At 58.8% G+C, this 179,487-nt stretch carries 156 protein-coding genes and 8 pseudogenes; 94 read left to right on the forward strand and 70 right to left on the reverse strand.

Annotated features, from left to right (window positions below; all coding sequences use genetic code 11):
- Positions 1 to 187, reverse strand: a pseudogene (locus B5E41_RS20285) (hypothetical protein); the annotation flags it as partial.
- Positions 188 to 200: 13 nt separating this feature from the next.
- Here B5E41_RS20285 and B5E41_RS20290 point away from each other — a divergent pair.
- Complete coding sequence (locus B5E41_RS20290) at positions 201 to 473, forward strand: McrC family protein (protein ID WP_245303122.1); 273 nt, start codon at positions 201 to 203, stop codon at positions 471 to 473.
- A gap of 237 nt (positions 474 to 710) precedes the next feature.
- Positions 711 to 3,404 (forward strand): UvrD-helicase domain-containing protein, encoded by a 2,694-nt coding sequence (locus tag B5E41_RS20295; RefSeq protein ID WP_088395840.1) that lies wholly within the window; start codon positions 711 to 713, stop codon positions 3,402 to 3,404.
- 87 nt (positions 3,405 to 3,491) lie between these two features.
- Here the strand turns inward: B5E41_RS20295 and B5E41_RS20300 are convergent, their stop codons facing one another.
- Entirely contained in the window at positions 3,492 to 4,712 is a 1,221-nt protein-coding gene (locus tag B5E41_RS20300; protein ID WP_088395841.1) for a phospholipase D family protein, read from the reverse strand.
- A gap of 682 nt (positions 4,713 to 5,394) precedes the next feature.
- Between B5E41_RS20300 and B5E41_RS20305 the strand changes: the two genes are divergently transcribed.
- Positions 5,395 to 6,066: a transcriptional regulator gene (locus B5E41_RS20305; protein ID WP_088395842.1), complete on the forward strand. Its 672-nt coding sequence runs from the start codon at positions 5,395 to 5,397 to the stop codon at positions 6,064 to 6,066.
- A gap of 129 nt (positions 6,067 to 6,195) precedes the next feature.
- Positions 6,196 to 6,762, forward strand: a complete 567-nt coding sequence (locus tag B5E41_RS20310; protein WP_088395843.1) for a hypothetical protein — start codon at positions 6,196 to 6,198, stop codon at positions 6,760 to 6,762.
- Positions 6,763 to 7,091: 329 nt separating this feature from the next.
- On the opposite strand, the gene serA is transcribed toward B5E41_RS20310, so the two are convergent.
- Positions 7,092 to 8,330: a phosphoglycerate dehydrogenase gene (serA, locus tag B5E41_RS20315; RefSeq protein WP_064843696.1), complete on the reverse strand. Its 1,239-nt coding sequence runs from the start codon at positions 8,328 to 8,330 to the stop codon at positions 7,092 to 7,094.
- A gap of 390 nt (positions 8,331 to 8,720) precedes the next feature.
- On the opposite strand from serA, the gene B5E41_RS20320 reads away from it, so the two are divergent.
- Positions 8,721 to 9,554 carry an oxidoreductase gene (locus B5E41_RS20320; RefSeq protein ID WP_064843697.1) on the forward strand — a complete coding sequence of 278 codons (834 nt, stop codon included), beginning with the start codon at positions 8,721 to 8,723 and terminating at the stop codon, positions 9,552 to 9,554.
- 252 nt (positions 9,555 to 9,806) lie between these two features.
- On the opposite strand, the pseudogene B5E41_RS32790 reads toward B5E41_RS20320, so the two are convergent.
- From B5E41_RS32790 to B5E41_RS20370, 10 genes and pseudogenes are all read right to left on the reverse strand, one after another.
- Positions 9,807 to 9,887: pseudogene (locus B5E41_RS32790) on the reverse strand (hypothetical protein); the annotation flags it as partial.
- 3 nt (positions 9,888 to 9,890) lie between these two features.
- The gene (locus B5E41_RS20330) at positions 9,891 to 11,369 is read right to left on the reverse strand and encodes an aldehyde dehydrogenase (protein ID WP_064843698.1); all 1,479 of its coding nucleotides are present in this window, start codon (positions 11,367 to 11,369) and stop codon (positions 9,891 to 9,893) included.
- 14 nt (positions 11,370 to 11,383) lie between these two features.
- Positions 11,384 to 12,094: a haloacid dehalogenase type II gene (locus tag B5E41_RS20335; RefSeq protein WP_064843699.1), complete on the reverse strand. Its 711-nt coding sequence runs from the start codon at positions 12,092 to 12,094 to the stop codon at positions 11,384 to 11,386.
- The gene (locus B5E41_RS20340; protein WP_064843700.1) at positions 12,091 to 12,420 is read right to left on the reverse strand and encodes a putative quinol monooxygenase; all 330 of its coding nucleotides are present in this window, start codon (positions 12,418 to 12,420) and stop codon (positions 12,091 to 12,093) included. Before B5E41_RS20340 ends, B5E41_RS20335 begins: the two co-directional genes overlap by 4 nt.
- On the reverse strand, positions 12,417 to 13,532 hold the full coding sequence (locus tag B5E41_RS20345; protein ID WP_064843701.1) for an isocitrate/isopropylmalate dehydrogenase family protein: 1,116 nt from the start codon (positions 13,530 to 13,532) through the stop codon (positions 12,417 to 12,419). The genes B5E41_RS20340 and B5E41_RS20345 overlap by 4 nt, the downstream gene beginning before the upstream one ends.
- A gap of 12 nt (positions 13,533 to 13,544) precedes the next feature.
- Positions 13,545 to 14,255: a GntR family transcriptional regulator gene (locus B5E41_RS20350; RefSeq protein ID WP_040113969.1), complete on the reverse strand. Its 711-nt coding sequence runs from the start codon at positions 14,253 to 14,255 to the stop codon at positions 13,545 to 13,547.
- A gap of 28 nt (positions 14,256 to 14,283) precedes the next feature.
- Complete coding sequence (locus B5E41_RS20355) at positions 14,284 to 15,144, reverse strand: NAD-dependent epimerase/dehydratase family protein (protein ID WP_088395844.1); 861 nt, start codon at positions 15,142 to 15,144, stop codon at positions 14,284 to 14,286.
- A gap of 29 nt (positions 15,145 to 15,173) precedes the next feature.
- The gene (locus tag B5E41_RS20360; protein WP_040139991.1) at positions 15,174 to 16,151 is read right to left on the reverse strand and encodes an ABC transporter permease; all 978 of its coding nucleotides are present in this window, start codon (positions 16,149 to 16,151) and stop codon (positions 15,174 to 15,176) included.
- Positions 16,141 to 17,724 carry a sugar ABC transporter ATP-binding protein gene (locus B5E41_RS20365; RefSeq protein ID WP_064843704.1) on the reverse strand — a complete coding sequence of 528 codons (1,584 nt, stop codon included), beginning with the start codon at positions 17,722 to 17,724 and terminating at the stop codon, positions 16,141 to 16,143. The genes B5E41_RS20360 and B5E41_RS20365 overlap by 11 nt, the downstream gene beginning before the upstream one ends.
- Positions 17,725 to 17,779: 55 nt before the next feature.
- Positions 17,780 to 18,910, reverse strand: a complete 1,131-nt coding sequence (locus B5E41_RS20370) for a substrate-binding domain-containing protein (protein ID WP_064843705.1) — start codon at positions 18,908 to 18,910, stop codon at positions 17,780 to 17,782.
- A gap of 429 nt (positions 18,911 to 19,339) precedes the next feature.
- On the opposite strand from B5E41_RS20370, the gene tkt reads away from it, so the two are divergent.
- From tkt to derI, 5 genes are read left to right on the forward strand one after another with little or no spacing between them, the layout of a single operon-like run.
- Positions 19,340 to 21,361: a transketolase gene (gene tkt / locus B5E41_RS20375; protein WP_237359380.1), complete on the forward strand. Its 2,022-nt coding sequence runs from the start codon at positions 19,340 to 19,342 to the stop codon at positions 21,359 to 21,361.
- On the forward strand, positions 21,358 to 22,380 hold the full coding sequence (locus tag B5E41_RS20380) for a class 1 fructose-bisphosphatase (RefSeq protein WP_064843707.1): 1,023 nt from the start codon (positions 21,358 to 21,360) through the stop codon (positions 22,378 to 22,380). The genes tkt and B5E41_RS20380 overlap by 4 nt, the downstream gene beginning before the upstream one ends.
- Positions 22,381 to 22,386: 6 nt before the next feature.
- Complete coding sequence (fba, locus tag B5E41_RS20385) at positions 22,387 to 23,436, forward strand: class II fructose-bisphosphate aldolase (RefSeq protein WP_064843708.1); 1,050 nt, start codon at positions 22,387 to 22,389, stop codon at positions 23,434 to 23,436.
- Positions 23,437 to 23,478: 42 nt separating this feature from the next.
- Positions 23,479 to 24,249, forward strand: a complete 771-nt coding sequence (locus B5E41_RS20390) for a triose-phosphate isomerase (protein ID WP_064843709.1) — start codon at positions 23,479 to 23,481, stop codon at positions 24,247 to 24,249.
- Between the two features lie 12 nt (positions 24,250 to 24,261).
- On the forward strand, positions 24,262 to 24,717 hold the full coding sequence (gene derI / locus B5E41_RS20395; protein WP_040140203.1) for a D-erythrulose-4-phosphate isomerase: 456 nt from the start codon (positions 24,262 to 24,264) through the stop codon (positions 24,715 to 24,717).
- A gap of 216 nt (positions 24,718 to 24,933) precedes the next feature.
- Here derI and B5E41_RS20400 read toward each other — a convergent pair whose 3' ends face one another.
- Together B5E41_RS20400 and B5E41_RS20405 are read right to left on the reverse strand one after the other, a co-directional pair.
- On the reverse strand, positions 24,934 to 25,635 hold the full coding sequence (locus B5E41_RS20400; RefSeq protein ID WP_004129783.1) for a FadR/GntR family transcriptional regulator: 702 nt from the start codon (positions 25,633 to 25,635) through the stop codon (positions 24,934 to 24,936).
- A gap of 100 nt (positions 25,636 to 25,735) precedes the next feature.
- The gene (locus B5E41_RS20405; RefSeq protein ID WP_004129782.1) at positions 25,736 to 26,530 is read right to left on the reverse strand and encodes an SDR family NAD(P)-dependent oxidoreductase; all 795 of its coding nucleotides are present in this window, start codon (positions 26,528 to 26,530) and stop codon (positions 25,736 to 25,738) included.
- Between the two features lie 151 nt (positions 26,531 to 26,681).
- Between B5E41_RS20405 and B5E41_RS20410 the strand changes: the two genes are divergently transcribed.
- From B5E41_RS20410 to B5E41_RS20470, 13 genes are all read left to right on the forward strand, one after another.
- The gene (locus B5E41_RS20410) at positions 26,682 to 28,034 is read left to right on the forward strand and encodes a four-carbon acid sugar kinase family protein (RefSeq protein WP_064843710.1); all 1,353 of its coding nucleotides are present in this window, start codon (positions 26,682 to 26,684) and stop codon (positions 28,032 to 28,034) included.
- Positions 28,035 to 28,044: 10 nt separating this feature from the next.
- Positions 28,045 to 28,932, forward strand: a complete 888-nt coding sequence (locus B5E41_RS20415) for a beta-keto acid cleavage family enzyme (protein WP_028753509.1) — start codon at positions 28,045 to 28,047, stop codon at positions 28,930 to 28,932.
- A 70-nt stretch (positions 28,933 to 29,002) separates the two neighbouring features.
- On the forward strand, positions 29,003 to 30,535 hold the full coding sequence (locus tag B5E41_RS20420) for a sugar ABC transporter ATP-binding protein (RefSeq protein ID WP_040140011.1): 1,533 nt from the start codon (positions 29,003 to 29,005) through the stop codon (positions 30,533 to 30,535).
- Between the two features lie 38 nt (positions 30,536 to 30,573).
- Positions 30,574 to 31,536 (forward strand): ABC transporter permease, encoded by a 963-nt coding sequence (locus tag B5E41_RS20425; RefSeq protein ID WP_004129777.1) that lies wholly within the window; start codon positions 30,574 to 30,576, stop codon positions 31,534 to 31,536.
- Positions 31,537 to 31,631: 95 nt separating this feature from the next.
- Positions 31,632 to 32,630: a substrate-binding domain-containing protein gene (locus B5E41_RS20430; protein ID WP_004129775.1), complete on the forward strand. Its 999-nt coding sequence runs from the start codon at positions 31,632 to 31,634 to the stop codon at positions 32,628 to 32,630.
- A gap of 64 nt (positions 32,631 to 32,694) precedes the next feature.
- Complete coding sequence (locus B5E41_RS20435) at positions 32,695 to 33,729, forward strand: aldo/keto reductase (RefSeq protein WP_013984674.1); 1,035 nt, start codon at positions 32,695 to 32,697, stop codon at positions 33,727 to 33,729.
- 5 nt (positions 33,730 to 33,734) lie between these two features.
- Positions 33,735 to 35,018, forward strand: coding sequence for a 3-oxo-isoapionate-4-phosphate decarboxylase OiaX (gene oiaX / locus B5E41_RS20440; RefSeq protein WP_088395903.1), 1,284 nt, complete (start codon positions 33,735 to 33,737; stop codon positions 35,016 to 35,018).
- 3 nt (positions 35,019 to 35,021) lie between these two features.
- On the forward strand, positions 35,022 to 36,002 hold the full coding sequence (locus tag B5E41_RS20445; RefSeq protein ID WP_064843712.1) for an aldo/keto reductase: 981 nt from the start codon (positions 35,022 to 35,024) through the stop codon (positions 36,000 to 36,002).
- Positions 36,003 to 36,123: 121 nt separating this feature from the next.
- Entirely contained in the window at positions 36,124 to 37,080 is a 957-nt protein-coding gene (locus B5E41_RS20450; protein WP_088395845.1) for an L-threonylcarbamoyladenylate synthase, read from the forward strand.
- 258 nt (positions 37,081 to 37,338) lie between these two features.
- Positions 37,339 to 38,382 (forward strand): aldo/keto reductase, encoded by a 1,044-nt coding sequence (locus tag B5E41_RS20455; RefSeq protein ID WP_088395846.1) that lies wholly within the window; start codon positions 37,339 to 37,341, stop codon positions 38,380 to 38,382.
- Positions 38,379 to 38,882, forward strand: a complete 504-nt coding sequence (locus B5E41_RS20460) for a hypothetical protein (protein ID WP_237359381.1) — start codon at positions 38,379 to 38,381, stop codon at positions 38,880 to 38,882. Before B5E41_RS20455 ends, B5E41_RS20460 begins: the two co-directional genes overlap by 4 nt.
- Positions 38,854 to 39,720, forward strand: a complete 867-nt coding sequence (locus B5E41_RS20465; RefSeq protein WP_040140026.1) for an N-acyl homoserine lactonase family protein — start codon at positions 38,854 to 38,856, stop codon at positions 39,718 to 39,720. Before B5E41_RS20460 ends, B5E41_RS20465 begins: the two co-directional genes overlap by 29 nt.
- 471 nt (positions 39,721 to 40,191) lie before the next feature.
- Complete coding sequence (locus tag B5E41_RS20470; RefSeq protein ID WP_040140030.1) at positions 40,192 to 40,965, forward strand: DeoR/GlpR family DNA-binding transcription regulator; 774 nt, start codon at positions 40,192 to 40,194, stop codon at positions 40,963 to 40,965.
- Between the two features lie 114 nt (positions 40,966 to 41,079).
- Here the strand turns inward: B5E41_RS20470 and B5E41_RS20475 are convergent, their stop codons facing one another.
- Together B5E41_RS20475 and B5E41_RS20480 are read right to left on the reverse strand one after the other, a co-directional pair.
- A complete protein-coding gene (locus B5E41_RS20475) occupies positions 41,080 to 41,781 on the reverse strand; it encodes a RibD family protein (RefSeq protein WP_088395847.1) in 702 nt (233 codons plus the stop codon).
- Positions 41,782 to 41,810: 29 nt separating this feature from the next.
- Positions 41,811 to 42,662, reverse strand: a complete 852-nt coding sequence (locus B5E41_RS20480; protein WP_088395904.1) for an SDR family oxidoreductase — start codon at positions 42,660 to 42,662, stop codon at positions 41,811 to 41,813.
- A gap of 447 nt (positions 42,663 to 43,109) precedes the next feature.
- Here B5E41_RS20480 and B5E41_RS20485 point away from each other — a divergent pair, with 447 nt between their 5' ends.
- From B5E41_RS20485 to B5E41_RS20590, 22 genes are all read left to right on the forward strand, one after another.
- The gene (locus B5E41_RS20485) at positions 43,110 to 43,892 is read left to right on the forward strand and encodes an SDR family NAD(P)-dependent oxidoreductase (RefSeq protein ID WP_176439446.1); all 783 of its coding nucleotides are present in this window, start codon (positions 43,110 to 43,112) and stop codon (positions 43,890 to 43,892) included.
- Complete coding sequence (locus tag B5E41_RS20490; RefSeq protein WP_245303124.1) at positions 43,889 to 44,647, forward strand: SDR family oxidoreductase; 759 nt, start codon at positions 43,889 to 43,891, stop codon at positions 44,645 to 44,647. The genes B5E41_RS20485 and B5E41_RS20490 overlap by 4 nt, the downstream gene beginning before the upstream one ends.
- 349 nt (positions 44,648 to 44,996) lie before the next feature.
- Positions 44,997 to 45,902, forward strand: a complete 906-nt coding sequence (locus B5E41_RS20495; protein ID WP_004129742.1) for a LysR family transcriptional regulator — start codon at positions 44,997 to 44,999, stop codon at positions 45,900 to 45,902.
- A gap of 315 nt (positions 45,903 to 46,217) precedes the next feature.
- On the forward strand, positions 46,218 to 47,720 hold the full coding sequence (locus B5E41_RS20500; RefSeq protein ID WP_004129739.1) for an aminoacyl-histidine dipeptidase: 1,503 nt from the start codon (positions 46,218 to 46,220) through the stop codon (positions 47,718 to 47,720).
- 9 nt (positions 47,721 to 47,729) lie between these two features.
- Positions 47,730 to 48,197: a cupin domain-containing protein gene (locus B5E41_RS20505; protein ID WP_088395849.1), complete on the forward strand. Its 468-nt coding sequence runs from the start codon at positions 47,730 to 47,732 to the stop codon at positions 48,195 to 48,197.
- Complete coding sequence (locus B5E41_RS20510) at positions 48,197 to 48,601, forward strand: cupin domain-containing protein (protein WP_004129732.1); 405 nt, start codon at positions 48,197 to 48,199, stop codon at positions 48,599 to 48,601. The genes B5E41_RS20505 and B5E41_RS20510 overlap by 1 nt, the downstream gene beginning before the upstream one ends.
- Positions 48,602 to 48,813: 212 nt before the next feature.
- A complete protein-coding gene (locus tag B5E41_RS20515) occupies positions 48,814 to 49,764 on the forward strand; it encodes a sugar ABC transporter substrate-binding protein (protein ID WP_234705230.1) in 951 nt (316 codons plus the stop codon).
- Positions 49,765 to 49,823: 59 nt separating this feature from the next.
- Positions 49,824 to 51,359 carry a sugar ABC transporter ATP-binding protein gene (locus B5E41_RS20520; RefSeq protein ID WP_040140042.1) on the forward strand — a complete coding sequence of 512 codons (1,536 nt, stop codon included), beginning with the start codon at positions 49,824 to 49,826 and terminating at the stop codon, positions 51,357 to 51,359.
- Positions 51,352 to 52,326: an ABC transporter permease gene (locus B5E41_RS20525; RefSeq protein ID WP_040140044.1), complete on the forward strand. Its 975-nt coding sequence runs from the start codon at positions 51,352 to 51,354 to the stop codon at positions 52,324 to 52,326. Before B5E41_RS20520 ends, B5E41_RS20525 begins: the two co-directional genes overlap by 8 nt.
- Before the next feature lie 7 nt (positions 52,327 to 52,333).
- Positions 52,334 to 53,041: an L-ribulose-5-phosphate 4-epimerase AraD gene (gene araD / locus B5E41_RS20530; RefSeq protein ID WP_342588084.1), complete on the forward strand. Its 708-nt coding sequence runs from the start codon at positions 52,334 to 52,336 to the stop codon at positions 53,039 to 53,041.
- A gap of 7 nt (positions 53,042 to 53,048) precedes the next feature.
- Positions 53,049 to 54,665 (forward strand): ribulokinase, encoded by a 1,617-nt coding sequence (locus B5E41_RS20535; RefSeq protein ID WP_040140046.1) that lies wholly within the window; start codon positions 53,049 to 53,051, stop codon positions 54,663 to 54,665.
- A gap of 43 nt (positions 54,666 to 54,708) precedes the next feature.
- Positions 54,709 to 55,626 (forward strand): LysR substrate-binding domain-containing protein, encoded by a 918-nt coding sequence (locus B5E41_RS20540; protein ID WP_040140048.1) that lies wholly within the window; start codon positions 54,709 to 54,711, stop codon positions 55,624 to 55,626.
- Positions 55,627 to 56,049: 423 nt separating this feature from the next.
- Positions 56,050 to 56,733, forward strand: a complete 684-nt coding sequence (locus B5E41_RS20545) for a GntR family transcriptional regulator (protein WP_040140051.1) — start codon at positions 56,050 to 56,052, stop codon at positions 56,731 to 56,733.
- Between the two features lie 88 nt (positions 56,734 to 56,821).
- Entirely contained in the window at positions 56,822 to 57,709 is an 888-nt protein-coding gene (locus B5E41_RS20550) for an NAD(P)-dependent oxidoreductase (RefSeq protein ID WP_064843728.1), read from the forward strand.
- 91 nt (positions 57,710 to 57,800) lie between these two features.
- Positions 57,801 to 58,229: a carboxymuconolactone decarboxylase family protein gene (locus B5E41_RS20555; RefSeq protein WP_176439447.1), complete on the forward strand. Its 429-nt coding sequence runs from the start codon at positions 57,801 to 57,803 to the stop codon at positions 58,227 to 58,229.
- Positions 58,230 to 58,308: 79 nt separating this feature from the next.
- A complete protein-coding gene (locus tag B5E41_RS20560) occupies positions 58,309 to 58,692 on the forward strand; it encodes a hypothetical protein (protein WP_088395850.1) in 384 nt (127 codons plus the stop codon).
- Positions 58,689 to 59,585 carry an alpha/beta fold hydrolase gene (locus B5E41_RS20565; protein ID WP_064843734.1) on the forward strand — a complete coding sequence of 299 codons (897 nt, stop codon included), beginning with the start codon at positions 58,689 to 58,691 and terminating at the stop codon, positions 59,583 to 59,585. The genes B5E41_RS20560 and B5E41_RS20565 overlap by 4 nt, the downstream gene beginning before the upstream one ends.
- A gap of 25 nt (positions 59,586 to 59,610) precedes the next feature.
- Positions 59,611 to 60,777: an ABC transporter substrate-binding protein gene (locus B5E41_RS20570; protein ID WP_064843736.1), complete on the forward strand. Its 1,167-nt coding sequence runs from the start codon at positions 59,611 to 59,613 to the stop codon at positions 60,775 to 60,777.
- Between the two features lie 89 nt (positions 60,778 to 60,866).
- Positions 60,867 to 62,420, forward strand: a complete 1,554-nt coding sequence (locus tag B5E41_RS20575; protein ID WP_088395851.1) for a sugar ABC transporter ATP-binding protein — start codon at positions 60,867 to 60,869, stop codon at positions 62,418 to 62,420.
- Positions 62,417 to 63,391: an ABC transporter permease gene (locus B5E41_RS20580; protein ID WP_050577727.1), complete on the forward strand. Its 975-nt coding sequence runs from the start codon at positions 62,417 to 62,419 to the stop codon at positions 63,389 to 63,391. Before B5E41_RS20575 ends, B5E41_RS20580 begins: the two co-directional genes overlap by 4 nt.
- 11 nt (positions 63,392 to 63,402) lie before the next feature.
- A complete protein-coding gene (locus B5E41_RS20585; protein ID WP_013984697.1) occupies positions 63,403 to 64,422 on the forward strand; it encodes an ABC transporter permease in 1,020 nt (339 codons plus the stop codon).
- A 23-nt stretch (positions 64,423 to 64,445) separates the two neighbouring features.
- Positions 64,446 to 65,933: an NAD-dependent succinate-semialdehyde dehydrogenase gene (locus tag B5E41_RS20590; RefSeq protein WP_013984698.1), complete on the forward strand. Its 1,488-nt coding sequence runs from the start codon at positions 64,446 to 64,448 to the stop codon at positions 65,931 to 65,933.
- 739 nt (positions 65,934 to 66,672) lie between these two features.
- Here B5E41_RS20590 and B5E41_RS20600 read toward each other — a convergent pair.
- Positions 66,673 to 67,779: an NAD(P)-dependent alcohol dehydrogenase gene (locus tag B5E41_RS20600; RefSeq protein ID WP_040140064.1), complete on the reverse strand. Its 1,107-nt coding sequence runs from the start codon at positions 67,777 to 67,779 to the stop codon at positions 66,673 to 66,675.
- A gap of 666 nt (positions 67,780 to 68,445) precedes the next feature.
- Between B5E41_RS20600 and B5E41_RS20605 the strand changes: the two genes are divergently transcribed.
- The 11 genes from B5E41_RS20605 to B5E41_RS20655 all read left to right on the forward strand — a co-directional run bounded on the left by B5E41_RS20605 (position 68,446) and on the right by B5E41_RS20655 (position 81,299).
- Entirely contained in the window at positions 68,446 to 69,534 is a 1,089-nt protein-coding gene (locus B5E41_RS20605; protein ID WP_013984701.1) for a substrate-binding domain-containing protein, read from the forward strand.
- Positions 69,535 to 69,589: 55 nt separating this feature from the next.
- Positions 69,590 to 71,116 (forward strand): sugar ABC transporter ATP-binding protein, encoded by a 1,527-nt coding sequence (locus B5E41_RS20610; protein WP_170961474.1) that lies wholly within the window; start codon positions 69,590 to 69,592, stop codon positions 71,114 to 71,116.
- Positions 71,117 to 71,125: 9 nt separating this feature from the next.
- On the forward strand, positions 71,126 to 72,067 hold the full coding sequence (locus tag B5E41_RS20615; RefSeq protein ID WP_013984703.1) for an ABC transporter permease: 942 nt from the start codon (positions 71,126 to 71,128) through the stop codon (positions 72,065 to 72,067).
- A gap of 5 nt (positions 72,068 to 72,072) precedes the next feature.
- Positions 72,073 to 73,071, forward strand: a complete 999-nt coding sequence (locus tag B5E41_RS20620) for an ABC transporter permease (protein WP_013984704.1) — start codon at positions 72,073 to 72,075, stop codon at positions 73,069 to 73,071.
- 62 nt (positions 73,072 to 73,133) lie between these two features.
- The gene (locus tag B5E41_RS20625; RefSeq protein WP_088395852.1) at positions 73,134 to 74,285 is read left to right on the forward strand and encodes an NAD(P)-dependent alcohol dehydrogenase; all 1,152 of its coding nucleotides are present in this window, start codon (positions 73,134 to 73,136) and stop codon (positions 74,283 to 74,285) included.
- Complete coding sequence (locus B5E41_RS20630) at positions 74,245 to 74,556, forward strand: putative quinol monooxygenase (protein WP_013984706.1); 312 nt, start codon at positions 74,245 to 74,247, stop codon at positions 74,554 to 74,556. Before B5E41_RS20625 ends, B5E41_RS20630 begins: the two co-directional genes overlap by 41 nt.
- Positions 74,557 to 74,633: 77 nt before the next feature.
- Positions 74,634 to 75,896, forward strand: a complete 1,263-nt coding sequence (locus B5E41_RS20635) for an NAD(P)/FAD-dependent oxidoreductase (RefSeq protein ID WP_040140070.1) — start codon at positions 74,634 to 74,636, stop codon at positions 75,894 to 75,896.
- A 95-nt stretch (positions 75,897 to 75,991) separates the two neighbouring features.
- Positions 75,992 to 76,177, forward strand: a complete 186-nt coding sequence (locus tag B5E41_RS20640) for a hypothetical protein (protein WP_013984708.1) — start codon at positions 75,992 to 75,994, stop codon at positions 76,175 to 76,177.
- A gap of 376 nt (positions 76,178 to 76,553) precedes the next feature.
- Positions 76,554 to 77,210 carry an SDR family oxidoreductase gene (locus B5E41_RS20645; RefSeq protein WP_183621733.1) on the forward strand — a complete coding sequence of 219 codons (657 nt, stop codon included), beginning with the start codon at positions 76,554 to 76,556 and terminating at the stop codon, positions 77,208 to 77,210.
- A gap of 183 nt (positions 77,211 to 77,393) precedes the next feature.
- Positions 77,394 to 79,910: a methyl-accepting chemotaxis protein gene (locus B5E41_RS20650; RefSeq protein ID WP_088395853.1), complete on the forward strand. Its 2,517-nt coding sequence runs from the start codon at positions 77,394 to 77,396 to the stop codon at positions 79,908 to 79,910.
- A 270-nt stretch (positions 79,911 to 80,180) separates the two neighbouring features.
- Positions 80,181 to 81,299, forward strand: coding sequence for an ABC transporter substrate-binding protein (locus B5E41_RS20655; RefSeq protein WP_088395906.1), 1,119 nt, complete (start codon positions 80,181 to 80,183; stop codon positions 81,297 to 81,299).
- 329 nt (positions 81,300 to 81,628) lie between these two features.
- Here B5E41_RS20655 and B5E41_RS31810 read toward each other — a convergent pair whose 3' ends face one another.
- The 17 genes and pseudogenes from B5E41_RS31810 to B5E41_RS20735 all read right to left on the reverse strand — a co-directional run bounded on the left by B5E41_RS31810 (position 81,629) and on the right by B5E41_RS20735 (position 99,687).
- Positions 81,629 to 81,775, reverse strand: a complete 147-nt coding sequence (locus tag B5E41_RS31810; protein ID WP_176439444.1) for a hypothetical protein — start codon at positions 81,773 to 81,775, stop codon at positions 81,629 to 81,631.
- Positions 81,755 to 82,075: pseudogene (locus tag B5E41_RS20660) on the reverse strand (IS6 family transposase); the annotation flags it as partial. The pseudogene B5E41_RS20660 and the gene B5E41_RS31810, both read right to left, overlap by 21 nt.
- A 43-nt stretch (positions 82,076 to 82,118) precedes the next feature.
- The gene (locus B5E41_RS20665; RefSeq protein WP_088395907.1) at positions 82,119 to 84,833 is read right to left on the reverse strand and encodes a sensor domain-containing protein; all 2,715 of its coding nucleotides are present in this window, start codon (positions 84,831 to 84,833) and stop codon (positions 82,119 to 82,121) included.
- 175 nt (positions 84,834 to 85,008) lie between these two features.
- Entirely contained in the window at positions 85,009 to 87,276 is a 2,268-nt protein-coding gene (locus B5E41_RS20670; protein WP_088395854.1) for a methyl-accepting chemotaxis protein, read from the reverse strand.
- Positions 87,277 to 87,547: 271 nt separating this feature from the next.
- Complete coding sequence (locus tag B5E41_RS20675) at positions 87,548 to 88,579, reverse strand: AraC family transcriptional regulator (protein WP_176439448.1); 1,032 nt, start codon at positions 88,577 to 88,579, stop codon at positions 87,548 to 87,550.
- Positions 88,580 to 88,907: 328 nt separating this feature from the next.
- Positions 88,908 to 89,070, reverse strand: a pseudogene (locus tag B5E41_RS32685) (IS6 family transposase); the annotation flags it as partial.
- Positions 89,071 to 89,076: 6 nt separating this feature from the next.
- Entirely contained in the window at positions 89,077 to 89,880 is an 804-nt protein-coding gene (gene ribB, locus B5E41_RS20685; RefSeq protein ID WP_088395855.1) for a 3,4-dihydroxy-2-butanone-4-phosphate synthase, read from the reverse strand.
- A 15-nt stretch (positions 89,881 to 89,895) separates the two neighbouring features.
- The gene (locus B5E41_RS20690) at positions 89,896 to 90,405 is read right to left on the reverse strand and encodes an NADPH-dependent FMN reductase (RefSeq protein WP_040140080.1); all 510 of its coding nucleotides are present in this window, start codon (positions 90,403 to 90,405) and stop codon (positions 89,896 to 89,898) included.
- A 16-nt stretch (positions 90,406 to 90,421) separates the two neighbouring features.
- Entirely contained in the window at positions 90,422 to 91,438 is a 1,017-nt protein-coding gene (locus B5E41_RS20695; protein WP_088395856.1) for an ABC transporter permease, read from the reverse strand.
- Between the two features lie 12 nt (positions 91,439 to 91,450).
- Positions 91,451 to 92,419 carry an ABC transporter permease gene (locus B5E41_RS20700; protein WP_088395857.1) on the reverse strand — a complete coding sequence of 323 codons (969 nt, stop codon included), beginning with the start codon at positions 92,417 to 92,419 and terminating at the stop codon, positions 91,451 to 91,453.
- A complete protein-coding gene (locus B5E41_RS20705; protein ID WP_064843758.1) occupies positions 92,419 to 93,978 on the reverse strand; it encodes a sugar ABC transporter ATP-binding protein in 1,560 nt (519 codons plus the stop codon). Before B5E41_RS20705 ends, B5E41_RS20700 begins: the two co-directional genes overlap by 1 nt.
- Positions 93,979 to 94,515: 537 nt before the next feature.
- Positions 94,516 to 94,914: a GFA family protein gene (locus B5E41_RS20710; RefSeq protein WP_040140084.1), complete on the reverse strand. Its 399-nt coding sequence runs from the start codon at positions 94,912 to 94,914 to the stop codon at positions 94,516 to 94,518.
- A 2-nt stretch (positions 94,915 to 94,916) separates the two neighbouring features.
- A complete protein-coding gene (locus B5E41_RS20715; protein WP_088395858.1) occupies positions 94,917 to 96,128 on the reverse strand; it encodes an LL-diaminopimelate aminotransferase in 1,212 nt (403 codons plus the stop codon).
- A gap of 82 nt (positions 96,129 to 96,210) precedes the next feature.
- Positions 96,211 to 97,380 (reverse strand): ABC transporter substrate-binding protein, encoded by a 1,170-nt coding sequence (locus tag B5E41_RS20720; RefSeq protein WP_064843764.1) that lies wholly within the window; start codon positions 97,378 to 97,380, stop codon positions 96,211 to 96,213.
- A gap of 108 nt (positions 97,381 to 97,488) precedes the next feature.
- On the reverse strand, positions 97,489 to 98,631 hold the full coding sequence (locus tag B5E41_RS20725) for an LLM class flavin-dependent oxidoreductase (protein WP_088395859.1): 1,143 nt from the start codon (positions 98,629 to 98,631) through the stop codon (positions 97,489 to 97,491).
- A gap of 56 nt (positions 98,632 to 98,687) precedes the next feature.
- Complete coding sequence (locus B5E41_RS20730; RefSeq protein ID WP_007636445.1) at positions 98,688 to 99,107, reverse strand: carboxymuconolactone decarboxylase family protein; 420 nt, start codon at positions 99,105 to 99,107, stop codon at positions 98,688 to 98,690.
- A gap of 70 nt (positions 99,108 to 99,177) precedes the next feature.
- Entirely contained in the window at positions 99,178 to 99,687 is a 510-nt protein-coding gene (locus tag B5E41_RS20735; protein WP_064843768.1) for a flavin reductase family protein, read from the reverse strand.
- Positions 99,688 to 99,816: 129 nt separating this feature from the next.
- On the opposite strand from B5E41_RS20735, the gene B5E41_RS20740 reads away from it, so the two are divergent.
- Positions 99,817 to 100,584, forward strand: a complete 768-nt coding sequence (locus tag B5E41_RS20740; RefSeq protein ID WP_040114027.1) for an SDR family oxidoreductase — start codon at positions 99,817 to 99,819, stop codon at positions 100,582 to 100,584.
- Between the two features lie 373 nt (positions 100,585 to 100,957).
- Here B5E41_RS20740 and B5E41_RS20745 read toward each other — a convergent pair whose 3' ends face one another.
- The 6 genes from B5E41_RS20745 to B5E41_RS20770 all read right to left on the reverse strand — a co-directional run bounded on the left by B5E41_RS20745 (position 100,958) and on the right by B5E41_RS20770 (position 108,567).
- The gene (locus B5E41_RS20745) at positions 100,958 to 102,190 is read right to left on the reverse strand and encodes an alpha/beta fold hydrolase (protein ID WP_088395860.1); all 1,233 of its coding nucleotides are present in this window, start codon (positions 102,188 to 102,190) and stop codon (positions 100,958 to 100,960) included.
- Positions 102,191 to 102,299: 109 nt separating this feature from the next.
- Complete coding sequence (locus tag B5E41_RS20750) at positions 102,300 to 102,989, reverse strand: GntR family transcriptional regulator (RefSeq protein ID WP_007636440.1); 690 nt, start codon at positions 102,987 to 102,989, stop codon at positions 102,300 to 102,302.
- Between the two features lie 151 nt (positions 102,990 to 103,140).
- A complete protein-coding gene (locus tag B5E41_RS20755; protein WP_064843771.1) occupies positions 103,141 to 103,917 on the reverse strand; it encodes an N-acyl homoserine lactonase family protein in 777 nt (258 codons plus the stop codon).
- 21 nt (positions 103,918 to 103,938) lie between these two features.
- Positions 103,939 to 105,063, reverse strand: a complete 1,125-nt coding sequence (locus B5E41_RS20760; RefSeq protein WP_064843773.1) for a zinc-dependent alcohol dehydrogenase family protein — start codon at positions 105,061 to 105,063, stop codon at positions 103,939 to 103,941.
- 12 nt (positions 105,064 to 105,075) lie between these two features.
- The gene (locus B5E41_RS20765; RefSeq protein WP_040140103.1) at positions 105,076 to 105,969 is read right to left on the reverse strand and encodes an MBL fold metallo-hydrolase; all 894 of its coding nucleotides are present in this window, start codon (positions 105,967 to 105,969) and stop codon (positions 105,076 to 105,078) included.
- Positions 105,970 to 106,023: 54 nt separating this feature from the next.
- Positions 106,024 to 108,567: a methyl-accepting chemotaxis protein gene (locus tag B5E41_RS20770; protein WP_088395861.1), complete on the reverse strand. Its 2,544-nt coding sequence runs from the start codon at positions 108,565 to 108,567 to the stop codon at positions 106,024 to 106,026.
- Between the two features lie 460 nt (positions 108,568 to 109,027).
- On the opposite strand from B5E41_RS20770, the gene B5E41_RS20775 reads away from it, so the two are divergent.
- Positions 109,028 to 111,472 (forward strand): beta-glucosidase, encoded by a 2,445-nt coding sequence (locus tag B5E41_RS20775; RefSeq protein ID WP_088395909.1) that lies wholly within the window; start codon positions 109,028 to 109,030, stop codon positions 111,470 to 111,472.
- Positions 111,473 to 111,585: 113 nt separating this feature from the next.
- On the opposite strand, the gene B5E41_RS20780 is transcribed toward B5E41_RS20775, so the two are convergent.
- Positions 111,586 to 111,825 carry a hypothetical protein gene (locus B5E41_RS20780; RefSeq protein ID WP_088395862.1) on the reverse strand — a complete coding sequence of 80 codons (240 nt, stop codon included), beginning with the start codon at positions 111,823 to 111,825 and terminating at the stop codon, positions 111,586 to 111,588.
- 254 nt (positions 111,826 to 112,079) lie between these two features.
- On the opposite strand from B5E41_RS20780, the gene B5E41_RS20785 reads away from it, so the two are divergent.
- Positions 112,080 to 112,337 carry a hypothetical protein gene (locus tag B5E41_RS20785; protein WP_081284274.1) on the forward strand — a complete coding sequence of 86 codons (258 nt, stop codon included), beginning with the start codon at positions 112,080 to 112,082 and terminating at the stop codon, positions 112,335 to 112,337.
- A gap of 177 nt (positions 112,338 to 112,514) precedes the next feature.
- Here B5E41_RS20785 and B5E41_RS20790 read toward each other — a convergent pair whose 3' ends face one another.
- From B5E41_RS20790 to B5E41_RS20800, 3 genes are all read right to left on the reverse strand, one after another.
- Complete coding sequence (locus tag B5E41_RS20790) at positions 112,515 to 113,513, reverse strand: MBL fold metallo-hydrolase (RefSeq protein ID WP_088395910.1); 999 nt, start codon at positions 113,511 to 113,513, stop codon at positions 112,515 to 112,517.
- Between the two features lie 491 nt (positions 113,514 to 114,004).
- Complete coding sequence (locus tag B5E41_RS20795; RefSeq protein ID WP_088395863.1) at positions 114,005 to 115,870, reverse strand: TRAP transporter large permease; 1,866 nt, start codon at positions 115,868 to 115,870, stop codon at positions 114,005 to 114,007.
- Positions 115,871 to 115,879: 9 nt separating this feature from the next.
- Positions 115,880 to 116,896 (reverse strand): TRAP transporter substrate-binding protein, encoded by a 1,017-nt coding sequence (locus tag B5E41_RS20800; RefSeq protein ID WP_081284275.1) that lies wholly within the window; start codon positions 116,894 to 116,896, stop codon positions 115,880 to 115,882.
- A 394-nt stretch (positions 116,897 to 117,290) separates the two neighbouring features.
- Between B5E41_RS20800 and B5E41_RS20805 the strand changes: the two genes are divergently transcribed.
- Together B5E41_RS20805 and B5E41_RS20810 are read left to right on the forward strand one after the other, a co-directional pair.
- Positions 117,291 to 118,259, forward strand: a complete 969-nt coding sequence (locus B5E41_RS20805) for an NAD(P)-dependent oxidoreductase (protein WP_088395911.1) — start codon at positions 117,291 to 117,293, stop codon at positions 118,257 to 118,259.
- Entirely contained in the window at positions 118,256 to 119,104 is an 849-nt protein-coding gene (locus B5E41_RS20810; RefSeq protein ID WP_088395864.1) for an alpha/beta fold hydrolase, read from the forward strand. The genes B5E41_RS20805 and B5E41_RS20810 overlap by 4 nt, the downstream gene beginning before the upstream one ends.
- A gap of 71 nt (positions 119,105 to 119,175) precedes the next feature.
- On the opposite strand, the gene B5E41_RS20815 is transcribed toward B5E41_RS20810, so the two are convergent.
- A complete protein-coding gene (locus B5E41_RS20815) occupies positions 119,176 to 120,105 on the reverse strand; it encodes a LysR substrate-binding domain-containing protein (protein WP_088395865.1) in 930 nt (309 codons plus the stop codon).
- A gap of 227 nt (positions 120,106 to 120,332) precedes the next feature.
- Here B5E41_RS20815 and B5E41_RS20820 point away from each other — a divergent pair, with 227 nt between their 5' ends.
- The 20 genes from B5E41_RS20820 to B5E41_RS31825 all read left to right on the forward strand — a co-directional run bounded on the left by B5E41_RS20820 (position 120,333) and on the right by B5E41_RS31825 (position 142,189).
- Positions 120,333 to 121,184 carry a sugar phosphate isomerase/epimerase family protein gene (locus tag B5E41_RS20820; protein ID WP_088395866.1) on the forward strand — a complete coding sequence of 284 codons (852 nt, stop codon included), beginning with the start codon at positions 120,333 to 120,335 and terminating at the stop codon, positions 121,182 to 121,184.
- 21 nt (positions 121,185 to 121,205) lie between these two features.
- Positions 121,206 to 122,198 (forward strand): dihydroxyacetone kinase subunit DhaK, encoded by a 993-nt coding sequence (locus tag B5E41_RS20825; RefSeq protein WP_088395867.1) that lies wholly within the window; start codon positions 121,206 to 121,208, stop codon positions 122,196 to 122,198.
- A 10-nt stretch (positions 122,199 to 122,208) separates the two neighbouring features.
- Entirely contained in the window at positions 122,209 to 122,850 is a 642-nt protein-coding gene (dhaL, locus tag B5E41_RS20830) for a dihydroxyacetone kinase subunit DhaL (RefSeq protein WP_088395868.1), read from the forward strand.
- A 652-nt stretch (positions 122,851 to 123,502) separates the two neighbouring features.
- Complete coding sequence (locus B5E41_RS31815) at positions 123,503 to 123,679, forward strand: hypothetical protein (RefSeq protein WP_170961508.1); 177 nt, start codon at positions 123,503 to 123,505, stop codon at positions 123,677 to 123,679.
- A gap of 202 nt (positions 123,680 to 123,881) precedes the next feature.
- Positions 123,882 to 124,913 carry a DUF3991 and toprim domain-containing protein gene (locus B5E41_RS20835; RefSeq protein ID WP_088395869.1) on the forward strand — a complete coding sequence of 344 codons (1,032 nt, stop codon included), beginning with the start codon at positions 123,882 to 123,884 and terminating at the stop codon, positions 124,911 to 124,913.
- A 64-nt stretch (positions 124,914 to 124,977) separates the two neighbouring features.
- Positions 124,978 to 125,583 (forward strand): DUF1419 domain-containing protein, encoded by a 606-nt coding sequence (locus B5E41_RS20840; protein WP_088395912.1) that lies wholly within the window; start codon positions 124,978 to 124,980, stop codon positions 125,581 to 125,583.
- 147 nt (positions 125,584 to 125,730) lie between these two features.
- Positions 125,731 to 130,830: a helicase-related protein gene (locus B5E41_RS20845; RefSeq protein ID WP_088395913.1), complete on the forward strand. Its 5,100-nt coding sequence runs from the start codon at positions 125,731 to 125,733 to the stop codon at positions 130,828 to 130,830.
- A 582-nt stretch (positions 130,831 to 131,412) separates the two neighbouring features.
- A complete protein-coding gene (locus B5E41_RS20855) occupies positions 131,413 to 133,155 on the forward strand; it encodes a ParB/RepB/Spo0J family partition protein (protein WP_088395870.1) in 1,743 nt (580 codons plus the stop codon).
- 95 nt (positions 133,156 to 133,250) lie between these two features.
- Complete coding sequence (locus B5E41_RS20860; RefSeq protein WP_088395871.1) at positions 133,251 to 133,727, forward strand: hypothetical protein; 477 nt, start codon at positions 133,251 to 133,253, stop codon at positions 133,725 to 133,727.
- Entirely contained in the window at positions 133,724 to 134,608 is an 885-nt protein-coding gene (locus B5E41_RS20865; RefSeq protein ID WP_088395872.1) for a DUF7007 domain-containing protein, read from the forward strand. Before B5E41_RS20860 ends, B5E41_RS20865 begins: the two co-directional genes overlap by 4 nt.
- Positions 134,608 to 134,964: a hypothetical protein gene (locus B5E41_RS20870; RefSeq protein ID WP_176439452.1), complete on the forward strand. Its 357-nt coding sequence runs from the start codon at positions 134,608 to 134,610 to the stop codon at positions 134,962 to 134,964. Before B5E41_RS20865 ends, B5E41_RS20870 begins: the two co-directional genes overlap by 1 nt.
- The gene (locus tag B5E41_RS20875) at positions 134,961 to 135,368 is read left to right on the forward strand and encodes a hypothetical protein (protein ID WP_088395874.1); all 408 of its coding nucleotides are present in this window, start codon (positions 134,961 to 134,963) and stop codon (positions 135,366 to 135,368) included. Before B5E41_RS20870 ends, B5E41_RS20875 begins: the two co-directional genes overlap by 4 nt.
- A 366-nt stretch (positions 135,369 to 135,734) precedes the next feature.
- The gene (locus B5E41_RS20880) at positions 135,735 to 136,322 is read left to right on the forward strand and encodes a hypothetical protein (RefSeq protein WP_010055642.1); all 588 of its coding nucleotides are present in this window, start codon (positions 135,735 to 135,737) and stop codon (positions 136,320 to 136,322) included.
- Positions 136,323 to 136,622: 300 nt separating this feature from the next.
- The gene (locus tag B5E41_RS20885) at positions 136,623 to 137,546 is read left to right on the forward strand and encodes an ArdC family protein (protein WP_088395875.1); all 924 of its coding nucleotides are present in this window, start codon (positions 136,623 to 136,625) and stop codon (positions 137,544 to 137,546) included.
- Between the two features lie 666 nt (positions 137,547 to 138,212).
- Positions 138,213 to 138,521, forward strand: a complete 309-nt coding sequence (locus B5E41_RS20895; protein ID WP_088395876.1) for a DUF736 domain-containing protein — start codon at positions 138,213 to 138,215, stop codon at positions 138,519 to 138,521.
- A gap of 195 nt (positions 138,522 to 138,716) precedes the next feature.
- On the forward strand, positions 138,717 to 139,721 hold the full coding sequence (locus tag B5E41_RS20900) for a Fic family protein (RefSeq protein ID WP_245303128.1): 1,005 nt from the start codon (positions 138,717 to 138,719) through the stop codon (positions 139,719 to 139,721).
- Between the two features lie 349 nt (positions 139,722 to 140,070).
- Positions 140,071 to 140,379: a DUF736 domain-containing protein gene (locus B5E41_RS20910; RefSeq protein WP_004119799.1), complete on the forward strand. Its 309-nt coding sequence runs from the start codon at positions 140,071 to 140,073 to the stop codon at positions 140,377 to 140,379.
- A 322-nt stretch (positions 140,380 to 140,701) separates the two neighbouring features.
- On the forward strand, positions 140,702 to 140,866 hold the full coding sequence (locus B5E41_RS31820; protein WP_176439449.1) for a hypothetical protein: 165 nt from the start codon (positions 140,702 to 140,704) through the stop codon (positions 140,864 to 140,866).
- A 325-nt stretch (positions 140,867 to 141,191) separates the two neighbouring features.
- The gene (locus B5E41_RS20925) at positions 141,192 to 141,683 is read left to right on the forward strand and encodes a hypothetical protein (protein ID WP_088395879.1); all 492 of its coding nucleotides are present in this window, start codon (positions 141,192 to 141,194) and stop codon (positions 141,681 to 141,683) included.
- 332 nt (positions 141,684 to 142,015) lie between these two features.
- Positions 142,016 to 142,189 carry a hypothetical protein gene (locus B5E41_RS31825; RefSeq protein WP_169594788.1) on the forward strand — a complete coding sequence of 58 codons (174 nt, stop codon included), beginning with the start codon at positions 142,016 to 142,018 and terminating at the stop codon, positions 142,187 to 142,189.
- Between the two features lie 33 nt (positions 142,190 to 142,222).
- Here B5E41_RS31825 and B5E41_RS20930 read toward each other — a convergent pair whose 3' ends face one another.
- From B5E41_RS20930 to traC, 5 genes are all read right to left on the reverse strand, one after another.
- Positions 142,223 to 142,480: a WGR domain-containing protein gene (locus B5E41_RS20930; protein WP_088395880.1), complete on the reverse strand. Its 258-nt coding sequence runs from the start codon at positions 142,478 to 142,480 to the stop codon at positions 142,223 to 142,225.
- Positions 142,481 to 142,674: 194 nt separating this feature from the next.
- Positions 142,675 to 143,136, reverse strand: coding sequence for a thermonuclease family protein (locus tag B5E41_RS20935; protein WP_210259757.1), 462 nt, complete (start codon positions 143,134 to 143,136; stop codon positions 142,675 to 142,677).
- Between the two features lie 371 nt (positions 143,137 to 143,507).
- Positions 143,508 to 145,484 (reverse strand): Ti-type conjugative transfer system protein TraG, encoded by a 1,977-nt coding sequence (traG, locus tag B5E41_RS20940; RefSeq protein ID WP_088395882.1) that lies wholly within the window; start codon positions 145,482 to 145,484, stop codon positions 143,508 to 143,510.
- Entirely contained in the window at positions 145,477 to 145,692 is a 216-nt protein-coding gene (traD, locus tag B5E41_RS20945; RefSeq protein WP_176439450.1) for a type IV conjugative transfer system coupling protein TraD, read from the reverse strand. Before traD ends, traG begins: the two co-directional genes overlap by 8 nt.
- A 4-nt stretch (positions 145,693 to 145,696) precedes the next feature.
- Entirely contained in the window at positions 145,697 to 145,993 is a 297-nt protein-coding gene (gene traC, locus B5E41_RS20950) for a conjugal transfer protein TraC (protein WP_088395915.1), read from the reverse strand.
- Positions 145,994 to 146,233: 240 nt separating this feature from the next.
- Between traC and traA the strand changes: the two genes are divergently transcribed.
- Genes traA through B5E41_RS20970 form a run of 4 tightly spaced genes read left to right on the forward strand, consistent with a single transcriptional unit; the run spans position 146,234 to position 151,892 of the window.
- Positions 146,234 to 149,545 carry a Ti-type conjugative transfer relaxase TraA gene (traA, locus tag B5E41_RS20955; RefSeq protein WP_088395883.1) on the forward strand — a complete coding sequence of 1,104 codons (3,312 nt, stop codon included), beginning with the start codon at positions 146,234 to 146,236 and terminating at the stop codon, positions 149,543 to 149,545.
- Positions 149,542 to 150,108 carry a conjugative transfer signal peptidase TraF gene (gene traF, locus B5E41_RS20960; RefSeq protein WP_088395884.1) on the forward strand — a complete coding sequence of 189 codons (567 nt, stop codon included), beginning with the start codon at positions 149,542 to 149,544 and terminating at the stop codon, positions 150,106 to 150,108. Before traA ends, traF begins: the two co-directional genes overlap by 4 nt.
- Entirely contained in the window at positions 150,098 to 151,261 is a 1,164-nt protein-coding gene (locus tag B5E41_RS20965) for a conjugal transfer protein TraB (protein ID WP_088395885.1), read from the forward strand. The genes traF and B5E41_RS20965 overlap by 11 nt, the downstream gene beginning before the upstream one ends.
- A 16-nt stretch (positions 151,262 to 151,277) precedes the next feature.
- Positions 151,278 to 151,892, forward strand: coding sequence for a TraH family protein (locus B5E41_RS20970; RefSeq protein ID WP_088395886.1), 615 nt, complete (start codon positions 151,278 to 151,280; stop codon positions 151,890 to 151,892).
- A gap of 182 nt (positions 151,893 to 152,074) precedes the next feature.
- On the opposite strand, the pseudogene B5E41_RS32690 reads toward B5E41_RS20970, so the two are convergent.
- From B5E41_RS32690 to B5E41_RS20985, 3 genes and pseudogenes are all read right to left on the reverse strand, one after another.
- Positions 152,075 to 152,287 (reverse strand): annotated as a pseudogene (locus tag B5E41_RS32690) (DUF5615 family PIN-like protein); the annotation flags it as partial.
- Positions 152,284 to 152,916 carry a DUF433 domain-containing protein gene (locus B5E41_RS20980; RefSeq protein ID WP_088395887.1) on the reverse strand — a complete coding sequence of 211 codons (633 nt, stop codon included), beginning with the start codon at positions 152,914 to 152,916 and terminating at the stop codon, positions 152,284 to 152,286. The pseudogene B5E41_RS32690 and the gene B5E41_RS20980, both read right to left, overlap by 4 nt.
- A 101-nt stretch (positions 152,917 to 153,017) precedes the next feature.
- The gene (locus B5E41_RS20985) at positions 153,018 to 153,239 is read right to left on the reverse strand and encodes a helix-turn-helix domain-containing protein (protein WP_088395888.1); all 222 of its coding nucleotides are present in this window, start codon (positions 153,237 to 153,239) and stop codon (positions 153,018 to 153,020) included.
- A gap of 228 nt (positions 153,240 to 153,467) precedes the next feature.
- On the opposite strand from B5E41_RS20985, the gene B5E41_RS20990 reads away from it, so the two are divergent.
- Positions 153,468 to 153,788: a transcriptional repressor TraM gene (locus B5E41_RS20990; protein WP_088395889.1), complete on the forward strand. Its 321-nt coding sequence runs from the start codon at positions 153,468 to 153,470 to the stop codon at positions 153,786 to 153,788.
- Between the two features lie 3 nt (positions 153,789 to 153,791).
- Here B5E41_RS20990 and B5E41_RS20995 read toward each other — a convergent pair whose 3' ends face one another.
- The 14 genes and pseudogenes from B5E41_RS20995 to traI all read right to left on the reverse strand — a co-directional run bounded on the left by B5E41_RS20995 (position 153,792) and on the right by traI (position 165,637).
- The gene (locus tag B5E41_RS20995; protein ID WP_088395890.1) at positions 153,792 to 154,496 is read right to left on the reverse strand and encodes an autoinducer binding domain-containing protein; all 705 of its coding nucleotides are present in this window, start codon (positions 154,494 to 154,496) and stop codon (positions 153,792 to 153,794) included.
- A 79-nt stretch (positions 154,497 to 154,575) separates the two neighbouring features.
- Positions 154,576 to 155,268, reverse strand: coding sequence for a LuxR family transcriptional regulator (locus tag B5E41_RS21000; RefSeq protein WP_088395891.1), 693 nt, complete (start codon positions 155,266 to 155,268; stop codon positions 154,576 to 154,578).
- A gap of 218 nt (positions 155,269 to 155,486) precedes the next feature.
- Complete coding sequence (gene trbI / locus B5E41_RS21005) at positions 155,487 to 156,782, reverse strand: IncP-type conjugal transfer protein TrbI (protein WP_088395892.1); 1,296 nt, start codon at positions 156,780 to 156,782, stop codon at positions 155,487 to 155,489.
- Between the two features lie 11 nt (positions 156,783 to 156,793).
- A complete protein-coding gene (trbH, locus tag B5E41_RS21010) occupies positions 156,794 to 157,234 on the reverse strand; it encodes a conjugal transfer protein TrbH (protein ID WP_088395893.1) in 441 nt (146 codons plus the stop codon).
- A gap of 2 nt (positions 157,235 to 157,236) precedes the next feature.
- Complete coding sequence (gene trbG, locus B5E41_RS21015) at positions 157,237 to 158,049, reverse strand: P-type conjugative transfer protein TrbG (RefSeq protein ID WP_088395894.1); 813 nt, start codon at positions 158,047 to 158,049, stop codon at positions 157,237 to 157,239.
- Positions 158,050 to 158,066: 17 nt separating this feature from the next.
- Positions 158,067 to 158,729 carry a conjugal transfer protein TrbF gene (locus B5E41_RS21020; protein WP_088395895.1) on the reverse strand — a complete coding sequence of 221 codons (663 nt, stop codon included), beginning with the start codon at positions 158,727 to 158,729 and terminating at the stop codon, positions 158,067 to 158,069.
- A gap of 20 nt (positions 158,730 to 158,749) precedes the next feature.
- Positions 158,750 to 159,931 carry a P-type conjugative transfer protein TrbL gene (gene trbL, locus B5E41_RS21025; protein WP_088395896.1) on the reverse strand — a complete coding sequence of 394 codons (1,182 nt, stop codon included), beginning with the start codon at positions 159,929 to 159,931 and terminating at the stop codon, positions 158,750 to 158,752.
- Positions 159,925 to 160,125, reverse strand: coding sequence for an entry exclusion protein TrbK (trbK, locus tag B5E41_RS21030; RefSeq protein WP_081284279.1), 201 nt, complete (start codon positions 160,123 to 160,125; stop codon positions 159,925 to 159,927). Before trbK ends, trbL begins: the two co-directional genes overlap by 7 nt.
- Positions 160,122 to 160,925 carry a P-type conjugative transfer protein TrbJ gene (gene trbJ, locus B5E41_RS21035; RefSeq protein ID WP_064843797.1) on the reverse strand — a complete coding sequence of 268 codons (804 nt, stop codon included), beginning with the start codon at positions 160,923 to 160,925 and terminating at the stop codon, positions 160,122 to 160,124. Before trbJ ends, trbK begins: the two co-directional genes overlap by 4 nt.
- Positions 160,897 to 163,353 (reverse strand): conjugal transfer protein TrbE, encoded by a 2,457-nt coding sequence (locus tag B5E41_RS21040; RefSeq protein ID WP_088395897.1) that lies wholly within the window; start codon positions 163,351 to 163,353, stop codon positions 160,897 to 160,899. The genes trbJ and B5E41_RS21040 overlap by 29 nt, the downstream gene beginning before the upstream one ends.
- 10 nt (positions 163,354 to 163,363) lie before the next feature.
- Complete coding sequence (locus tag B5E41_RS21045; RefSeq protein WP_088395898.1) at positions 163,364 to 163,663, reverse strand: conjugal transfer protein TrbD; 300 nt, start codon at positions 163,661 to 163,663, stop codon at positions 163,364 to 163,366.
- The gene (locus B5E41_RS21050; RefSeq protein WP_064843801.1) at positions 163,656 to 164,036 is read right to left on the reverse strand and encodes a TrbC/VirB2 family protein; all 381 of its coding nucleotides are present in this window, start codon (positions 164,034 to 164,036) and stop codon (positions 163,656 to 163,658) included. The genes B5E41_RS21045 and B5E41_RS21050 overlap by 8 nt, the downstream gene beginning before the upstream one ends.
- Positions 164,026 to 165,003, reverse strand: a complete 978-nt coding sequence (trbB, locus tag B5E41_RS21055) for a P-type conjugative transfer ATPase TrbB (protein ID WP_064843803.1) — start codon at positions 165,001 to 165,003, stop codon at positions 164,026 to 164,028. Before trbB ends, B5E41_RS21050 begins: the two co-directional genes overlap by 11 nt.
- Before the next feature lie 10 nt (positions 165,004 to 165,013).
- Positions 165,014 to 165,637, reverse strand: a pseudogene (gene traI / locus B5E41_RS21060) (acyl-homoserine-lactone synthase).
- A 375-nt stretch (positions 165,638 to 166,012) separates the two neighbouring features.
- Here traI and repA point away from each other — a divergent pair.
- From repA to B5E41_RS21080, 4 genes and pseudogenes are all read left to right on the forward strand, one after another.
- Complete coding sequence (repA, locus tag B5E41_RS21065) at positions 166,013 to 167,236, forward strand: plasmid partitioning protein RepA (protein WP_088395899.1); 1,224 nt, start codon at positions 166,013 to 166,015, stop codon at positions 167,234 to 167,236.
- Positions 167,233 to 168,267, forward strand: a complete 1,035-nt coding sequence (gene repB, locus B5E41_RS21070; protein ID WP_088395900.1) for a plasmid partitioning protein RepB — start codon at positions 167,233 to 167,235, stop codon at positions 168,265 to 168,267. The genes repA and repB overlap by 4 nt, the downstream gene beginning before the upstream one ends.
- A gap of 189 nt (positions 168,268 to 168,456) precedes the next feature.
- Positions 168,457 to 169,671, forward strand: a complete 1,215-nt coding sequence (gene repC, locus B5E41_RS21075) for a plasmid replication protein RepC (RefSeq protein WP_088395901.1) — start codon at positions 168,457 to 168,459, stop codon at positions 169,669 to 169,671.
- A gap of 64 nt (positions 169,672 to 169,735) precedes the next feature.
- Positions 169,736 to 170,681: pseudogene (locus B5E41_RS21080) on the forward strand (IS481 family transposase).
- 350 nt (positions 170,682 to 171,031) lie between these two features.
- On the opposite strand, the gene B5E41_RS21085 reads toward B5E41_RS21080, so the two are convergent.
- Positions 171,032 to 173,029: a PDDEXK family nuclease gene (locus B5E41_RS21085; RefSeq protein WP_141098791.1), complete on the reverse strand. Its 1,998-nt coding sequence runs from the start codon at positions 173,027 to 173,029 to the stop codon at positions 171,032 to 171,034.
- Between the two features lie 394 nt (positions 173,030 to 173,423).
- Here B5E41_RS21085 and B5E41_RS21090 point away from each other — a divergent pair, with 394 nt between their 5' ends.
- Positions 173,424 to 175,280, forward strand: coding sequence for a PDDEXK family nuclease (locus B5E41_RS21090; RefSeq protein WP_064843629.1), 1,857 nt, complete (start codon positions 173,424 to 173,426; stop codon positions 175,278 to 175,280).
- Positions 175,281 to 175,465: 185 nt separating this feature from the next.
- Here B5E41_RS21090 and B5E41_RS21095 read toward each other — a convergent pair whose 3' ends face one another.
- On the reverse strand, positions 175,466 to 176,617 hold the full coding sequence (locus B5E41_RS21095; RefSeq protein ID WP_375166362.1) for a site-specific integrase: 1,152 nt from the start codon (positions 176,615 to 176,617) through the stop codon (positions 175,466 to 175,468).
- 204 nt (positions 176,618 to 176,821) lie between these two features.
- Between B5E41_RS21095 and B5E41_RS21100 the strand changes: the two are divergent.
- The 3 genes and pseudogenes from B5E41_RS21100 to B5E41_RS21110 all read left to right on the forward strand — a co-directional run.
- Positions 176,822 to 177,961: pseudogene (locus B5E41_RS21100) on the forward strand (RHE_PE00001 family protein).
- A gap of 27 nt (positions 177,962 to 177,988) precedes the next feature.
- Positions 177,989 to 179,131, forward strand: coding sequence for a hypothetical protein (locus B5E41_RS21105; protein ID WP_088395902.1), 1,143 nt, complete (start codon positions 177,989 to 177,991; stop codon positions 179,129 to 179,131).
- A 121-nt stretch (positions 179,132 to 179,252) separates the two neighbouring features.
- On the forward strand, positions 179,253 to 179,487 hold a 235-nt coding region (locus B5E41_RS21110), incomplete at its 3' end, for a transposase (protein WP_141098794.1).

A 179,487-nucleotide genomic window follows, 5' to 3' on the forward strand; every position in this document is an offset into this window, starting at 1 on the left:
CCACAGAGCACACCGTGACGCCGGGCTCGCAACTCTCCGCAATAATCTGCGCCTTCTGATCGTCGCTCCATTCGCGACGACGGCCATTGCCTGTGAAAACCTCAAACCGGCGTATCGGCTCATCCTTAGTTTTAAGCGTAAGTTCTGAAATCGACATATGTCCAAGCCCTCTTTCGAGGTTGAACATCAATGATCAAGCGATGATCCGGAAGGTGGGAGCAGGACAGCGCTTACAACGGCTCAGCAATGATCGCGACAAAAACTACGAGCTGAGCCAAGCTGATTTTTATCAGCTCTTTGCGTACGGGCAAAAATACCTCGGTGGTACTGGTGAAATGTACCTCGTCTACCCGGCGGTGTCGGATTTCCCCATGATGCGGGCGCCGTTCAAACTGTCAGATAATTTGCTGTTGCATGTTTTACCGTTCGACTTGGAGCGACGGCAGGCTCCGTACACATTCCTCGCAGGCTGAAGTTGGCATGTGCCGCCCCTCATTGCTCGCTAGCCGCAGGATCGGGCCGGCGCCCATTTCGTTGCCGCCCTCGCGATGATTTGGAACATCTCAATATGTTGATGCTACACGGTTCCGAGGATCGCTGTTCTGGGCATATCGGATGTGGCTCTAAGTAACTTGTTCTCTGGCCGGGCGCGTACATATCGCCCCAGTTTGCTTGCGAGATTGTTCTCTTCAAGAAACTGGAAGCTGACCTTGGACTCGGGGCGACCTGAAAGCGTCCGGCTGCGTCAGGATGGCGACGAAGAGTTCCGCTGCCTCGAGATCGTATCCGTTTCCACTAGCAAGGCTCTCCTCTGGCATGCCGTCGAGGTCCGCACACGCAACAGAACGGAAACCCTGTCAGGGCTAACGGGTGAATCTGCGGCACAACTAGTCGCAGACGTTCATGCATTCATCAACGCCTACCTCTTTGGCCTCATCGGCAACGAGAGAGAGCGCTTGCTCGATGTCGATGCCAAACTTCGAGAAATCACAGCAGGCAACCGGCAATATCTCGCGCAAGCCGATCTTGGACAGGCTATCACGAGCGTGCCCGGCAATGCCGCCGCGGCGCTCGCTCATCCGCTTCTCGATCCACAACTCATGCCGGTCGGGCTCAAGAAGTCTTTACCGGCTTCGTTCGCAATGCTGACCGACCCGAGCGTTCGCCACGCCTATAATGAAGCGTTCGTCAGGTCTGAGCTGCTTGAATTCCAGCATTTCTTCGACCATCTCGATGGGCGATCGCTATCCGATCAGCAACGCGAGGCTTGTATCCGGCTGGACGACAATAATCTGCTGGTTGCCTCCGCCGGTTCCGGCAAATCGGCGACCATGGTCGGCAAGGTAGCCTATGTGTTGGAAAAGAAGCTCTATCGACCAGACGAGATTCTGCTTCTCGCCTTCAATAAAAGCGCCGCCGATGAACTCAGGACCAGGATTGCGAGACAGCTCGGGGTCGAGGAAAGCGCGCTGGAGTGCCGCGTCACGACGTTTCACGCGCTTGGACGCGGTATAATAGAAGACGTGGAGGGACGCCCGCCCCAGCTTGCCAACTGGGTAGATCATCCTGGCGGCGAGACCAAGGTAATAGAAGAGATCATCCGAGGCCTTGTCGAGACAGATCTGGAGTTTGCCAGATTGTGGAGCGACCTGCTTGTGGTCCATCCCAAAGCAGACATGCCGGCCGCGGTTTTCGACGTCGAGATGGATTTTCGCCGCTACGTGTCGGATCGCATCAGGAAGGGCGCCGCTACGATAGGTTCGCTTTCCGGAGTGACCGTCAAATCGTTGCAGGAACAGAAGATCGCCAACTGGTTATGGCTGCACTCCGTCGCGTTCGAATACGAGCGGCAGATCAAGATCGAAAATGAGGACGGCACCTTTCGACACCTGCATCCCGATTTCTACTATCCGCTGACCGACACGGTGCATGAGCACTTTGCGCTCAACGCCGACGGCACCTCGCCCTTCGCAGATTATGTCCAACACGCCGACAGCAAACGGCAGGCGTATCGCCGGAAAGAGATCGATTTTTTCGAGACCACCTCGGCGCAGGCCAGCAGCGAGACGATGCTCAGCACTCTTGAAGCGGAACTGGCACGGCGCGCCATGCCCTTCGAGCGCAAGAGCTATAAAGAAATCACTAAGGCCCTCGAGCCGGTCGTGATCAAGCATTATCACAAGCTTATATCCACCTGCATCAAGCATATCCGCGCCAGTCATCTGACGCTCGAAATGCTGCTCGAGCGCGCCAAGACCCTGCACGACAAGGAGCGTGGCAAGCTCTATGCGCGCGTCGTGTGGACGATCACGCAAGGGTATTCCCGGAGACTCGAAGAATCCCAGCGGATCGATTTCGACTCGATGATCGCCGATGCTGTAAGTCTGGTCCGGACCGGCCGATATCAAAGCCCGTATTCTCTGATCCTTGTTGACGAGTTCCAGGACATTTCCGAGCCGCGGGCCAACCTTATCAAGGCGCTCAAGCAGCAGAAGGCGTTCAGCAAGGTGTTCGCGGTCGGAGACGACTGGCAGTCGATCTATCGCTTCGCTGGCTCTGACATCACGATCTTCATGCAGTTCGAGGCGAATTTCGGAGCCAGTTGGCAGGGGCGCCTTGAGCAGACCTATCGGTGCAACCAGCTCATTGCGGAGACGGCCGCGAAGTTCGTCCAACGGAATCCGGAACAGATCACGAAATCGGTGCATTCGATACGTGCTGCGGTACCTCGCTCGATACGGGTGATACCCATCGATGGCAAAGGTGGCAGGCCAGACTTCGGGTTGGCCTGTCATCGCATTCTCGAGCGGCTTGATGCGTTCTTGGAAGATATTGCGTCGCAATGGCGGAGTGCACCAGGCACCACGCTCAAGGTTTTGGTGCTGTGGCGATACAATCACGTTGACCCGTTTCAAGGAACCCTACCGTCCTTTGCAAACATCGAGGTTTCCGGCCAATCGTTTCATCGGGCGAAGGGACTCGAAGCAGACTATACGATCCTGCTTGATGTCAGCGAAGGCGATTACGGTGTGCCGAGCCGGGTCGAAGACGACGAACTTCTTAATCTGGTGATACCCCGCCCCGAAACGTTTGCCTACGCCGAAGAAAGGCGCCTGTTCTACGTTGCGCTGACACGCGCCAGCCGCGGCGTGTACATCGTCACCAACAGCCGCCAGCCGTCACGATACATCCGCGAACTTTGCGAGATCGCGGGCGCTGAGGTCCGCTTCGAGACGACCGAGGGGGCTGTTTTACGCCAGTGTCCTACCTGCCTAGTGGGCCAGATCATCGAAATCCGCAATCGTGACGGCGCGGTATTTTGTGGGTGCAATCAGTTTCCCGATTGCAGTCGGACTGAGCGAAGCCCTGTTCGACCGGTGTCGAGATTGCGAAGGAGGAGGTGAAGCGACTCACATCAACCCCACAGGTGACTTGGGGCGGGGTGGCCATCGATGTCCGGCATGGCCGTCAGGATGCTGAGGTAAGCGTGGTCAGGCATGTTCGTCGTAATAGATCGTGTCAAGCATGGCGACTCGATAATCCCACAACTCGCTATCATCCCCGTCTGGGCGCGGTGCGTTATACCAAGGCGATGACTGGATCGGCACAATGACTCGATCCCAGTAATTTTCCAACGCAAGTGTTGTCGGGGCGAAATTTAAGGCTTTCGCCAAATTGGCCTTGTTCTTCCCGTTCGCGCAAACGAACGTGTCCGGACGTTTCATGGCGAGAAGCCGCGTCGCGGTAGGGTATTCGCCGATGTGATGGGCTTTGGCATCCACAAACGCTTTGCGGAATCTGCGACAATATTCCGTGAAATCCTCCAGCATTACCGGGTCTTTCCGGGGGATGCAGTCCAAGGCCGCGCCAAGCTGGCGGTCTTGCTTCGCTATTAGACCGGCGAAGTCGCCGTTACCGCCCATCGAGCCGAACCAGCCCCAATCATGGCCCCCAAGGCCTACGGCTTCCTTCTCGGCGTTGCCGAGCGTGCCGGCGATCCCCTTACATTCTGTCACTGAAAGGTCAGAGAACCGGCCGGCACTTGCGAAAAGGCGCTGAATTTCGCGAAGTAGTCTCATGCGGCGCTTGAAATGATGGTGAGGGTCGAGTTTTGCGGTCCGCGCGAATTCGTCCCAACTCATCATGGCCAAGGACGAGATGAGCCCCTTCCCGCTCTTCTTGTCGTCGGGAAGGATTGGGTCGCGCTGGCCGCGCCGCTTTCGAGCGGCCTCGAATTGTCGACGATAGCTATCCGCAAGTATCTTGGTGACAGGCTGTTTCAGTGCATCATAGCCGGAAAGCTCACTCTGTATCTGGTCGAAAATCTCATTGTTGGCAGAGCCTTCGATGTGCAGGCAAGCCTCGTGATTCAGGCCGAGGCCGCCCTTCGTGAAATTGGCACTTCCGACGATGGCTTCAGCTTCACTTCCGGTTCGAAACAAATAGAGCTTGGGATGGAAGATCCGCTTGTCTGCTTTGGCGATGAAGGCATTCTTGGTGCCGATTAGCCGCTCAACAAGATCGGGTGAGGTCGCAAAGCCGTTTAAACCGAAGGTGACGGAGCGAAATTTCGCCTTGTTTTCCATCAATCGATCGGCCAGTTTCCCATTGTATCCCCAAGCTACTGCGATCTGGATTTCATCATGGTCGCCAATAAGGCGATTCAGCAGGGCTGGCATTGTTCCGGCGTTAAGCAGCGCGACCTTCATCATTCCCCCCAAAAGCTAAGCCGGCGTCAAGCGACGGCCCAAGTCCCACACTCAGAACCAAGGCCTTACATGTGAAGTCTTTGGATTTGATTGCCGCCCATCCGCTCAATCGACATCGCCTGGCAAAATAGCCTCTCAAGGGCGCCTACCTTGGCTGGTTCCGTTCTTTGAGGGCGACACGCAAGCCACCTTGGACCCGCCGAGGGAGCCAAATTTCGCCCTGAGGCACGCGTCCCCTCGCACGCTCGCTTGCTGGGTGGCCGCGAATGCGGCAAGCCAATGGGCGCGCAGACTTGAAGCTTCAGAATGGTGAGCCGAACCGTCGGAATCGGCTGCGGCTGGAGTCTGAGCGCAATTGGATGGAGTTGGGTGGGGTTCATCCCTTAAGGAAGTTCGGCATTGCAGCTGACACGAGCGTTGTGCTGTGTTTGTTTCCGATTTGTGCGTCTAGGATCGCATAATGGATCGTCGGGAACCTATGTATGTCTCGGACAAACTACAGGTCGCCGCTTCCTTTCAGTATGGACCGCCATCAGCCCCATTCGATTGGCCACATATTCTGCTCCCGAAATGGTGGGGTGGACCGGTTATGACGGTAGGTATAGACGCGTGGTCCGGTAGGCGCTATTCGTGATGTACCAACATATCAGCAAACCATCCCGTGGATTCTCCAAGGCCTCTTGTATTGAAAAAAGTGCAACGCAGTTTTGCCGTCGAGTACAAAACCGGCAGGCGAAAACTCGATAGGTCAAACTCGATCTGGGGCAACGTTGATTTGAAATCCGTCGCTCGCGACCTGGAGGAAGAGGCAATGCCGTTTCTGTCGGGTAGCTCTCAGAGTGGCAAATCCGACTGCGAAATGTCTTTACCAAAAGCAGATCAGGTCGAGCCGTTGTTGACAGCGCCTCTCGGGCCGTCGACAACTGCATCAGACACACAGGAGATAAGCATGGCCGACGAGACTGATACTGCAACCAGTGCCGATGTGCCGACCGTTGTCGAAACGCCTATTGCGCCGAAGAAACAGCGCAAACTCCGGGCCAAGAAAACCGCGGCACTTGAGACGCCGTCAGCTGACGCTGCGGCAGAGCCAGCAGTTGCTCTGGTCGCCGCCGGTGGTGTGAAAAGGAGAAGGCGCAAGGCAAAGGTGATCGAAGTTACGGCGAGCGCCAAACGCGCACCTGTGCGCCGCACTCCAAAGGCTGTGCAGACAGCGCCGGTCGCGCCGATGACGGCGATCGATGAGATGGCGGATCTCCTGCAGTTGGAAGAGGAAAATCAGCGACTGCGCAAGCTTCTGGCTGAAAAACTTCGCGCTGAAAATGCCGATCTGCGCAAACGGCTCAAGCTCGATTGACAAAAGCGGCTGGTCAATCGCCGGCCGCATTTCCATGCTTATCGAGAGATACAATTTGGCAACGGTGAATGCTGTTGCCGGAACTAAAACTCACTGCCTGCTTGCGGGATAAATCGCGAGGTCGGATAGATGGCGTCTCCCTGGAAATTTCTTGCCCGTCTGATCTCACCTGGACGCCAACAAAAAAGAGAAAGCGGCTCGAACGAGAAGGTTACGTCGGTGGCGTTGCCTATTTCCGGTCCGACTGAAGCGCCTGCCGAGGAGAGCGTGAATGGCGCTGATCGACCGGTTAGCGAGGAGCTACCTCGTCATGGTCAAGCCGCTGCAATTTCCGTAGAGCCGGTGCATTCGGATGAAGCCAAAAACGGTGCCCGCGATAGGGTCGAACGCGGTGCAGCAAAAATTGGGCAGGCCGCTAATCAGGCTTTATCCGGCGGTACTGGTATCGACGTCACCGCTGCACATGATGATACTACGCAGATCAGGCGAACTGTCAAAGTGGCACCGCGAAAGCAAAGACGTCGCAGCAAGGAAGCGGTAGCGGTTGCGAACGTTTCGCCCGTATCCCAGATCGCACACATTGCAGAGGAGATAAGGCTCGATGAAGAGATCAGGGTGCTCAGGGGGCAGCTGGCGAGAAAGCTAACGCTGCAAAACGCGCAGTTAAGAAAAATGCTGGAGCGATTTGAACGGTGAACGTGGGGCCGAGTTGATTTTGCTCTACGCATTTGAATGGGCGTTCGACCCTGGTCAACTTGCATAGTGGGCTAGATGCTGGGAGTGCATGTAAAGGCGACGATGACATGTGGCGCAACTTGCGATGTGTTGATGGCCGAAATCTCCGACGACAATCAACGAGTTTCAGCCAACGTGCCAGGGGACGCTGCTTACGGCCAGTTCTTCTTCGACCACCGGTCCGCCTCCAGAGATCGCGGACCAATGAATCGACAACGGACATAGCGCCAGCATAAGTCGCAAATTCGCAAACGTTTAGGCCAAAGCGAAATGACGCGCAATCCACCGGGTTAGTAAAGCAATCGAGCGCGTATCGTTCCCGGAATCTGGCGAATTTCATCAAGGATGTCACCCGCTCTCTGGCCAATGCTCTCGGCCTCAATCACCACATAACCCATCTCGCCGTAGGTCTGCAGGAATTCGCCGACGATATTTAGTCCGCGGGACGAAAAAATCATATTCAAACTGTTCAAGATGCCAGGGCGATTTTCATGAACATGGATGAAACGTGTGCCGTTCGGTCGCGGAGGCAGTTGAACCTGGGGAAAATTGACCGCGCCCAGCGTCGAACCGACGTCCGAATATTCGACGAGCTTCCTTGAGACTTCCCCTCCGATGCGCTCCTGCGCTTCTTCGGTTGAGCCGCCGATATGTGGCGTCAGAATTACATTGTCCAAACCCTGTAGCGGCGTCTTGAAAAGTTCTTTATTGGATGCCGGCTCTTTCGGGAACACGTCCACAGCCGCGCCTGCGAGATGCCCTTCTTTCAAAACCGTCGCAAGCGCCTCAAGATCGACCACGGTCCCGCGGGAATTGTTGATAAAAACGGCTCCCTTTTTCATTCGGCGCAGTTCAGCCTCAGTGATCATGTTTCGCGTTGAACTGGTCTCTGGAACATGCATCGTCACATAATCTGAGATTTCGAGCAGTGCCCCGAGCGTCGCCATCGATTCTGTATTGCCGTGGCGAAGCTTGTCCGAGGGATCGAAATAGCGCACGTTCATGCCCATACTTTCCGCAAGAACGCCAAGCTGCGAACCGATATTGCCATAGCCAACGATGCCCAGCGTTTTCCCGCGAACCTCACGACTGCCGACGGCAGATTTTTCCCATCCGCCTTCATGAGCCGAAGCCGAACGCGGGAAGATCCGCCTGGTCAGCATGATGATCTCACCGATCACAAGCTCGGCGACCGAGCGCGTATTTGAATAGGGAGCGTTGAACACGGGTATCCCGCGTCGGCGGGCCGCATCCAGATCGACCTGATTTGTCCCCACAGAAAAACAGCCGACGGCCATGAGCTTCTTAGCCGATCTGAAGATTTCCTCTGTCAGATATGTGCGTGAGCGAATTCCCACAATATGTGCTTCGGCTATATGACTTTTAAGATCCTTGTCATCCAGAGCCTTCGGCAGATGCGTGAGATTGACGTAGCCTGATGACGAAAAGTAGTCCACCGCGCTCTGACTGATCCCTTCAAGCAGAAGTACGGAAATCCGGTCGCGCGGAAGCGAAAGAGGTCGGGACATTGGATTGCTCTCGATTTTGGAATTCATTAAGAAGAGGCCACAAAAGCCCACAGACAGGGCAACAGGATTCAGTCAGATCCACGGACATTTGCACATAATAACCGACTCCGGCGGTAGAACATATGGCGCGCCAGCGGACAGTTCCGCATTGTCCAAAGATCTACATCATTTCCTATTGAAGCCGAACTGGTCATAGAGCCGTGCGACGACTGCCTTGTCTGCGGAATTGTCGCCGGCCAACGCACGCGTCGCGCGGCTTTTGTGGATTGCAGATGAGCTTAGCTCAACGCAGTGATGATGTCATGTGATCTCAACCAAATCGAAATCCAACCCATATCGCTGATGCGTCGCTGGTAGCGGCACCACCTCAGCAATGTGGAGTATTAGCAAATGAAAACATGGTTCATCACAGGTGCATCCCGCGGTTTCGGTCGCGCTGTCGCCGAGGAAGCCATTCGCCGCGGTGATAAAGTCGCCGCAACCGCTCGTTCCGTCGAAGCGCTTCAAGACCTTGTGGCACTTTCTCCCGAAGGCGTCGCGGCGATTCAACTCGACGTCACCAACCCCGAAGAGATCAAGCACAGCGTAGCCGCTGCCCAAGCACGCTTTGGCCACATCGACCTCCTCTTCAACAACGCTGGGATTGGCTATTTCGCTGCGGTCGAGGAAAGCCAGGAGGCGGAAATTCGACGAATGATGGAGATAAACGTTTTTGGTCTTGTCAACGTCACCAATGCGTTTCTTCCTGCCATGCGGGCGCGGCGCTCAGGTACCATCATAAACGTCTCGTCCGTCGGAGGCATCCGAGCTTTTCCGGCTGTCGGATGGTACTGCGCGTCCAAGTTCGCTGTGGAAGCTATTTCTGAATCGCTCTCGCAGGAATTGCAGCCGCTCGGTATTGACATCGTCCTCATCGAGCCCGGCCCGTTTGCGACGGATTGGGCTGGCAACTCAGCACATGAAGTACCACCGGACGGTGAAATCGCCGATTACGGCAATACGGCGGGTGGCCAGCGCGCGTCCTTCCGACAGAACGTCGGCAACGAGCCAGGGGATCCGGCAAAGGCGGCCGTGGCGATTGTCAATGTCGCTCATGACGAGGACAAGCCTCTGCGACTGCCGCTTGGCAATATCAGCTATGACGGCATTCTCAATAAACTCGAGCAGGTCCGTCAGGAGATCGCGAAGCGAGAAGCGGTCAGCCGCGCCGCGGATCGGGATTGACGTTGTTCGGGTGGCTTCTGCGATGACGCTATTGGTGCGTATCGCGGAAAAGGGAGACGTCCTTTCAGTTTCCGTATCAGAGCTTGGGGCCCGAGCGAGACTGGGAATCCAGTGACAATGTCTCGCAGCGTTCGCCGGCTTCAAAGCGTGCCGTAGCCCGGGCGAGCCCATTAGAGCCGAGCTCACGTCGGCGTCAATGTCCCGGTCGTCTTCAGGAACGCCGATCAGCACCGTCGTTTTGAGGCCGGCGCGCGCGAAGATGTTCGCGACGTCGGTCGCTCCCGTGAAATCGTCGGCCACGCAGCCGACCAGCAACTTTCCGGCGGCCACCACGGATCACCTCATGATGAAGGGGTTGGCGACGTCGTCAGCGGTCGAGATCATCACGCTCTTCGTCTGCATGTAGTTCTGGATCGACGCGATGCCATTCTCGCGACCGATGCCGGAGTGCTTGTAGCCTCCAAGAGGCGACATATAGCTGATGACGCGGTAAGTGTTGACCCAGACCGTGCCAGCCTGGATGGCGGCCGAAACTTTCAGGATACGACGCATGTCCTGGGTCCAGAAGCCCGCGGCCAGCCCGTAATTGGTGTCATTGGCAATATGCACGGCTTCCTCATCGCTGTCGAAGGGGATGACCGCCAGAACCGGGCCGAAGACCTCCTCCTGCGCGATGCGCATGTCGTTTCGGACCCCGGAGAAAATCGTAGGTTCGACGAACCAGCCCCTGGAGAGCTCGGCATTGTCCGGCCGCCCCCCACCGAGAACGCATTCGGCGCCCTCGCCTTTTGCGATGTCGATATAGCCGAGGATCTTCTCGAGTTGCGGCGGCGTCGTCACGGGGCCAACCTGCGTCGACGTCAATAGCGGATCGCCCATTCTCGCCGTTTTTGCGAGGTTGACGATCTTCTCGAGAAACTGGTCGTGGATCTTTCGCTGCACGAGCAACCGTGAGCCCGCGATACATGTCTGACCGGTGGCAGCGAAGATGCCGGAGATCACCCCGTTGACGGCATTGTCGATCTCCGCATCGTCGAAGACGATGTGCGGGCTCTTGCCGCCGAGTTCAAGCGTAACCTTCTTGAAGTTGCGCGCTGCAAGCTCGCCGATCTTGCGCCCGGTGCCTTCACTTCCCGTGAAAGCGATCTTGGCGACGTACTTGTGGGTCGTCAGCGTCTCGCCGACATCCGCGCCGAACCCTGTGACGACGTTGAAGACGCCCGCGGGAAAGCCAGCCTGTTCGACGAGCTTTGCGAACTCAAGGGTCGAAGCAGACGTGAACTCCGAGGGCTTTGCCACGAAGGTGTTCCCTGCGGCGAGTGCCGGTGCCAGCTTGTAGGCGAGCAGCAGGAGAGGGGAGTTCCACGGCGTAATCCCAACGCAGACGCCGAGCGGCTCATTACGAGTGAAGTTGAAGGTGTCCGCCTTATCGATCGGGATGACCGCTCCTTCGATCTTGTCCGCCAGCCCGCCGAAGTAGTAGTACCACTGCGGGATGTACTTGAGCTGAAACAGCATCTCGTTGATGAGCTTGCCGTTGTCCGTAACCTCGATCGTCGCGAGATGCTCCGCTTTCTCGGCGATCAGGTCGCCAAGACGCCGAAGAAGGTGTCCGCGGGCGCTCGCGGTGAGCTTCGGCCACGGACCGCTCGTGAAGGCGCGGTGCGCAGCCTCGACTGCTCGTTCCGCATCTTCCCTGCCGCCCTTCGGAATAGCGGCCCAGGTCTGCCCGTTGAAAGGGTTCTTCGTCTCGAACGTATCTCCATTGGCAGCGTCTTCCCACTTGCCGTCGATGAACATCTTGTATGTCTGCATTGTCTTTCTCTCTTCTAGCATCCGAGTTGTCGGGCGAGGTCTTCGAGATCGTCGGCGACGTAATCCCAGCGCTGCTCGGCTGTGAGGTCGGTCGTCTGACCCTCGCCGTATTCGGTGGGTCGTGCGATGAATGCGGTTTTAAGGCCAAGGCTGCGCGCGGCGGCAAGATCGTAGTTGTGGGCAGCGCACATCATGACGGCCCCGGGCTCCAGATAAAGGAGTTTGCAGACCCCGAGGTAGGTCTCCGGATCGGGCTTGTAGTGCTGGAAAAGCTCGCAGGAGAACACGTTGTCCCACGGCAAGTCGGCAAGCTTTGCCATGTTGACGAGAATCGCGACATTGGCGTTGGACAGCGGGCCGATGATAAACTTCGACTTCAGCCGGTGTAGCCCGCGCGATGCGTCGGGCCAGCCGTCCAGGCGATGCCAGACCTTGTTGACGTGCATCATCCGGTCGTGGTCTAGTTCGGCCAGCCCCATCTCTGCGAACACTGCCTTCAAGGCATCGAGGTGAAGTTCGTCCAGGTTCGTCCACGGCAACTCGCCGCTGCGCACCCGCGCTTTCTGGGGATTGTAACGGTCTCGCCAGCGGTCGACGAGGCCGGGCCAGTCGATCTCCACGCCTTCCGTCGCGCCCCAGCCGGTGAGATCGCGGATGATTGAACCCCGCCAGTCGACGACCGTGCCGAACGTGTCGAAGACAATGGCCTTGACGCTATTGGTCATCTAGCGCCCTCCTTCTTGTGGGACGAAACGCGCTCGAACGTTTCCACTCGCTTTTCGGCCACCCAGTCTCGAACCATCGCATCAAAGCTCAGGAAGTGCGGCGTCTTCAGGTGGAAGTCGAAATCGGCTTTTGAGCCGTAGACTTCATAGAGGTAGGTGCGCTCCGGCCGCTCAGGATCGCGGCAGACATCGAACACTTCGCAGTTTGGTTCGTCGCGCAGCGACGTCGCCGCATTCTCGATTATCGCCGCATGGAAATTATCGGCGAACTGGCTCCGAACGACGAACTCAACGACCACGACGAAGCCTGTGGATGCCGAACTCATGCGACCTCCTCGCGGACGGCACCCAGAGCGCCGATCACGCTGCGCGTCATCTCCGCGCAATTGGCGCTTCCGCCATACTCCATTGGAACCGCGATCTTTGTCGACAAGGTGTGCTCGACCGCCGCCTCGATCAGCCCGGCGGCGTCAGCAAGCCGCTGATCGCCGTGCTTTACCGCTAGCCAGTCGAGCATCATCGCTCCTGACAGGAACATTGCGCCCGGATTGGCGACGCCCTTACCCGCGATATCGGGAGCGGTCCCGTGTGCCGGCTGGAAGAGGCCGTGGGTATCACCGATGTCCGCCGAAGGGGCCATCCCCATGCCGCCGATCAGGCCGGCCGCAAGGTCGGAAAGGATGTCGCCGAACATGTTCTCTGTCACCAGCACGTCGAGCGTCCAGGGCTTCTTCACCATGTTGAGCGCTAGCGCGTCGACGTAGGCATAGTCCCTGTGCAACTCAGGGTGCTTTGCAGCGATCTCATCGAAGACCTTGCGGAAGAAAGCCATCGAACTGAAGACATTCGCCTTGTCGACGCAGGTCACCGTGCCGGGCTTGCCGCGACGTTTGCGCTGGGCGGCGAGCTGGAAAGCGAATTCGGTAACGCGCTCGGTGCCGGCCCGCGTGATCTGCATCGTGTCGTAGGCCTCCTGGTTGTTCAGGACCTCGCCGCGCCCGCGCGCATAAAACAGGCCTTCTGTCTGCTCGCGGACCAGCACGAAGTCGATTCCTTCGGCGCGAGGATCGGACAGCACTTTCGGAAGGCCCGGAAACCACCGGATCGGACGGACACCTGCAAACAGGCCGAACTCCATGCGCAGGTCGAGCTGCGGAATGATTTCCGTCCCGTCCGGGAAGCGGATGTCGGGCCAGCCCATCGCGCCGAAGAGGATTGCGTCGGATGTCCGGCAGGCCTCGAGCGCGGCGGCGGGCAGGGCCTGGCCGGTCTCCGCGTAGTGCTGCGCACCGGCCTGATGCGTCTCAAACACGAGCGGTGGCGCGCCCGCCTGGCCGACGGCGGCGTCGATCAATTCCATGCAGGCAGGCATGACTTCCCTGCCGATCCCGTCGCCGGGAAGGACTGCGATCTTGAGAGTGTTGTTCAACGATGACATTTGAAACCTGTCCTAGAGGTGGTTGAGGCCGAGGCGCTCGAGGAGGTCGAGCAGTTCCTTGCCTGCCCGCTCCCGGTGCGCCTTGTGAATGTTTCGTGCCTTTTCGCGATCGCCTTCGCGGATTGCTTGCACGAGTTCTGCATGTTCGCGGGTTGAGTTGACGGGCTTAGGACGCATCTTCAGCGTCACCATCCTGACGCGATGTGCGCGGTCGATGAAATTGAGGACGACCGACTTGAGCATCTGGTTGCCGCCAAGTTCGAGCAGTTGCTCATGAAATCTCGCGTCCGCCTGCGCCCAGCGCTCCAAGTCATCTTGCGAAAGCGCATGGTCCATATCGGCGGTAGCCTTTTCGAGACCCCGGAGTTGATCCTCGGAAAGCTGGCGGCTGGCGGCCAGCTCTGCAGCCGTACTCTCCAGCGACGTCAGGATTTCGTAAATTTCCTTCATGTCAGAAATAGAAATCGGCAGGACCCGCATTCCATGCCTCGGGATAACCGAAACAAGTCCGTCCTGCTGGAGGCGCATGAGCGCCTCCCTCACGGGCGTCCGACTCATTCCCAACTGGGAGGCGACTTCCTGTTCGGTCGCCTGGTAACCGGGCGCCCACTTGTTATCCAGGATGAGCTGGCGCAACCGAAGGTGCGCTGTCGCGGTCATTGTTTTCGCGAAGGCGTCCTCTTTGATCTCTGAGACCGGTGCTGTCTGTTTCCTGGTCGGCATTTTCTTTCCCTTCAAGCTGGCTGATTTCTCAGGAGCCTACATATTTTCGCCAGCTATGTTCAGGCTGGTATCCGAGAACGCTCTTTGCTTTGTCGATGGACAGCAAGGTTTCGTTGTTCCCGATCTGCTTCTTGAACGGGACCCCCGGATACCACCTCCTGACGAGTTCCTCGTTGGAGGTGGTCATGACCCCATCGTCGTTTGCGATGATGAACACCTCGGCACCTTTGCCGCTCCACTCGAGCGAGCGACGGATCGCCTGTGCCCCGTCGCGGGCGTCGATATAGGTCCAAAGGTTGAAGCGTCTGCTGCCCGGGTTCTGCTCGAAGGCCGGGAAGTCGGCATACTCGCTCTCGTCCATAACGTTGGAGAAGCGTAGGCAAACGATCTTGAGCTCGCTGTCCCAGCGGCAATACTGCTTTGCCATCTCCTCGCCGAGATGCTTCGAGAGGGAATAGGAGGTTTCCGGGCGCGACTGATAATTCTCGTCCGCCGGCAGATAGTCAGGCTTGATCTCGTAAGGAATGCCGAGCAGGGTCTCGCTCGACGCCCACACGATGTTCTTGATGCCGAGCAAGCGGCATGACTCGAAAACATTGAACGTCGAGATGGTGTTGACCCGGAAAACATCCGCAGGAGCAACGCGCCCCGGCATAGGCACAGCGGCCAGATGGACGACGGCTTCAGTGTTGCGATTGTGGTCCCAATCAAAGCCACTGATCGCCTCGATCGTGGCGCGCATATCCTCGAAATCGACCTTGACGAAGGGGCAGAGGTTTTCTGGCGGAGCGATCGTATCCGCGTTGATGACGTCGTGGCCGCTCTCAACCAGATGCTTGATCGTGGCTCTACCCAGTTTGCCGCTGCCGCCTGTTACTAAAACTCTCATATCGTAATACCTCCGTAGAACCTTCCAGGTTAGCGGCTTCGGCCGACCGCCACAGCCAGGATGATGAGCATTCCGCGCGCGATGAGCTGCTGGCTGTAGTCAAGGCCGCCAAGAATAAGACCGTTGTTGATGACACCGATGAGCAGGGCACCGACGATGGAACCGATCACGGTGCCGCGTCCGCCGAATAGGCTGGTACCGCCGAGAACCACGGCTGCAATGACAGACAGCTCATCGCCTTCGCCAAGCTGGAAGCGTCCAGACTGCAGGCGTCCAGCATAGAGCATGCCAGCGATCGCAGCGGCCATCCCCGTCAGTAGCAGCACCTGGAACTTGATTTTCCGGACATCGACGCCGCTGTAGCGAGCTGCGACCGAGTTTCCGCCTGCCGACATGACCTTGCGGCCGAACGGTGTCTTTCGAAGCGCGATATGGGCGATCGTGCCCAGAACGGCGACCCAGACAACGAGGACAGGAACAGGGCCGATGTTACCGGAACCAAAGACGAAAATGAACGTATCGTTGATAATTGGAACAGGCGAAGTGCCGCTTACCCACATTCCGACCCCTCGCGCGATCCCCATCATGCCGAGCGTCACCAAGAACGACGGGATGTTGAGATAGGCAGCCAGGCCGCCGTTTATGGCGCCTACCAGCAGCCCGAGGGTCAAGCCCGCGAGAATGCCGGGGAATAGACCGTACTTGCTCAGCACCAGGCCAGCGACCACCGACGACAGTCCGGCAATGGCTCCGACCGAGAGGTCGATCTCGCCCGCCGAGAGTACGAACGACATTGCCATGGAAACGATGGCGACGATCGCAGTCTGCCGCAGGATGTTGAGCAGGTTGTTTGAAGATAGGAATCCGCGATCCTGCAGCAAGATCGCGAAGACGATGAAGATGACGACGAAGCCGATGTAGACGACGTAGTCGCGCCAGTTGCTGTGCCACGGCCGCATGTGGGTTGCATCCGTCTCTGTGTTCAATGTCTTGGCTTCAGTGGACATTTTGGGTTGCCTTCTGAATCGCGACCTGCAGACCGAGTTCGGTGCGGATCAGCGGAGATTGAGTTTCGTCGCCGGCAATCGTGGCCCAGCTTTCGATTTCGTCGCGCTCGATTTCGCGCGCGAGACGTCCGTTGTTCATGACCAGGATGCGGTCGCTCGTTGCCAGAAGCTCGGCTGGTTCCGACGAGATGACGATGACGGACTTTCCGGAGGAGGCGACGCTCCGAATGAGTTCTACGATCTCGGCCTTTGAACCGATGTCTACGCCTGCTGTCGGTTCGTCGAGAATGACAACCGAAGGATCAATCGCTAGCCATTTGGCAATAACGATCTTCTGCTGGTTGCCGCCGGAAAGGTTCCTGACCTTGTTGTCAGCGGACGGCGTCTTGATCCTCAGTTGCTTGATGAGATCGGAGGTCAGTGTTCCCTCGCGTCGACGATCGATGAAGGGACCGCGGACGAGCTGACCGATCTGCGGCAGTCCAAGATTGTCGCCGACGCTGTGCTCGACAACCAGACCTTCCTCGTGGCGGCTCTCCGGAACAAGGACGATGCCTGCCTTGATCGCATCCGAAGGTGACTTGAACTCAACGGCAGTGTCGCCGAGTTCTACGGTTCCCGCAGTTTTCTTATCGACGCCGAAAAGAAGGCGGGCAAGCTCGCTCCGGCCAGCGCCCATGAGGCCTGCTATTCCCACAATCTCGCCCTTGTGGACGTCGAAGCTGACATCGCTGGGTTTTCCCGAAGGGCCCGAAAGGCCACGTACGCTCAGCGCGGGTTTGCCGCTGCGATCAATGGCGCGCGCCTGGTATTGGAAGCCGGTGACACGCTTGCCGACCATGTGCTGCACGATCGAGTCGAGCGTGAATTCGGATGTCTTCCCGGAGGTCACGTTCTGACCGTCGCGGAGAATTGTAATCTCGTCGGCGATCGTCATGATCTCGGTCATGCGATGGGAAACGTAGATCACGGCTGTTCCCGCCGCAGTGAGCTTCTTCAACATGCCGAACAGAGTGTCGGCTTCCTGTGCGCTCAGCGACGAGGTTGGTTCGTCAAGGATAAGGATCCTGGCGTCTTGGTGGATGGCCTTGGCGATCTCGGTCAGCTGGGCCTGGCCGGGGCTGAGTTCAAAAACAGGCGTCCTCGGATCAACCCTGAGGTTGAGCTGGCCGATGATCTCGGCTGCCTGTGCGATTTCCCTGCGTTCGTCGACCAAGATCGACAGGCGGCGGGGCTCCCGGTTCAGGAAAATGTTCTGGGCGACCGAGAGGGTGGGGATCAGGCTGAGGTCCTGGAAGATCATCTCAATGCCGAGCCTGCGGGAATTCTCCGGAGAGCTGGACGACATGTGCTCGCCAAAAACCTCGATGGATCCCTCCGTGGGTGTGACCACGCCCTGCAGGATCTTCAACAGCGTAGACTTGCCGGCGCCATTTTCGCCGACCAGCGCATGGATTGTCCCGGGTTGGATCGTCAGGCTGACACCGCGCAATGCGTGCACGCCGCCAAACGATTTCCTCACGTTGCTCATCCTGACGGCGGCGAGGGTTTCGGTGACTGCTTGAGTGTTCATGGTCGTTGTCCGCCGCTGGGGCACGGGGAGCGGTCGGAGCCGCTCCCGCGCACCGTTAGTTCATTGCGTCGGTGAGAATCTTCGGTGCCTGGTCGCCGTTCGACTGCGGCCACGCCTCGATCAGGTTATCGCGGGTCACCGCAAGGGCCGGGAGCACGACGTAGGGAGGTGCGTCCTTTCCGAGAAGGGCGTATCCGGCAAGGATGCCCTCGGCATAACCGGCGCCGTACGGACGCTGGGATCCGGTTCCCTTGACGTAACCCTTCTTAGCCATGTCGATCGAGATGTTGACGCCAAGGTCGCAAGTGGTGATGACGAGGCTCTTGGACGCGCCCGCTGCGCGCGCCGCTGACAGGACGCCTTCTGTTGGCACGTCCCACACGGCCCAGATGCCATTGAGGTTGGGGTGGGCCGTCAGCATTGCGGAGGCGACGCGCTCGGATTCGCTTGAGAAATCAGGGCCTCCGACACCGGTCTCCTGGACGACCTTAATATCCGGATAATCCTTGATCGCTTCCTTGAAGCCGACCACGCGTTCTTTGGTGGCAAAAAGGTCGGACGCATGCGGGATGAGACCAATTTCGCCCTTGCCGTCGAGCGCCTTGGCCATGAGCAGTGCGGCGACCTTTCCCATCCCGCGGTTGTCGGAAGAGACGAGGCTCACATAGTCTTTGCCAGCCTTCATCCCGGCGCCGGTCTGGTCAAGGAAGATGATCTTAATGCCAGCGGCAGCAGCTTTCTTGTATGCTGCGGCCGTGGCTGACTGCTCGGCGGGAACGGTAATCATGACGTCAGGTTTGAGCGCCATGACGCTTTCGATGTCTGAAACTTGCTGCTCCGCGCGATATCCAGCATCAGTCGTCGCAACGATTTCGACGCCGAGCTCTTCCAGGGCCTTCTTTTGCCCGGCCATCTGGGCCTTGGCCCAGTCAGACGCCGTGTAGTGCATCACAATGGCCGCTTTGGCATGCTTCGCCTTGATCTTTTCGATCTCTTCGGCGGATAGCTTCAGGTCGCTCGCGAGGGTCGCTTTTTCGCCGTTGGGCCCGCTTGCCGGGTGACTTTCAATATCCTTGATCTGTTTATCGATATCGACCGCGAAGGCGCTCGGCGCATAGGCAGCGCTACCGCCGAGGGCAGTGGCAAGGGCGATCATCTGTAAGGACTTGCGCATCGTCAAAGGCATTTCGGTTCCTCCCTTTAAGGCCTATTGAGTTCAATAACGTATACGTTAATGCATTTGTAAAAGCTGTCAACTGAAGAAATGTCGGGAAACATCGGCGAGCCGCATCGAGCATTCCGCATTTGGAATGGTTTCAACCACCCGTGAGTGCCCAACGCGGTAGTCATCACGGTGGTCGTCTTGTCCGTTTGCCACCAAACGGATCGAGGCAGACCGCCCCCGTGAAAGCGACCCGGGACGATCCTTCCGGCTCCCGATGGACGCGGTAGCCAAATAAAAGCTATTGCGCAAATACAGAGGTATAAGGTATGAGGTATGATGTCGATGGGCAGACTCTTCGCAGTCGCAGCGGAATGTGATATTGTTATGTTTATCGTGTGTATTGCGTTATTTTGTGTTCTGATATTGTGATGTCCAGAAAAATGCGCCACATTGGTCGCGGTTTATGGGGAGGAAGAATTGACAGCAGCAGTTTCGATCCGCGATCTCGCGAACGCTATCCGTGTCCTGTCGATCGACGCGGTTGAGGCCGCAAAGTCCGGGCACCCCGGAATGCCCATGGGCATGGCTGATGCGGCGGCGGTGCTGTTCGGCCGGCACCTCAAGTTCGATTCAAGCGAACCTGGCTGGCCGGACCGCGATCGTTTCGTCCTGTCGAACGGCCATGGCTCGATGCTGCTCTACAGCCTTCTGCACCTCACCGGGTACAAAGACATGACCATTGAGCAGGTTCGCAACTTCCGCCAATGGGGCTCCAAAACGCCAGGTCATCCCGAATATGGGCACACCGCTGGCGTCGAGACGACCACCGGGCCGCTCGGACAGGGGATCGCGTCGGCTGTCGGAATGGCTATTGCGGAGCGGCGCCTATCAACCGAATTTGGCGCAGCGCTTGTCGATCACCGGACGTACGTTTTCTGTGGAGATGGGTGTCTCATGGAAGGTGTTGGTCAGGAAGCTGCTTCGCTGGCCGGCCACCTGCAGCTCGGCAAGTTGATCGTCCTTTACGACGACAACTCCATCACCATCGACGGCTCGACCGCAATCGCGTTTTCAGAAGATGTGCTCGCGAGGTTCGACGCGTACGGATGGCACACGCAGCGCGTTGACGGTCATGATCCGGATGCGATCGACGCGGCGATCTCGCAGGCGAAGGCGGAAGCATCCAGACCATCCCTCATAGCCCTGAAAACCATCATTGGATACGGCTCTCCGTCAAGGGCAGGAACAAGCTCCGTACATGGTGCACCGCTCGGCGCCAGCGAAGCCGCCGCGACGAAGGCAGTCTATGGCTGGACGGCGGACACTTTCGAGATTCCTGCTCCAATCCTCAAAACTTGGCGCGAAGTCGGCGCGAAGGGCGCCAAGGCGCGCAAGGACTGGCAAGCGCGGCTCGAAGCAGCGGGCGCAGATGTCAGAAGTGAGTTTGAACGCCGCACCGCCGGCTCATTGCCAGCGCGATATGAGGAAGCGGTCAACGCCGCCAAGGCAAAGCTGCTCGACAAGCCGCAATCAGTGGCAACGCGTAAGGCAAGCCAGATCGCACTGGAAGCGCTGACGGAGCTGCTTCCGGAAATGATCGGCGGGTCCGCTGACCTCACCCACTCAAACTTGACCCGGGTTCCGGCCGTCGACAGCGATTTCACCGCCGCTGCAAGCGGGCGGTATGTCAGCTATGGCGTTAGAGAGTTTGCCATGGCCGCCGCGATGAACGGTATGGCGGCTCACGGCGGCGTCATACCCTATGGTGGCACGTTCCTCGTCTTCTCGGATTATTGCCGCAATGCCATTCGTGTGGCGGCTCTGATGGGCGTCCGCTCTATCTTCGTGATGACGCATGACTCGATCGGTCTTGGCGAAGACGGTCCGACGCACCAGCCGGTCGAGCATCTTGCCAGCCTCAGGGCAATGCCGAACTTGCATGTATTCCGGCCCGCCGACACCATCGAGACGCTGGAATGCTGGGATCTTGCAATAACCAGCAAGAACACGCCGTCGGTTTTGGCGCTCTCGCGGCAGAATGTCCCGCAACTGCGCGCCCAGCGTGACGGCATCAATCGCTGCGCACGGGGAGCCTATGTGCTGCGGGAAGCGAGCAGCGAACGTGCCGTCACAATCATCGCCACTGGAACGGAAGTCGCGCTTGCGATCCAGGCTGCCGACGAGCTTGAGGCGAGAAACGTTCCCGCCGCTGTCGTCTCGATGCCGAGCTGGGATCTCTTCGAAAAGCAGCCCAAGGATTACCGCAGCTCGGTCCTCGGCAACGCGCCGCGCATTGCCGTGGAAGCGCTCTCGAAGTTCGGCTGGACTAGGTATGTCGACAGCGAAGACGACGTGATCGGGATGTCCGGCTTCGGAGCGTCTGCGCCGGCCGAGACGCTGTACGAGCAATTTGGGATCACGCGTGACGCAATCGTCACGCGCGCCCTAGCAAGGATAAGGGGCAAGCAATGAGCGCGCCGGCGACACCCGGAAATGACGAAGCGGGCGTCCAGTATGGTTCTGTCGATGAGTACCTCTCGACCTGGGCTGGTGAAGATTTGTCCCGTCAGGGGGTGGCGGCTCTAATCAACGGTGTGTTGGATGCCGCCTGTCTTTTATCCGCACGCATCGCAGCCGGTTCCCTGGAGGGCGATCTGGCCCACCTTGTCGGATCAAATACCGACGGTGATGCGCAAAAGGCAATCGACATCGCGTCGCACGAGTTGTTCATCGAAATACTCGCACGCGCAGGCGCTGCCAGGGTCCTGTCCGAGGAGGCCGACGCGCCAGTTATGCTCAATGGCCAGCATTTTGCGGTCGCAATCGATCCGATCGACGGTTCAGGCAATGTCGGGCTGGGCACGCCCGTCGGCACGATCTTCTCGATCATGCCTTTCTGCGAAGCTGAAGATCCCTTTTTAACCCCTGGAAAGCGCCAGGCCGCGGCCGGTTATGTCTCATTCGGCAACACCGTCGATTTGGGCTTTTCGGTCGGTGAGGGTGTGCTGCTGGCGACGATGCATCCCCAAACCGGCGAGTTCCTGATCGTCAAAAGGCAGGTTCTGATACCTTGCGACACGTCCGAGCTTGCATATAACGCTTCCAACCACCGTCACCTTCACCCTGCCATGAGCCTGTATCTTCAGGATTGTCTGACCGGCAAGGAGGGAACGCGCGGCCGTGATTTCAACATGCGTTGGCTCGGATCGGCAGTCGGAGAGCTCCACCGGATCCTGATCAGGGGCGGTGTGTTCTTCTACGCCGGCGACAAGCGACCCGGCTTTGAAAATGGGCGCCTTCGACTGGTGTATGAAGCGAATCCGATCGCGTTCCTGATGGAGCAGGCCGGGGGGCGGGCCACCGACGGCACGACCGCCATCCTGGACAAGATCCCGACCTCTCACCATTGCCGCACGCCGCTGGTTTTCGGTTCGGCGACGGAGGTCGACGTGATCGCAAGCTATCTCAATTCCAATCCAACCAGCGAGTAACATGTCATGGCCAGGATTACTCTCCGCCAGCTGCTGGATGATGCCGCCGAACACGGCTACGGCGTCCCGGCGTTCAACATTAACAACATGGAACAGGCGCTTGCCATCATGGAAGCGGCCGACGGAACGGATTCGCCTGTCATCCTCCAGGCGAGCCGTGGGGCGCGAGCCTATGTCAACGACATCATGCTCAAGCACATGATGGAGGCGGTGACGGAAATCTATCCGCATATCCCCGTTTGCGTCCATCTTGACCACGGAAACGAACCGAGCACCTGCGTCACCGCGATCCAGCATGGTTTTACGTCCGTAATGATGGACGGATCGATCCTTGCTGACGGGAAAACCGCGGCGGATTGGGACTACAACGTCAAGGTCACGAGAAGCGTCAGCGACACGGCCCATTGGGCAGGGGTTTCGGTGGAAGGGGAGCTTGGCGTTCTGGGCTCGCTTGAGACCGGTGCGGGCGAGGCGGAAGACGGTCACGGCGTCGAAGGCAAGCTCGATCCGCATCAGCTTCTGACCGATCCGGAGGAGGCGGCGAAATTTGTCGCGGAGACCAAGGTGGATGCGCTTGCCGTCGCAATGGGCACCAGCCATGGCGCCTACAAGTTCTCACGCCGGCCGGACGGTGACGTGCTGGCAATGGATGTTATCGAGGCGATCCACCGGAAACTTCCGAATACCCATCTCGTCATGCACGGTTCGTCAAGCGTGCCGGAGGAGTTGCAGGAAATCTTCAATCGCTTCGGCGGGCGGATGAAGCCCACCTGGGGCGTGCCGCTCGAGGAAATCCTGCGCGGCATTCGGCATGGTGTGCGAAAGGTCAACATCGACACGGATTGCCGCATGGCAATGACCGGGCAGGTGCGCCGAGTGCTGTCCGAAGATCCGACAGAATTCGACCCTCGCAAATATTTGAAGCCCGCAATGACGGCGCTTTCGAAGCTTTGTCGCGAAAGATTCGAAGCTTTCGGAACGGCAGGGCGCGCAAGCTCTATCAACGTCGTGCCACTCGCGGAAATGGCGAAGCGGTATCGAGCCGGCTCGCTCTAGGTAGGTCACAGCAGTTCGAACGCAAACGTGGTGAAGCGGGACATGACCGAGAAGAAAACCCTCTGGATTGGCACCAGCTGGAAGATGAACAAGACGCTTGCCGATGCCGCGCAATTTGCGCACGGTCTCAGGGCCGCAGACATCACGTCCCATCCGCGCATCCAGCGCTTTGTCATCCCTCCTTTCACTGTTGTCCGGGAAGTGAAGACCACATTGGCGGGCACGTCGGTAAAGGTCGGCGCGCAGAACATGCACTGGGACGAGGAGGGCGCCTGGACGGGCGAGATTTCGGCCTTGATGCTTACAGACTGCAACCTCGACATCGTCGAGCTTGGTCACTCCGAGAGGCGTGAACATTTCGGTGAGACGGACGTGACGGTAGGACTGAAAGTCGAGGCGGCGGTTCGCCACGGCTTGATCCCGCTCATCTGCATAGGGGAGACACTTTCCGAACGCGAGGCCGGGCGAGCCCGCGACGTCCTCGAGCGCCAGGTTCGTGGCGCGTTGGGAAGCCTTTCTACCGACCAGAAGCACAAACCGATACTGCTTGCCTACGAGCCTGTTTGGGCCATTGGCGTCGATGGGATCCCCGCGACAGCGGACTACGCCGACGCCCGCCAGGCCGAGATCATCGCGTTCGCGGAAGCCGTGCTCGGCCGGCGCATTCCCTGCCTCTACGGCGGTTCGGTCAACGCAGACAACTGCGAAGAGCTCATATCCTGCCCTCATGTCGATGGGCTGTTCATCGGCCGCTCGGCCTGGAAGATCGAGGGCTACCTCGACATCCTCGAAAAGTGCGCGGCCAAAATCTGAGGAGTGATGAAGATGAAAATTGCAGTAGCAGGCGACAGCGCGGGCGAGGGCCTCGCCAAGGTCCTCGCCGATTATCTCAAGGACCGTTTTGAGGTGTTCGAGGTCTCCCGGACGGACGCCGGTCTCGACGATTTCTATGCGAACCTCTCCGACAGGGTCGCCAACGGCGTGCTCGACGGCACCTATGACAAGGCCATCCTGGTGTGCGGCACCGGGATCGGCGTCTGCATTTCGGCAAACAAGGTGCCGGGTATTAGGGCAGCCCTCACACACGATACTTATTCCGCCGAGCGGGCGGCGTTGTCGAACAACGCCCAGATCATTACCATGGGCGCCCGCGTCATTGGATCGGAACTTGCGAAGACGATCGTCGACTCATTCCTCGCCCAGAGGTTCGACGAGAACGGTCGCTCGGCCAGCAATGTTGCCGCCATCGACGAGGTCGATACGAAATACCACGCCCGCTAGTTGGAAGGCTGGGCATGCATTGCTCGCGGTCGATGCGCCAGGCGCAATCAGCCTGGCGCATTATCGTTTTCTGGCAATTTTCAGAACCCGGCGAATAGGCCGGGCGGCATACGGTATCCGGGCTTCGCGTCCGCCTTCAGATGCCGCCGGTGATGATCGCAGTGCGACCTGCGGGAAATGTAAGATGCGCCACGCCTTGACGTGATGCCCTGGCTGTCATTTCAGCAGGGATGTGCGGAAGTGTTCCATGTTTTCCTCGACGCTCTCGCGGCTGAGGTCACCGGTCTTTCTGTCCCGGATCATCTGAAACATGTGTTCGTGGAGATCGACTGCGCGCCATTTGCCACTGACCTCTAGCGATTTTTGCACCCAAGGCGCGACCATCGTCAGCACGAAGTCGGCGATCACGACGATCAACGGGTTTCCGGCGGCTTTGTATATTGCTCGGTGGAAATCGAGATCGGCCTTGAGGAGATCTTCGATCGCGGAGTTCGCATCCTCCGACAGCCTTTTTAGTCGGTCGATGCACTCTCTCATCGTGGCGAGGTCTTCGTCCGTACGCCGCAGCGACGCGAGTTCTGAACAGTTGCGGTCGAAAATGTATCGCAGTTCCATCAGCATCTCAGGCGTCGAGCTCTGAAGATAGAGCTGAAACATCGCGAGCGGCATCGCCGGAAGGCCTTCGTCCTTACGGATGTAATTTCCAAAGCCATGACGCGTCTCGACAAGACCCGAGACCGCGAGCGTTTTGATCGCCTCTCTGATTGGAGTGCGACTGATCCCGAGAAGCTGGGCCAGCTCTTTTTCATTGGGAAGTTTGTCACCAGGCCCGAGGTTGCCTTTGGCAATTTCGCCCGTAATGTAGTCGAGCGCTATGTCCAGCCGGCTTGGGATTTTCTTTGGGTCAACAGACAGCATTCCTGGTCACGCTCCAATCAGAAATCGAAAAGGTACGAGGTCATACCGCGTTTTCCCGCTTGCGACAAATGCCGAACGTCGAACTGGCCACCTCTCCAGGTTATTCGCTGATTTGTCCCAGCCGCTTCGAGGCTTTTGGATCGAATGGGAACATGAGGCCAGCGGCCAGGAAGCCGCCGTCGACGTTCAGGGTGTGCCCCGTAATATAGGCAGCATCGTCGCTCGCCAGGAACACCGCGGCATCAGCGATTTCCGATGGTTCGCCATAACGGCGTTGCGGAACGAGCCGATGATAGGCGTCACGCGTTTCGACCGTGTGCATGACTTTCGAGACCTCGGTCAATATCGGGCCCGGTGCGATGTTATTCACATTGATTCCCGATTCCGCGAGTTCGACCGCCATAACCTTCGTGAGGAGTTCGACGCCGGCCTTTGAGGCTCCATAGGCCGAACGCCCGACACCTCCCTTCTGACCGGACAGCGAAGCGATATTGATGATCCGCCCATAGCCTTTGGCGGCCATGATCCGAGCAAAGGCTTGCGCCACGAGGAATGTTCCGGTCAGATTGATCCGGACGACGCGTTCGAATTCCTCCCGTGAGCTTTCGAGAAACAGAGTGGTTGCGCCCACGCCCGCGTTGTTCACGAGTATGTCGACCGTGCCGAATCGGCCAATCGTTTCCTTAACGATCGTCTCAACGTCTTCGTTGACGGAAATATCGGCGCGGACGGCCAAAGCCCGCTCCCCAAGCCGCTCGGCGGCTTCGTTCGCCACTTCCAGATCGCGGTCGACGATAACGACATTCGCGCCTTCGCGAACATAGGCTTCAGCGATTGCCAGTCCGATGCCCCGGCCAGCGCCCGTCACCACGGCAGTGCGTCCAGAAAGTCTCATCTCGTCGTCCTCCAATTTTCTCGATATGAGGTATAAGGTATAAGGTATGACCTTGACAGAGTTATGAGCTGCTTCTATGAGTATTGTCAAGAGTGAAGCCCGGCTGATGTATGGAGGAAGATATCCTCGGCCGGGATATTGGGAGGATCCGATGACATCAGCTGGCAAGCTCAAGGCCGTGTTTTACGGCGACGACTTCACGGGTTCTTCCGAAAACCTGGCGCAGTTCCATCGCAGTGGTGTGAAGGGAAAACTCTATCTCGCACGCCCTTCAGCACAGACGGCGTCAACAGATGCTCTGTCTTATGATGTGCTTGGCTTCGCCGGTACCGCAAGGGCGTTGTCCGGCGTCGAGCTCGACGAGGAGCTTGACAGCGCGTTTTCGATCATGCGCACCCTCAACAGTCCGCTTATCCAATACAAGATCTGTTCGACGTTCGACTCGTCGCCCACCGTTGGAAGCTATGGTGCTGTTCTGGCGCGCGCTGCGGCTCACTTCGGCAAGAGGGACGTTCCAGTCCTCGCCGCGACCCCGGACTTCGGGCGCTACACCTGTTTCGGAAATCATTTCGCGCGCTTTGCCGACAGGATTGAGCGGCTCGACCGGCACCCGAGCATGTCGCGCCACCCCAGGACGCCGATGCACGAGGCGGATCTGCGCATGCATCTGGCTGGGCAGACAGATAAGGAATTCGTCAACGTCACGCTTCCCGCAATCCGGAACCGCTCGGCAATGGAGGAGCGTGTCTTCAAGGCCTTCCAAGAGGGGGCAGGGGTCATTTTCGATGGGCTCGAAAATGCGGATCTTGCGGCTGTCGCCGATCTGCTCTGGGCGCGGTATCCGACACGTCCGATGTTCGCGCTAGCAGCTCAAGGCTTGGCGCAACAACTCGGCGCTCTTTGGGCCCGCTTGGGCCTGCTATCGTCGGCGGAGCCCGTCAAGACGGAGATTGCCGGCGTCGAAAATCTACTCGTCTTATCAGGTAGTTGCGCCCTGCAAACCGGGCGCCAGATTGCGGTGGCCGAAGCTTCCGGGTGGAACCTTGTCCACTTGGATGTCTCGACAGTCCGGTCCGATGATGATGCTGAGGCAGTTGCGCGGGAGGCTGCTTTGAAGGCGATCGAGAGCCTTGTGCGCGGTCGATCTACAATCATCTACACGGCTCGCGGGGAAACCGGCCGTCTGGCCGGCGGCGATGTTCCCGCGGAACGCTTGGGCGCCATCTACTGTGACGTTGCGCGTGCCGTGCGCCGCGCGGTTTCCTTGCCGCGGATCGTGTTTTCGGGCGGTGACAGTTCGAGCTATGCGGTGCGGACAATCGGCGCCGAAGCGCTCGAGATCGCCGTTTTTGACGAAGTTCAAAATTGCCATGTCTGCCGCCTGGATGCGCCGGGCGACGCCGAAGTCGATGGCCTCGAAGTCATGCTGAAGGGCGGGCAGATTGGTGCCGATGACTTCTTCCTGCGGGCAAAGGCGGGCACCTCGGGTTATCTGGCGGCGTAAGGAGCGAAAGATGCAAAAGAAAATCATCCTCGAAGCCAGGGTCAACGAGTACGCGCCGCGCACATCCAACCCTAATATCCCATACACCGCCGACGAGATCGTTGAGGCCGCCGTTGCAGCCCGCAAGGCGGGAGCGGCGATTCTCCACTATCATGCCAGGACAGCCGACGGCGGTGCGACAAACACCGTTGAGGCAAACGCCGAAATCATCCGCGAAGTCAGGCAGGCGACCGATCTACTCATCCTTCCCACGCTCGGCTTTATCTCGAATGATGCCGACGCCATGAAGCGCATCGACACGGTCGCAACCCTGGCATTGGACCCTGCTACGAAGCCCGATATTGCGCCCATCGATACCGGTTCGGCCAATCTCGAGCTTTGGGATGCCGAGACGCGCAGGTTCGAAAATCCAGAACGTTTGTATCTCAACACGACCGAAAGTCTCGCGCACTACGCGCGTACCTTGGCCGAAAAGGGCGTAAAGCCGAAGCTGGTTTCCTGGTCTGTCGGGTTCACGCGCCGCGCGATCGCTCTGATGGACGCGGGCCTTGTGAGGGGGCCCGCCTACTTTCTCCTGCACCTAACGGGAGGGCGATACATTACCGGGCATCCGCCGACCGAGGCGGGTCTCATGGCGCATCTTGCATTTCTGCCCGACGACCGGCCGATCGAATGGACGGTCAATTGCCTTGGGGGCAATCTGTTGAACATTGCTCCTGCGATCTGCCGTCTGGGCGGCCACATGGCTATTGGAATAGGCGACTATCCCTATCGCGAGTTCGGCACACCCACGAACGCGGAAGTCATATCGCGCGCTGTTGAGATTGCCCAAAAGGTCGGACGTGAGCCCGCTACACCCCAGGAGGCACGCGCGATCCTCGAACTGGACGCCGCGTAGATCCAATAAGGCATGCGATCCGCACACACGAGGCATAGATTTGGATTTTTACGAGGTATGACGTCATATCATGGTCAACGCAACTGAGAAGATAACAGTTCAGGGAACCGCGCAGTCGTCTTCGGCACGCGTGCTTCTGCGGGCCGAGGGCGTGGAAAAGTCGTTCAACGGCGTCCCAGCGCTCGTTGATGGCCGACTAACTCTAAAGGCCGGGACCGTCCATGCCTTGTGCGGCGGTAACGGCGCCGGCAAGTCGACATTCCTCAACATCACGATGGGACTGCTCCGCCGCGATGGAGGGATAGTGGAGATCGATGGCGAGCAGGTCGACTTCAAAAGCGCCGCTGACGCCTTGCGTCACGGCATCGCGATCATCACGCAGGAGCTTTCCCCCGTCCCCGAGATGACCGTCGCCGAGAACCTTTACCTTGGCCGCGAGCCGAAGCGACTTGGCGTGCTCGTCGATTTTAGCCAGATGCGCAGGGACGCCCAGGCATTCCTCGATGAACTCGGCTTTGAAGTCGACGCTGCCAAGAAGATGGGGGAGCTGAGCCTCGCCCAGATTCAGCTCGTCGAAATTGCGAAGGCTCTCAGCTATCGGGCACATATCGTCATCATGGACGAGCCGACATCTGCTATCGGCGAACACGAAGTCCATGTCTTGTTCAACGCGCTCCGCAAGATCACCGCGCGCGGTTCCGCAATTATCTACGTGTCTCACAAACTCACCGAAATCTTCGAGATCGCGGATGAGTACACAGTCTTCCGCGACGGCCGTTTCATCGAGACTGGAAACATCAAAGACATCGACCGCCGTCATCTTGTGACACAGATCGTCGGCCGTGAAGTCAAGCTGGTCGAGAAGGGCAAGCCTCTCGAAGACGCGCCAATCCTGCTTTCGGTCTCGAACTTGGCGCGCGGGCCTCATTTCCGAGACATCTCGCTAGACGTGGCGTCCGGCGAAGTGGTCGGAATCTACGGGCTGCTTGGGTCCGGACGAACCGAGTTCCTCGAGACAATATTCGGGCTGCACTCACCAACGGGAGGCGAAGTTGTCTTCAACGGCGGTAAGGTCAAGCCAGGCAGTCCTAAGGACGCAATTCAACGTGGAATGGCGATGGTGACCGAGGATCGCAAGGACAGTGGTCTCGTGCTCTCGGCATCGATCGCCCACAACATCACGCTTTCATCGCTGGCCTTGATGGCCATCAGCGGTTTCATCCGCGGGGACAAAGAGCGCAGCGCAGTTCAAGACATGATCGTCTCACAGAGGATCAAGTCGGCGTCGCCAGATGTTGCCGTCGAAACTCTGTCAGGGGGCAACCAACAAAAAGTCGTGCTGGCCCGGTGCCTTCTGACAAATCCAAAGCTTCTCATTTGCGACGAACCGACGCGTGGCATCGACGAAGGTTCCAAGCAGGAGATCTACGCGTTCCTGCGAGACTTCGCGGCAAAGGGCAACGGCGTCCTCGTGGTCTCCTCGGAGGCACCGGAGATCATGCAGCTCAGCGACAGGATCGCGATTTTCAAACAGGGGCAGCTCCTCAGCATCATCGACGGTGCCGAAGCAACGCAACAGACGCTTATGGACATGGCGAGCTGATGAGCGGTCATAGCCCCATTCACGGGAGGACTTGAGTAATGAATACCATCGCTGCGGCGAAGCCCGGAAACTTCCGCGCCGGGGAAATGATCAGGCAGTTCAGCATCGTTCTCGTGTTTTTCCTGATCGTCGCGTTCTTCGCGTTCGCGAACCAGTACTTCATGACATGGTTGAATTGGCTGAATCTCGTTCGCCAGTCGTCGATCAACGGCATTCTGGCGATCGGAGTGACCTTCGTCATCCTTACTAAGGGCATCGACCTATCGGTCGGCTCCGTAATGGCGCTCGCGGGCATGATCGCCGCCAGCCTCGTAACGGAGACCAACGAGCAGTTCGTGCTTTTCGGTATCTTTGCGGGCCTCGCGGCGGGAGCCGGCCTCGGCTTGGTGAACGGCGTGCTTGTTGCCGCGGTCAAGGTCCCGCCGTTCGTAGTGACGCTTGGCATGTTGAGCGTGGCCCGCGGTCTCACCTTGATCTTTTCGGAAGGACGCCCCATCCCGAATCTGTCGGATCCCTTCAAGTGGATCGGCTCCGGGCAGATCATGTATATCCCGGTACCGATCGTCATCCTGTTCGTCGTCTTCCTGATTGGATGGACCGTTTTAAACTATACGACTTTCGGCCGTTATGTGTACGCAGTTGGCGGCAACGAGAAGGCGGCTCGCACGAGCGGCATTTCCACCAAGGTGATCGTCGGTGCGACCTATGTGATCTCGGGCCTCCTGGCTGGTCTTGCGGGGCTTGTCCTGACGGCTCGCACCACCGCTGCGCTGCCGCAAGCGGGCATCGGTTATGAGCTTGACGCGATCGCCGCCGTCGTGATCGGCGGGACGAGCCTTGCGGGCGGCCGCGGATCGCTGCTCGGCACACTGATCGGCGCGCTCATCATCGGCACGATCAACAACGGCATGGACCTCATGGGCGTGTCTTCATACTACCAGCAGGTCCTCAAGGGCACGATCATCGTGGTCGCGGTCATCGCCGACCAAATCCGCAAATAAGACCAATCCCGAAATTGCCGCCGGGGAAGGCCGGCGACAATGTCCGGCCCAGCGTGTCGCGTCCGGACGTATCTTAAACCAGAGGAGAATATGAAATGCAGATGTCTAGGAGGAACCTGCTCAATGCGGGTGTGGGTATGGCAATCGCCGTAGCGACGTTGGCTGGCGGGAACTTCGCCTTCGCGCAGGACAAAATTCGGATCGCGGCTCTCTCGTTCGGTGAGTCCGGCGAGTACATGAAGGCTTGGTCGACGGAAATCCAGAACCATCCCGCCGTCAAATCGGGCGAGGTCGAGATCACCGTTTTCGACGGCAAGTATGATCCACTGACACAGGCGAACCAGATCGACACAGCGATCACCCAACAATTCAACGCGATCATCATGTCACCCTTCGACCTCGAGGCCTCGGCGCCGCCGATCGAAAAGGCCGCCGAAGCGAAAATCCCGCTTATCGTGTCGGCGCTCAAGACCAAGTCGACGAAATACACCGCGTCCATCATCGTTAACGATACCGAAGGCGGCCGGATCATCGCTGAGGAACTCGCCAAGCGCCTTCCGAACGGCGGCAACGTCGTCCTCATGGAGGGTCCGATCGGCCAGTCGGCCCAGATCGAGCGCCGCGCAGGCATAGACGCTGGTCTCGCCAAGTTCCCGAACCTCAAGCTCATCGAAGACAAGACAGGCAACTGGAGCCGCGCCGAGGGTCAGGCGCTCATGGAGAACTGGTTGCTCGCACACCCGGGTGAGATCAACGGCGTCCTTGCGGAAAACGACGAGATGGCGCTTGGCGCGATCGAAGCCATGAAGAGCGCCGGCATCGATCTCAAGACCGTTCCCGTTCTTGCGATCGACGGCATTCCGGACGCAAAGCGCGCCGTGAAGAAGGGCGAGATGGCGGTCAGCCTCTACAAGTACGCCCGCGCCGAAGGCCAGGGCGCGGTCGACCTCGCACTGCGGGCGATCAAGGGCGAGAGCTACAAGCCGCAGTCCGAAATCTGGGGCTCGCTGATGGAATGGAAGGGCGGCACCGAGAAGGACTACGTCGTGCCGTGGCTCGTGCTCGATTCCACCAATGTCGAGAAGTACATGTAATCGGACAACGGCGGACGGCCCATACGGCCGTCCGCCTTACACCAGGGAAATAGGATCGACCATCATGTTGAAGAGAAAAGTTGGAAAGACCGATGTGACGCTGACCTCGCTAGGGCTGGGTACCTCGCCGCTCGGTGGGTGCAATGTCGATGTGAGCTTCCAGACTTTCGAGGCGGTCGTCCTCAAGGCATACGACTTGGGTGTCCGCTATTTCGACACCGCGCCCCTTTACGGCCTTGGAAAGTCCGAGCATTCCCTCGGCCATGTCCTTCGCAACAACGATCTCATCGGCAAGGTCGTGGTCAGCACCAAGGCGGGGCGGATACTCAAGCCGGAAAGCCGCGCAAAGCGCGCCGAGAGCCTTTACGGCATCGACTGGGTGAAGGCGCTGCCATTCGTCGATGACTACGACTATTCCTATGACGGCATCATGCGCGCTTTCGAAGATAGCCAGCAGCGCCTGGGTATGGACCACATTGACATCCTCTATCTCCACGACGTGAGCGGCGAATGGCACCGCGAGGCGTATAGCACCCACCTTTCGGCGCTGAGATCGAGCGGTTACAAGGCGTGTGACGAGCTGCGCAGCACAGGCTCCGTGAAGGCCATCGGCCTCGGCGTCAATGAAACCGCGTCGGTCCTGCAGGTGGCAGAGGAATTTGATCTCGACTGCTCCATGGTCGCCGGGCGCTACACCCTGCTCAACCACGGCGCTCTCGACCATTTCTATCCAGAAATGCAGCGTCGCGGCATCGGTATCATTGCGGCTGGCATCTACAACTCCGGCATCCTCGCCGAGGGTAGCAAGTCGATGACAACCACCCGCACCTACGATTGCCAGCCCGCGCCTGAAGCGATCGTCCGCAAGGTCGAGGCGCTCGAAGCCGTCTGCGAGCGCCATGGCGTCTCGCTTGCGACTGCAGCGACACAATTTGTCTACGCACATCCTGCAGTGACCGCGGTGGTACAGGGAGCGCTGGCGCCCGAACACGTCGCCGCAAACGTCGCCGCGATCTCGACGCCGGTTCCGGCTGCGTTCTGGGCCGACCTGAAGTCGTCCGGCCTCATCCCTGAAGCCGCGCCAGTTCCGGAGGCATGATCGCGATGGATCTGGCTCAGCGCAGGCCCTCGGACATTCTGGTCACCTATCGGATTGAGACCGCCGGGAGCGCTGAGGCCTTGACGGTCAAGATCGGAAGCGACCAGTCGACGGGTACATTTGTTGACCTGCCCGGAGAGACGCCGCAACTGAAGGCGCGCGCGGCCGCGCGCGTGGTCGCTTTCGAGAAACTGGACTCTGTCGAGGTTCCCTCGCTCCCTGCAGCGGGCGAAGTCTTCAACCGAGCGGAGACAACAATCGCCTATCCCCTGGAGGCCGTCGGAACTGACCTCGCGGCAGTCACCACGGTTGCATTGGGCGGGGTCTGGTCGATCAAGGAATTCACCGGGCTGAGGGTCATTGGCCTGCAGCTGCCTCCAGAGTTTGAAGGCGTCTACCCGGGGCCTCAATTTGGGATCGAAGGCTCCCGGCGTCTGACCGGCGTCTACAATAGGCCAATCATCGGCACGATCATCAAGCCCGCGCTCGGCCTCACCCCGGACGAAACGGCGCAGGTGGTTGCTGAACTCGTCGCGTCCGGTGTCGACTTCATCAAGGACGACGAGAAACTGATGTCGCCACCGTACTCCTCGTTGGAGGCGCGGGTGAAAGCGATCATGCCGATCATCCGGGATCAGGAGCAGCGCACCGGCAAGAAGGTGATGTATGCCTTCGGCATTTCCGACGTCGATCCCGACGAGATGGTTCGCAAGCACGACCTGGTCGTGCGCGAGGGTGGAAACGCCGCCGTCATCAACATCAATTCGATCGGCATGGGCGCTTTTCTGTTCCTGCGTCGGCGGTCGTCCCTTGTCTTGCACGCCCATCGCAACGGCTGGGATCTTCTCACCCGACATCCTGGTCTTGGGTTCGATTTCTCGGTCTACCAACAGCTTTGGCGACTTCTCGGCGTCGACCAATTCCAGATCAACGGCATTGCCGCCAAATACTGGGAGCCGGACGCGTCTTTCGTTCAGTCGTTCCATGATCTCCAGAAACCGATCTTCAGTGATGCCGACCGCCCGTTACCGGTCGTTTGTTCGGGTCAATGGGGTGGACAGGCGCCTGAGACCTATCGAAGGACGGAGCAGACGCTTGACCACCTTTACCTTTGTGGTGGTGGCGTCGTCAGCCATCCCGGCGGGCCGTCGGCGGGTGTCAGAGCGGTTCGTGCGGCCTGGGATGCCGCGGTCGCCGGAATCGATCTCCATGAATATGCCAAATCTCATCCAGAGCTGGCGCAGTCGCTCGCCAAGTTCGGCTCTAAAACCGTATCAGAAGGAAGATGACAGATGGAATATCGTCAGCTTGGCCGGTCAGGTCTCAAAATTTCGCAACTGGTTCTTGGTTGCATGAGTTTCGGCGTCGCCGATCGCGGCAACCATGCTTGGACATTGTCCGAAGACGACAGTAGGCCATTTATCAAAGAGGCACTCGAACAGGGCATAAACTGCTTCGACACGGCCAATGCCTACTCGGACGGCACCAGCGAGGAGATCATCGGCAAGCTGCTCAGGGAGATGGTGCAGCGTGATGAGGTTGTCATTGCCACCAAGGTCTACGGCAAGATGCGCAACGGAGCGAATGCGGTCGGACTTTCCCGCAAGGCAATCATCGCGGAGGCTGAGGCCAGCCTCAAGCGGCTGGCGACCGACTACATCGACCTCTACCAAATTCATTTCTGGGACAATTCGACCCCGATCGAAGAGACGCTGGAAGCGCTGACCGATCTCGTTCGAAGCGGCAAGGTTCGCTACATCGGAGCCAGCAATTGTTACGCATGGCAATTTGCGCGCGCGCTCTACAAGTCGGACGCTGCCGGATGGTCGCGTTTCGTTTCGATGCAAGCTCAGATGAACCTCCTTTATCGCGAGGAAGAGCGGGAGATGTTGCCGCTCTGTAAAGCTGAAGGGGTGGGGATCATCGCGTTCAGTCCGCTGGCTCGCGGGCGCCTCAGCCGGCCTTGGGAGGAAAGCAGTTTGAGGTCCGAGACCGACAATGTCACCGCTCGGTTCTACGGTCACGCGGACGAGGCGGATCGCCGCGTCGTAGACGTCGTCGCAAAGATTGCAGACGACAAGAACGTCCCGCGATCCCTCGTTGCGATGGCGTGGCTTAACACAAAGGCGGGCGTGACGGCTCCTATAATCGGCGCAACGAAGCTACAGCATCTGAAGGATGCCGTCGCTTCCTTGGCCGTCAAGCTAAGCGACGACGAGGTCCGCGAACTCGAGGAGCCATACGTGCCGCATAGCGTAGTCGGCTTGAACTGAGTTTGGCTCAGCGGGGACGACGTTGAGGCTGTCAGGAGGCACGCCGAACCGGGCCTCCTGAGCCAATGGCTTTGGTCGTATCGATCTCTGCTCCCTTCCAGAACCAGCGCGAGGAAAAAAGATGACCACCACCCGTCATTTTGACGTCAGCGACAGCGCGATTGAAGCTGCCGCCCGGCTCATGCGAAATGGCGAAGTTGTCGCGTTTCCGACGGAGACGGTTTACGGGCTCGGCGCGGACGCCAGCAGCCCCGCCGGAATCGAGCGCATCTATGAAGCCAAAGGACGCCCGCGGCATAATCCCCTGATTATCCACGTTTCGGACGTGGAAATGGCGCGCAGGATGGCACATTTCAATCCGGAGGCAGAGTTGGCTGCTGCCAGCTTTTGGCCGGGACCTCTGACATTGCTCCTGCCAAAGCGGGAAGACGCGGGGCTCGCAACCGCAGTTACCGCGGGCATGAAAAATGTCGCAATCCGATTTCCCTCGTCGAGTGTCGCCCAACGGCTGATCCGGGCCGTCGGATTTCCGGTGGCAGCGCCTTCAGCCAATCGTTCCGGGAAGGTCACCTCGACCCGCTTCGTGGAAGTTGTCCGCCAGTTGGACGGACGGATTTCGGGAATCGTGGAAGAAGACATATGTGATCACGGCCTGGAATCGACTATTCTGTCTTTGGTCGGATCTCCGATCATTCTACGCCACGGGTCAGTTCCGCGGGAGGCACTGGAAGCTTTACTCGGCCCGATTGACGAGGACACTGGGCCCCAAAAAGTCTCGGCACCAGGCCAGCTAAAGAGCCATTATGCTCCGGAAGCCGCCGTTCAGATGAATGTCGACCGTCCTGCCGCCAATATGGTCTGGGTCGGTTTCGGACCGGAGTGCGAGGGCTGTCAATTGACGCTGTCTTCTTCCGGTGACCTTCAGGAAGCTGCCCGCAACCTCTACACCGCCATGAGTGAAGCCGACGCCTTGGCCGGCGCGAGTGACGTGGTTGCATTCGCCCCTGTGCCTCTGATTGGCCTTGGCAGGGCAATCAACGATCGGCTGAGACGAGCTGCCGCGCCCCGTTGCGCGTAGACGGCATTTTTAAGCAATTCGCAAAATGCGGATGGCGGCATGCAAAAAACGCTTGCCTCTATAGGTATGACCTTATACCTTACACCTCGCTGATTGAGGAGTCAGGCCACGGAGGTCCATCAAGCATTTCTGGTGAGATTGGCGGCAGACGCCGGCGCGACCTGGCACGCATTGGGGCACGGGCTTTAATCAAACAATGACGGCATGGCGGAAGCTACATCGCTTCGACGCCTCCTACCGACATCTAGGGATGATCACATGACCGAACTTGAAACTAGACCGCTCGGAAAAAGCAAAGTGCGGGCAACTTCGCTGGGGCTAGGCACGGTGCCGCTCTCTGGCTTCAACGCCGATGTCTCCTACGGCGAATTCGAAGCGACGATCCTCGCTGGCTACGCGGCCGGAATCCGCTACTTCGATTGCGCGCCAATGTATGGCTTTGGGAAATCGGAGCATTATCTTGGCCATGCCCTCAGGGCGAACAAGCTGCGCGAAAACGTGGTGGTGAGCACCAAGGTTGGTCGTGTATTGAAGCCCGCCAGCAGGACAAAGAAGCTTGAAACCGTCTACGGCATCGAGTGGATCGACCCGCTTCCGTTTCTCGATACCTACGATTACACCTATGATGGCGTGATGCGCGCATTCGAAGACAGCCAGCAGCGCCTCGGATTGGACTATATCGACGTTCTTCTCGTGCATGACGTTGGTCGGGCATGGCACGGCGACCAAAGCGAGTTCTATTGGAATCAGCTGCGGGCCTCCGGTTATAAGGCACTGGACGAGCTTCGCTCCAGCGGAGCCGTCTCAGCCATCGGCTTGGGGGTCAACGAAACCGACTCCGTGGTCGGTGTCGCTCGTGAATTTCCGATCGACTGCTCGTTGATCGCCGGCCGCTACACCCTTTTGAATCATGCCCCGCTTGAGGCCGCGTTCGACGAGTTGCTCCAGCGGAACGTCTCCGTGATCGCTGGCGGGATCTTCAATTCCGGAATTCTGGCGACAGGCGTCGGCGGTCCCGCGGCCACTTACGATTACGGCAAGGTTCCTGCGGCCGTCGTCGAAAAGGTCAAGGCCATCGAGAGCATTTGCTCGAGATTTGCGGTGAGCTTGTCTGCAGCGGCGATGCAATTCGTCTATGCGCATCCGGCAGTGGCCACGCTGGTCATGGGTGCAAAGAGCGCATTGGAAGTCGAGCAGAACGTCAAGGCGATCAACGAGACAATACCCCCTGCATTTTGGGACGCTTTGATTGAAGCGAGCCTTCTTCCGTCAAACGCTCCGCTGCCGACGGCTATACGATGATGGCCCGCGGAGGCACCGTTTTCGGCGGCTTCCGCTGCGAAGCGCTCGTGGGTTCGGTTCCATCGCCGGAGGCGCGCGCATGCCTCGAGGCGCTCGTCAGGACTTATGGCGAGCTTCTCGCGATCTACTCCTTCATGCATATGGCATTGAGGGAGAAGAGCATGCGCCTCTTGATTGGAGAACTCGCCGATCGCGCCACAGAGATAAAGCGATCCGTCCGTTCCTCGCTTGCGGGCTCGCGCTTTCTCGCAGGACAGGGCCACGCAGTCTACCATCTTGGACGGGCAGATGGCCTGCTTGTCGAGGCGGAGGAGCACCTGCAGCGCGGTGTCCTGGTTTCAGATGCATCCCTGCTGGGGCTGCTTTCAAATGCGGCGATCCAGCTGAAACGATCGGCCGCCATCTTAGGCACGTCGACCTTCGACACGACAGCATGCTGTGGAGGGTCCCTTGGACATGGGGAGGAAGACCATGGGAACGCATTCGATCTGGGTGCTTGAATACTCTCGAAGCCCGGTCCACCCGGTCAGCGGGGTTTTTTACGGCGCCCATAATCAGGGCACGATGAACCTGCCGTTCGCATACATTCTCATCAAGACAGGAGATGCAGTCGTTCTGGTTGATGCCGGTCACGACGCCGCCGATTTCGGAGGCCAGATCGCCAATTCGATTGGCGTTACCGGTTGGACGCCTCCGGAAATCGTTCTCGGGGAATGCGGGATCAGGCCCCAGGACGTCACGCATGTCATCCTCACGCACGCGCACTTCGATCACATTGGCGGCCTAAAGTTCTTCCCAAATGCTAAGATTTTCATTCAGAAGAAAGAATTGGAATCCTGGATGTGGATTCTGGCAAAGGGTCGGCGCTTCCGTTCATTGCAGGCCGGACTGAATCCGGCGGATATCCTCTATCTGACCCAGGCAAATATCGAAGGCCGCCTGGAACTGGTGGAGGGAGAGCGGGAAAACCTGGTGCCAGGCGTTCATGTCTATCCGGCATTCGACACCCATACCGCAGGATCGCAATATGTGGTGGTGGAGACCGGCGGTGGAGACGGCAAGTTTATCCTGTCCGGCGACGTCATCTACACCTACAGCAACCTCACGGGTGAGGACGCCACCGATCCCTGCTTTGTGCCGCCGGGCCTTGCCAATGGCAGCCAGACACGTCTGATCGAGTCCGCCGAGGAGATGCTCAAAATCGTTGGTATGGACGAACGACGAATTGTTCCCATGCACGAGGAGCAGCTTTCAAAAATCTATCCCTCGCGTCTGACGGCTCGCCAGCTCATGCTCGTCGAGATTTGTGTGGCCGACGGAGACGTATCAAGAGTTTGATCGATTTGAAGCAGCGCGAACGCCAAGCTGCATCGTTCACAATCGTCCTCCCAAGGCGATAAGCAGAGAAAAGGCCGGGTGTCAGTTCACAGTGACTCCGGCCTTTTCCAAACACCTTGCCCGCTGCGGTGATCTGCCCGGTGAAGAAGCCCTATATTCGCGCCCGCTTTGATGACGGCCCGGTAGTCCGCGATGTTTGCCATGGAGGACAAGGCCTCCATCTCCATGGCGATGACATTTGCGCTTGAACCTCCAAACCATCCTTGTTTCGTTAGAAAATGAGCGCCTCGGCCATGCATGGAGCGGTGCAATCGCACCATCATGCGTCTTCACATGTCCCATCATACCAGCAGCGTCAGGGGCGTTGTCGAATAGAGCAACACAAACTAACGACAAATGATGTTTGCATGTGATTTGTAGCGTCGGATCTTGATGTTAAAGGATCGGATTAGTGCGCCGGAGGACTAGAATATGAAGAGAGATGATCGGAGGCAGGCCATTATGGACCTGTTGGTCGCGCAGAGGGTGGTGGATCTGGACGACCTATCCGATCGGTTCGCTGTATCCAAGATGACCATCCACCGGGATCTGGATGATCTTGAGCAGGCAGGGATGCTTCGCAAGGTCCGCGGCGGGGCAACGATCGAGGCAGGAGGCCATTTCGAAAGCGATTTCCGGTTTCGCCAGCAGCAGGAGGGCGAGGCCAAGCGCCGGATGGCAGAGGCCGCCCTTGAACTCGTCGAGCCCGGCATGACGGTGATGGTCAACGACGGATCTATGGCGTCGGTGCTCGGGGAATTGCTGCCACAGAGGAGGCCGCTGACGGTGATCACCAACAATGCGGCGGTCATCGATCGGCTCAAGACGGAATCAGGGATCAACCTGATTGCGGTCGGTGGACGCTATTCGATGAAGTTCAATGGTTTTTTCGGCGTCGTCGCCGAACAGGCATTGTCGCGTCTCAGCGCCGACATCGCCTTTATCTCAACGCCGGCAGTTTCTGGATTGCGCGTCTACCATATGGATGATGACGTTGTCCGCTCGAAGCGAGCGATGATTGCAAGCGCCGCGCGTCGCTGCTTGCTCTTAAACCATAAGCGCTTCAATCATACTGCTCTTCATGTCCTGGCCACCATTGACGAGTTCGAAGTTATCATCACCGACCAGGAACCGACAATCGACGTCCGCGCGGCTTTGGAAGGATCCAATGTGCAGCTTAGAGTGGCATCGCAGGAGAGGAAGTGAATATGGCCAACGATCCTTCGGGTAGATGCCGCGCAAGGCGGCACCCGTCCCCGAATCTCAAGTTCGGCCCTTGATGGGGGGAGCCCTTCCACAATCTTCTCCTGTGGGCTTCTCCTATGGACGTTCAACGCGATATCTCAGATGGACGGAGCCGAGGCCAGCGGCTTCGGCGCTCATAAACGTGAGCCTCGCCCCGCCGGCAAGCCCATCCTCGCCGCCCTCAAATATGGCCGGTGTATTCGACTTGCCTCCGATCGCAGGGAAGATGACTAGGCTGACCTCGTCAACAAGACCCTCATTCAAGAAATGGCCATTGGTTTGCGCCCCGCCTTCCAGCATCAAGCGCTTCACACCGAATTCGGTGCCGAGAACATCGAGCGCGTTTTTCAGATCGACGCCATCTTTCTCGGATACGATATAGGAAACGCCAGCCTGGGCGAGGCCCGCCAGGTAAGCATCATCCACGTCAGATCCTGTCAGGACGATAAGTTGAGCATCCTCAATGTCGTTCTTGTCCCAGCGTAGCCGACCGTCCTTATCAACGATAACAGCGAACTCGTTGGCATCCGGGTTGGCGTTATGGATCGGCCGCGGTGCTGTGCCGGTTGTTTCATAGGGACGGTCGACGGCGTCTGCGAATTCCTCGCCTGTCGCTCTTCCCGAAAGCCAGGCGTCGGCACCAATCTTCTCATCCAGGTCGTCATAGACCTTCACGAGTTCCTCCACCGAATGGCCGGTCGCCTCAGCCCAATCATTGACGATCAATCGACCGTCCAGTGGCGACATCATGTGACAGATTACATGGGGTCTGGGCATTGGATTACTCCTCTACAAACATTCCACCGTCAGTGGTCTGCCTTCAACCAGGTTGCGAATTTATCCATCCAGTCGGGGTGCCAACGTGAAAGCGCCGGCCGGTTCAGGATCATGTCGTCGGCCGCCCAGCGGATCCGTCTGGCATCTATCTCCGACGTAACCGCATTATCGGGACAAATGATGTAAAAGTCCTCCTCGAGCAGACGGGCCAGGAAGTATTCCACCAACTGCTCAGCGGTCCATGCCTCATCGGGTTTGGCAGCGCCATGCGGCTTGAGTGCGATGTTCATGGGCGTCCACGTGTATCCAGGGACGAGGAGATGAGCCGATACACGACCTCCCGTCTCCTTCAAAAGCGCGTGCGACAGCTGTTCGGTCAGTACCTTGACAGCTGCCTTTGCCACCGAATAGGCGGCATTGCCCGGAGGAGTTGTAATTCCTTCCTTGGAGCCGAGGTTGACGACCGCCGATGGTCGGGCTGCCTTGATCATGTGGGGCACGAAGACGTGTTGTGCGGCTAAAACACCTCCGAAGTTTACATCGATTTGGCGTCGCCACTTTGCAGGATCATCCCAGGGGCCGGCTCCTTGCGTAATGCCCGCGTTGTTGACAAGGACGGCGACGTCAGCAAACCGCGAAATCGTTTTGTCCCGCAACCTGGTTAGTGCCGACAGATCTGATACGTCGCCGCTCACGATCAGGATGTCCGTATCGAGTGCCGAGGCAACATCCTCAAGTGCGTCGGCGTCGAGATCCAGCAATGCGAGCTTCATGCCGCGGGCCGCGAGAGCCCTCGCGATCGCCAAGCCGATGCCCTTCGCAGCTCCCGTGATGACCGCAACGCGGCCAGGAGCAACGATGCTGTTCATTCTCTCGCTCATCATTGTCTTCCCGTCATTGGCCGTCCCCGCTGGAAGGTGGGCCGGACACGCCGTCGCGTGGATTTTCTCGGCCGACGGCACCATCGCAAGAAGTGCGTCAGCGCTACGCGGGCGCTTGTGTGCTCGGACCATATCTGCTGGCTGCGAACGACAGCTCAACCTCCTAACAACATAGGGCACTCCGCCGACCACTTGAAGTGAGCTGGATCGCACGCACCGATGAGCCGTGTTCACTCTTGGGTGCCTTCGTGACGTCGGGAATGCCTCGTCAATTTGGCTGCGGACGCGACCAAAAGGTCCCTCACTTCTGGTGTCTGCCAGATCGGTGGTTGATTTTTGCTCACCGCCCCGATCGATTTTGCTCATGTAACCAACCGGCTCCACGGGCATTAGGTCACCAGCGCCTCGAGGCGATCGAGGTGCTGATAAAACCAAAGGAGTGAAATCATGACTGGTAATAAACCACTCGCAATGGTCACGGGCGGCTCATCTGGAATAGGCTTCGAGCTTGCCAAACAATTCGCCAAGAATGGATTTGACGTCGCTATTTCAGGCTCAAGCGACAAGGTAAACGAGGCCGCCGATGCGCTACGAAGCCTTGACGCCGAAGCGTATCCGTTCAAAGCGGATGCCTCGACATACGATGGCGTTGAGGGGTTCTGGACCTTCACGGAGGGGCTGGGGCGCCCACTGGAAGCCGCGGCTCTGAACGTGGGTATCGGTATCGGCGGCGCCTTCGTCGATAACGATCTCGAGGATGAGTTTCGCCTGCTTGCAATCAATGTCACTGGGACCGTCCATATGGCCAAACGCGTCGTCCAACATATGGTCAAGAACGGCCGCGGCAGGATCCTCATCACCTCCTCGGTTTCGGCGACCCTGCCCACGCCATACGAAACCGTCTACGGCCCGTCGAAGGCATTCGGTTACATGTTCGCGGAATCTCTGCGCGAGGAGTTGCGCTCGACCGGGGTCACGGTGACGGCACTCCTTCCGGGCGCCACCAACAGCGACTTCCACGCGAACGCTGGGATGGGCGATACTAAGCTCGGTGGCCAGCAGAAAAACGACAAGACGCTCGTCGCCAAGCAGGGCTTCGAGGCCCTCATGAACGACATCGACCATGTCGTCGGCGGAGACCAGAAAACCAAGCGGCAGGTGTTGGAAAACCGGACGACCCCGGAGCCTGTTAAAGCCGCCCGGCAAGCCGAACTGACCCAACCGCAGTGAAGGAGCACATCATGGCACATCTGAAAGACAAGGTCGCAATCGTCACGGGAGCTTCCTCGGGCATTGGAGCAGCGACCGCCAAAGGATTGGCGGAAAAAGGTGCGCGCGTCGTCCTTGCCGGCCGCAATGAGGAACGCCTCAGTCAGATTGTCGAAGACATCGCCGGTTCCGGAGGTATTGCCAGCTACAAGGTTGCCGATGCCACGGATTTTGAGAGTACCAAGGCCCTCGTCCCGTTCGCCACGACGACGTACGGCCCGGTCGATATATTGGTCAACAATGCGGGCCTCATGCTCTTTTCCTATTGGAAGGATGCCGCGGTCGGCGATTGGAACAAGATGATCGATACCAACCTGCGTGGCTATCTACATGCGATTGCCGCCGTGCTGCCGTCGATGTTGGAGCGCCGGTCCGGCCGCATCCTGAATATGAGCTCTATCGCCGGCGTTCATGTCGGCGAGGCGGCAGGCGTTTATGGAGCCACGAAGTTCTTTATACGCGGTATCACCGAAAGCCTCAGAAAGGAGGTGGGCGTGGGAAGTGGGATCCAGGTGTCTATGATCAGCCCTGGCGTGATCGATACCGGCTGGGCCGACAAGGTTCATGACGAGACGGGCAGAAAGATCGCCGGAGAGCTCAACAAGCAAGGTATTCCGCCGTCGTCGGTGGCTGAAGCCGTGGTCTATGCCCTAGATCAGCCCCCGGAGATCACGATCAACGACATTGTCGTCCATCCAACCCGGCAGGACTGGTAGCCGGCGTTTTCGAAAGCTCAGAACTTGAACCTCCGGGACCGTCAGGCCGCCCGCGCGGAGGTGGTATCCGTTCCAACCGGTGCCGTCTCTCGTGGCTGTGGACAAGATGATCTTCATTGCATGACGATTAATCCCGGAGGTGCTATTATTCAGCGACCCGGCCCATCTCCCGTCGTAGCTCCCCGGATCCGACATGGATCAACTAATGTCAGATTTTTGACTGCTTCCGTGGTCATCACATACCAAAGCCAGGTTAGATGAATAAGGATTGAAGATACCAGCCGTCTGAAGCAAGGTCGGCGTCGGCCAGGGCGATCTTATTCAGTCGAAGTGGGAGTATCCATAACTCATGGTATCCACGCGGGCCGATCTGGCCGACCTTGAAACTTTCGTCGCGATCGCGAGGGCGGGGGGGTTCCGAAAGGCGGCCGCGCTTCGCGGCGTTTCCGGCTCCGCTCTCAGCCACTCGATCAGGGGTTTGGAGGCCCGTCTCGGCGTCCGTCTGTTTCATCGGACAAGCAGGAGCATCAGTCTCACCGCCGCCGGCGAAGTACTGCTTGCCGAACTAGAGCCCCGTTTCCTCGGCATCCAGGCTGCGATGGATCTCCTGGACAGTTTCAGGAGCGGTCCTACGGGCAGGGTGAGAGTGACCACGCTGCGTGACGCCGCCGAGCTGTTGATCGCTCCTCGACTGCACAGTTTTCGCAGCAACTACCCAGATGTCGAGATCGAAGTCAGCGTCGAGGATCGCTTTATCGATATGGTCGCCGAGGGTTTCGACGCGGGCATCCGCTATGGAGGAACAGTTCCCGAGGGGATGATCGCGTCGCGTCTGACTGCCGAACTTGAATGGATCGTCGTCGGCTCTCCAACCTATCTCAACGAACGAGGGCGGCCGGAGCGGCCGGAAGATCTCTTGACGCACGAGTGCATCCGGATCCGAACCGGTACAGACCACGTCTGCAAATGGGAACTTGGCGACGGAGACCGCATGGTTACCCTAGACGTCCCTGGACTGCTCACGCTCGGGGATTCAGAACTGTCCATCCGCATGGCGCAGGAGGGGGGCGGTCTCTTTTACTGCCTGCGCGCACGCGTCGAGGACAAACTGGCGGCTGGTCTGCTCGAAGTGGTGCTGCCGGACTGGTCGTCTACTGGGCCGGGTTTTCATGCATACTACGTTTCGCACCGACAGGTGCCGTCCGCGCTCCGGACGTTTCTCGACCACCTTAAGGCGCCGCTTCCGGACGATTGAAGGGACCTCGCGAGCCAGCTCCAAATTACGCAGATGCCTACATGGTATCCGAAACTCGTAGAGGTCTCGGCCTGCGCTTCAATGGATGCGTTAGCTTATACTATAACGAATTCAGATGAAAAAAGCTCATCTATTTTATGAAATATTGCGTTTGAAATACAAGCTGAAAGCAGAGATGGTTCGATGCGTGGAGGGCATCTGAACCTGGATCGCCTTAGCGCGTAAGATGAGATGCAATACGGTTTACGAGGTCGCCGGACTATGTTCGGCGAGGGAAGAAGTATTGCGCAGATGCCGTATTAGGAGGAGGGCCGAATGAGTTTCCCCGCTGGAAAAACTGTAGATAAACGCGACAATTCTATTCTTGCTGGTCTCGAACCGGCGATCTTCTTTGGCTTTTTCGAAGAGCTGAGTGCGATTCCGCGCGGTTCTTACAACGAGAAGCAGGTCAGCGATCACATCGCCGATTTTGCCCGGGCACGCGGCTTCGAGGTTTACCAGGACGAGATCTACAATCTCCTCATCAAGAAGCCGGGCACACCCGGCTACGAAAACTCGCCGACCGTCATTCTTCATGGGCATACCGACATCGTCTGCGAGAGCGACGAGGGTGTTGACCACGACTTTGAGAACGAAGGCATCAAACTTCAGGTTATCGGCGATTTCATCCATGGGACGGGGACAACCCTTGGGGCGGACAACACCGTTGGTGTGGCTTTCGCAATGTCGTTGCTGGCATCCGACGATATCCCGCATCCGCCGCTTGAAGTCGTCCTGACGGTTCAAGAAGAAGTCGGCAAGGGCGGCGCACAACACTTCGACGGCACAAAGCTTAGCGGTAAGCGCCTTCTCGACATGAACTGGCACGATCCCAAGTCGCTTTTCGCAGGTTGCGCTGGCGATATTTCAGTGCGCTTCAAGATTCCGGTTCAGTGCGAACCGCGCGTTTCGGGGCAGGCCGCCCTTTCGCTGCGGATCTCCGGCCTGAGCAGCGGTCATTCCGAATTCGACATCCATCTTGAACGCGCTAACGCCATCGTCCAGCTCGGACGGCTGCTCCGGATTGCCATCCGGGATGCTGGGGCCAGCGTAGCCGAAGTCAAGGGTGGCGTGAACCGTTACGTTATCCCGGGTGAGGCGGAGGCGATCATTTCGATCGATGCCTCGCGGATTGTCGATCTCAGACAGAGAATTGAAGCGGAAGCGGCTTCGATTGCGCTTGAGTACAAAGCAAGCGATCCCAACCTCAAGGTCACAGTCAGCGAGTCAGGGAGGCAGATTACTGAAGTCTTCTCGGCTCAGTCCGCCCGGGCGCTGGTCGATGCCCTGAACCTGCTTCCCAACGGCGTCCAGAGCAAAAGCCTTCAAGTCGAGGGCCTCGTCGAGAGCTCCAACACCGTGGCGTTGCTTTCAAGCGATAAAGAGGCCATCGAAATCGTCAATACGGTCCCAAGCGCCGTCAGCTCCCGTCGCTACAACATCGTCGACAAAATCCGGCAGCTGTCAGAACTCATCGGCAACGGCGCGAGCGTGGAGACATTCGCGGATTGCCCGGAATGGCCATACAATCCTCATTCGCGAATGCTCAACGCCGCCAAAGCCGCTTACGAGCGCGAGTTCGGCGAGCAGCCACATGTGGAAGTCTCTCACTCCAGTCTCGAGCTCGGCCTTTTTCGAAAGAAGGTTCCTGACATTGACATGCTGTCGATCGGACCGGAAGCGTTCGACGTCCACACCACGCGCGAGCGCCTCAACCACACGACAGTCGATCCGACCTGGCGGCTTCTCAAGTCGCTGCTCCGCGAACTCCGGACCTAAGGTACTAAAATGCCAAAACTGCCAAGCTACTTCGGCAATTTCCCACATCCGCCCAGCGAAAAGAAGCCGGTCCATCTGACGCGCGATAGCTACAAGATGTTCATCTATACGGGGACGAAGCCGTACTCGAGCGACCTCAACTACCTGCTCGCCAGCACGGACCAGCAGACCACTGGCATCTATCAGCTCGCGCCGGGAAGCAACTTCTACCCGGCCGACATTCACGCGGGTGACGAGGTGTACTATGTCCTCGAAGGTGTTGTGCATCTCCTAAACCCCGAAACCGGGCAGACAGAGGAACTCGGACCCGGTGACGCGGTGCTTATCCCCAAGGGCGCTCCGCATCGCGGCTATAACTTCAGCGACAAGGCTGCAGTTATCCTGTTTTGCATCGCACCGCGTATCTGGGACGAGAATGGCCCTCCGACCGGCTATGACGGGCCGACGCGCCTCTATAAGCACGAAGGGAGAGCGTGATGAGCCTTGAGAAACTCGGAGCCTATCCAGTAGACGGCGCTCAGGCGCGCAAGAGGGGCGACCTGGTGAAGGTCGCAAAAAGCGATCGTCTGAACATCGTCTCCGGCCGCGATCATCCCGTTCTCATCCAGTTCTGCGTCAGCAACGATTACATGCACGTCGGAGAGCTGACTATCCCTGTGGGTGGCGTTGGACCGCGCGCGAGCGAACCCGACAGCCATGGAGGGGACGCAGTCTTCTACGTTCTGCAAGGCCCCGCAACCTTCTATTTGGCGGATACCGACGAAACCTTTCACATCCGTGACGGCGAGTCTTTCTTCCTGCCCGGCGGCATCAGCTACCAGTGCCTAAACTACGGCTCCAACCCGATCCGGATGGTCTTCACGATCGCACCGGGACTGTAAGCCGAAGATTTGAATTTCAGATTGCCAAGCTTCGCCGCGGACCCGTTCCGCGGTTGGGAAAACTTTGTCTTGTCACCACCAGGGAGGATCATGTGACAATTTTCAGACGGACGTTAATCTTCGGTGCTGCTCTCGGGCTCACCGCTTCGCTTTCCTTCAGCCCAGCGCTTGCACAGCAGTTGGATTATTCGAAGGTGTTTCCTGGCATCTTGATGGACAAGGACATCAAGCCCACAGGCCAGGAAGTCAAACCCGCTAAGAAGGATAACCGCCCGCTCAAGGTCGGCTTCCTGCCGACGGCGATGGACACCTACTATCAGCGTGTTCTGGCTGGCGTGAAAGAAGAAATCGATAAGCGCGGTGGCGACGGCACTATCCAGCTTCTCGTGCAAGCTCCGAGCAGCCAGTCTGCCACGGACGACCAGATCAGGACCATGGAAGCCTGGATCAACGACGGTGTAGATGCGATCGCGGTTGCCTTATACAACGAAGGCGCGTTGCTGCCCTCCATCCGGCGCGCCACCGAGGCGGGCATTCCGATCTTCCTCTTCAATTCACCCGTCGCCGACAACCCATATTATGTCAGCGACATCGGCTACGACCAGAGTGACGGTGGTCGTGCGCAGGCGCAATGGCTGGTTGACACCTATGGCGACAAGGAAGTCAAGCTCGGGATCCTGGAGGGCCTGCCCGGTCCGCATACGAGCCAGCGCATGAAGGGTTTCAACGAGGTCATCTCGAAGCACCCCAACTTCAAAATCGTCGCTCAGCAGCCGGCTGGCTGGGTGCGTGCCCAAGGCCTGTCGGTGACTGAAAACATGTTCACCGCCAACCCCGATATCGAAGTCCTCGTCGCGCTCTACGACGAGATGGCCCTTGGCGGTCTGCAGGCTCTCAAGGCTAAGGGGCTGAACGGCAAGGTGGCAATCGTCGGCTACGAAAATATGAAGGAAGCCAACGACGCGATCCTCACCGGCGACTTTGCAGCAACGGTCGACACCGGGGCCAAGGAAGAAGGTCGCAACATCATTCGAGCGGTGGATGAGTTCGTGATGAAGGGCACCGCCCTGCCGAAGAAGATCTTCGTGGCGCCCAAAACCTACGACGCGAAGAACATCAAGACCTTCGATCAGAACGACTACGTCTACGTCCAGCAGAAGTAGATGTGACAGTACGCGGCCCCGCCTCGCGCGGGGCCGCCCACTCAAGAAGGGCGACCTGAATGACAAACGCTCCGCTGCTCGAGATGAAAGGCATTGCCAAACGCTTCGGCAACACGAAGGCGCTTGATGGCATCGAGCTCGTACTCAATCCCGGCGAGGTTCTCGGCCTGGTCGGTGAGAACGGCGCAGGCAAGTCGACGCTCATGAAAATCCTCTCTGGTGCATATGCACGCGACGAAGGCACCATTGCTGTCAGAGGTAAGGTGGTCGATCTGAACAATCCCAAAGACGGGTCCAGGGCCGGCATCGCGATCATCTACCAGGAGCTGAGCCTGTTTCCGGACTTTGACGCCGCCGAAAATATATTCGCGGGCAGGGAGCTGCGCCACGGGCGTGCAAGTGCATCACCGCTTGACCATTCGGCCATGCGGGCAGCCGCCTCGCGTATCCTGAAGGGCGAGTTAGGCGTCGACGTACCTCTCGACAGGCCAGTTCGAGAGCTTAGCCTCTCGCATCGGCAGATGATCGAGATCGCCAAAGCCATTAGCAGCAACGCCGACATCATCATCATGGACGAGCCGACCGAAGCGCTCGAGGAGGTCGAACGCAAACAGCTGTTCGCCATCATCAAGAAGCTTCAGCAGGCCGGTAAAGCTCTCATATATGTGTCTCACCGGATCCAGGAACTCCTCGGCATCGTCAGCCGCGTGATGGTCTTGCGCGATGGCAGCGCGGTCGCAGACCTGCCCGTATCGGAGCTCGACGTAGACAAGGTCGTCAGTGCGATGATCGGCGGCTCTCTCGCAAAACAGTTTCCTCCCCGCGTCCCGGCAAGGTCCGAACCCTCGTTGGACGTTCGCGGTTTGACGAAAAGGGGTGTCTTCGAAGACATCACCTTCTCGGTAGCCCAGGGTGAAATCCTCGGCGTGACGGGTCTCGAAGGATCAGGCAAGAGCGCGCTCCTGCGGGCGATCTTTGGGCAGATCCCGCATGAGACCGGCTCGATTCTGATCGACGGAAAGCAAGCGGCGATTTGGGACCCGACGGACGCTATTCGTCAACACGTCGCCTTCTTGCCCGCCGAACGTAAAACCGAGGGGATTTTTCCACAACACAATGTCGGCTGGAACCTCTCTATCGCCAACCTTCGAACGCTCGGCAAAATCACGTTGATGCCGAAAAAGGAGCGCGAGATTGCCTCCGGCTACATCGCCAAGCTCGGCGTGAAATGCGACGGCCCCGGTGCCGACATCACATCGCTGAGCGGCGGTAACCAGCAAAAAGTCATGCTTGCTCGCTGGCTGCTCACCCAGCCAAAGGTGCTCATGCTTGAGGAGCCAACGCGTGGCGTCGACGTGCGTGCCAAGGCCGAGGTCTACACCCTCATCCAGGCTGCTGCGAAAGACGGCTGTGCTGTCATCGTGGTGTCCGCCGACAACGCGGAACTGCTTGGACTGTGTCACCGGGTCGCGGTCATGTTCGAAGGACGGATCTCGGCGGTCGTCGATGCGGCGACCTCCAAGGAAGAAACACTCGCTCTTCATTCGGTGAGGCCGCCGCAAGGCCATCATCTTCAGGGAGGTATCCATGGCTGATATTGCAGCTACACGCCCGCGCTCGCCCCTTACGCTCGCACGCAGCGGCGGCAATGCCGGCGTTTATCTGGCCTTCGTCGTTCTTCTGGTGGCGCTCGGCTTTGCCGCTCCGCGGTTTTTCACCTTCGGCAACTTGACTGACGTCCTTCGTCAGGCGGTCCCCATTGCCGTAATCGCGTTTGGAGCGACCTTTGTGATCGGGATGCGGGGCATCGACCTCTCCGTCGGTTCGACACTTGCGCTGAGCGGTCTTGTGACCGCAAACCTGATTGTGCTTGGCTATCCCGTTCCTCTGGCATGCGCAGGCGGGATTGCGGTCGGTGCGGTGATCGGACTGGTGAACGGCATCCTGATCACCAAGGTCGGGATCACGGACTTTATCGCCACAATGGCCATCATGGTCATCAGCCGCGGTATCGTGATGGTCTACACTCAGGGTATTCCGATCGTCGGAGCCTCCGACCCCGCCTTCCGAATGATCGGCCAGAGCTATGCCGGCGGTGTTCCTGTTCCGGTCATTCTGACCGCCATCGTCTTCGCGATCGCCTTCTACCTTCTCTATTACACGCGTTTCGGCCGTTTCGTTCTCTCGATCGGCAGCAATCCGGACGCTGCCCGGCTGGTCGGCATCCCCACGGACAAGGTCAAGATCGCCGTTTACGTGCTGGTCGGGGTCCTGTCGGCCTTCGCGGGCGTTCTGCTCACCTCGCGCCTTGAAGCCGCCATGCCTGAAGCCGGCCAGGGGTACGAGCTGGATGTCATAGCTGCCGTGGTTATCGGCGGAACGGGTTTGTCCGGCGGGCGCGCCACTCTTTTTGGAACCGCCGTAGGTGCCGTTTTGATGGCGGTCGTCCGCAACGCGCTCAACCTGCTCAACGTGAACACCTTCTGGCACCAGGTCGTCATCGGCACGATCATCCTGATCGCCGTGGCAGCCGATCGTTTCAGTCGCCGCCAAAAGGCCTGAGGAGACGATGATGAAATATTCCGAGCTCCGCAAGTCCGTTCTTGATGCAAATGCCGCGCTCTACGATAGCGGCCTTGTCATCTCGACGTTCGGTAACGTCAGCGCTATCGACCGCGAGAAGCGTGTTGTCGCCATCAAACCGAGTGGCTTTTCCTATAAGGCAATGCTGGTCGCAGATATCGTTGTAACCGACCTCGATGGCAATATCCTAGAGGGCACGCTGCGACCGTCGTCTGATCTCGATACGCACCTGGAACTCTACAAAAGCTTCAAGTCTATCGGTGCCGTGGTCCACACGCACTCGTTCTTCGCGACGGTGTGGGCCCAATCCGGCCGGGGTATCCCTGCCATGGGAACAACCCATGCCGACTATTTCAACGGAACGATCCCCGTTACTCGCAAGCTGCGCGACGACGAAATCATAGACGGTTACGTCCGCAACACGGGCAAGGTCATCGTCGAGGCACTCGGAAATAATGCGCCGCTCTCCGTCCCCGCAGCCCTGGTTAACGATCACGGTCCCTTCTGCTGGGGCAAGGACGCAGCCGACGCCGTTCATAACGCGGAGATGCTCGAGGCTGTCGCCAAGATTGCCTTCCACGCCCGGCAACTGAACCAGGACGATCCAGAAATTTCCGACGCTTTGCTGGACCTCCACTATCAACGCAAGCACGGCCAGTCGGCGACCTACGGCCAGCCAGACAGTTCCAAGTAGGATTATCATGTCGATTGTAGCAGGAGTTGATTTCGGAACTTTGAGCGTGCGGGTAACGCTGGCTGATTCCAAGAAGGGTTCCCTTGGAACCTGCGTCGCGGAATATCCTCTCGAGCGGCGTCGTTCCGATCCCGACCTGGCAACGCAGTCCCACGTAGATCATATGGAAGCGCTTGTGCTGGCGATGCATCGAGTGATCGACGAATGCGGCGTAGATTCCAAGGAGATCCGTGCGATTGCGGTCGACACGACGGGGTCCTCGGTGTTGCCTGTCGACAAAAATATGCAGCCTTTGGGGGACTACTACCTCTGGTGTGATCACCGCGCCAAAGCGGAAGCCGAAGAGATAACGGCGATGGCGCACGACATGCACATTGAAGCAATTGAATGGTGCGGCGGAACCTATTCCCACGAGTGGGGCTTTGCCAAGCTTCTCCACTGGATGCGCCACAATCCCGACCAGCGCGAGCGCTTTGGGACCGCCGTGGAACATTGCGACATGGCGGCCGCGGTACTCACCGGAGTGACCGACACGGCTCGCATGGTGCGCAGCGTCTGCGCCATGGGACACAAGTGGATGTGGAACCCGAAATGGGGTGGCTTGCCCTCGCAGGCTTTCTTGTCCCGCGTCGATCCGCTTTTCGACGGCGTGCGCGAGAAGATTGGCGGAACATATCAGACCTCTGCTTCGATCGCAGGTGGGCTCAGCACATACTGGGGCGAACGACTCGGCCTGACCCCCGGGATACCAGTTCCCACGGGTGCGTTTGATGCCCATTGGGATGCAATTGGCGCTGGCTGCCGTCTGGGGGACGTCGTCAATGTGATCGGGACGTCGACCTGTATCATTGCCGTTAGTGAACGTGTGAAGCTAATCCCCGGTGTTTGCGGCGTCGTCCCAGGGAGTGCACATCCAGACCTTGTGGGAGTTGAGGCAGGCCTGTCTGCGACAGGCGACCTGTTCGATGCAATAGCACGACGTGCCGGCACGACGGTGTCCAGGCTCGCTGAAGGCCTGGAAAGCATCGAAGGCGGAAAGACCGGTCTGATGCGTCTCCCCTGGGACAACGGGGACCGGACGGTTCTCGTCCGCTCCGACCTTGGTGGAATGACGCTTGGCTGGCATCTCGGCCATACAGCGCAGGACGAACTGTATGCCGCGATTGAAGGTACGGCTTTCCACACACGGGTTGTCCTGGAGCGGATGGAGCAGCACGGCGTTCCAGTGAACCGCGTCATTAATGGGGGAGGTATCCCGCAAAGGAACGACATCCTCAACCAGATCTACGCCAATGTTATAGGCAAGCCCATATTGGTCCCCGACGGTATTCCGACCGGTCTCGGTTCGGGAATATTCGCCGCTCTTGCATCCAAAGATCATGGATCAATCGAGAGCGCTCAGGCAGCCATGTGCGTGGGCTACAGAAAGTTTGAGCCTGATCCGAGCACGCGCGGACGTTATGAGACCCTCTATCAGCTGTTCAAGCAGGTCTATATGGGCTTTGGCACCTCGAGCCTCGCAGACTTCTCGCAAGTTCTCGGAGACATCAAGCGGATTGCTGCAGGTGAGAGTATTCGGTCCGAGTTTGGCCACCGTGCCGCGCGCAAGGTAGCATTGCTATGACCCGCTGTGCTCTTAGATCAGATGTCTATGGATCGAGAACGTGATGACGTCACTTCCATCCATTCGTGCAATACAGTCGTTCGTCGCAGCCGGCAGAAAGGGTTCATTTCTCGAGGCTGCTGCCCAGCTGCAGCTTACTCCGTCGGCGATCAGCCACCAAATCAGGCTGATGGAAGACGACCTTGGGGAAAAACTCTTTCACCGCATTGGAAGGAACGTGTCGCTCACCGAGATTGGCGAGCGATACCACCGTGATCTTTCAGAAGCGCTTTCAATGATTGAGCAGGCGACCGATGAGGTGTGCCGGCGCAACAGCGTCGACGTCCTGAGCGTCGGCTGTGCTTCAAGTCTGGCTTCGCTATGGCTTATGCCAAGATTGCCTCGGTTCGAAGAATTGTATCCCTCGATCGAAATCAGGCTTCTGTCGACATCGGATCCTGCAAAGTTGTCCGATGGCTCGGTCGATGTCGATATCTGCTACGGCAGCGCTCCTCGACTGGGCTCTATCGCGGCGGAGGAGTTCCCCCTTGAGACAATCGTCGTAGCCTGCTCTCCCGAGGTGGCGAATGGCGAGCGGCCCATACGCAAGCCATCGGATCTGGTGGGCCACACCTTAATCAAGTCGGAGCAGACGCTTTACAGCTGGCAACAATGGGCGAAGGACCACGGCTTGGCGATTGACGTCAATCGCGGCGCTCGATTTCGCGATGCGTTTATGGCGATCGCGACCGCTGTCGAAGGACGCGGCGTGTGCCTGGAGAGCTACCGGCTTCTTGAACGGGATGTGGAAAGAGGTAACCTCGTCCTTCCGTTCGGGATGACAGGCCCCAACCTTCGTTGCCACACGCTCACATATGTCCGCTCGCGGCTCAGATCAGAAAAGGTCAACGCGTTCAAGCAATGGCTGGAAAACGTATGGCTTGAAGACGCTGCCTCGGCTGAAATGCGGGCGCGAGGCTGATCGAACCTCTGACGGGCAGCAAGATCGTCCGGCGTTCTTTGAAACGCTGAGACAGCAATATGCGTGATGCCCAACCTTCTCTTAGCCATGCCTCGAGATTTTTTGAAGTTTTTGCGATTGCGAGGGGAGCGGCCACCGAGCGCGATATGCGCCGTCTTCTGTCCTTCTCACCAGTCTATGCGCTGACAACTTCAAGGCCATAGCTGTAGGACCGTGTCAGATCGCGCTCCGGGCGGCGCTATCCGCGACTTAAGAGCCCGCAAGTCTATGGCTGTCAGACACGACGAGCAGGCAAAGCTGTCGCGAAGAGATCAACCGAGACTGGCAGCTCTCAGACAATCTGGATTGATATTAAGAGCGAATGCCTCCATATGTAGAGAATGATTTAGCGCGGCGTGAGCCGATTACAGGTGTTGGCGGGCGATGCAGACAGACCTACAGATATCCAGACAAAGTGCGACGTTGCGCGTAAAAGTTGAGGAGACTCTACGTCAGGCGATAGCCAGTGGGCGATTTAAGCCCGGCCAGCGACTGGTAGAGCGAGAACTTTGCGAAATGCTGGGCGTCGGCAGGACCTCGGTTCGCGAGGCCATGCGACAGCTCGAAGCTGAAGGCATTATCACAAGCTATCCCCATAAGGGACCGGTCGTCAGTACGATCACCTACGAGGAAGCGCAGCAACTCTATACCGTTCGGGCTCTTCTTGAAGGATTCGCGGGCCAGCAGTTCGCTGAGCATGGCACTGCCGCCGACATAGCGACACTTCTAGCCGCGGTGGTCGAATTCGAAGCCGCCGCCGAAAGTGGCGTCGGTGCGCGCCTCATAGATGCGAAAAACGCATTTTACAACTGTTTGATGGACGGCAGCAAAAACGTGTTCGTAAGGCAAATGCTGACAGCTCTGCACAATCGGATCAATCTCCTTCGAATGACAACCATGACGCAACCGGGACGCCTTGCGCACAGCATTGCCGAAATCAAGGATATTGCGAACGCAATCCAGAATCGCAACGGGCCGTTGGCGGCGGCGGCCTGCAAATTCCATATCGACCAGGCTGCCAAGGTCGCACTTGAATACCTCCGGAAGAACGCAGCGCTAGAAACTTAAAATTTCGATTGACAGATTGTCTGATAATCTTTTTAATCCTCTCTGAAGGAAGGCGGGTTTCATTGCTCGCACGCGTCCGGAGGAAAAAATGTCATCGACACTCAACGCAACGCGCGTGGCCTTTATAGGGCTGGGCGCGATGGGCCAACCTATGGCTCAACATCTCATTTCGGCGGGCTTCGATGTCGTCGGTTTCGACCTCTCGAAAGACGCCAAGACAAAGCTCGCTGATGCGGGCGGGCGAGCCGCCGAAACGATTTCTGACGCCATGGTCGGGGCCAGTTTCGTGATCACCATGCTTCCGAACGGCAAGATCGTGCGCGAGGCGCTGCTGGGCGAAAACGCCTGTGGCGGCCTGAAGCAGAATGCCGTCGTCATAGACATGAGTTCGTCTGCTCCAAACGACACAAGGGAACTCGGTCTCGAACTTGCTTCTCGTGGCCTTCGGCTGGTTGACGCCCCGGTTTCCGGAGGCGTCAAGCGCGCCGTTTCTGGCACCTTGACAATTATGGCCGGTGGGGAGGATGCTGATATCGAGGAGGCCGAGCCGCTGCTGAAGGCAGTGGGACAACAGGTGTTCCGGACGGGGCCAGTTGGCTCGGGTCACGCGATGAAAGCGATTAACAACTTCGTATCCGGTGCAGGTGTGCTGGCGGCGATCGAGGGTGTCCTTCTTGGACGTGCCTTCGGCCTGGAGCCGGCGACGATCGTCGATATTCTCAACTCGTCGTCTGGAAAGAACAACGCCACCGAAGTGAAGATGAAGCAGTTCATCCTCTCTGAGACGTTCGGGTCGGGATTTGCCATTGGCCTGATGGCCAAGGATATCCGCATCGCCGCCGATCTCGCCAAGACGCTTGGTCTTCGCCTCGATGCTCTCGCCAGCACGGCAGACGCCTGGGATGCTGCACAGAAGGCGCTAGGCCCATCCGAGGACCACACCCGCATCATCCGATACGTCGAAGATCACAATTAGCCTCGGAAACTCGCGAATTCGGGCGAAACAGACAGATTGTCTGATAATCAGTTGATCTTGTCGTAGACAGTAAAGCTAGGAGCGTTGTCGAATGACCGCCACGAAAGAAACGAAAGTGAAAACACACGGCAAGGAGCGGCCTGTCCCTTCGGAACAGTTCGCTCAAGGGCTGGCGACGCGTCGTGAAGTCATGGGCGATGCCTATGTCGACGCAGCACTCGGTAAGGCGACCGACTTCACCTGGCCTATGCAGCAGCTCGTCACTGAGTATTGCTGGAACGAGATCTGGAATCGACCAGGCCTCGACAGGCGCGCGCGGTCCATTCTGAACCTTGGCATGATCTCTGTTCTCAATCGTCCGCATGAGCTCAAGGGCCACGTGCGCGGCGCGATCAACAACGGCCTTACCAAGGAGGAAATCCAGGAGATTTTCCTGCAGGTCGCGATCTACGCCGGCGTACCGGCGGGCATCGACAGCTTCCGAAACGCCCAGGAGGTCTTCAACGAAATGGGCATCTGAAGTCGCCGCCGCTGGGCGTGGCGGAAAATTTTGAAGGGCGTGGATCGGCCGCGCCGTTTTAACTAGGGAGGAGCCGAACTTGGCCATCGATCTCGAGAAGTTCAAAAAACTGGCGCTGGAGGACTTCGAGTTCAAGCGCGAAACCCGTTATCTCAACGGCATTATCAAATGCGATTTTCCGACCCGCAGCGTCGCACTCCACTTCGAAGACGGCAAGATGGTGAAGGTCGAAGAAGCCGCCTACGACGACGAGATGTGCAAGATCGTCATCCGGGGCACGGGTGAACAGTGGGATGCGCTTCTCCAGAAGAAGCCGCGGCCGTTTTATCAGTGCCTACAGTCGTCAAACATCAAACACGGTCTGTACCTTAGCAACAATAACGAAACCTTCGCGTATCTCCCTGCGCTCAATCGCATGACGAACCTGATGCGCGAAGCCCGCCCGGAAGGAGTAGCAGCATGACTAGGCATGATCCAATCACGGGCCGTTACGTCTACCTGACGATCGAAGGCATCGAATATCGCGTCTATTACGAGGAAGCCGGAGAGGGCATTCCCTTGCTTGTCGGTCACACGGCGGGCTCCGACGGCCGCCAGTACCGGCACACGCTCTGCGACGAAGACGTGACCAAGAACTTCCGCGTCATCGCGTTCGACTTGCCCTATCACGGGAAGTCTCTTCCTCCCCACGGCGTTCGCTGGTGGGAGAAAGAGTACAACATGACCAAGAAGTTCATGATGGATTTCCAACTGGAACTCTCTAAGGCCCTTGGTCTGGACCGCCCCGTTTATATGGGTAGCTCGATGGGCGGACATCTTGCTATCGATCTGGCATCGAATTACCCCGACAACTTCCGCGCTACTATCTCCGTCGAAGGCGCACTGCGCTCGGCTGCCGAATATGTCGATGTCGGCATGGCAGGCATTCGGAAAGAATTCGACAACCCAAACGTGAACCGCACCTCCATCGGCGCGGCCATGATGCTCAATATCTCGCCCTACTCACCAGAAGCCAATGTCCGCGAAATCCAATGGGAATATAGCTGCGGCGGTCCGGGCGTCTTCGCAGGTGACCTCTATTATTACTACTATGACCACAATGTCTCGCCCGAAGAGGCGAGCAAGATCGATACGTCGAAGTGCATGCTGTACTTCCTGACGGGCGAATACGATCCGAATACCTCCCCGGCCGACACCAAGATCGCCGCCGATCTCGTCAAGGGCAGCAAGTTCTGGACGATGGAGAAGCTCGGACATTTCCCGGTCACTGAAGACTACACCGAGTTCAGAAAATACCTGCTGCCGATCCTCGAGGAAATCCAGCAGGCATCCGCAACCAGGGCGAAGGTCGCCTGAAACAATCTCTTGGGAGGAGCATCCAATGAGACGGAGTTTAACCGGAACCATGGGGGCGCTGATCGCGGTCAGCGCCCTGACGACCACTGCTTGGGCTGACGGCGTCGACCAGCTCCCCCCCAACGAGAAGAAAATCTACGAGGTCGTCGACCCGCAGGTTCCGCTCGGAGCGAGCGCCTATAAGGACTTCAAGCCAAAGAAAGGACCGCCGTGGAAGATCGGCTACGCCAGTAGCTATGCCGGCAACACGTGGCGCGCAGCCGCCCTCGATGCCGTCATGAATGACCTCTTGCCGCGCTCCAAGGAAGCGGGGCTTGTATCTGAAGTCGTGGTCACTCAGTCCGACCTCAAGGACGCCGTCCAGATTCAGCAGATGCGCCAGATGGTTGATGATGGGGTCGATGCCATCATCATCTGCTGCTCGAACGTCACCGCCCTCAACCAGACGATCGAGTACGCCTATAAGGCAGGCGTTCCTGTTTTCTCGTTTTCGGGATACGTGACGTCGCCTTACGCGATCAACGGCGCTGCCAATCACGCGCAGGGCGGCGGCGAGATGGCGACCTGGCTCGCAGACAAGATCGGCAAGAAAGGCAACGTGCTTCTCGTGTCGGGCATCCCTGGCTTCGCCTCATCCGACAGCTTCGACAAGGCCGCCAAAGAAGCGCTGGCAAAGTATCCCGACATCAAGATTGTCGGCGAAGTGGCTGGCAAGTGGACCGACCAGGTAGCACAGGTCGAGGTGCAGAAATTTCTGGCGACGAACCCCATTCAGATTGACGGTATTCTGACACAGGGCGCGCAGGAGAACGGCGTGTTGAATGCCATGCTCCAGTCGGGTCGTGACATGGTGCCCATTACGCTGGGCGGCGAGGCTTCGGCGGCATGTTACTGGCGCCAGAATCCAGAATGGGTCGATGCTGGCTTCCATATCTGGCCGCCGCGCCGCGAGATGCAGCAGATGTGGGAGATCATGCTTCGCACGCTCGAAGGGCAGGGGCCGAAGGTACAGTCCTTCCTGCGCCCTGTCCTGCCGTTCACCATCGATGACGTTCGCGCTTCGATCCCCGAGGATTGCGATGTGAACTCGACGGATTTCGTCGAACCGAAGGCGGACGGATGGTTCCCAAGTGCGATTGCCGACCAGTACTTCGAGCGTCCTGCCGATCCCTGGAAGCCGGTAGCCAAGTAAGCCGGATCCGCCCGGTGGCTTAACTGCCGGGCGACCGTTGGAAGATCGTAAAAGCCGCCTTGGCGGACGTTGCGGGTGGGAGGTCTGCGATGGGCAGCGAGATAACAGTCAGAATGGTAGATGTCGCCAAGGCGTTCGGGGAGACGAAGGCACTCAAGAAGTGCGACTTCGAGGCCCGCGCCGGGGAGGTGCACGCCATCGTTGGCGAAAACGGCAGCGGCAAGAGCACGATGGCCAAGATCATGTCGGGCGTTTTGCACCCGGACGCAGGCAAGGTCACGATCCTGGGTGAAAAGGTTGCCTCGCCCGTCGACGCCAAGCGGGTTGGCCTGACCACCATCTTCCAAGAAGTCCTGGTTGCTGACGAGGCTAGCGTATTCGAGAACCTCTATGTCGGTCGTGACGGTGTCTTTCGTTCGCAGTCGACCGGCGATCGGCGGAGCGAAGCAGCTGAAATCCTGGCGCGGCTCGTTGGAAAATCCGTAGACCTCGATCAACTGGCAGGCAGCCTGCCGCTCAGCATCAAACAGTGGATCGTCATCGCACGGGCTATTCTTCGCAGGCCGCAGGTGCTGATCCTCGACGAATCTTCGGCCGCGCTCGACCTCGACTCGACCCTCCGGCTCCACGCGGAAATCGACCGCCTTCGTGCCGAGGGCGCGACGATCCTCATCGTAACCCACCGGATCGCGGAACTCGTGCGTATCGCCGACCGTGCGACGATCCTGCGTGATGGGATAACTGTCGGTACGCTCGGAAAGGATGAGATTACCGAGGAAAACCTGCTGTCCATGATGACGCCGGCAGATCGGCGCGCCAGCGATGCGACAGAATACGCCTCCCGAAAGAAGGCGCTATCGGCCCCTCTCATACTAACCGCGACGGGTCTCGCCGCGCACAGGTCGGCGCGCCTATTCGATTTCGACCTTCCCAAGGGGAGCATCGTCGGCGTAGCCGGGCTTGATGGGCAGGGGCAGGACGCTTTTATCCGCGTCTTGGCCGGCATCATCCAGCCGTTCGGTGGCGAGGTGAAGGTCCGCTCGGTTGATACGGACAAGATGATCGCGCTGCAATCGCTCGACGATGCGGCGAAGCTCGGTGTTTCCTACGTCTCCGGGGATCGCAAGCGCGAGGGTATCTTCCCGCAACAAAGCATCTTCGAAAACCTCGCCATCGGTGTCTACAGGAAGACGCTCGGACCCCTGGGCGTGATCCGCAAGCCCGCGCTGAAATCCATGTTTAAGCGCGAAGTGGATCGTCTGCGCATCAAGATCGGCAGCCCGTCGAACAGGATCACCTCACTGTCGGGCGGCAACCAGCAGAAGGTGCTTATCGGGCGCGCCTTCGCAAACGATCCCCAAGTCATCCTCCTGAATGACCCCGCGCGCGGTGTCGATCTCGGCACTAAGCGTGACCTCTACCGGGAGTTACGTCTGTTCGCTGAAAAAGGCGGCAGTGTCATCTACGTCTCGAGTGAGATCGAGGAGTTCATCGGGTTTGCCGATCGCGTCGACGTGTTCTTCGGGGGAACGTTGTTTCGATCCCTGACCGGCGAGGAAATCGCCGAGGCACCAATCCTCGCCGCTATGTTCGGGAAAGCCCGGGACGCTTCCGTTGATTTCGATCTGGAAAGGACCGCATGATGTCCGTAACCGCTTTCCGTCAAGTCACGCAGGACCGCTCGTTGTTCGTTCCGGCCGGGCTTTTCCTCGTCCTCCTTTGCGCTGTCGCCTTCCGGGGCCAGGGTCTGTTCACGAACAATGGTCTGGCCGGAGCCATTCTGGTTGCAACGCCGCTGATCCTGACCACGCTCGCGATAACACCGATCGTCATGGCGGGCCGCGGAGCGGTGGACCTTTCCGTGGGCCCGCTCATGGGCTTCGTCAACGTCACGCTCATTACGTGGCTGGTCGGCAACGGCATCACGCACCCGTTGGCCATCATTGCCTGGGCGGTGGGATTGGGAGCAGCGTTCCAGCTGGTGCAAGCACTTGTGATCATCTATGTGCGCGTCGCGCCCATCATCGTCACGCTCTCCGGTTTCCTCGTTCTGTCGGGCGTCAACCTGATGGTCATGTCGCGTCCCGGCGGTGTCGCTCCAGACTGGATGCTAAGCTGGGGCGCGGGAACGAGCATATTTTCGCCTGTCCTGTTGCTTCTGCTCGGCGCTTTCGCAATCTGGGGCGTCCTGAGGGGCACGATGTTTTACCGCAACCTGCGGATGACAGGCGCTGACGAGCGGATGGCCTATACCAGCGGTGTGCAGGTCGACGTCGTGCGCATCATCGCCCATACGGTCGGCGGCGTTTTTGCCGGGCTGGCCGCATTGAGCTACACCGCGCTGATCTCATCCGGCGACCCGACCCAGGGCAGCACCTACACGCTGCAAGCGGTGACGGCGCTGGTCCTTGGCGGAGCTAGTCTCTCCGGGGGCCGCGGCGGTGCGCTCGGCTCGACGCTCGGCGCGATCAACATGTTCCTCATCTCGTATCTTCTGTCCACTTTCAACTTCGGGACGGTTTCCGGCTTCGTCACGCAAATGGCCTTTGGCCTGATCCTCGTTGGGTCACTTCTCGTGAACGTCTTCGTCATCAGCCGCCGCACTGTCGCGTGAGGAGTAAGGAAATGATCTCCACTGTCTTGAACACAGAAATCGGCGCGACCCGTGGCGCCAGCCCTTTGCGCAAGCACAAGAGTATTTCGATCGGCTTCTGTCTCCTTGCGTGTCTGCTCATTCTTGGAGCCCTGCTCGTGCCGGGCTTCGTGTCGCCGCAGAACGCGCGATCGATCCTCCTTCTCGCCGCCTTCCTTGGGCTGGCGTCTGTTGGGCAGACGCTCTGCGCGCTCGTTGGAGCGCTGGATCTTTCCATCCCATACATCATCGGTGGCGCCAATATCCTGCTTCCAAGCCTCATGGTGGCGGGTCTTCCCGCCCCCGTCGCCATGATCGTCGTGCTTCTCCTTGGCATTTTGGTCGGGGCTTGCAACGGCGCCCTCAGCTTCCGGCTGCAGGGTCAGGCGCTGATCATGTCGCTCGGTCTTGGTTTTGCCGCCGTCGGGGCGGTCCAGATCTACACCTCGCTCGGATCGCAGTTCGGCGGTACCGTCTTTGCGCCCGTCCCCGGATGGCTTCGCAACCTTTCGGCGTTCAATGGCAGGTTCTTCGGTCTGCCGTTTCCACCGGTTATCGTCATATGGGCTTTCATCGCCGTCGCTCTGGGCTGGATAATGCACAACACCTGGTTTGGCCGGAGCCTCTATGCTGTTGGCGGGAGCCGCACGGCCGCCGCCCGCCTCGGAATCTCGGAATTCAAGATCTGGACAGTGATTCACAGCGTCAGCGGGGCGATGTCGGCACTCACCGGAATGCTGCTCCTCGGTTTCTCCGGCGGCGGTTTTGTCGGGGTCGGTGATCCCTATCTGTTCACCACCGTGGCGGCGGTCGTTATCGGCGGAACGTCTCTTCTAGGCGGTGCCGGCGGGTATGGAGCGACGGTCCTCGGCGTCCTCGTCCTTACTGTCCTGACCTCGCTTCTCGTCGGCCTGGGGCTCAGTTTCCCGGCACAACAGGCCGTCGTAGGGCTGCTGATCGTCCCCATGGTCGCGATCTACGCCCGCTCACCACACATCCGTAATCAGATTTGAACGTTGCATCGAAAGGAATACCAATGGCTATCTCCACCGCTCTACTGGATCGCCTGAAAGACCCCTCCCTGGTACGCGAGGAAATGCTGGTAGGAGGCGACTGGCGAAAAGAGGGCGCGAGCGGCAAGACGATCCAGGTCCACAATCCCTCGACCGGGGACGTGATTGCGAGCCTCCCGAGCGCAGGACTCCAGGACGTCCGCGAAGCCATCGACGTCGCCAAACTCGCCCAGAAAAAGTGGGCCGCACGATCGGGCAAGGAACGTGCCGGCGTCATGCGGAAGTTCTTCGACCTCGTCACGGCCAACACCGAGGACCTCGCGATCATCCTGACGTCCGAGATGGGCAAGCCTCTAGCCGAGGCACGCGGAGAGGTCGCCTACGGCGCTTCCTACATTGAATGGTTCGGGGAAGAAGCCAAGCGCGTTTACGGCGACACCATTCCGGGGCATCAGGCCGACAAGCGCCTGATAGTCATCAAACAGCCCGTCGGCGTGGTGGCGGCCATCGCGCCCTGGAACTTTCCTTCCGCCATGGTCTGCCGCAAGATCGCCCCGGCGCTGGCATCCGGCTGCGCCATCATCTTCAAGCCGGCCGCCGAAACCCCATTGTCGGCCCTTGCTCTTGCCATACTCGCTGAGCGCGCGGGAATACCCGGCGGCCTGTTCAGCGTCCTGCCGACAGACAACGCCCGGATGTTCGGTGAAGAAGTCTGCTCGAACCCCGTCGTCAAGAAGCTGACCTTCACAGGGTCTACCGAGGTCGGCCGCATCCTGATGGCGCAGGGCGCACAAAAGATCATGAAGCTCAGCCTCGAACTCGGCGGCAACGCTCCCTTCATCGTCTTCGACGATGCCGACCTCGACGAGGCCGTGGAAGGAGCGATGCTGTCCAAGTTCCGCAATGCCGGCCAGACCTGCGTTTGCGCCAACCGTCTCTACGTCCAGAGCGGGGTCTACGACCGCTTCATAGAGAAACTCGCGGCGCGGGTTTCCGCGCTCAAGGTCCTTGACGGGTTCGAGGATGGAGCCACCATCGGTCCGCTGATCAACGACGATGCGGTGGCGAAGCTCTATAGTCACATCGATGACGCGGTCGGTAAGGGTGCGAAGATCGTTGTGGGCGGCGCAAGGGACGAGCGTGGTGGCACCTTCGTCCAGCCGACGCTTCTCTCGGAAGCCACGAAGGAAATGAAGGTCGCACGAGAGGAGACCTTTGCGCCGCTCGCTCCTGTCTTCAGGTTCAAAACGACGGAAGAGGTCATTGAACTGGCCAACGACACAGAGTTCGGTCTCGCCGCCTACTTCTACGCCAACGACCTTCGAAACGTCTGGAAGGTTACGGAGGCCCTGGAGTACGGGATGGTCGGCGTCAACACGGGCCTGATCTCCACGGAGGTTGCACCGTTCGGCGGCGTCAAGCAGTCGGGGTTCGGCCGCGAGGGCTCGAAATACGGCATGGATGACTTCCTTTCCATGAAATACGTCTGCATGGGCGGCATACAGTCATAGTCCAACGGCTGGTGGTGGGTCTTAAGGCTCGCCACCAGCAAGGTTTGAGCTCGTCACGGAAGCCCGATGACACATTCTGCAGAAGGCGGGGAGAGTCTTGGTCAAGACCGCGCCGACAGCCTTCAAAACGAGGCGGCCGACCGCGAGCAGGACCCGGCCGATCACGCTGCCCAGGCGAACGTCGAGGGCAGAACGGCAATGGAACGTCGGAACGTGCGGAGAGAGGCAGGGGCGAGACTCGCCTTTGTCGTGGGTCTGTCTGCTTAAGGCTTCCGTTGGCCGAACGCCTGATGACCCATCTCGAAAGTTTCGTTGGTATTTTTCGACGGGACGGAGAAAGCGCGCCACCGGCCACTCGCTGGCAAGATCATCGCCGATTGTCTGGCATTTTGCTAGTGGCACGTCGACGCAAGGCGCACGTGTCGGGGGACGCTCGGCCTGCCGGCCCGAGTGCTCTTATGGCCCAAGGGCAGCATCAGTTGAATGACGTGCGGTCGTCAACTGCCGCAAGGCCTTGATGAGGGGGTCACGGATCGCCGAGAAATTGCGCCGTCGCAGACTAATATTTTGACCTGGAAGAGCCCACTACCGTTACCGCGACCTGGTCGCGTTGCAATGATGAAACGGGGTTGCGCCTCACACCTGCGTTCCAGAGTGTCCGGGCGAGACCGTGACGACCACGGCCCCGCCGGACGTTGCCTTGGGAGGCTGACTTCTGGACAATGTTCGTGACGAGAGCTTAGTGCTTCATGCGCAGTATTGGCTTGATGACCTTGCCGCTCTCGGAATCGGCCATTGCCTCGTTGATCTGGTTGAGATCGTAGAACTGGACGAGCTTGTCGAACGGGAACCGTCCCTGCTGCCAGTATTCGATGAGCTCGGGTATGAATTTGGAGGGAATGCTCTGGCCTTCGACCACACCGACGAGCGTACGGCCGAACAGAAAGTTGCCGATATCGACGATCCCTTCCGTTCCGAGCGCGGACGATCCGACCAGTCCACAGGTTCCTGGGGTGCCGAGGCAATCGACCGCCTGGCGAAACACCTTCGGCGAGCTCGTGCATTCGAGACTGAAGTCTGCGCCTTCGGGAATGATTTCCCTGATCGCCTTGACGCTATCCCTATTGCGGGCGTTTATGATGTGGGTTGCACCCAGTTCAATCGCCAGTTCGAGACGTTCATCGTTAAGGTCGATCACGATAATGGTCGAGCATCCGGCAATCTTCGCCGCCATGACGGCTGCCATGCCGACCGCACCCGCGCCGAACACTGCAATGGAAGATCCCGGTTGGGGCTTGAGGCAGTTGAGAACCGCTCCGGCGCCAGTTTGCAGCCCGCAGCCCAGCGGTCCCATGAGTTCGAGGGGAACATCTTTGGAAACCTTGACCGCATTGCGCTCGCTGGCGATGGCATAGGTGGCGAAAGAAGACTGCTCGAAGAAGCACCCGCTGATCTGGGTACCGTGTGAATCATGTAGCGGGCAACTGCCATCCGGCCGGGTGCCACGGAAATTTCTGCCAAAAAAGTCTTCACAATAATAAGGCGTGCCTCCCCGGCACTTCTCGCATTTCCCGCAATATGCGTAGCTTAGAGCCACGTGGTCGCCGGGCGAAAGCTCTTTTACATCGGCCCCGACCACTTCCACGACGCCGGAGCCTTCATGGCCGAGAACCACGGGCTGCGGTACGTCATATCCTTGGTCGCGAACAACCATGTCGGTGTGGCAGACACCGCTCGCCACGATCCGGACGAGGATTTCGTCGGGGCGAGGTTGATCGATACCGATGCACTCCAGAACAAGAGGCTTTGCCTTTTCGCGCGAAATTGCAGCGTATGCTTCTTTCATAAAATGACTCCATCAGTGCGCCCTCGGCCGGTAGGTGACACTTGTAGGCGTTCGCAGACAATCAGTCAATTATCTTCAGTGAACCAAAATGCTCGCTGAGGCCATCCCAGCGCGCTACACGGACATGTAAAGAACAAAATCAATGTAATATCAATTGCTTCCTCAGGGCATTCGGCCGATCTAGATCTTGGTCCGAATTGTTGGCTGTCTTAAAACTGGAATTCGCTTGACAGATTGACTGATTCAGAAGTGGCGTTCATCGAACGCGCCGGCTGACGGTGGTGCCCGCATTTCCTGCCTCGCGGCCTCGCTTTCCGGGTGATGGTAGCGATTATGGCTCCCAACTTCCTTTTTATGAACCTCGCCGGCGAGGCGCGGTCTCCTCTGGTTCCTGTTGGCGTGCTCGTGGGTGAGGTGACGGGCGGCTGCTTTGTCTTATTGCTATATCGAACCAAGCAGCAATAAAAGAATAAAAAAATCAGTATGATAACACAGAAGACACGTCAAAAAGCTGAAATTCAATATAGTTTATTGACAGATTGTCTGCTTATTCATAATGATGCGATCTGCCGTTTGTGGGGAGAATTCAGCGATGTCTGGAGGATAGCGGCGCTCCAGATCGCAGACAAAATGACCACGTTGGGTGGCAAGAGGAGGAGAGTTTCGATGAAAAGACGTACATTCCTACAGACGGGCAGTGCCTTGATTGCAGCTGGCGCGTTCGGAATACCGGGCATCCTGCGGGCAGAGGATACGATCACCCTGCTGCCCGACACTTGGCCGTCCGAAGGGGAAAACCCCGTCGTCGACGCTGGTAAGTTTGCCAAGTCAGGTCCCTGGAAGATTGGTCACAGCCACTATGGCCTGGCCGGTTCGACGCACACCTATCAAACCGCATTCGAGGCCGAATACGAAATCAGCAGGAACAAGGCCCGTGTCGGCGACTATCAATTCCGAAGCGCCGACCTCAACGCCTCAAAACAGGTCGCCGACATCGAGGATCTGATCGCACAAAAGGTAGATGCAATCATCATTGCGCCGCTTACGACAGGCTCGGCCGTGGAAGGCATCAGGAAGGCGAAGGCTGCCGGCATTCCGACGGTCGTCTATCTCGGTCGCGTCGACACCGACGAATTCACGGTGCAGGTCCAAGGCGACGACTTCTACTTTGGCCGGGTGATGGCGCAGTTCCTGGTCGATAAGCTCGGCAACAAGGGAAAAGTGTGGGTGCTGCGTGGCGTCGCCGGACATCCGATCGATGCTGATCGTTACGCCGGGGCGATCGAAGTCTTCAGCAAGTCCGGTCTCCAAATCACCTCAACCCAGCACGGCAGCTGGTCCTACGAGGACTCAAAGAAGATAGCCGAAAGCCTCTATCTGTCTGATCCGGATGTCGCCGGGGTCTGGACTGACGGCGCGAACATGTCGCTCGGGGTCTTGGACGCGCTGCAGGAAGCCGGGGCTTCCACCATTCCACCGATCACGGGAGAAGCGCTCAACGGTTGGATGCGTCGTTGGAATGACGAAAAGCTCTCTTCGATTGGGCCCATTTGCCCTCCGGCTCTTTCGACGGCAGCCCTGCGTGCGGCCTTCGCGCTTCTCGAAGGCAAGCCGATCCAGCGCAACTGGACCAACCGGCCCAAGCCGATCGTCGACGACAATCTTGCACAGTTTTACCGCTCCGATCTCACGGACGCTTACTGGGCTCCGACAGAAATGCCGAATGAGAAGCTCCTCGAGTACTTCAAGGCCTGACGCATGGAGGGCGCGGACAAGCGCGCCCTCTTCACCCTCGCAGATGGAAGTGTTCATGAGTATGCTTGTCGAGATGGTCGGCATAAACAAGTCCTTTGGTGCGGCCAAAGTCCTGTCGAATGTTCAATTTTCGCTTGAACGCGGCTCCGTCCACGCATTGATGGGCGAGAACGGGGCGGGAAAATCCACGCTGATGCGAATTCTGGCCGGCGTCTATCAACAGACCGCTGGACGCATCCGTCTGCGAGGAGAGGAGGTGACCTTCCGTTCCCCCAAGGAAGCGCGTCTCGCCGGGGTGTCGACAGTGTTTCAGGAGTTCACCCTCATCCCCAATCTCACGGTCGCCGAAAACATGTTTCTTGGACACGAACCGCGGCGTGCCGATGGGTCGATAGACACCGCCGAGGTCGTCGAGCGATCCCGCAAGCTGCTTGTCGACGTTTTCCCTCAACTGGACGCCACGGCGATTGTGGAAACGCTGACGGTTGCCCAGCAGCAGGCAGTGGAAATCGCCAAAGGTCTGACATCCAATGCCGATGTCTTCATTTTCGATGAACCGACCGCGGCACTAAACTCGACGGACGTCGCTCATCTCTTCAAGGTCATCCGCGATCTGAAGGCGCAAGGGAAGGCTGTCGTCTACATCTCGCATCGGATGAACGAGGTGTTCGAACTGTGCGACACCATCACCGTCATGAAGGATGGGGCTTGGGTAAAGACAGCCAGGGCAGAAGACTTCAATCTCCAAACGCTTGTGGCAAACATGGTTGGACGCGAGCTTCAGAATTTCTTTCCGCCGAGGGCGCAGACCATTGGGTCGCCGATGCTCGACGTGGCAGGGCTTCGTCTCAATGACCATGGCCCGCCAGTCGGTTTTTCCGTACGCACGGGCGAGATCATCGGACTGGCCGGGCTGGAAGGCCAGGGGCAGCGCGAAATCATGCGTGCGGTCGTCGGGGTCGAAACCGCCGCAGTTGTGACCGTCCGGCGTCGCCGCGACGATAGCATGATCGGTGTGAACGTATCCTCCGGCTTTTCGAGTGCGATCTCAGCCGGCATTGGTTTCATTCCTGAAGACCGCAAGCAGGAAGGCTTATTTCTTCGGCTTCCGATCTACGATAACATCGCACTTGGCAAGCAGTTGAACCGGAACATGGCGAGCGTTGCATGGCGTTCCATCTCCAGGGTTCACGATGTCATAAAGTCGCTCCGTGTTGCGGCTGCCGACCCAGCCTCGCCCGTCGGCAAACTTTCGGGCGGAAACCAGCAAAAGGTCCTTCTTGGCCGCTGGCTGCTTTCGGGGGTTGATATCCTTGTCATCGAGGAGCCGACACGTGGCGTCGATGTCGGCGCTAAAGCGGAAATCTATAAGCTGCTTCGCGATTTTGCCGATCGTGGCGGTGCAGTGATCGTCTCGTCACGCGAGCACCCCGAACTGATCGGGCTCTGTGACAACATCCTGGTCGTTCACGACAAAAAGATCGTCGGACAGATGCCCGCGCTTGATGCCACAGAGGAAACCATCCTGGGAACCGCACTCGGTTCGAACTCCGCGCACGATCCGCGCGCCGCTGTTCATTGAGGAGGATACATGAATACCGTCGCAAAGTTCCTGAAGGCACCCTATAGGGCGGGTGCGATCCGGCTGTCGATCGGGACGCTATTCGTGCTGGTGGTCGCCTCGGTTATCCTGCTTCCACAATTTCTGGCGCCGGAGAATCTGTCGAACCTGCTGGCCCAATCCACTGTTCTTGTCATTTCTGCGCTCGGCCAGACCTTTGTGATCCTGACGGGCGGCCTAGACGTTTCCGTTGGTTCGATCATCAGCGTGACGACTACGATCATGACACTCGACATGCCCGAGGTTGTCCGTGTCATGCTTTGCATTGCGGTTGCGATCGCATTCGGATTGTCGAATGGCTACGGCGTAGCCAGGCTCAACGTCCATCCGATCATCATGACCCTGGCAACCATGGGTATCGGCCAGGGATTGGCGCTTATCATTCTTCCTATCCCCGGCGGGAAGGTGCCCGAATGGCTTTCGGCGTCAGTCGCGGGTTCCGTTGGGCCCGTGCCAAACTCGCTGCTCTGGCTGATCGTCGCCACGTTCGTTGCTGCCTGGTTGCTTTATCGCAGGCCGTTTGGCCTTTACCTGTTCGCTTCGGGTGGTAACGACTTCAATGCCCGCATGAATGGCGTCCCGGTCGAGCGCACAGTCATCAAGGCCTACATCCTGTCGGCGCTATTTGCTTGCGCTGCCGGGATGTTCCTCGCAGGTCGCCTTGCCTCGGGCGATCCCAAGGGGGGCGCCACATTCGGAATTGAATCCGTTACCGCAGCAGCGCTCGGGGGTGTTCACCTGGCTGGCGGTATCGGCAGCATCCTCGGCACTGTAGCCGGCGCGGCTATCCTCGGCATCGTCAACAACGTGATGAACCTCGCTAACGTCTCGGCATTCCTCCAGTCGGTCGTGAAGGGCCTTCTGCTGCTAGCACTCGTCGTCTCACAGCGTCGCAAAACGATCGGACTTTGAAAGAGATGGACCTCTCGATGACCACAACGGATGCGAAAATTGAGACGCCATCGCGCACTCTCACCGCCAGGCGCATACTTTCCTGGGTGCTCGGTTTGCCCCCGGCATATTACGTGCTCGCAATCCTGATCGCTGTGGCCCCCGCTGTAAGCGCGACGCTGATCAATCCAAACTATTGGTTCGTGATCCTGAAACAGTCAGCGCCGCTTGGGATCGCGGTGCTGGCGCAATCTCTTGTCATGCGGGTGCGTTCTATTGATCTCTCGGTCAGTGGCGTGTTTGCTTTTTCGATCTATCTCGCCAGCTCCGGGCTCCTCAACAGTTACCCGCCCTTCGTCACGGTCCTGATGCCGATCGTCATCGGCCTTGCCGTCGGTCTGATCAACGGCGCCCTCGTGGCCTATGTCCGCGCCTCCGCGGTCATCGCGACGCTGAGCGTATCGGCGATCCTCATCGGGATCATCCAATTCATGAGTTCGGGCCGTGCACCGGGTTCGACACCAAGCTGGCTTCGCGTCCTGACGAGCGGGAACATCTACGGCCTGTCTTACTCCGTGATCGTCTGGATCGGGATTTCCGTTCTCGTCGCATTAGCGTTCCGCTTCTTGATCCTCGGGCGCTACTTCCGCGCTGTCGGCGACAATCCGAGGGCGGCGGAGATAACAGGCATACCTCTGGCCCGCACGATTTTTGTCTCCCATACGCTTGCGGGCACGCTGACAGGCATCGCCGCCCTGGTTCAGGTGTCGGCTCTGGCCGTTGGCACGATCAAGCCCGGCTTCGACACCTTCATGAACGCTCTCGCCGCGACGATTCTCGGTGGGGTGACGTTCGGCGTCGACCGCGGTGGCGTCGCGGGGCCTTTCGTGGCGGTCGTCGCCTTCAGTTTCCTCTTCGCGATGTTGACGGTGTTCGGCATCCAGGAGCCCGGCAAGCTGATCGTCCAGGGCGGGATCATCGCGCTTGCTGCGATCATTTACGGAGCACGCGTCGGTCGCGTCTAGCCGCAAGGATCTGCCAAACAGGTCATTCCCGGTGTCAACGCGGGAGAATGCAGGAGATAAGAATGGTGAAGATAACGGCGGCCGTGGCCGCAAAACCGAAAGCTCCGCTTGAGTTTCGTGAACTTGAGCTGGCGGATCCAGAAGGCAATGAAATTCTCGTGCGGACGGTCGCCACGGGGATCTGCCATACCGACCTGTTGCTCCGTGATGGGATATTTGGGCCTCCCGCCCCGGTCATACCAGGACATGAAGGTGTTGGTATCGTCGAGGCCATCGGGGCGGACGTCCAAGGTTTAAGGGTGGGCGACCACGTTGCGCTCAGCCAGAGTTCATGTGGCTTCTGCGGCGATTGCCGGCGCTCTCACCCGATGAACTGCCAGAACTACACCCAGTACAATCTGACGGGGCTTCGTCCGAACGGCAAGAAGGCCTTGCTGTGTGATGAAGTCGGCATCGGCAGCAACTTTGTCGGCCAGTCATCCTTCGCGACCCACATCCTGGCGACTGAAAACAACGCCGCGCAGCTTCCCAAGGATTTCGACCTGACGAATGCGGCCCCGCTCGGTTGCGGCATGGCAACGGGAGCAGGTACCGTCATCAACGCCATGAAGCCGGAGATCGGTCAAACCATTGCCGTGTTCGGCGCGGGAGCGGTCGGCATGGCTGCGGTGATGGCCGCCAAGGTCCGGCGGTGCAGCAAGATCATCATCATCGACCTGAACGAGCAGCGTTTGGCCATGGCTGAGACGTTGGGCGCGACCCACGCTATCAACGGCAGGGACCCAGACGTCGTGGAGCAGATCCACGCCTTGACGGGCGGCGGTGCCGATTTTGCGATCGACGCCGTGGGTATCATTCCCGTCATCCTGAACACGATCAAATGCACGCGGGCAGGGGGTCATGTCGTCCTCCTCGGGCTCGACGCGCTCGGCAAGGATATTCCAATCCCGCTGGACCTCATGGTCTTCAACCGGAAAATTCAGGGTGCCATCCTCGGGGATCAGATCCCGCAGCTCTTCATCCCCCAACTGGTCGAACTAAACCAGGCCGGCCTGTTTCCGTTCCAGAAGCTGATCACAAAGTACCCGTTCGAGAAAATCAACGAGGCCATCGCCGATGCCGAAGCTGGCCGCGTGATCAAGCCCGTCATCGTCTTCAATAGGAGCTTCCCACATGCCATCGAGCAAGTCCGACGAACAGCATCTCATCGTTGAGTTTAAAACATCGACGCGTAACCGGGACCGTGTCAACACACTGCTCCAGGAGTTTGTCGGCCCTGCCCGCGAGGAAGAGGGCTGCCTTTACTACAATCTCTACCAGCGCTCCGACGAGCCGAATACGTTCTTCATTCTCGATGGTTGGGCAAACGAGGAGGCAGCCGCGCGTCACGGAGAATCTGCGAACGTCAAGCGTGTTCTCGAACCGCTGCTTCCGTTGCTGGTAAGCCCCCCTTCCATCATTGTGAGCAGTCGCATCAGCGACTGAGCTTGCGATCGTGCAACACCGAAGGACGCGCTTCGATCCGAGGCGGGTTTTTTTCCAAAGGCTCGCGGGAGGACGAAATGGAGCATCGAGTTGTCATCGTGGGAGGCGGTTTCGCCGGCCTCCAATTGGCCAAGGATCTCAAATGTCCAAACCTTTCGATCACGATCGTCGACAGACGCAATCATCACCTGTTCCAGCCGCTGCTCTATCAGGTCGCAACGACCGTCCTGGCAACCTCCGAGATTGCCTGGCCCATTCGCGCGGTCTTCCGTGGAAGGAAAGATGTCACAACGCTTCTTGGCGAGGTCGTGGGCGTCGATGTCGAGAAGCGGCTTGTCTCGCTCAAGGGCGGTCATGCCATTCCCTACGATACCCTTGTTCTCGCAACAGGGGCCCGTCACGCGTATTTCGGCCGGGATGAATGGGAGCCTTTCGCGCCCGGACTGAAGGCGTTGGAAGACGCCACCACCATCCGCCGTCGTCTTCTCCTGGCGTTCGAAAAGGCGGAGCTGGAAACCGATCCCCAAGCGCGGGCCGCAATGCTGACCTTCTCGATAATCGGCGCCGGACCGACAGGCGTCGAGATGGCCGGGATCATCGCCGAACTGGCTCAAAGGACGCTTGTCGAGGAATTCAGAAACATCGATACGACTTTGGCTCGTATTCTTCTTGTAGAGGCAGGACCGCGTGTTCTGCCTGTTTTCCACGAGGCGTTATCGCAATACGCCGAGCGATCCCTTGCGTCGATGGGCGTCGAGGTTCGCACGGGACGGCCGGTAACCGACTGCACCGAGGAAGGTATATCGATCGGGGACGAGTTCGTCCCGAGCCGTACGGTCATATGGGCGGCGGGCGTGCAGGCATCCAAGGCCGCCGTATGGGTCGGGGCGGAGACAGATCGAGCAGGGCGGGCTATCGTGCAGCCCGACCTCACGATCTCAGAACACCCGGAGATCTTCGTTGTCGGCGATACCGCGAGCGTTAAGACCGGCGAGGGAATGCCGGTTCCTGGTATCGCTCCTGCCGCAAAGCAGCAGGGAAAATACGTCGCCCAGGTGATCAAGGCCCGCCTTAAGCAGCGCTCAGCGCCGCTTCCCTTCAAGTACAGGCATCTTGGTAATCTTGCCACCATAGGGCCAAGCTCCGCGGTGATCGATTTCGGCAGGCTTCGGCTCAAGGGCTCCATCGCCTGGTGGATCTGGGGCTTTGCCCACATCTACTTTTTGATCGGAACACGGAGCCGCATGGCGGTCGCGCTGAGCTGGCTTTGGGCATTTACCTCCGGACACCACTCTGCCCGCCTTATTACCCAGAAGGAGACGCTGAAGGACGAGGTCTAGCAGGGATTTATCAGTGACGTGGCGGAAGCACGCCACGCTTTCGTGGGCATTGCGCGGAACGACCTTGTCACCTGCAGCTATTGAAGGAACGAAACATGAGCGAGTTTTTGAAAGACAGCATTATCATTCCACCGACCTCGACCGTGGAACGCGAGAATGGCGAGTGCCTATCTGAAGGCCAGTCTGCAATAGACGTTGACGCGCTCGACGATGCTGCGCGTGCAAGCGTTGAGGGCCAAACGAATGCCATACGCGTCAGAGAGCCGCGTGTGAAAGCGTAGGACTTTCCGGAAAGATGCCGTTCCCCAGAGACATCCATGGGCTGTTCCATGGAAGGTCCAACTGTGGCACGGCGAGACCAAACCGGCGCGCGCCAAAGACCTCGTGAAACCGGATCGATGGATTGTCCGTCGATCATCTTCCATGTCCTCTTGGCTTGGGGTCGGAGAGGCGGGAGACAACGTAATTTGGAGATAAGTGTGTGGTGGTCTCCCTGTTGAGATACGAACGAGTTGCTAGATCTCACGGTTTCACACATGGACCGTTTTCCGCGTGAAACCAGGATCTAAGACTCACAACGCTTGCCGGACACCGCCGACGGAAGGGTTTATCGAAGGAGGACAAACCGATGCCGGCTCTCATGCAGGCAAAGTATGCGTGTTGGTGGGCGCGTCAAACCCGGTCGGTTTCTGTCTTGCGCAGTCTTTCCTCGAAACTGGCTACCGTGTCGCCGTAGGTGACCTCGACCCTTCAGACTTCAGTTCATTAACCGCAGTCTCGGGGACGAATTTGTTTCCGGTTAAGGTCAATTTGAATAGGGACGTGTATGTCAATTCAATGGTCGATCAGGTCTACCTACGCTGGAGCCGGGTCGATATTCTGGTGAACATAGCCTTCCGTCGCCGTGAATGCGCCGAACCGCTTTCCGCTACGGATCTTGGGCTTGATGCCGTCTCCAACCTGATAAGGGTGACAAGTGCTTTCGGCTCCCGCCTCCAGGGAGAGGAACTCGCTGTTGTGAATATCGCCTGGTTCGACGAGAAGTCGCTGCTAGAGGCCGACCGCGAAGCTGTGCTCCAAGCGGCCTTACGAACTACGACGAGTGCGATGGCGAAGAAGTATTTCGACTCGGGGCTTCGGATAAACGCTGTTCATACCAGAAATGCGCGTTCTACATCTTACGTTCAAAGTGAGACGCTTAGGACACTTGTTCAAGCTGTCCAATTCCTCGCAAATCCAGAACTGTCTGGAAAGCTCACGGGGAACGTCCTGCACATCGACCTGAAACCTGACGATAGTCCTTTCCGACGATAATTCGAGAAGACATTAACCTGTCGTTAAGGTTGATAGTTTGAGCGTCAATTCGACGTGGAAATCCTAACAAGATGTAAAGCACTTTGCATTTCCGCAGTCGAACTTTCTTCCTCTTCGTTTAGGTCGAATAACTAAAACTCCAGAAATGGGTGGCAGTGCCCGCTTTAGTCATCTGGAGGTTTTATGTTCGTCGATCGCTTGCTATCCGCTTTCAGCATCAGAGCGAAAGTCTTATTAGTACTGGTGCCGCTGGTCATGATCCTGGCGGCCGTCGGTGTCGTGAGCCTACAGGCGACCGGATTGCTGCAATCTCGCCTTCGGCTATCGAGCGAAGTTCTCGAGACTTTGAGCGGATTTCGGGACGTCTCTGAGAGCATGAACCGGTTTTTGGCGCAGAGTTCTACGGAGAACCGTGATGAGGCCCTGGCAAGTCTAAGGGGGCAGGGCGCCACGATGCTGTCGCTTCAGGAAGTCGCCACTGACGTTGGTAGTGACACTCGTGCTCTTGAAAGCAGTGAGTCCGCGATGTCCGCGATTTCTGACAGCATGGACCGCATGTGGTCCCTGCACAACGATGAGCTGTCCATTCGTCGTGACGTTGCCGCAAGCTTGACCGAGATCAAGCAGGTCGCGGCCGACCTGAAGCTGGCCGCGGTTAAAGTCCGTGCGCAGGTCCGCAACCAGGAAAACTCTGGCAAAACGATGCTCAGAGAGGCTACCCGCTCAATCGACACGGCGGCAATTATGCAGCGGTTGTCGGAAAATTTGGTGAATCTGCCGGCCAGCGCGATGCAAACCCCCGAGGCACAGCAACAGGCGCTCATGATCAAAAAGGCGATGAAAACCGTCAAGCGCGTCGTTGCAACGGGCGATGGTGGACAAGCAGTCGCAAACTTGGAACAGGCAATCTCCAGCGTCGTCGCCAATTCCGGGCTGGATAGCGCTTTCCTTCACAGCCTAGGGATCGACCTTAGTGCGTTTGCCCCGCGACTGCGAGATGACGCCATACAGCATATGATCGAGGGAACCCACGCAGTTCGAGCCTTGGATAAGCCATTGGCGGAATCGGAGACGCTCATTGCGGCAGTGGCATCGGTAGGCCAGGATGCCGATTCGATAGAGATTGAGATAAACAACCTGTTGCGGGCGGCCAGCACTGAAAACCAGGAGCGACTCATTGAGCAGCTTACGAAACTGACTCGTGACACCGTAGCGGTTGGAGGCGTAGCCGGTTCATTGCCAGACTTCCCCAAAATGGAGGAGGTCCTCTACTTACAGGGGGATGCCATCGAACAGAATACCGAGAAGTTGGTCAAGATCGCGGAAGGGCGGCAGGCGCAATACGCAGAGGCGGATAAAACCGTCCAGTCGATATGGAAAAATCTCGTGTCGTTCGCGTCGACTCAGGAACATGACGCTCACCGGGAAAGTGATTTCGCCCGACTATTGTCCGCAGCTGCTACCGTCTCCGGTGTTTTGGTCGCCCTCTTGGCCGGAGCCGGCCTGATGGTGACATTGCGCGCTCCAATCGAACGGATCGCAAGGCGCATGCAGGGGCTAGCGACCGGTGATCTTCAATCAGACATCGTTGGCTGCCAGCGGAAAGACGAAATTGGCGATATGGCTCGCGCCCTTGAAGTTTTTCGCGGAAATGCGGTCTCGAAGCTCGAGGTTGAAGCCCGCGCGCAAGACGACCGTAAAACGGCTGATCAGGAGCGAACGGATCGTGAGTTTGAACGTGCTCAGCTTGAGAAAGAAGTGTCCAGCGCTGTACAAACACTCGGGGAGGCACTCTCTAGATTGGCGCGAGGAGACATCTCGCAGACCATCGACCGCCACTTCCATCCCAATCTCGAGCAACTGCGGCGTGACTTCAACCACTCACTGTGCGTCCTCAGGGAAACCGTGTCCCATATCGACGAAAACACCCAACAAATCAAATGGGGAACCGACGAACTTTTCAAAGCCTCTGATGATTTGTCACGACGGACTGAACGACAAGCTGCTTCTCTCGAAGAAACCGCAGCAGCCGTTGAGCAGGTGACTGCGACGGTGAGGAACTCCTCGGAGAATGCCTGCGAGACACAAGCGTTTGTTTCTGCAGTCAAGGAACATGCAGAGGGCGCGGCCATCATTGTAACTGATGCTATAAGCGCCATGGCACGAATTCAGGATGCATCTTACAAGATCGGTCAGATCATAGGATTGATCGATACGATTGCATTCCAGACGAACTTGCTTGCGCTGAATGCCGGCGTTGAAGCAGCTCGTGCCGGCGATGCTGGAAAAGGCTTCGCGGTCGTTGCACAAGAAGTACGCGAGCTTGCCCAAAGATCGTCAGCCGCAGCGCTCGAGATCCGGCAGTTGATTTCAGAATCTTCGTCAGAGGTGGCCGTCGGTTCGGATTACGTCGGCAGGACCGGGGAGGCTCTGCACAGTATAGCGGCATCAATCGTGCAGATTTCTGATCGCATCGACCAGATTGTGAGTTCCAGCCGCGAACAAGCGAGTTCGCTGGCTGAGATCAATAACAACGTCAATGTTCTTGATCAGGGGACGCAACAGAATGCAGCCATGGCTGAGCAGACAAACGCTGCAACGAAGACGCTTTCTGATCAGACTATCGAACTCAGCGAACGGCTTGCTGGGTTCAAGTTGACAGATGATAGGCCGGCTCATCGGGTAAGTCTCGCTGCATAAGGCAGCCGTAGTTAGATTCGAAGCATTCCGATGGCGCGCCATGCGGCCATCCAATCGAATGAAGGTCACATAACCGAGCGCACGATTTTGGTTCGATGCGCCGGTCTCTCTCCTGGTAGCTCTTTGTCGCTCTCCGTCGCGCAGGATTCAGTACGGCCGGGTCAACCTAAAGACAAAGAAACTATCTTCCAGTGCTCAGACTTTGAAAGGTGTCTATCCGTGTGCGTACGTGAGTTGATTATTGGATTTTTTCTCGCCGCAACGCTGGCCATGCCGCTGACGGTGAAGGCTGGTGGGCTTAGTGAACTGCCACGGGAAGAGCGGAAGACCTACGAGTTATTGGACCCGCGGTTGCCCACGGGAGAATCTGTATTTCGGAATTTCAGAGCAAAGCGAGCGCCACCGTGGAAAATTGGTTACGCCTCGAGCTACGCTGACAACACATGGCGTGCGAACGTCCTTGATGAGTTTACAAATGAGCTTCTGCCGACTTTTAAGAAGGCTGGGCTGGTATCCGAGCTCGTCGTTACACAGTCCAATCTCGATGATAACGCCCAGATCAGCCAAATGCGGCAGATGGTAGATGATGGTGTCGACGCCATAATCATATGCTGCTCCAACCTTACAGCGCTCAACCCGACAATAGAGTACGCCTATTCGAAAGGCGTGCCTGTTATCTCATACTCCGGTTATGTGACGTCGCCGTTCGCAATCAATGCGACAGAGAATAACATGCAAGGCGGTTTTGAGGCGTCAAAGTGGTTGGCGGAAGAGATCGAAGGCAGCGGCAATGTGTTGCTTGTGTCCGGAATCACTGGCTTCGCCTCCTCAGACAGCTTCCAGGTCGGCGCCACAAAAGCCTTGGAGTACTATCCCGAGATCAACGTCGTCGGACAGGTTGACGGGAAATGGACAGACAGCGTCGCACAATCAGAATTGCAGAAATTTCTCGCCGCTAACCCTGGCCGAATTGACGGTATTATTGTTCAGTCGGGAGCTGAGTCTGGTGTGATCAACGCCGTCCGCCAGTCCGGGCGCGAGATAGTGCCGATCGTGCTTGGCGGAGAGGCTTCGGCATCATGCTTCTGGCGTAAGAATCCTGAATTTGTAAGCAGGAGCTTTCACTTCTGGCCGCCGCGCTCCGAGGCTCGTTTCGTATGGGACGTGATGATGCGCACTCTGGAGGGCCAAGGTCCGAAAATACAGTCCATTCTGCGACCGGCAATTCCTTACACGATCGATGATGTAAAAGCGGATTTGCCAGCCGATTGCGATCTCAATAGTGAAGACTGGCTCGAACCGAAGGATGCAGCTTGGTGGACTGATGACGCTGCCGCTAAATATTTCGACAATCCAGCAGATCCGCTTTCTTGGAGGCCAACAAACTGATCTTGCACGCTGTATAGGCTGCGAAACGCTACCCCGCCCGGCCTGGGGCGGGGTTGACGACATGGGGGATGCCGCTGGTCGCGTCAGCAGGAATTCTAGAAACAATCCGGTTCCGAAGGAACGACGATGTGCCCGGCCTGGGCACTCTCGCCCCGGATGCTGGGCATATTCTACTGGGCTATCACTGATCCTGTTCCATAATGTTGATTACCTGATTTTCGCTAAGCCTCTAGAATCATTGTATAAAGGTCACTTTCCTGCGCCCCCATTGGCGTGAAAATGACGGTCCGCCCTCGTCCCTCACATCGGAACATCAAATTCCGTGACGCTTATGCTTCGGCCTCGAGCGCATGCTTCACGCGCACAATCAGCAGCGCCACGGCAACAATCACGATTGGAATGGAAACAAGCATCAGCAGCAGGCTGATGTGCGGCCCCCATGGCCGCCCGGTATAGCGGTGGCTTTGTATGAGCACATCCAGAACAAATCCGTCCTGATCTAGGGTTCGCCAGAGCCAGTGCTTCTTGTCACGGAAACGGCCTCATCCAGATGCCACTTGTGGCCGAGCCGACCGGAACTGCGGCGGCGAATGTCGTTGGCGAAGGTACGACCAAATTTACCTGCCCGCAGGCGGATCGTCTGGTGCGAGACAATGATTCCACGAGCGGCCGGCATGTCCTCGACCATCCCAAGGCTCAAAAAGGGAAACGGAGATAAAGCCACACTGCGTGGGCAACAATTCAGCAGGAAAGCTGTGGCGGCGATAAGTGGTCACGGTCTGTCATGCTCAATCATCGCACAGCGAATCCCAAGGTCCGTTAACGTTTCGATGCCTCGGGGCGTGCGTTTGCGACGAGAAGTTCGGACTTCGGGACGGGCTTACTATAGTAGAACCCTTGTGCCACAGCGCAGCCGCTTTCAACCAAGAATTTTTCTTGATCGACCGTCTCCACGCCCTCAGCGACCACATTTTGCCCTAGGCAGCGCGCGATCGAGAGAATTGCCTTCACCAGTTCTCTACTTCGCTTGTCTGATCGATTGATGAATGACCGATCAATCTTGAGGGTATCAATGGGAAAGTTAGCCAAATAGCTCAGAGATGAGTAGCCGGTGCCGAAATCATCGATCGCTATGGAAATTCCGCTCGCATGCAATTGAGAGAGTGTCGTCGAAACGCCCTCGCAGTTGTGGAGCAGGAGACTCTCAGTTATTTCGACCTCGATCCACTCCGCACGACAACCGGTTTCCTGCAATACGTCCGCCACCGTTTGCGACAGATGCGGGCATTGAAACTGCTTAGGAGACAAATTTATCGCGATCTTGTGCGGGGGCAGTCCATCTGCATTCATGATGGCAGCCGTGCGACACGCCTCATGCAGCACCCATCGTCCGAGATCGATGATCAGTCCGGTTTCCTCGGCGACACCTATAAATTCTCCCGGAGGGATCATTCCCATCTTCGGATGATGCCATCGAAGCAGTGCTTCTGAACCGATCACCTTTCCGTTGTCTAATAGGACCTTTGGCTGATAATGGAGTTCAAGTTGCCCACGTTTCATAGCCAGGCGTAGGTCTGATTCTAGCGCCAGGCGCTTTTCAGCCCCAATCGTGAGATCCCTTGAGTAGAAGCGGAACTTGCTACGCCCCGAGCGCTTCGCTAAATACATCGCAGAATCTGCATATTTCACCAAATCGTCGGGAGCGTCGCCGTCATTTGGGAATACCGATATCCCGATGCTGCAGGATACAAAGATCTCCCTGTCGGAAAGCATGAAGCGTTCGCCGAATGCGGCGAGCATTCTGCTGGCAATTTGAGCCAAATCGTCATTGTCCTGAACATTCGGCAGCAAGACTGCAAATTCATCGCCACCGAGTCTCGCCACGGTGTCGCTGGCGCGGACGCCCTCTTTCATGCGTGTCGCCACCTGCCGCAGCAACTCGTCACCGACGGGATGTCCCATAGTGTCATTGATCGCTTTGAAATGGTCCATGTCGATCAGCATCACCCCGGCTCGCTGGCCCGCCGAAGCCGCGTCCCTGATCATCTCGCGTAGCCGTTCATTGAAAAGTGTCCGGTTAGGGAGGCCGGTCAGAGAATCGTAGAATGCCATCTGATGGATTTTCTTACGGGACGTGTCCAGTTCGGTGATATCGCGGGCGACGCCGAGAATCCCCATCAGCTTTCCCCCCGTGAATACCGGAACCTTACGTGTTTCCAAAAGCGTTGATCGACCATCCTCGTGAGCGGTGAACCGTTCCTCATTGATGAGAATACGGCCGGCTTGCATGGCCTCCTCATCCTTGTCACGAAAAAACTGGGCGAGTTCGGGCGTAAACAGATCATAGTCCGTTTTCCCAACGATTTCCGCTTCTGCCTTGCCGACCAACCCTTCGAAGGCATGATTGCACAACAGATATTTGCCTGTTACGTCTTTCAGCCATACCATATCCGGAATGGTCTGCAGGACACTTAGGAGGCGAGCCCGAGCTTCAATAGTTGTGCCCTCGGCGTGCTTCCGTTCGGTAATATCGCGAGATAGCACCAGAAAAGTGATGGTTGAGTGGTCACTGCTTGGTCGCTTTGCCACTGACAGTTCAAACCAACGGGATTCGCCGTTTGGTAGGGCTATACGGACACAACGACCGTAGGAGGCGCCGGTTTCATCGGCTTCTTCAAGAGCCAGCATAGCGATGTCGGCCTGATCTGGAGGGAGCACATCGCGGACAAGCTTACCGAGCAGCACTTCTTCTCGCTGCGCCAGGAACTCCTGATTCCTTGCCCAGACCTGCAGGTAGCGACCGTCGGCATCTACCTCGAACAGAACGTCAGGAATGGCGGCAATAATTCCCTCTGCGAATTCAAGAGCCTCTTTGAGATCATGCTCCGCACGTTTTCGCTCTGTGATGTCCAACATCGCGCCAACCAAGCCGATCCTGTTACCGGCGATATCAGTGATCGCTGTTTTGCTGAGTAAAAGATCAACGACACCACCATCTTCGGCGGTGGCCTTTGCTTCATATTGCTGAACACCGCCATTTGCAAAAAGCGCCTCGTCCAAGGCTGCATACGTCTCGGCTATGGGTGCGGGTACCAAATCGAAGACGGTTTTTCCGATAATATCTCCCTTTGAGCGGCCGGAGAAGCTTTCGAAGGCCCTGTTGCAACCAAGGTGTATCCCATCTCTGTTTTTGAAGAAGACGGGTAACGGGATCGCGTCGAGTACGACGGCACTGGACATCTCTTCGGCGTTGAATGGCAAGTCGACGTTTGTCGCAGGATGCCGGGGATTCGCCCGAAAAGCCCTCTCAAACGGTTGCTTCAGACTTGCGACATCTGCGTCGTGACCGTGCGAGCGCCGGACGACGGAGGCTTCCGAAAATGGCGGTGCCGTGCCCGTAGCAAGCGGAGGGCTGGCATTGACCGCGTTGCGGAAGGCGCCACGCCCCTGGTTGATTTGAGCATCAGTCGCCATCTCGGCTTCCACAGGCTGTTCGGGGCGGGATGTGCGTGCCGATTGACGTACGTGTTTCATGTGCCTGTCCTGCTTTGTCACGTGGCTGAGCATCATGCGTCAAGCCAGCTTTTTGTTAGGACCGCACAAGTCATTTGGCGGGAGTACCATGCCGCTACCCCACCGGGATATCGCTCTCATTTAGAATCATCAAAGATGCGTATTTGACTGTCGTCGGGGACGCCGCCCATGCGATTTAGAACGCTTGCCAATCATCGTTCGAAGGCGCGAGCGCCAGGTTACCGCGGCGCATCGGATAGTTTCCGCGGTCGACCCTTGTCTGACCGGCCGGGGACATCTTTCCAAGTTCGCCCGTCACCGTCTGTGGCTGGAAATCCGCGCTCTTTTCTTCGAAGTGGAAATGTCTCAACAACGCGGCGAGGCTTTGGCTCTCTTGGGCGAGGTGTGATCCTGCAGAATTCATCTCCGCGACCATGTTCGCATTTTCTTGAGTGGCATGGTCCATATGATTAACCGCGCCGTTGATCTCGCGCAGGCCCGACGATTGTTCCTGGGAGGCTGTTGCGATTGCGTCCATATGAAGATTTACATCCTGCACAAGCTCTTCAATCGTTCTCAGGCCCGATCCGGTTTCGCTCACGAGCCTTACGCCCTCGTCGACGGCCAGAGCTGAATTGCCGATGAGATCCTTGATTTCTTTCGCCGCTGTCGCTGAGCGCTGTGCAAGCTCCCTGACCTCCTGGGCAACAACCGCAAAGCCTTTTCCCGCGTCGCCAGCACGCGCTGCTTCGACGCCGGCGTTCAGCGCCAGGAGGTTCGTTTGGAAGGCGATCGCGTCGATGACGCTAATGATCTGCGCAATCTGTTTAGAGGAGCTTTCAATGCGGTTCATGGCTCCGATAGCATTGCGCACAACGCGACCGGACATTTCCGCATGATCTCGCATCTGTCGGACGGCTCCGCGCGCCTCAGCCGTCCTCTTTGTCGTCGATACAACGTTGGCGGTTATTTCCTCCAACGCGGCTGCAGTTTCCTCGAGCGAAGCTGCCTGCTGCTCCGTGCGTCTTGAAAGATTTTCAGATGCGGCCGAGACGCCCGAGCTGCCATTCGTGACCGTTTCGACTGAATGACCGACGGTAACAAGCGCGTCCCGGAGCTGACGAATGGAAGCGTTGAAATCCCTGCGCAAACTTTCAAACTGTGGCGCTAGCGGCTCCTCAATCTCATAGATCAAGTCTCCATCCGCCATCCGCTTCAACCCGGTTGCCAATGCCGTCGTCGCTCGGACGAGGCGCTCTTCTGCTTCTTTTTCCGCCCTTACCTGAATATCCCGCTTCTCTTGGTCAGAACGAATGCGCTCAGCTTCCGCGGATGTCTCCAGGTTATTTTTCTGTATGGCCGAGCCGCGGAAAAACTCAAGGCAACGCGCCATGTCCCCGATCTCGTCGCGTCGGATCGTCAAGGGTACCGGCGCCGACGTATCGCCTTCTGCGAGTGCCTTCATTCGGCTTGTCAGAGTCCGAATGGAATTTGAAATTCTCCGAACGACCGAAATGCACAGAACGAGTACCGTAGACATGATCAGAAGCGTGGCGCCGGTGTAGCCGATAAAGGCATTGCGAAGATCGGCGTACCGCTGAAATGCCATCTCGTCCAGTTTGTCGCCGGTGCGCATTATGAGCTCGGTCAACAAAGCAGCCCGTTGTTGAGTAATTTCATTCCATCGATCCAACATCTCGGGGGGGAAGGAAACGCCCGGCTGGTTCGCATACATCTGATCGCGAACGCCCGCGATGAACTTGCCTGCGGCGCTGGCCTCGAAGTCGTCATAAGATTTGACGAGATCGGCAGGGAGAAATTCGTGCATCGTGGGCACATAAAGCTGCTTTAGATTTTTTGATTGTAAGAGGGACGAAAATAGATCGAAGGACATGGCTGAATTTTTGATGAAGGCTCGGCCGGGCCTGATCTCCAGCAAACTAGCTTCCGTGATCTGCATCAGCGCGTGAAAACCGGTAATTTGGCGTGCCAAATCCAAATTATTGACAGTCGCCCCAGTGCGACGGACGAGCTCCAAACCCGCAACGGCAGCTGGGCGCAAGGCAACGGCTCCCTCCGCCTCGCCCGCCGTTCCGTCATCGATGCGCCGGCGGAAGCTATCGATATTGTCCCGCCTTTCACGAATGATCTGCACTGCCCGTTCTATGGCCGGATCGTCAAATGCCTTTTTCCAAGAGTCGTAAGCGGAAAAGACCGCTGTAAAAGCCCTGTCCGATGCGGCTCGCTTTGCCCGACGGACGTCGGCGCCTGCAAACGCTTCCGCCGCTATAGCCTGGGCGAGGAATCCGCCTTCCCGCCCAAGTTGCTGCGTTGTTTGTGCGCTTCGGAACATAGAATATTCGTGGTAATATCCCAGTGATGTTGATACTCCGATGAGTACGAACGCCGTCAACGGAATAATTGCCAAAATCATTAAAAGTAGGGATAGCGGCAGTCTGGACATACGTTCCTCATGGACTATAAATTACACCGGATTCCATTAGCGACGCGGTCAAGAACATTGTGAAATCGACCGCTACATATGAGATGAGCTCGGCAGACTTACCATATGATTAACCCCTGTACTGATTTGAAACTGCGTTGCGCAGATCGGAACATCGTTGCGTTCAGGGGATCATCTGCAAGACAGATCTTGGGCCGAGCCAGTCGGTTTGCTGGAGAGTTCTGTTGCTATCAAGCCTCGAAGACGGTCGAGCGCGCTGACTGATCGTAGATCAGTCGGCGCAATCCGCCTCTGATATACGCAATGTTTCAGAGGGATATACTCCATAGCGCTTGCGATAGTCCGCAGAAAATCTGCCTCTATGAATGAAGCCCCATTTCAGAGCGACCTGCTTGACCGAGATGCCAGGCTCGCCTGTCATCAGTTCCTGATGCACTGATTCCAACCGTAGGTGCTGCAGAAATGCCAGAGGGGTCGTATTTCGGAAGTTGCGAAAACCGCTCTGAAGAGTGCGTCGGCTCACGCCACAAGCCGTTGCGATTTCCTCAAGAGATAGCGGCCGAGCAATATTGGCACGCATATAGTCGACCGCCCGCTTAACGGCCTTGGGTAAGGGTGGTTCAGCAACGCGGCATAACTCAGGTGAGTAGCGATGCTGCGCAGCTTCGATCAAAAGCTCTATCGTCGTTTCGGTGAGGTGATTAAGTGCTATCGGCGATTGAAGGAGGGTTCCGTCTCGTAATCCAGCATAAAGCGCTGGTACCAGTTGCACCAAAAGGGAGCCGAACCCGACCGATAGGTCTATTTCTGGCGAAAAATCGAGGCTGCCTCTTATTGGCGTATTGAGCCGACGTGCTAAACGGCGCGTCAGCTCATCATGGGAGATCCTAAGACCCAAATGTTTCCTAGGCCCAATGAATTGGGTTGTACTCGCCGACATACTGTTCACGAAAACGCCACGCCTTCCCTCTGACAGGATTTGTCTGCCGTCCACGGTAACGACCGATCGCCCATATAGTGGAAGCATGATAATGTTTGCCTCCGCCGGTCCCTGGTGCTGGACCGTTAGGTCGCCCTCGTAATGCGCGGCAATAACTGCAATCGGGCCATTGGTAATCGCATGTATATCGTAGGCGATCGTCTTGTCGCCCTGTACATGCGCTGGAGATTGCGGGGAAAGCCTGGAAAGCGCTTCCGCGAGTTCCTCGCTGCAAGTGCCTTTGAGCGAGAAATGGTCAATCTTGGAGGGGACACTCTCAACTCTCCACATCATCACTTCCTTCCCGAAACGGTTTCCAAGCATGAGGTCGGCCTTTCGCCATCGACGGGCGAACAGGGCAATTGAGGGGTTGCAGCCGGTCACTTCGCCGTCACTTCGACGGAAATCTTAGACTTAAGGGCGAAGAGGCGAGCCCATGACGCCGGTCGATTTTGTCAGTAATGCGCGAGCAATTTGGGCCCATAGGTTCATCGCTTCTACTCCCAGTTCGCGACGATGGCTCGTGGTGAGGTCATGGGGTGGGGTGTGGAACAGGGTGGAGCCGAAGCGCTACATCCGGCATGAACTCTCGTTTTACAGCGTGGTAGGATCGAAGCTTGTTGTTGGCGAAGGTATGACCAAATTACTCTGCCCACAGGCGGATCGTCTGGTGCGAGACAATGATCCCAGGACCGGCCAGCATGGCCTCGATCACCCGCAGGCGCAAAAGCAAAACGGAAAGAAAGCCACACCGCGTGCGCAATAATTTCAGCAGGAAAGCGGCGGGGGCGATAAAGCGGGTCACGGTTTGTCATGCCCAATCATCGCACAGCGAACCCAAGGTCCGTTCCCCCCGTTGGCACCTGCGAAACGCGCTTTTCTTGTGCTGTATCAGAGACTGCGAACGCAGTAGTTCCGCTCTCCCGGTGGGGGCATGTAGTACGTCTGCTTGCCAGATACGAAACATTCGACAGCGCCGCCGCCGCGCCCGCGTCCTCTAAACGAGGGCCGCGTTCATCGATCTCGCGGCAATAATCGATCAGGGCTTCGATGGTCACCATGAGAAGGTTGTGGCGCGCGGCGAATTCGCTGAGTTCGGGAAGACGCGCCATAGTGCCGTCGTCGTTGGCGATTTCGCAGATAACACCCGCTGGCTCGAGCCCGGCGAGCCGAGCGAAATCCACCGCGGCTTCCGTATGGCCGGGGCGTCCGAGAACACCGGACGGGTTTGCCCGCAGGGGGAATATGTGGCCTGGCCGGGACAGGTCCTCCGGCATCGTCGATGCGTCGGCAAGCGCCCTGATGGTCTTGGCGCGGTCTTCTGCGGAAATACCGGTTGATACGCCTTCTATCAGGTCCACCGAGACAGTGAACGCCGTCTGCATGGAATCCGAGTTGCGCTCCACCATGAGCGGGATATCCAGTTCGTCCAACCGGTCCCCGTTCATCGGCACGCAGATCAGGCCGCGCGCATAACGCATCATGAAAGCAACATGATCATTCGTCACCTTGTCCGCGGCAACGAGGATGTCGCCTTCGTTTTCCCGGTCTTCATCGTCCACGACGATGATCATCTCTCCGGCGGCGATTGCTTTAACCGCGCTCTCGATGGAAGCAAAATTCATGTTCTTCTCCTTGAACTAAACATGGCCCAGAGTGCGTGCGAGTTGGCGGTCGACCCGCTCCCGAAGTTCCGCAGACGGTGCCGAATCCGGGAAGTCGCTGTCCATCGCATAGATGAAGTCACCGCGAATCTCGGCTTTGAAGAAGCCCATCAATGAACGCAAGTGAGCCTCGACATGCTCGCCATGGGCCTCGGCCTTACCCGTTGCGAATATCGAAACGGGTTTCCCCTGCAGAGCTGTCATTTCGAAGAGGTCGAAAAGATGCTTGAGAAGACCGGTCATCGAGGACTTGAAGACCGGTGTCCCCACAACGAGGACGTCTGAAGACTGGATTGCGTCAAGAACGTTCGCAAGTTCAGCAGGAGCCTCCGAACGCCACAGGGTGGTTCCTAACACCGGGAGCACATCGACCAGGTCAAACAGATATCGGGCGTAGCCGGGAGGGGCGCTCGAGAGTGCATATTCCCCGAGCGCCCGCGTCTTGGAGGGGCGCGAGACATTGCCGGTTATCGCGACAATCTTCATTTTGCCGGCCCTCCGATCAGATCTGGTTGCGGATATGCGGGGTACGCGCATAGACGGCCACCATCGGCACGATCAGCAGACCCACGATCGCCTGTTGCGCGGCAAAGCTGAGGCCGAGCCCAACCAGCAGAGACGTCAATATCGTCAATACGAGTACCCCGAGAACGGTTGCCCCGTATCCGCCTGCGCCACCGAGCAGCGAGGTGCCGCCGATCACAACGGCCGCAACGGTGGTGAAGAGGTATGGATCTCCGACGCCAACGAAGCCGCCGCCGGAAAACCCGAGCAGCAATACGCCCGTCAGTGCCGACATCGACCCACTGATACCGTGAATGCTGGTCCAGACCTTGGTTTCGGAAATGCAAAGCCGTGCCGCTGCAGTCCTGCTGCCGCCGACGGCGTAGATGGAGCGGCCGAACCATGTGTTATACAGAGCCCAGATGGTGACGAGCGTGACGAGGAGCCACACCAGTACCACTGGCGGCAGGGGCAGCCCGAAGGTCTTCCCGTTGAACGCGGCGATATTCCGGAGCCAGTCCGGTACGGGGGCGAAAACCGTTCCGCCGTAGTCGGAACCGATGGAGGTGTAGAGTTGTACCGCGCCGACAAATGCGAAGCCGACCCCAAGGGACATGATGAGAGCCTGGCCCTGCAGCTTGAAGCTCAAAAAGCCGTTCGCAAGCCCGATTGCTGCTCCCAGGAGAACGACCGCTATCACGGCCAGCCAGGCAGGCATCCCGGTGACCAACAGGCTTGGGAAGAGAATATTCGCTCCCCCGATGACATATGGAATGGAGAGATCAAGCGCGCCAACCATGGCACATAGCGTCTGTCCCAACGATGCAAGCCCCAGGAAAGCGGCAAGCAGCAATATCGAACGCGCGTTACGGGGCGAGATAAACCCCGGAACAAGGATCGTACCCAACACGAGAAGTGCGGCAAGCAGACCAAAGCCAATTACGATGCTGCGCTGAAGCTTTACCGATCGTCCTGTGATTTGGCTCATCGTCTGTTCCGTTGTGAGTGAAGTCATTACCAGTCCTCTCTAGAAAGCCGTGCGCCGGGCCGTCATGAATACGTTGACGAGGAGCGATGCCACGAGGATCAGGCCGAAAGCCATTTGCGTCACGAACCCCGTCACGCTTCCGAAGCTGAAGGCGGAAAGCAGGTACGAGATGAGGAACATGTTCAGCGCACCAAGCGTGGCCCCCAAAGCTCCTCCTCTCCCGCCAGCCAGGTTTGCGCCACCGAGCACCAGGGCGGTAACCGCCTGGAGCGTGTAGCTGCTTCCCTGGGTAGGATCGCCAGAAGAGATCAATGCCGTATAGCTGAGCGCGGCAAGGCCGACGAAGACGCCGCCGAGGAGATGGGCGCAGATGCGTACGGTGTCGACTTTCACCCCGCTCGTGTAGGCCATCCGTTCGTCAGCGCCTGTCATGCGAAGGTGGGAGTAAAAGGTGGTCCGGCGCATAACGGCCCAAAGAGCCAACGCCGCCAAGACGATGATCAGCACCGGAGATAAGATCGTCGTTCCTGCTCCCCACGTCATCATCCAGTCCGGCGCAACGCCGCCCGGCCTTGACATGACCATGAGGTTCAAGCCTGAAAGGACGAGGAAGCTGGAGAGCGTGACGATGATGGGGGCGACCCGGACGTAGATGATGATGAGCGCCTGCAGCAACTGATACAGTGCGCCGACTGCCACCACCCAGCAAATCACTGCGAGCGGAGACGTGTAACCCCTTGCTGAGAGCCAGCCGATCAGGGTGACGTTCACGAAACCCATCAGCGGGCCAACGGAAAGGTCGACCGAACCGCGGCCTGCCATCACGATCGGTGTCAGGGCCAGCGTCGTGAGGATCAAAGGTGCTGCGACGATGATTGCTCCGCCCATTCCGGTTGCGGTGAACAGCCGCGGCGAGAGCACGGCTGCGGCGACGAGCAACACTCCGAAAAGAACGAGCGGTACGGTCAGCGACCTGTCGAGCGCATGAAATCCAAAACGTTGCGACATCAGTGTGCCTTTCTCTCTTTGGAGAATTCCATGGTGTCGGCAACCGAGCGGCCGAACATTGCAGCGAGAATGGTTTCTTCGTTGATGTCGGGGCCGTCGAGGGAACGATGGATGCTCCCTTTGTGAAAGACATCAACGCGATCGGCGAAACCGAGAAACTCTTCGATCTCGCTTGAAAGGTAGATTACCGAGCCGCCACCTTCGGCAAACAGCCGAAGCTCGCGATACAGGTCGCGTTTGGTGTTGAGGTCCACGCCTCGAGCAGGGTCGTTAAGAACGATCACTCTGGGATCATTGGCGAAGGCACGACCGATCAGGACCTTCTGCTGGTTACCCCCGGAAAGGGACGTAATGCGGTTGTCCGGGTGCCCGATCTTGACGCGGAGCCGCTCGACCTCCCGGGCAAACGTCTGCTTCAGCCTTTTACGCCTGATGACACCGAACGGCCCCAGGTTCTTTTGGTAGATACCGATGGCGAGGTTCTCGAAAATGCTCTGCTGTGGGAAAATTCCTTCCCGCTTCCGGTCTCCGGATACGTACACAATGCCCTTATTCGCGGCGTCGTCGAGCGTGCTGACTTTGACGAGACCGGTGCTTTCCCGATCCAGGATCCGGACCTCCCCTCCGAACGGCGACATAATCCTGGCGACCAGTCGCACGAACGCGTCCTGGCCCTGGCCGTCCAGACCCGCAACGCCCACGATGGATCCCTGCGGAAGGACGAAGTCGAAGGGTTGCGATGCCTCTTGGGGGCGCGCGCCATGCACGGAAAGAACCTCCTTGCGATCACCCGACAGGCCCGCTGCAGACGTTGAAGCGGCGGCGGAAATCTGGCGGTCTTGAGGGGTCATCATGCGGAGGAGGTTCGCCTCGGTGATCTCGGATTTCTCAAGGACACCGACGGTGAAACCGTCTCTCAGTATTGTCGCCCGGTCGGCGATACGGACGAGCTCAGCGATGCGGTGCGTGACGATGATTACCGCGCACCCCTCGGACCGGAGCCGATCGATCTCTTCGTGGAGCCGGACGGTCGCGTCGAGATCGAGTGCAGCCGAGGACTCGTCCAGGATCAAGACCTTGGGTTTCCTCAGGACGGCGCGGGCGATAACGATCCATTGCTTGATGCTGAGCGGAAGATCACCGACGTTCTGCCTGAGATCGATATGCTTTCCGACCAGGCGGTCCAGAAGGCTTTGCGCAACGCTTCCACGTTCCTTGGAGGATTTCCGAAGCGAGAACAGGTCCTCGCTTCCCACGAAAAGGTTGTCGAGGACACTTGCCTCATCGGCGACAAGGACTTCCTGGAAGATCGTAGCGAGACCAACCTCTTTGGCATCGACTGGCGAGGTGATGGACTTGCCAAGGATTAGGACAGATCCTCCATCGGCAGCGATAACGCCGGACATGATCTTCGCCATGGTGCTCTTGCCGCTGCCATTCTCGCCAACGATCGCGTGCACCTCTCCTGCCCTGGCGACAAAATCGCATTTCTTCAAAGCCTTCGTTTCGCCAAACGATTTGGCAACGGCCGTCATGCTTACGGCGACGTCATTCGTCATGCCCATCCTCCCTTTAGGCAGCAGCAAATCGCGCCAGGGCATCCGATGCCCGGCCTCTTGCTGGATTGTGACTGCCGTCTTTGAATGCTCCGAGTACTCACCCGGCGAACAGCAGAATGACAGATTGTCTGCTAATCTGTCAATAGAGACGTCGTGCCCTTGTCGGGATGTCGAGTTGGTTTCGATGAAATCACGATGATATGGTCGCTAGACGCCCCGATATTTGCGAAAGCGCGTTGCCACGCACCTGACGTCCGGTCAGTGGTTCTCAACCGGAACTCGTCCGCCAGATCGGAAGCGATCTGGCGGCCTTCGCTATCAAGCCAAGACCAAAGCGCTGTTGAAGGTGTCCGGTCATGGGAATTACCATCGCACCCACTCCGATGAAGGCGACCGTTTCAATTGGGGGATACATCACAGCCCAACTCCACGCTTCGAACGCGGCAAGTGCCACTCGATTTAGCCCCTTCACGGGGGTGCCCGGGCAAACCGCACTCATTGTCGATCAGCCCATAGGGGTGCGCAACCGTGAAAGGATCACGGGAATTCTTCGAAGTTTTCCTTCGCGGGGTCGTGGGCAAGCCACGGCCTGGCGTGGGACAGCCAGACGTTGGACATAGGAACTGAACCAGGATCAGTGTCAAAAGTGCCTGCCCGCAGCACCTTCATCTCCGGGTTGGCAGGCCGTTCGGCATAAACGTGCGAACCACACCGTGAGCAGAACCACCTCAGTTTTCCAGGCGTCGACTCAAAGCTGTGAAGGACGTCATCGCCGGAAATCAGATTAAAGTTCTCACTCTTCACCTTGGCGGCAGTGTTATGATCGGCCGCATGGGACTTTCTGCACGTCTGGCAGAAGCAGTTCCACATCGGGCCGTCCAGTTCCGACACTTCGTACTGGACCGCTTTACATTGGCAAGATCCGAGGATCGGCATCTTCAAAATCCTTTCATTGCTTTATCGAGTTGTGGCGGTCGCGCGCTCGCGGAAAGCCACCGCTTCAGGTTTCGTGCAGCCTGCCGGATTCTGTCTTCATTCTCCACGAGAGCCAGCCGTACGAATTCGTCACCCATCTCGCCGAAACCGATACCAGGCGAAATCGCGACCTGTGCCTTCTCGAGCACGAGTTTCGAAAACTCCAGCGAGCCAAGGTGTCGGAAATCCGGAGGTATCTTAGCCCATGCGAACATCGTCGCCGCAGGAGCTGGAACGTCGAAACCGGCATCGGCAAAGGTCTTCACCAGTGTATCTCTGCGCGTCTTGTAAATGTCTCGGGCCCGCGCGGCGTCCTCCCCGTCCGAGTTTAGGGCATGAGCGGCGGCGACTTGGATTGGCGTAAATGCTCCGTAGTCCAGGTACGATTTCACGCGCGTCAACGCCCGGATGAGCCGTTCGTTGCCCACCGCAAACCCAACGCGCCAACCGGGCATAGAGAATGTCTTCGACATCGAGGAGAACTCGACGGCCACGTCGATCGCGCCGGGGACTTCGAGAACAGACGGCGGCGGCGGACCGTCGAAATAGATTTCAGCGTAGGCGATATCCGACAGAACGATGAGATCGTGCTTCTTCGCGAAGGCGATGACGTCCTTATAGAAGTCGAGCGTCGCGACGCGAGCGGTGGGGTTCGACGGGTAGCTTATGATGAGCGCCAGAGGCTTCGGTACCGAATGCCGCACCGCCATTTCGAGAGCTTGGAAGAAGGTCTCATCCGGCTCGACCGGTACCGACCTTATCACGCCCCCTGCCATGAGAAATCCGAACGTATGAATCGGATAGGAAGGGTTCGGACAGAGAATGACATCCCCGGGGGCGGTTATGGCCTGCGCCATGTTCGCAAACCCCTCCTTGGACCCGAGCGTTGCAACAACCTGGGTATCCGGATCAAGCTTCACATTAAACCGGCGGGCGTAATACGCAGCCTTGGCGCGGCGAAGCCCGATAATGCCCTTGGAAGCCGAATAGCGGTGCGTGCGCGGATGCTGCACCGCTTCGCATAGCTTGTCCACAACCCAGCTTGGCGTGGGAAGATCGGGATTGCCCATTCCAAGATCGATGATGTCGACTCCGGCCGCGCGCGCGCTGGACTTGAGACGGTTCACCTGGTCGAAGACGTAAGGAGGCAAACGCTGTATCTTGTGGAATTCCAACTTCTGGCTCCTTATCGTAGGTCCTCCGCGCCGACGGATGAAGCCGGCGCGGAGGTCGCTGGACAACTTGGGAGGTCGTCGATTACTTCTTCGGGCGCCAGGCCAGCGGATCTTCCGGGCGCTCGAAGTACTGTGCTGCTACGTCCGCGGGCCACCATGCGTCGCCCTTGGGCTCGATCCACGCCGTGGAGTTCGGATCGCAATCTTCCGGAATTGCTTCCTTCACATCATCGATCGTGTAGGGAAGAGCCGGTCGCAGGATCGACTGGATCTTCGGCCCCTGGCCTTGGAGTGTCCTCATCATCACGTCCCACACCAGGCGAGCATCGGCCCGCGGCGGCCAGAAATGGAAGCTCTGGCTGATGAAGTCGGGATTGTTGCGCCAGTAGCACGCCGCCGACGCCTCGCCGCCGAGGACGATTGGCATCATGTCGCGCCCGGACTGCTGGACCGCGTTGACGACACCGTTTTCCGACGCCGACTGGACCAGGATACCTGCGATTTCGGTAGGGTTGGTCGCGAGGAATTTCTGGACTTCGACCTGGGCGACCTGATCGGTCCACTTGCCAGCGACATCGCCCACGACGGTGATGTCCTTATACTCGTCGAACGCCTTCTTGGCACCGACATTGAAGCTGTCGGACGATGCGAAGCCCGGGATGCCTGAAACCGTCAGGACGTTGCCCTTACCGCCGATTTCCTCCGCCAGCCATTTCGCGGCCGTGTAACCGCCCTGGGTGTTGTTTTCGGTCGCATTGATCGCGTAGGGCGATGTCACGTAACCCGAGAAGGAGAAAACCGGGACGCCCTTGGAATGCGCGTATTCGATGGTCTGGTTGATGGCCGTCACGTTCGAGCAGCAGATGATGATGGCATCGACGCCGTCGTCGACCATCTGGCGCATCTGCTGGATTTGCGTCGCGTCCTTCAGGTCGGACTGCGTGACGACAAGGTCAGATACCAGTCCAGCCTCCTTGTATTTGGGAAGCAGAACCTCGTTCATTTCAGTGAGGATCTGGGCACGCCACGTGTTGCCGGCATAAGTGGACGCGTAGCCGATTTTCCACGGCGGCGGCCGCTTCGCCACAAAATCCTTGAGCGGCGTACCGCCGAGGGGAATTGCCGGGTCCACGAGCTGGTAAAGCTGCTTCTGGTCCGGTGGTAGCGAGTCTAATCCGTCCGCGAATGCGGCGGTGGTCATCAGGCCTAGCCCGATGATCACGCTCAATGCGGTGTAAACCTTCTTCAGCATGTGTAGGGTCTCCTCCCCTTCGTACATCCGCTACAGCAGTCGACGCCGTTGGCGTCGAGCCACGGAATTGGTGAAACGTGTTTCGATTTCGGATTGGTGGCGGGCGGCTTAGCCGCCCGCGGAACGGTCGTTCCTGAGGCCAGCCTGTTTCAGCAGGGGCATGACGCGGTCGTTGAAGAACGGCAGTTCTTCGTTGTAGTCGACCATTGTGAGAAGCGCGCCGTCGACGCCCGTATTGCTCAACGCGACGAGCTTGTCGGCGACCTGTTCCGGCGTTCCGACGATCGGGTAGCCGCCCCAGCCAGCGATAAAGCGCTCCTTGAACTTCTGGTACATCTCCGCCGAGTGGTTCTGTGACTGAACCTGGAGAACCTCGCAGATGTTTTCGCAGGCTTCCCAATCGCCCTTCTGGTTCACGTAGTAGTCATAGTAGTCCTGGGCTTCCTTTTCGGTCTCGCGAACGACGACCGGGCACGCGGTGAAGGTTCCGAGTTCGCGCTTGTATTCCTCGCGAGCCAGTTCCTTCACCTTCTTCACCCAGGCTGCGCCCGATTCCATGTCCTGCATGAAGCCGAAGTTGAAGTCGCAGAACTTCGCGGTGAAGTGCAGGCCCTTGCCCGAGGAGCCGGCGCAGATGAGGACCGGGCGGCCCGTCTCCTTGTTATAGGGCTTCGGCTCGCTGAACGCGTCTTTCACCTTGAGGAACTGGCCGTCATAGGTGACACCGTTCTTCTTCCACAAGGTGTCAACGATTTCCATCCATTCCGTGGCATATTCGTAGCGGGTGTCGTGTTCCATCATCGGAACGCCGAACATCTCCATTTCCGGGGTAAACCAACCCGTCACCAGGTTCAGGCCGTATCGGCCCTTCGAAATATTGTCGATCGTCGTCGCCATCTTCGTCGCGACGATCGGGTTCAGGGTCGGGATATGCGTCGTCGAGAAAAATTGCAGCTTCGTGGTCACGGCAGCCAGGGCCGCGGCCCAGGTGAACGTGTCCATGTTCACGCCGTTGAAGTTCGTCGGCCCGCCGAAACCGCGCCACCGGGCGATCGGCACCATGCATTCCCACCCAGCCGCTTCGAGCTTTTTGGCAATTTCGACATTATGTTCGAAAGTCGGTTCGAACGTTGATTCCGCGGTGGTGATGGCGCATGCGCTCGAACAATTTGTTCCAAATACGCCAAGCTTCAGCTTGTTGCTGTTAAACATCGGGTTTCCGGCGGCGCGGAAATCATCGCTGGTCGTCATATTGAAGTCTCCTCCACAGAGTTGGTCTGTTCCCGGCCCGAAGGTCGGGGCACCGATTAGATGCCCATGTCCTCGAAGACTTCCTGTGCGACGCGGAAGCTGTCGATCGCCGCGGGCACGCCGCAATAGATCGCGACCTGAAGGAAAACTTCACGAAGCTCGTCCTTGCTGAGGCCGTTATTGATCGCGCCGCGAACGTGCAGCTTCAACTCGTGGGGGCGGTTAAGGGCGGAAATCATGCCCAGATTGAGAAGGCTGCGTGAACGGCGGTCGAGGCCGGGCCTGTTCCAGATCTCGTTCCAGCAATACTCGGTGACAAGCTCCTGCATCGGCCAGTTGAACTCGGTCGCCTTGTTTACCGAAGCGTCGACATATGCACCGCCGAGAACCTCCCGACGGGTCTGCAGACCCTTTTCGAACCGTTCACTGACGGGACGCCCATTCACTTGCGATTTCACATCGGTGGCAATAGTCACGGATCAAACTCCTCATTATCGGCCGAAAGGCTGGTGGATGTGATAGGCCGAAAAAGCTCGGCCAAACGTTTCAGGCGGCAGCATCGATCAGCGCTGCCGATCTAACCAATTTCCCGTCCTCGTAGAGGAGCGGGGCAATATTCTCGATAAACCGGGCCTCGATAACTTCCCCTAGAACGACATCATGGGTGCCGACGGAGACTGCGGAGTTGAGGCTGCAGACGAATGCGGCCTGGGCGTCGCCGAGGATGGGAACGCCGCCAGCCGTGATCCACTCACCATGCGCGAACCTCTCCTCTCCCTTCAGTTTTCCACTAAACAGCGGAACCAAAGGCGCATGGCTAAGATGCAGCATGTTGACCGCGAATTTTCCCGTAAGCTTGAGTGGGCCGCTGATCGAAGCAGATTGGTTGATGCAAACCAGGAGGGTCGGCGGGTCAGCCGTCACCGACTGGACGGCGGTTGCAGCCATTCCGTAACGGGCACCTTCCCATTCCGTTGTGATCAGGCAAATTGTCGATGTGAACCGGCGCAAAGCGGTCTTGAACGCCGCTTGCGCTGCTATTTCAGCACCAGCCATGGTTACCTCCCCAAGTCATTTGATAGCCAAGATAAGCAGATTAGCAGACAATCTGTCAACACGTTTTATTAGTCATTGACAGATTGTCTGCGAAAATGTTTTCTCGATACAGCGAAAGAGGAGACGATTATGGATCTGGAATCGAAAGTATGTGTGGTGACGGGGGCTGGCAGCGGGATCGGGCGCGCTACAGCTGAACTGTTTGCGCGCCAGGGCGCTAAGGTTGGCGTCGTCGACGTCAACATCGATGCCGCACGAGACGTCGCGCGAGAAATGGGGACAGGTGCGATCGCGTTAAAGGCCGATGTGTCTTTGTCCGCCGAAGTAGAGGCGATGGTTAGGTCAGTTAAGGAAAAATGGGGGCGTATCGACGTTCTCGTCAACAACGCGGGGTTCGGAATGACCGGAAACGTCACGACCATCGCCGAATCCGACTGGGACCGGATCATGGCGGTGAACGTGAAGGGGATATTCCTATGCTCGAAATACGTGGTTCCCATCATGGCGGAACAGGGCAGCGGATCCATTATTAACACGACCTCATACACGGCCGTGTCAGCCATCGCTAACCGCACGGCCTACGTGGCGTCGAAAGGCGCGATCTCGGCACTCACGAGAGCCATGGCACTGGACCACGCAAAAGACGGGATCCGCGTCAACGCTGTCGCCCCCGGAACGATCGACTCTCCCTATTTCACCAAGATTTTCGCCGAAGCGGCAGACCCGCAAGCCCTGCGGGAAGACTTCAACGCCCGTGCAGCCCTGCACCGGATGGGCGACCCGGAAGAGATCGCCGAGGCGATGCTTTTTCTAGCTTCGGACCGCTCGCGGTTTGCGACCGGAAGCACTCTCACCGTCGACGGAGGATCGTCGATCGGGAACCACTTGGTGCGCTAAAGCACATGGGTGCTGATGGGTGCCTCCTTCTTGACCAAGGGGAGGCACCTTTACTGTGGCAACTACATGTCGGAAACACAGAGGCCGCGGCGGGAAGATAGAGATCACGCGCAAGGCTGCGTGATCAGGACCCTGCGATGAGGCGCCGCTACGGCATTTTTTAAACGCATCGCCGCGCCTGATCCTTCACTCAGATATCGCGGGAATTTTTCCAATTTCTTACCGGAATTTCTCGGGAGCGTGAGGATGCCGCCCCCGATGCCGGCTGTGTCATCGCCGGGACGCCAATTGCGAAGCCTCGGTAGGCGCCCGCCCACTTTCAAATTTGATCGCCCGGCGTGTTGCACCGAGCGACCAGAGTCACTGCGACCGCTTAGCGCGCGGCTTGCCGTACGAACTCGAGCCCTTTTACAAGATAGCTCCGAAAGAAATTCGGGTGTTCGCACATGGGGAAATGACCCAGCCCATCCATGACGAGGTGGAGGCATCCCGGAATAAGTTCGGCGAGCCTGGCCCCATCCGTCGGAGTGGCTGAGTAGTCATAGTCGCCCGAGAGCAGCGCCACCGGGGTGCGCGACGGGTCAATCCGGGGAGTTGTCACTGCTCCGTCGAACTCGTCGCTGTAGAAGGAAAGATCGCCTGGGTAAACTCCGGGTGCTCCCTGCGAATAGATCCAGCTTGACCTCCTGCGCTCCCCTGCGGGGCTGAGTGGGCTCATGATCCCTCTGACATACGCCGAGTTATGAAGTGAGCCGTGTACGTTTACGTTGTGCTGGTATGGGTTCCGGCGTCCCTTGGAGCGGAAAGGTGGCTCGATCGCCACGATCCCGAGGACATGCTCCGGCCGTTCCGCGGCGAGAACCAGCGACATTGCCGCGCCCATGGACCCACCCGCGACAATCGCCTTTTCGCGAACCACCTGTTCGAGTATGGCCGTGCACCATTTCAGGTACAGCGATGCCGTGAGCTTGTAGGGTGCGCCGTCCCATGTCAGCGGCGGCATGGACCGACCGTGGAATGGTAGGTCAACCGCGATCAGCCTGTAGTTTTTCGCAAGCTCGGTGTCCGCCAGCTGAGGCAAGAATTGGCGGCTATCCGCTCCGGCGGTGTGGAGAAACAGGACCGGCACCCCCTCGCCTGCTTCTTCGTAATATATTTCATGGGGGACGTCATCGATATCGACGACGGCATACTGCCCCCGGATTTGACGCAGGTCGCGTTGCGCATGCTCCGCTTTCATCTCGGGGGACGTTACGACGAGCTCAATCACCCGTTCCAGAGCCGGGCGTGCTTTCGCGAGGGCGAGCGGTGAGCCGGCGATCTCGAAGAGAGGGTTTGCAAGCTGTAACGCCGTGAAGGAATGAAAGGTGGCGGGCGGCGGCGTCATCAGAAGCTGCTCCCAGGCGTCTGCAGTGGCCCTCACTGTCACCTGGGGGTCGTCGCTTTCCCCCCAGATCGCCGCGCCGCCTTCAGCGAAATTGAGGGCGATCACCTGATCGCCGACGTAGAAGGCGATGTCCATTGTCAGGTCCGGAGTGAGCCGGGGCAATTCCGGATCCCCAAGAGCCTCCGCCATGCGGGACCGCAATTCATTAAAAGTGCCCAAAGCAACCTCCCTGTTCGAACGAGCGCCAGGCCGCACGCGTCGGCAGCGCCATGACTTCGAATAAGCAGATTATCAGACAATCTGTCAATACCGGCTGTTGCCGCTTCCTTTAATCGCCGTCGTTTTCGGAGGTTTTACGAAGGTAGTCCAGTGCGACCTTAGCCGCCATGTCGATGTGGTACTTGCAGGCTGCGGCGGCTTTCGCTCCGTTTCGGTCAGTAATGGCCGCAGCGATCTCCTTTATCTCTTCCACACTGTGGTTCAAGCGCCCCGGCTGCGTCATCGACGTCATGCGCAGAAGAGTCACCCGATTGTGGAGCGATGTCAGCATTTGCTTGACGAAGACGTTTCCACTCCCTTGCATCAGGCAATCGTAAAACGCGGTTTTCGCCTTGATGAGCCTGCTCCCACCGCCGCTTGCCGCCGCTTCCGCAAACTCAGCAACCGCCTCATTGAGTGTATGGATATCCTGGGCGGTTCCGTTTTCAGCGAATTCCTTTCCGGCATAGCTCTCTAGCAAAGCCCTGACGCTGTAGAGCTGAGCGGCTTCTTCGTAAGTGATAGTGCTGACGACGGGACCGCGGTGCGGATAGCTGGTAATGAGGCCCTCGGCCTCGAGTTGTCGAAGCGCCTCGCGGATTGATGTCCGTCCTACACCGATCGACTCGCAGAGTTCTCGCTCAACGAGGCGCTGACCCGGCTTGAAACGGCCGCTTGATATCGCCTGCCGCAGTTTATCTTCTACCTGAGTGCGCAATGTGGCACTCTGTCGTGCAATCTGTAAATCCATATCACCCATTGGATCCAAAAGTCCGTTTTACCAAGGCCGAAAGCGGCCGTGCAAGTCATGGTACTATATGGTGGGTTATCATGGTGAGACAACCCGATTGTCTGACAAAAGCGAAGAACGCCTCAGCTTTATCTCTTACCGGACATTCCACGCGTCCCCATTACCGTAGAACCTTTGCAAAAGCGAGATCGGGTGACAGCGATGGAAAACCCGTCAGGACTGCGGGATCATGGCCTGGAACAAGTAAGCCGGACGGTCCTGATAGTTCACGGAGCGTTCGGTATCCCTCCAGTACGTCGGCGTAATCGGCAAAAAGCGGAAAGACGTCGTCATGCTCCAGATAGCGTTGAAAATGGAGTGCGTCCGATGCGATGACGACGACTTCATCGCCATCGTCCAGCCTCACGACCTGAAGGCCTTTGGAATGACCGCCGACGAGATGGATGGTGAGTCCCTCCATAATCTCGCCGTTCCCGTCGTGGAAGCGCATTCTGCCGGAAAACGTCAGGCGGACCGCATCAACGACGGCGTCCACTGCGAAGGGACGCCGAAGACGATCATGGCACATGCATCGTCCTGTACCGTAGGCCATCTCCCGATCCTGCAAGTGGAACAGGGCTTTGGGGAAGTCCACAAGGTTTCCCGCGTGATCATAGTGGAGATGCGTGATAACGACGTCGGTAATGGACGATGCGGAAATCCCGAGCTGGCGAAGCGCCTCGACCGGATGGATCAACATGGTCCTCCCGCGCCTTTCAGCCTCCTGCGGGCTAAACCCGGTGTCAACCAGGATCAGACGTTCACCATGGCGGATCAACCAGACGAAATACTCGATCCTGCCCGGGGCGTCGTGGGGATCTCCTGCTTCCAGGCCGAGTTCGCTAACGGGCCGAACCGCAGTGCCGTAATGTATCGCCAGGACTTTCCAGTCGTTCAAATTCTCGCTCCTTCCGCAGGCTCAGGGAACCAGCAGATGCCGGATCACCTCGCCACGGTCTAACCGGTCGAAGGCCTCGTTGATTTCCTCAAGCGGGCCAGTGCTGGACAGCAGTCTCTCCACGGGCAACCTGCCTTTGAGGAACAGGTCGATATAACGGGGAATATCGCGCGAAGGCACGCAGGACCCCATGTAGCTGCCTTTGATGATGCGTTCTTCCCCGACAAGAGGAAGCGGCGAGATCTCGAATTTGGTGTTCACGTTCGCCAGACCCGCTGTGGCTGTCGTGCCGCCGCGCCGCGTAATGCCATAAGCGGTTTCGAACGCTTTGCTCGACCCTGCCATCTCGATGGCGTAGTCCACTCCCCCGCGTGTCGCTTCCTTGACCTCGCCGACCACATCCGGCGAGGTTGCCAGGAAGGTACGCGTCGCGCCCAGCGACCTAGCCAGCTCAAGCTTTTCCGGCATCAAATCGATGGCGACGATCTCGCTTGCTCCGCTGGCCACCGCTCCGAGGACCGCCGACAAGCCCACGCCCCCAAGGCCGATGACGGCGACCGACTGTCCCGGCTTCACGCCACACGTGTTTACGACCGCACCGACGCCTGTCATGACGGCGCATCCGAACAGGGCCGCCATCGTGACGTCCACATCTTTGGTGATCTTGACGACCGAGTGCGCCGACACGATCGCGTATTCCGAAAACGCCGATACGCCGCTGTGATGGTTGATATCGTAGCCGCGAAGACGGATATGCTTGCTACCGTTCAACAATGTCCCGGCGGCGTTTGCGCGATAGCCAGGCTCACAGAGGCTAGCGCGTCCTCCCGCGCAGTAATCGCAGTGTCCGCAGATCGGCAGGAACGACATCACGACGTGATCGCCAACCTTCACTGTATCGACACCGGGTCCGATTTCTTCGACGATGCCGGATGCTTCATGCCCCAACGCGACAGGCAGCGGGCGGGGCCGGTCGCCATTTATCGCCGACAGGTCGGAGTGGCACACACCAGCGGCCTTGATTTTGACCAGGACCTCAAGATTGCCCGGAGGCGTCAGATCGACGGTCTCGACACTGAGAGGTCGCGAACTTGCATACGGCTTGGGAAGCCCTGACTCTCGGAGAATGACGGATTTCATCTGCATTGTCGTGTATTCCTATCTCGAGAGCATCTGCATGGCGGCGGGTACGTAGCGGAAGCCTTCCCGCTCCCGGGCGACGTTGCCGAGCCCGGGCCACGCAAAGTGATAGGACATCACTGGTATGCGGTCTGTCGCGAGCATATCCAGCACCCGGGTGCGCGAGCGCGCCGAGAGCTTGGGATCGGTGTCGTACTTGAACTCCATCCACGGGCGTTCCATCAGCAGGATATGATGATGGGTGAGATCGCCGAGGAAGCAGAGCCGATCGTTGTCAGACTGCATGAGGAAGCAAAAGTGGCCCAAGGTGTGGCCTGGAGCGTGCACCGCTTGCACGCCCGGCAGGAACTCCTGACCGTCCACGAAATGCGCTATCCGATCACGGTGTGGAAGAAGGTTTCTCCGGGCATTTTCCACCTGAGCCTTGAAACCGGCATCAAGCTTGCCTCCGTCGGTCCAGTCATCGAAGTCGCTTTCGCTTATGAAGATCTCCGCGTTCGGAAAATTAAGCTTGCCGTCCTGATCGCAAAGTCCGCCGGTGTGGTCGATGTGTGCGTGGGACAACACCACGGCATCGACTTCCAAGGGGTCGATGCCTGCCTCCTGCATGCTTTTCAGCAAGCGGCCGGTCGTCGGCCCGAAAATCTTCGACGTCCCCATCCCGGTGTCGAACAGGATGGTCTTTCCGTTAATTTTGACCAGCGGGATGTTCTGCTCGAGGGTTACCGACGAACTGGACAGGAAGTTCCTGTCGAGCATTTCCGTCACTGTGGCCGCGTCGACTCCGAGAAAATTCTCCCGCGGGTCGCCCAATTCCAACGGTCCGTCCGAAAGCACCGTTATTTCGCCGGTTCCGAACTTGAACGGATAGAAATAGGGCAACTTAGTCTGATGCGCTTGGTCATTGAGCACGCCGGATATCCTCCCAGATTGGCTGTACCATTTGACAGATTGTATGAAAATCTGTCAACAGAATATTGATGATAGTCTGTCGTCAGGAACGATCGAAAGCATGTGACCCCTCGGCCTGCCGATGTTGAACTGTTCTATCTGCTGCATCAGTCGCTGGGTCTCCTTTGTGAGTTCCTGAGTGGCGGCGTGGGCTTGCTCGGCGATGGCAGCGTTTCGCTGGGTGCTGTCATCGATCTCGCCGACGGCCTGGTTCACTTCGATAAGCGAAGCCGCCTGGTCCCTGCTTGCCGCAGCGATAAGCTCAACCCTTTCGGAAATTCCGGCAACATTCGACGATATTGCAATGAGCACCCTGCCCGCCTCGTTCACCAATCGCGATCCCGAGGCGACTTCCTCGGTCGATCTTGCGATGAGTCCCTTGATTTCCTGGGCGGCTAGAGCCGACCGCTGGGCAAGTTCCCGGACTTCTTGGGCGACGACCGCGAAACCCTGCCCGGCTTCTCCTGCTCTCGCGGCCTCGACGCCGGCATTGAGTGCCAGGAGATTGGTCTGGAAAGCGATCTCGTCGATTACGCCGATGATTTGCGAAATGCGCCCGGAAGCCGCTTCTATTCGGCCCATAGCGTCGACCGCGTTCGTGACCACTGAAGCAGACGCATCCGCGGCCTGCTTGGTTTCCTTTACAAGCCGGGCTGCGGCCTGCGCCTGCTCTGTCGACGAATGCACCGTCGCGGTGAGTTGATGAACCGCAGCCGCTGTCTCCTCCAACGACGCGGCTTGGCGCTCGCTGCGGCGGGAGAGATCATCGGCGCCACTGCTGAGATTGTCTGCATTTTGCCGAATGAGCACGATGTTGCCGCGAAGTTCCGACATCGTCGCCTGCAAGCGCAGCAACGAATTGTTGAAGTCTTTTCGCAACTGTTCCAGCCGCCCGGAGAACGGTTGATCGATCGTGCTCGAAACATCACCGTTGGATAACCTCTCCAGCCCAGCGGCAAGACTGTCGACGGCGTCGCCGATCTGTTTGTCGATCTGGGCTTTCTCCGCCTCGTTGTGCCGACGTTCAGCTTCGGAAGCTGATCGTTGACGATCCGCGTCGTTCTCGATCTCGATTTTCCTTACGGCATTCTCCCTGAAGACACAGAGTGCCCGGGCCATTTCTCCGAGCTCATCAGCGCGCTCAGAACCGCCGATCTCTATGTCAAGGTCCCCTTCGGACAAACGCCGCATGTCGTCGGTCAACCGGACGACAGGTTTCTTGAAAGTCGCAATCATCCCGAAGCCAGCGAGAAGCGCGACGAGGACGCCTGCAAATATCGTGATGAGGGCAATGCCGTTCGCACGGGCCGTCTCTTCGATGGCCCTGGCACGCTGGGCGTCGGCAAACGTCGTGAGGTGGCCCCATATGGTGTTCAACTGGTCTGTCGTTTGCCTATATTGCGCACGCCTGACTTCCGAGATCTCGACGAGCTTCGCACTGTCCTGCGTCATACCCTCTACCGCCGGAGGGACCGTATTCTGGACTGCCTTGAAAAGGTCGAGATCGGAAGCGGCACTCCAGATGTCCAATATCTCCTTCTTCGTTCTGTCGAAGTTCTGGATGAGCTGCGCGCGGTTTTGTTCGGTAGGGTCGGCTATGAAGCGCGCAAGGTGTATCCTGATGAGATAGCTGGAGTCCGAAAGTCTTCGGCTGCCGTCCAAGGCGCTGCTGATCTTGGCCAAACGTTGGTCGAGACCTGCGAACTCGACGATTGCTTTCTTTGTTTGCTGGTTCGCCACCGCGTTAATCCCGACGGAGATTTCCTTGAACGCGGACATTGCGGTGTCGAGGCCTACGGCGTTGTCCGATGCGGCGCCCTGCGACAGAATTTCTGTTACGCTTTTCACCGCGCCGTCGACCGAGCTCGACAGTTTTGTAGCGTCCGACGGCAAGGAAGCCCGCAGATTTCGGGCGCTTCGACGCAACTCGCCCACTTTGCCGCGCAAATATTCGAGTTTCAGCTCGGTCGTTCCGGCGGATTGGTAGCCCGCGGCAAAATCAAGGAAGAAGGTTGCATAGCCTGTCACCCTGTCGGCATCGCGCAACATCGATTTGGCGGCGCCCTCGGACTGCTCGCCGGACTTCCTCAACTCGTCAGCTAGCCTGAGCATTTCATCCTGCGACCAAACCAGCGATTCAGAATGATTGGCGATCGAGGTTATCAGTTGCTCTTCGCTTTCATGGATGCTCCAGAGAGAGCCAAAATTGTCCACCACGTCCCGCATAATCGCGTTTGCCGACAGGAGGCCTTCGCTTTCCCCCGTAGCTCCGGCATTCGTCACTAAAGCTTGCAGATGCGATTGCTGGGCGAGCAGGTCAGCCTTCACGCGATCGCGCCTTTCTTCCGACGCCTCATCGAGAAACTCTCTCATCGAGGCGGAGACGTCACGGAAACCCGAGAGCACCTGCATCACCTGGCTCGAGGTTTCCAGGCGGCTTTGTAGGAGACCCGCGGCGTAGTGCCCCAAAAATCCCACCGCGCAAATGCTGATTATGAAAGGCAGTACGAAAATGATTACTTTTGTCTGTAGCCGGAAACGGGACAACAGCCTGTCCATCGTGGTCCATCCTTGTCCATAGGCGGTGAAGAAGCTTCATCAATCGGGATCCGCCTCCGATGGAGACATCGAATCATCAATGACGACACGAGGCTGCGCGACTGAGGATTGTCTGTCAACAGATTGTCTGATAGCATGTTCAGGTTTTCAAATTGTCTCGCGAACTTGCGGAGGAATAACTCCAGAACCGGCGCTGCCGCAGCCGGCACAACTTTCACCGCTGACATCGATCAAACCGCGATGTCCTTGTTTTCAGTGGAAAGCGGTGACGTCATCTCGGCCACGTGAAGGCTGCGAACATGTCGTCGTCGTGGTGACGGCGCCTTGGTGAACAAACGGGCCTTCCTTCTCATGGATGGACGGCTCCACGGATGACGCCGACCTCACCAGCTTTCCCAATATGCATATAGAGATGCCCGATCTGGGAACGGTAAGTGTTGAGATTGAGGAAGCAGAGAAGATGACTGATACGAGAGCATTGCTCGATAATATGACCTTGGCCGAGCAGGTCTCGCTACTTTCCGGCGATACGTTCTGGTCTTTACCGCCCATCGACCGCCTAGGGATAGGGAGATTGCGCTTGACGGACGGCCCCAACGGCGCCCGCGGGGCGGGGTCTTTTGTCGGGGGTGTGACTGCAGCGGCTTTCCCGGTAGGCATTGCCATCGGAGCGAGTTGGAACCCGGACCTAGCCAGGGAAATCGGCAGTGCGCTAGGTGACGAGGTTCTTTCCAAAGGGGCTCATGTCTCGTTGGCGCCGACCGTTAACATCCAGCGCAGCGTCACAAACGGCCGCAACTTTGAGTGTTTCTCTGAGGATCCGATACTGACGGCGGAACTTGCCGTCGGCTATATCGAAGGTCTGCAGTCCAAGAAAGTGGGTGCCACGATAAAACATTTCGCCGGCAACGAGTCCGAGATCGAACGTACAACCATCTCTTCAGATATCGATGAACGCACTCTGCGCGAAGTCTACCTAATACCCTTTGAGGCGGCGGTGAAGCGGGCAAAGGTCTGGGCCGTGATGTCTTCATATAACAAACTAAACGGTACTTACACGGCGGAAAGCCATTGGCTGTTGAACGAGGTACTACGCGGTGACTGGGGTTTTAACGGCGTGGTGATGTCGGACTGGTTCGGCTCGCGTTCGACCGCACCCACCGTGAATGCTGGGCTGGATCTGGAGATGCCGGGCCCGACCCGCGACCGCGGCTCCAAGCTTCTGGCGGCGATCGACGCGGGCGAGGTAAGTGTCGAGACCGTCCGCGCCTGTGTGCACAATATCCTGACCCTGATGGAACGCACCGGCGCAATCAACGATCATCGCGAGTTTAAGGAGTACGCCATTAATCGGCCGGAACATAGGGCACTCATCAGGCGCGCGGGAGCGGAAAGCGCAGTTCTGCTACAGAATGACGGCATCCTGCCATTGGCTCAGCAAGGTACGGTCGCCATCATTGGACCCAATGCCAAGATCGCGCAGGTTATGGGAGGCGGCTCGGCGCAGTTGAACCCCCACTATGTCGTCAGTCCGTGGCAGGGGCTGGCGGACGCCCTGGGTGAGGAGAACGTGTGCTACGCTCAGGGTTGCAGCAATTATCGGTTTCAGCCGCTGATCGAAAACCCGACAACCTTCGAATTTTTCCAAGAAAGGGAGCTTGCTGGCGAGCCCGTGAAGGTTATCGAGGAACCGTCGAGCCTCGGTGTATGGTTGCCCCCCGTGGCCGGGGGCCTAGTCGATCCGCATCGCTTTTCCGCCCGAATGCGCACCGTATTCACAGCCTTAGAAGCCGGCGTCTATCGCGTCGGCCTGACCTCGGCCGGGCTTGGTCGGGTCTATGTGGACGGCAGGCTTGTGGTGGACGCCTGGGCTTCCTGGACACGTGGTACCACATTCTTTGAAGAAGGCTGCGAGGAGGTCGTGGGTGAAATCACGCTCGAAGCCGGCCGTACATACGAGGTCGTCGCCGAGTACGCCCGGCACGATCACGTCAACCTCTATATCGCCGCAATTCGGGTAGGAATAGGCAGGTTTTCGGCCGAAGCGGAGATTGCCGAGGCAGCAGCCGTCGCCGCGAAGGCTGATCATGCGGTAGTCTTCGTGGGCAGAACGGGCGACTGGGATACCGAGGGCTCCGATCTCCGCGGCATTGCACTTCCTGGTCTGCAGGACCAGCTTGTTGAGGCGGTAATTGCGGCCAATCCGAACACGATTGTCGTCCTACAAACCGGTGGACCGGTGGAAATGCCCTGGCTTTCCGGTGCTCGTGCAGTACTGCAATGCTGGTATCCCGGTCAGGAAGCTGGCAACGCGATCGCCGATGTGCTCCTTGGCAAGGCCGAGCCCTCGGGCCGACTGGCACAGACTTTCCCCGTGCGCTGGGCTGACAATCCCACACATACCGAGGATGACGCGGTCTATCCAGGCAAGAATGGCCATGTGCGATATGACGAAGGTGTGTTCGTTGGATATCGGCACTACGATCGCCAGGACATTAAGCCACTGTTCCCCTTCGGTCATGGTCTCGGTTATTCAAGCTTTGCGATGTCAGACCTGACGGTGGGGCTGCCGGATCCTGCCGGCGCGGTGACAGTGACACTGGGATTGACCAACGTCAGCGAGCGGCCAGGTTCGGCAGTGGTGCAAATCTATGTGGGCGATGTTGAAGCATCTGTACCCAGACCGGTTAAAGAATTGAAGGCCTTCTCGAAAATCGGCCTGGAACCCGGTGAGAAACGAAGGCTCAGTTTCATTCTTGACGCCCGAACATTTGCCTTCTTCGACACGACCGAGCGGTGCTGGCGGATAGAGACGGGGGAATTTGCAGTTATGGTTGGGTTCTCGGCCACCGACATCCGTTTGAGTGGAACTGTCACGCAAAAGGGCGCTGTCTTAGCGCTCTAATCGTGCAGAGAATCAAAGACTACGTTTGGCGGTGGTTGAGTCCCAAAAAAAGAGCGCAGTGGCGGTGAAGCTCGGTGAATGAGTGAATGAATGGCTCAAGACGGGCGATATTGTCATCGACAGGAAGGATACCGACCTTCATAGGCGGCGAAGATGGCGTCGGAAGCGTTGGCGGACACGTTCGCGACAGCGTCGGTCCTACGCTTTTTTTTGATGCCTTTCGCAGTCTCTCGAACTGAGCTCACGCTAGCCGCGAGATCGGAATCGTCAATCATATCGAGGGCTGCCACATTCTCGTGCAGTTCGGCTCGACCGATCTCCTTCAGGACATATGTATCGAGCAGAAATTTCAAGCTTAGTCATCCAGCGCGCTAAGATCGGGAGCACCGATCCACCCGAGCGATATCGTATCCGCCGGTGCGAAGATTGCGGGCAGCAAAGGTGGATCTCGATCGCCCAACCCTGATCATTTCTGGCAATGAGAAATCTTGTTTTCGGACGCGGAGCCACGGACAGACGCCGTCGATCTGTGCCGAAACTTGAGCCTGCAGCCCTTTCCAGGTATCTATCGGTCGAGAGCGCAAAATTACAGGCACAGGATGCGGCGATGCTGAAAACCGACACCCGCCAAGCAAATTGGCGCCGTGCTAATCCAGCGAAATATGATGCTCATCTTGCTGTACAGCGAGCTGTAAAGGCAGGCGAGCTGGAAAAGCAAACATGTGAGGTCTGCGGGATTGAAATGGTCGACGCCCATCATGATCAATACGACGACCCTTTAAAGGTGCGCTGGTTATGCCGACGGCATCACACGAGGCTTCACCACTACGGCGAGGATATGTTTCCGATCAGGAATGGCCTTTAGGTGCGGTCCGCCGATCGCTCTTGATTTCAGTTGGCGTTCCCGCGAGACTTGATGTCTAGCAACGCGATGAAGGCGCACACTGCTTGTTGCGTAACTTCCGCCATGTGATGATTTCGTTCGACTGCCCTCCGGATAGGATTGACGCGAAGGTATTGCCCTCGCGCCCTTCTCTACCACTCAGTCCAACAGGCTAAGATGTAGTGGCTCAGGAAAATACTCGAAGCCCTCTCCCGCTATGCCAACGTGCCCGTAGCCCGGCCATGGGAAGTGGTAGGACATGAAGGGTATTCTATTGGAGGCCAGCATTTTCAGAATGCGCACACGCGATTGAGCCGACAGTTTGGGATCGGTATCGAACGCAAATTCCATCAAAGGCTTTTCGAACAGAAGCACAGGATGATGAGTGAGGTCGCCGCCATAGCACATTGTCTTTCCTGCTGATTCAATCATAAAGCAGCTATGGCCGAGTGTGTGTCCAGGAGCGCTAATGGCATGAATACCAGGAAGAAACTCTTGTTCGTCCTGGAAAAAAACCATGCGGTCCCGCACGGGTTTGAGGTTGTGGATCGCGGCTTTAACAAGACCGTTGAGATCGCCTCCAAGTTTTTTCTCGTCGGTCCAGAAATCGTAGTCGGTTTGGCTGATGTACACCTGGGCGTTTGGAAACGTTGGTTTCCCGTCGTCGCCCCAGATTCCGCCGACGTGGTCCCAATGAGCATGCGAACAGACGACAGCGTCAATATCTTCCAGCGCAATATTCGCGGCGGCCAAGCAAGACTTGAGACGGCCAGTCGTCGGGCCAAATTGCTTAAGCGATCCCATCCCCGTGTCGAACAAAATCAGCTTGCCACCGATGTTTACGACAGGTGCGTTCTGAGCGAGAACGATCTCATCCGTGGGCAGGAAGCTGTGGTTTAGCATGGATCTTATCTCGTCGGCCGGGACGCCGAGAAAGCTTTGTGTCGGGTCGCCGAGCGGAAGTGGGCCGTCTGATACGATGGTTACTTGGGCGTCCCCAATGGCAAATCGATAAAAGTCCGGAGCTTGTGCCCCGGAAACGGGGCTCGCCCTAGCGTGAGCCGCTATACTGTTCGCACCCAAAACGGCTCCACTCAAAGCAGCTCCCCCTGCCAATAGTAAGTTGCGGCGGTCGATCTCGAAACGTTCATTTCCCATTTCACTCCTCCCCATTTGTAAAAAAGCGTCTGCAGACCGCGCTTGTCTTGCGACGGATTTCGGCTTTGTCTGCATTGGAAAGGTATCAAGTGGCAGGTCTACGACAATTGAATTGCAAGTCCATTTCAATGAGCATCGCTCAACACGGGACGCGGCTCGCATCCGAATATCGGCAAGATTATCGTGGATCGCCTTGGCTGCCTCTTTGTCATGTGAGTGGCTCTGCGTCAGGTCGCCAACGGTGTTCATTAAGCGGTAGGAGGATAGATGTTACCTCTTCCCTCGAAGAGCGCACCGCTCCTTGAGGAAGAAGCCACGGAAAACCGCGAGGACGTAACGATCTTCCGGTGGGCGGTACATTCCTTCCCGGGCATATTGCGGAGCCAGCAGCATGCTTCTGAAGCACGTTGCCAGCCCGGCATTCCGCCTTATCAGACATGGTTACGATCGTAGAATGGCCGACTTCTCTACCGGCCGCCTACGGTCGCACGTCATAGGAAGCCGATCGAGATCCAGGGCACCGCTGCGACGATCGCAAGCCCGAGAAGCAGGGCGATCATGTACCCCCACAGCGGCTTTATCCCTTCCACCGGGTTCACACGGCCGATTGCACAGGCGGCATAATAACCGACGCCGAACGGCGGGAGGAACAAGCCCACTCCCATGGCGAGAATGACCACGATCGAATAGTGCACGTCGTGGATCCCTAATCCCTTGGCGATCGGAAATACCAGAGGTGCGAACAGAACCACCGCGGGAATGCCTTCCAGCACGCTACCGAGCACAATGAACGCGACGATCGACACGATCATAAAGATCGGCGCTCCTCCGGGTAGACCCGCCATCGTCTGAACCAGCCCACGCGAAAAACCCGATTGAGTTAGGCACCAGGCCACAGCCGTTGCCGCCGCGATGATGAAAAGGATGGCTCCGGACAAGACCGCCGTTTCCACCAGCATCGGACCCACCCGCTTCCAGTCGAACCGGCGGTAAATGAGGAGGCCTGCCAGCAGCGAGTAGGTAATGCCGATTGTCGAGACTTCCGTGGCGGTAGCAACGCCTTCGACAACCGCTGTACGGATGATAAAAGGCAGGGCCAAAGCCGGAAGCGCAATCAGGAATGTGCGGGAGATCTCCCTGGCCGGCGGCTTGCGAAAACCCGACATGTCCTCGTTGCGATAGCGCCACCAGACGACAACGCAAAGCATCAATCCGCAGACGAACGCCGGCAAAAGACCGCCTATGAACAGGGCCGAAATCGATACGCTCGTAACCGATCCGATGGTGATCAATACGAGGCTCGGCGGGATCGTCTCCGTCTGCGCACCCGTAGCCGCAAGCAGGGCCACGAGATCACCGGGCTTTGATCCTCTCGCTTTCATCTCCGGGAACAGTGCCGGGGCGACAGCAGCCATGTCGGCGGTCTTCGAACCCGATATCCCAGACACCAGATACATTGCCGCGACGAGGACGTAACACAGGCCGCCTCTGACATGTCCGAGCAAGGACGCCAGGAAGTTCAGCATCGCTTTTGCCATGCCCGTAACCTCCATCAGCATACCCAGCAGCACGAACAGCGGGACCGCCAGCAGGAGAAGATGCGACATTCCCTCATCAAGCCGACCCGCGATCACGCTTATCGGACGGCTCGTACCCAGAGCCACATAACTGATGGCAGCGAGAGCGAACACGAACGCGATTGGTACGCCGCTCAGCACACCTAGTGCGATGAAGACTACGAAGAAAAGCACGAGGTTCCAGTTGCCCATCGCCATGATCAACGGTTTCGCCGCAATCGCCAACCCTATCAAGCATGCGGCTACAAGGACTCCGATCAGGAAATCGCTCAGCCTGATGCGCTGAAGGGCATTGGTCACGCCAAGGATAAGCATCAGGCCAAGTCCGATCGGAAGACCAAACGAACGCCATGCGACCGAAACCTCCATCGCGGGAGTGACGACCGGAACTTCATGAAGAGCGTAGACCGTGGCTTTGGGTAGAAGAAGCACGCAGACCGAAAGGCAAAAGACAAGTGCAGCCACCTCCAGTCTTGCCCTTACGACGGGCGGCATCGCGTCCGCGATAACGCCCATCCTCATGTGCTGTCCGCGGTGAAAAGCGAGGACCGCGCCCACGATCGAAAGCCAGAGGAACAACATGGAGGCGAGCTCGTCCGACCAGATGAGCGGCTCGCCCCATGCATAGCGGGCGAAGACGCCCGCCGACAGCACGAGTACCTCGACGACAACAAGTGCTGCGGCGATCAATTCAATCAGGCGCACCACGCCCGCTTCAGCTTTGGCCAGGACTGGCCACGCGCCAATCACCGGGGGGCTGACATTTTCAGAAGTAGCCATGTCAACGCCTCAGATCAATTTGCCCGAGGTAGACTCCAGCAACGCCCATGCTTCCTCGCCGAAACGCCCCTTCCAATCGGAGTAGAACGACGAAGCCTGCAGCGTCGCGCGGAACTGGGCAGTATCGACGTCGATAAATTCAAGACCCTTGCTCGTCAGCTCTGCCTGGAGTTCGGAATTCAGCTTTTCGACATCAGCGCGTTGCACGAGAGCCGAGCGATTGATTTCGGTGACGACAATGTCACGCAAGTCCTCAGGCAACATCTCGAAGTTGTCCCGATTGGCGAGGATCCAGAAGCCGTCCCACATATGGTTGGTCCGGGAAAGATACTTTTGAACCTCGTACATTTTGGCAAAGTAAATGCCAGCGAGCGGGTTTTCGAGACCGTCAGCCACGTGAGTCTGAAGCGCGGAATAGGTTTCGCCCCATGGAATTGATGTCGGCGCGGCGCCGAGGGACTTGAAGAGCGATGTCCAGAGCGGCGCAGGAGGGACGCGGATCTTGAAGCCCTTGAGGTCCTCGGGCGACTTGATCGGTTTGCCGATCGAGGTGGTCTGCCGGAAGCCGTTGTCCCACATCTTCTCGAAGGCGATCAGGTTGACCTTCTCAAAAGCCGTCCGGATGCTCCGGCCGAGCTCGCCATCCACCGACTTCCAGACCTGAGCATAGTTGGGGTAGGCAAATCCTACGCCGGTGATGGCCGCGGGCGGAACGAGTGTCGCTGCGATGAGGCCTGTCTGCGCAAGAAGGTCCAGGCCACCCGATCGAAGCTGGCTGAGCATATCAGCATCGGTGCCGAGCTGGCTCGCGGGAAACACCTGAATACTCACGCGGCCGTCTGTTTGCTCGCTGATCTTGTTGGAAGCCTCGGTCATGCGGGTGTTGAGCGGATGATCAACGGGCATGATGTTGGCAAATTTAAACGAAAACTCTGGCGAGCTCGCGCGCATTGTGCGAGGTGCCGCAAGCGTGGCGGTCATCGCCACGGAACTCATAATAAGGGTACGGCGGTTCATTGTGATCATTGGTTCCTCCTCGAACCGTGTTGATCTATGTCGATGTTTTTAGGAGCCTCCAGCGCAGGCGCTCTCCTCGTAGCGGTCCTCAGTTTCTCGCAGGTTGCTTAGACCTTGGTGTGACGTCGCTGAAGCCGGAAGCCTCCCACTGTGCGGCTGGACGTAAAATAGGCGCTTGCGCCAAACGTCCGCAAATGAATTGCCTCAGGCCAATGTTGAGTTGAACTCAGGCGAGTTCGGCGTGACCCGCGATGGAGACAAAGTTTTTCTAGGAGAACGCGCCAGGCAACATGAATCCAGATCACATGTTTTTTGGGCAAACTCTTTTGATGTGGAGGAAGCCGCTATGCTAACCGCTTTGCATGCGACCATGGCACTCCGGTGGGATGTGCCGACCTATGACGTGCCAGTATCTCGGAGGAGACCGGAATTGCACCAAGCTTTAGAAACAAAGCCGAGCCCGGCACGAGGACCGGGAAAACCGACAATCGGTTTTTTTGGTCTCGGCTCCATGGGATTGCCCATGGCGTCGCATCTCCTAAAAAGCGGCTTCAGGGTCAAGGGGTTTGACATCTCGGAGAATGCTCTAAAAAGCTTCGCTGACAGTGGCGGGACTGCCTATCCAGACGCCACAGAAGCCGCCAGCGAGACCGACGTCTTGATGTTGATGGTGGTCAACATCGACCAGGCGCACCAAGCCCTCTTTGAACGGGGCGCCCTGGCAAATTCAACCAGGACCAGCATCGTCGTCCTGATGTCAACATGCCCTCCCGGCGAGGTTGAACAGCTCGCCGAGGCCGTGACTGCTCGCGGTCACCGGTTTCTGGATGCACCTGTTTCCGGCGGCGTCGCCGGAGCGCGTGACGCGTCGCTTTCCATTATGGTGGCTGGCGACAGGCAAACCTATGAAATGAGCCGCGATCTTCTCGACGTGCTCGGCTCCAAGATCTATTATCTCGGGGAGCGGCCTGGCCAGGCATCGGTTGCCAAAGCGGTCAACCAGTTGCTGTGCGGTGTACACTTGGCGGCAGCGGCTGAGGCGCTGTCGCTCGCCGAAAGGGCTGGGCTCGACACCTCAACGGTACTCGAGATCGTGTCCGGCTCGGCGGCTGCCAGCTGGATGCTCAACGATCGTGGCCAGCGTATGCTTCTGGAAGACCCAGAGGTAACGAGCGCGGTAGACATCTTTGTGAAAGATCTCGGTATCGTGCTTGCCGCTGGCTCCTCTGCCAGGGCCGCCCTGCCGCTCGCCTCCGTTGCGCATCAGTTCTTCCTTGCCGCGTCTGGCCAGGGGTCGGGCTCGGCAGATGACAGTCAGGTCATTCGTGCGTATCGGGGGATGACCGCGGGCCAGAAGGAGGCAAAGAAATGAGTGCCGAGATCAAAAGCAATTACGCGCGACTGTCCGGCATCACCATGCACTACCTGACCGCAGGATCCGGTAAGCCGCTGGTTCTCCTTCACGGGGTGCCGCAGAGTTCGCACGAATGGCGGCACGTGATCCCCTTCCTCGCCGACAAGTACGCGATCATCGCGCCGGACCTGCGGGGCCTCGGCGACACTTCCCGGCCCGCCGATGGGTACGACAAGAAGACGATTGCCGAAGACGTGTGGGAGCTTCTTTCTGAACATCTGAAGATCGATCGCTTCAATCTTGTGGGACACGACTGGGGCGGCCCGGTGGCGTTTGCCCTGGCCGCGCAGCACCGGGAGGCTGTTAGCAAGCTCGCGATCCTGGACGTTACCATTCCTGGCGATGGAGCGGACATGTCGCAAGGCGGCCGGCGTTGGCACCACCCCTTCTTCAGGACGCCGGATTTGCCGGAAGCGATGTTCGGCGGTCGCGAGCATATCTATCTGGAATGGTTGTTTGACAATTATGGCAGCCGGGCAAACGTGCTATCTCAGGAAGACAAGAATGAGTATTTCCGTACCTACCTAAAACCGGGTGGCCTACGCACACTTCTCGCCTATTATCGGGGCTTTCCAACCGACGTCAAAGACAACGAGTTATTCCTCGAGAGGGATGGCAAGCTCGAAATGCCGGTCCTCGCCCTGGGCGGAGACAGTGGTTTTGGCCGCGGCATGGAGACGATGGAATCAATGCAGCGGGTGGCGAGTGACGTTCGAGGCGGATTGATCCCGGGCTCGGGTCACTGGGTTGCAGAAGAAGCTCCCGAATTCATAGCGAACGAACTCCGGAAATTCTTTGACTAAACCACTGCCTGACGTCGGGGATGCGCGTCTGATCCACCAGTCGCGCATCACCGACCCTGAGTGTGCATAACTCACCTCCCGCCGACGTCGATCTCACTCGCAGAAACCGTGTCGCCAGCCAGGGTCTCTTCGATCCAACGCTTGAACAGAGCGATCTTTGGTGTTCTTGCCCTGGACCTCAAGTACACGAGACTATGGCAATTGATGCTGGGGCCTTCCGGGCCAAACGGCGCAACGAGCCTCCCGCTTTTCAGATCTTGCCGGACGAGTATGAGGCTTTCCAGGCAAACGCCAAGTCCATCCGCGGCCGCATTGATGGACATGAAAGATCTATCGAAACGCAGTCCCCGATCCATGTTGAGCCTCACACCGTGGTCGTCGGCCCAATCCTGCCAGCGATAGAGGTTCACTTCGGAGTGGATGAGCGGAAATCTGGCGAGATCCTGCGGTGAGCGTATTCCGTTTGCGCCCTCGACCAACGATGGGGCGCACAGGACCATTATTGGCTCGGGTGGGAAGGGCTCGACGGCGATGCCAACCTCCACGGGCTGCGTTCCGTAGCGGATGTCTATATCGACGTTGCCGGTCCTGAGCTCGGCCGGGTCACCAGAAGCGTGCAGTCGAAGATCGATCTCCGGATAGCGGGCGCTAAACCGGGCCAGGCGAGGCATGAGCCACTGCGAAGCGAGACTGACGACCGAATGGATATTCAGAATGTCACTTTTGCCCTTCTTCGTGAAATTGCGCGTGGCGCTCTCGATCCTTCGAAACGAGGCGCTGATCTCTTCGGCGTAAGCCCTCCCCGCGTCAGTCAGCATGATTGAACGCCCGGAACGATGAAATAAAGCAATTCCGAGCTCCGAATCCAGCGCGGCCATTTGATGGCTCACGGCCGAGGGGCTGATGCTCAGTTCCTCGGCGGCTTTTCCAAAAGATCCAAGACGTGCGACAGCTTCCAACACCTGTAGCGATCGCAGCGAAGGAAACTCCAACGCGCTCATCACCCCTCCTCCCGTTTATGCGTGCCTCGCCACCTTTCCCACTGGAGAGATTCAGTACGCTGGAGGACGCCCTTCATCTATATTCCATGAGGAAATTTAACGCAAATGATGCAGCTGTTGAGATGTATTCATGCATTGACCGATGGAATTCGCTTGTCCGGATGAAGCGCTTTTAACACTTTGCCCATCGGAACGGACTTTGCGCCGTTCTTCTAAGGGAGGAATGCATGGCTGAACGGGTGATCTCCGTGTCCGGCGCGCCGTACGACGGGCATAGCAGAGAGGCCGCACTGGAGAGCGCGGCAACCCTCGGGTTCACGCATTTCGAGCCGGCCTTTATCGTTGGATATACAGAACCCTTTGACGAGACCGCCTTCAAAGCTTCCGAGATGACCAGTTGGCGCAGCGCGCTTAGGTCTTCGGGGCTCTTGTGTCATGCAATGTCGTCGCACATCGACCTCGGTTTCGAAGATTCGGTCGAAGTGTTCACGGGCCGCATGGCATTCGCCGCGGCGATTGGAGCCAAGGTTATTGCGACCAACGCGGCCGCCCGACAAAGAGAGGCAACATTCCGTCGCAACGTCGAAACCATACTGAGAAGAGCGGAAGCCTTCGATATCATCGTTGGCCTGGAAAACCCAGGAGACGGCAGCGATAGCCTGATCAACACCGCGCGAGACGGTATTTCTCTTGTTGAGGAATTCGGATCGCCCTTTCTAAAGCTAAATTACGACGCCGCAAACACAGCGTCACATCGACCGGACATGGACGATCTCGCAGGTGATGGAATCCTGGCGCTGCCGGAATCGGCGCACGCCCATATCAAGGATGTCCGTGAAACCGACGAAGGTTGGTTTTTCTGCGATATCGGCGACGGCAAGGTCGGGTGCGAGCGCCTCCTGGCTGCAATCGCAAAGCTCGACAGCCTCCCGGTCAGTATTGAACTTCCCTTGAGACTGCATCGCAATCGGCAGGCGCAGCCCGTTCGCCGCCAAGATCCCGTGCCGCTGTCATCGATCGAGGACTCGCTGGCTCGGTCGCTCAAGGTCGTCCGGCGAGCGCTCAACGACAATCTATGACCGTGTCTGGAGGAGGACGCAGTGCAACGTTTTGTAAACAACCGCGATGAGGTCGTGGAAGATACCATCAAGGGCTTTGTGAAGGCACACCGAGACATCGTGCGCCTCGCCGAAAACCAACGCGTGGTGACGGCGATTGACCGGCCCGCGCAAGGAAAAGTGGGTGTCGTAACTGGAGGTGGCTCCGGACACGAGCCTGCCTTCATTGGCTATATAGGCCGCAACATGCTTGACGCGGTCGCGGTCGGCGAACTGTTTTCGTCGCCAACGGCCAAGAGCTTTCAGGATGCCATACGCGAAGCGAATGGTGGGAAAGGGGTCGTTGTCCTCTACGGAAATTATGCCGGAGACAACATGAACGTGAAGATGGCGATGAAGCTCGCCGCAAAGGACGGCATCGAGGTTGCCACGGTCGTTGCAACCGACGACGTATGCTCCGCCCCCGCGGAGGAGCAGGCGAAGCGCCGAGGCGTTGCCGGAGAGATCTTCATGTGGAAGGTGGGCGGAGCGAAAGCGTCGATGGGCGCCAGCCTATCCGAGGTTCGTGACGCAGCGCAGAAGGCCATCGACAATTGCCGCTCGGTCGGTGTCGGATTGGGGCCGTGCACTCTTCCAGCGGTCGGACATCCGAACTTCCAGATCGAGCCTGGCACCATTGAAGTCGGTATCGGCCATCACGGCGAGCCGGGCGTGCGAGTAGAAGCGCTCAAGAGCGCATCAGAGGTCGCCAAGGATATGTGCCAGATCGTGCTGGATGACCATGATCTCGGCTCGGGGACAGAAGTGGCCGTACTGGTATCTGGCCTTGGCGCGACACCGCTGAACGAACTTTACATTCTCTTCGACACAGTCGAGGAGGAAATCTCCGGCCGCGGCCTCAGGATCCACAAAGCGTATGTTGGTAACTACTTCACGTCTCTTGAGATGGTTGGAGCGACTTTGACGGTCATGGCGCTCGATGAAGAGCTAAAGTCGCTACTGGAGGTCGAGGTTTGCTGCGCCGCGACACTTTAAGGAGGGAACAATGCAAAAAATGAATAACTCGGCAGCCGGAGAAATCGTAGTCTCCATGGCAAGAGCGATCATCGACAACCGCGCCTACCTCAGCGAGATCGACGGCAAGATTGGCGACGGCGATCACGGAATAAATATGGCGAAAGGTTTCGGTTTAGTGGCCGACCGGATACGCGGCAAGGAGCTATCGCTCGCAAAAGCGCTTGAGACCCTGGGAACAGTCCTGATGACCGAGATCGGCGGATCTATGGGTCCGCTTTACGGTGTGATGTTCACCGAGTTTGCCCAGCAGATCGATCAGGTCGACCAGATCGACAGCAAGACGTTCAGCCGAATGCTGCATGCTGGCTTGACGGGTATTCAAGAAATTGGTTCGGCCAAAGTCGGCGACAAGACATTGCTTGACACGTTGGTGCCTGCTGTTGAAGCTTTTGACAAAGCGACATCAGAAGGAAAATCCTTCGACGAGGCATTGGAACTCCTCGTTGCGGCAGCCGAAAGTGGCCGCGATTCGACGGTGAACTTGATCGCACGGATCGGCCGAGCCAGCAGGCTGGGCGAACGATCGCTCGGCGTGCTGGATGCTGGTGCGACGTCTTGCGCGCTGATCCTCAAGGAGTTGTCTGAGGGAACCCGTGATAGGCTTCAATAGTGTCATCGCTTCTTGAGCGTGATCATACTGAGAACCGAAGTGATGCCGAGCTTAAGGGGAAGCCAATCCAGAGTGCCGCTCGGTTATTGATGTGAAACGCGCCGCGATAGAAATCCGGCAACACTCCTCCGTGTGCCCCCCGAGGGTGGACACCCGCTTTCGCGGCCGTTCGGGAATCAAATTTAGCGGACAGATTGGGTCGGCGGCGAACTATGCATTCGGTCTCCGGGCACCATCGCTCTCGCTTGCAGGGTCGGGTTCCGCAAACCGCGAAAGGCACGACTCATCGCAACTTAGGCGGTGGCACGACTGAAGCTGACGCGACATTCGGTCACGCGGCGACGCAGAGTCCTTCGCTCAGCTAACACCTGACCCGCTAAATCGAAGACACGAGTAATCGGCCTGGGGGAGCGACGACCTGGCACGAAGCTCGAAAATCGTGCGTCAAACGGTGGTCCAAACGGAAGCAAGCCAATCCCGCTCTTTACCGATGGCGTCCTGGCCGGTTCCGGATCTTCCACGATCAACCCGCGAGGGGTCCGCTAGCAAGCTGCGGCCGCTTCCGCTTTGCGTCGCGGTGATCGCGCCCGGACCCGTGCCTTTGGAGGAGCCATCGAGCGGGAATTGGCCCGCTCCCGAAGGAGCCTCTCAAATGTCGCACGATCTCTCTCTCGCCCAGTCCCACGCCTTCCAGCTCTCCCGTGACCTGATGGTACCGGTCACCCTTTTCGAAGTTGACGGCGAATATGGCGTCATTCCTTCCGATGAGATCGACGCCGACGACGATCTGGCGATCGTGCATGAGTACATGCCTTGGCCGGCTCATTGAGCCGGCACCGCCGGGGCGTGCCCCTTGCGAGCGGCGGGCCGCAAGGGAAGCTTCGCCGCGGCCAATTTCAGCTTGCATGATCCGACAATTGCGCGCCGCGCCCTTGCGGCCTTTGCTCTTTGGGGCCTGCCGAAAGGGGTCGGGTGAACCGACGGGCAAGGAAGGGCTATGGAGGCCGATCGCCGGGCGATCGGAAGGAAAAATGAAGAGAAGAGAAATAGAAGCGTTGCGCGAGCAGGTCAGATGTGCGGCGGTGCTTGAGCATGCCGGGTTTGCAATAGACGCGAAGGAAAGCACACGGCGGGCAGTCAAATTCCGCCGCGGCGGTGAGATCATCATCGTCACCTATGAAGGGCGTGGTTGGTTCGATCCTCTTTCCGAGGCGAAGGGCGATGTGTTCCGGCTCGTAGAGCATCTCGATCGGGTCGGTTTTCTCGAAGGCGTAGAACGGGTCGCGGCTCTCGTAGGGTTTCAGATCACGGAGCCGGAGTGGCAGCCGGCGAAAGATGGCGAGAGATGCGACCTGTCTCTTCCCGATCGTTGGCGGTCCCGCCGGCGACCTTGGCCGGGTTCCTCGACATGGCGATACCTCAGTGGCGAGCGCCACGTGCCAACTTACGTGCTGCGAGCGGCGATCAAAAGTGACATCCTGCGCGAAGGTCCGCAAGGCAGCATGTGGGCGGCGCACCGGGACCAGGCCGGAGTCTTGACCGGCTGGGAAGCGCGGGGTCCGCAATACCGGGGTTTTGCATCCGGAGGAGCCAAGGTCCTTTTCCGCTTCGGTTCCGACAGCCCATTGCGTCTTGCGGTCACGGAGGCCGCAATCGATGCCATGAGCCTCGCTGCGATCGAAGGTTTACGGCACGGCACGCTTTATCTCAGCACTGGCGGTGGATGGTCGCCAACCACGGAGGCGGCGTTGCGGGATTTGGCTGGAAAGCCCGGCGTCCAGATGGCTGCGGCGACGGACTCCAATCCGCAGGGCGACATGTTTGCCGAACGGCTGCGGACGCTTGCCGACGATGCAGGTTGCGACTGGACGCGACTTCGGCCGTCCCGGGAGGATTGGAACGAAACCCTGAAGGTCAGGGAAAGGGAAAAGAGGGAAAGGACGGAAGGAGGAGGCGTGCCGCATGCGCGCCGCCGGCATCAAGGGAAGCTTCGCCCGGCGGAGCCGGCCCTTGACCCCGACGGTCGCGATGCCGGCGGCAGCCAAGGGGTCATGAAGGACTGAAGAGGAAGGCAAGGTCGAGAGGACAGTGCCGCGCTTCGGCCCGAAACCTCCGAAGGAGCTGCAGATGAACCCCTCTCCCGCAATCCGAAAAGTCTTCCAAGGCGTCGCAAGCCGACCGCAGATGTTCCGCATGTTCGACCGTCATCTCCTGCGGCCCAACCGTTGGGGAGACGACGCAACGCCGCTCTATAACGGCGAATGGTTCGAGATCGGCGAGGCCGAGCACGACTACATGTTCGAAATCCTGCCGCCGCTCTGGATCCGCGGTTCGATGTTCGCAATGCGCGAGTTCCTGACCGGCTCGGTGACATCAGTGTTCTTCGCGCTCCGGATCGACGAGGCGATCCGCAATTTTCACGGCTATTGCGACCTTGCCGATCAAGCCTCCGTCGAGACCATGCGCGTCTCGATTGTCGAGCGCGAAAGCCGCCCGGTCCGGACCATGACGCGCGAGGAACGCTTCGAGCATATCTGGAGCAGTACGGCGGACGATTATCGCGGCTATGCGGGCGAGCGCTGGCCAGAGGCCTCGCGCCGCAAACGCACCCTGATGATCTACGGCGGTAAAGGCGGCACTGTTCTAAAGCTGCTGGAAGACCTCAGCGAGAACGAGATCGCCGCCAAGCTGCCGGTACAACTGCGCCACCTCCCCTCGCCGATCGCGGCTTGAGAGTTTCCGCTTGTATCCGTGCGCGAAGCAATCGCGCTCGGCCGACCGTAGCCGCGCAGCCCATGCAGGCGGCCCCCCTCCACCCCTTCGCGTTCCTCGACTGTCGCTTGCGGCGGATCGATGACGCTCGCTTACAAGGAACTTTCGATGAGCAACGATCCCTTCACCCTCGATATGTTTGGTAGCAGCGCTTTGTCATCAGGACTCGGTCTTGGCGTCACCGCGTTCGGCGGTTTTGCCGCCAACGACGAAGAGTCCGACCCGACCCCGCCCTCTCCTGCGCCGGCGCGGGCTCTGCCGGCGACCAACCAGCCGGTCCCGCGAAAGCAAGGGCAGCGCGCCAACTTCTATCTCGACGACGGCGACCGCGATCTCGCCGCGACCTGGAAGGAGCGGGCACGCATCAATGTCGTGGCCATCCTCACCGCCAACGAAATCGAGAAGATGAACCTGCCGGCGACCCCAGCCGCGCAGGCGAGGCTGATCCGCTTCACTGGTTTCGGCGCCGGTGAGCTTGCGAATGGCATATTCCGGCGGCCGGGGGAAACTGACTTCCGGGCAGGCTGGGACGATCTCGGCAACTCGCTGGAGACAGCGGTCAGCGAGGGCGAATACGCGTCGCTCGCCCGTTGCACCCAATATGCCCACTTCACCCCCAAATTCGTCATTCGGGCAATCTGGATGGGCATTCAACGTCTCGGCTGGCGCGGCGGCCGCGTGCTGGAGCCGGGTATCGGCACCGGGCTCTTTCCTGCGCTGATGCCGAAACAATATCGCGAACTGACCTACGTCACCGGTGTCGAACTCGATCCCGTCACGGCCCGCATCGCGAAACTGCTGCAGCCGAAGGCGCGCATCGTCAACGGCGATTTCGTACGCACCGACCTCAATGCGATCTACGATCTTGCCATCGGCAACCCGCCCTTCTCCGATCGGACGGTTCGCTCCGACCGGCAATATCGTTCGCTCGGTCTTCGGCTGCACGATTACTTCATCGCCCGATCGATCGATCTCCTGAAACCCGGCGCCCTCGCCGCCTTCGTCACCAGCGCCGGCACGATGGACAAGGCGGATGGCACCGCCCGCGAGCATATTGCCAAGTCCGCGGACCTGATTGCCGCGATCCGACTGCCCGAAGGCAGTTTTCGGCGGGACGCCGGAACGGACGTCGTGGTCGACATCCTCTTCTTCCGCAAGCGCAAGGCCGTCGAACCGGAGGGTGATCTTTCGTGGCTCGACCTTGAAGAAGTCCGACCGGCTGTCGAGGACGAGGGGGTGATCCGCGTAAACCGCTGGTTCGCGCAGCATCCGGAGTTCGTGCTCGGCGATCATGCCCTGACCTGCGGTCCCTTCGGGGAGACCTATACGTGCCGGCCCCGCGCCGACGAGGAACTCGGCGTGGCACTGACGGAAGCCGTCACGCTTCTTCCCGAAGGCCTTTATGACGGCGAGCCGACCGCCATCGACATCGATCTGGAGGATGAGCTTGCCGAGATCGTCGATTTCCGTCCCGACAATGCCAAGGTGCGCGGGGGCAGCTATTTTGTAGACGTCAGACATGGTCTGATGCAGATCGTCGACGGCAAACCCGTTCCGGTTCATGTGCGCAAGGCGCGCAGCGGCGCGGGAATTTCGGAAAAGCACGTCCGGATCATTCGCAAACTGATCCCGATCCGCGACGCCGTGCGCGAGGTCCTGAAAGCGCAGGAACTGGACCGGCCGTGGCGCGACTGCCAAGTGCGGCTGCGCATCGCCTGGTCGAACTTCGTGCGCGATTTCGGCCCGATCAACCACATTACGGTTTCGATCATCGAGGATGAGGCGACGGGCGAGGTTCGTGAAACCCATCGCCAGCCGAACCTGCAGCCATTCCGCGACGATCCGGATTGCTGGCTGGTCGCCTCCATCGAGGACTATGACCTCGAAACCGACACCGCACGGCCAGGGCCGATTTTCTCAGAACGCGTCATTGCGCCCCCTTCCCCGCCCGTCATCACCTCCGCAGCCGATGCCTTGGCCGTCGTCCTCAACGAGCGCGGGCGCGTCGACCTCGATCATATCGCCGAGCTTCTCCATTGCGACACGGATGCGGTTCTCGATGCGCTCGGTGACGCAATCTTTCGTGATCCGGCTGACGGCTCCTGGCAGACCGCGGACGCCTATCTCTCGGGCGCAGTGCGCACCAAACTTGCTGCCGCGGAAGCCGCGGCCGGCCTCGATGCTGTCTATGAGCGCAATGTCCGTGCGCTGCAGGCGGTGCAGCCCGCCGACCTTCGCCCGTCGGATATTACCGCTCGGCTGGGCGCGCCCTGGATCCCGGCAGCCGATATCGTCGACTTCATCCACGAGACGATGGGTGCGGAGATCAGGATCCATCACATGCCGGAACTTGGCTCATGGACCGTCGAGGCGAGGCAGCTCGGATGGACGGCCGCCGGCACATCCGAGTGGGGCACCGACCGACGCCACGCTGGCGAGTTACTGGCCGATGCGCTGAACAGCCGCGTGCCGCAGATCTTCGACGTCTTCAAGGATGCGGACGGCGAGCGGCGCGTACTAAACGTCGTCGATACCGAAGCCGCGCGCGACAAGCTGCAGAAGATCAAGACGGCCTTCCAGAACTGGGTGTGGACCGACCCAGATCGCACCGACCGGCTGGCGCGGGTCTATAACGACCGCTTCAACAACATCGCGCCGCGAACATTCGACGGCTCCCATCTCATGCTTCCCGGCGCCTCTGGCGCCTTTGTTCTTTATGGGCATCAGAAGCGTGGCATCTGGCGCATCATCTCGTCGGGCTCGACCTATCTTGCGCACGCCGTCGGTGCCGGCAAGACGATGACGATGGCGGCCGCCATTATGGAACAGCGCCGGCTCGGGCTGATCGCCAAGGCGATGCTCGTCGTGCCCGGCCATTGCCTGGCACAGGCCGCGCGTGAATTTCTGGCGCTCTACCCGAATGCGCGCATCCTCGTCGCCGACGAAACGAATTTCACTAAAGACAAGCGCGCCCGTTTCCTATCGCGCGCGGCGACCGCGATCTGGGACGCGATCATCATCACCCATTCGGCATTCCGGTTCATCGCTGTCCCGTCATTGTTCGAGCAACAGATGATCCAGGACGAGCTGCAGCTCTACGAGGATCTGCTGACCAAGGTCGACAGCGAGGACCGTGTCTCTCGCAAGCGGCTGGAGCGGCTTAAGGAAGGGCTCAACGAACGACTGGAGGCGTTATCCACCCGCAAGGACGACCTGTTGACCATTTCCGAAATCGGCGTCGACCAGGTTATCGTCGATGAGGCGCAGGAATTCCGCAAGCTTTCCTTCGCCACCAACATGTCGACGTTGAAAGGCATCGATCCGAACGGCTCGCAGCGTGCCTGGGACCTCTACGTCAAGTCCCGCTTCATCGAAACGAAGAACCCCGGCCGGGCTTTGGTTCTCGCCTCCGGCACGCCGATCACCAATACGCTTGGCGAGATGTTCTCCGTCCAACGCCTGCTCGGCCACGCAGCACTGGCTGAACGCGGCCTGCATGAATTCGACGCCTGGGCCTCGACCTTCGGTGATACGACGACGGAACTGGAGATCCAGCCATCAGGCAAATACAAGCCTGTCAGCCGCTTTGCCTCCTTCGTCAACGTGCCGGAACTGATCGCGATGTTCCGGTCCTTCGCCGACGTGGTGATGCCAGAGGATCTTCGCGGATACGTCAAGGTGCCCGATATCTCGACCGGCCGCCGGCAGATCCTGACGGCCAAGCCGACGCAGGCCTTCAAAAATTACCAGACGGTCCTAGACGCCCGTATCAAGGCGATCGAGATGCGCGAGGGGCCGGCGCAGCCCGGCGACGACATCCTGCTCTCCGTCATCACCGACGGTCGTCATGCCGCCATCGATCTCCGACTGGTCGACGCGGACAACGACAACGAGCCGGACAACAAGCTCAACCTGTTGGTCCAGAACGCCTTCCGCATCTGGCAGGAGACGTCGCAAAGCACGTTTGCGCGACCGGACGGCAAGCCCTTCGATCTCCCAGGCGCGGCGCAGATGATCTTCTCCGATCTCGGCACCATCAACGTCGAGAAGAGCAGAGGATTTTCCGCCTACCGCTGGATCAGGGATGAGCTCGTGCGCATGGGCGTTCCGGCATCCGAAATCGCCTTCATGCAGGACTACAAGAAGACCGAGGCCAAGCAGCGTCTGTTCGCGGACGTCCGCGCCGGCAAGATCCGCTTCCTGATCGGCTCGTCGGAAACGATGGGAACCGGCGTCAATGCCCAGCTTCGTCTCAAGGCACTGCATCATCTCGACGTCCCGTGGCTGCCCTCGCAGATTGAACAGCGCGAGGGCCGGATCGTGCGCCAGGGCAATCAGCATGACGAGGTCGATATTTTCGCCTACGCCACCCAGGGCTCGCTCGATGCCTCGATGTGGCAGAACAACGAACGCAAGGCGCGCTTTATCGCGGCCGCTTTGTCCGGCGACACCTCGATCCGGCGGCTGGAGGATCTCGGCGAAGGAGCGGCCAATCAGTTCGCCATGGCCAAGGCGATTGCCAGCGGTGACGAGCGCCTGATGCAGAAGGCGGGACTCGAGGCGGACATTGCCCGTCTCGAACGGCTGCGCGCCGCCCATGACGACGATCAATATGCCGTTCGCCGGCAGATCCGTGACGCCGAACGCGATATCGAGATTTCGAAGCGGCGGATTGCGGAAATCGGCAAGGATATCGAGCGCCTCGTCCCGACGGCGGCCGACGCCTTTGTCATGACTGTCGTCGGCGAGGCTTTCGACGAACGGAAAGCCGCCGGTCGCGCCTTGATGAAGGAAATTCTCACCCTTGTTCAGCTCCAGCAGGAAGACGACAGCGTCATCGCCTCGGTCGGGGGCTTTGACCTCGTCTATTCCGGCGAGCGGTTCGGCAGCGACGATGGGTATCGCTACACGACCCTTCTCCAACGCACTGGAGCCGATTACGAAATCGATCTGCCGGTGATCGTGACGCCGCTTGGCGCTACCTCCCGCCTCGAGCACGCGCTCGACGGTTTTGACGAGGAACAGGAACGCTATCGCCATCGCCTGCATGACGCCCAGCGGCGTCTTGCCTCCTACCGCTCGCGCGAGGGCGGCCTGTTTGCGTTTTCCGAAGAACTCGCCGAGAAGCGCCGGCAGCTACGGGACGTCGACCAGGCATTGGCAGCTGTGGCACGTGAGGAGGGCTTGTCAGACTCGGAAGCGGTCTGAGTTCCGACGCCATTTGCCGGACCTCCATCTGCTCGGATTTTGGGAGCGCTGCAGCATTCACATAGCTGCAGTGCACAAAAAGTGTTTTCCAAGTGGTTAAAATTCGAGCATAGTGCACACAGCTGATGCGCATGGCGGCTTTCCTCCCAGTTCCGCCGCAGCAGCTGTTCCCCTCTGGAGGTTTATTGACCTTCACACTTCATGGGCCGCGGTTTCCGTTGGCCCATTTTTTTGTCTCCCATCTTATCCCGATCGCCATCCAGTCGCGTGCAAGCCGATGCGTTTTGCAGGCCGGCGCGTCAGTGCCGAATGAAGGCAAGCAAAGGAAAAAAGAAGGAAGAGGGAGATGAACCGGTCGCAGAGCAGTCCGCCGGTCGCCGCTGACGCTCAACCGCCGCCTCCGCATCCCGGCCACTCGTCCTTCGCAGGGCTGTCAGCCCCGCTCGTCCTTTGCGGCAGCAATGCTCGGCCGCAGTTGCACCCGGCCGCCCGCTCCGCGGTCCGGGAAGTGTCTTCGAAAAGAATGAAGACGCGAGAAGGGCAGGCAGAGGGCCGTGTCCAATCCCCGAGAAGGAGCATACCATGCAACTGATGAAGGTCGATCCGCGTGCGCTGAAGGACAACCCCGATAACACGCGCCAATCGAAGTCGACGCCGCAGGCCGACACCCTGCTTTTGGCGACGATCAAGGCCGTCGGCGTGATCCAGCCGCCGGTCATTTTCCCGGAGGCAGGCGGCAACGGCTACGTCATCGAAGCCGGTCACCGGCGCACCCGCATGGCGATCGCCGCCGGTATCGAGGAAATCGAGGTGATCGTCGTGGAGGCGGCCAACGACAACGGCGCCATGCGCTCGATGATCGAGAACATCGCGCGCGAGCCGCTGAACCCGGTCGACCAATGGAGGGGCATCGAGCGACTGGTCGCGCTCGGCTGGACCGAGGAGGCGATCGCCGTGGCGCTTGCGCTCCCCGTCCGCCAAATCCGCAAGCTCCGTCTGCTCGCCAACGTGCTGCCTTCAATGCTCGACCAGATGGCGAAGGGGGACATGCCGAACGAGCAGCAACTGAGGACGATCGCGGCCGCATCCTCCGAGGAGCAGAAAGAGGTCTGGAAAGCCCACAAGCCGAAGAACGGCGACACGGCAGCCTGGTGGCAAGTCGCCAACGGCCTCTCGAAAACCCGCATGTACGCCCGCGATGCAAGCTTCGGCGACGATCTTCGCCTGGCTTACGGTATCGAGTGGGCCGAGGACCTGTTCGGCCCGGCCGATCAAGACAATCGCTACACCACCAATGTCGAAGCCTTTCTTGGCGCACAGCAGGAGTGGATGACGAGCAACCTTCCGAAGAAGGGCGCCATCGTCGAGGTCAACAATTGGGGCCAGCCGGAACTGCCGAAGAAGGCCGAACGCATCTACGGCAAGCCGGCCAAGGGCGATTGCACCGCGATGTATCTCGATCGCGACGGCAAGGTGCAGAGCGTCCACTACCGGATGCCGGAGGCGAGGAAAACCGAAGGGCGATCCGGTCCCGCCGGTGACGCTTCGACGGGGGCCGATGACAATACTGATGCCGTCGGGAAGACCAGGCATGAGGTCACGCAGAAGGGCCAGGATATGATCGGTGATTTCCGTACCGATGCGCTGCATGAGGCGCTGGCCCGCGCGCCGATCGAGGACGACATGCTGATGGCACTCCTGGTGATGGCCTTCGCTGGCACCAATGTTCGAGTCGATTCCGGCGCCAACGACACCGTGTTCGGGTCGAAGCGTTTCCAGCGTCATGTCGCGCGCCTCTATTCCGCAGACGGACGCTTGTCGTTCGACATGGACAGCGTGCGTGTTGCCGCCCGCTCCGTTCTCATCGACGTGCTCTCATGCCGGCGCGGCATGTCGAACAGTGGCGTCGTCTCGCGCATTGCCGGTGATGCGATCGGCGCGGACGGTTTCCTTCCGAACATGGGAACGGAGGATTTCCTCTTGTGCCTGTCGCGTCAGGCGCTCGAAGCCGCAGCCAAGTCGGTCAATCTCGTCCCGCGGGCGCGGGTCCGCGAAACCCGCGCAGCACTCGTCGATTACTTCGCGACCGATGCTGCCTTCGTCCTTCCGGCCGCGCTGTTTGCGCCTGACCCGAAGGACATCACAGATCTCATGAAGCACACCGATGATGTCGCGGGCGACGACAGCGACGGCGCTGAGGGCGAGAGCATCGGAGTCGACGGGCTCGATCCGACGGCGACGGGACATGACGATCCCGTCGCCGACTCGATGAGTGATGCCGCCTCCGACGAGGAGGAAACCGCCTTCGGGATCGCGGCGGAATAGCCGCCGTCCCGTCAATCTCCGCTTGATCTTCCGCCGCCGGTCCTCCCGGCGGCGGTTTCGTTTCCACCACCCGCAAAAACTTGAAGGAGGATGCGATGTCCGCGTCTCTGATTTATGATCTTGCCCCGATCGGCTCCATCGACGCCTGGTCGGATGGTAGCCCACGACCGCCCGAGCGCCACAAGAAGAAACTGTCAGCTTGGCAAACGCGCAATAGCCAGGGTCGGCTGATCCGCAAGGAAGGAAAGCGCGGCGTCGGCGCCACCAGTCTGACACCGTGTTTCACGCTGCATGAAGGCGAGCTCGGCGCAAATGGCATCATCGCCATCCGTATCCACCGGACCTTCTCGCTCGATAGCGGCCTGGCGTTCAAAGTTGTCGAGCGTCCGGCGCTTGGATCTGTTCGCATCTTTGATCGCCCGGGCGTCAATGCCGAACTCGTCCACCTGGCAGCCCATCGGCAGGCGGCCGTGGAATGGCTCACCCGGCACGGCTATCCGCATGCCGTTCTCTCTGAGGTGACTGCCGACGAGGTCGCCGCCGATCATATCGAGGGGAGGACTGCAGCATGACTATGCTTCCTTCGCAATCCTCCGAAGGCTCCGCCCCTGACGCGTCAGGGGTGGAGTTCGGCAGAAGCGCCGACGACATGGCTGTTGCGCGTGTGGGCGATCTCGTCTTCGCCATGGTTCCCGCCGGGGATGGCCAGTATTTGCTTGCCAGTGCTTGGCGCGCGTCACGGCCGCTTGCCGAACTGAAGCGCGATGATTTCTATTCGCACCACGGCTCTGTCGAGGGCGAAGCCGCGTTCCGTAACCGCATGATCGAACAGGCCGGGCACAGCCGCGAACTGCGGCTACTATCCCGCCAGACCGTCCGGGTGACCTGCAGCACCCCATGGGGGCCGTCGCAGGGCGCCACCGTCTACGCCGACGGAATCGTGTGCCATACGACGGCAGGTCATGGTGGCTTCAGGCTCTCCGACGCCCGCAATGCCAAGGTCCACTCGATGCTTAGGATAGATGGCGGCTGGTATGAAGAGGACGCCGCCTGGGCAATCGTTGCGCTGACCTTTCCGGACCTGTTCACGACCTATGAGCGCAAGTGCGCCGACAAGACGATCCGCGACAGTTGGCCGGATGCCTGGGAAACGATCTTCAGTCGGTCGCTCGCTCCGGCCGAGTCTTACGAGAGGGACGCCCAGGCGTTCGCACGGGAACATGCCGGCGACTGGATCGTCACCGCGGCTCTTCGTTCGGACCGTCACCCTGGTATGACCGAGGTGATCGCTACCATCGGCGGCGTGCGCGGCGAGCATGCGCAAGAGCGTCGCTTTCTGGTGCCGAGCGACGAATACGCGGTCGGCGGCTTCGGCTTCGTCATCGATGAGACGCGGCATGCCGCCTATGAGGGTCTCTCCAGCTTTGTCGCTTGGCGCGAGAGGACGGCATGATGTCCAATTCCGAGCAACGCGCCGCGCAGTTTACCAGAATGGAATCGGCACGGCGGCAGACGCAGCACCAGCTTGATCTGATCGACCGGCAGATCATGCGACGCATGACTACGATCATTCCCCAGCTTGGTCGCCGTCACTCCGGATATCGTCGCGGCAAGGCGCCGGAGCCAGGCGCCTTCCTCGAACGCTACCGGGTCAATCTGGCAGCGATCACCGCCGAGCGTCAGCCGGAAATCGATGCGCTTTCGAGAAAACTCGCTCGACAGGATGCGGCAATCGCGGCGCTGCGGGCGAGAGCGGGTTCCGACGGCAACGTCGTCGCAAACACGGGTCGTGGAGGCAGGATGCCATGAGCACGATCGGAGACCTGGAGCGAAGAGCAGGCATCGGCGCATCACCGGCGAAGCGAACCGCTTTCTGGCTGCAGTTCCATCACCTCGAAGGCGAAGCCTGCCTCAATGCCGGTGTCGCTGAGCTCAGGCGGCTGATCGCCCAGAGGGAGGCACAGCCGGATCCCAGACCAAAAACGCGCGCCATTCGTCTCGCGCGCGAAGCCCTGCCGCCTTTGACGCCGGAACAGGATGCAGCACTTCAGGCCTATGCCGCCAGGCATGGACGGCGCTGGAAATCGATCCTCAACAACGCCTGGATGGGCGGGCCGCCGCATGATGACGGCGGTCTGCTGCGCGGACTTCGTAACTCGCACGGTCCCACCTGGTTGCAATCCTACCGGTTGCCGAAGCCGGTTAAGCGATAGGCCGGCGATTGACGTCAGCGAGCCGGAAAGGCGGAAAGAGGTGGCAGCGCCTGTCGTTTCGTTCGAGGACGTCATGATCCCTCCCCTGCCGGATCGCCCTTCGGTTTTGCTGCGGTCTGAACCGGCGGCCGTGCGCTTCAAGGCCGCTGTCGCGCCGCGGGGCGGCCGGACCCCGCCGTCCTTCGCGGAGCAGGCTCGCGTGCTGTTTCGAGGGCAAGTAGCCCACTTCGCACGCAAACCGGCTCCGCTCGTCCAGGCAAGGCCGGACCCTGAAACGCCCGTCTTCCGCCGGTTCGGGATGACCGCACCGAAGGGCAGACCGGCATGGGCCGGAGCCCGTTTGGACGACCTCGAAAGGAAACGATCATGGCCAAGCCCGCACCCTCCTCTCGCCAATCCGCCCGCGTCGTGCAACTGCGCAAGGGCGCCACCATCGAAATGGTCCGGCTGACGTGCCCGGACGCAAGCCAGGCCCTGAAGATCGCCGAGAGTTTCGGCACCGCCGTCATCGACAGCGACGGCATTCGCGACCTGCACGAACGCCTCGTCATCGAGACCGCCGATGCGCTCGGTGATGGCCTGCGGGACAAGGCAATGCAGATCCACCTGCAACGGATCGTCGGCGCCTTCGTCGGCTCGGCCCACGGCGCCGGCCAGTTCTACAGTCGCGCGGTCACCGAGGCGCGCGATGCCACTGCCAAGGCCGCCAACGATGCCCGCGACGAGGACCTCGACGGTCCGGTCGGCTATGACAGCGCCGCACAGCGCAAGCGGGAATTCGCCGCCGACATGGGCATACAGGCCCATTCGCTCAGAATGGCGGCCGAAGGCGCCGTTGCCGCCTATGCCCAGGTGATCGGCGAGACCTGGAAGCCTTTCGACCGGCCGGTCGAGCAGCCGGGTCATTCGCTGGGCCGCAAGGCCGCCGAAGCGCAGATCTCGGCCTTCGACTAGGCTTTGTCGGCGGGGCTCCGGCCCCGCCTTCGACAAACGCGTGAACGGCCGGTTCCCTCACGGAGCCGGCCTGTTTCGTGCCGCTGACGCCGCCAACAGAGAACGGAAATCGGGCAGATGGTACGTCCGTCGCGGCCCGTTTCGTTCGTCGGGTCTGCAGGAGCCACCGGCAGATGCAACGGCTCCGCCGTCCTCCACTGAAGTTCCGGCCGTTCCGGTGCATCGGCCGGCTGATCGGCTCCTGCCTTCCGCCCTCCGCAACGGGCCGCGACGGGCGCGGCCTCAAAATGGAGGCTTGAAGTGAGCACTACGGAGAAACAACGGGTCGATCTTTACACCCGCATCACTGATAGAATCGTTGAGGATCTGGCGAAGGGCGTGCGGCCGTGGATGAAGCCATGGAACGCCGAGAACACGGCCGGCCGTATTACCCGGCCGCTGCGTCATAACGGGCAACCCTATTCTGGCGTCAACGTGCTGCTTCTCTGGTCGGAGGGCAACGCCCGGGGATATACGTCGTCCACGTGGATGACGTTCAAGCAGGCGCTGGAGCTGGGTGCTGCCGTCCGCAAGGGCGAGACGGGTGCCACGGTCGTCTTCGCCAGCCGGTTCACCAAGTCCGAGACCGACGGAAATGGCGGCGAGGTCGATCGGGAGATCCCTTTCCTGAAGGCCTACAGTGTCTTCAACGTCGAACAGATCGATGGACTGCCCGACCAGTATCGTCACCAGGCGGCGCCTGCTCCGGATCCGGTCGAGCGCATCGAGCATGCCGACCGTTTCTTCGGCCACACCGGTGCTGTGATCCGCCACGGCGGCAACCAGGCATTCTTTGCTCCGGCCGCCGACATCATCCAGATGCCGCCGTTTGAGAGCTTCAAGGATGCGGCAAGCTACTATGCGACCTTGAGTCATGAAGTCACCCATTGGACGGCGCCTTCGCATCGCCTCGGCCGCGACCTCAGCCGCTATGCCAAGGACAAATCAGAGCGGGCGCGAGAGGAACTGATTGCAGAACTCGGCAGCTGCTTTCTTTGCGCCGACCTCGGCATTGTTCCCGAACTCGAGCCCCGCCCTGATCACGCCTCGTACCTCGGCTCCTGGCTCAAGGTCCTGGCCGACGACAGGCGGGCCATCTTCCAGGCGGCGGCCCATGCGCAGCGGGCCGTAAGTTTCCTGCACTCCCTGCAGCCCGAAACCGCCGGCGAGCGGCTCGCTGCCTGAGGGCCATCAGTGTCGGTCGTTTGGTCTCGCCAGTGGCCGGCACCTGTTCAGGCTTCAACGCGGAGAGCGTGTCGGGATCAGCCGTGAGGTCCAGTTTGCCCCAGATTGAGGTTTTCCGGTCGATCGGCTTGAGCTTCCGGGACGGCTTGATTTCGACGACAAACGGCTTTGGCTGCTGACGCATAGATCCTCCAGGCGACGATTCGCGAGCACGACGATAGCCCGAAGAACGGCCAAAGCAACGCCCTGGTTCGGCTGTTCCCGGACGTCTGATTTTGACATGTGGACGGGGCGGCAGGTCCACCGTTGCAGGGATCCGGCAGGCAGTCGGGGCGCAGCTGCCATCGCCATATCCCCTTGGCCCTGGAGCCGAGCCACGTCCTTCGCGGGCTCGATGAGGCGTGTCTGATCGAAAACCGGCTTCGCCTCGATCGTCCTCCCGCAACGGCCTTCCAAAACTTTCTTCCCCTGAGCGCGATGCGCCCATTCCTCGCGGAACATCAAAGTTTCTCCTGGCCGCCCTCCATTTCATTCCGGCCCTACGAGCCACCCCATTGCGCAGGCGCAACGGGGACCCCGGGGGTGCGGTCCGATCGTCCCCGATCTTTGCGACAGCCATCGGGGCCGCGATGGGCGCGGACCGAAACAGCAAAAGGAACTTGGACAATGGCTACCATCGGCGCCTTCTCCACCTCCGAAACCGGCTTCAACGGCTCGATCCGCACGCTCGCCCTCAACGTCAAGGCCCGCATCGCCCGCGTCGAAAACCCCTCCGACAAGGGCCTGCACTTCCGCATCTACGCGGGTAATGTCGAGCTGGGTGCCGCCTGGCAGAAGCGCTCCGAGCAGGACCGCGACTACCTCTCGGTCAAGCTCGACGACCCGAGCTTCCCCGCTCCGATCTACGCGACGCTCACCGAAGTCGAAGGCGAGGACGGCTACCAGCTGATCTGGTCTCGCCCCAACCGCGACTGAGGTCCTCTAGGCTCCGCCCACCGGGCGGGGCCTCTCCCGCGCTCTGACTTTTTTCCGCCGTTCTTCCTTATTGGATGAAAATGGATGGAAAAATGGAGTCCGGTATGTCATATCCCATTCGGATGGAAACGGATGGGATAATGGATGACGGGCCTTGATCTGGCGAAACTGCGTATCACACCTGAGATCCTGTCGTTGATCGCCGAGATCGACGAATTCAAAGGTGCATGGCGAGCGCTCGGTCGTATCGCGCCAGACCGGCTCTCCAGCTTGCGCCGGGTCGCGACGATCGAAAGCATCGGCTCTTCGACCCGTATCGAAGGCGCAAAGCTAAGCGACCGAGAAGTCGAAAGGCTGCTCTCGAACCTTCGAATCGGCTCGTTCACCAGCCGGGACGAACAGGAGGTCGCAGGCTATGCCGAGGTAATGGAAACGATCTTCTCCGCCTTCGACGCGATCCCGCTTGACGAAAATCACATCCGCCAACTCCACCGCGATCTACTCGCTCACTCGACCAAGGATGAGCGACACAGGGGAAACTGGAAAACCCTTGCCAACAACGTCGAAGCCTTCGATGAAGACGGACGAAGCCTGGGCGTCGTCTTCGCGACAGCATCTCCCTTTGATACGCCAGGCCGGATGTCGGAACTGGTGTCCTGGCAACAGGCCCAGGAGAAGGATGGGACGTTTCACCCTCTGCTCATCGTTGCTGCCTTCGTGGTGGTCTTTCTGGAAATCCATCCTTTCCAGGACGGCAATGGCCGCCTGTCGCGAGCCTTGACCACTTTGCTGCTCCTTCGGGCGGGCTATACCTACGTGCCATACAGCTCCCTCGAAAGCGTTGTCGAGCAGAACAAGGAAGCCTATTACCTCGCGCTTCGTCGAACGCAGGGCACGATCCGGACAGATCAACAGGACTGGAATCCGTGGGTCGAGTTTTTCCTCCGGAGCCTGCAGCGCCAGAAGCAGCGGCTCGAGCGCAAGATCGAGCGTGAACGCATCCTGCTGGGCGACCTGCCGGAGTTGTCGGTCTCGATCCTCGAACTGGCGCGTGAGCGCGGGCGCGTCACGGTGATGGACGCGGCCAAGGCCACAGGCGCAAGCCGCAACACCGTCAAGGATCATCTTCGGGCGTTGACCGAACAGGGGCATCTGACTCTTCATGGAGCGGGTCGCGGGACCTGGTACGGCCTGAACTAAAGCCGGAGTGATTGGTCCGCCGATGCGCCGGGATCGGAGCCATGGCCCAACTGCGCGCGACCGCCATTGCCACGTCCCTTTGCCAAGGGTCAGCGGCGCTCCATTCGCGGGCTCGATGAGGCATGTCTGACCGGAGAGCGGCTTCGCCTCGATCGTCCTCCCGCAACGGCCTTCCAAAACTTTCTTCCCCTGAGCGCGATGCGCCCATTCCTCGCGGAACAACAAAGTTTCTCCTGGCCGCCCTCCATTTCATTGCGGCCTTTCAGGTGCGGTCCGATCGTCCCCGATCCTTGCGACAGCCATCGAGGCCGCGATGGGCGCGGCCCGAAACAGCAAAAGGAATACGACAATGGCAACCATCGGCACCTTCACCACTTCCGAAACCGGCTTCAACGGCTCGATCCGCACGCTGGCCCTCAACGTCAAGGCCCGCATCGCCCGCATCGAGAATCCCTCCGACAAGGGCCCGCACTTCCGCATCTACGCCGGCAATGTCGAGCTGGGTGCCGCCTGGCAGAAGCGCTCCGAGCAGGACCGCGACTACCTCTCGGTCAAGCTCGACGACCCGAGCTTCCCCGCTCCGATCTACGCGACGCTCACCGAAGTCGAGGGCGAGGAGGGCTACCAGCTGATCTGGTCCCGCCCCAACCGGGACTGAGATCTGGACAGGCCCCGCCGCCGAGGCGGGGCCAACCGGCCACAAAGACAAGCCGGCGGCAGGCATCGAGCCTGCCGCCGGCTTTTTCGGTGCGATACGGAACCGGAATTTGTCTGCTCAGTGGAGGCTATCGTGCCGGGAAGAAATGCCGGCCTCGAGGACGAGCGGTTTCCCCCAATTTTGCCTCCGCTCCGGTTTCCTCCACTCCGACAAAATCGGCTCCCCCACTCGCCGGCTCCGCCGGTCGCTTCCGCGCTCCTCGACCCCGACATGTCTTCCCGCCCTGCCGTCTCGTCTTTCACGAACTCAAGGAGATGAGACGATGAACATCGAACAGCACATCGAAGAACTGCGCGCCGAGTTGAGGAACGCCTGCGATGCCGACGAGCGGGCCCAGGTCGAAGCGGAGCTTCAGCTCGCCCAGGCCGACCTGGCCGTGGCGCTTGCCGAACAGGACGGCACCATCGAACCCGAGCCGCCTTTCTGAGGCGGCTTTCATTCTGCTGGAATATGAGCCGGTCCGCCGGATCGACCGGCCTTCCGGCTGTCAGGGATTTCACCCCTCTACACTCCCGCCGGCTTACGCCGGATACGGTCGCGACCCCTCCGGGGCCGCGGGTCTCTTCTCTCTCTGACGTCCTATTTTACTCCAGCAATCCGGCGTCAAGGACGGCGCGGTCTCCCCCAATTTTTCCGCCGCTTCGCTTCCCGGAAAAATCGGTTCCCCCGCTTGCGAGCCGCGTTCCGCGGTCCCTGACCCCTCTTTGCCACGGAGTGGCCGATCCCCGTCATCAAGATGAGGAGATCACACAATGACATCTGACCAGAACCTTGCGCTCTACACCGAGCTTTCCGGTTTCCGGCTCGTCGTCCTGGCGAACCGCTTCGGCTGCGATACCGACGTCTCGCGAAAGCTCCATGAGCGACTGCTCGATGGGCTCGAGGCGGCTGCCGGTCGTATCCGGACTATCATGGCATTGGAGCGGAGCGTTCTTGCCGGCGACGACGAATATGCCGCGTACCGGCTGGAAGGTGAGACCGAGATCTTCGGACGCCTCACCATCAATCTGCTGGATGAACTGGACATCGATTTCGACACGCACGAATACCGCGTCAATGGCGGCGATTGGTCCATCGCTTTCACGGCGGACTATACCGGCGTCGACATCGACTATCCGGAGCTGATTGCGCTCACCGACGACGAACTCGGCTCACTTGCGCCGGTCATCAAGGATATCACACGGGAAACCGGTATCGCAGTAACTGCCTCCCGTGTCAGCTACATCAGGTGCCCAGCATCATAATCAATCCGTCGGCGGGCTCGACCATCCGGAGGGCGGCGAGAGCGGCCCTTCGTTGAGATGCCGGCGAGACCATCGCGATGATGGCGAGAACGACCAGTTGAGCTTCTTCCTTTCGACCTGCCGTCATCTCTCATCGGGGATGTTGCAACCCGTTCGTCACGACGCAACCTGCCGCCGCCAGAATTTTCCCCGCCGCCTTCTGCGGCTCCTCGCGGATCAAAATTCAGTCGCCGGCAAGTCCTCCACGTCCGTTCCGGCCCTTTGGGTGCGTCCCTCCTTTCCGGTCTGCCGCTTATCCCCTGCGATAACCGCATTTCGAAAGGAGAAACGCCATGCAACAACTCGCCCAATTCCTCGCCGCCACCGGCCGCCGGCTCCGGACTCTCGGCAAGGTAATCAGCCACTTCTTCCGCAAGGGCAAGCTCGGCCTGAAGCTTGCGATCAAGATCCCGTTCTTCGTCGAGATCGAGGTGTCCTTCGAGACCGACTGGAACCGGCGCCAATGAGGCGCCTTGTTGGCCCGTTTCTGCGGGCCTTTCTCAATTCGCCACGGAGGCGCGCGGGCGGTAACCGCGTTTTCGCTTTTGTCGGAGCAGATCGAGAAACAGTTCGACTGCTTCCTCTTCCCGTCCGAAACGATGGACCATCATCTGCCCCTTGCTTCCGATGCGGCCCCATTTGCGCAGGAGACAGACGTCCCCGAACAGGTTGGGTTCGATCGACATGGCGTAGTAGCGGGCCATGTTCTTCGAGGCGTCCGAGCGCTCGACATAGAGATGATAGGGTTGCGCGATCATGAGGTCAGAATCTCTGATCGCGGGAATCCCGTCCAACGACACTTATGAATCGGTCGGCATGGATTGATTCAGATCTGTGATGAAACGCGAGTGGTGGGCTTGGGCGAGACGCCTGCGGCGCACGGCTCTAGTCGCGGCGCTCACGGAGCCCGCACACGGTCTCCGCCCCATGGGCGACGATCCTCTCGCGGCACTCAGCCGCACCATCCATGTCTTGCGCCGTCCCAGCGTCTGGCGAGACCCTCATCGATAAGTGTGTCGCCGATCGAGTGTCCCGATCGCGTTACGGTCCGGAGCTTGCGGCCATACTTGTCTTCGTCGCGCCAGCCGGCCGTCAGTGAGAAGTTGCCTCCATTCAGCAGCGCCAGCAGGCGTGCCTTCGCCGCCTCGCCTTTGATCCGTTCCGCCTCGCAGCGCGGCGGGCTGAGTTCCGGCGTGTCGATATCGGCAATGCGGATTTTCTGGCCCTGGAACCAGAACGTGTCGCCGTCGACGACACAATTCACATGACGGCCGTCGCCGCAGATTGAAAACGCGGCCGACGATGAGTCCGCTGCCGGTGTCTTGGCCACGGCCGGCAGTCCGGGGAGGCTGCCGGCGCCGCCAAAGGCAAGCCAGCCTGCCGCAGCAATGACAATAGCTGAGATGACTGCCATCAGCGATATGCGTGGACCCTTCCATCCCGTTCGGGATTTTCTCTGCGGGCTACGGCGATCGTTCTTGCCGCCGGATTTCCGCGGCCTTCTGAACGGAACCACATTCGATTTCGCCACCTGCCCGCTCCCTTCCTGTTTGCCTCATCCTATATCGACCCCGGTTTCATCTGCGTTTACGGAGACGCACGGCCTCGACCTGCAGTCGGGCCGGCAATATGGTGTGCGGGAGCGGGGCGCAGTCGGTCCCGCCTCCCCTCCGGGCCACTATGTTGAGGCTCCTGCGGCTGCGCTGTTTCCCGCTCCTCGCACGACGAGAATTCCCGAAATCCCGCCCTTTCGTGCGGCCGCTATGCTGATTTCTCCGATACTCTTCATTGTTCTGGATCGGCCTTGCTCGTTGCACTGCGCGCCGGCTCGATCCGAGAGGCTTCCGGCGTGCCTCTGAGCCTGTGAAACCTGTTCGTCCCAACGCAAGCCTTCATGTCGTCGCGCCGAAACCAGATCGCGCGGCCACATCTGAGCGGCGCATTGCCCGCGGTAAAGACGATCTGCTCATCGGCGCGCATGCGAAGCACCTCGTGCGGCTGGATCAACGGTCGCGCGGCCAGCTGCTTCGATCGCGTGCGCGAGGATCCCTTCGCCTGGAAACTGCGGCTGACCTGGTCGATCTCGACCGTCGTCGTGCCGCAACGGCGCGAGATGTAATCCGCCGTTTCCGGATCGTTGATCGCCGCAAAACTGATCCAGCTCGCGCTCTCGAACCACTTGCTGGCGGCGTCGCGCCCGCCATAGGTTTCGCGCATCTGGCCGATCGACTGGTAGATCATGGTGAGCGTGATGCCGTACTTTCGGCCGGCATCGCGCGCCGTTTCCAGGATCCGCATGTATCCGAGCCGCGCCCCCTCATCGAGGAGGAAGAGCGCTCTGCCGGGCATAGTCCCATTACGGTTATATATCCCGTTGAGGAACGAGCCGATAATGACGCGCGCGAGGCCGGCATGCGTCTCCAGTGTTTTCAGATCGATGTTGATAAAGACGTCGGTGTTCCCATCGGCGAGATCGCCCGTGGAAAACGTCCTACCCGAAACCAGCGCGGCATAGTTCGAATACGACAGCCAGTGGGTTTCCTTGATCGCGTTGGCATAGACGCCAGAGAAGGTTTCGGGTGTCATATTGACGAAGGCCGCGACGTTCTCCTTGACGAAATCCGAGTCCGAATTGTCGTAGATCTCCTGCAGACGTTGCCGCAACTTCGGTTCGGGCTCAGAGAGATTGGCGCGAACCTGGCGCAGCGTTTGGTTTTCCTTCTCCGTGTGACCGGAGAGACAAACATCGGCGATCATCGCCGTCAACAATTGCAATGCCGAGGCTCGGAAGAAATCATCGCGCACGCCGCGCGCGCCGCCACTGTCGCTCATGATCCATGAGGCGACGGAGGCGATATCCTCTTCCTTCGTCCCGCCGAACTTGCCGATCCAGTCCAGGGCATTGAAGCCTGTTGCCGGGTTCTTCGGGTCGAGGACAAACAGATCCCGGTTCGCGCTCGTCCGGTGGGCTGAGACCATCGGCGCCACCTCGTTCGATGGATCGAGAACGATCAGCGAGCCGCCCCATTTCAGAGCGGTCGGGATCGTCACCGATGTTGTTTTGAAACCGCCCGAACCGGCGAACACGATACCGTGCGACGAACCGAACGAGCCGTCGAAGCAGAGCAGCGGTGATTTGCCGCCGGCGCCCCATGTTTCCGGCTCGTCGGCACGAAACGAGCGCGCTGCGGTGCTGTCCTTGTCGACACGGTATCGCTCACCGATCACGATTCCGCCGGTATCCGAAAACAGGTTTGCCGCTTCCGGCAGCTTCATCCACTCGGCCTCGCCATGCAGCGCCCGCTTGCCGCGGACGCGCTTCGGCTCGGCGCTGGCGAATGCCGCATTGCCGGCCAACGCGACACGCAGAGCAAAGCATGCGGCAATCGCCGCCGCCGCCGCTCCGATCAGCGTCGCCGGATCGACATAGGAGAAAATGGACATACCGGCCGGAACCTTATCGGTGAGCGCAGACAACCTCATCGTTTCGCGAATTGCGGCGATCAGGATCGTCGCCGCACCGCCGGCGACGACGCCCCATCCAGCCGTCTTGATCCTGATCGCGCCGGCGCTGGCAAACAGGAAGACGATGCCGACGAGCCCTGCACTGACATAAGGCAGCGCGATCCCGGCCCGACCAAGCGTCTGCCGTGCGGCTTCCGTTTTTCCGAGCCCGGACAGCCAGTGCTCGATCCCGGTCAAACCAACGGCGACGAGAATCATGAGCGCGACGGGGGCGATGAAGAGCATGATCCTACTCATCGGCTTTCCCAAAGGCCTCCGCACCGATTGCCAGAAGCCGCGATCGTTCCTGTACATTGGTTTTGAGCCGCTCGCTCAAATCGATCAGCGCGCCCAGCAGAAGCGCCCGCTTCTCGTAGTGAAGACCGGCTTTGACGATCAGACCGCCAAGCTCGATCTTCTCCCGCGTGTCCTTCTTGCGGGCGTCGGATATTGTCGTGCGCGCCATCCGCTCAAGCCTCAGCAGTCCCGCCCGCAGGCGCGACAGACGGGTTCTGCGTGGACGGTGCGCTGCTTTCGCCGACGTCAGCTCCCCTCTTCCCTCCGGTCGTCGCGGCCTTTCCTCCGCGAAACCGTTTGGCCAGATCCTCGAAGGCGCCCTGCAGCTCCGCCTCGTCGATCTCGATGTCGCCAAGTCCAGCCTTGAGGGCGATCCGGCCGATGCGCTCTGCCTCACGGGTCTCGGCGGCCTTGAGCTGCTCCTGGAGCTTGGCGATTTCGTCGCGGATTTTCGAGGATGGCTTCTTCATTCCGTCTAACTCCCTTGGGTGAGAAAGCTTGTCTTTCGTACCCAATGTCCCGGAGGTGAGTGCGGAACGCACTACTGTGAATCCTACAATCGCCAAGGGCGATGCTTTCGTGAATGATCCCGGCCGTTCCGAAGGAGCGGATCCGAAGGGCGCAATTATACGTCGCTGGTGCGACGTCCTTGCTTGAGGCCCCTAGCGGGCCTGCCGCTCTTGGACAGAACCTGTTGAAAGAGTTCCGCCGTGGCCGTCCCCCATTTCTCCGTCAGCGTCGTCGCCCGCGGCTCAGGCCGCAGCGCCGTGCTGTCAGCGGCCTACCGGCATTGCGCCAAGATGGAGTTCGAGCGCGAGGCCCGCACGATCGATTACACCCGCAAGCAGGGATTGCTCCATGAGGAGTTCGTCATTCCCGCCGACGCGCCGCAATGGCTGCGCTCGATGATTGCCGATCGTTCGGTGTCCGGCGCTTCCGAGGCTTTCTGGAACAAGGTCGAAGATTTCGAGAAGCGCTCCGACGCGCAGCTCGCCAAGGATGTGACGATCGCCTTGCCGGTCGAGCTGACGCCCAAGCAGAACATCGCGCTGGTGCGGGATTTCGTCGAGCAGTACATCACGGCGAAGGGCATGGTGGCCGACTGGGTCTACCATGATGCGCCCGGCAATCCGCATGTTCATCTCATGACGACCTTGCGGCCGCTGACCGCGGACGGTTTTGGAGCCAAGAAGGTCCCGGTAACAGGACCGGACGGCAATCCGATCCGCAACGACGCCGGCAAAATCGTCTATGAGCTTTGGGCCGGAAGCATCGACGATTTCAACGCGTTTCGCGACGGCTGGTTTGCCTGCCAGAACAGGCACCTGGCGCTCGCCGGCCTCGACATTTACGTCGATGGCCGCTCCTTCGAGAAGCAAGGGATTGAACTCGAGCCGACTATCCATCTCGGCGTCGGCACGAAGGCGATCGAGCGAAAATCAGATGGTGCGTCCGACCCGGTCGAGCTCGAACGCCTCGAACTGCAGGAGGCTCGCAGGGCCGAGAACGCGAGACGAATCGACCATAATCCGAAGCTCGTGCTCGACCTGATCACGCGTGAGAAGAGCGTCTTCGACGAGCGCGACGTGGCTAAGATCCTCCACCGCTACGTCGACGACGCGGATCTGTTCCAAAGCCTTATGGTACGGATCATTCTGCACCCCGAAACCTTCCGCATCGAGCGCGAGCGGATCGACCTTGCCACCGGTATCCGAGTGCCCGCCAAGTACACGACGCGCGACATGATCCGGCTCGAAGCCGAGATGGCCAATCGCGCCATCTGGCTGTCTCAGCGCTCTTCGCATGGCGTTCGCGACGCAGTGCTGGCGGCGACATTCGAGCGTCATGAACGTCTATCTGACGAGCAGAGGACCGCGATCGAACATGTGGCGGGACCTGAGCGGATCGCCGCCGTGATCGGCCGCGCCGGCGCCGGCAAGACGACGATGATGAAGGCGGCGCGGGAGGCATGGGAAGCGGCCGGTTATCGGGTCGTCGGCGCAGCACTTGCCGGCAAGGCGGCCGAGGGCCTGGAGAAGGAAGCGGGCATCATCTCTCGGACCCTTGCATCGTGGGACCTTCGCTGGAACCAGGGCCGTGACCAGCTCGATGGCAAGACGGTGTTCGTTCTCGACGAGGCCGGCATGGTGTCATCTAGGCAGATGGCGCTGTTCGTCGAAGCGGTGACGAAAGCCGGTGCCAAGCTCGTTCTCGTCGGCGATCCCGAACAGCTTCAACCGATCGAGGCTGGGGCTGCCTTCCGCGCCATCGCCGATCGCATCGGCTATGCCGAACTCGAAACGATCTATCGCCAGCGCCAGCAATGGATGCGCTATGCCTCGCTCGATCTCGCGCGCGGTAAGGTCGGCCGGGCGGTCGACGCCTACCGTGCCAATGGCAAGATAATAGGATCGGACCTGAAAGCCGACGCAGTCGACAACCTGATCGCTGCCTGGGACCGCGATTACGATCCGGCAAAGACGTCGCTTATCCTCGCTCATCTGCGCCGCGACGTGCGCATGCTCAACCAAATGGCGCGCATCAAGCTTATCGAACGCGGGGTTCTCGACCAGGGAACCATGTTCAAGACCGCCGATGGCGGACGCAACTTCGCCGTCGGCGATCAGATCGTTTTCCTGAAGAACGAGGGATCGCTCGGCGTCAAGAACGGCATGCTGGCCAAGGTCGTCGAGACGGGACCAGGACGCATCACCGCGCGGATCGGCGAGAGGGAGAATGCTCGCCAGGTGCTGGTCGAACAGCGCTTCTACAACAACCTCGATCACGGCTATGCCACGACCATCCACAAGAGCCAGGGCGCGACGGTCGACCAGGTCAAGGTGCTCGCTTCCCTTTCGCTCGATCGCCATCTCACCTATGTCGCCATGACCCGTCATCGTGAGGACCTGACCGTCTACTACGGCCGTAGATCCTTCGCGAAGAACGGTGGGTTGATCCCGATCTTGTCGCGAAGGAACGCGAAGGAAACGACTCTCGATTACGAGAAAAGTGACTTCTACCGCGAGGCGCTTCGTTTTGCCGAAGCACGCGGTCTGCATCTGGTCAACGTCGCCCGAACCCTGGTTCGCGACCGGCTGGAATGGGTCGTCAGCCAAAAGCAAAAACTTGCCAATCTCGGCGCTCGCCTTGCCGCCGTCGCCGGCAAGCTCGGCCTCATCCGCGGCGCCGCGCAGTCCCCAACCCAAAACAACACCAAGGAGGCAAAGCCGATGGTCTCGGGCATCACAACCTTCGCCAAATCGGTCGACCAGGCGATCGAGGACAAGATCGCCGCCGATCCAGGATTGAAGAAGCAATGGGAGGAGGTCTCGACCCGCTTCCACCTCGTTTACGCCCAGCCGGAAAGCGCGTTCAAGGCAGTCAATGTCGATGCAATGCTGAAGGACGAGACCGCCCAGAAATCCACGTTGGCCAAGCTTGGGTCGGAGCCCGAAAGCTTCGGCGCGCTGAAGGGCAAGACCGGGATCCTCGCCAGCCGCTCCGACAGACAGGAGCGCGAGAAGGCTGGGACCAATGCGCCGGCGCTGGCCCGAAATTTGGAGCGCTATCTGCGCCAGCGGGCGGAGGCGGAACGCAAGTTCGAGGTCGAAGAACGTGCCGTCCGGCTGAAGGTCTCGATCGATATTCCCGCACTGTCGCCAAACGCAAAACAAACATTGGAACGCGTTCGCGATGCGATCGACCGGAACGACCTGCCCGCCGGTCTCGAATACGCGCTCGCCGACAAAATGGTGAAGGCGGAACTGGAGGGTTTCGCCAAGGCGGTATCGGAGCGGTTCGGCGAGCGAACCTTCCTGTCGCTTGCCGCGAAGGAACCCAATGGACAGACCTTCAGTGCCGTCACTTCGGGAATGACGGCCGGACAGAAGACGGAGGTGCAATCGGCGTGGAATTCGATGCGGACGGTGCAGCAACTCGCCGCTCATGAGCGCACGACCGAGGCGCTGAAGCAAGCGGAGACCCTGCGTCAGACGAAGAGCCAGGGGCTCTCGCTCAAATGAAGACATCCGTGTTTGCGTTTGGGACGCGACGCGCTCAAAGGGCGCATGCAGTCGTGCTCTTGGCCTTGGCGGCATCCATCGTTGGCAGCGGTGTTGCTGCCGCAATCGTCGGCGGTTTCCGCATCAACCTGACACCGAGCGAACCCCTCGGCCTCTGGCGGATCGTGGCGCTCGATCGCCCGGCCGCTGCCGGAGACCTTGTCTTCATTTGCCCTCCGCAAACTGCGGTGATGATGGCGGCGAGAGAGCGTGGTTATCTCCGCTCCGGCACCTGCCCGGGCGGCGTAGCGCCGCTCATCAAGACCGTCGTCGCAGTCCCCGGGCAGCATGTTCAAATCGGCGCCCGAGTGACAATCGATGGGCATCCAATCCCATTTTCCGATCTGGCAGAGCGGGACGGCAATGGCCGGTCGATGAAGCCATTTCCCGGCGGCGTCGTGCCCGACGAAAGCGTCTTTCTCCATTCACCGTTCAGGAGCTCCTATGACTCCCGCTATTTCGGCCCCCTGCCCGCCTCCGGAATCCTCGGTCTGGCGCAACCGGTGCTCACCTATGCGCCGTGAGCACCTCCAGCCAACCGCATTGATGGCCGTTTCAATCGTCGCCGGGACGGTGGGATGGAGTGGACATGTCCTCCTTCTCCCGGTCGCGCTCGCGTTTCCGGTTCTCTGGGCGCTTGCGCGAACGAGGCTGACGGCCGCGTTTGTCTCGGCCGGCTATTTTCTCGCTGCGTCACGCGGTCTGCCGCAGGGCGTAGCCACCTTCTATTCGTCTGACCTCTGGCCTGGATTATTGCTCTGGCTCTGTGCGTCGACCGGCTTCGTCATCGTGTACACCGTCCTCTGGACGAAGGAGACGGGTGCTCGTCCGTGTCACTATTTCCTGGCAGCGGCTCTGATGGCCATTCCGCCATTCGGCATCACCGGCTGGGCTCATCCGATCACGGCCGCGGGCGTGCTGTTTCCAGGATGGGGATGGTGGGGGCTGGTTGCCGTGACAGCCGGCCTCATGGGCCTCGTAACCCGCATGTGGCGAGCTGTCGCGATCGTCCTGGCAGGCTTTTGGATCGGGTCCGCCGCAACCTGGGACGAATCGACGCTACCCCAAGGTTGGCAGGGGGTCGATCTCGAAATGGGAGCGTCGTTGGGGCGCGACACTAGCTTGCAGCGTTACCGTGATCTGATTGCCACGGTCACGGATCGGGCATCGGGCGGCGCCCGCTCGATTGTTCTTCCCGAAAGCGCTCTTGGCTTCTGGACGCCGACCGTCGAGCGGCTATGGGTGCGAGCTTTGCAGGCAACTGACGCCACCGTTATCGCCGGCGCCGCTGTCGTAGATGCAGGCGGATACGACAATGTTCTGATCGCCATCTCCAGCGACGGGGCTCGCCTCCTTTATCGCGAGCGCATGCCGGTGCCAGGTTCGATGTGGCAGCCTTGGCGGCCCCTCCTCGGTCAGAGCGGCGGAGCGCGAGCGCATTTCTTCGCGAACCCGGTCGCGACAATTGCCTACAGGCGGGCCGCACCCCTGATCTGCTACGAGCAACTGATCGTCTGGCCCCTTCTCCAATCCATGCTCCACGATCCGGACGTCGTCATTGCCGTCGGCAACGGTTGGTGGACCAAGGGGACGTCCATCGTGGCTATCCAGCGCGCCAGCACAAACGCTTGGGCGCGTCTGTTCGACAAACCCGTCGTTTTCTCCTTCAACACCTGAATGCCATGGAGACCTGATGCTCGACGCCGCTCTCATCCAACAATGCGCCGACCCCTCTTTGAAGCCCGCAATCGTCGAGCAGTTCGTGACCGCGGCGGGCGCAAATGGTCCGCTCGCCGTCACCGTCAAATCAGGTGGCCGATTGATCCTCGTTCCGAAGGCGACAACGCAGGATGAGGCGATGGCGATCGTCCGGCAGTATGTCGGCCAGGCGGTGGTGCGTGTCGGCCTGACGCAGTTTCCGGCTGGCGTCGGTGTGAAGGACGCGGCTGATCTGAAGCCCGATCTCGTCGATCCTTGCGAAAACCTCCGCAAGGGAACGGCTATGTTTGCCAAGGTCTTGCGGATTGTCGCCAAGTGGTACGGCAATCCGAAGAACGACGATGTCTTCCCGCAGATCTTCGACGATGCGGTCTATGCCTGGAAGACCGGAGAGTTCGAGGGGGTGAGCGTTTTTCAGGCGGAAGATCCTGGGAAAAGCGTCACGATCGACAACGTGTTGCCTGCACACCAGGACAAGGCCACCGTCGACCTGCCGCCTGCGGATACAGATGCCGAAAGCATCGAGAAAGGCGAAAGCGTCGGATCAGCGGAGATGCGGATTGACCTGTCGAGGATTGGGGGCAAATGATGCCAAATGAAGGCCGCTAAGCCTCCGGAAGCGAATAGCGCGTGAGAACAGCGTCCTCGCCATCGAGGGTCACTTCGATGACTTCGTTGACCATAGCCTGCTCTCCCGCCAAATCCTGCAGTATGAGGGGCAAACAATTCTCGTTGCTGCGCGGGAAGCACCTGCGGGACAATGATCACCAGGCCCGCATGCAATTCCTCTTTCGCGTACAGCTTCCGGAAGTCGCGGGCGTTGTTCGTCACGAACGTGAAATCCTCCTCGATGATCCGAGGCATCAGATCCCAGTCGGTTTCGCCGCTCAGTCCCAGCCAGTTCACATGAAAACAATCGTGGCCATGCGCTTGCGCTACGGCCACAAGCGATGTGTGGAGGCATTCATCGATAAGGAACTTCACGAGGTCGAGCCGGAGGGTTTGGGAGCGCTGTCGTTTCGAAATCGCAGACGCTTCACGGATTTCACCGTCAGGCCCTGTTCCGAAAGCTTCCGCGGCCGCCCCCTGCCGGGATGGGCCGCAGCCCAGATCTCGGCAAGGTCCACCATACGCTCGGTGACCGCAGGATAACCCTCGACGATTTCCGCGGTACTTGCGCCCTGGGTCTTCATCGCGGCAATCGTTCGCACGGGAACACGGGTTCGCTTGAACACCGGCTCGCCGCCCACGACCCCTTTCACGCTTTCAATCATTCGTTCGGCCTCTCGAAGCGCCTCGGCCCGCGCGGCCAATTGTTCTCGTGCCCGCGCAACGTCGATAATGAGATAGTCGTCTGCCCTAACAGTTTCGGCATGCGGGTTCTGGTCGATCGTATCGAATAAGCGCTTGCGGCGCTCGGCAGACAAGATCGATCCGACGCCGTACCAGAGCTTCAACCGAAGCAGATCCTCATCGGTGAGCGCTCGACCCCGGCTGCCAATGAGATGCGTCGCGATGATCCGCTTGTCGATCGCATTGTGCACTGACTTCACAGCGATCTCGCTGACAGCCGCGGCCTCGGCGGGCGTGTAGGCGTGTGAGGTGTCGGTCATAATCATTCTCCTTGTGGAGAATATATAATGCAGCTGACATCGCCCGTAAAGATTGACGGAGCTTCTCGATACCAGGGACCCGTCAGACCAGTAAGGAGGGGTCACTTCTTCTCCGGCGGCCGCTTCAGCAGATCAGATGCTTCTACTTCCAAAATCGCTGCTAAGCGGTCCACCACATCGATGCTCGCATTGTAGACGCTGCGCTCGAGGGAGCTGATGTAAGTGCGATCGATATCTGCTCGAAAAGCAAGCTCTTCTTGCGATAGGCCTTTGGCCAGCCGCGCGGCTTTCAGATTTCGTGCAAATACCTCTCGAATCTCCATGATCGAGAGAGCATCGGCTTGTAGAGTATTTCACCACGGAGTATTCTCTACAAAGACATTCCGTTGACGAATCAAGATGATGCAGCAGCGTCAGAAAGTTAGTTTCGCGCGAGTGCTGAGCCGCTCAAAATACGAACTCCCTCCCATCCTGTGACGATCTGGTATTTAATCGCGAGCGTATGCGGCCTCGGGTCTTGACGTCACAGTATGCAATTTGAGGAGACGGGGATGAAGGACGCCAGCTCATCCGGCGCAGACGACAAAAATGGAAGACAACTTCGTTACAGTTCAGCGCGAAAATCGGATTTGGAGACGCTGGCTGTTTCGGCGATCCGCGAACACCGTCGGCTCCTCGCAGCCGATCAAGCCGTATATGACGAGTGGGTTCTCGCCAGTGACGACCCGTCGATCTCCGGTTCGGTGCTTCAAGCCCTTCAAAACGAACACATCGCGCGCCAGAAGAAGTCCGAGAACCAGCAAGAGGAACTCTCGAAAATCCTGGACGCGCTCGGCTACGTTCCGGACGTGCCACTTGAGAGTGACGGATAAACGTCAGACCAAGCCGCGATCCTTGGCAATTGCGACGAGCTGCGGCACGGACTGGGCGTCAAACTTTTCACGCGCCTTGTCGAGATAGTGTTGCACGGTTCTAGCATTGATGCCGGTGAGCACCGCCGTCTCGGGTGCGGTCTTTCCCTTCGTCGCCCACATAAGGCACATCACTTCACGCGGTGACAGCGTTTGCTTTGGGGCGAGGCGCATCTTCGCAGCGATGAACCTCAATTGGTAGTGAATGACCATCAAAGCCTGCAAAGCTGGAAGCGTTTGCTGCAATTCATGGAAATCTGTTCGTGCCTCCGATGTTGCAAACGTCAGCATCATGTGTGAACCGAAACTGCCGTTCAGCCCGATTGTGACGCCGCGACGGATCCCGTGATCGAACGCCTGATCTCGGAACTTTCGAAGTTGGGACATGCCTCGAGCCGGCCAATCATCTGCGGTCCAGACAAAGGCCTCGCGTCGGCGCCTGGCTTCAGTTACGACTGGATCGATGCGTGAATAATGATTGGCTAAATATGTTTCTTGCCATTCTTTTGGATAGTTGTTGAAGGTGCGAATTTCGGTGCCTGACGCGTCGACATAAGCATATCGCTCAAGCCCGAATGCATTGCCGTAGTTACGCAACGCTGTTTTGATCGCTACCTCATCTTGCGACGCCTCTATCGTATCGATCAAATTCCTCAACGCGTCGTTCAATCCCACTCTCCCTCTGTTCGTCGGGCTGTCCGAACATGCAGCGGGAATGCGCGGAGATAAATCCCCCGGACTGATACCCCTAGGTTGGGGTACCCAGATGAGGAGTGATGAGGTTCAGGTGTACTGCATGGGCTATGGCGGCCGACAATGTGGGGCAACCCAGCTTATAGCGTGCCGATTTCAGGTAGCCGCGCGTCGTATGCTCGGATAATCCCAGAATCTTGCCAATGTCCTTGCTATCTTTACCGCGCGAGGCCCAATGAAGGCACTCGATTTCCCGTGATCCTAGCGCAGGCACGGGATCATTCTCTCCGTGGAGTTCGAACACTGCTTTGCGGTGCAGAAGGAATCCGAGCTCAAGCCACTCCGGTAAAAATTGGCGCTCGATGAACGCCCACTCATCATCGCTCTTCTGGGAGTTGATCGAAAGGAGCGAACGACGCGATTTGTCAACAATCGGGATAGAGACCCCGTTGCTCCCGATTCCGTGCAGCTCGGCATCGACCATGAACTCCTGCGCGGTCTCGGCAATATCAATCTCGCGCCAATCGAAAGGCAGCTGTCGAGAAAAACCCTCTCGAATGATTGGATCGACGTTTATGTAGTCGTTAAGCAGATAGCGCGAAACCCAGCTATCGGGATAGGTGGTTCGTACAAATGGCGCGTCAACGCTATCGACGATTGTCCTCGCAAGATGGAATGTGACGAAATCAATGGGATAGTGCGATTGGAATTCATCCAAAGCGGACGCCACTGTCGCCGCATTTTTCATCGCGCTGAAAGCGTTGGATTAGGTTGGCGAATGCTCGTTTTCCTGCATGCTTCTTTCCGTAACAGTCATTATCGTTTGCGGGTTAGTGACCCCAGAATCGCCGAGCCAGTCGCTAAATGCAACCCCTAAGGGCGGAAAAAGCCCATATACTGTGGAAGCCGCTATCGTCGCGAGTATTTTTGGAGCATGTGCAGTGATAAGAGAATTCATCACAGTTGCTACCGTCGATAAGCTTGCGGAAAAATAATATCCTGATCGACGAGCACGTTGAATTTGTAGCCCGGGCGGATTTGGATCGTCGGCTGGACATTGAGGTTCTTCGAGATCGTCTGCTCCGCGACGCGCCCGAAGCTTTCCGCGAAATTCCGCCTAGCCGCATCGGACGCCGTGTCCTGCGTCGCAATCGTCGAACTCTCCGGCATCGACATGTCGATCCCAGTTCCGATCAACGCGACGAGTGCTGCCGAGCTCCAGGTGCGCCAGAGATGCCGATCGACCTTGTCCTTGAAGCCGCCATATCCCTCGGCGTCCGTGCCGGCCATGCCGCCGATCTGCAGGGTCGATCCATTAGGAAAGATCAGGTCGGTCCAGACCACGAGGACACGCTCCTGGCCGAACGAGACTTTGGAATCGTAACGGCCAAAGAGCTTGGCACCCTGCGGGATCAGGAGCCGATAGCCGGTGGCGCTGTCATAGACGTTCTGGCTGACCTGCGCGCTGATGCGCCCCGGCAGGTCGGAGTTGAGGCCGGTGATCAAGGTGGCGGGAATGACTGAGCCACGCTTCAGCTCATACGGCGACATCTGCGGCACGACCTGGTTCGGCAGGTAGCCGAGATCCTTGATGTCCTGATTGAAAAAGTCCTCCTTCGACGTCTGCCCGTTCTGATCGACGTTCTGTCCCATCAGGCCGGATTTCATGGCGGCGGCATAAAGGTCTGACGCGCTGTTTGCTGCGATATTTGTCGGCTGACGGCCGGTGTCGTTGGTGGAGTTTGCGGCCTTCTCGACGTCGGAGATGTCTACCTGCAACGGCGATTCGAGCGCCGTCGCGCGAGCCTGGAGACGTGCCATCCGTTGGCGCTGGGCCTCGCGCATATATTGTTCATCCTGCTCCCGTTTCAGGCGAGCCTTCCACTCTTCCTCTGACTCGAGCCTTTGGCGACGGTCTTGTCTCTCCTCAGGTCGGCGCTCGACGACCGGTTCCTGCGTCTCCTTTTTTTCCACCACGACGGGTGTCGGCTGAAACACCTCCTGCTTTTCTGGTTCACCGATAATGCCATCCGTGACACCCCGCTTGAGTTGGTCCCCGAAAGTCGTCGCCGGTGTGTTGGAAGCACCCTCGATGTCGCCACGATTGAAGGAGAGCCCCCGCAGCGATAGACCAATCACGACGACGCCGATGAATAGCACGATGACGATGATGGCGACGATGATCGGCAGGCGGTTGAGCCGGCGCATGCCATTCTGATCGTCGGCTTGGCTGGACGTGCCAAGCTGGAGCGACTGGACCATGTTTGTCTCCGTCAATTGCGCTGCATGATCGAAAGCGGACTGGCCGGCGTGGCGCCGGCCTCTGTCGGCGTATAGGCGCGGCCAAGAGCGATGGAAGGCGTCGAGAGCCGCACCAGCACCTGCCCGTCGAAGCCCTCGATTGCATAATCAAGTTCGACCGGCTTGACGTCTTTGGCCGTTTTGCCGTCGGTGGCGACTGTATAGCCCCACCCTTTCAGGGCCGCCTCAAGGGCGGTCGCGAATTCAGACGTATCCTTTTCCATTTTGATCGTGTTCGTAGCACCGGCCGGGCCGATCTGTTCAGCCAGGCGACTTGCCATGTCGCCGGCGATGGCGCTTGCAGCCGGTCCGGTGACGGCCACAGGCGTGGAACTGGTGGTCAGTGCGTCGCCCGCCGTTTGGCAGCCGGAGAGCAGCGCGACCGCGATGAAAAACGCGAGAAGCCTCCGCATGGTCAGCCTCCCCTCCGGATCCTGATCTTCTGTTGCCGCCAACCGACGCCGGAAACGAGGATCGCCTTGTCGATCGCATAGTCGACGGTCATCACGTCGTTCTTCATCCGATAATTGACGATGCGATTTTGACCGCCGGAGACGACGAAGAGCACCGGCGCGTCCTCGCCGGAGATCGATTTCGGGAACTGGATGTAGGTCTTCACCCCGTCCGAATAGACCCGTTTCGGTTTCCAAGAAGCACTGCCGCTGATCGAATAGGAAAAATTCAGCTTGTCCGGCGCGGCGCCCGGAATGCCACCGGTTTCGAGACGGGCGTTGATGTCGGCGAGCTTGGTCGACACGTCTTCCGGATATTCGAACCCAACGCGCGCCATGTACTGGCTGGGGTGGGACTTGAGCTGGATATGATAGGTGCGCCGCGATGTCGTCACGACCATCGAGGTAACGAGCCCAGGTTCGGAGGGTTTGACGATCAGGTGGATGGCCTGCCCGCCTGTCGCTCCCGACGTCGCAGGCTCTACCTTCCAGCGCACGGTGTCGCCGACGAGGACGTCGCGGACGATCTCGCCACCCTGAAGTTCGATGTCGCAGACCTGCAGCGGCGAGCAGACGACGGACGGCTGGGTCTCGCCGAACAGAAAGATCACCTTGCCGTCCGGACCTGTCGTAACCAGTCCCGGCGTGCCACGCCACTTTCTGGAAAGATTTGTTCCCCTGACCTCATTCGTCGTCATGCTTTGCGCCTGCGCGCCCGCCGCCAGCAAGAGTCCGGCCATGCAGCCGGCGGCTGCGATCAATCCCGTTTTTTTCATTGAAAGAATCCCTGCCCTTAAAGCTGTCCCGTCCAGTCAAAATCCCGGACGTAGAGGCCGATCGGATTGAGGCGAATCGTCGCCTCATCCTGTGGCGCGGTGAGCGTCACCGTTGCGATCCCGCGGAAACGGCGTGTGCCGGTTTCCTTGCCCTTGCGGTCCCGCTCGTATTCCGTCCAGTCGATCTGATAGGTCTGGTTCGAGAGCGCGACGATGTTGTTGACCTCGATGGCAACGGTCGAGGACTTCGCCTTCTCGAATGGAGAATTGCCTCGAAACCAGGCGTTGACCTTCTCGGTTGACGGGTCGGAGGTGCGAAGAAGGGCGTAGGTGCGGTCGATATATTGCTTCTGCACCACCGCATCCGGCGTGATCGAGCGAAAGCTTGTGACGAAGTTGCCGAGTGTGGCGCGCACCACGCGGACATCGGCATACTCGATCTGCTCGGGAAAGCCTGCCGTGACTGCGGCTCCGAGCTTGTCGACCTCGACGATGTAAGGCACGAGCCTCACTTGCGTGCTCAGATACATCGCGTAGCTGAAGCCGATGACGGCCATGACCAGGCCGAGGACACCGACAATGCGCCATGCGGCTGCGGCCTTCACATAGGAGCCATAACGTTCGCTCCATTCCTGGCGGGCGGCAAGATACGGGTTTTCCGGGGCGCGGTTCGCTGCCATTTATTCTTCCCTTGTCTCGATTACGGTTTGTCGTTGCGTTCGGGAGGAGGTTTCGGTCCGCTATGACCGCCGCGCTGTTGATCGAGCTTGGCGTTGGCCAGTCCGAGAATGGACCCCGCATAGGCGCCGGGCGAACCGATCGCCTTTTCCTTCGCGGCCGATCCGGCTGCTTGCGCGCCGGAACCGAAGCCTGCACCTATCCCCCGTAGAGCGGCACCAGCGACGGATGAACCGCCAGCTCGTGCGGCTTGAGCGGCCGCAAAGCCCGCGCCGGCAGCGCCGGCAGCGAGGAAGCCAGCGCCCGCGGCGAAAGAGGCCGCCTGCCCGCCGTGGCGGATCGCTTCCATTCCTCCGGAAACCGATGCGCCCTGGACAACGCCTTGAATGATGTTCGGGACATACATGGCGATAATGAAGACCACGACGGAAATACCGGCGATGGCCAAGGTGGTGACGAACTGATCTGACGAGGCAGTCGGAGCTTGAGCGAGGCCGAGCAGCACGTTCGATCCGATCTTGGCGATCATCACCAAGGCCATGAGCTTCATGCCGACGCCGAAGGCATAGACGAGGTAGCGAACAGCAAAGTCTTTCGTGAAGGAAGAGCCGCCCAGTCCGAGCATGATCATGCCGGCGAGCAAGCCGACATACATTTCGACCATGACCGACACGAAAATAGCCGCAACCAGCGAGAAGCAGATGACAACGATGCCCATGGCGAGAACGGCGGCAATCGCGAGCGCATTGTCTTCGAACACCCCGAACTGTGCTTGTTGCGACATTTGGGAGGCGACGCGGATGCCTGCATCGAACACTTCAGCGGGCGAAGCTGAACCCCCGCCGGCGCCAATCTGGAAAAGGCTGTCGACTACTGCTCGCGCAAAGGTCGGACCTTGGGTCAGAACGAATGCGAAGAACCCGATGAACATGATCCGCCGCACCAGTTCGGCGAACCAGCTGTCCAGTGAAGCTGACTGTATCGCCAACCAGACGGCGGCAATGCCGATCTCGATCGTTGCGAGAATCCAGAATAGGGATTTCGCCGCCTCCATGATGGTGGTCTCCCACCCCTTCGCAGCGGACGAGACCTGGTTTTCCAGTTCCGTGAGGACCTGTCCCTCCTGCGCAAATGCGGGAACTGCATAGGCGAGGAAGAAGAGGCCTGTAATCAGGAACGAACGCGCAACAGTTACCTTCACCATCTCGGGCGCATCTCCTGGCCTTCCTTGATCGGCGGCAGTTCCTTGTCGGAGCCGAAGAATTTTTCCCGGACGGCGCGCTGCTCCTCGGTTAGCGCAGTTATTCCTGTGTTTCGCGAATTGAGGATTAGCACAGTCGCTGCAGACGATGCAGCGGCGGCAGCCACCAGCAAGGCAATCAGGACGGGGCGGCTCACCATCGCGGTTCCATTTTCTGGCCTTCCGGAACGCTCTTGACCTCCGCGTTGAAGAACTTTTCCCGCCGCGCCTGCGCCAGGTCCTTGTCGGTCTGTTCCGTCTGAAGCCAGGTTCCCATCATTGTCATCTGTTGGGAGACGAGACCGCGAAGCTTCTGCATTTGCGCGACTTGCTGGGCGGCGATCTCGTGGCCGACCTGCAAGGCCTTCATCTGCCCGTCAGCCGTTTCGGACATCGACCTCAACGACGACATCGAATCTTCCTCGCTATCGAACTGGTCGGCCGTGAGGCTCGCCGCTTTCAGCGAGCTGGCGATTGTGTCGCGGTTGGTGTTCGACCAGGACTGGTAGGTCGAGGAGAACGTTGCGTTGTCCGGCAAATTCGTCTTGAGATCGGCATAACTCTGAAAGCGCTGCTGAAGAACGTCGTCCGCATTCCCCATCGAAAAGGCGATGCCCTGTCCCTGGTCGACGATACTGCGCAGCTGGTTGAGATCGCTTTCGACCTGACCCCAGACATGGTGAGGAAGCTGCGCAGTGTTTTGCAGCATGTTCTCGTAGATCTTCAGCTGGTTCTGGATCTGCTCTGCAAGCTGGCTGATCTGGGTCAGTTGATTGTCGACCTGGATGCCGGAGCTTTTCATGAGATCCACGAGCTGCGCATTGTTGGCGAGCTGCGTCCATTCGGTCGCAGCGCCGGTGGCTGTACCGGCTTGCACTGAGCCTGCAGCTCCGATCACGAGAGCGGCGGCCGCCAAGCGGGCAAGCCATCTATTCGTACTTGAGTAGCGATGCGGCATCGTGAACTCCTCTCGTTTCAAGCCAGTGGATCGGCCAGTCGCGGCCATGTTCGGATTTCAGCGCGCGGATGCGTTTGAGGTCCTCTTTGCCCGACGCGCCGACGAAGCTCAGGGCGACTGGCCCAAGCGACATGTCGAAGAGCCGCCGGCCTTCTGGCGTGGCGACGTAGTATTCGCGCTTCGGCATGGCGGTAGCGACGATCTCGATCTGTCGCTCGTTGAAGCCGATGCTCTCGTAGAATTCTCGCGTGCCCGACTCACGGGCGGCGCCATTCGGAAGGCAAATCTTGGTCGGGCAGGATTCCTTCAGCACGTCGATAATCCCGGACCGTTCGGCATCGGAGATCGATTGGGTCGCAAGAACGACAGCGCAATTCGCCTTGCGCAGCACCTTCAGCCACTCGCGAATCTTGTCGCGGAATACAGGATGGCCGAGCATCAGCCACGCCTCGTCGAGCACGATCAGACTGGGGGACCCATCCAAACGCTTCTCAATTCGACGGAACAGGTAGGTCAGCACTGGCACGAGATTTCGCTCACCCATGTTCATCAGTTGTTCGGTCTCGAAGGTCTGGAAGGCGCCGAGCGTGAGGCCGTCCTCTTCCCCATCGAGAAGCTGGCCCATTGGACCATCGACGGTGTAGTGATGCAGTGCGTCCTTGATCTCGCGCAGCTGCACGCCGCTGACGAAATCAGACAGCGACCGACCGGATGCGCTCGCCATCAGGCCGATCTGCCGAGAGATGGCGTTACGATGATCGGGGGTGATGGTGACACCCTGCAGGCCGACCAGCATCTCGATCCATTCTGTCGCCCACGCCCGGTCGGCGTCACTTTTGAGTTCGGACAAGGGGCAAAAGGCCAACGCCCTTTCTCCCTCCGCACTGTCACCACCGATCTCATAGTGATCGCCGCCGGCTGCATGCGTCAGGGGCAGAAGTGAACTGCCTTTGTCAAAGGCGAAGATCTGCGCATTTTCGTACCGGCGAAACTGTGCCGCGATCAGGGCGAGCAAAGTAGACTTGCCTGAACCGGTCGGCCCGAAGATCAGCGTGTGGCCGACATCATCGACGTGCAGGTTCAGACGGAACGCTGTCGAGCCGCTCGCGACCTGCATCAAGGGCGGGGAATTCGGTGGGTAAAAGGGGCATGGGGAGACCGGATTTCCGGACCAGACGGAGTTCAGCGGAATCAAGTCGGCGAGATTGCTGGTGTTGATCAGCGGCTCACGGATGTTGCAATACCAGTTGCCTGGCAAGCTACCGAGATAGGCGTCAGTGGCGTTGAGCGTTTCGATCCGCGCCCCGAAACCTTCCGCCTGGATCAGCCGGCGGATCGCTTCGGCCTTCTCCTGGAGTGCTTCGCGATCGCTGTCGAACAGCACGACGACCGGTGTGTAATAGCCATAGGCAACCAGCTGCGATGAGGCCTGCGCGATGGCGTCCTCAGTCTCGGCCACCATGGTCATGGCGTCCTGGTCGACGGATCGACTTTGTGTCTGGAATATCTGGTCGAAGAACGGCCGAACTTTCTGTTGCCATTTCTTGCGTGTGCGTTCGAGCTTCTGTCGGGCCTCCTCGGCATCGAGAAAGATGAAGCGCGATGACCATCGGTAGGTCAGCGGCATCAGGTCTAGGCTGTTCAGAATGCCCGGCCAGCTTTCGGCCGGCAGACCATCGATCGCAACGACGCCGAGGAAACGGTTTTCGACTTTTGGCGTCAGCCCGTGTTCGAGCTCTGCGGTGGCGATCCAGTCGAGATACATGGGAACATCGGGAAGCCGGATTGGATGGCTTTCCCCGGTGGTGCAGAATCGGGCGAACTGGAGGAGCTCGTCATATCGGGCAATCCTCTCCCCTCCCCTTTCGACCGTTTCGCGGGTTTCCATTCGTCGGATCGAAAGTGTGTTGGCAAAATACTGCTCAAGCTCTCGCACCGCGTTCTTGAACACGAAGAGCACAGTGTCCGCGTAGGATTTCTTCCGGCTTTCCTCATCCGAGTAGATGTATTTGCTGAGAGCAGTCTTCCTGGACTCGAGCGGCCGGTAGGTAAGGATCAGCGCATGCTTGCTCTCGAAATGCCCCTGCTCGCGTGCGAAATGCGCCCGGCGCTCGACATCGATCGCACGGGTCACCGGGTCAGGGAAATGGCAACGGTCTTCCGAGGGATAGTCGACCGTCGGAATGCGGATGGCCTCGACCTGGATCATCCAGCCACTTCCAAGCCGTGACAGAACGGCATTGATCTGCCTCGACAGCTCGTTGCGCTCGAGGTCGGTCGCGCTTTCGGAGTCCGGGCCAGCGAAATACCAGCCGGCCATCAGGCTTCCGTCCTTCAACAGGAGGACACCATTGTCGACGAGGCCGGCATAGGGAACGAGATCGGCGAAGGATGGGCCGGTCACCCGGAAGCGTTTGAGAGCTACCATGGCCGTCTCCTCAATACCGTCGCCACGGCGAAGTGGTCGCCTTGTAGTAGGGCCTGTAGGAAATGTGCCTGATATAGACTTGCCGCATCAGCGGATCGGACTTCGCCATCATCCTGAGCAGCCCGACGATCACGACCCATACAGCGACGCCGAAGAGCGCCGAATAAACAGTGAGGACGACGAAGATCAGGATCACCGCTGCAAGACCCGTGATCAGCACCAGCTCCCGGTCGGCGCCCATCAGTAGGTTCGGGCGCGAAAGCGCGCGGTGGATTCGGTTGCGCCGCAGGCCGGAAAGGGACTCAACCATGATCGCCCTCCCCTCCTCCGTTCGAAACAATTGTGATCTGATCGTCCGTCAGCCCGATCGAAGCGCCCGTCGCACCGAACAGGCCGACGATGTTGGTGGCGCCGAGCAGGATGCCGGCGACGAGAACGACGTACACAAGTCGCCGCGCGAAATCGTTGAGCTCGCCGCCGAAGATGAGCATGCCGCCGGCAATGGCCACGGCTGCAAGCGCGATCGCACCCGCGACCGGACCTGTGATCGACTCCTGGATCTGTTGCAGCGGCCCTTCCCATGGGAGGCTGCCGCCGGAGCTGGCAAGCGCCGGCGCGACCGAGGCAAGAACGATTGGCACCGCCCAGAGCGCGGCAACGATGAGAGCATGCTTACGCGACATGGCGCGCCTCCTGTTCTTCGGTGAGCTGATCGGATTCGATCTCGTACCGTCCGTTGATGAACCGCTCGACTTGGATGATGTCTCGAACAAGACGCCCACGCGGCGTCCGTTCGATCGAGATAACCAGGTCGACGGCCTCTCCGATCACCTCGGGCATCGGCTGCTGGCTTGCTTCGGCGGTCAGCTGTTCAAGGCGACGCAGCGCCGACATGGCAGTGTTGGAGTGAACGGTCGCCACGCCCCCGGGGTGGCCGGTGTTCCAGGCCTTGAGCAACGTCAGGGCCGCGCCGTCGCGGACTTCGCCAACGACGATCCGGTCGGGACGCAGCCGCATGGTGCTCTTCAAGAGCCGCGCCATATCGATCGTATCGCTGGTATGGAGGAGAACGGCGTTTTCGGCCGCGCATTGGATTTCCGCGGTGTCTTCAAGAATGACCAGGCGATCCTCCGGCGCAGATTTGACGATCGCGTCGATCACAGCGTTTGCAAGCGTCGTCTTGCCCGAACCGGTTCCTCCGGAAATGATAATGTTAAGCCTCGCGGAAATGGCGCTGCGGATCGTCGATGCCTGGTACTCGCTCATGACGCCGGTGCGGACATAATCTTCGAGCGGAATGAGGCGTGACGCGCGGCGCCGAATGGTAAAGGCAGGCTTGGCGACGATTGGGGGCAACAGACCCTCAAAGCGGTGGCCGCCGATCGGCAGCTCGCCGGAGATGATCGGCTGTTCCGTGTCCACTTCGGATTGAAGCGCATGCGCCACGGTCCCGATCACCATCTCCGCGGCGGCAGACGACATCTCGCCGGCGGGCGCAACGCCGTGACCGAGGCGTTCGATGAACAGCTTTCCGTCCGGATTGAGCATGATCTCGACAACATTCGCGTCGTCCAGCGCCACGCAGAGCTGATCGCCAAGCGCTTCTTGCAGTTTGCGGACAAGCCGCGGGTGGGAGCGGAGCTGGTTCACGGATTCCTCCTTAGGCTGCCTGGCTGAGAGGGCTGAGTTCAGAACGGCAATTGGAAGGACGGAGCCTGAGGAACGTGTCCGTACTGGCTCGCAGTGTGCCCGCCACGGCCATCGTCACGCCGATCTTCTTCGGCTCGCCCAAACGCTGCAGCGGCCATCCAACGCGAGCGAGGATCCGCTCGAACCGGAGATCGGTCACAGTCACAATCTCGGTGTAGCCATTCGCAATGCACCATTCGATGATGCCCGCAAACATGGTCAGGGTCGCCTCATGGACGACGCCATCCCCCTCCCCTCCGCGAGAGCCGTGTCGACGCAGAAGCGAGAACTCTCGATCATTGCCGCATGACTGTTGAGTTGACCGAGGGGGAGAAGCGACGGAAAAACGTCGGCCACCATTGTCGGACCAACGGCGGGAAGGAGCCTTGCGCACCCCGCCAGTTGGCCAGGTCTCCGCGACGGCGAGAAGATAGGTTGGCCGGAGCGCGTCAAAACTATCCGACTCACATCCTGCCGATACGTCGACTTCCCAACCCAGGCGATCCGAAAAGACCCGCGCACGAAGCTGGAAATGGATGTGAAGGAGGTGCGCTTCTTGAATCGTCCGGGGCGTCGAGAACGCGAAAACCTGCATGAATTTCTCCGTCGTTGTTGGTCGGCGGGCAAATCAGCACAGATTGGAATCGCGGGGCAGTTGTAGGATTCAACATGCGCGTTGCGAGGTGAGTCGCGGTTCATGAAGGTTGTGGTGCTACAGAACCTCCGAATCTCCTTGCTGTGATACTGTTCGGATTTGTAGGATTCACAGGAGAACAATCCGGGATCATGGAGCCGTAGTGCGGAGCCTAACTCTCGGAGCGGAAAAGCAAAAATCCGAATAGTTTCGTGCAGATTGTCCCCGGTCGTTAACCTTTCGTTAACCCTAAACTTCTGGACCAGTTCGGAGAATCGTGTTCTATCTTGGCGGGCAATGGCCGGTTAACCGGTAGGAAGCCGCCAAGAGGGACAGATGGCGATAGCAAACCGAGTAGAAACAGTTGTTGGCTCGAAGGAAGATGCCGGCAGCAAAATCATGCGCCATGCCGGGCTCTTGTCCGGGCAATTGCAGCAGCTCAGAACTCGTATGTATCCGCCAAAGTCAGAAAAGACCCTGCGTCCCTTTCTGACCAACGAAGTGTCGAAGCTGACGTCTATACCCGATTCCACCCTGAAGCTCATGTCCACCGAAGGGCGTGGACCGGTTCCCAGCAGGCTGGAAAATAACCATCGCGTCTACACGCTGGCCCAGATTAATGAACTGCGTGAATTGTTCGCGATGCAGAAACCTGCAGACGCCTTGCGATTCCTTCCTCGTCGGCGTGCCGGCGAGCACCTCCAGGTTCTTGCGATAGCCAACTTCAAGGGCGGCAGCGCGAAAACGACAACCTGCGTCCACCTTGCCCACTATCTCGCCCTTCATGGGTATCGCGTCCTCGCGCTCGACCTAGACCCGCAGGCATCCTTGTCGGCTTTGTTCGGTGCTCAGCCAGAGGTTGACGTCGGCTCGAATGAAACCATCTATGCCACGTTGCGTTACGACGATGCCGAACGTCGTCCAATCCGCGAGATAATTCGCAAGACATATTTCGATGGTATCGATCTCATTCCTGGCAATCTTGAAGTCATGGAGTATGAGCACGAAACACCACGGATCTTGGCGAACAAGTCCAGTTCCGGCGCGATCTTCTTTGAACGGCTGAAACTCGCCCTTTCGGACGTCGAGGCGGACTACGACATCGTGATTCTCGACACTCCGCCGTCGCTCGGCTTTCTGACGTTGAGCGCGATATACGCCGCGACTAGCATGATCATCACGGTCCACCCGGCCATGCTGGACGTCGCGTCAATGAGCCAGTTTCTTCTCATGATGGGCGATCTGATTAGTGTTTTGAACGAGAGCGGCGCTCAGTTGGACCAGGACTTCATTCGGTATCTGGTCACACGGCACGACACAAATGACGCGCCACAGTCGCAAGTCGTTGCGATGCTTCGGCACCTGTTCGGCTCCGATGTACTATTGCCAACCGCCATTGAAAGCACCGCCGTTGAGGCCGCCGGCTTGGCGAAACGCTCGGTATACGAGCTCGAATTGGGGCAGATCGGGCGCGATACTCATAAGCGTGCCCGCGAGGCAGTAGATGCTGTGAACGAGGCGATTGTTCGCCTCGTCAATGAGAGCTGGGGGCGGACATGAGTAAATCCCCTCGCAAGTCGATTGTCGCCAGCTTCGGGTTGCTTTCCGCAGAGCTGGAGAGTGATCAGGCTGCGGATCAACAGCAGCCGTCGCAGCCCCCTGCCCCGGTTTCCGGGAATCGTGTCGGAGCGGGTGTTATAGGTGCTGCTCACCGAGCAATCGACGACATCCGAACAGAGCGAGATCGCTTGAAGGCTATCGTTGAGTCGGGTGGTGGTGCGGTTCGCGAGTTGGATCCGTCGATCATCGACCCCTCCCCTTACCCGGACAGACTGCCGGACGATGACGGGGCGAGCTTCGAGGCGTTCAAGCGGTCGATCGAGACTGAGGGGCAAAAGGTTCCTGTCCAGGTTCGCAAACACCCTTCGTCGCCAGGTCGCTATCAGATCGTCTACGGTCATCGACGCTGGCTCGCTGCCATGCAGCTCGACAGGCCTGTTCGCGCTCTCGAAGTCGAGATTTCCGACGTCGACCTAGTTCTTGCACAAGGCATCGAAAACGCGGGTCGCCAAGACCTGACCTGGATCGAGCGCGCGCTATTTGCATCGCGAATGGATGATGCGGGGATCAAGCCTCGGCACATCTACGCCGCGCTTTCGATCGAAGACGCGGAACTGGCACGGATGCGGAGTGTCTACAGGGTCGTTCCCGCGGATATTATTGAGGCCATTGGGCGGGCGCCAAAAATTGGACGGCCACGCTGGCTCGATCTTGCCAAGACGGTTGCGGGCGACTCAGGATCGCTCGATGTCCTACGGGCGGCGCTGGTTAGGAAGTGCGATGCGGTTGAGACGTCCGATCAAAGGTTTCAGCGCGCATTGAACGCCGTCAAGCCGGCATCTGGTCGTCGGGAGCCAACCCCTATCACGGACAATAGCGGGACAAAGCTCGGCGCCTTGTTGATGTCCTCGAAAGAGGTTCGAATCTCGGCTGAGGGATCACTCGGAATCGAGTTTTTGAAGTTTGTTGAGGCGGAGCTCCCAGCGCTAACTGAGCGCTTTGCGCGCCTACGGGAACACGAGAAACCCTGACAGCTGTCAGGGTTTGGAGATGAAGAAAGGAAGAACTGCAAAAGAAAAAGGCCCCCAAACGTTGCCGTCGTGGAAGCCTCTCTCTCTGTGTGACAACTAGAGAATCGCATTTCCCCGAATCCCAGTCAAGAGTCTTTGGCACCGTAATTTGGTGAGCAGGTTTCTTTTGCCTTTTTGAAGGTGAAGAAAATGCAGATTGGAAGTGTGACGACGCCCTTTGGGCGGCGGCCGATGACGCTTGCCTTGGTGAAGCGGCAAATTGAAACGAGCGAGATCAAGCCGGGCAAGTCCGCCGACAAGTGGAGGGTCTTTCGGGACGCTTCCGAAGCGAGGGAGCTGCTCGGGCTGCAGGACCGCAGCCTGGCCGTCCTGGACGCACTCTTGAGCTTTTATCCGGACAACGAATTGCGCCAAGATGCGCAGCTTATTGTTTTCCCGTCTAACGCTCAATTGACACTTCGGGCGCACGGTATCGCCGGCGCCACGCTTCGCAGACATCTAGCCCTTCTCGTTGAGGCAGGACTGATCGTTCGCAAGGACAGCGCGAATGGGAAGCGTTACGCCCGGAAGGACAAGACGGGTGCGATCGATAGCGCATTCGGCTTTGACCTGTCACCCTTGCTCATGCGGGTGGAAGAGCTTGCCATGATGGCGCAACAAGTCGTTGCTGATCGTTTAGCCCTCCGCCGGGCGAAGGAAAGTTTAACGATATGCAGGCGCGACGTTCGAAAGCTCATTTCTGCTGCGATCGAGGAAGGTGCGTCGGGCAACTGGGAAAGTATCGAAGCCATCTACATCAGTCTCGTGGGCAGGATTCCGCGCTCTCCGACGCTCAGTGATGTGAATTCGATCGTGGACGAGATGGAACTCCTGCAGCAGGAGATTATCAACATCTTGGAAATGCAGCAAAAAGACGAAAATATCGGCACCAATGATGTCCGTAGTGAGCGTCACATACAGAATTCAAATACCGAATCCTGCAATGAAATTGAACCTAGCTCTGGAAACGAGCAGGGCGCAAAGGCAGTGGTCGATGATCGGCCAAAGCGAGAGCCAGCCCGGAATTTTCCGCTTGGTATGGTAATGCGGGCTTGCCCCGAGATCGCGATGTATGGGCCGGGCGGTACGATCGGCAGTTGGCGCGAAATGATGGGTGCGGCGGTGGTCGTTCGGTCAATGCTGGGCGTCAGCCCGTCGGCCTATCAGGATGCCTGCGAGGTGATGGGGCCGGAAAATGCGGCGGCAGCGATCGCTTGCATCCTCGAGCGGGCAGGGCACATCAACTCGCCTGGCGGATATCTCCGGGATCTCACACGCAAGTCGGTACGGGGCGAATTTTCGTTAGGGCCGGTTCTCATGGCGCTGCTAAGAGTTCACGGACAAGGCGAGCGCGCAGTGGGCTAGTTGTTTAGACCCGGCATTTGATGGTGCAATATTTTTCTTGGCATGGAGGGAAGCACTATGGGCCATAGTTCTACACGGGAGCGCCACGACGACAGAGGCAATCCGTCGAGCAATACAAAATAGTGAAGAAGAGCCTGAGAACGCTTTCGAAGCGATACGGGATCAACCAGAAAACCGTGGCGAAATGGAAGAAGCGGACATCGTTGGTCGATCTTCCTACAGGTCCGAAGGACCCGCACTCGACGACCCTTTCCCTCGAAGAAGAGGCCGTTATCGTCGCCTTCCGCCGGCATACGTTGCTACCGCTCGATGATTGCCTCTACGCTCTTCAGCCTACCATCTCACATCTGACGCGTTCGTCGTTGCACAGGTGTTTGCAGCGCCACGGCATTTCACGTCTGCCGGAGGTCGGAGGCGACAAGGAGCCGAAGAAGAAGTTCAAAAGTTATCCGATCGGCTACTTCCACATCGATATTGCCGAGGTGCAGACGGCTGAGGGCAAGCTCTATCTCTTTGTCGCAATTGACCGAACATCCAAGTTCGCGTTCGCAGAGCTCTACAACAAAGCCGACAAGATGAATGCCGCCCAGTTCTTGCGCAATCTGATCGCGGCAGTGCCCTACACCATTCACACCGTTTTGACCGACAATGGCATTCAGTTCACTAACCGAGCTTGTGATCGAAATGCCTTCCAGCACATCTTCGATTGGGTCTGCGACGATCACAGCATCGAGCATCGCCTGACAAAGGTGAAGCATCCCTGGACCAACGGACAGGTCGAGCGGATGAACCGAACGATCAAGGAGGCGACCGTCAAGCGCTTCCACTACGACGATCATGCGCAATTAAAAAAACATCTCGCCGACTTTATCGACGCCTACAATTTCGGGCGCCGGCTCAAGACGCTAAAGGGCCTCACGCCTTACGAGTTCATATGCAAACGATGGACTTTGGAGCCAGATCGATTCATCATCGATCCCATCCATCAAATGCCGGGACTAAACACCTAAGGCCGCCACAGACAAAACCCTGACAGCTGTCAGGGTTTTGGTTAGCGCATTTCGCCCGCTCCTATTGAAGGCAAAGATCCGCGATGCGTGATTGGCTGATACACATGCAGGCCTTCACCGATATGGCAACGGTTCGGAGAAATCGTGAGCGTCGCATTGCAGTCATTTGCTGCGTGGTTCACCTACGAACTTCTGGCGTTACGGGTCGGCGACCCCTTATGAAGCGCTCGTCGCAAAAGCCGAGAAAGGGTCAGGGTCACGGACGTATGATTTACTCCGATACGGCACTCTCGAGGTGGGGGTTCGTGTGAATGAACCAGCGAAAGGACTGGAGCGATACACCGGGATGGTTAGACTAGCTGTTGCATTCGCAAGTAGTGGTATTCCTTGAGTACGCTTCCCGTTGCGAAACTCGCCGGTCGGGAAAGGACGCGGGCGAGTTTCGCGACATCGTTCTGTTCGACTAGGAGCGCAGCCAATTGCCCAATAGAGAGCGATGCCGTAGGGAGTGAGCGAATCCAAATCTGCCTCGATACGTCATCATTCAGATTATTAGCGATGGCCAGGGTCTTTCGCAGCTTTTCGAGCGTTTCGTTTGCCTTCTTCACTCTCTTCTTGGCCGAAGGATCTTTCGCCACCAGCTCGCTATCTGTTAGAGCAGCAGAAAGCTGTGCGAAGACAAATCGATCTTGCAGGGTTCCATAGTCGAAAAGGGTCATGGAAAGACGAATGATCTTCCTGGCGCGGTGCTCCAGAACGAAACCGTCCTCGAAAACAATCCGGCCATGGCTCTCAAGCATGGATTGATGCTGGAGGGCTTGCGCTTGTGAGGCAACGATGCCCTCAAGATAAAGAAGTATCGCGTCGGCTGCGTTGCCCGACATGGCGGTGCGCGTAATGGGTTTGGCTTTGCACTCGATAAATATGATCGTATTGTCATCCTCGAGAACCAGATCGCACTCTCCATCGGCACCGGCCATCTGGTACGATTTAGCTTCTATCGTCGGATGGACATCTCGAAACTTCAGGATTGCGCCGGTGGTTCGCTCGAGGCCCTCACCCGTCAATGCGCCAATTTCATCTTTTGTGAGCACTTTGCGAAGGCCAGCAGCGACGGCCTCGTAGCAGGCAGGGCCAAATGCCGATCGAGTCGGGATAAACACGTCCGCGGTCGAACCTGCCCTGCAGAAAGGCTTGAACATGAGATCTGCTTCGGGTGCTGAGAAGGGAGATACGTAGTTGTTGTTCGGGGTTGGAGCTTGATGCGTCAGGTCACGAAGCAACGCAGACACCGTTTCTGCAGGAAGAACGGACTCCAATGCGCTCTCAGTTAAAACGCCAGGACTGGTTGCTACCTCTCTTATCAGGGCCTCTGATGCGGTTGCTGCGTCCTCCACTCCCCATCCCAACTGACCGCGCAGCCTTGAATCCTGATCGGTGCCAAAGAAGCTACGGAGAAATATGGGAGTAATGAACGGCGTCCATTGCTGCAGCGAAAATAGGTGATCATGCAGCGTCGCGTCAGCGAGCCACTGGTCGATATCCCTAGTCGACACGCTCAACGCCCAAAACTGGCCGTAGCTCTCTATGCCGGTCAGGGCTACAAGATCGCGGGCCAGCGCCACAGCCTGATGCAGGACATCATTATGGTCAGCTACGATGGACGTCAAACCTTCCACGCGGGCCGTCAGCTGCCAGAGAAATCCGAAGGGCACGGAGGATTCTCTTGGGTGCTGTTTTGGATTGCGTGAGTATAGGACTTGGTCGAACTCATAATCATAAAGGCGCCTTGCTAAGCCTTCCAAGAAGGAAAAAGCTTTTGTCCGGCCAACGCTTGTCAATCGCGCAAGGATCTGCTGTGTGACGGTCAGGAAACCGTCCGAATTGCGGTCAATGCCCGTCTCGTCGAGCGAGAAACTGTGGCCGCCATCACGCAAGCGTTGCAGGGCAGCGACCATGTTTTCCGTCTTTGAATCGGGCGTTCTGAAGTTGTTTAAGGCTAACAACCGCCTACCTACATCAAGCGCAATGTGCCATCGTTCGTGGCTTGGTTTGATAAGACCTTGTGAGACAGGAAAGCGCTGCGCGATCTTTTCCAACACGAAGAGCAGCGCGCCGTCTCTCCCCGTGAGGGCGTTTGACAATGCTGCGTAGCGGATAAGCTTTCGCAGGTCGGCCACTGAAAAGGGGCTTCCGTCGTCCAAAAGAACTTTTGCTAGCATTGCGTTAAGTTGCTCCTCCTCGTCACGAAACGCGACGGCAGGTGGAGGAAGCTCGGTTCTTCCTGGATTGTCCCATGCCGCTTCAAGGTAGAGGACAAAATCTCGGAAATTATTGGATTCGGACATCGGGCAACCCTATCAAAGTTTATGTAGCCGAAATTCTATTACCCTACTCCTAATTGCAAGGCGTCTTAGCTGCGGCCGATTACGTGCCTCGAATAATAGGCAATCTGCATTCAGGCAGCTGCCCACTGCCGGCCAGCGTGATTGAAATAGCTTGAGGCTTGCAGCACTTGTCGATGCAGCGTCTCCTCGATCGCCTACGGGAGGAGGAAAAGCCACGATTGGCGGCACCGTGATCATCCGGCCCGCAATCCATTAGGGGAAAACTCCCCGCGATCCAGGCTAGCGGTTTCCACCCGCGGCTTGATCGTCGTTTGGCATTTTGGGCTGGAGTTTGCTGTATCGTAACAATTGTCCCGATATGAATCGGCATTTAGCGGTTTCGCGAGAGTCGATCATGTCTGGTGTGAATGAGGATCAAATCAGGGATTATTTGATCGACAATTTGGATCTGGTGGAACCAAACCTGAAATTTCTAGGTAAGGAACACCACCTCAGGAACCCAAATGGCTCAGACGGATTCCTCGATATATTCGCGGTCGCACCGGGAGGTGAGTATGTAATCATTGAGATCAAACGGACGCGAAGTGCATCGCGCGATGCAGTGCATGAACTGATCAAATATGCCGCACTTCTTCGACACAAGCTTCTAGTCAAGGAGCGGGAATACCGCTTTATCCTTCTATCTGTGGACTGGGTGGATCTGCATGTCCCGTTTTCCGAGTGGATGCGGAACTGCCCCTATGACGTTTCGGCTGGACGAATTGTGCTGGGGCAAAATAAACTTCCGGCTCGCATCGAAAAGGTTGTTTCGAATCCGCGTGTTCTCAATCGTCGCATTGCTCGAAGGCACTACATGTGGCGGTTTGGGTCTCAACCGGACATCGACCGAGCCATAAAGCTCATCGCAAAGCACATGAACACCAGCGGTGTCGAAGATTTCATTCTGATTTTTTCCAAAATACCCGCCGATGACATGCACTACCTATACTTTGCTCAGCAACAAAACTCGAAGGAGTTCTATCTGAACGATCTCGAGAGACGACTTTCGCGAGCGGCGTTTCGAGAAGTCAAGGATGACGTAGAGGGTCACGTCCTCCAAATCGATCAAGAGGCTGTCGCAGCTGATAGGATGTACGAACCTGGTTTCGAACTTGTCCATTCGAGATTGAGATCGATCAGCTCTACGATCTCGTACCCGGAGCGGGCAGGCGAATGGTTCACGCCTGATCGTATTAGCGAGGCCGAGATCAGGCGTTACGGCAGGTTCATCGATGTATCGATGACTGACGCGGAGCTGATCAAAGAACTCGTTGTAACGGATTCGTTCAATGATCTCGATATTGTTGCCACGACCGAATCGAATGCACAGATGGGAGAGCTGGCCGCATCTGTGAAGCGTGCGCTTCAATTTAACAACGAGTGGCATGCGACCCTGCGTGAGCTCTTCGAATACGCGAGTGCAGGTGGACCGGCGGTGATACGCCTTCAAATCTACAGCAATGACGATATTCTCCGCGTTCTGGCAGCGGAGTACTACGAGGCTAGCCTCTACACCCCTGCACTCCAATGTGAGATCGAGTTTGTGACCCGCCGCGAGGTGTTCCAGGGCTTCCTGGAATGGGATGGAGCACCGGTAGACGTTCGATCCGTCATACGTCGTCACTTCGGAGATCACGCGCGCGACTATGCTTCGGAGAAATTTTGGGGCTCGCACCGACCACGGAACATGGATGTCATGTCGGATCTTGGCCTGCGCTATTCGATCGGAAAGACCTCCGAAAGAAGTTTCCATCGCGTTCGCCTGCAAGGCAAAGAAATGGTCGTACAATCAGCAAAGGAAGGGCTTCCGGATTTTGTCACATATGCCCAGGAGGCCGTCGCCGAATTGGCGCAGTTTTTTGATGAGACCGACACCGGGTTTGAAAACGCCATCGCAGGTTACCACTATCAGAAAATAGTTCAGGCTGAGGCCTTTCTCAAACAGGTCATATCGGCCACTCGCGCGACAAAAACGGACAAGTTTTGGCTTGGTCAACTACCAGCCGGGTGTGACTACTGTGGTCGCCCATTTGCACACCTAAGGTATATGGCTGACGGATCATTCAAAAGAGAACCTTCTGGCAACTGGTGTGCGGCTTGTTTGGTGGACAAAACCCGCTCAAGCGGCGGGTTTACCGGCGAGATTTACTTCGCAACGAGCAAGGGCTGGCAGTTGGTAGAGACTGACCAGTTTTCGGCCGTCATCGCGTAACTCAGCCCCGGGTTGGAATCATAGACTGTTGGTCTGGACGCGCAACGACTCAAGTCACGCATAGTCAAGACGAGGCGGCTAAACTCGGTCGACCAACGCTGCCTCTTCGCATAATCCGGCTTAGGCCTTGGAGGCAGCAGAATGAACTTCTTAAACCCGTCCAAGCCCGTCGGACGGATGTTTCGTCATCCCATTATGCGAGTCGCCCGCCCACTTCGCCGCGTCGCGTTGTTGTAGTAGCTGGACGCTTGCTGAAGCGACCGGTGCCTCGACTGCTCCATCGCCTCGGGTAACGGGATGCCGCGGTTGGCTGCTTCCGTCAGATACCCCGACCGTAATCCATGCGCCGAAAACTCCCCCACCTCCAATCGGGCCATTTCGACGCGCAACTTGACGATATCATTGACCGCCTTCGGATCGAGCGCCCGGCGAGACACATTGCCCCAGCGATCGATCGCCCGGAACACACTGCCGCCGTCGATCTTGGCGGCGGCCAGCCAGGCATGCAGCGCCTCCACCGGCCGGCCGGTCAGATAGACGACCTCGTCCTGGCCGGCGCCGGAATTTTTGGTGCGGCCGAGGTGGATGGAGAGCGAGGGGAGGGGGCTTCCATCCTCGACAGTCACCGGCGGCTCGATCGTTAGCTGTTCTTTCCGCAGGCCGGCCACCTCGCTGCGCCGGCGGCCGCCGGAGCCGAAGGCGACCATCAGTATGGCCCGGTCGCGCAGATCGCGCAGGCTGTCGCCGCTGCAGGTCGCCAGCAGTTTGGCCAAAACATCGCCGGTGACCGCCTTGGCGCTCTTGCGGCGGCGCGTCCGGGGGACGGCGCGCACGGCGAGACGAATGGCGGATTTCAAAGCCGGGGAGGCGAAGGCGCCGTCGAGGCCGCGCCACTTGGTCAGCGTCGACCAGTTGGCGAGCCGTCGTCCGACGGTCGCCGGCGCATGCGGCCCGGCCGACCGGAGAAAGCCCCCGTCTCGCAAGGACTGGTCGACCTCGGGCGGCATGCCGTGCTGGGGATCGCTTTCGCGCCGCGTCGGATCCCAGAGATGATGGGCGACGAACTTCAGCAGCAGCGCTTCCGGTGCCGGCCAGGGCAGCGGACTTTCGGTCGCCGCTAAGCACCAGGCCTCGAGGTAAGCGAAATCGGACGTCAGCGCCCGAAGCGTGTTGGCACCCATGCCTTCGTTGACCAGATGTTTGAGCGTCTCGACGTCCTGGTCGGACAGGATTTCGGCGAGTTTGTCGCGCCGGTCGATCGGCAGCACCGCGGCAATGGTGTCGAGGGTTTCGGCCCGCCGGGCGATCGCGTCTGGTGCCGTGTTCGCAGCAAGAATGTCCAAAATGCCTCCTGAGGCGCGAAAACCGGGTGTCAGCACGGCCGCATTGGCCCTCCATTGATACCGTTTTCGCTGATTTGCGGCGTTATAGCAATCACTTCCGATAAGCAGTACTTATCGATGGTTAGAGCGCTAACCAGCAATCATACCATGTAGCGAACTGTAATATTTGGATAGAGTTCCTGTAAGAAATCATTTACCATGATTTCAATGGCTTACGATGTTGCAAAAATCAACATGACAGCCCTGATGCGCCCGGCTTTTGATGCGAGTGTCGCTCTGACGCGTCTGGACGAGCGCATCGACCGTTCGCCTGTCGGCGCGGGCTTCCTCGAACGATCCCAATTCACCGACGCCTGCGCCTCGCTGTGAATCGACGGCGAGCTCGTCCATCTCGAACACCTCGTCCTCCATGACGCCACGAAGGATATTCGCACACCCACACATGAGCTGACAATCGCCCGCGACGTCCTGCGCACACGCCGGCGCATCGCCGCCCAACTCCCCGGCTGGGCACTTTCGGCCGGCGGCGTCCGCACTCTCAGACAAACCGCGGAGATCACGTCGGCCGCCGCGGACGAGGCGGAGCCGGCAGCTGCCAACCGGCGCCCGGTCGCGACAGATCCGGAAGAGGAGGCAGAGGATGGTGATGACGTCGGAAATCTCCCTGGCGTCGACTACGCCGCCATCGATGCGATTCTGGCGCGATCGGAGGCGGCGATCGAGAACGCAACACGGCCCGGCCGTGGCGTGACGCAAGAGAAAGATTCGATGATCTACGATCTCGACTGGGACGAGGACGCGCGGCTCGAGGAATGGCGCGGCGTGCTGCGGCAGGCCCAAGAACAGCCGGCGGTGCTGCAGGCCATCGTTGCCCTGGATGCCTGGAACGAGGTTTCCGTGCTTCAGCATGCCCCTTGGCTTGGCCGGCTGTTTTCCGCCTCGATCCTGCGCCAGGCGGGTATCACGTCAGGTGCTCATCTCGCTGCCATCAACCTCGGCCTCAAAACCATTCCCGTCGATCGGCGCCGGCATCGCGATCGGGAAACCCGGCTGCTGGCCATCGCCCACGGATTTTTGGCGGCCGCCGAGATCGGCATGAAAGAGCATGACCGGCTGACGCTGGCGAAGACGATGATGGACCGAAAACTTGAAGGACGGCGAACCTCCTCAAAATTGCCGGAGCTGGTCGAGTTGGTGATGGCAAAACCGCTGGTGTCGGCCGGGATGGTGGCCAAGGCGCTCGATGTGACGCCGCAGGCGGCGCGGCGGATTGTTTTGGAACTCGGCCTCAGGGAGATGACGGGGAGGGGGAGGTTCCGGGCGTGGGGAATAATTTAAGGGGTTGGAGCTAATTTTGCGCTGCCGATGGCCCAGGGTGTTGTTTGCGATTTCGAAATGAATATTAGCGATTTAAGCATTGAAATGATTGCGTCTTATGCTGCTGCGTGTAGGCAGGTGCATGAGATAACCGAGCTCGCCCGCGCCGACCGGTTCGATCTTCTTGTCGTTCCGTCTAGGGGAGCACACCCTTTCTTGAGCGGCGCGGGTAGTTATGCGCACGCATTGCGAAACCTAGGCGGCTATAATGCCAAGCCGGTAATCCCGTTGGATCAGCTCTATCTTCCTTTCACCGCGGATATTTCTGGTGACCAGGAGATATCGTCACTTTCCATTCGGCGGTATTGGGCGCGTGCGCTCAGCGCGATACTTCGCGATGACTTCAATGATCCAGCATACCAATTCTACGCTTTCATGCGAAAAATCGGCGGTCCTCTTGTGACGAGAGGCGGTATTAATCAAAGAAGAGGAAAATCTGGAAAGTTTATCTTTATCGACACCGTCGTAAGTGGTCGGGCGATATTCGAAATAATGGAGTCCTTCGAGAGTCTTGGAATGCGCAAATGCATATTCATCCTACTCGTTGATGAACAAGGCGGAAAATTAGATAAGGTTTACAGGCGGAAGATCGAAGAATTTACAGCATTAGGCCGCGCATTCCCCATATTTGTCGATAAGATTTTCACTGAAGACGAGGGACCGTCAATGAGCGGCATCTGGACTGTTACGCTTCCCGAGTTAATGGCCGCTGCGCGACGCATAGTTCCTGAATTTGTCGAAACCGGCGATGTTGCTGCGACTTTCTACTACAATGAGGTGTCGTTAAGGCTGGATGGTTCAAACGCCGACATCACTAAGTCCAATGGGATGCTTAATGGTCTACTCACTTCAGCTGCCCTCGATGACTGGGACAACGTCAAGATGTTCGGTGCTCACTTCATAGAAAGCGTCATCGACGGGAATCTGCAGGACCAGGCAAATACTAGAGCTATCGCAGCTCCGGTTATCGAACGGAGCATTCCGTTCAGAAGCCTCGATGTGTCAGGATCACATGTGCTTAGAGCTTTCGTTGGTGAAGAAAACGCTGAAAGGGTGGTTCGACGATTCCTTACGCGGGACAAGGCGAGCCTCTTTGGTGACAATATCCCTTGGCCAAATGACTATGACTGACTTCCTGGCCTAGGTGATCTCTTCAAATGTCGTCTCCTTTCAAGTGTAAGAATGCCCCTGACCTGCCACTGCGAATTTCCTCCAGAATTGATTAGAGTCCGGCCCATCCGAGGACGGACGAATGAAGAAGCAGAGATTTACGGAAGAGCAGATCATCGGTGTGCTGCGTGAGCAGGAGGCTGGCGCAAGGGCCGCCGACCTTTGCCGCAAGCACGGAATTTCAGAAGCGACGTTTTACAACTGGAAGGCCAAATACGGCGGCATGGAAGTGTCCGAGGCGAAGCGTTTGAAGGCGCTCGAAGATGAGAATGCGAAGCTGAAGAAGTTGCTGGCCGAGCAGATGCTGGACGTTGCCG

This window comes from Rhizobium esperanzae, from assembly GCF_002204185.1.
Classification (GTDB): domain Bacteria; phylum Pseudomonadota; class Alphaproteobacteria; order Rhizobiales; family Rhizobiaceae; genus Rhizobium; species Rhizobium esperanzae.

Bases quoted from the DNA above. Each gene is read 5' to 3' on its own strand.
- traF (WP_088395884.1), top strand. From the start codon at position 149,542: ATGAAGACATCCGTGTTTGCGTTTGGGACGCGACGCGCTCAAAGGGCG.
- B5E41_RS20810 (WP_088395864.1), top strand. From the start codon at position 118,256: ATGAGTGCCGAGATCAAAAGCAATTACGCGCGACTGTCCGGCATCACC.
- B5E41_RS20300 (WP_088395841.1), bottom strand. From the start codon at position 4,712: ATGATGAAGGTCGCGCTGCTTAACGCCGGAACAATGCCAGCCCTGCTG.
- araD (WP_342588084.1), top strand. From the start codon at position 52,334: ATGATGAAATATTCCGAGCTCCGCAAGTCCGTTCTTGATGCAAATGCC.
- trbI (WP_088395892.1), bottom strand. From the start codon at position 156,782: ATGGTCCAGTCGCTCCAGCTTGGCACGTCCAGCCAAGCCGACGATCAG.
- B5E41_RS20855 (WP_088395870.1), top strand. From the start codon at position 131,413: ATGCAACTGATGAAGGTCGATCCGCGTGCGCTGAAGGACAACCCCGAT.
- B5E41_RS21085 (WP_141098791.1), bottom strand. From the start codon at position 173,029: ATGTCCGAATCCAATAATTTCCGAGATTTTGTCCTCTACCTTGAAGCG.
- B5E41_RS20310 (WP_088395843.1), top strand. From the start codon at position 6,196: ATGGCGTCTCCCTGGAAATTTCTTGCCCGTCTGATCTCACCTGGACGC.
- B5E41_RS20695 (WP_088395856.1), bottom strand. From the start codon at position 91,438: ATGACTTCACTCACAACGGAACAGACGATGAGCCAAATCACAGGACGA.
- B5E41_RS20390 (WP_064843709.1), top strand. From the start codon at position 23,479: ATGACCGAGAAGAAAACCCTCTGGATTGGCACCAGCTGGAAGATGAAC.
- repA (WP_088395899.1), top strand. From the start codon at position 166,013: ATGGCGATAGCAAACCGAGTAGAAACAGTTGTTGGCTCGAAGGAAGAT.
- B5E41_RS20410 (WP_064843710.1), top strand. From the start codon at position 26,682: ATGACATCAGCTGGCAAGCTCAAGGCCGTGTTTTACGGCGACGACTTC.
- B5E41_RS20455 (WP_088395846.1), top strand. From the start codon at position 37,339: ATGACCGAACTTGAAACTAGACCGCTCGGAAAAAGCAAAGTGCGGGCA.
- traC (WP_088395915.1), bottom strand. From the start codon at position 145,993: ATGAAGAAGCCATCCTCGAAAATCCGCGACGAAATCGCCAAGCTCCAG.
- B5E41_RS20465 (WP_040140026.1), top strand. From the start codon at position 38,854: ATGGGAACGCATTCGATCTGGGTGCTTGAATACTCTCGAAGCCCGGTC.
- B5E41_RS20860 (WP_088395871.1), top strand. From the start codon at position 133,251: ATGTCCGCGTCTCTGATTTATGATCTTGCCCCGATCGGCTCCATCGAC.
- B5E41_RS20610 (WP_170961474.1), top strand. From the start codon at position 69,590: ATGAGTATGCTTGTCGAGATGGTCGGCATAAACAAGTCCTTTGGTGCG.
- B5E41_RS20550 (WP_064843728.1), top strand. From the start codon at position 56,822: ATGTCATCGACACTCAACGCAACGCGCGTGGCCTTTATAGGGCTGGGC.
- B5E41_RS20590 (WP_013984698.1), top strand. From the start codon at position 64,446: ATGGCTATCTCCACCGCTCTACTGGATCGCCTGAAAGACCCCTCCCTG.
- B5E41_RS20795 (WP_088395863.1), bottom strand. From the start codon at position 115,870: ATGGCTACTTCTGAAAATGTCAGCCCCCCGGTGATTGGCGCGTGGCCA.
- B5E41_RS20690 (WP_040140080.1), bottom strand. From the start codon at position 90,405: ATGAAGATTGTCGCGATAACCGGCAATGTCTCGCGCCCCTCCAAGACG.
- B5E41_RS20930 (WP_088395880.1), bottom strand. From the start codon at position 142,480: ATGATCGCGCAACCCTATCATCTCTATGTCGAGCGCTCGGACGCCTCG.
- B5E41_RS20435 (WP_013984674.1), top strand. From the start codon at position 32,695: ATGTTGAAGAGAAAAGTTGGAAAGACCGATGTGACGCTGACCTCGCTA.
- repC (WP_088395901.1), top strand. From the start codon at position 168,457: ATGCAGATTGGAAGTGTGACGACGCCCTTTGGGCGGCGGCCGATGACG.
- B5E41_RS20335 (WP_064843699.1), bottom strand. From the start codon at position 12,094: ATGACCAATAGCGTCAAGGCCATTGTCTTCGACACGTTCGGCACGGTC.
- B5E41_RS20290 (WP_245303122.1), top strand. From the start codon at position 201: ATGATCCGGAAGGTGGGAGCAGGACAGCGCTTACAACGGCTCAGCAAT.
- B5E41_RS20770 (WP_088395861.1), bottom strand. From the start codon at position 108,567: ATGGACAGGCTGTTGTCCCGTTTCCGGCTACAGACAAAAGTAATCATT.
- B5E41_RS20880 (WP_010055642.1), top strand. From the start codon at position 135,735: ATGGCCAAGCCCGCACCCTCCTCTCGCCAATCCGCCCGCGTCGTGCAA.
- B5E41_RS20650 (WP_088395853.1), top strand. From the start codon at position 77,394: ATGTTCGTCGATCGCTTGCTATCCGCTTTCAGCATCAGAGCGAAAGTC.
- B5E41_RS20840 (WP_088395912.1), top strand. From the start codon at position 124,978: ATGAACCCCTCTCCCGCAATCCGAAAAGTCTTCCAAGGCGTCGCAAGC.
- B5E41_RS20820 (WP_088395866.1), top strand. From the start codon at position 120,333: ATGGCTGAACGGGTGATCTCCGTGTCCGGCGCGCCGTACGACGGGCAT.
- B5E41_RS20665 (WP_088395907.1), bottom strand. From the start codon at position 84,833: ATGAAACACGTACGTCAATCGGCACGCACATCCCGCCCCGAACAGCCT.
- B5E41_RS20750 (WP_007636440.1), bottom strand. From the start codon at position 102,989: ATGGGTGATATGGATTTACAGATTGCACGACAGAGTGCCACATTGCGC.
- B5E41_RS31815 (WP_170961508.1), top strand. From the start codon at position 123,503: ATGTCGCACGATCTCTCTCTCGCCCAGTCCCACGCCTTCCAGCTCTCC.
- B5E41_RS20700 (WP_088395857.1), bottom strand. From the start codon at position 92,419: ATGTCGCAACGTTTTGGATTTCATGCGCTCGACAGGTCGCTGACCGTA.
- B5E41_RS20760 (WP_064843773.1), bottom strand. From the start codon at position 105,063: ATGCAGATGAAATCCGTCATTCTCCGAGAGTCAGGGCTTCCCAAGCCG.
- B5E41_RS20585 (WP_013984697.1), top strand. From the start codon at position 63,403: ATGATCTCCACTGTCTTGAACACAGAAATCGGCGCGACCCGTGGCGCC.
- fba (WP_064843708.1), top strand. From the start codon at position 22,387: ATGGCCAGGATTACTCTCCGCCAGCTGCTGGATGATGCCGCCGAACAC.
- B5E41_RS20835 (WP_088395869.1), top strand. From the start codon at position 123,882: ATGAAGAGAAGAGAAATAGAAGCGTTGCGCGAGCAGGTCAGATGTGCG.
- B5E41_RS20500 (WP_004129739.1), top strand. From the start codon at position 46,218: ATGAGTTTCCCCGCTGGAAAAACTGTAGATAAACGCGACAATTCTATT.
- B5E41_RS21045 (WP_088395898.1), bottom strand. From the start codon at position 163,663: ATGGTTGAGTCCCTTTCCGGCCTGCGGCGCAACCGAATCCACCGCGCG.
- B5E41_RS20430 (WP_004129775.1), top strand. From the start codon at position 31,632: ATGCAGATGTCTAGGAGGAACCTGCTCAATGCGGGTGTGGGTATGGCA.
- dhaL (WP_088395868.1), top strand. From the start codon at position 122,209: ATGCAAAAAATGAATAACTCGGCAGCCGGAGAAATCGTAGTCTCCATG.
- B5E41_RS20990 (WP_088395889.1), top strand. From the start codon at position 153,468: ATGAAGGACGCCAGCTCATCCGGCGCAGACGACAAAAATGGAAGACAA.
- B5E41_RS20605 (WP_013984701.1), top strand. From the start codon at position 68,446: ATGAAAAGACGTACATTCCTACAGACGGGCAGTGCCTTGATTGCAGCT.
- B5E41_RS20815 (WP_088395865.1), bottom strand. From the start codon at position 120,105: ATGAGCGCGTTGGAGTTTCCTTCGCTGCGATCGCTACAGGTGTTGGAA.
- B5E41_RS31820 (WP_176439449.1), top strand. From the start codon at position 140,702: ATGAACATCGAACAGCACATCGAAGAACTGCGCGCCGAGTTGAGGAAC.
- B5E41_RS20565 (WP_064843734.1), top strand. From the start codon at position 58,689: ATGACTAGGCATGATCCAATCACGGGCCGTTACGTCTACCTGACGATC.
- B5E41_RS20475 (WP_088395847.1), bottom strand. From the start codon at position 41,781: ATGCCCAGACCCCATGTAATCTGTCACATGATGTCGCCACTGGACGGT.
- B5E41_RS20420 (WP_040140011.1), top strand. From the start codon at position 29,003: ATGGTCAACGCAACTGAGAAGATAACAGTTCAGGGAACCGCGCAGTCG.
- B5E41_RS20480 (WP_088395904.1), bottom strand. From the start codon at position 42,662: ATGAGCGAGAGAATGAACAGCATCGTTGCTCCTGGCCGCGTTGCGGTC.
- traD (WP_176439450.1), bottom strand. From the start codon at position 145,692: ATGGCGCGCACGACAATATCCGACGCCCGCAAGAAGGACACGCGGGAG.
- trbJ (WP_064843797.1), bottom strand. From the start codon at position 160,925: ATGCCGCATCGCTACTCAAGTACGAATAGATGGCTTGCCCGCTTGGCG.
- B5E41_RS20675 (WP_176439448.1), bottom strand. From the start codon at position 88,579: ATGCTTGGAAACCGTTTCGGGAAGGAAGTGATGATGTGGAGAGTTGAG.
- traG (WP_088395882.1), bottom strand. From the start codon at position 145,484: ATGAGTAGGATCATGCTCTTCATCGCCCCCGTCGCGCTCATGATTCTC.
- B5E41_RS20735 (WP_064843768.1), bottom strand. From the start codon at position 99,687: ATGGCTGGTGCTGAAATAGCAGCGCAAGCGGCGTTCAAGACCGCTTTG.
- B5E41_RS20640 (WP_013984708.1), top strand. From the start codon at position 75,992: ATGAGCGAGTTTTTGAAAGACAGCATTATCATTCCACCGACCTCGACC.
- B5E41_RS20555 (WP_176439447.1), top strand. From the start codon at position 57,801: ATGACCGCCACGAAAGAAACGAAAGTGAAAACACACGGCAAGGAGCGG.
- B5E41_RS20620 (WP_013984704.1), top strand. From the start codon at position 72,073: ATGGACCTCTCGATGACCACAACGGATGCGAAAATTGAGACGCCATCG.
- B5E41_RS20320 (WP_064843697.1), top strand. From the start codon at position 8,721: ATGAAAACATGGTTCATCACAGGTGCATCCCGCGGTTTCGGTCGCGCT.
- trbL (WP_088395896.1), bottom strand. From the start codon at position 159,931: ATGGTGAAGGTAACTGTTGCGCGTTCGTTCCTGATTACAGGCCTCTTC.
- ribB (WP_088395855.1), bottom strand. From the start codon at position 89,880: ATGAATTTTGCTTCCATCGAGAGCGCGGTTAAAGCAATCGCCGCCGGA.
- B5E41_RS20865 (WP_088395872.1), top strand. From the start codon at position 133,724: ATGACTATGCTTCCTTCGCAATCCTCCGAAGGCTCCGCCCCTGACGCG.
- B5E41_RS20910 (WP_004119799.1), top strand. From the start codon at position 140,071: ATGGCAACCATCGGCACCTTCACCACTTCCGAAACCGGCTTCAACGGC.
- B5E41_RS20580 (WP_050577727.1), top strand. From the start codon at position 62,417: ATGATGTCCGTAACCGCTTTCCGTCAAGTCACGCAGGACCGCTCGTTG.
- B5E41_RS20360 (WP_040139991.1), bottom strand. From the start codon at position 16,151: ATGTCCACTGAAGCCAAGACATTGAACACAGAGACGGATGCAACCCAC.
- B5E41_RS20460 (WP_237359381.1), top strand. From the start codon at position 38,379: ATGATGGCCCGCGGAGGCACCGTTTTCGGCGGCTTCCGCTGCGAAGCG.
- B5E41_RS20980 (WP_088395887.1), bottom strand. From the start codon at position 152,916: ATGACCGACACCTCACACGCCTACACGCCCGCCGAGGCCGCGGCTGTC.
- B5E41_RS20350 (WP_040113969.1), bottom strand. From the start codon at position 14,255: ATGCCGACCAGGAAACAGACAGCACCGGTCTCAGAGATCAAAGAGGAC.
- B5E41_RS20800 (WP_081284275.1), bottom strand. From the start codon at position 116,896: ATGATCACAATGAACCGCCGTACCCTTATTATGAGTTCCGTGGCGATG.
- B5E41_RS20600 (WP_040140064.1), bottom strand. From the start codon at position 67,779: ATGAAAGAAGCATACGCTGCAATTTCGCGCGAAAAGGCAAAGCCTCTT.
- B5E41_RS20540 (WP_040140048.1), top strand. From the start codon at position 54,709: ATGACGTCACTTCCATCCATTCGTGCAATACAGTCGTTCGTCGCAGCC.
- B5E41_RS20705 (WP_064843758.1), bottom strand. From the start codon at position 93,978: ATGACGAATGACGTCGCCGTAAGCATGACGGCCGTTGCCAAATCGTTT.
- B5E41_RS20380 (WP_064843707.1), top strand. From the start codon at position 21,358: ATGAGCGCGCCGGCGACACCCGGAAATGACGAAGCGGGCGTCCAGTAT.
- B5E41_RS20425 (WP_004129777.1), top strand. From the start codon at position 30,574: ATGAATACCATCGCTGCGGCGAAGCCCGGAAACTTCCGCGCCGGGGAA.
- B5E41_RS20895 (WP_088395876.1), top strand. From the start codon at position 138,213: ATGGCTACCATCGGCGCCTTCTCCACCTCCGAAACCGGCTTCAACGGC.
- B5E41_RS20720 (WP_064843764.1), bottom strand. From the start codon at position 97,380: ATGCTGAAGAAGGTTTACACCGCATTGAGCGTGATCATCGGGCTAGGC.
- B5E41_RS20625 (WP_088395852.1), top strand. From the start codon at position 73,134: ATGGTGAAGATAACGGCGGCCGTGGCCGCAAAACCGAAAGCTCCGCTT.
- B5E41_RS20445 (WP_064843712.1), top strand. From the start codon at position 35,022: ATGGAATATCGTCAGCTTGGCCGGTCAGGTCTCAAAATTTCGCAACTG.
- derI (WP_040140203.1), top strand. From the start codon at position 24,262: ATGAAAATTGCAGTAGCAGGCGACAGCGCGGGCGAGGGCCTCGCCAAG.
- B5E41_RS21050 (WP_064843801.1), bottom strand. From the start codon at position 164,036: ATGTCGCGTAAGCATGCTCTCATCGTTGCCGCGCTCTGGGCGGTGCCA.
- B5E41_RS20415 (WP_028753509.1), top strand. From the start codon at position 28,045: ATGCAAAAGAAAATCATCCTCGAAGCCAGGGTCAACGAGTACGCGCCG.
- B5E41_RS20340 (WP_064843700.1), bottom strand. From the start codon at position 12,420: ATGAGTTCGGCATCCACAGGCTTCGTCGTGGTCGTTGAGTTCGTCGTT.
- B5E41_RS20510 (WP_004129732.1), top strand. From the start codon at position 48,197: ATGAGCCTTGAGAAACTCGGAGCCTATCCAGTAGACGGCGCTCAGGCG.
- B5E41_RS21000 (WP_088395891.1), bottom strand. From the start codon at position 155,268: ATGAAAAATGCGGCGACAGTGGCGTCCGCTTTGGATGAATTCCAATCG.
- B5E41_RS20985 (WP_088395888.1), bottom strand. From the start codon at position 153,239: ATGGAGATTCGAGAGGTATTTGCACGAAATCTGAAAGCCGCGCGGCTG.
- B5E41_RS20515 (WP_234705230.1), top strand. From the start codon at position 48,814: ATGGACAAGGACATCAAGCCCACAGGCCAGGAAGTCAAACCCGCTAAG.
- repB (WP_088395900.1), top strand. From the start codon at position 167,233: ATGAGTAAATCCCCTCGCAAGTCGATTGTCGCCAGCTTCGGGTTGCTT.
- B5E41_RS31825 (WP_169594788.1), top strand. From the start codon at position 142,016: ATGCAACAACTCGCCCAATTCCTCGCCGCCACCGGCCGCCGGCTCCGG.
- B5E41_RS20485 (WP_176439446.1), top strand. From the start codon at position 43,110: ATGACTGGTAATAAACCACTCGCAATGGTCACGGGCGGCTCATCTGGA.
- B5E41_RS21105 (WP_088395902.1), top strand. From the start codon at position 177,989: ATGGCCCAGGGTGTTGTTTGCGATTTCGAAATGAATATTAGCGATTTA.
- B5E41_RS20570 (WP_064843736.1), top strand. From the start codon at position 59,611: ATGAGACGGAGTTTAACCGGAACCATGGGGGCGCTGATCGCGGTCAGC.
- B5E41_RS20450 (WP_088395845.1), top strand. From the start codon at position 36,124: ATGACCACCACCCGTCATTTTGACGTCAGCGACAGCGCGATTGAAGCT.
- trbH (WP_088395893.1), bottom strand. From the start codon at position 157,234: ATGCGGAGGCTTCTCGCGTTTTTCATCGCGGTCGCGCTGCTCTCCGGC.
- B5E41_RS20635 (WP_040140070.1), top strand. From the start codon at position 74,634: ATGGAGCATCGAGTTGTCATCGTGGGAGGCGGTTTCGCCGGCCTCCAA.
- B5E41_RS20345 (WP_064843701.1), bottom strand. From the start codon at position 13,532: ATGTCATCGTTGAACAACACTCTCAAGATCGCAGTCCTTCCCGGCGAC.
- B5E41_RS20365 (WP_064843704.1), bottom strand. From the start codon at position 17,724: ATGAACACTCAAGCAGTCACCGAAACCCTCGCCGCCGTCAGGATGAGC.
- B5E41_RS20330 (WP_064843698.1), bottom strand. From the start codon at position 11,369: ATGCAGACATACAAGATGTTCATCGACGGCAAGTGGGAAGACGCTGCC.
- B5E41_RS20400 (WP_004129783.1), bottom strand. From the start codon at position 25,635: ATGCTGTCTGTTGACCCAAAGAAAATCCCAAGCCGGCTGGACATAGCG.
- B5E41_RS20670 (WP_088395854.1), bottom strand. From the start codon at position 87,276: ATGTCCAGACTGCCGCTATCCCTACTTTTAATGATTTTGGCAATTATT.
- B5E41_RS20545 (WP_040140051.1), top strand. From the start codon at position 56,050: ATGCAGACAGACCTACAGATATCCAGACAAAGTGCGACGTTGCGCGTA.
- B5E41_RS20775 (WP_088395909.1), top strand. From the start codon at position 109,028: ATGACTGATACGAGAGCATTGCTCGATAATATGACCTTGGCCGAGCAG.
- B5E41_RS20495 (WP_004129742.1), top strand. From the start codon at position 44,997: ATGGTATCCACGCGGGCCGATCTGGCCGACCTTGAAACTTTCGTCGCG.
- B5E41_RS20525 (WP_040140044.1), top strand. From the start codon at position 51,352: ATGGCTGATATTGCAGCTACACGCCCGCGCTCGCCCCTTACGCTCGCA.
- B5E41_RS20370 (WP_064843705.1), bottom strand. From the start codon at position 18,910: ATGCCTTTGACGATGCGCAAGTCCTTACAGATGATCGCCCTTGCCACT.
- B5E41_RS20355 (WP_088395844.1), bottom strand. From the start codon at position 15,144: ATGAGAGTTTTAGTAACAGGCGGCAGCGGCAAACTGGGTAGAGCCACG.
- B5E41_RS21020 (WP_088395895.1), bottom strand. From the start codon at position 158,729: ATGGCAGCGAACCGCGCCCCGGAAAACCCGTATCTTGCCGCCCGCCAG.
- B5E41_RS20470 (WP_040140030.1), top strand. From the start codon at position 40,192: ATGAAGAGAGATGATCGGAGGCAGGCCATTATGGACCTGTTGGTCGCG.
- B5E41_RS20575 (WP_088395851.1), top strand. From the start codon at position 60,867: ATGGGCAGCGAGATAACAGTCAGAATGGTAGATGTCGCCAAGGCGTTC.
- B5E41_RS20790 (WP_088395910.1), bottom strand. From the start codon at position 113,513: ATGGGAAATGAACGTTTCGAGATCGACCGCCGCAACTTACTATTGGCA.
- B5E41_RS20870 (WP_176439452.1), top strand. From the start codon at position 134,608: ATGTCCAATTCCGAGCAACGCGCCGCGCAGTTTACCAGAATGGAATCG.
- B5E41_RS20875 (WP_088395874.1), top strand. From the start codon at position 134,961: ATGAGCACGATCGGAGACCTGGAGCGAAGAGCAGGCATCGGCGCATCA.
- oiaX (WP_088395903.1), top strand. From the start codon at position 33,735: ATGGATCTGGCTCAGCGCAGGCCCTCGGACATTCTGGTCACCTATCGG.
- B5E41_RS21090 (WP_064843629.1), top strand. From the start codon at position 173,424: ATGTCTGGTGTGAATGAGGATCAAATCAGGGATTATTTGATCGACAAT.
- B5E41_RS20740 (WP_040114027.1), top strand. From the start codon at position 99,817: ATGGATCTGGAATCGAAAGTATGTGTGGTGACGGGGGCTGGCAGCGGG.
- B5E41_RS20970 (WP_088395886.1), top strand. From the start codon at position 151,278: ATGCTCGACGCCGCTCTCATCCAACAATGCGCCGACCCCTCTTTGAAG.
- serA (WP_064843696.1), bottom strand. From the start codon at position 8,330: ATGTCCCGACCTCTTTCGCTTCCGCGCGACCGGATTTCCGTACTTCTG.
- B5E41_RS21040 (WP_088395897.1), bottom strand. From the start codon at position 163,353: ATGGTAGCTCTCAAACGCTTCCGGGTGACCGGCCCATCCTTCGCCGAT.
- trbG (WP_088395894.1), bottom strand. From the start codon at position 158,049: ATGAAAAAAACGGGATTGATCGCAGCCGCCGGCTGCATGGCCGGACTC.
- B5E41_RS20710 (WP_040140084.1), bottom strand. From the start codon at position 94,914: ATGCCGATCCTCGGATCTTGCCAATGTAAAGCGGTCCAGTACGAAGTG.
- B5E41_RS20935 (WP_210259757.1), bottom strand. From the start codon at position 143,136: ATGGCAGTCATCTCAGCTATTGTCATTGCTGCGGCAGGCTGGCTTGCC.
- B5E41_RS20615 (WP_013984703.1), top strand. From the start codon at position 71,126: ATGAATACCGTCGCAAAGTTCCTGAAGGCACCCTATAGGGCGGGTGCG.
- B5E41_RS20520 (WP_040140042.1), top strand. From the start codon at position 49,824: ATGACAAACGCTCCGCTGCTCGAGATGAAAGGCATTGCCAAACGCTTC.
- B5E41_RS20535 (WP_040140046.1), top strand. From the start codon at position 53,049: ATGTCGATTGTAGCAGGAGTTGATTTCGGAACTTTGAGCGTGCGGGTA.
- B5E41_RS20965 (WP_088395885.1), top strand. From the start codon at position 150,098: ATGCGCCGTGAGCACCTCCAGCCAACCGCATTGATGGCCGTTTCAATC.
- B5E41_RS20845 (WP_088395913.1), top strand. From the start codon at position 125,731: ATGAGCAACGATCCCTTCACCCTCGATATGTTTGGTAGCAGCGCTTTG.
- B5E41_RS20925 (WP_088395879.1), top strand. From the start codon at position 141,192: ATGACATCTGACCAGAACCTTGCGCTCTACACCGAGCTTTCCGGTTTC.
- B5E41_RS20725 (WP_088395859.1), bottom strand. From the start codon at position 98,631: ATGACGACCAGCGATGATTTCCGCGCCGCCGGAAACCCGATGTTTAAC.
- B5E41_RS20785 (WP_081284274.1), top strand. From the start codon at position 112,080: ATGCTGAAAACCGACACCCGCCAAGCAAATTGGCGCCGTGCTAATCCA.
- B5E41_RS20505 (WP_088395849.1), top strand. From the start codon at position 47,730: ATGCCAAAACTGCCAAGCTACTTCGGCAATTTCCCACATCCGCCCAGC.
- B5E41_RS20655 (WP_088395906.1), top strand. From the start codon at position 80,181: ATGCCGCTGACGGTGAAGGCTGGTGGGCTTAGTGAACTGCCACGGGAA.
- B5E41_RS20630 (WP_013984706.1), top strand. From the start codon at position 74,245: ATGCCATCGAGCAAGTCCGACGAACAGCATCTCATCGTTGAGTTTAAA.
- B5E41_RS20405 (WP_004129782.1), bottom strand. From the start codon at position 26,530: ATGAGACTTTCTGGACGCACTGCCGTGGTGACGGGCGCTGGCCGGGGC.